The sequence below is a fragment of the Ideonella sp. WA131b genome (assembly GCA_023657425.1).
Taxonomy (GTDB): Bacteria; Pseudomonadota; Gammaproteobacteria; order Burkholderiales; family Burkholderiaceae_C; genus Rubrivivax.
The window spans coordinates 1,473,801-1,699,016 of sequence record JAGTJW010000001.1; the positions used below are offsets into that span (position 1 = coordinate 1,473,801).

At 70.3% G+C, this 225,216-nt stretch carries 200 protein-coding genes, 2 tRNA genes, 3 rRNA genes, 3 pseudogenes and 1 riboswitch (2 of these 209 running past the window's edge); of the genes and pseudogenes, 103 read left to right on the forward strand and 105 right to left on the reverse strand.

The features are described 5' to 3' along the window. A protein-coding gene (locus tag KA711_06745; GenBank protein ID MCM0608685.1) for an alpha-amylase crosses the window boundary here: on the reverse strand, positions 1-727 show its beginning. 1,028 nt of this gene lie to the left of the window's left edge; the window shows 727 of its 1,755 coding nt (coding positions 1-727); it begins with the start codon at positions 725-727; its stop codon lies beyond the left edge, outside the window. Between the two features lie 123 nt (positions 728-850). Between KA711_06745 and pulA the strand changes: the two genes are divergently transcribed. After that, positions 851-3,586, forward strand: coding sequence for a pullulanase-type alpha-1,6-glucosidase (pulA, locus tag KA711_06750; GenBank protein MCM0608686.1), 2,736 nt, complete (start codon positions 851-853; stop codon positions 3,584-3,586). Positions 3,587-3,612: 26 nt separating this feature from the next. Here the strand turns inward: pulA and KA711_06755 are convergent, their stop codons facing one another. The 3 genes from KA711_06755 to KA711_06765 are packed head-to-tail and all read right to left on the reverse strand — an operon-like array spanning position 3,613 to position 5,208. After that, complete coding sequence (locus KA711_06755; GenBank protein MCM0608687.1) at positions 3,613-3,828, reverse strand: zinc-finger domain-containing protein; 216 nt, start codon at positions 3,826-3,828, stop codon at positions 3,613-3,615. A 13-nt stretch (positions 3,829-3,841) separates the two neighbouring features. Next, positions 3,842-4,777 (reverse strand): branched-chain amino acid transaminase, encoded by a 936-nt coding sequence (locus KA711_06760; GenBank protein MCM0608688.1) that lies wholly within the window; start codon positions 4,775-4,777, stop codon positions 3,842-3,844. Positions 4,778-4,812: 35 nt separating this feature from the next. Further along, positions 4,813-5,208: a hypothetical protein gene (locus tag KA711_06765; GenBank protein MCM0608689.1), complete on the reverse strand. Its 396-nt coding sequence runs from the start codon at positions 5,206-5,208 to the stop codon at positions 4,813-4,815. A gap of 28 nt (positions 5,209-5,236) precedes the next feature. Between KA711_06765 and KA711_06770 the strand changes: the two genes are divergently transcribed. Both KA711_06770 and KA711_06775 read left to right on the forward strand, forming a co-directional pair. Beyond that, entirely contained in the window at positions 5,237-6,007 is a 771-nt protein-coding gene (locus KA711_06770; protein ID MCM0608690.1) for a glycosyltransferase family 25 protein, read from the forward strand. A 118-nt stretch (positions 6,008-6,125) separates the two neighbouring features. After that, the gene (locus tag KA711_06775; GenBank protein MCM0608691.1) at positions 6,126-7,268 is read left to right on the forward strand and encodes an IS5 family transposase; all 1,143 of its coding nucleotides are present in this window, start codon (positions 6,126-6,128) and stop codon (positions 7,266-7,268) included. 19 nt (positions 7,269-7,287) lie between these two features. On the opposite strand, the gene KA711_06780 is transcribed toward KA711_06775, so the two are convergent. Genes KA711_06780 through radA form a run of 3 tightly spaced genes read right to left on the reverse strand, consistent with a single transcriptional unit; the run spans position 7,288 to position 9,810 of the window. Continuing rightward, positions 7,288-8,070, reverse strand: coding sequence for a metallophosphoesterase family protein (locus KA711_06780; protein MCM0608692.1), 783 nt, complete (start codon positions 8,068-8,070; stop codon positions 7,288-7,290). Positions 8,071-8,097: 27 nt separating this feature from the next. Continuing rightward, entirely contained in the window at positions 8,098-8,376 is a 279-nt protein-coding gene (locus tag KA711_06785) for a DUF1232 domain-containing protein (protein ID MCM0608693.1), read from the reverse strand. Between the two features lie 60 nt (positions 8,377-8,436). Further along, the gene (gene radA, locus KA711_06790; protein MCM0608694.1) at positions 8,437-9,810 is read right to left on the reverse strand and encodes a DNA repair protein RadA; all 1,374 of its coding nucleotides are present in this window, start codon (positions 9,808-9,810) and stop codon (positions 8,437-8,439) included. A 127-nt stretch (positions 9,811-9,937) separates the two neighbouring features. On the opposite strand from radA, the gene KA711_06795 reads away from it, so the two are divergent. The 5 genes from KA711_06795 (at position 9,938) to KA711_06815 (ending at position 15,032) form a co-directional block, all read left to right on the forward strand. Then, the gene (locus KA711_06795) at positions 9,938-11,245 is read left to right on the forward strand and encodes a DUF3391 domain-containing protein (protein MCM0608695.1); all 1,308 of its coding nucleotides are present in this window, start codon (positions 9,938-9,940) and stop codon (positions 11,243-11,245) included. A 76-nt stretch (positions 11,246-11,321) separates the two neighbouring features. Further along, positions 11,322-13,475 carry an EAL domain-containing protein gene (locus KA711_06800; GenBank protein ID MCM0608696.1) on the forward strand — a complete coding sequence of 718 codons (2,154 nt, stop codon included), beginning with the start codon at positions 11,322-11,324 and terminating at the stop codon, positions 13,473-13,475. 41 nt (positions 13,476-13,516) lie between these two features. Next, the gene (locus KA711_06805; protein MCM0608697.1) at positions 13,517-13,828 is read left to right on the forward strand and encodes a DUF1840 domain-containing protein; all 312 of its coding nucleotides are present in this window, start codon (positions 13,517-13,519) and stop codon (positions 13,826-13,828) included. A gap of 33 nt (positions 13,829-13,861) precedes the next feature. Next, the gene (locus tag KA711_06810; protein ID MCM0608698.1) at positions 13,862-14,515 is read left to right on the forward strand and encodes a YbhB/YbcL family Raf kinase inhibitor-like protein; all 654 of its coding nucleotides are present in this window, start codon (positions 13,862-13,864) and stop codon (positions 14,513-14,515) included. Between the two features lie 19 nt (positions 14,516-14,534). Further along, positions 14,535-15,032, forward strand: a complete 498-nt coding sequence (locus tag KA711_06815) for a histidine phosphatase family protein (GenBank protein ID MCM0608699.1) — start codon at positions 14,535-14,537, stop codon at positions 15,030-15,032. On the opposite strand, the gene ruvB is transcribed toward KA711_06815, so the two are convergent. The 5 genes from ruvB to KA711_06840 all read right to left on the reverse strand — a co-directional run bounded on the left by ruvB (position 14,914) and on the right by KA711_06840 (position 18,866). After that, entirely contained in the window at positions 14,914-15,975 is a 1,062-nt protein-coding gene (gene ruvB, locus KA711_06820) for a Holliday junction branch migration DNA helicase RuvB (protein ID MCM0608700.1), read from the reverse strand. The two genes, KA711_06815 and ruvB, sit on opposite strands and share 119 nt — an antisense overlap. A 37-nt stretch (positions 15,976-16,012) precedes the next feature. Further along, positions 16,013-16,591 (reverse strand): Holliday junction branch migration protein RuvA, encoded by a 579-nt coding sequence (ruvA, locus tag KA711_06825; GenBank protein ID MCM0608701.1) that lies wholly within the window; start codon positions 16,589-16,591, stop codon positions 16,013-16,015. A 10-nt stretch (positions 16,592-16,601) separates the two neighbouring features. Continuing rightward, positions 16,602-17,111 carry a TlpA family protein disulfide reductase gene (locus KA711_06830; GenBank protein MCM0608702.1) on the reverse strand — a complete coding sequence of 170 codons (510 nt, stop codon included), beginning with the start codon at positions 17,109-17,111 and terminating at the stop codon, positions 16,602-16,604. Positions 17,112-17,155: 44 nt separating this feature from the next. Further along, on the reverse strand, positions 17,156-17,368 hold the full coding sequence (locus tag KA711_06835; protein ID MCM0608703.1) for a hypothetical protein: 213 nt from the start codon (positions 17,366-17,368) through the stop codon (positions 17,156-17,158). 223 nt (positions 17,369-17,591) lie between these two features. Beyond that, positions 17,592-18,866 carry a CoA transferase gene (locus KA711_06840; protein ID MCM0608704.1) on the reverse strand — a complete coding sequence of 425 codons (1,275 nt, stop codon included), beginning with the start codon at positions 18,864-18,866 and terminating at the stop codon, positions 17,592-17,594. A gap of 42 nt (positions 18,867-18,908) precedes the next feature. Here KA711_06840 and KA711_06845 point away from each other — a divergent pair, with 42 nt between their 5' ends. The 10 genes from KA711_06845 (at position 18,909) to rrf (ending at position 28,699) form a co-directional block, all read left to right on the forward strand. Continuing rightward, the gene (locus KA711_06845) at positions 18,909-19,466 is read left to right on the forward strand and encodes a hypothetical protein (GenBank protein MCM0608705.1); all 558 of its coding nucleotides are present in this window, start codon (positions 18,909-18,911) and stop codon (positions 19,464-19,466) included. Continuing rightward, positions 19,463-20,701, forward strand: coding sequence for an MFS transporter (locus KA711_06850; GenBank protein MCM0608706.1), 1,239 nt, complete (start codon positions 19,463-19,465; stop codon positions 20,699-20,701). The genes KA711_06845 and KA711_06850 overlap by 4 nt, the downstream gene beginning before the upstream one ends. Before the next feature lie 7 nt (positions 20,702-20,708). Continuing rightward, a complete protein-coding gene (locus tag KA711_06855) occupies positions 20,709-21,164 on the forward strand; it encodes a PTS fructose transporter subunit IIA (GenBank protein ID MCM0608707.1) in 456 nt (151 codons plus the stop codon). Further along, positions 21,133-21,402, forward strand: a complete 270-nt coding sequence (locus tag KA711_06860) for an HPr family phosphocarrier protein (GenBank protein ID MCM0608708.1) — start codon at positions 21,133-21,135, stop codon at positions 21,400-21,402. Before KA711_06855 ends, KA711_06860 begins: the two co-directional genes overlap by 32 nt. Before the next feature lie 45 nt (positions 21,403-21,447). Then, entirely contained in the window at positions 21,448-23,220 is a 1,773-nt protein-coding gene (ptsP, locus tag KA711_06865; protein ID MCM0608709.1) for a phosphoenolpyruvate--protein phosphotransferase, read from the forward strand. Positions 23,221-23,574: 354 nt separating this feature from the next. After that, positions 23,575-25,103, forward strand: a 16S ribosomal RNA gene (locus KA711_06870). Between the two features lie 69 nt (positions 25,104-25,172). Continuing rightward, positions 25,173-25,249, forward strand: a tRNA-Ile gene (locus KA711_06875). Between the two features lie 4 nt (positions 25,250-25,253). Continuing rightward, positions 25,254-25,329, forward strand: a tRNA-Ala gene (locus KA711_06880). Positions 25,330-25,577: 248 nt separating this feature from the next. Further along, positions 25,578-28,454: ribosomal RNA gene (locus KA711_06885) — 23S ribosomal RNA — on the forward strand. 132 nt (positions 28,455-28,586) lie between these two features. Beyond that, positions 28,587-28,699, forward strand: a 5S ribosomal RNA gene (rrf, locus tag KA711_06890). Together the 16S, 23S and 5S rRNA genes with 2 tRNA genes alongside form the textbook arrangement of a ribosomal RNA operon. A 151-nt stretch (positions 28,700-28,850) precedes the next feature. Here rrf and KA711_06895 read toward each other — a convergent pair. The 6 genes and pseudogenes from KA711_06895 to KA711_06920 form a co-directional block, all read right to left on the reverse strand. Then, positions 28,851-31,217: a DUF1631 family protein gene (locus tag KA711_06895; GenBank protein MCM0608710.1), complete on the reverse strand. Its 2,367-nt coding sequence runs from the start codon at positions 31,215-31,217 to the stop codon at positions 28,851-28,853. A gap of 46 nt (positions 31,218-31,263) precedes the next feature. After that, complete coding sequence (secF, locus tag KA711_06900) at positions 31,264-32,298, reverse strand: protein translocase subunit SecF (GenBank protein MCM0608711.1); 1,035 nt, start codon at positions 32,296-32,298, stop codon at positions 31,264-31,266. Between the two features lie 19 nt (positions 32,299-32,317). Next, positions 32,318-34,183, reverse strand: a complete 1,866-nt coding sequence (secD, locus tag KA711_06905; GenBank protein ID MCM0608712.1) for a protein translocase subunit SecD — start codon at positions 34,181-34,183, stop codon at positions 32,318-32,320. Positions 34,184-34,266: 83 nt separating this feature from the next. Then, positions 34,267-34,602, reverse strand: a complete 336-nt coding sequence (gene yajC / locus KA711_06910) for a preprotein translocase subunit YajC (protein ID MCM0608713.1) — start codon at positions 34,600-34,602, stop codon at positions 34,267-34,269. A gap of 432 nt (positions 34,603-35,034) precedes the next feature. Further along, a pseudogene (locus KA711_06915) lies at positions 35,035-35,193 on the reverse strand (pyridoxal-dependent decarboxylase, exosortase A system-associated). Between the two features lie 3 nt (positions 35,194-35,196). Further along, positions 35,197-36,513 (reverse strand): annotated as a pseudogene (locus KA711_06920) (UDP-glucose/GDP-mannose dehydrogenase family protein). A gap of 401 nt (positions 36,514-36,914) precedes the next feature. Here KA711_06920 and KA711_06925 point away from each other — a divergent pair. Next, a pseudogene (locus tag KA711_06925) lies at positions 36,915-37,386 on the forward strand (transposase). Between the two features lie 238 nt (positions 37,387-37,624). Next, on the forward strand, positions 37,625-38,584 hold the full coding sequence (locus tag KA711_06930; protein MCM0608714.1) for an SDR family oxidoreductase: 960 nt from the start codon (positions 37,625-37,627) through the stop codon (positions 38,582-38,584). Between the two features lie 35 nt (positions 38,585-38,619). Here KA711_06930 and KA711_06935 read toward each other — a convergent pair whose 3' ends face one another. The 10 genes from KA711_06935 to KA711_06980 form a co-directional block, all read right to left on the reverse strand. Further along, positions 38,620-39,627, reverse strand: a complete 1,008-nt coding sequence (locus tag KA711_06935) for an NAD-dependent epimerase (protein ID MCM0608715.1) — start codon at positions 39,625-39,627, stop codon at positions 38,620-38,622. Positions 39,628-39,692: 65 nt separating this feature from the next. Next, positions 39,693-39,887: a hypothetical protein gene (locus tag KA711_06940; protein MCM0608716.1), complete on the reverse strand. Its 195-nt coding sequence runs from the start codon at positions 39,885-39,887 to the stop codon at positions 39,693-39,695. 156 nt (positions 39,888-40,043) lie between these two features. Beyond that, positions 40,044-41,156 carry a trypsin-like peptidase domain-containing protein gene (locus KA711_06945; GenBank protein ID MCM0608717.1) on the reverse strand — a complete coding sequence of 371 codons (1,113 nt, stop codon included), beginning with the start codon at positions 41,154-41,156 and terminating at the stop codon, positions 40,044-40,046. A 357-nt stretch (positions 41,157-41,513) separates the two neighbouring features. Continuing rightward, positions 41,514-42,002, reverse strand: coding sequence for a thioesterase family protein (locus KA711_06950; protein MCM0608718.1), 489 nt, complete (start codon positions 42,000-42,002; stop codon positions 41,514-41,516). Then, complete coding sequence (locus KA711_06955; GenBank protein MCM0608719.1) at positions 41,999-42,892, reverse strand: 3-keto-5-aminohexanoate cleavage protein; 894 nt, start codon at positions 42,890-42,892, stop codon at positions 41,999-42,001. Before KA711_06955 ends, KA711_06950 begins: the two co-directional genes overlap by 4 nt. Beyond that, the gene (locus tag KA711_06960) at positions 42,889-44,805 is read right to left on the reverse strand and encodes an ATP-grasp domain-containing protein (protein MCM0608720.1); all 1,917 of its coding nucleotides are present in this window, start codon (positions 44,803-44,805) and stop codon (positions 42,889-42,891) included. Before KA711_06960 ends, KA711_06955 begins: the two co-directional genes overlap by 4 nt. Further along, positions 44,802-45,605, reverse strand: coding sequence for an enoyl-CoA hydratase/isomerase family protein (locus KA711_06965; GenBank protein MCM0608721.1), 804 nt, complete (start codon positions 45,603-45,605; stop codon positions 44,802-44,804). The genes KA711_06960 and KA711_06965 overlap by 4 nt, the downstream gene beginning before the upstream one ends. A 114-nt stretch (positions 45,606-45,719) precedes the next feature. Beyond that, on the reverse strand, positions 45,720-46,865 hold the full coding sequence (locus tag KA711_06970; GenBank protein MCM0608722.1) for an acyl-CoA dehydrogenase family protein: 1,146 nt from the start codon (positions 46,863-46,865) through the stop codon (positions 45,720-45,722). Positions 46,866-47,607: 742 nt separating this feature from the next. Then, positions 47,608-49,218, reverse strand: coding sequence for an acyl-CoA carboxylase subunit beta (locus KA711_06975; protein MCM0608723.1), 1,611 nt, complete (start codon positions 49,216-49,218; stop codon positions 47,608-47,610). Next, positions 49,218-50,090 (reverse strand): SDR family oxidoreductase, encoded by an 873-nt coding sequence (locus KA711_06980; protein ID MCM0608724.1) that lies wholly within the window; start codon positions 50,088-50,090, stop codon positions 49,218-49,220. Before KA711_06980 ends, KA711_06975 begins: the two co-directional genes overlap by 1 nt. 134 nt (positions 50,091-50,224) lie before the next feature. Between KA711_06980 and KA711_06985 the strand changes: the two genes are divergently transcribed. Continuing rightward, positions 50,225-50,521, forward strand: a complete 297-nt coding sequence (locus KA711_06985; protein ID MCM0608725.1) for an SCP2 sterol-binding domain-containing protein — start codon at positions 50,225-50,227, stop codon at positions 50,519-50,521. Then, on the forward strand, positions 50,518-50,994 hold the full coding sequence (locus KA711_06990; protein ID MCM0608726.1) for a MerR family DNA-binding transcriptional regulator: 477 nt from the start codon (positions 50,518-50,520) through the stop codon (positions 50,992-50,994). Before KA711_06985 ends, KA711_06990 begins: the two co-directional genes overlap by 4 nt. Before the next feature lie 19 nt (positions 50,995-51,013). Here the strand turns inward: KA711_06990 and KA711_06995 are convergent, their stop codons facing one another. The 11 genes from KA711_06995 to KA711_07045 form a co-directional block, all read right to left on the reverse strand. After that, the gene (locus KA711_06995; protein ID MCM0608727.1) at positions 51,014-52,156 is read right to left on the reverse strand and encodes an acyl-CoA dehydrogenase family protein; all 1,143 of its coding nucleotides are present in this window, start codon (positions 52,154-52,156) and stop codon (positions 51,014-51,016) included. Positions 52,157-52,163: 7 nt separating this feature from the next. Then, positions 52,164-52,835 (reverse strand): SDR family oxidoreductase, encoded by a 672-nt coding sequence (locus KA711_07000; GenBank protein MCM0608728.1) that lies wholly within the window; start codon positions 52,833-52,835, stop codon positions 52,164-52,166. A gap of 67 nt (positions 52,836-52,902) precedes the next feature. Beyond that, complete coding sequence (locus KA711_07005; GenBank protein ID MCM0608729.1) at positions 52,903-54,099, reverse strand: acetyl-CoA C-acyltransferase; 1,197 nt, start codon at positions 54,097-54,099, stop codon at positions 52,903-52,905. 30 nt (positions 54,100-54,129) lie between these two features. Further along, positions 54,130-55,905 carry a bifunctional isocitrate dehydrogenase kinase/phosphatase gene (aceK, locus tag KA711_07010; protein MCM0608730.1) on the reverse strand — a complete coding sequence of 592 codons (1,776 nt, stop codon included), beginning with the start codon at positions 55,903-55,905 and terminating at the stop codon, positions 54,130-54,132. Positions 55,906-55,933: 28 nt separating this feature from the next. Continuing rightward, positions 55,934-56,695 carry a carbonate dehydratase gene (gene can, locus KA711_07015; GenBank protein MCM0608731.1) on the reverse strand — a complete coding sequence of 254 codons (762 nt, stop codon included), beginning with the start codon at positions 56,693-56,695 and terminating at the stop codon, positions 55,934-55,936. Positions 56,696-56,698: 3 nt separating this feature from the next. Beyond that, the gene (locus KA711_07020) at positions 56,699-57,256 is read right to left on the reverse strand and encodes a GNAT family N-acetyltransferase (protein ID MCM0608732.1); all 558 of its coding nucleotides are present in this window, start codon (positions 57,254-57,256) and stop codon (positions 56,699-56,701) included. Continuing rightward, positions 57,253-58,434 (reverse strand): isovaleryl-CoA dehydrogenase, encoded by a 1,182-nt coding sequence (locus KA711_07025; protein ID MCM0608733.1) that lies wholly within the window; start codon positions 58,432-58,434, stop codon positions 57,253-57,255. Before KA711_07025 ends, KA711_07020 begins: the two co-directional genes overlap by 4 nt. Continuing rightward, the gene (locus KA711_07030) at positions 58,431-58,865 is read right to left on the reverse strand and encodes a MerR family DNA-binding transcriptional regulator (protein ID MCM0608734.1); all 435 of its coding nucleotides are present in this window, start codon (positions 58,863-58,865) and stop codon (positions 58,431-58,433) included. Before KA711_07030 ends, KA711_07025 begins: the two co-directional genes overlap by 4 nt. 46 nt (positions 58,866-58,911) lie before the next feature. Continuing rightward, positions 58,912-59,379 carry a DUF494 domain-containing protein gene (locus KA711_07035; protein ID MCM0608735.1) on the reverse strand — a complete coding sequence of 156 codons (468 nt, stop codon included), beginning with the start codon at positions 59,377-59,379 and terminating at the stop codon, positions 58,912-58,914. Positions 59,380-59,399: 20 nt separating this feature from the next. Next, positions 59,400-60,512: a DNA-processing protein DprA gene (gene dprA, locus KA711_07040; protein ID MCM0608736.1), complete on the reverse strand. Its 1,113-nt coding sequence runs from the start codon at positions 60,510-60,512 to the stop codon at positions 59,400-59,402. A gap of 26 nt (positions 60,513-60,538) precedes the next feature. Beyond that, positions 60,539-61,663 carry a LysM peptidoglycan-binding domain-containing protein gene (locus tag KA711_07045; GenBank protein ID MCM0608737.1) on the reverse strand — a complete coding sequence of 375 codons (1,125 nt, stop codon included), beginning with the start codon at positions 61,661-61,663 and terminating at the stop codon, positions 60,539-60,541. Between the two features lie 335 nt (positions 61,664-61,998). On the opposite strand from KA711_07045, the gene def reads away from it, so the two are divergent. From def to KA711_07080, 7 genes are all read left to right on the forward strand, one after another. Continuing rightward, a complete protein-coding gene (def, locus tag KA711_07050; protein ID MCM0608738.1) occupies positions 61,999-62,517 on the forward strand; it encodes a peptide deformylase in 519 nt (172 codons plus the stop codon). A 13-nt stretch (positions 62,518-62,530) separates the two neighbouring features. Then, on the forward strand, positions 62,531-63,496 hold the full coding sequence (fmt, locus tag KA711_07055; protein ID MCM0608739.1) for a methionyl-tRNA formyltransferase: 966 nt from the start codon (positions 62,531-62,533) through the stop codon (positions 63,494-63,496). Next, complete coding sequence (locus KA711_07060) at positions 63,493-63,867, forward strand: hypothetical protein (GenBank protein MCM0608740.1); 375 nt, start codon at positions 63,493-63,495, stop codon at positions 63,865-63,867. Before fmt ends, KA711_07060 begins: the two co-directional genes overlap by 4 nt. Positions 63,868-63,988: 121 nt before the next feature. Next, the gene (locus KA711_07065; protein MCM0608741.1) at positions 63,989-64,744 is read left to right on the forward strand and encodes a DUF2807 domain-containing protein; all 756 of its coding nucleotides are present in this window, start codon (positions 63,989-63,991) and stop codon (positions 64,742-64,744) included. Between the two features lie 114 nt (positions 64,745-64,858). Next, positions 64,859-65,542 carry an AzlC family ABC transporter permease gene (locus KA711_07070; GenBank protein MCM0608742.1) on the forward strand — a complete coding sequence of 228 codons (684 nt, stop codon included), beginning with the start codon at positions 64,859-64,861 and terminating at the stop codon, positions 65,540-65,542. Continuing rightward, positions 65,539-65,880: an AzlD domain-containing protein gene (locus KA711_07075; protein ID MCM0608743.1), complete on the forward strand. Its 342-nt coding sequence runs from the start codon at positions 65,539-65,541 to the stop codon at positions 65,878-65,880. Before KA711_07070 ends, KA711_07075 begins: the two co-directional genes overlap by 4 nt. Positions 65,881-65,981: 101 nt before the next feature. After that, positions 65,982-67,175: a phosphoglycerate kinase gene (locus tag KA711_07080; protein ID MCM0608744.1), complete on the forward strand. Its 1,194-nt coding sequence runs from the start codon at positions 65,982-65,984 to the stop codon at positions 67,173-67,175. Between the two features lie 7 nt (positions 67,176-67,182). Here the strand turns inward: KA711_07080 and KA711_07085 are convergent, their stop codons facing one another. Next, entirely contained in the window at positions 67,183-68,193 is a 1,011-nt protein-coding gene (locus KA711_07085; GenBank protein ID MCM0608745.1) for a hypothetical protein, read from the reverse strand. Between the two features lie 174 nt (positions 68,194-68,367). Here KA711_07085 and pyk point away from each other — a divergent pair, with 174 nt between their 5' ends. After that, on the forward strand, positions 68,368-69,798 hold the full coding sequence (pyk, locus tag KA711_07090) for a pyruvate kinase (protein MCM0608746.1): 1,431 nt from the start codon (positions 68,368-68,370) through the stop codon (positions 69,796-69,798). A gap of 287 nt (positions 69,799-70,085) precedes the next feature. On the opposite strand, the gene KA711_07095 is transcribed toward pyk, so the two are convergent. Next, positions 70,086-71,111, reverse strand: a complete 1,026-nt coding sequence (locus KA711_07095) for an ATP-binding protein (protein ID MCM0608747.1) — start codon at positions 71,109-71,111, stop codon at positions 70,086-70,088. 194 nt (positions 71,112-71,305) lie between these two features. On the opposite strand from KA711_07095, the gene fba reads away from it, so the two are divergent. Beyond that, positions 71,306-72,370, forward strand: coding sequence for a fructose-bisphosphate aldolase class II (gene fba / locus KA711_07100; GenBank protein ID MCM0608748.1), 1,065 nt, complete (start codon positions 71,306-71,308; stop codon positions 72,368-72,370). Between the two features lie 8 nt (positions 72,371-72,378). After that, complete coding sequence (locus KA711_07105) at positions 72,379-72,657, forward strand: cupin domain-containing protein (GenBank protein MCM0608749.1); 279 nt, start codon at positions 72,379-72,381, stop codon at positions 72,655-72,657. Positions 72,658-72,681: 24 nt separating this feature from the next. Here KA711_07105 and KA711_07110 read toward each other — a convergent pair whose 3' ends face one another. The 12 genes from KA711_07110 to KA711_07165 all read right to left on the reverse strand — a co-directional run bounded on the left by KA711_07110 (position 72,682) and on the right by KA711_07165 (position 83,882). After that, positions 72,682-73,602, reverse strand: a complete 921-nt coding sequence (locus tag KA711_07110; GenBank protein MCM0608750.1) for a carbohydrate kinase family protein — start codon at positions 73,600-73,602, stop codon at positions 72,682-72,684. Positions 73,603-73,654: 52 nt separating this feature from the next. After that, entirely contained in the window at positions 73,655-74,590 is a 936-nt protein-coding gene (locus tag KA711_07115; protein ID MCM0608751.1) for a zinc-ribbon and DUF3426 domain-containing protein, read from the reverse strand. 11 nt (positions 74,591-74,601) lie between these two features. Continuing rightward, complete coding sequence (gene prmA, locus KA711_07120; protein MCM0608752.1) at positions 74,602-75,513, reverse strand: 50S ribosomal protein L11 methyltransferase; 912 nt, start codon at positions 75,511-75,513, stop codon at positions 74,602-74,604. A 121-nt stretch (positions 75,514-75,634) separates the two neighbouring features. Beyond that, on the reverse strand, positions 75,635-76,984 hold the full coding sequence (gene accC, locus KA711_07125) for an acetyl-CoA carboxylase biotin carboxylase subunit (GenBank protein MCM0608753.1): 1,350 nt from the start codon (positions 76,982-76,984) through the stop codon (positions 75,635-75,637). Positions 76,985-77,111: 127 nt separating this feature from the next. After that, positions 77,112-77,567: an acetyl-CoA carboxylase biotin carboxyl carrier protein gene (locus KA711_07130; protein MCM0608754.1), complete on the reverse strand. Its 456-nt coding sequence runs from the start codon at positions 77,565-77,567 to the stop codon at positions 77,112-77,114. A gap of 50 nt (positions 77,568-77,617) precedes the next feature. Then, entirely contained in the window at positions 77,618-78,061 is a 444-nt protein-coding gene (aroQ, locus tag KA711_07135) for a type II 3-dehydroquinate dehydratase (protein MCM0608755.1), read from the reverse strand. Between the two features lie 96 nt (positions 78,062-78,157). Continuing rightward, complete coding sequence (locus KA711_07140; GenBank protein ID MCM0608756.1) at positions 78,158-78,706, reverse strand: TlpA family protein disulfide reductase; 549 nt, start codon at positions 78,704-78,706, stop codon at positions 78,158-78,160. Beyond that, positions 78,703-79,293 carry a hypothetical protein gene (locus KA711_07145; protein ID MCM0608757.1) on the reverse strand — a complete coding sequence of 197 codons (591 nt, stop codon included), beginning with the start codon at positions 79,291-79,293 and terminating at the stop codon, positions 78,703-78,705. The genes KA711_07140 and KA711_07145 overlap by 4 nt, the downstream gene beginning before the upstream one ends. After that, positions 79,290-80,051 carry a monofunctional biosynthetic peptidoglycan transglycosylase gene (gene mtgA, locus KA711_07150; GenBank protein ID MCM0608758.1) on the reverse strand — a complete coding sequence of 254 codons (762 nt, stop codon included), beginning with the start codon at positions 80,049-80,051 and terminating at the stop codon, positions 79,290-79,292. Before mtgA ends, KA711_07145 begins: the two co-directional genes overlap by 4 nt. After that, complete coding sequence (gene aroE / locus KA711_07155; protein ID MCM0608759.1) at positions 80,048-80,923, reverse strand: shikimate dehydrogenase; 876 nt, start codon at positions 80,921-80,923, stop codon at positions 80,048-80,050. The genes mtgA and aroE overlap by 4 nt, the downstream gene beginning before the upstream one ends. Next, the gene (locus tag KA711_07160) at positions 80,920-81,795 is read right to left on the reverse strand and encodes a TonB family protein (GenBank protein MCM0608760.1); all 876 of its coding nucleotides are present in this window, start codon (positions 81,793-81,795) and stop codon (positions 80,920-80,922) included. The genes aroE and KA711_07160 overlap by 4 nt, the downstream gene beginning before the upstream one ends. Positions 81,796-81,824: 29 nt before the next feature. Continuing rightward, positions 81,825-83,882 carry an RNB domain-containing ribonuclease gene (locus KA711_07165; protein MCM0608761.1) on the reverse strand — a complete coding sequence of 686 codons (2,058 nt, stop codon included), beginning with the start codon at positions 83,880-83,882 and terminating at the stop codon, positions 81,825-81,827. Between the two features lie 158 nt (positions 83,883-84,040). Between KA711_07165 and KA711_07170 the strand changes: the two genes are divergently transcribed. Continuing rightward, the gene (locus tag KA711_07170) at positions 84,041-86,947 is read left to right on the forward strand and encodes a zinc-dependent metalloprotease (GenBank protein MCM0608762.1); all 2,907 of its coding nucleotides are present in this window, start codon (positions 84,041-84,043) and stop codon (positions 86,945-86,947) included. Positions 86,948-87,031: 84 nt separating this feature from the next. On the opposite strand, the gene mpl is transcribed toward KA711_07170, so the two are convergent. Further along, positions 87,032-88,402 (reverse strand): UDP-N-acetylmuramate:L-alanyl-gamma-D-glutamyl-meso-diaminopimelate ligase, encoded by a 1,371-nt coding sequence (mpl, locus tag KA711_07175; GenBank protein MCM0608763.1) that lies wholly within the window; start codon positions 88,400-88,402, stop codon positions 87,032-87,034. A 49-nt stretch (positions 88,403-88,451) separates the two neighbouring features. Here mpl and KA711_07180 point away from each other — a divergent pair, with 49 nt between their 5' ends. Both KA711_07180 and KA711_07185 read left to right on the forward strand, forming a co-directional pair. After that, complete coding sequence (locus KA711_07180; GenBank protein MCM0608764.1) at positions 88,452-88,889, forward strand: hypothetical protein; 438 nt, start codon at positions 88,452-88,454, stop codon at positions 88,887-88,889. Positions 88,890-88,900: 11 nt separating this feature from the next. After that, positions 88,901-89,368 (forward strand): hypothetical protein, encoded by a 468-nt coding sequence (locus KA711_07185; protein ID MCM0608765.1) that lies wholly within the window; start codon positions 88,901-88,903, stop codon positions 89,366-89,368. A gap of 15 nt (positions 89,369-89,383) precedes the next feature. Here KA711_07185 and hemL read toward each other — a convergent pair whose 3' ends face one another. Both hemL and KA711_07195 read right to left on the reverse strand, forming a co-directional pair. Further along, positions 89,384-90,688 carry a glutamate-1-semialdehyde 2,1-aminomutase gene (gene hemL / locus KA711_07190; GenBank protein MCM0608766.1) on the reverse strand — a complete coding sequence of 435 codons (1,305 nt, stop codon included), beginning with the start codon at positions 90,686-90,688 and terminating at the stop codon, positions 89,384-89,386. 42 nt (positions 90,689-90,730) lie between these two features. Continuing rightward, complete coding sequence (locus KA711_07195) at positions 90,731-91,696, reverse strand: bifunctional hydroxymethylpyrimidine kinase/phosphomethylpyrimidine kinase (protein MCM0608767.1); 966 nt, start codon at positions 91,694-91,696, stop codon at positions 90,731-90,733. A 213-nt stretch (positions 91,697-91,909) separates the two neighbouring features. On the opposite strand from KA711_07195, the gene KA711_07200 reads away from it, so the two are divergent. From KA711_07200 to KA711_07260, 13 genes are all read left to right on the forward strand, one after another. Continuing rightward, a complete protein-coding gene (locus KA711_07200; protein MCM0608768.1) occupies positions 91,910-92,062 on the forward strand; it encodes a rubredoxin in 153 nt (50 codons plus the stop codon). A gap of 221 nt (positions 92,063-92,283) precedes the next feature. Next, positions 92,284-93,351, forward strand: a complete 1,068-nt coding sequence (locus KA711_07205; protein ID MCM0608769.1) for a GGDEF domain-containing protein — start codon at positions 92,284-92,286, stop codon at positions 93,349-93,351. A gap of 75 nt (positions 93,352-93,426) precedes the next feature. Further along, positions 93,427-94,095 carry a CerR family C-terminal domain-containing protein gene (locus KA711_07210; protein ID MCM0608770.1) on the forward strand — a complete coding sequence of 223 codons (669 nt, stop codon included), beginning with the start codon at positions 93,427-93,429 and terminating at the stop codon, positions 94,093-94,095. 11 nt (positions 94,096-94,106) lie between these two features. Then, positions 94,107-95,525, forward strand: coding sequence for an efflux transporter outer membrane subunit (locus KA711_07215; protein MCM0608771.1), 1,419 nt, complete (start codon positions 94,107-94,109; stop codon positions 95,523-95,525). A gap of 17 nt (positions 95,526-95,542) precedes the next feature. Beyond that, positions 95,543-96,697, forward strand: coding sequence for an efflux RND transporter periplasmic adaptor subunit (locus KA711_07220; GenBank protein MCM0608772.1), 1,155 nt, complete (start codon positions 95,543-95,545; stop codon positions 96,695-96,697). 21 nt (positions 96,698-96,718) lie between these two features. Further along, positions 96,719-99,844, forward strand: coding sequence for an efflux RND transporter permease subunit (locus KA711_07225; GenBank protein ID MCM0608773.1), 3,126 nt, complete (start codon positions 96,719-96,721; stop codon positions 99,842-99,844). Then, entirely contained in the window at positions 99,841-100,794 is a 954-nt protein-coding gene (locus KA711_07230; GenBank protein ID MCM0608774.1) for a hypothetical protein, read from the forward strand. Before KA711_07225 ends, KA711_07230 begins: the two co-directional genes overlap by 4 nt. Before the next feature lie 200 nt (positions 100,795-100,994). After that, on the forward strand, positions 100,995-104,342 hold the full coding sequence (locus KA711_07235; GenBank protein MCM0608775.1) for a site-specific DNA-methyltransferase: 3,348 nt from the start codon (positions 100,995-100,997) through the stop codon (positions 104,340-104,342). 34 nt (positions 104,343-104,376) lie between these two features. Then, positions 104,377-105,578, forward strand: a protein-coding gene (locus KA711_07240) for an IS3 family transposase (GenBank protein ID MCM0608776.1) whose coding sequence is annotated in 2 segments (ribosomal slippage) — positions 104,377-104,638 and positions 104,638-105,578 — 1,203 coding nt in all. Because the reading frame shifts where the segments join, the coding sequence is not laid out codon by codon here. A gap of 102 nt (positions 105,579-105,680) precedes the next feature. Continuing rightward, the gene (locus KA711_07245; protein ID MCM0608777.1) at positions 105,681-106,880 is read left to right on the forward strand and encodes an AAA family ATPase; all 1,200 of its coding nucleotides are present in this window, start codon (positions 105,681-105,683) and stop codon (positions 106,878-106,880) included. Beyond that, positions 106,877-107,431 (forward strand): DUF4276 family protein, encoded by a 555-nt coding sequence (locus tag KA711_07250; protein ID MCM0608778.1) that lies wholly within the window; start codon positions 106,877-106,879, stop codon positions 107,429-107,431. The genes KA711_07245 and KA711_07250 overlap by 4 nt, the downstream gene beginning before the upstream one ends. Continuing rightward, positions 107,428-110,271 carry a DEAD/DEAH box helicase family protein gene (locus KA711_07255; GenBank protein ID MCM0608779.1) on the forward strand — a complete coding sequence of 948 codons (2,844 nt, stop codon included), beginning with the start codon at positions 107,428-107,430 and terminating at the stop codon, positions 110,269-110,271. Before KA711_07250 ends, KA711_07255 begins: the two co-directional genes overlap by 4 nt. Positions 110,272-110,355: 84 nt before the next feature. Further along, entirely contained in the window at positions 110,356-112,395 is a 2,040-nt protein-coding gene (locus tag KA711_07260; GenBank protein MCM0608780.1) for a UvrD-helicase domain-containing protein, read from the forward strand. A 35-nt stretch (positions 112,396-112,430) separates the two neighbouring features. On the opposite strand, the gene KA711_07265 is transcribed toward KA711_07260, so the two are convergent. Both KA711_07265 and KA711_07270 read right to left on the reverse strand, forming a co-directional pair. After that, positions 112,431-112,883 carry a hypothetical protein gene (locus KA711_07265; GenBank protein MCM0608781.1) on the reverse strand — a complete coding sequence of 151 codons (453 nt, stop codon included), beginning with the start codon at positions 112,881-112,883 and terminating at the stop codon, positions 112,431-112,433. Beyond that, positions 112,880-113,998 (reverse strand): alkene reductase, encoded by a 1,119-nt coding sequence (locus KA711_07270; protein MCM0608782.1) that lies wholly within the window; start codon positions 113,996-113,998, stop codon positions 112,880-112,882. The genes KA711_07265 and KA711_07270 overlap by 4 nt, the downstream gene beginning before the upstream one ends. Positions 113,999-114,081: 83 nt before the next feature. On the opposite strand from KA711_07270, the gene KA711_07275 reads away from it, so the two are divergent. Both KA711_07275 and KA711_07280 read left to right on the forward strand, forming a co-directional pair. Further along, a complete protein-coding gene (locus KA711_07275) occupies positions 114,082-114,984 on the forward strand; it encodes a LysR family transcriptional regulator (GenBank protein ID MCM0608783.1) in 903 nt (300 codons plus the stop codon). Positions 114,985-115,099: 115 nt separating this feature from the next. Further along, entirely contained in the window at positions 115,100-115,303 is a 204-nt protein-coding gene (locus KA711_07280) for a hypothetical protein (GenBank protein ID MCM0608784.1), read from the forward strand. 12 nt (positions 115,304-115,315) lie between these two features. Here KA711_07280 and KA711_07285 read toward each other — a convergent pair whose 3' ends face one another. From KA711_07285 to KA711_07310, 6 genes are all read right to left on the reverse strand, one after another. Next, complete coding sequence (locus tag KA711_07285) at positions 115,316-116,149, reverse strand: response regulator transcription factor (protein MCM0608785.1); 834 nt, start codon at positions 116,147-116,149, stop codon at positions 115,316-115,318. A gap of 99 nt (positions 116,150-116,248) precedes the next feature. Next, positions 116,249-117,739 (reverse strand): histidine kinase, encoded by a 1,491-nt coding sequence (locus KA711_07290; protein ID MCM0608786.1) that lies wholly within the window; start codon positions 117,737-117,739, stop codon positions 116,249-116,251. Positions 117,740-117,885: 146 nt separating this feature from the next. Next, positions 117,886-118,518 carry a DUF4136 domain-containing protein gene (locus KA711_07295; GenBank protein ID MCM0608787.1) on the reverse strand — a complete coding sequence of 211 codons (633 nt, stop codon included), beginning with the start codon at positions 118,516-118,518 and terminating at the stop codon, positions 117,886-117,888. Positions 118,519-118,522: 4 nt separating this feature from the next. Further along, on the reverse strand, positions 118,523-119,485 hold the full coding sequence (gene ttcA / locus KA711_07300) for a tRNA 2-thiocytidine(32) synthetase TtcA (GenBank protein MCM0608788.1): 963 nt from the start codon (positions 119,483-119,485) through the stop codon (positions 118,523-118,525). Next, positions 119,482-119,880, reverse strand: a complete 399-nt coding sequence (locus tag KA711_07305; GenBank protein ID MCM0608789.1) for a dihydroneopterin aldolase — start codon at positions 119,878-119,880, stop codon at positions 119,482-119,484. The genes ttcA and KA711_07305 overlap by 4 nt, the downstream gene beginning before the upstream one ends. Next, on the reverse strand, positions 119,880-120,662 hold the full coding sequence (locus tag KA711_07310; GenBank protein ID MCM0608790.1) for an SDR family oxidoreductase: 783 nt from the start codon (positions 120,660-120,662) through the stop codon (positions 119,880-119,882). Before KA711_07310 ends, KA711_07305 begins: the two co-directional genes overlap by 1 nt. On the opposite strand from KA711_07310, the gene KA711_07315 reads away from it, so the two are divergent. Beyond that, positions 120,661-121,815: an SAM-dependent methyltransferase gene (locus KA711_07315; protein ID MCM0608791.1), complete on the forward strand. Its 1,155-nt coding sequence runs from the start codon at positions 120,661-120,663 to the stop codon at positions 121,813-121,815. The genes KA711_07310 and KA711_07315 overlap by 2 nt on opposite strands. Before the next feature lie 8 nt (positions 121,816-121,823). After that, complete coding sequence (locus KA711_07320; protein ID MCM0608792.1) at positions 121,824-122,015, forward strand: DUF2905 domain-containing protein; 192 nt, start codon at positions 121,824-121,826, stop codon at positions 122,013-122,015. 14 nt (positions 122,016-122,029) lie between these two features. Here KA711_07320 and KA711_07325 read toward each other — a convergent pair whose 3' ends face one another. From KA711_07325 to KA711_07345, 5 genes are all read right to left on the reverse strand, one after another. Then, on the reverse strand, positions 122,030-122,410 hold the full coding sequence (locus tag KA711_07325; GenBank protein ID MCM0608793.1) for a hypothetical protein: 381 nt from the start codon (positions 122,408-122,410) through the stop codon (positions 122,030-122,032). A 38-nt stretch (positions 122,411-122,448) separates the two neighbouring features. Continuing rightward, complete coding sequence (locus tag KA711_07330; GenBank protein MCM0608794.1) at positions 122,449-123,579, reverse strand: multifunctional CCA tRNA nucleotidyl transferase/2'3'-cyclic phosphodiesterase/2'nucleotidase/phosphatase; 1,131 nt, start codon at positions 123,577-123,579, stop codon at positions 122,449-122,451. A 13-nt stretch (positions 123,580-123,592) separates the two neighbouring features. Continuing rightward, the gene (locus tag KA711_07335) at positions 123,593-124,270 is read right to left on the reverse strand and encodes a glutathione S-transferase family protein (GenBank protein MCM0608795.1); all 678 of its coding nucleotides are present in this window, start codon (positions 124,268-124,270) and stop codon (positions 123,593-123,595) included. A 95-nt stretch (positions 124,271-124,365) separates the two neighbouring features. Then, the gene (locus KA711_07340; GenBank protein MCM0608796.1) at positions 124,366-125,310 is read right to left on the reverse strand and encodes a complex I NDUFA9 subunit family protein; all 945 of its coding nucleotides are present in this window, start codon (positions 125,308-125,310) and stop codon (positions 124,366-124,368) included. 20 nt (positions 125,311-125,330) lie between these two features. Then, positions 125,331-127,415, reverse strand: a complete 2,085-nt coding sequence (locus KA711_07345) for a transglycosylase SLT domain-containing protein (protein MCM0608797.1) — start codon at positions 127,413-127,415, stop codon at positions 125,331-125,333. A 165-nt stretch (positions 127,416-127,580) separates the two neighbouring features. On the opposite strand from KA711_07345, the gene KA711_07350 reads away from it, so the two are divergent. Continuing rightward, complete coding sequence (locus tag KA711_07350; GenBank protein MCM0608798.1) at positions 127,581-128,177, forward strand: 5-formyltetrahydrofolate cyclo-ligase; 597 nt, start codon at positions 127,581-127,583, stop codon at positions 128,175-128,177. Positions 128,178-128,211: 34 nt separating this feature from the next. Here the strand turns inward: KA711_07350 and metF are convergent, their stop codons facing one another. The 6 genes from metF to KA711_07380 form a co-directional block, all read right to left on the reverse strand. Then, on the reverse strand, positions 128,212-129,048 hold the full coding sequence (gene metF / locus KA711_07355) for a methylenetetrahydrofolate reductase [NAD(P)H] (GenBank protein MCM0608799.1): 837 nt from the start codon (positions 129,046-129,048) through the stop codon (positions 128,212-128,214). Beyond that, a complete protein-coding gene (locus tag KA711_07360) occupies positions 129,045-132,326 on the reverse strand; it encodes a DEAD/DEAH box helicase family protein (protein ID MCM0608800.1) in 3,282 nt (1,093 codons plus the stop codon). Before KA711_07360 ends, metF begins: the two co-directional genes overlap by 4 nt. A gap of 13 nt (positions 132,327-132,339) precedes the next feature. Beyond that, positions 132,340-135,504, reverse strand: a complete 3,165-nt coding sequence (locus KA711_07365) for a site-specific DNA-methyltransferase (GenBank protein MCM0608801.1) — start codon at positions 135,502-135,504, stop codon at positions 132,340-132,342. Positions 135,505-135,573: 69 nt separating this feature from the next. Further along, entirely contained in the window at positions 135,574-136,014 is a 441-nt protein-coding gene (locus KA711_07370; GenBank protein MCM0608802.1) for a PIN domain-containing protein, read from the reverse strand. Positions 136,015-136,031: 17 nt separating this feature from the next. Next, the gene (locus tag KA711_07375; protein ID MCM0608803.1) at positions 136,032-136,445 is read right to left on the reverse strand and encodes an Arc family DNA-binding protein; all 414 of its coding nucleotides are present in this window, start codon (positions 136,443-136,445) and stop codon (positions 136,032-136,034) included. A gap of 88 nt (positions 136,446-136,533) precedes the next feature. Then, complete coding sequence (locus KA711_07380) at positions 136,534-137,967, reverse strand: adenosylhomocysteinase (GenBank protein ID MCM0608804.1); 1,434 nt, start codon at positions 137,965-137,967, stop codon at positions 136,534-136,536. A gap of 91 nt (positions 137,968-138,058) precedes the next feature. Then, positions 138,059-138,134: riboswitch (S-adenosyl-L-homocysteine riboswitch) on the reverse strand. Positions 138,135-138,287: 153 nt separating this feature from the next. Between KA711_07380 and KA711_07385 the strand changes: the two genes are divergently transcribed. From KA711_07385 to KA711_07405, 5 genes are all read left to right on the forward strand, one after another. Continuing rightward, complete coding sequence (locus tag KA711_07385) at positions 138,288-139,178, forward strand: HAD-IIB family hydrolase (GenBank protein MCM0608805.1); 891 nt, start codon at positions 138,288-138,290, stop codon at positions 139,176-139,178. Next, positions 139,175-141,007: a bicyclomycin resistance protein gene (locus tag KA711_07390; GenBank protein ID MCM0608806.1), complete on the forward strand. Its 1,833-nt coding sequence runs from the start codon at positions 139,175-139,177 to the stop codon at positions 141,005-141,007. Before KA711_07385 ends, KA711_07390 begins: the two co-directional genes overlap by 4 nt. Further along, positions 141,004-141,936, forward strand: coding sequence for an LD-carboxypeptidase (locus KA711_07395; protein ID MCM0608807.1), 933 nt, complete (start codon positions 141,004-141,006; stop codon positions 141,934-141,936). Before KA711_07390 ends, KA711_07395 begins: the two co-directional genes overlap by 4 nt. A 112-nt stretch (positions 141,937-142,048) precedes the next feature. After that, positions 142,049-142,561: a PH domain-containing protein gene (locus KA711_07400; GenBank protein MCM0608808.1), complete on the forward strand. Its 513-nt coding sequence runs from the start codon at positions 142,049-142,051 to the stop codon at positions 142,559-142,561. Next, on the forward strand, positions 142,558-144,144 hold the full coding sequence (locus tag KA711_07405) for a PH domain-containing protein (protein MCM0608809.1): 1,587 nt from the start codon (positions 142,558-142,560) through the stop codon (positions 144,142-144,144). Before KA711_07400 ends, KA711_07405 begins: the two co-directional genes overlap by 4 nt. Here the strand turns inward: KA711_07405 and KA711_07410 are convergent. Continuing rightward, positions 144,119-145,240, reverse strand: coding sequence for a YcaQ family DNA glycosylase (locus tag KA711_07410; protein MCM0608810.1), 1,122 nt, complete (start codon positions 145,238-145,240; stop codon positions 144,119-144,121). The two genes, KA711_07405 and KA711_07410, sit on opposite strands and share 26 nt — an antisense overlap. 79 nt (positions 145,241-145,319) lie before the next feature. On the opposite strand from KA711_07410, the gene KA711_07415 reads away from it, so the two are divergent. Both KA711_07415 and KA711_07420 read left to right on the forward strand, forming a co-directional pair. Continuing rightward, positions 145,320-146,462 (forward strand): IS5 family transposase, encoded by a 1,143-nt coding sequence (locus KA711_07415; protein MCM0608811.1) that lies wholly within the window; start codon positions 145,320-145,322, stop codon positions 146,460-146,462. An 88-nt stretch (positions 146,463-146,550) separates the two neighbouring features. Then, on the forward strand, positions 146,551-147,693 hold the full coding sequence (locus KA711_07420; GenBank protein MCM0608812.1) for an IS5 family transposase: 1,143 nt from the start codon (positions 146,551-146,553) through the stop codon (positions 147,691-147,693). A 19-nt stretch (positions 147,694-147,712) separates the two neighbouring features. On the opposite strand, the gene KA711_07425 is transcribed toward KA711_07420, so the two are convergent. After that, complete coding sequence (locus KA711_07425; protein ID MCM0608813.1) at positions 147,713-148,801, reverse strand: LD-carboxypeptidase; 1,089 nt, start codon at positions 148,799-148,801, stop codon at positions 147,713-147,715. A 79-nt stretch (positions 148,802-148,880) separates the two neighbouring features. Between KA711_07425 and KA711_07430 the strand changes: the two genes are divergently transcribed. Beyond that, positions 148,881-149,063: a hypothetical protein gene (locus KA711_07430; GenBank protein MCM0608814.1), complete on the forward strand. Its 183-nt coding sequence runs from the start codon at positions 148,881-148,883 to the stop codon at positions 149,061-149,063. A gap of 26 nt (positions 149,064-149,089) precedes the next feature. Here the strand turns inward: KA711_07430 and KA711_07435 are convergent, their stop codons facing one another. From KA711_07435 to KA711_07450, 4 genes are read right to left on the reverse strand one after another with little or no spacing between them, the layout of a single operon-like run. Continuing rightward, entirely contained in the window at positions 149,090-150,079 is a 990-nt protein-coding gene (locus KA711_07435; GenBank protein MCM0608815.1) for a PD-(D/E)XK motif protein, read from the reverse strand. Between the two features lie 44 nt (positions 150,080-150,123). Next, complete coding sequence (locus KA711_07440) at positions 150,124-152,790, reverse strand: Z1 domain-containing protein (GenBank protein MCM0608816.1); 2,667 nt, start codon at positions 152,788-152,790, stop codon at positions 150,124-150,126. Between the two features lie 18 nt (positions 152,791-152,808). After that, entirely contained in the window at positions 152,809-154,206 is a 1,398-nt protein-coding gene (locus KA711_07445; protein MCM0608817.1) for an ATP-binding protein, read from the reverse strand. A gap of 44 nt (positions 154,207-154,250) precedes the next feature. Then, positions 154,251-155,882, reverse strand: coding sequence for a DNA cytosine methyltransferase (locus KA711_07450; GenBank protein ID MCM0608818.1), 1,632 nt, complete (start codon positions 155,880-155,882; stop codon positions 154,251-154,253). 395 nt (positions 155,883-156,277) lie between these two features. Between KA711_07450 and KA711_07455 the strand changes: the two genes are divergently transcribed. Together KA711_07455 and KA711_07460 are read left to right on the forward strand one after the other, a co-directional pair. Next, positions 156,278-156,637 carry a hypothetical protein gene (locus KA711_07455; protein MCM0608819.1) on the forward strand — a complete coding sequence of 120 codons (360 nt, stop codon included), beginning with the start codon at positions 156,278-156,280 and terminating at the stop codon, positions 156,635-156,637. A 52-nt stretch (positions 156,638-156,689) separates the two neighbouring features. After that, positions 156,690-157,289 (forward strand): Uma2 family endonuclease, encoded by a 600-nt coding sequence (locus KA711_07460; protein MCM0608820.1) that lies wholly within the window; start codon positions 156,690-156,692, stop codon positions 157,287-157,289. 52 nt (positions 157,290-157,341) lie between these two features. On the opposite strand, the gene metK is transcribed toward KA711_07460, so the two are convergent. Then, positions 157,342-158,523, reverse strand: coding sequence for a methionine adenosyltransferase (metK, locus tag KA711_07465; GenBank protein ID MCM0608821.1), 1,182 nt, complete (start codon positions 158,521-158,523; stop codon positions 157,342-157,344). A gap of 199 nt (positions 158,524-158,722) precedes the next feature. On the opposite strand from metK, the gene KA711_07470 reads away from it, so the two are divergent. Genes KA711_07470 through KA711_07490 form a run of 5 tightly spaced genes read left to right on the forward strand, consistent with a single transcriptional unit; the run spans position 158,723 to position 163,104 of the window. Next, entirely contained in the window at positions 158,723-159,631 is a 909-nt protein-coding gene (locus tag KA711_07470) for a lysophospholipid acyltransferase family protein (GenBank protein ID MCM0608822.1), read from the forward strand. Then, positions 159,631-160,515, forward strand: coding sequence for a lipid A biosynthesis acyltransferase (locus KA711_07475; GenBank protein ID MCM0608823.1), 885 nt, complete (start codon positions 159,631-159,633; stop codon positions 160,513-160,515). Before KA711_07470 ends, KA711_07475 begins: the two co-directional genes overlap by 1 nt. Before the next feature lie 59 nt (positions 160,516-160,574). Next, a complete protein-coding gene (gene dapF, locus KA711_07480; GenBank protein MCM0608824.1) occupies positions 160,575-161,447 on the forward strand; it encodes a diaminopimelate epimerase in 873 nt (290 codons plus the stop codon). Further along, positions 161,444-162,148, forward strand: coding sequence for a DUF484 family protein (locus KA711_07485; GenBank protein ID MCM0608825.1), 705 nt, complete (start codon positions 161,444-161,446; stop codon positions 162,146-162,148). The genes dapF and KA711_07485 overlap by 4 nt, the downstream gene beginning before the upstream one ends. Positions 162,149-162,165: 17 nt before the next feature. Beyond that, on the forward strand, positions 162,166-163,104 hold the full coding sequence (locus tag KA711_07490) for a tyrosine recombinase XerC (GenBank protein MCM0608826.1): 939 nt from the start codon (positions 162,166-162,168) through the stop codon (positions 163,102-163,104). Here the strand turns inward: KA711_07490 and KA711_07495 are convergent, their stop codons facing one another. Next, on the reverse strand, positions 163,105-164,010 hold the full coding sequence (locus tag KA711_07495) for a LysR family transcriptional regulator (GenBank protein MCM0608827.1): 906 nt from the start codon (positions 164,008-164,010) through the stop codon (positions 163,105-163,107). 139 nt (positions 164,011-164,149) lie between these two features. Between KA711_07495 and KA711_07500 the strand changes: the two genes are divergently transcribed. The 3 genes from KA711_07500 to KA711_07510 are packed head-to-tail and all read left to right on the forward strand — an operon-like array spanning position 164,150 to position 167,683. After that, the gene (locus tag KA711_07500; GenBank protein ID MCM0608828.1) at positions 164,150-165,136 is read left to right on the forward strand and encodes a tripartite tricarboxylate transporter substrate binding protein; all 987 of its coding nucleotides are present in this window, start codon (positions 164,150-164,152) and stop codon (positions 165,134-165,136) included. Between the two features lie 34 nt (positions 165,137-165,170). Further along, the gene (locus tag KA711_07505; GenBank protein MCM0608829.1) at positions 165,171-166,355 is read left to right on the forward strand and encodes an amidohydrolase; all 1,185 of its coding nucleotides are present in this window, start codon (positions 165,171-165,173) and stop codon (positions 166,353-166,355) included. Beyond that, the gene (locus tag KA711_07510; protein ID MCM0608830.1) at positions 166,352-167,683 is read left to right on the forward strand and encodes a D-amino acid dehydrogenase; all 1,332 of its coding nucleotides are present in this window, start codon (positions 166,352-166,354) and stop codon (positions 167,681-167,683) included. The genes KA711_07505 and KA711_07510 overlap by 4 nt, the downstream gene beginning before the upstream one ends. On the opposite strand, the gene yjjJ is transcribed toward KA711_07510, so the two are convergent. Beyond that, complete coding sequence (gene yjjJ, locus KA711_07515; protein ID MCM0608831.1) at positions 167,659-169,023, reverse strand: type II toxin-antitoxin system HipA family toxin YjjJ; 1,365 nt, start codon at positions 169,021-169,023, stop codon at positions 167,659-167,661. The genes KA711_07510 and yjjJ overlap by 25 nt on opposite strands. Positions 169,024-169,158: 135 nt before the next feature. On the opposite strand from yjjJ, the gene KA711_07520 reads away from it, so the two are divergent. After that, positions 169,159-170,370, forward strand: coding sequence for a class I SAM-dependent methyltransferase (locus tag KA711_07520; GenBank protein MCM0608832.1), 1,212 nt, complete (start codon positions 169,159-169,161; stop codon positions 170,368-170,370). A gap of 147 nt (positions 170,371-170,517) precedes the next feature. Here KA711_07520 and KA711_07525 read toward each other — a convergent pair whose 3' ends face one another. Beyond that, positions 170,518-171,780: a twin-arginine translocation pathway signal protein gene (locus tag KA711_07525; GenBank protein MCM0608833.1), complete on the reverse strand. Its 1,263-nt coding sequence runs from the start codon at positions 171,778-171,780 to the stop codon at positions 170,518-170,520. A gap of 44 nt (positions 171,781-171,824) precedes the next feature. Continuing rightward, on the reverse strand, positions 171,825-172,298 hold the full coding sequence (locus tag KA711_07530) for an Lrp/AsnC family transcriptional regulator (protein MCM0608834.1): 474 nt from the start codon (positions 172,296-172,298) through the stop codon (positions 171,825-171,827). A gap of 151 nt (positions 172,299-172,449) precedes the next feature. Here KA711_07530 and glmS point away from each other — a divergent pair, with 151 nt between their 5' ends. Together glmS and KA711_07540 are read left to right on the forward strand one after the other, a co-directional pair. After that, a complete protein-coding gene (gene glmS, locus KA711_07535; protein ID MCM0608835.1) occupies positions 172,450-174,318 on the forward strand; it encodes a glutamine--fructose-6-phosphate transaminase (isomerizing) in 1,869 nt (622 codons plus the stop codon). Between the two features lie 641 nt (positions 174,319-174,959). After that, complete coding sequence (locus tag KA711_07540; protein ID MCM0608836.1) at positions 174,960-176,453, forward strand: UPF0149 family protein; 1,494 nt, start codon at positions 174,960-174,962, stop codon at positions 176,451-176,453. Between the two features lie 269 nt (positions 176,454-176,722). Here the strand turns inward: KA711_07540 and KA711_07545 are convergent, their stop codons facing one another. The 5 genes from KA711_07545 to KA711_07565 all read right to left on the reverse strand — a co-directional run bounded on the left by KA711_07545 (position 176,723) and on the right by KA711_07565 (position 180,336). Then, on the reverse strand, positions 176,723-177,904 hold the full coding sequence (locus KA711_07545; GenBank protein MCM0608837.1) for an MFS transporter: 1,182 nt from the start codon (positions 177,902-177,904) through the stop codon (positions 176,723-176,725). A 20-nt stretch (positions 177,905-177,924) separates the two neighbouring features. Beyond that, a complete protein-coding gene (locus tag KA711_07550) occupies positions 177,925-178,533 on the reverse strand; it encodes a TetR family transcriptional regulator (protein MCM0608838.1) in 609 nt (202 codons plus the stop codon). Positions 178,534-178,603: 70 nt separating this feature from the next. Further along, entirely contained in the window at positions 178,604-179,473 is an 870-nt protein-coding gene (locus KA711_07555) for a hypothetical protein (GenBank protein ID MCM0608839.1), read from the reverse strand. Beyond that, positions 179,470-179,838, reverse strand: coding sequence for a hypothetical protein (locus KA711_07560; protein MCM0608840.1), 369 nt, complete (start codon positions 179,836-179,838; stop codon positions 179,470-179,472). The genes KA711_07555 and KA711_07560 overlap by 4 nt, the downstream gene beginning before the upstream one ends. 48 nt (positions 179,839-179,886) lie before the next feature. Continuing rightward, positions 179,887-180,336, reverse strand: a complete 450-nt coding sequence (locus KA711_07565) for a hypothetical protein (GenBank protein ID MCM0608841.1) — start codon at positions 180,334-180,336, stop codon at positions 179,887-179,889. A gap of 367 nt (positions 180,337-180,703) precedes the next feature. On the opposite strand from KA711_07565, the gene KA711_07570 reads away from it, so the two are divergent. The 4 genes from KA711_07570 (at position 180,704) to KA711_07585 (ending at position 183,409) form a co-directional block, all read left to right on the forward strand. After that, positions 180,704-181,042 (forward strand): NIPSNAP family protein, encoded by a 339-nt coding sequence (locus KA711_07570; protein ID MCM0608842.1) that lies wholly within the window; start codon positions 180,704-180,706, stop codon positions 181,040-181,042. Continuing rightward, positions 181,039-181,383 carry an antibiotic biosynthesis monooxygenase gene (locus KA711_07575; protein MCM0608843.1) on the forward strand — a complete coding sequence of 115 codons (345 nt, stop codon included), beginning with the start codon at positions 181,039-181,041 and terminating at the stop codon, positions 181,381-181,383. The genes KA711_07570 and KA711_07575 overlap by 4 nt, the downstream gene beginning before the upstream one ends. A 5-nt stretch (positions 181,384-181,388) precedes the next feature. After that, on the forward strand, positions 181,389-182,078 hold the full coding sequence (locus KA711_07580; protein ID MCM0608844.1) for a helix-turn-helix transcriptional regulator: 690 nt from the start codon (positions 181,389-181,391) through the stop codon (positions 182,076-182,078). Between the two features lie 212 nt (positions 182,079-182,290). Continuing rightward, positions 182,291-183,409 (forward strand): IS630 family transposase, encoded by a 1,119-nt coding sequence (locus tag KA711_07585; GenBank protein ID MCM0608845.1) that lies wholly within the window; start codon positions 182,291-182,293, stop codon positions 183,407-183,409. A gap of 67 nt (positions 183,410-183,476) precedes the next feature. On the opposite strand, the gene KA711_07590 is transcribed toward KA711_07585, so the two are convergent. Beyond that, positions 183,477-184,952 (reverse strand): PLP-dependent aminotransferase family protein, encoded by a 1,476-nt coding sequence (locus KA711_07590; protein MCM0608846.1) that lies wholly within the window; start codon positions 184,950-184,952, stop codon positions 183,477-183,479. 152 nt (positions 184,953-185,104) lie between these two features. Between KA711_07590 and KA711_07595 the strand changes: the two genes are divergently transcribed. Then, on the forward strand, positions 185,105-185,422 hold the full coding sequence (locus tag KA711_07595) for a DUF2917 domain-containing protein (GenBank protein MCM0608847.1): 318 nt from the start codon (positions 185,105-185,107) through the stop codon (positions 185,420-185,422). A gap of 185 nt (positions 185,423-185,607) precedes the next feature. Here KA711_07595 and KA711_07600 read toward each other — a convergent pair whose 3' ends face one another. The 4 genes from KA711_07600 to KA711_07615 all read right to left on the reverse strand — a co-directional run bounded on the left by KA711_07600 (position 185,608) and on the right by KA711_07615 (position 189,914). After that, on the reverse strand, positions 185,608-185,805 hold the full coding sequence (locus KA711_07600) for a type II toxin-antitoxin system HicA family toxin (protein MCM0608848.1): 198 nt from the start codon (positions 185,803-185,805) through the stop codon (positions 185,608-185,610). A 5-nt stretch (positions 185,806-185,810) separates the two neighbouring features. After that, on the reverse strand, positions 185,811-186,050 hold the full coding sequence (locus KA711_07605; protein ID MCM0608849.1) for a DUF1902 domain-containing protein: 240 nt from the start codon (positions 186,048-186,050) through the stop codon (positions 185,811-185,813). 529 nt (positions 186,051-186,579) lie between these two features. Further along, positions 186,580-187,356 (reverse strand): CPBP family intramembrane metalloprotease, encoded by a 777-nt coding sequence (locus KA711_07610; GenBank protein ID MCM0608850.1) that lies wholly within the window; start codon positions 187,354-187,356, stop codon positions 186,580-186,582. Next, positions 187,353-189,914: a zinc-dependent metalloprotease gene (locus tag KA711_07615; protein ID MCM0608851.1), complete on the reverse strand. Its 2,562-nt coding sequence runs from the start codon at positions 189,912-189,914 to the stop codon at positions 187,353-187,355. Before KA711_07615 ends, KA711_07610 begins: the two co-directional genes overlap by 4 nt. On the opposite strand from KA711_07615, the gene KA711_07620 reads away from it, so the two are divergent. Further along, positions 189,913-190,725 carry a transposase gene (locus KA711_07620; protein MCM0608852.1) on the forward strand — a complete coding sequence of 271 codons (813 nt, stop codon included), beginning with the start codon at positions 189,913-189,915 and terminating at the stop codon, positions 190,723-190,725. The two genes, KA711_07615 and KA711_07620, sit on opposite strands and share 2 nt — an antisense overlap. A 378-nt stretch (positions 190,726-191,103) precedes the next feature. On the opposite strand, the gene KA711_07625 is transcribed toward KA711_07620, so the two are convergent. Beyond that, positions 191,104-191,889 carry an IclR family transcriptional regulator gene (locus KA711_07625; GenBank protein ID MCM0608853.1) on the reverse strand — a complete coding sequence of 262 codons (786 nt, stop codon included), beginning with the start codon at positions 191,887-191,889 and terminating at the stop codon, positions 191,104-191,106. A 67-nt stretch (positions 191,890-191,956) separates the two neighbouring features. On the opposite strand from KA711_07625, the gene KA711_07630 reads away from it, so the two are divergent. The 5 genes from KA711_07630 to fahA all read left to right on the forward strand — a co-directional run bounded on the left by KA711_07630 (position 191,957) and on the right by fahA (position 198,313). Next, on the forward strand, positions 191,957-192,952 hold the full coding sequence (locus KA711_07630; protein MCM0608854.1) for an MBL fold metallo-hydrolase: 996 nt from the start codon (positions 191,957-191,959) through the stop codon (positions 192,950-192,952). Positions 192,953-193,633: 681 nt separating this feature from the next. Then, on the forward strand, positions 193,634-195,355 hold the full coding sequence (locus KA711_07635; GenBank protein ID MCM0608855.1) for an FAD-dependent oxidoreductase: 1,722 nt from the start codon (positions 193,634-193,636) through the stop codon (positions 195,353-195,355). Positions 195,356-195,367: 12 nt separating this feature from the next. Next, on the forward strand, positions 195,368-195,637 hold the full coding sequence (locus tag KA711_07640; GenBank protein MCM0608856.1) for a DUF2783 domain-containing protein: 270 nt from the start codon (positions 195,368-195,370) through the stop codon (positions 195,635-195,637). Then, entirely contained in the window at positions 195,634-196,959 is a 1,326-nt protein-coding gene (hmgA, locus tag KA711_07645; GenBank protein ID MCM0608857.1) for a homogentisate 1,2-dioxygenase, read from the forward strand. The genes KA711_07640 and hmgA overlap by 4 nt, the downstream gene beginning before the upstream one ends. Before the next feature lies 1 nt (position 196,960). Next, positions 196,961-198,313: a fumarylacetoacetase gene (gene fahA, locus KA711_07650; protein MCM0608858.1), complete on the forward strand. Its 1,353-nt coding sequence runs from the start codon at positions 196,961-196,963 to the stop codon at positions 198,311-198,313. Positions 198,314-198,556: 243 nt separating this feature from the next. On the opposite strand, the gene KA711_07655 is transcribed toward fahA, so the two are convergent. The 3 genes from KA711_07655 to KA711_07665 form a co-directional block, all read right to left on the reverse strand. After that, a complete protein-coding gene (locus tag KA711_07655; protein MCM0608859.1) occupies positions 198,557-198,937 on the reverse strand; it encodes a VOC family protein in 381 nt (126 codons plus the stop codon). A gap of 32 nt (positions 198,938-198,969) precedes the next feature. Then, a complete protein-coding gene (locus tag KA711_07660) occupies positions 198,970-199,755 on the reverse strand; it encodes a helix-turn-helix transcriptional regulator (protein MCM0608860.1) in 786 nt (261 codons plus the stop codon). A 306-nt stretch (positions 199,756-200,061) separates the two neighbouring features. Then, positions 200,062-201,045 carry a DMT family transporter gene (locus tag KA711_07665; protein ID MCM0608861.1) on the reverse strand — a complete coding sequence of 328 codons (984 nt, stop codon included), beginning with the start codon at positions 201,043-201,045 and terminating at the stop codon, positions 200,062-200,064. A gap of 134 nt (positions 201,046-201,179) precedes the next feature. On the opposite strand from KA711_07665, the gene glpK reads away from it, so the two are divergent. Continuing rightward, the gene (gene glpK / locus KA711_07670; protein MCM0608862.1) at positions 201,180-202,664 is read left to right on the forward strand and encodes a glycerol kinase GlpK; all 1,485 of its coding nucleotides are present in this window, start codon (positions 201,180-201,182) and stop codon (positions 202,662-202,664) included. 12 nt (positions 202,665-202,676) lie between these two features. Here the strand turns inward: glpK and KA711_07675 are convergent, their stop codons facing one another. The 5 genes from KA711_07675 to KA711_07695 all read right to left on the reverse strand — a co-directional run bounded on the left by KA711_07675 (position 202,677) and on the right by KA711_07695 (position 208,676). Further along, a complete protein-coding gene (locus KA711_07675) occupies positions 202,677-203,027 on the reverse strand; it encodes an H-NS histone family protein (protein MCM0608863.1) in 351 nt (116 codons plus the stop codon). A gap of 464 nt (positions 203,028-203,491) precedes the next feature. After that, entirely contained in the window at positions 203,492-204,844 is a 1,353-nt protein-coding gene (locus KA711_07680) for a tetratricopeptide repeat protein (protein MCM0608864.1), read from the reverse strand. A 45-nt stretch (positions 204,845-204,889) separates the two neighbouring features. Continuing rightward, the gene (locus KA711_07685; protein ID MCM0608865.1) at positions 204,890-205,597 is read right to left on the reverse strand and encodes a dienelactone hydrolase family protein; all 708 of its coding nucleotides are present in this window, start codon (positions 205,595-205,597) and stop codon (positions 204,890-204,892) included. A gap of 28 nt (positions 205,598-205,625) precedes the next feature. Then, positions 205,626-207,026 carry an amidase gene (locus tag KA711_07690; protein MCM0608866.1) on the reverse strand — a complete coding sequence of 467 codons (1,401 nt, stop codon included), beginning with the start codon at positions 207,024-207,026 and terminating at the stop codon, positions 205,626-205,628. 129 nt (positions 207,027-207,155) lie between these two features. Beyond that, positions 207,156-208,676, reverse strand: a complete 1,521-nt coding sequence (locus tag KA711_07695; protein MCM0608867.1) for an ABC transporter substrate-binding protein — start codon at positions 208,674-208,676, stop codon at positions 207,156-207,158. Positions 208,677-208,778: 102 nt separating this feature from the next. Between KA711_07695 and KA711_07700 the strand changes: the two genes are divergently transcribed. The 17 genes from KA711_07700 to KA711_07780 form a co-directional block, all read left to right on the forward strand. Next, positions 208,779-209,744, forward strand: coding sequence for an alpha/beta hydrolase (locus tag KA711_07700; protein ID MCM0608868.1), 966 nt, complete (start codon positions 208,779-208,781; stop codon positions 209,742-209,744). A 50-nt stretch (positions 209,745-209,794) separates the two neighbouring features. Further along, the gene (locus KA711_07705; GenBank protein MCM0608869.1) at positions 209,795-210,772 is read left to right on the forward strand and encodes a Bug family tripartite tricarboxylate transporter substrate binding protein; all 978 of its coding nucleotides are present in this window, start codon (positions 209,795-209,797) and stop codon (positions 210,770-210,772) included. Positions 210,773-210,815: 43 nt separating this feature from the next. Next, complete coding sequence (gene trkA, locus KA711_07710; GenBank protein MCM0608870.1) at positions 210,816-212,252, forward strand: Trk system potassium transporter TrkA; 1,437 nt, start codon at positions 210,816-210,818, stop codon at positions 212,250-212,252. A 75-nt stretch (positions 212,253-212,327) separates the two neighbouring features. Beyond that, entirely contained in the window at positions 212,328-213,782 is a 1,455-nt protein-coding gene (locus KA711_07715) for a TrkH family potassium uptake protein (protein ID MCM0608871.1), read from the forward strand. Between the two features lie 104 nt (positions 213,783-213,886). Next, complete coding sequence (locus KA711_07720; protein MCM0608872.1) at positions 213,887-214,873, forward strand: tripartite tricarboxylate transporter substrate binding protein; 987 nt, start codon at positions 213,887-213,889, stop codon at positions 214,871-214,873. Positions 214,874-214,878: 5 nt separating this feature from the next. Next, positions 214,879-215,502: a 2-hydroxychromene-2-carboxylate isomerase gene (locus KA711_07725; protein ID MCM0608873.1), complete on the forward strand. Its 624-nt coding sequence runs from the start codon at positions 214,879-214,881 to the stop codon at positions 215,500-215,502. 114 nt (positions 215,503-215,616) lie between these two features. Next, positions 215,617-217,227 (forward strand): methylcrotonoyl-CoA carboxylase, encoded by a 1,611-nt coding sequence (locus tag KA711_07730; GenBank protein MCM0608874.1) that lies wholly within the window; start codon positions 215,617-215,619, stop codon positions 217,225-217,227. Between the two features lie 51 nt (positions 217,228-217,278). Next, the gene (locus tag KA711_07735) at positions 217,279-217,551 is read left to right on the forward strand and encodes a type II toxin-antitoxin system VapB family antitoxin (protein MCM0608875.1); all 273 of its coding nucleotides are present in this window, start codon (positions 217,279-217,281) and stop codon (positions 217,549-217,551) included. Further along, a complete protein-coding gene (locus tag KA711_07740; protein ID MCM0608876.1) occupies positions 217,538-217,939 on the forward strand; it encodes a PIN domain-containing protein in 402 nt (133 codons plus the stop codon). Before KA711_07735 ends, KA711_07740 begins: the two co-directional genes overlap by 14 nt. Positions 217,940-217,942: 3 nt before the next feature. Continuing rightward, positions 217,943-218,725, forward strand: a complete 783-nt coding sequence (locus tag KA711_07745) for an enoyl-CoA hydratase/isomerase family protein (GenBank protein MCM0608877.1) — start codon at positions 217,943-217,945, stop codon at positions 218,723-218,725. Between the two features lie 79 nt (positions 218,726-218,804). Beyond that, positions 218,805-220,817: an ATP-grasp domain-containing protein gene (locus KA711_07750; GenBank protein ID MCM0608878.1), complete on the forward strand. Its 2,013-nt coding sequence runs from the start codon at positions 218,805-218,807 to the stop codon at positions 220,815-220,817. A gap of 77 nt (positions 220,818-220,894) precedes the next feature. After that, positions 220,895-221,854, forward strand: a complete 960-nt coding sequence (locus KA711_07755) for a hydroxymethylglutaryl-CoA lyase (GenBank protein MCM0608879.1) — start codon at positions 220,895-220,897, stop codon at positions 221,852-221,854. After that, positions 221,737-222,051, forward strand: coding sequence for a DUF1289 domain-containing protein (locus KA711_07760; GenBank protein ID MCM0608880.1), 315 nt, complete (start codon positions 221,737-221,739; stop codon positions 222,049-222,051). The genes KA711_07755 and KA711_07760 overlap by 118 nt, the downstream gene beginning before the upstream one ends. Next, entirely contained in the window at positions 222,048-222,683 is a 636-nt protein-coding gene (locus KA711_07765; GenBank protein ID MCM0608881.1) for a DsbA family protein, read from the forward strand. The genes KA711_07760 and KA711_07765 overlap by 4 nt, the downstream gene beginning before the upstream one ends. Before the next feature lie 151 nt (positions 222,684-222,834). Then, positions 222,835-223,173 (forward strand): DUF485 domain-containing protein, encoded by a 339-nt coding sequence (locus KA711_07770; protein ID MCM0608882.1) that lies wholly within the window; start codon positions 222,835-222,837, stop codon positions 223,171-223,173. Beyond that, positions 223,170-224,882: a cation acetate symporter gene (locus KA711_07775; GenBank protein MCM0608883.1), complete on the forward strand. Its 1,713-nt coding sequence runs from the start codon at positions 223,170-223,172 to the stop codon at positions 224,880-224,882. Before KA711_07770 ends, KA711_07775 begins: the two co-directional genes overlap by 4 nt. 181 nt (positions 224,883-225,063) lie before the next feature. Further along, positions 225,064-225,216, forward strand: partial view of a CBS domain-containing protein gene (locus KA711_07780; protein MCM0608884.1) — the start only. 1,278 nt of this gene lie beyond the right edge of the window; 153 of the gene's 1,431 nt are visible here — the first part of the coding sequence; the start codon lies at positions 225,064-225,066; the stop codon falls past the right edge of the window.

The following is a 225,216-nucleotide window of genomic DNA, read 5'->3' on the forward strand; positions in this document are numbered from 1 at the left end:
GCACGGCGGGGTTGCGGAAGTCGAAGTCGGGCATGTGCGGCCCGAAGGTGCCGAAGTAGAAGCCGCGTGCGTCGGCGCCGGCGCGCGGCACGGTCTTGGCGGTGCCGGGCCAGGTCCAGGGCTGCGAGGCGGCGTGGTACCAGGGGTAGGCGCCCCAGATGTCCCAGCCTTCCGCGCCGCCAGCAGGCGCGGTGTCGCTCCAGACAAACCAGCGGTGGAAGGGGTTGTCGGGTCCCTTCAGCGCCTCGGTGAAGAACGGGTGCTGGGCCGAGGCGTGGTTGATCACGTAGTCCATGATCACGCCGATGCCGCGCGCATGGGCCTGGCGCAGCAACTCGTCGAAGTCGGCGAGCGTGCCGTACTCGGGCGCGATGGCGCGGAAGTCGGTGATGGCGTAGCCGTGGTCGCCGTCGGCGTTGCCCGTGACCGGCATCAGCCAGATGCCGCGGATGCCGAGGTCCTGCAGCTCGTCGAGCGTGGCGGTCAGGCCGCGCAGGTCGCCGACACCGTCGCCGTCGCTGTCTTTCCAGGCGCGGACGAAGATCTCGATGAACGCGCCGCGCTCCCAGTGCGGCGGCAGGCCGTTCGAGCGCGGTCGCGCGGGCACGGGCGAGGTGTCCAGGGCCGCCGCCGCGGCAGGGCTTGCAGACGGCGCCGACGTGGCGGGCAGGCCGAGGCCCAGGCACAGGCCCAGGGCCGTGAGGGTGCGGAGCAGTTCGAGGCGCATGGTGCGCCGAATGTAGGGGAACTACAGACTTATGGGCGAGCGTGGAAGCCACTGTCACTCTTGATGCCGCGCGATGAATGTAGTTTTCCTTCGTTAGGATCGCTCGCCGCTTCCGGAGATGTCATGGTCGTCGTCCGCCCTCTTGTCACCCTGTTGCTGTGCAGCGCTGCGCTGGCGGCCACGGCCCGGCCGGCAGCGCCAGCGCCTGCGCTGGCCGCTTGTTCCGCCGGCCACGAGACGGTGCTGCACGCCGCGCCGGCCGACGCCGCGCCGGCCCATGCGCGCGCCGTGTGGCTGGACGGCCGCACGCTGCGCTGGCCCGGCGTGCCCGCCGACGCGCGCCTGCGCCTGTGGCACTCGGCGCGCGGCCAGATCGAGGCGCGGCCCGGCGAGCCGGTGCGCGGCGCCGATGGCGCACTGACTCTGCAGCCCGCGCCCGGGCCCCTGCCGGCCGGCGTGGCCGAGCGCTTCCGCTGGGTGGGCGAGGGCGGCACCTGGCGCCTGGCCCAGCCGCGTGCGCTGGACGCGCTGATGGGCTCGCAGTGGGTGCTGGTGCACGAAGACGCTGCCGGCCACGTGCTGCAGGCCACGCACACGCAGGCCGCGGCCCTGATGGACGATCGCTTCGCCGCCGCTGCCGACCCTGCCGTGGTGCCGGCGCTCGGGGCCCTGCACGGCCCGTCGGCCACGCGCTTCCACGTCTGGGCGCCCACGGCGCAGCGCGTGGCGCTGTGCCTGCACGCGCCGGGTGCCGAGGCCGCGTCGCGCCTGGTGCCGCTGGCGCGTGGCCCGGCCGGCACCTGGCAGGCGCGCGTGCCGGGTGACTGGTTCGGCCACACCTACACCTACCTCGCCGACGTCGCCGTGCGCGGTCGCGGCCTGGTGCGCAACAAGGTCACCGACCCGTACTCGCTGAGCCTGAACGCCGACAGCCGCCGCAGCTGGATCGGCAGCCTCGACGACCCGCGCACCATGCCGCCGGGCTGGGCCACCACGCCGCGCGCCCGTGCGCTGGCCGCGTCCACCGACATGGTGGTGTACGAGCTGCACGTGCGCGACTTCTCCATCGGCGACGCCACCGTGCCCGCCGCGCACCGCGGCACCTACCTCGGCTTCACGCATGCCGGCAGTGACGGCATGGCGCACCTCAAGCGGCTGGCCGACGCCGGTGTGACCGACATCCACCTGCTGCCGGCCTTCGACCTGGCCACCGTGCCCGAGCGCGGCTGCACCTCGCCCGACCGCGCCGCGCTGGCCGCGCTGCCGGCCGACAGTGCCGAGCAGCAGCGCATCGTGATGGCGCAGACCGCCACCGACTGCTTCAACTGGGGCTACGACCCGCTGCACTTCAACGCCCCCGAGGGCAGCTACGCCACCGACGCCGACGACGGCGCGGTGCGGCTGCGCGAGTTCCGCGCCATGGTGCTGGCGCTCAACGCCGCCGGGCTGCGCGTGGGCATGGACAAGGTCTACAACCACACCAGCGCCAGCGGCCAGAACCCGAAGAGCGTGCTCGACCGGCTGGTGCCCGGCTACTACCACCGGCTCGACGCCGAGGGCCGCGTCACCAACAGCACCTGCTGCGACAACACCGCCACCGAGCACCGCATGATGGAGCGGCTGATGATCGACAGCGCCGTGATCTGGGTGCGCGACCACCGCGTCGACAGTTTCCGCTTCGACCTCATGGGCCACCAGCCGCGCGCGGCGATGGAGCGGCTGCAGAAGGCGGTGGACGCCGCCGCGGGGCAGCGCATCGAGTCGATCGGCGAGGGCTGGAACTTTGGCGAGGTGAGCAACGGCGTGCGCTTCGTGCAGGCCAGCCAGCTGAGCTTGAACGGCAGCGGCATCGGCACCTTCAGCGACCGCGGGCGCGATGCCGCGCGCGGCGGCGGCTGCTGCGACGACGCGGCCACCACCGTGGCGCGGCCGGGCTGGCTCAATGCCGCGGGCCGCGTGCCGGATGCGGAACTGCGCCGCCTGGCCGACCTCGTGCGCGTGGGCCTGGCGGGCTCGCTGCGCGGCTACACGATGACCACCGCCGACGGCCGTACCCAGCGGCTGGAACAGATCGACTACGCCGGCCAGCCCGCCGGGTACGTCAGCCAGCCCGGCGAGGTGGTGAACTACGTCGAGAACCACGACAACCAGACGCTCTTCGACATCCAGGTGCTCAAGCTGCCGCGCGACACCACGCCCGAGGACCGCGCCCGCGTGCAGGTGCTGGGCGTGGCGCTCACCGCCTTCAGCCAGGGCGTGGCCTACCTGCACGCCGGCGTGGAGCTGATGCGCAGCAAGAGCGGCGACCGCAACAGTTACGACAGCGGAGACTGGTTCAACCGCATCGACTGGACGCTGCGCGACAACGGCTGGGGCGCCGGCCTGCCGCCCGAGCGCGAGAACGCGGGCTTCTGGCCCCACCTCAAGCCGCTGCTGGCCGATCCGATGATCAAGCCGACGCCCGAGCACATCCGCTTCGTGCGCGACGCCTCGCTGGACCTGCTGCGCATCCGTGCCGGCACCCCGCTGCTGCGGCTGCGCACGGCCGACCAGGTGAACCAGCGCCTGCGCTTCTTCAACACCGGCCCGGCCGCACGCGCCGACGTGATGCTGGCCCACCTCGACGGCCGCGGCCTGCCCGGCGCGGGCCATGCCGATCTCGTCTACGCCATCAACGCCGGCACCACCGCCGCGGTGCTGTCCATGCCCGGACTGGAAGGCCGCACGCTGGAGCTGCACCCGGTGCACACGGCCGCCACCGCCGCCGACCCCCGTCCCGCGCGCCAGGCGCGCTGGGACGCCGCTACGGCAACCATCACCTTGCCGCCGCGCATGGCGCTGGTGTACGTGGGGCGCTGAACGCGCCTCGGGCCGCCGCCGGCTGGTCAGTGCCCGCCGGTTCGCTGTTCGCCGGCCTTCAGGCGGTAGACCGTGCCGCAATACGGGCAGCGGCCCTCGCCGTGCGCGGCGACGTTGATGAACACCTTGGGATGGCTGTTCCACAGCGGCATCTTCGGGTGGGGGCAGTGCGTGACGCCGCTGCCCATCAGCTCGTCGGCGGCCAGCTCCACCACGGCGCGGGGTTCGGGGCTCGTGTTCATCGCTTGGTCTCGATCAGACCCGCGTCAGCCACTCGGCGTACTGGGGGTTGCGGCCGTTGACGATGTCGAAGAAGGCTGCTTGGATCTTCTCGGTGATGGGGCCGCGCCGTCCTGCGAATTCGCCTGCGCCGAGCTCGATGCGGTCGAGCTCGCGGATCGGCGTGACTTCAGCGGCCGTGCCGGTGAAGAAGGCCTCGTCGCAGATGTAGACCTCGTCGCGCGTGATGCGCTTTTCCACGACCTTGAGCCCCAGGTCGGCGCAGATGTGGAAGATGGTGTTGCGTGTGATGCCGTTGAGCGCGCCGGCTGAGAGGTCGGGCGTGTAGACCACGCCGTTCTTGATGACGAAGAGGTTCTCGCCCGCGCCCTCGGAGACGAAGCCGCTGGCATCCAGCAGCAGGGCCTCGTCATAGCCCTCGTCGGTGGCCTCCATGTTGGCCAGGATGCTGTTGGTGTAGTTGCTCACCGCCTTGGCCTGCGTCATCGTGATGTTGACGTGGTGGCGCGTGTAGCTGCTGGTCTTGACGCGGATGCCGCGCTTGAGGCCCTCCTCGCCCAGGTAGGCGCCCCAGGCCCAGGCCGCGACCATCAGGTGGATGGTGTTGCCCTTGGGGCTGACACCGAGCTTCTTGTCGCCGATCCAGGTCAGCGGGCGCAGGTAGCCGCTTTCCAGCTGGTTCTCGCGCACCACGGTGCGCTGGGCCTCCATCACCTGATCGACGGTGAAGGGGATCTTCATGCGCAGGATCTTGGCGCTGTTGAACAGCCGTTCGGTGTGCTCGCGCAGCCGAAAGATCGCTGTACCCGCGTCCGTCTTGTAGGCCCGCACGCCCTCGAAGGCGCCGCAGCCGTAGTGCAGCGTGTGCGACAGCACATGGATCTTGGCGTCGCGCCAGTCGACGAGCGTCCCGTCCATCCAGATCTTGCCGTCGCGGTCGGACATCGACATGGGGGTCTCCAGCTCCAAAAGATGAGTCGTCGATTCTAGGCAGCGGCCCGTTGCAGCTCCCAGCTCACGAGCCGGCCGTGGCGCAGCACGAGCTGCACGCTGTCGCCCCCGGCGTCCGTCCAGGCCCAGGACTCGCTGGCCGCATCGGTGTCTTCGGCGACCTTGCGGCCGAGCGCCCGCGTGAGCACCAGCACCTCGGGCAGCCGCATGCCGGGCTTGAGCTGGGCATGCAGCATCACCGCGTTGGCCACGTGCCCCACCGGGTTGGCGCTGGCGATGCGCAGCACGCGCACCGCGCGGTTGAACTGCAGCAGCAGCCAGAACACGATGACCGTGACCGCCAGCACCAGCCCCTGCCAGCCATAGGACAGCCAGCCCACCACCAGGGCGGCCAGCGCCAGGGCCCAGCCGATCAGCGTGTGCGGCTTCATCGCGACGGCCTCGCGGACAATGCTTCCGATGGATGGTGTGCAGACATGGGTGATCAATCTCGACCGTGCGCCGGAACGCCTGGCGCGCGTGCGGGAGCAGCTGGAGCGGCTGCACCTGTCCTGGCAGCGGCTGCCGGCGGTGGACGCCCGCGCCTTCACGCCGGCACAGCGTGCCTTGCTCGACGAGCCGGCCTTCCACCGCCGCCACGGCATGACGCCGCTGCCGGGCGAGCTGGGATGTTATCTCTCGCACATCGAGGTCATGCGCCGCTTCCTGGCCGGCAGCGCCGAGGCCGCGCTGGTGCTCGAAGACGACGTGCAGCTGCACGAGACCCTGCCCGCCGTGCTGGCGGCGCTGATGGCGCGGCGTGGGCGCTGGGACGTGGTCAAGCTCTCGGCGGTGCATTCGGGCACGCCGGTGGCGGTGGCCGATCTGGGCGCGGGCCAGGCACTCGCCGTGATGCTGTCCAAGTGCACGGGATCCAGCGCCTACCTGATGAACCGCCGCGCCGCTGCGGCCTGGCTGCGCCAGCCCGGCGGCCTGCTGCCCATGCAGCTGCCCTACGACCACGCCTTCGACCGCGCCTGGGCCTTCGGCCTGAAGCAGCGGCTGGTGGTGCCCACGCCCTGCGACCACGACGACCAGGTCGCGTCCACCATCGGAGCCCCGGCGGGCCTGCCCTCGCGCAAGTTCAAGGGTCTGCGACGGTGGCCCACGCACCTTTGGCGGCTGGGCAACGAGCTGCGCCGCCTGGCCTACGGCCTGGGTCAGCTGCTGCGCGAAAGGCTCAGAGCCTGAGAGCTTTTCGGGCGTGATGAGCGGGCATGCGCAAAAGACTCTCAGGCTCTCAGTGGGTGTAAACGAAATAATGACCTCGCGCGTTGTGTCTTGACGAGACAAGCGCGCGAGGCATGGCATGAAGAGCAAGGCTGGAGACATCGACCGCAAGGGCAAGCCCGGACGCAAGCCGTTGCTGGGCGCCGAGCATGGGGAGGTGCTTCGTGCCATCGTCGCGGAGATGCCGCACGCGGCGTTGGCTGAAGTCACGGCGGAGTTGGCCCGGCGCTGCGGTGTGAAGGTCAACCCGGTTACGGTGCGCAAGGCGCTGCGCGAGGCTGGCGTCGTGCGACTGAAGCCGCTGCGGCGCTCCTCGGCCGAGCGGGGTGAGCAAGGACGTGGCGCGGGGCCGCGCACCGGCTACAACGCCATGCACCGGCGCAGCAGCAGCCCCGAGGGCCAGCACACCGATCTGACCGACGCCGAATGGGCGCTGGTGGCCGACCTGTTCGAGCGCGATGGGCAGCCGGGCGTGCCGCCTCGCTATCCGCGCCGCGTTATGGTCAATGCCTGCTGCTACGTGGTGCGCACGGGCTGTCCCTGGCGGCTGGTGCCCAAGACCTATGCGCCTTGGCAGGCGGTGTACATGTCCTTCAAGCGCTGGGCTGCGGCCAATACGTTCGAGGCCATGCACGAGCGGTTGCGCCAGCAGTGGCGCCGGCGCGAGGGCAAGTCCCCCGAACCTACGGCGGCCGTCATCGACTCGCAGAGCACGCGCAGCACGCCCCAGGGCGGCAACACGGGCTTCGACGCGGGCAAGAAGGTCAAGGGCCGCAAGCGCAACCTCGTGGTCGACTCGCTGGGCCTGCTGCTGGCGGTCACTATCACGGCCGCCAGCGTGCAGGACCGCGACACCGCCGCCGACGTGGTGGCCAAGGCCTATGCCAAGGCACCCACGATCAAGAAGCTCTACACCGACGCCGCATACGCCGGGCAGCGCGCAGCAGCCATCGAGAAGGCTCACGGCATCACCGTGGAAGTGGTGCGCCGCCCGGGCAACCGCGCCACCGGCACCTGGCGCGACGCCCAGCAGCCCTTGTGGCCCGAGGAATCCGCCAAACCCTTCGTCGTGCAGCCCATGCGCTGGGTGGTCGAGCGCACCCACGCCTGGCTCGAGCGCGACCGCCGTCTCATCGCCCATCACGATCGCTCCGAATGGGCGCCGCTGGCCTGGGTCTGGCTCGCACAAGCGCGTATGCTCGCAACGAGACTGGCGAACTGAACATTTCGTTCACACCCTCTCAGCGGAAGCCGCCGGGCCGCGTGCGGCCCGTGCCGAGCTCGTAGGCCCAGTCGGCAAAGCCCTGTGCCGCGGCGCGCCGGGCGGCGCCATCCCAGTCGTAAGCCGTCTGATGCAGTTCGGCATGCCAGCCGTCGGCGCGGCGCTCCAGCAGCGCCCAGCGCGCGTGCGGCGTGCCGCACTCGACGATGTGCCGGTGCGGCTGGTCGTGGGCATAGGCCGGGCGACCGACGCTGCCCGGGTTGACGGCGAGGGTGCCGTCCGCCAGCCGCCGCAGGCGCGGCGTGTGCGTGTGGCCGCACACGAGCACGGGGGCGCGCAGCCCGGCCAGGCGGGCGTCGATCTCGTCGTCGGTGGCAGCGCGCACACCCGGATGGATCCTGGCGGCGTAACCCGGGACCACGGTCTCCAGCAGGCCTTGCAGATCGTCGCCCGGGATGCCGTGGAAAGCCTGGATCTCGCCCTCGCAGGCGCGCATCGACGCCGGCAGCGCCGCCAGCCAGGCGCGCTCGGCCGGCCCCAGCTTGGCGGCGGTGTAGGCGTCGTCGCCGTCGCCGGCTTGCAGGCTGGGCGCCGCCGCCAGCGCCTGCCGCTCGTGGTTGCCGGCGATGGTGGGCCAGGCGCGCTCGGCCAGCCAGGCCACCGTCTCGCGCGGCCACAGCGGGCCGCTGGCGATGTCGCCGAGGTTCAGCACGAGCTCGGCGCCGGTGGCCTCGATCATCGCGGCCACGGCCAGCAGGGCCGGCCGGTTGCCGTGGATGTCGGAGACGAGCGCCACCCGCATCACGCACCCGGCACCGCGCGCCGCGGCTCAGGCGTTGACGGTGCGGCCGTCGACGTCGGCCTTCACATGCGGCGGCAGCCGGTTCAGCAGCGCGCGGATCACGAGCGGGATCAGCACGAGGTCGTCCACCAGCCCGAGCAGCGGGATGAAGTCGGGCAGCAGGTCCACCGGCGACACCAGGTACAGCGCCAGGCCGGCCACCGCCCACTTCAGCCAGCCCGGCGATGCCGGGTGGCGCAGCGCCCGCCACAGGCGCTGCGCGTCACCGCGCACCAGGGTCCACAGCAGCAGCAGACGCTTGCCCATTGCCAGATCCTCCGCAGAAAAATCAACCAAGCCCCGTGAGTTGGGGGCGGCTGTCGAAGACTACAACCCGCGCACCGCCTCGATGGCCTGCTCGATGCGATCGACCGCGTGCACGGTGAGGCCTTCGATGGCCTTTTTTGGCGCGTTGGCGCGCGGCACCACGGCGACGCTGAAGCCCAGTTTGGCGGCCTCCTTCAGCCGCTCCTGGCCGCGGGGTGCCGGCCGCACCTCGCCGGCCAGGCCGACCTCACCGAAGGCGACGAAGCCGCGCGGCAGCGCCCGGCCGCGCAGGCTGCCCTGGATGGCCAGCAGCACCGCGAGATCCGCCGCTGGCTCGGCGATGCGCACGCCGCCCACGGCGTTGACGAAGACGTCCTGATCGAGGCAGCTCACGCCGGCATGGCGGTGCAGCACCGCCAGCAGCATGGCCAGGCGGTCGCGGTCCAGGCCCACCGACAGGCGCCGCGGGCTGCCGCCGCCACCGTCCACCAGCGCCTGGATCTCCACCAGCAGCGGCCGCGTGCCCTCCAGCGTGACGAGCACGCAGCTGCCCGGCACCGGCTCGGTGTGGGTGGACAGGAAGATCGCGCTCGGGTTGCTCACGCCCTTCAAGCCGCGGTCCGTCATCGCGAACACGCCGATCTCGTTGACGGCGCCGAAACGGTTCTTGATGGCCCGCACGAGGCGAAAGCTGCTGTGCGTGTCGCCCTCGAAGTAGAGCACCGTGTCGACGATGTGCTCCAGCACCCTCGGACCGGCCAGCGCACCTTCCTTCGTGACATGGCCCACCAGCACGATGGTGCAGCCGCGCGTCTTGGCCACGCGCGTGAGCTGCGCCGCGCACTCGCGCACCTGCGCCACGCTGCCCGGGGCGCTGTTGAGCTGCTCGCTGTAGGTGGTCTGGATCGAGTCCACCACGACGAAGGCCGGGTTCTCGGTCTCGATGGCCTGCACGATGCGCTCGAGCTGGATCTCCGCCAGCACGCGCACCTGCTGCCCCTGCAGCCCCAGCCGCCTGCTCCGCAGCGCAATCTGGGCGCCGCTCTCTTCGCCTGTGACATACAGCACGCGCAGGCGCGTGGACAGCGCGTCGATGGCCTGCAGCAGCAGGGTGCTCTTGCCGATGCCCGGGTCGCCGCCGATCAGCACGACCGCGCCCTCGACGATGCCGCCACCGAGGACGCGGTCGAGCTCCTCCTGGCCGGTGGGCGTGCGCGACACCTCGGCGGCCTCGATTTCCGACAGGGTGGCCACCGCCTGGCGCTGCCCGGCGGCGCCCGCCAGCGCCTGGAAGCGGTTCCTCACTCCGACGGCAGGATCGGCCACGGTTTCGTCGAGCGTGTTCCAGGCCTTGCAGTGCGGGCACTGGCCCAGCCACTTGGAGCTGGTGCCGCCGCACTCCCGGCAGGTGTAGAGGGTCTTGGGCGTGGCCATGGGCCGCATTGTCGATGGCCTCCGGTGCGTGAGCAGCCCTCAAGCCGGCCCCGACTTGCCCGAAAACGCCTTCACTGGGGCAGCTGCCCGGAATCGCCCTTATCAAGTGAGCGCACGCTTCGAAGCCATGTCCGACACCATCGCCGCCACAGACTTGCGTGTAGGCATGTTCGTCATGCTCGACGGCGGCTGGCTGTCGCACCCGTTCCCGCTATCGAACTTCCGCATCGCCACATCCGAGCAACTGCAGACCATCCGCGCCCTGGGCCTGCAGCGCGTGCGCTGGTCGCCAGAGAAGAGCGACCTTGCCGACGCCGCGCGCGACCCCGCGACGGCCGCGGCCGGCGAGTCCCTCGAGGCGCGCGACGAGGCCGAGGCCGAAGCCGTGGCGCGGCAACGCAACGTGGCCGAGGCCCACCGGGAGCGTCGCCAGCGGCTGCAGGAGCAGATGGAGGCTGCACTGCGCTGCGAGCGACAGCATGCCGAGGCCGCCAAGGCCTGGCGCGAGGCGCTGGAGCTTGTCGCGGCGCAGCCGCGCGACTCGGCGGCCCAGTGCGAGCAGCTCACGCGCGCGCTGCTCGACAAGATGCTGGTCGACCAGGACATCGGCATCCGACTGGTGGCGGGCAGCGGTGATCGCGCCGCCTCGCACGCCTTGAACGTGGGCGTGATCTCGCTGCTGATCGGGCGCACTCTCGGCCTGGCCGAGAACGAGTTGATGGAGCTCGGCGTCGGAGCGCTGATGCACGATGTGGGCAAGCTTGACGTTGCCGACCGCTTCCGCCACGCTGAGGACGGATTCAACGGCAACGAGCTGGCGGCCTACCGCGACCACGTTGCCAAGGGCGTTGCCGTGGCTCAGCGCATGGGCATCGCGGCCGGCGCGCTGCGCGTGCTCGCGCAGCACCACGAACACGTCGACGGCAGCGGCTTCCCGCTCAAGCTGGCCGGCGAGCGCATCGCGATGACGGCGCGGATCGTCGCGTTGATCAACCGTTACGACAACCTCTGCAACCCGCAGTCCCGCACGCAGCCACTCACGCCGCACGAGGCCGTCTCGGTGTTGTTCGCCCAGGGCCGCCACAGTTTCGACTCGACGGTGCTGAACACGTTCATCCGCATGATGGGCGTGTACCCGGCCGGCTCGCTGGTCCAGCTCACCGATGACCGCTTTGCACTGGTGGTGGGCGTCAACTCCAGCCGCCCGCTGAAGCCGCGCGTGCTGGTGCACGACCCCAAGGTGCCCCGCCACGAGGCGCTGGTGCTCGACCTGGAGACGCAGCCCAATCTCGGCATCCGGCGCAGCCTGCCCGCGGTCAAGCTGCCAACGGCGTCGATCGATTACCTCGATCCGCGACCCCGCGTCAGCTACTACTTCGAGCCGCTGGCCCGGCCTGCGGCCGAGGAGGGCGTGCCGGTGGAGCTGCCCGCGTGAGCACGCCCGACCGCGCCCAAGCGCTCATCCCGGCTTGCGAAGCGCGGAGGGCGGTTCCATGAGCGAGACCGGTCCGATGCTGCCGTGGCTGCCAGACAGTCCTGGTGGGCTGCTGACCCAGCTGCTGGAGGGCCTTCCGCACGCCGCCTGGCTGGCGCGCCTGGATACGCGCACCGTGGTCGCGGCCAATGCCGAGGCGACGCGTTGGTTCGCCGGCGATGGCGCCGGGCCGCAGGCGCTGGTGGGGCGGGCTGCCGACGCCATGGTCGCGTCACCCGAAGACCTGGCCTGGTGGCTCGGTGCCGAGCTCGGCGATCGCTCCTCGCTCTACAGCGATACTCTGGTGGGCACCGGCGACGGCCGCGCGCGGCCGGTGAGCCGAAGCATCCGCGTCGTCGAGTTGCCGCCCTGCGGCGCGGGGGAGCCCGAGCCGCTGGTGCTGGTGACGGTGCAGGACCGCAGCGCCGAGGTCGAGTTGCAGAGCCAGCGCGAGGGTCTGCTGGCCGAACTCCAGGGCACGCTGGAGGCCACGGCCGACGGCATCGTCGTCACCGACCTCGCCGGCCGGCTGCGCGTCTTCAACCGCCGCTTCGCCGAATTCTTCGAGCTGCCTGCAGCGCTGCTGGCATCGCGCGACGACGCGGCTCTGCGCGACGCGATGGTGGCGCGGCTGGCCGAGCCGACGGCCGATGCCCGGCGGCTTCTGGCGCCGCTGCCCGAGGCCGTCGCCAGCGAGCAATTTGTGCTGCAGAGTGGCCGCGTGCTCGAGCGCGTGACGCGTCCGTTGCCCAGCCTGGGGCGCGGCAGCGGCTGCGTGTGGAGCTTCCGCGACCTGACCGAGCGGCTGGCCAGCGCCCGGCGCATCGAGGCGCTGAGCCACACCGACCCCCTCACCGGCCTGGCCAACCATGGCCGCTTGGCCGATCAGGTTCGCTCGTTGCTCGAGCAGTCGCCCGAGGTGGGGCGCGACGGCGCGGCCGCGGCCTCGCTGTCGCTCCTGGTCATCAACCTCGACCGGTTCGGCCACATCAACGACTCTCTCGGCCATGCCGTCGGCAACGACGTGCTGCTCGACGTGGCGCGCCGCATCCAGAGTTGCCTGCGCAAGGGCGACCTGCTGGCGCGCGTGGGCGGCGACCAGTTCGCCATCGTGGTGAGCCCGGCGGATGCCGCGTTTGCCGAGAAGCTCGCCATGCGCGTGCTCGCGAAGGTGAAGAAGCCCTGCACCGTGGGCGACGCGCAGTTCACGCTCACCTGCAGCATCGGCGTGGCGCTGGCGCCTTCGCACGGGCGCGACGCCGACCAGCTGATGCGCCGGGCCGAGCAGGCCATGCGCGCCGTCAAGAGCGCCGGGCGGGGCAACTGGCGCATGCACCAGGCGCGCACCGAGGTCGACTGGCGCAGCCACATGCGGCTGGACCATGCGATGCGCCAGGCACTCGTGGCCAACCGCTTCCGGCTCAACTACCAGCCACAGGTCAGCGTCGAGAAAGGAACCATCACCGGCGCCGAGGCGCTGCTGCGCTGGCGAGACCCCGAGATGGGCGACGTGCCGCCCGGCCGCTTCATCAAGGTGGCAGAGGACAGCGGCTTCATCGTGCAGCTGGGCGAGTGGGTGCTGCGCACGGCCGTGGGGCAGGCTGCACGCTGGCACGCGCAGGGCCGCCCGTTGCCGGTCGCTGTCAACGTCTCGGCGCTGCAGTTCCAGCAGACAAACTTCGTCGAGCGCGCGGCCGAGGCGCTGGACATGGCCGGCATCCCCCCGCACCTGCTGGAGCTGGAACTCACTGAGTCGATCCTGCTGCACGACGAGGGCGGCGAGATGTTGCAGCGACTCGAGGCGCTGGCGAATCTGGGCGTTCAGATGTCCATCGACGATTTCGGCACCGGCTACTCAAGCCTGGCCTACCTGAAGCGCATCCCGGTGAGCAAGCTCAAGATCGACCGCGCCTTCATCTCGGGCCTGCCGGACGACGAAGGCAACGGCGCCATCGTGCGCGCCATCCTCCAGATGGCCCGGGCGCTGGGCAAGACGGTCATCGCCGAAGGCGTGGAGACCGCAGCGCAGCGCCAGTTTCTCCTGGAGGCGGGCTGCGACGAGTACCAGGGCTTCCTGTTCGCGCCGGCGCTGGACGTGATGAACTTCGAGCAGCGGCTGCCCGCGGCTGCCGCGCCCGAGGCGCCCCCGCCGCGGAGTCGGACGGCACGCATCCGGCTGGTCAGCGGCTGAATGAGGAGGCAGCGTGCGGCGCTTCGCCGCACAATCGCCCGATGCTCTACAAGTTCCGCAGCAAAGCCGGCGGCGACGTGATCATGCTGCCGGCCCATGGTGATGCCCTGTTGCGGCTGCTGGGCCGCGAGCCGGCAGTGCGTGGCATTTTCGAGCCGGCGCGCGTGCCGGTGCTGTTGGCCGCGCTGGAGGCCGCCGTGGCCCAGGCCGAGGCGGGCGAGGCCGATGCGCCCGCCCGCGAACCAGGGGACGACGGGCCGCGGGCGGTGAGCCTGCGCCAGCGCCTGTGGCCGATGATCGAGTTGCTGCGCCGCAGCCACGCCGCCGGGGAGCCGGTGGTCTGGGGCGTCTGAGCGTCCATTCCGAAAGACGAGCCGTTACCCCTGATGAAGCTCTGGAGCAACAGCTGGACCAACGGTGACCGCATCCCCGAGCGCCACGCCGCTGGCCGCCCTGACGGCGCCGCCCGCGCGGTGTTCAGCGACAACATCAGCCCGCACCTGGCTTGGTCGGACCTGCCGGCCGGCACCAAGAGCCTGGTGCTGGTCTGCCATGATTTCGATGCGCCGACACGCGCCGACGACGTCAACCAGCCCGGCCGCGAGGTGCCGGCCGACTTGGTGCGCACGGACTTCTTCCATTGGGTGCTGGTTGACCTGCCGCCCACGCCGGCCGAGATCGCCGAGGGCGCGTTCAGCTGCGGCTTCACGCCCGGGGGCAAGTCCGGGCCCGAGTTGCCGGGTCCGCCCGGCGCCGCGGCGGCGCGGCACGGCCTGAACGATTACACGCGCTGGTTTGCCGGCGACCCCGAGTTGGCCGGCCGCTACTTTGGCTACGACGGCCCGTTCCCGCCCTGGAACGACTCACTGGTGCACCACTACGTCTTCACGTTGTACGCTGTGGCCGAGCCGCGGTTGCCGCTGGTGGGCGTTTTCGACGGCCCTGCCGTGCGTGCGCAACTGGCGGGCCTCGTGCTGGGCGCTGCCACCTTCTCGGGCACCTACACCCTCAATGCACGCTTGCTGGCCGAGGCGTCCTGAGCGTGCAGGCCGGAGCGTCGTGTTCGAAGGCACCCACATCGGCGTGCTGGAGCGCCTGGGTCATGCCGAGATCGAGCAGCGCTTTCCCGACGACGCCCGCCGCGGACGACAGCGCGAGCCGGGCTTCGGCCCGGGCGGCGGCGGGTCGCTCGAGGCCTTCTCGGCCCGCTGCCTGGCCATCTTCAAGCAGCTGGCCCAGACCCACGCCGGTCAGACCATCGCCATCGTGGCCCACGGCGGCGTGCTCGACTGCCCGTACCGCGCGGCCAATGGCATCGGGCTGCAGGCGTCATGCACTTGGCTGCTGGCCAACCCGGCCATCAACCCGCTGCTCTACACGGGGGGACGGCTTCCGCGTCGTCGGCTGGGACGACCGGCGGCACCTCGAGGCCGTGGCCTCAGGCCCCGCCGAAGAGATCACCGCCTGAGCTCGGAGGCGCCAGGCCCAGGTGCTTCCAGGCCGCGGCGGTGGCCACGCGGCCGCGCGGCGTGCGCTGCAGGTAGCCCTGCTGGATGAGGTAGGGCTCGATCACGTCCTCGATGGTGCCGGCTTCCTCGCCGATGGCCGCGGCCACGTTTTCCAGGCCCACCGGGCCGCCGCCGAAGCGGTGCACCACGGCCTCCAGCAGCTTGCGGTCCATGACGTCGAAGCCCAGCGGGTCAACGTCGAGCATGGCCAGTGCGGCGTCGGCCACCGCCTGCGCAATGTGGCCGTCGGCCTTGACCTGCGCGTAGTCGCGCACGCGGCGCAGCAGCCGGTTGGCGATGCGCGGCGTGCCGCGGCTGCGGCGCGCGATCTCGCGCGCACCGGCATCGTCGATGGGCGCGTTGAGCAGCCCGGCCGAGCGCGTGACGATGCGCGTGAGCTCCTCGGCCGTGTAGAACTCCAGGCGCGCCACGATGCCGAAGCGGTCGCGCAGCGGGTTCGTCAGCATGCCGGCGCGCGTGGTGGCACCCACCAGCGTGAAGGGCTGCAGGTCGAGCTTGATCGAGCGCGCGGCCGGGCCCTCGCCAATCATGATGTCGATCTGGTAGTCCTCGAGCGCGGGGTACAGGATCTCCTCGACGACCGGGCTCAGCCGGTGGATCTCGTCGATGAAGAGCACGTCGTTTTTCTCGAGGTTGGTGAGGATGGCCGCCAGGTCCTTGGGCTTTTCGAGCACCGGGCCGGAGGTCTGGCGCAGGTTCACGCCCAGCTCGGCGGCGATGATGTGGCTCAGCGTCGTCTTGCCCAGGCCCGGGGGGCCGAACAGCAGCACGTGGTCGAGCGCCTCGGCGCGCTGGCGCGCGGCGCCGATGAAGATCTGCAGCTGCTCGCGGGCCTTGGCCTGGCCGACATAGTCCGACAGGCCCTTGGGGCGCAGCGCGCGCTCCAGCGCTTCTTCGTTCGGGTTGGCCGGGGCAGCGCTCAGCACCCGGGGCGGCGGCGGCGCTGCGAAGTTGTCGGTCTGGATGCCCATCCAGTCATTATCGCGGCGCGCAGTGCGCTCAGGCACGCTACCGGTTCAGCGCCTTCAGGGCTTGCTTGATGCCGTCGGAAACGCCCACGTCGGCCGGCAGTGCCTTGATCGCGGCCTGCGCCTCGCGCTCGTTGTAGCCCAGCGACTGCAGCGCCTGCGCAATGTCAGCCTGCGCGTCACTGAGGGGCGTGGCGCCGGCCGTCAGGGCGAGTTCGGCGCCCAGCTTGCCCTTGAGCTCCAGCAGCAGCCGCTCGGCCGTCTTCTTGCCGATGCCCGGCACCTTGACGAGGCGGGCGGTGTCCTGGCGGCTCACCGCCAGCGACAGCTCGGTCACGCTCAGGCCCGACAGGATGGCCAGCGCCGTGCGCGGGCCCACGCCGCTGATCTTGACGAGCTCGCGGAAGGTCCCGCGCTCTCCCTCGGTGAGGAAGCCGTAGAGCAGCTGCGCGTCCTCGCGCACCACCAGATGGGTCAGCAGCTGCGCCGGCTCGCCGAGCGCCGGCAGGTTGAAGAAGGTGCTCATGGGCACGTCGAGCTCGTAGCCGACGCCGCCCACGTCGAGCAGCACCTGCGGCGGGGTCTTCGCCGCCAGGCGGCCGGTCAGGCGGCCGATCACGGGCGCCCGATCACGCTTCGGCCAGCAGTTTGTCGACCAGCCCGTCGAGCTCGCCGAAGTCGGGCTCGCCGACGTAGCGCTTGACGATGAGGCCGCGTTTGTCGAGCAGGAAGGTCGTGGGCGTGATCTTCGTGTCGTCGAAAGCGCGCGCGATGGCGCCGGTGTTGTCGATGACGATGCCGAAGGGCAGCCGACGCGTCTCGGCGAAGTTGGCCACGTAGGCCGGCGGGTCGTAGCTCATCGCCACCGCCAGCGTCTCGTAGCCGCGGGCCTTGAAGCGCTCGTGCGCGGCCACCAGAGCCGGCATTTCCTTGACGCAGGTGACACAGCTGGTGGCCCAGAAGTTGACGAGCACCACCTTGCCGCGCAGGCCATCGGTGTGGGCCTTCGTGCCGTCCAGGAGGGTGTAGCCGAAGCGGGGCGCGGGATCGCGGCCGGCGCAGCCGGCCAGGCCGCCGAGCAGCCACGCGGTGACGGCCAGGAGGGCCCGGCGCGGCAGAAGAGGGTGCGACTCGTTCATCGGATCGGCGGTCAAGGTCGGGGACCTCATGCGATGGGGGCAGTTTAAGGCAGGGGTCCTGCCCACGGGATCGTTCCGGCGCCCTGGCGCCCGGCGCACCCGGTGAGGGCCATGGTCCGGCGGCGCACCTCGATGCCGCGCGCATCGATCTCGCGCCCCCACTGCCGCAAAGCCTCGCTGAGCAGACCGGCGAGATCGAGCCGCTCGTTGGAGATCTGCACGCGGCCGCCGGACAGGCGCGGCACCTGCTGGCCCATGATGCCGGCGCGGCGTGCACCTTCGATTTCGTCGCGCAGCCCGCGCAGGCCGGCGCGGTCGATCCTGCCGGTGGTCGCCAGCGTGGTGACGCGCGTCCGGCAGCGGCGTGTGGCTCGGGCGCAGGCGCGTCACCCCGCTGCACCCCCTCGACGGGAATCGTCTGGCGGACATCCACCCCACAAAGCCGCACCAGGCAAGCGACGGAATCGCCGGCACAAGCCGTTACGCCGGGCCGATCACCCCTGCCCGTCGCCAGGCAGCGCGGGTCTCGGTATCGATGCCGAGATCGTCGAGCACCTCGTCGGTGTGTTGGCCCAGAAGGGGCGGTGCGCGGCGCACCTGCGTCGGCGTCGCCGACAGCTTGATCGGGCTGGCCACCAGTTCCAGGTGGCTGTTGCGTGGGTGCGGCACCGTCACGGTCATGTCGCGGGCCCGCACTTGCGGGTCGGCGAAGACCTGGGCGAGATCGTTGATCGGCCCGGCCGGTACCTTGGCCGCTTCCAGGGCCGTCAGCCAGTCGTCGCGCGTGCGCAGCTTCAGCAGCGGCTCCAGCAGCGCCACCAGGACTGCGCGGTGGCGCACGCGCGCGGCGTTGGTGATGAAGCGCTCGTCGCGGGCCAGTGGCGCGCAGCCGGCGACGCGGCAGAAGCGCTCGAACTGGCCGTCGTTGCCCACGGCCAGGATGAGGTGCCCGTCGGCGACCTCGAAGACCTGATAGGGCACGATGTTCTGGTGGGCGTTGCCCGCACGCTGCGGCGGCTTGTGCGTGACGAGGTAGTTGGCGCCCAGGTTGGCCAGCATCGCGACCTGGCTGTCGAGCAGCGCCATGTCGACCACCTGGCCTTGCCCGGTGGCGTCGCGGTGGCGCAGGGCGGCCAGGATGGCCACCGTGGCGTACAGGCCGGTGAAGAGGTCGACCACCGCCACGCCGACCTTCTGCGGCCCGCCGCCGGGGCGGTCGTCGCGCTCGCCGGTCACGCTCATGAGCCCGCCCAGGCCCTGGATTGCATAGTCGTAGCCGGCGCGCTCGCGGTACGGGCCGGTCTGGCCGAAGCCGGTGATCGAGCAGTACACGAGGCGCGGGAACTCGTGCATCAGCGTGCCCGCGTCGAGGCCGTGGCGCGCCATGTCGCCGACCTTGAAGTTCTCCACCAGCACGTCGCAGCGCGCCAGCAGCCGCCGCACCAGGGCCTGCCCCTCGGGCCGCGCGAGGTCGATCGTGATGGAGCGCTTGTTGCGGTTGGCACCCAGAAAGTAGGCCGCGTCATCGGTGTCGTGGCCGGCGTCGTCGGGCAGAAAGGGCGGGCCCCAGCCCCGGGTGTCGTCGCCGCCGCGCTGGCCATCGGCCGGTGGCCGCTCGACCTTGATGACGTCGGCGCCGAGGTCGGCCAGCGTCTGCGTGCACCAGGGACCGGCGAGCACCCGCGACAGGTCGAGCACACGCACGCCGTCGAGCGCGCCAGAGGCGGGCAGTGTCGATGCATCCATGCGGTTCATTGTCGCGCGGAGCCCCGCCGACGCCTTGCCGATAATCTGCCGGTGAGCTTGCAGCGACTGCCCCTTCCGCCAGCCCGATCCGGCCGTACCGGCCGCGCGGCGGGCCTGCTGGCGATGCTGCTGCTGGCCGCGTGTGCGCCGGTGCACGACTGGCGCGAGGTGCGCAGCGCTGACGGTACGGTGCAACTGCTGTTCCCGTGCCGGCCGCAGCTGCACGAGCGGCGGGTGGCGTTGGCGGGCTCCATGGTGAAGTGGTCCTTGTTGGCCTGCGAGCGCGACGGGCAGACCTGGGGGCTGGCGAGCACGGACCTCGGCGACCCCAACCGGCTGGCGCCGGTGCTCGATGAACTCGCTGTCTCCGCGGGCGCCAACCTGGCCGCGGTGTCCCGTGACACGCCCTTGCGCGTGCCCGGCGCCACGCCGCACCCGGGCAGCCGCCGCGTGGCGATCGACGGCCGACGGCCCGACGCCCGGCCGGCGCAGATGCAGCTGGCGCTGTTCACCCACGGCACCAAGGTGTATCAGGCCAGCGTGCTGGGCCTGCGCTTGCCGACGGAGCCTGTCGACACCTTCTTCGGCTCCCTGCGGGTGCTGCCTTGACGGAGTCGCAAGGCCATCCGCGGCCGAAGGCCGTCTGGATCTTCGGGGCCTTCGCGTTCGCCTACTTCCTGTCGGCACTGCTGCGTGCCGTGACGGCGACGCTGGCGCCGGTATTCAGCGCGGAGCTCGGGCTGGGCGCGGCCGATCTGGGCTTGCTCGCTGGCGCGTACTTCCTCGGCTTTGCCAGCCTTCAGCTGCCGCTCGGGCAGGCGCTCGACCGATTCGGCCCACGGCGCACGCTGCTTCTGCTGCTGGCGCTGGCCGTGCTGGGGTGCAGCCTGTTTGCAATGGCCGCTACCCTGGGCGGGCTGATTGCGGCGCGGGCGCTGATCGGGGCGGGTGTGGCCGCCTGCCTGATGGCGCCGCTGACGCTGTTCCGGCGCCTGTTTTCGCCGGCGACCCAGCTGCGTGCGCACTCGTGGCTGCTGATGACGGGATCGCTGGGCATGCTGGCCTCGACGCTGCCGGTGCAGTGGCTGCTGCCGGCATTGGGCTGGCGCGGCTTGTTCTGGGCCGTGGCGGCGTTGCTGGCCTTGGGCATCCTGGCCCTGGCCCTGGCCGTACCGCGCGATTCGCCGCCGGCTGCACCCGCCACCACCGGACCAGGCTACGGGGCCATCGTGCGCCACCCGCTGTTCGTGGCCATGGCGCCGCTGGCGTTCTGGCTCTATGGCGGGATGATCGCCGTGCAGGCCCTGTGGGCGGGCCCCTGGCTCACGCGCGTGGCCGGCTGGTCGGCAGGTCAGGCAGCCGAGGGCTTGTTCCTCATCAACCTGGCGATGTTGTGCACTTTCGCTGCCTGGGGCGCGCTGATGCCGCGTCTGGTGCAGGGCGGCTGGACGGCGCCGCGGATCATGCGCCGGGGCATTCCAGTGGCCCTGGCCCTGCTGCTGCTGAACATCCTGCTCGGCCCGGCGGCCGGCGCGGCGCACTGGTCGGTCTGGTGCATGGCCTGTACGGCCGTGTCGGTGAGTCAGCCCGCCGTCGGGGCGGCCTTTCCGGCCGCCCAGGCAGGGCGTGCGTTGTCGGCCTTCAACCTCGTCATCTTCAGCGGCGTGTTCACGGTGCAATGGGGCGTGGGCCTTGCCGTCGATGCGCTGCAAGCCCGGGGCCTGACCGAGGTGGCGGCCTTCCGCGGCGCGATGGCCGCGCTGCTGGCCTGCTGCATGCTGGCTTACGCGTGGTTCGTGCGAGGCATGCGGCGCATCGACGCGGCTGCGGATAATGACCGTTGATCAAGCCATGGCCAAGATCATCATCGTCGCCCACACGCCCCTGGCCAGTTCGCTGCAGTCGGTGGCCGCGCATGTGTACCCGGAGGCCGGCGGCCGCCTGGTGGCGGTGGACGTGGCCCCGGGCGCCGGCCTGGAGGCCGTGGAAGCCCAGGTGCGGGATGCGCTGGCGCCGGTGCTGGCCGCGGGCGAGGAGGCTCTGGTGCTCGTCGACGTTTTCGGCGCCACGCCCAGCAACGCCGCGCTGGCTGCGGTCGAGGGCGCGCGGGCGCGCGTGGTGGCAGGGGTCAACGTGCCCATGCTGTGGCGCTCGTTGTGTTACGCCAGCCTGCCGCTGGAGGAGCTGGTCGGCCGCGCCGTGGCCGGTGCCACCCAGGGTGTCATGCACGTCGCGGTGTCGCGGCGCCAGAACCAGGGCCCTGCGCCCGCCGCCCATGATCCAGTCCAGCATCACCATCAGCAATAAGCTCGGGCTGCATGCTCGCGCCTCGGCAAAGCTCACCAAGCTGGCCGGCAGCTACCGCAGCGAGATCCACCTTTCCCGCAACGGCCGACGCGTCAACGCCAAAAGCATCATGGGCGTCATGATGCTGGCGGCTGGCCTGGGCGCGAGCATCGAGATCGAGGCTGACGGCCCCGACGAGGCCGAGGCCATGGACGCGCTTCGATTGTTGATCGACAGCCGCTTCGGCGAAGGCGAGTGACGCGATGACCGCGGCGGGCCGTCCACCAACCCGGGGTCGACGCGGATGAGCATCCAGATCTTCGGGATTCCGATTTCGCGCGGAGTGGCCATCGGACGCGCGGTGCTGGTGGCGTCCAGTCGCGTCGACGTCGCGCACTACTTCGTGCCCGCCGGGCGGGTCGAGCACGAAATCGGCCGGCTGCGCGACGCGCGCAACGCCATCGCCCACGAAATCGAGGGGCTGAAAGCCGACCTGCCCGCCGAGGCGCCGGCGGAGCTGGCGGCGCTGCTGGACGTGCACCTGATGCTGCTGCACGACGACACCCTCAGCGAGGCCACCAAGCTTTGGATCGAGCAGCGGCACTACAACGCCGAATGGGCCCTGTCGGCGCAGCTTGAGGTGCTGGCGCGCCAGTTCGACGAGATGGAAGACGAATACCTGCGCGAGCGCAAGGCCGACATCGAGCAGGTGGTGGAGCGGCTCTTGCGCCAGATGGCTGCCGCCGCCCGCGGCAGCGCAGAGCCGGCACCGACCTTGGTGAACCCGCGCGACATCGCGGGCGCGGACCCGCTGGTGCTGGTGGCCGGCGACGTCGCTCCCGCCGACATGCTGCACTTCAAGCGCAGCGTGTTCACCGGATTCGTCACCGATGTCGGCGGACGCACCTCGCACACGGCCATCGTGGCGCGCAGCATGGACATCCCGGCCGTGGTCGGCGCGCGCGAGGCGAGCCGGCTGATCCGCCAGGACGACTGGGTCGTGATCGACGGCGATGCCGGTGTCGTCATCGTGGACCCCTCGCCCATCGTGCTCGAGGAATACCGCTTCCGGCAGCGTCAGAGCGAACTGGAGCGGGCCCGCCTCGACCGCCTCCGCCACACCCCTGCCGTGACCCTGGACGGGCAGGCCGTGGAGCTGCTGGCCAACATCGAGCTGCCGGGCGACGCGGCTGCGGCGCTGGACGCCGGGGCGGGCGGCGTGGGACTGTTCCGAAGCGAGTTCCTGTTCCTCAACCGCGGAGGCGACCTGCCGGGCGAGGATGAGCAGTACGAGGCCTACCGCGACGCGGTGCTGGCGATGCGGGGGCTTCCGGTGACGATCCGCACCGTCGACATCGGTGCCGACAAGCCGCTGGAGCGCATGAGCGCCCAGGAGCTGCGCCACGAGCATGGCCTGAACCCCGCGCTCGGGCTGCGCGCCATCCGTTGGAGCCTGGCCGAGCCAGGCATGTTCCGCCAGCAGCTGCGCGCCATCCTGCGTGCCAGCGCACATGGCAAGGTGCGCATCCTGATCCCGATGGTGGCGCATCTCGACGAAGTCTGGCAGGTGATGGAGTTGATGGCGCGCGTGCGCGCGCAACTTGACGACGCGGGCGAGCCATACAGCCCAGTCGAGCTGGGAGCGATGATCGAGGTGCCGGCAGCCGCATTGCTGATCGACCGCTTCCTGCGTCATTTCGATTTCGTGTCGATCGGCACCAACGACCTCATCCAGTACACCTTGGCGATCGACCGCGCCGACGAGGCGGTGTCGCATCTCTATGACCCCTGGCATCCGGCCGTGCTGGCGCTGCTGGAGCGCACCATTCGCGCTGCCCGGGAGGCGCACAAGCCGGTGTGCGTGTGCGGCGAGATGGCCGGCGATGTCGGCTTCTGCGAACTGCTGCTGGCCATGGGGTTGCGCAGCTTCTCGATGCACCCGGCCCGCATCGCGGCGGTGAAGCAGCGTGTGCTGCGCGCGGACACCCGGGCGCTGTCGGCGCGACTGCGCGACGTGCTCGACAGCGACGCGCCCGCCGCCGTCTGGGGTCAGCTGCACCGCACGGGGAGCGGCTGATCGATTGACGGCCTCGCCAGGCTTCGTGCTACAGTCAAGGGCTGCGCTGATGACGCAGATCGCGCCCTCCCAGGCGCACCCGGCGGGCCAAATCAGGCGATCGGGTCAGGCAAGCGATAACCGAGCGCTTGACAGGGGATTGAAAAACATCAGAGAATCTCGGTCTTCGCTGATAACCATCGGCGTCGCAGCAGGAAATAAAAACCTGCTACGTTCTTTAAAAATCAACAGCCGATAAGCGTGGGCGTTTGAAGGCGCGTGCCAAGAGTCGCAAGGCTCATGGTCGAAAGACCTCAAACGCTCATGGAAAAAGAAGTGAAGTTCACTTCGATTCCTAAGAGCAAATTCAAGATCGAACTGAAGAGTTTGATCCTGGCTCAGATTGAACGCTGGCGGCATGCCTTACACATGCAAGTCGAACGGTAACGCGGGGCAACCTGGCGACGAGTGGCGAACGGGTGAGTAACGCATCGGAACGTGCCCAGTAGTGGGGGATAGCCCGGCGAAAGCCGGATTAATACCGCATACGACCTAAGGGTGAAAGCGGGGGACCGTAAGGCCTCGCGCTATTGGAGCGGCCGATGTCAGATTAGGTAGTTGGTGGGGTAAAGGCCTACCAAGCCGACGATCTGTAGCTGGTCTGAGAGGACGACCAGCCACACTGGGACTGAGACACGGCCCAGACTCCTACGGGAGGCAGCAGTGGGGAATTTTGGACAATGGGCGCAAGCCTGATCCAGCCATGCCGCGTGCGGGATGAAGGCCTTCGGGTTGTAAACCGCTTTTGTCAGGGAAGAAACGCTCCGGGCCAATACCCCGGGGTAATGACGGTACCTGAAGAATAAGCACCGGCTAACTACGTGCCAGCAGCCGCGGTAATACGTAGGGTGCAAGCGTTAATCGGAATTACTGGGCGTAAAGCGTGCGCAGGCGGTTTTGTAAGACAGAGGTGAAATCCCCGGGCTTAACCTGGGAACTGCCTTTGTGACTGCAAAGCTTGAGTGCGGCAGAGGGGGATGGAATTCCGCGTGTAGCAGTGAAATGCGTAGATATGCGGAGGAACACCGATGGCGAAGGCAATCCCCTGGGCCTGCACTGACGCTCATGCACGAAAGCGTGGGGAGCAAACAGGATTAGATACCCTGGTAGTCCACGCCCTAAACGATGTCAACTGGTTGTTGGGAAGGTTCCTTCTCAGTAACGTAGCTAACGCGTGAAGTTGACCGCCTGGGGAGTACGGCCGCAAGGTTGAAACTCAAAGGAATTGACGGGGACCCGCACAAGCGGTGGATGATGTGGTTTAATTCGACGCAACGCGAAAAACCTTACCTACCCTTGACATGCCTGGAATCCTGCAGAGATGTGGGAGTGCTCGAAAGAGAACCAGGACACAGGTGCTGCATGGCCGTCGTCAGCTCGTGTCGTGAGATGTTGGGTTAAGTCCCGCAACGAGCGCAACCCTTGTCATTAGTTGCTACGAAAGGGCACTCTAATGAGACTGCCGGTGACAAACCGGAGGAAGGTGGGGATGACGTCAGGTCATCATGGCCCTTATGGGTAGGGCTACACACGTCATACAATGGCCGGTACAGAGGGCTGCCAACCCGCGAGGGGGAGCCAATCCCAGAAAACCGGTCGTAGTCCGGATCGCAGTCTGCAACTCGACTGCGTGAAGTCGGAATCGCTAGTAATCGCGGATCAGCTTGCCGCGGTGAATACGTTCCCGGGTCTTGTACACACCGCCCGTCACACCATGGGAGCGGGTTCTGCCAGAAGTAGTTAGCCTAACCGCAAGGGGGGCGATTACCACGGCAGGGTTCGTGACTGGGGTGAAGTCGTAACAAGGTAGCCGTATCGGAAGGTGCGGCTGGATCACCTCCTTTCTGGAAAATGCACGCAAGTTCAAGCGCCCACACTTATCGGCTGTTGATGACGACAGTAGCCCGTTTACCGGGTCTGTAGCTCAGTCGGTTAGAGCACCGTCTTGATAAGGCGGGGGTCGTTGGTTCGAATCCAACCAGACCCACCACCCTGGGGGTGTAGCTCAGCTGGGAGAGCACCTGCTTTGCAAGCAGGGGGTCATCGGTTCGATCCCGTTCACCTCCACCATGTCGGGTGGCCAAACCGGACAGCGCATGACGTGCGCTGTCCGGTTCGGTCTTCGGATCGGCTGTCGTTCTTTAACAATTCATAGAGTCGAAAATCAGTGTCGTCGACGGAAAGCACTTCGGTGCGCCGTGCCGTTGGCGACTTTTGATTGCGTCAATACAAACCTTGATTGGTATCAGGGTTCGGCATAACGCGAATACTCAACCAGTCATTGACCGACCCGGTGTCAGCCGGCGTCAAAGTTATAGGGTCAAGTGACTAAGTGCATGTGGTGGATGCCTTGGCGATTACAGGCGATGAAGGACGTGGTAGCCTGCGATAAGCTTCGGGGAGCTGGCAAATAAGCTTTGATCCGGAGATTTCCGAATGGGGAAACCCAACCGTAAGGTTATCGCACACTGAATACATAGGTGTGCGAGGCGAACCGGGTGAACTGAAACATCTCAGTAGCTCGAGGAAAAGACATCAACCGAGATTCCGAGAGTAGTGGCGAGCGAAATCGGAGCAGCCAGTGCGTTTTAGCAGTCGACTTATCGGAACAGCCTGGAAAGGCTGGCCATAGCGGGTGATAGCCCCGTACGGGAAAAGACGATTGTGGAACTGGGCGCACGACAAGTAGGGCGGGACACGTGTAATCCTGTCTGAAGATGGGGGGACCATCCTCCAAGGCTAAATACTCGTAATCGACCGATAGCGAACTAGTACCGTGAGGGAAAGGCGAAAAGAACCCCGGGAGGGGAGTGAAATAGATCCTGAAACCGCATGCATACAAAAAGTCGGAGCCCGCAAGGGTGACGGCGTACCTTTTGTATAATGGGTCAGCGACTTACATTCAGTGGCAAGCTTAACCGAATAGGGGAGGCGTAGGGAAACCGAGTCCGAACAGGGCGTTCCAGTCGCTGGGTGTAGACCCGAAACCAAGTGATCTATCCATGGCCAGGATGAAGGTACCGTAACAGGTGCTGGAGGTCCGAACCGACTAGTGTTGCAAAACTAGCGGATGAGCTGTGGATAGGGGTGAAAGGCTAAACAAACTTGGAGATAGCTGGTTCTCTCCGAAAACTATTTAGGTAGTGCCTCAAGTATTACCATCGGGGGTAGAGCACTGTTATGGCTAGGGGGTCATGGCGACTTACCAAACCATTGCAAACTCCGAATACCGATGAGTACAGCTTGGGAGACAGTGCACCGGGTGCTAACGTCCGGACACAAGAGGGAAACAACCCAGACCGCCAGCTAAGGTCCCCAAAATTGGCTAAGTGGGAAACGAAGTGGGAAGGCTAAAACAGTCAGGATGTTGGCTTAGAAGCAGCCACCATTTAAAGAAAGCGTAATAGCTCACTGATCGAGTCGTCCTGCGCGGAAGATGTAACGGGGCTAAGCCAGTTACCGAAGCTGCGGATTTGCGCGCAAGCGCAAGTGGTAGGAGAGCGTTCTGTAAGCCTGTGAAGGTGGATCGCGAGGTCTGCTGGAGGTATCAGAAGTGCGAATGCTGACATGAGTAGCGTTAAAGGGGGTGAAAAGCCCCCTCGCCGAAAGCGCAAGGTTTCCTACGCAACGTTCATCGGCGTAGGGTGAGTCGGCCCCTAAGGCGAGGCAGAGATGCGTAGCTGATGGGAAACAGGTCAATATTCCTGTACCGACGTGCAGTGCGATGTGGGGACGGAGAAGGTTAACTCGGCCAGGTGTTGGATGTCCTGGTTCAAGCATGTAGTCGTGGCCCTTAGGCAAATCCGGGGGCCTTAGATGAGGTGCGATAACGAGGCGGCTTGCCGCCGAAGCGAGCGATACCCTGCTTCCAGGAAAAGCCACTAAGCTCCAGCTGCACGCGACCGTACCGCAAACCGACACTGGTGCGCGAGATGAGTATTCTAAGGCGCTTGAGAGAACTCTGGAGAAGGAACTCGGCAAATTGACACCGTAACTTCGGAAGAAGGTGTGCCCTAAGTAGGTGAAGCTGTACAAGCGGAGCCCAACGGGGTCGCAGAGAATCGGTGGCTGCGACTGTTTACTAAAAACACAGCACTCTGCAAAGACGAAAGTCGACGTATAGGGTGTGACGCCTGCCCGGTGCTGGAAGATTAAATGATGGGGTGCAAGCTCTTGATTGAAGTCCCAGTAAACGGCGGCCGTAACTATAACGGTCCTAAGGTAGCGAAATTCCTTGTCGGGTAAGTTCCGACCTGCACGAATGGCGTAACGATGGCCACACTGTCTCCTCCAGAGACTCAGCGAAGTTGAAATGTTTGTGATGATGCAATCTCCCCGCGGAAAGACGGAAAGACCCCATGAACCTTTACTGTAGCTTTACATTGGACTTTGAACAGATCTGTGTAGGATAGGTGGGAGGCTTTGAAGCGGTGCCGCTAGGTGTCGTGGAGCCAGCGTTGAAATACCACCCTGGTGTGTTTGAGGTTCTAACCTTGGCCCGTTATCCGGGTTGGGGACAGTGTATGGTGGGCAGTTTGACTGGGGCGGTCTCCTCCCAAAGCGTAACGGAGGAGTTCGAAGGTACGCTAGGCACGGTCGGAAATCGTGCTGATAGTGCATAGGCATAAGCGTGCTTGACTGCGAGACTGACAAGTCGAGCAGGTACGAAAGTAGGACTAAGTGATCCGGTGGTTCTGTATGGAAGGGCCATCGCTCAACGGATAAAAGGTACTCTGGGGATAACAGGCTGATACCGCCCAAGAGTTCATATCGACGGCGGTGTTTGGCACCTCGATGTCGGCTCATCTCATCCTGGGGCTGTAGCCGGTCCCAAGGGTATGGCTGTTCGCCATTTAAAGAGGTACGTGAGCTGGGTTTAAAACGTCGTGAGACAGTTTGGTCCCTATCTTCCGTGGGCGCTGCAAGATTGAGAGAGCCTGCTCCTAGTACGAGAGGACCGGAGTGGACGCACCTCTGGTGCATCGGTTGTCACGCCAGTGGCATAGCCGAGTAGCTAAGTGCGGAAGAGATAACCGCTGAAAGCATCTAAGCGGGAAACTCGTCTCAAGATGAGTCTTGCCGGGGCCTTGAGCCCCCTGAAGAGTCGTTCGAGACCAGGACGTTGATAGGCCGGATGTGGAAGCGGAGCAATCCGTTAAGCTGACCGGTACTAATTGCTCGTGAGGCTTGACCCTATAACTTTGACGAAGCCTGCGGCGCAGGCGGTTTGAAGAAAGTAGTTATGCCGTGATTGCGCAATCAAAGAACTGATTGAGACTCTATGAATTGGCTGCGGCGTCTTTGTGACGACGTGGCGACAAGTCAAGCCTGATGATCATAGCGAGGTGGTCCCACTCCTTCCCATCCCGAACAGGAAAGTGAAACGCCTTTGCGCCGATGATAGTGCGGGTTCCCGTGTGAAAGTAGGACATTGTCAGGCTAATTACAGTGTGGCGGGCCCGATTCAATGAATCGGGCCCGTTTCCATTTCTCCCGCTCACTTCCACACTTGGCGGCTTTGCCTACCGGAAAGGCAGCTGGCAACCGATGTGGTTCAAGACTTTGGGGCTGCTGGCGTTGACATCCTGCCCTTAGGACATCAAACGCGACGCGTCGAAGTCGAGATTGGCAAGAGCACTGCGTGTGGCACGTACCGTGAGTGATTCGTCCTGCGCCGGCACGATGAGTCCGCCCTGCAGGTAGCTTGCGAGCCGGTGCTGCTGGAACAACACGCACCGGCCCTTGGGGGTGACGAACAGGCTGAGTTGCTTCCGAAGGCCATGCCAACTCAGCTGGACAGTTTCTGTATGGCCACCACGGTCGAACAGATACCAGCTGCCCACCTGCAACTCGCGAGCCCAAGCCACCATCGCTGGCGTGGGCGGACTGCCGCCATCAAGCACGACCTCGAGTCCGCTGATCTGATGTCCGGAAAGGTCGAGCACCATGCTCTCGTCGATGTCCACGTGGGTTGCATCTGGAAGCAACTCCTCGAGCGTCTCGAGTTGATCCATCAGGTCCCGGAGGCGGTCGTCAGATATTGCAGCCGCCTTGGCAGTGAAGGCCGCAGCCAGAGAGTTGTTCAGCAGTTGTATCTGCTCGTCCTGTCCGGCCTGATCCAGCCCGGCGGCTGCCATCCCCTCGCGCAGGCTCTTCAGAAGCAAGGGCAAGCGACGGATGACGTCGGCGCGCTCCTCGCGTGTGACCTTGGCACTGGCGCTCCAGATGAGGTCGGCCGCTGCGCGCTTCATGGCTTTCGTCTGCTCGCCCTGCGCGCCATGCCGCATGCCGGAGGTGGCCAGCACGTCGGCCCAGACCTGAAACAGGAACTGGCGCACGCCATCCTGCACCGGTACTTCGTTGAGCATGCGGCGCAGCTCGATGGTGTACTGGATGGCCAACGTCTCGCGCTGCTCGACCTGCTGAGCCAGCGATACGCCGCGTTTCGTCAGCTCGTTTTCGTTCTTGAAGTAGTGTTCAAGAAACTTCTCGAACTCGACCAGCACTGTCTGGAACACCCGGCGCCCCGTGTCTGGGTACGCCTCGACGACTTGCACGATTCGCTTGATCTCGCGCTCCAGCGACTCGTTCACGCCAGCGGCACTGTCGAAGCCCATCACACAAGCGCCCATGCGGTCTATCAGGCGTCGCGCCGGGTGGTCGATGGCGGCGAAGAAGTCAGGTTCGATGACGGCCACTCGGAGCACCGGCATCTGCAGCCGGGCAAACCAGACGCGGATGGCCGGAGGAATGCGGTCCTCGGCGAGGATGCTCTGGAAAAGCAGCGCCACGATCTCGATGGTGGCGCGTTCCTCGGGTGTGTCTGCGGCAATCTTCAGAGCCTGCTTCCGGCGTTGCAGCTCGTCCAGCAGCAACGGCGTTGTGGCCACCGGAACGCCCTGCTGCGTCGCGGGCCAGACGCGCTGGTGGATGCCCCTCTCGGCCGAGTCCATGGCCTGCGCCAAGCCGGGAGACATCGCCGAAGCCGGCCGATCCAGACCGGCGCCGAGCGAGTTAGGGGCGAACTCCGTGACCTGCCGGGAAACCAGGCGGTTCAGTCGGCCGAGCAAGGTCTCGGCGTGTTCCCGGCTGCGTGCCAAAGGCGCGGCGCGCGTCACCATGGCCCCGTCGTCTCCGGCCCGGCCGCCGCCGCTGTCCGCCCAATCGCCTGGAGCGCGTTCCGGTGCAGGGAAGCCAGCTGAACTGGCGTACTCGGCCTGCAACCCCGGGGGCACACTGCCATCGCCGTCGTCGGCGAAGCTGTCGCCCCAGCCGCCGCCCAGCTGGGCGCCCGGGTGGCTGCGCGAACGGCGGATGAAGGGGCGCAGATCCACCTCGGGCAGAACTTTGTGCTCGACCAGCCACCGGTTGGTCTCGTGGTAAGCCTCCTCCACCAGCGCGGCGACTTCGTCGTGCAGCGTGCCCTGCAACTCGCGCCAGCCCTCCAGATCGAGGCCGGCGCCACGCCAAGCGTCGAAGACGATGCGCGCCAGCATATGCGCGCGCAGCATGTCGTGCGGTTCCAGCTCGGTGCGGCCTTCCAGATGGGCCATCCGGGAGCGCAGATCTGCAAACTCCCAGCTTGCGCGGTCCATCACCGCCAGCGCCAACCGCGAGGTGACGATCTCGAGCTCGATGGTGTCGTCGGGCACCAACGTCAGTGCCAGACGGCTGCCAGGGGGCGGCAGGTCGTTGGAGCGTGTGGCAATGGAGCCTTGCGTGAGCACGCGCCGAAGCCCCGCGACCATGCAGTGGTGCCAGCCCTGCGCGCCCTTGTTGAGCGCTTGCAGCAGCTCACGCCGCCGCATCATCGTGACATGCTCTGTCGGCTTGTCCAGCAGCCCGCGCGCCTGGTCGAGCGTGGACTTCACCACCTGCGTCAGACCCTTGACCAACTTTTCGGTATAGATCCGCCGCGCCTGGCCGGCCAGCGAGTCGGGCGAGGCGGCTACTGCCATGGTTGGGTAAGGGCTTGCACGCTAACGGAGCGAGACGCGAAACACTCTACACCACGGCCCCGGCGTTGGGATCATTCGGATCACTCTCCGCAGGCCCCAACTTGATGAGGTCCTCGCGCTTGGCACCCAGCCACAGCACGATGCCGGCGGCAACGAAGATCGACGAATAGATGCCGAACAGGATGCCGATGGTCAGTGCCACCGAGAAATGGTGCAAGGTGGGCCCACCAAACAGCAGCATCGACACCACCATGATTTGAGTACTTCCGTGCGTGATGACGGTGCGGCTGATGGTGCTGGTGATGGCGCGGTCGATGGTCTCGCGGGTGTCGAGCTTGCGGTACTTGCGGAAGCTTTCGCGAACGCGGTCGAAGATCACCACGCTCTCGTTGACCGAATAGCCCAGCACCGCCAGGATGGCCGCCAGCACCGCCAGCGAAAACTCCCACTGGAAGAACGCAAAGAAGCCCAGGATGATGACCACGTCGTGCAGATTGGCCACGATGCCCGCCACCGCGAACTTCCACTCGAAGCGGATGGCCAGGTAGGCCATGATCCCCAGCATGGTGACGCCCAGCGCCAATGCCCCGTTGGTGTAAAGCTCCTCGCCGACGCTGGGGCCCACGAACTCGGTCCGTGTCAGCTTCAGCGGCTCTGTACCCTCGGCCTTGATGCAGGCCGGCCGGCTGACCTGCTCGCCCTGCGGCGTCGTGTACTGCTTGGTGGCGACGCTGCCTTGCTCGGCCTTGCACAGCGTGTCGAACACCAGGGTCGACACCGCGTCCTGCTTCATGTCGCCGCGCACCGGGAGGCGGATCAGCACATCGCGACTGGTGCCGAACTTCTGCACCTGCACCTCGCCGAAGCCGAGTTGCTCGACCAGACCGCGCGTGCGGTTGATGTCAGCGGTGCTGGCGTACTCCACTTCCACCAAGGTGCCGCCGGTGAATTCGATCGACGGATTCAATCCCTTGGTGGCGATGAAGAACACCGCTGCCAAGAAGGTGATGAACGACACGGCGTTGAGCACCAGTACATGGCGCATGAACGGGATGTCGCTCTTGATGCGGAAGAATTCCATTTTTCGTGTCTCCCGCGGCTCAGAGCTTGTTCTCGTCAAGCTGGGGGCGCGCCTCGCCGCCCTTCCAGACCTGGCCTATCGACACCGACTTCAGCCGCTTCTGGCGGCCGTACCAGAGGTTGACCAGCCCGCGTGAGAACATCACCGACGAGAACATGCTCGTCAGGATGCCCAGGCAGTGCACGACGGCGAAGCCGCGGACCGGGCCGGAACCGAAGGCCAGCAGAGCCACACCGGCGATCAGCGTGGTGATGTTGCTGTCGAGGATGGTGCCCCAGGCCGCCTCGTAGCCCTTGTGGATCGCCTGCTGTGGCGACAGGCCCGCGCGCAGTTCCTCGCGCACGCGCTCGTTGATCAGCACGTTGGCGTCGATGGCCATGCCCAAGGTGAGCGCGATGGCCGCGATGCCCGGCAGCGTCAGCGTGGCCTGCAACAGGCTCAGCAGCGCGATCAGGCACAGCAGGTTGAAGGCCAGCGCGATGCTGCTGAACACGCCGAACAGCATGTAGTAGCCGCACATGAACACCGCGATCGCGATGAAGCCCCACAGCACGCTGTTGAAGCCCTTGCCGATGTTCTCGGCGCCCAGGCTCGGGCCGATGGTGCGCTCCTCAATGATCTCCATCGGCGCGGCCAGCGCACCGGCGCGCGTGAGCAGCGCCATGTCGGCGGTTTCCTGGGGCGTGAAGTTGCCGGTGATCTGGAAGTCGTTGCCGAACTCGCCCTGGATGGTGGCCACCGAGATGGCCTCGCCCTTGCCCTTCTCGTACAGCACGATGGCCATGGGCTTGCCGAGGTTCTCGCGCGTGACCTGCCGCATCGCGCGGCCGGCAACGTCATTCAGGCGCACGCTCACGGCCGGGCGCTGGTCGCGGTCGATGGTGGCGCTGGCCTGCACCAGCTGCTCGCCGGTGGCGATGACGTCGCGCCTGAGGCCCACCATGCGCGGCATGGTTTCGCCGGGGCCCATGCGCTCGGGCACGGTTTCGGCGGCGGCCGAGAGGTCGGTCTCCACAAGGCGGATCTGCAGCGTGGCGGTGCGGCCGATGATGGTCTTGGCGCGCGCCGTGTCCTGCACGCCGGGCAGCTGCACCACCACGCGGTTGAGACCCTGCTGCTGGATCACCGGCTCGGCCACGCCGAGCTCGTTGACGCGTTTGTGCAACGTCTCGATGTTCTGGCTGAGCGCTTGCTTCTGCACCTCGGCCACGGCCTGCGGCTGCAGCCGACCCACCAGGCGCGTGCCCTCGGGCGTGGCCTGCACCGCCCACTGAATTGCCGGCATGCGCTCGGCCAGAAGGTCGCGCGCGGTGTCGGCCGTGGCGGGCTCGGGCAGCCCGACGGTCAGGCCCTCGGCCTCGCGCGTGATGCCCGAGAAGCGGATGCGCTTCTCGCGCAGCGCGTTGCGCGCATCGCTGGCGTAGCCGTCGATCTGCTGGCGGAGCGCCGCGCGCATGTCGACTTCCATCAGGAAATGCACGCCGCCGCGCAGGTCCAGGCCCAGGTACATGGGGAGCGCGCGCAGCCTGGCCATCCATTGCGGCGTGCGCGACACCAGGTTGAGCGCCACGATGAAGCGCTCGTCGGCCGGGTCGGGGTTCAGCGCGCGGGCGATGGCGTCCTTGGCCTTGATCTGGGTGTCGGTGTCGCCGAAGCGGGCGCGCACCGAGCTGCCCTCGATGGCCAGCAGCTCAACGGGAATGCTGGCGCCGGCCAGCGTGCTGCGCACGCGCTCCAGGGTGGTCTCGTCGACCTTGACCGTGCTCTTGCCCGCCGAGACCTGCACCGCCGGCGCCTCGCCGAAGAAGTTGGGCGCGGTGTACAGGGCACCGAGGAGCAGCGCGACCAGAAGGATCGCGTACTTCCACCAGGGATAGCGGTTCATGGACGGTTCCTTGGCCGAGGCCTGTCAGCACCGCCGGGTGCCGGCCCGACGAGCGTGCCCGCCAGCCGGACACCGGGCTGAATTCACCTGGCGGTGGAGAAAGTGCCCTTGGGCAGCACCTGGATGACGGCACCGCGCTGCACTTGCAGCTCCACGCCGTTGGCGACCTCGACGTGAAGGTAGCTGTCACCCAACTTGGCGATCTTGCCCATCAGGCCGCCCGCGATGACGACCTCGTCGCCCTTGGCCAGCGCCTCGATCATGGCCTTGTGCTCCTTCTGCTTCTTCATCTGCGGCCGGATCATGATGAAGTACAGCACCACGAACATCAGCACCAGCGGCAGCAGGCTGAAGAGGGTGTCGGTGCCGCTCGAGGCGGCGGCGGGGGCGGCTTGGGCGTAGGCGTTGGTGATGAACACGGCGGGTGATCCTCGGGCCGGAGTCGGCCCCTGCGGCGCGGCGGCCACGGGCAGGGGCACAGGGAAGGCGAAAAGCCGATGATTCTAGCCAGCGGGTGGGCGCATGCCGGGGCGCTGTCCGCAGACCCGTGCCGACAAGGCCGATGCGGGCGCGAGCAGGGTGAGGGCCACCACCGGCAGCCACAGGCCCAGCCAGGCGACCCTCGGCATGTCGAACAGGCTGTCGACGAGACCCAAGCCCAGCAGGCCCAGCAGGGCCTCGGTGAGCGCCGGCGCCAGCGGGTCGCAGCGGCGGGGCTCCCCGCCAGTGAGTTCGAACTCGGCCCGTTGCCAGCGTCCGTCGCCCCCACGTCGCCCGGGGCCAGCGGGCGCTGCGCGGCCTGTGCGCGCCAGCGCAGCCGCAACGGCACCGGCCCCGCCGCCGAACACGCCCACCAAGCCGGCCATGAACACCACCACGGCCGGCATCGGATTGGCCTTCATCGCGTAGTGCAGTTTCACCGAGCGCGGCATCGCGGCGCGCAGTTCGGCCACGCGCTGGCGGAGCAGCGCGCGGCTTCGGGCCTACAACGGGGTACTGCCCACGCGGGCCCCTCGGCCGACCGCCACGTAGTCGATGCCCATCGCCGCCATCAGCGCCGGTTCATACAGGTTCCGGCCGTCCAGCACCAAGGGCTGCCGGAGCGCGGCCTTCAGCGCATCGAAGTCGGGGGTGCGGAACTCCCGCCATTCGGTGGCGATGAGCAGCGCATCGGCTCCCTGCACCGCGGCCATGGCGGAGTTCACCAGCGTCAGCCCCGGGGTGACGCCGAAGATGCGCGCCGCCTCAGCAAGGGCCACGGGGTCGTAGGCGCGGATCGAGGCGCCGCGCGCGAGCAGCTCGCCGATGACGACGCGGCTGGGCGCCTCGCGCATGTCGTCGGTGTTGGGCTTGAAAGCCAGGCCCCACAGCGCGAACGTGCGGCCGGCGAGGTCGTCGCCGTAGCGCTGCACCACACGCTCCACCAGGATCATCTTCTGCGCCTCGTTGGCGTCTTCCACGGCCTGCAGCACGCGCAGCGGCACGCCGTGGTCGCGTGCCGTGCGGATGAGCGCCTTCACGTCCTTGGGGAAGCAGCTGCCGCCGTAGCCGGTGCCGGGGTAGAGGAAGTGCGTGCCGATGCGGGGATCGCTGCCGATGCCCTTGCGCACCCACTCGATGTCTGCGCCGACGCGGTCGGCCAGCCGCGCCAGCTCGTTCATGAAGCTGATGCGCGTGGCCAGCATGGCATTGGCGGCGTACTTGGTGAACTCGGCGCTCTTCACGTCCATCACCACCAGGCGCTCGTGGTTGCGCATGAAGGGTGCGTACAGTGCGCGCATCAGCAGCGTGGCGCGCGCGTCGTCGCTGCCCACCACGATGCGGTCGGGCTTCATGAAGTCGTCGATGGCCGCGCCTTCCTTCAGGAATTCGGGGTTGCTGACCACGGCGTATTCCAGGGGCACGCCCCGCGCGGCGAGCTCTTCGGCGATGGCCGAGCGCACCTTGTCGGCCGTGCCCACGGGCACCGTGCTCTTGTCGATCACCACCTTGTAGTCGGTCATCAGGCGGCCGATGCTGCGCGCCACGGCCAGCACGTACTGCAGGTCGGCCGATCCGTCTTCGTCGGGCGGCGTGCCCACACCGATGATCTGCAGCGTGCCGTGTGCCACCGCGGCCGCGGTGTCCTGCGTGAACTGCAGCCGGCCGGCGGCGGCGTTGCGCTGCACCAGCGCGTCGAGCCCCGGCTCGTGGATGGGAATCTCGCCGCGTTGGAGCCGCTCGATCTTGCGCGCATCGACGTCAACGCAGACGACATGATTGCCCATCTCGGACAGGCAGGCACCGGTGACGAGACCGACATAGCCGGCGCCAAAGATCGTGACCTTCATGTGGGGAGCTTTCTGGAGGGAGTCGGTGGGTGCAGCGCCCGAACGCGGCGCTCGTCGGAGGTGCCGCGCCTGCCAACCGGTGGACAGCGTCTTGCGGTCGATCTTGCCGTTGGGGCTGCGCGGCAGCGGACCGGCCATGGCCTCGATGCCGTGTGGAACCATGCAGCCGGACATGTGATTCTTGCACCGGGCCAGCAGCGCGGTTGGGTCGAGTGCGGCGCTGCCGTCTGGCCGCGTGGTTGGTGCTGCGTAGGGCCTCCGTTGTTGACGAAGCAGCGCAGGGGCCCGCCGATGGCGGTCGGCCCCTCGAGCGCCGAAACCTGGATGGACAGCGGCAGCACGGCCGTCAGACCGGTGACCTTCTCGCGCTCCAGGGACTTTTCCAGACAACTTTCATCTGGCACGCCAACGCGGCGGTGGACAAGATGCGGCGCATCGAGCAACGCAGCGACAAGTCCCTCAAGGGCATGCGCTGGTCGCTGCTGAAGGATCGCGCCAGCCTCAGGCCCGAGGACGCCGCCGATCTGGACGCCCTGATCGCCAGGATGACCACCGTGCGTACCGCGCGGGCGTGGGTCTACAAGGAGCAGTTGCGCGAGATCCTCGAGCGCAAGCGGATCCACGTGGTGCGCGACATGCTCAAGCACTGGTGCACCTGCGTCTTGCGCTCCAGGGTCGAGCCCATGAAGGAGGTCGCAGCCATGGTACGCCGCCACCTCGAAGGCGTCGTCGCCTGGGCGCAGACCCGCCAGACCAACGGCTTCCTCGAAGCGCCGCGCTCGCGGCTTCACCAGCTTCGACACCATCAGAACCGTCATCTTCCTGATCGCCGGCAAGCTCGACTTCGCCTCGGTCAACCCCCATGCCCGGTAACCCACCTGAAAGCCAAGAGAGCCTCTCAGCAAGGACCGCGGCCTCAAGCTGCTGCACGGCGATGACGGCTGGGGCCACTACGGCTTGCCCTTGCCCTGAGGGCAGCACCCCGACATCGACGGCACGCAGGAGGCCCACGCGCCGGGTCCGCGCAGTCCGCCAAAGAACGCGCAGAGCCGGGGGCAGGCCTCACCGCTACCATGGCAGATTGACGGCAGGGGCCGCCGACGAGGCTGCGATGAGAATCTACGGCACCAGAAGGCGCGTGATGGTCACCGGGGGGGCCGGCTTCCTCGGCTCGCACCTCTGCGAGCGCCTCATCGAGGCCGGCGACGATGTGCTGTGTGTCGACAACTTCTACACCGGCACCAAGGACAACGTGGCACACCTGCTGGGGCATCCCCGCTTCGAGCTGATGCGGCACGACGTCACCTTCCCGTTGTACGTGGAGGTGGACGAGATCTACAACCTGGCTTGCCCGGCCAGTCCCGTGCACTACCAGCACGACCCTGTTCAGACCACCAAGACCAGCGTGCTCGGCGCCATCAACATGCTGGGTCTGGCCAAGCGGCTGAAGGCGAAGATCCTTCAGGCGAGCACGTCCGAGGTCTACGGTGACCCGCAGGTGCACCCGCAGCCCGAAGACTACTGGGGCCACGTCAACCCCATCGGCATCCGCAGCTGCTACGACGAGGGCAAGCGTTGTGCCGAGACGCTGTTTTTCGACTACCACCGCCAGCACAGGCTGCGCATCAAGGTGGCACGCATCTTCAACACCTACGGCCCGCGCATGCACCCGAACGACGGGCGCGTGGTGAGCAACTTCATCGTCCAGGCCCTGAAGGGCGAGCCCATCACCGTCTACGGTGAAGGGGCGCAGACCCGCAGCTTCTGCTACGTGGACGACCTGGTGGCCGGCCTCCTGAAGCTGATGGCCACACCGGACGAGTTCACGGGCCCGGTGAACATCGGCAACCCGGGCGAATTCACCATCCTGCAACTTGCCGAGAAGGTGATCGCGCTCAGCGGCAGCCGCAGCAGCATCGTGAAGAGGCCCCTGCCCAGCGACGACCCGATGCAGCGCAAACCCGATCTCGCGCTGGCGCGCCAGCACCTGCAGTGGGAGCCCACCACTGCGCTGGAGCCCGGCCTGCGCCGCACCATCGACTGCTTCGCGGCGCAGCTCGCGCGCGCCTGAGGCGCTTCGGCCACCGGCCGCGAGTCACGGGCCTGTCACACCCGGTAGTACGCGCGGTACCACTCGACGAAGCGCCCGATGCCGTTGCGGATGTCCGTGGCCGGCGCGAAGCCGGCCCATCCGGCGAGGGCGTCGACGTCGGCGTAGGTGGCGGGCACGTCGCCGTCCTGCAGCGGCAGCAGGTTCTTCGTGGCCTTGCGGCCGAGCGCGTCCTCGATGGCGGCAATGAAGTCCAGCAGCGGCACGGGCTGGTGGTTGCCGATGTTGAACACGCGGTAGGGTGCATGGCTGCTGCCGGGGTCGGGGCTGTCGGACCGGTACGCCGGGTGGGGCGTGGCCACACGGTCGGTGACGCGGATCACGCCCTCGACGATGTCGTCCACGTAGGTGAAATCCCGGCGCATGTGGCCGTGGTTGAACACGTCGATCGGCCGGCCCTCGAGGATGGCCTTGGTGAACAGGAACAACGCCATGTCCGGCCGTCCCCAGGGCCCGTACACGGTGAAGAAGCGCAGGCCCGTGGTCGGCAGGCCGAACAGGTGGCTGTAGGTGTGCGCCATCAGCTCGTTGGCCTTCTTGGTGGCGGCATACATGCTCACCGGATGGTCGACGCTGTCGTGCTCGGAGAACGGCATGCGCGTGTTGCCGCCGTAGACGCTGGAGCTGCTGGCGTAGACGAGGTGCTGCACCTCCGCGTGGCGGCAGCCCTCCAGGATGTTCATGAAGCCGACGATGTTGCTGTCGACGTAGGCGTGCGGGTTGACGAGCGAGTAGCGCACGCCGGCCTGCGCGGCGAGGTGGATGACGCGGTCGAAGCCGCCTTCGGCGAAAAGCTTCTCGACGCCCGGGCGGTCGGCCACGTCCATGTGCACGAAGCTGAAGTGCGGGTGCGGCGTCAGCCGCGCCAGGCGGTCGCGCTTGAGCTGCACGCTGTAGTAGTCGTTGAGGTTGTCCAGCCCCAGGACGGAGTCGCCACGTGCGAGCAGCTTCAGCGCCGTCGTCATGCCGATGAATCCGGCCGCGCCGGTGAGCAGGATCTTCATGGGGCGGGGTGGACCTCGGTGCGCACGCCGAATTGTCCCACCCGCGGCTGCCGCGGCGGCTTCGTTCACAGCGTCTCAGGCATCGCTGCTGTCGGCCTCGGCGCCAGGCCGGCGTCCATCACGGATTCGGCCAGCCGCCCCGGCAGCCGCAGCCGGCGCGTCACGCGCACGCGCTGGTCCCACTCGGGCGGCGTCCAAGACAGAGCCAGCGGGGGCTGCTGCAGCGCCGCGAGCCAGGCGAGATCGGGCCAAGGGCTCATGCCGTGCCGCCGGTCTGGGCATGCAGGCCGTTCGGGCAGTCGATCGCCTCGGGCAGCCGGCTGCAGGTGAGCTGCGAGTCCGGCACCTGGCGCGACATCTTCGCCAAGGCCTGGAAGTCGGCCCAACGCGGGGCTGGATTTCTGCCGCCCACGCGCCTAGTCGCTGGAAGCCAGGCGTGTTTCCACGCTGCGCGTGCGCCCCTCGCGCCACACCCGCAGCGTCACCGCGTCACCCGGCTGACGCCGTTCGAGGGCCGCCAGCATGTCGTCCAGGCTCTCCACCGGCTCATCGTTGATGGCGGTGATGACATCCCCCATGACGATCTCGCCGCGGTTGCCGCGGCTGAAAGGCAGCAGCCCGGCGCGCGCAGCCGGCGAGCTGCGGCCCACCTGCACCACCGCCACACCCTTGGGAAGGTTGAGCGCGCGGTGCAGCTGCAGCGAGCCGGCCGTCACGCCCAGGGCGGGGCGCACGAAGCGGCCGTCGCGGATGAGCCGCGGCACGATGCGGTTGACCTCGTCCACCGGTATGGCGAAGCCGATGCCCGCGCTGGCGCCGCTGGGACTGGCGATCTGCGTGTTCACGCCGATCAGACGGCCGGCGGAGTCGAGCAGCGGCCCGCCCGAGTTGCCGGGGTTGATGGCCGCATCCGTCTGCACCACGCCGCGGATGGTGCGGTTGTTGAAGCTCTCGATCTCGCGGTTGAGCGCGCTGACGATGCCGATGGTCAGCGTCTGGTCCAGCCCGAAGGGGTTGCCGATGGCATAGACGCGCTGGCCCACCTGCAGGTCGCGGCTGGCGCCCAGGGCCAGCGGTGGCAGCTTGTCGCGCGGCGCGTCGATCTTGAGCACCGCCAGGTCGCGGTCGGGGAACGCGCCCACCAGGGTGGCCTCGTAGCTGCTCTGGTCGGCCAGCGTGACCTTGGCGCCGTTGGCGTTCTGGATGACGTGGAAGTTGGTGACGATGTGGCCCGCTGCGTCCCAGACGAAGCCGGTGCCGGTGCCGCGCGGCACCTGCTGCACGTTCATGCTGAACAGGTCCCGCTGCACGCCCAGGCTGGTGATGTGCACCACCGAGGGGCTGGCCTTCTTGAACAGCTCGATGTTTGCCATCTCATCGGCTGCCAGCGGCCCGCGTGGCGCGACGGCGCGCGGCTGCGCCTCGATGCGGCCTTGCCCCAGCGCGGGCAGCGCGACGAAGGCCACGGCGGCCGCCAGGCCCACCAGGGCCGTGGCAGTGAACAGCAGGCGTGAGAAGGCGCGGGACATGGACACTCTCGAGGTCTGGGTCTGTCGTTGAGCCCGTGAGATGGGGCCGGGTTCCCGGCCCTCAAGTCCCTGGCTGCCCGTGGCGACCGGCGCGGGCGCGGCTCATGTCTTCGCAGTCGCTCAGCGCGCCGGCATCTCGAACACCAGGCAGGTGGTCGTGGCTTGGGCTGGGAGCGTGGGCGGCAGAAATCCAGCCCCGGCCCTTCGGGCTGGGCCGATTTCGGGGCCCTTGCGGCCTTGCCACGCTGGCCCGGGCGTACAGCCCGGGCTGCGCGCGGCGCCTGGCCTGGCCCCGAAGTCGGCCCAACGCGGGGCTGGACTTCTGCCGCCCACGCTCCAAGTCGCCGAGCCGCCCGTTCAGGCCACCACGTAGGCCGCCGCGCCCGTGGCCAGCAGCGTGCCCTCGTCGTTGACCAGGCGCATCTGCGTGCTGCCGATGCGACCGCCCAGCCGCGTGACCTCGGCCGTGGCGATGAAGTGCGGGCCCAGCCCCGGGCGGAGGTAGTCGATGCGCAGGTCGATGGTGCCCATCTTGGCGAAGCGGTGCATCACCTGCATCGCGTTGTCGTGCGGGTGGCGCTCGGCGAAGCCAGCCATCAGCGCCAGTCCGCCCATCGCATCGAGGGTGGCCGAGATGACGCCGCCGTGCAGCCGGCCATAGGCGTAGTGGCCCACGAGCTCGGGCCGCATGGCGATGCGCGCACGCACGTCGCCGGGCTTCACGCTCAGCACCTTCAGGCCCAGGGTCTGATTGAAGGTGATGCGCTGCTCGAACAGCTCCACCAGCGCGGCGTCGAGCCGGGCCTGTTCCTCGGCGCTGCGAGGCATCAGCGGTGCCGTGCTCATGCCTCGGCGGCCTCGCGCAGCCCCAGCAGCGCCCGCGCCTCGGCCGGTGTGGCGATGTCGCGGCCTGCGCGCCGCGCGCAGGAGGCCAGATCCTCGATCAGCATGCCGTTGCCGCGGGCGCGCGAGCCGTCGGGCCGGTAGAAGGTGTCCTCCAGCCCCGTGCGCAGGTGGCCTCCGAGATCGGCCGTCTTCTGGTGCACGGGCCACACCTCGGCGCGGCCGATCAAGGTGCTTTGCCACACCACGCCTTCGGGCATCCAGCGCGGCAGCAGCGCCAGCAGCTCGGCATCGCAGGGCATGCCGCTGGCCACGCCCATCACCAGGTTGACCTCGGGCACGCCCTGCACCATGCCGGCACCCACGTACATGCCCACGCTGCGCAGGATGCCGGTGTCGAAGCATTCGAACTCCGGGTGGGTGCCGGTCTCGGCCATCACGTCGAGGAACTGCTGCACCTTGGCCACCGGGTTGTCGAAGACCATCGGCGGCCAGGCCCACGTGCCGTCGGCCTTGAGCTTGAGGTAGTTCAGTGTGCCGGCGTTGCAGGCCGCGATCTCGGGCTTCACGCGCTTCAGGCAGGCCGCGGGGCCCGAGATGTCCTTGCCCAGGATGCCCGTGGTGAGGTTGATGATGACGCCCGGGCAGGCGGCGCGGATGGCGTCGCAGACCGCGGCGGCCACCTCCGGGTCCCAGCTCGGCATGTGGCCGAAGCCGGGCTCCTGGCTGCGCAGGTGCACGTGCATGATGCTGGCGCCGGCATTGAAGGCGTCGCGAGCTTCCGAAGCCATCTGCGCAGGCGTCACGGGCACCGGGTGCTGTGTCGGATCGGTGAGCACGCCAGTGAGGGCGCAGGTGAGGATGGCCATGTCGGCATCGGGTCGGGCGCTCATGCGTCGATCTCCAGGGTGACCAGCCGCGCACCGGCGGCCACGATGTCGCGCAGCGCCACGTGCACCTCGGCCACGGTGCCGGCGGCAGCGGCGGACTGCCACATCTCCATCTTCATCGCTTCCACGCACACCAGCGACTGGCCGGCGACGACGCGGTCGCCGGGCTGCACGGCCACCCGGGCCACGACGCCGGCCACGGGGGCCCGCAGCTCTCGCGGGTCGGCGGCCGCGGTGGGGTCGGGCCAGGGCGAGGGCTCGTCGAAAGCGAAGACCGCGGCGTCCCAGGCGAGAAGCAGCTTGGCACTGTCCGCCAGCGCGATGACGTGGCGCTCCACCCCATCGATGGCGACGACGGCGTCCAGGCCGTCCCACGACGACACCGCCACACCCGCCACGGGCGTGCGAAGCACGCGCCGCTCGCCCTGGCACTGCAGCGCCAGGTCGAAGCCGCGCACGCTGGCCGGGCGATGACCGGCTCCACCGGCGGCATCGTGTGCGCGCAGCGCGGCGGCCACGCGCCAGGCGGCCTCGGGTGGCGCGGCGCGCGCCACGGGCGGGGTGCCAGCGGCGGCCCATTCGTCGAGGCGCGCCGTGGTCATCGTGGCGGCGGTGAAGTCGGGGTGCAGCAGCAGTTCGCGCAGGAAGCGGCCGTTGTTGGCCGGCGCCAGAAGCGGGGCCTGGTCGAGGGCGCGCACCAGCTGCCGCACGGCATCAAGCCGCGTGCGACCGTGGGCGATGAACTTGGCCACCATGGCGTCGTAGTGCGGGCCGATGACCTGGCCGTCACTGATGCCGTGGTCCACGCGCACGCCGAGGGCCCGTGCCCGCTCGGGCCGCCAGCCGCGCACGGTGCCGGTCTGCGGCACCCAGCCGCCGGCGGGGTCTTCGGCGTAGAGGCGCAGCTCGATGGCGTGGCCGTCGATGCGGATGTCGTCCTGCGCCAGCGGCAGCGGCTCGCCTGCGGCCACGCGCAGCTGCCACTCCACGAGGTCCAGGCCGGTGACGCATTCGGTGACCGGGTGCTCGACCTGCAGCCGGGTGTTCATCTCGAGGAAGTAGTGGTTCATCGCTGTGTCGATGATGAACTCCACCGTGCCCGCGCCCACATAGCCTACGGCGCGGGCGGCGGCCACGGCATCTCGGCCCATGGCCTCGCGCAGCGCGGCGCTGACCGCAGGCGACGGCGCCTCCTCGATCACCTTCTGGCGGCGGCGCTGCGCGGTGCAGTCGCGCTCGCCCAGGTGGACGACGTGGCCGTGGGCATCGGCGAACACCTGCACCTCGATGTGGCGGCCGTGCTCGATGAGCCGCTCCAGCATCAGCGCGCCGTCGCCGAAGGCGCTGGTGGCCTCGCGGCGGGCGCCGGCCAAGGCCTCCTGCCACTCGGCCCATGTGCGCACGAGCCGCATGCCGCGGCCGCCACCGCCGGCCACGGCCTTGACGAGCAGCGGCAGCCCCAGGCGCTCGGCCCCGGCGCGCAGCGTGGCGTCGTCCTGCGCCTCGCCCAGGAAGCCCGGCGCGCAGGGCACGCCGGCGGCAAGCATCAGCCGCTTGGCCTCGGCCTTGCCGCCCATCGCACGCATGGCCGTCGCTGGCGGGCCGATGAACACCAGCCCGGCGTCGACGCAGGCCTCGGCGAAGTCGGCGCGCTCGGAGAGGAAGCCGTAGCCCGGGTGCACCGCGTCGGCGCCGCTGGTGCGCGCGGCGGCGATCAGCGCCTCGATCGACAGGTAGGACTCGCCCGCAGGGGCCGGCCCGATGCGCACCGCCGCATCGGCCTGCCGCACGTGCGGCGCGCCGGCATCGGCATCGCTGTACACCGCCACCGTGCGGTAGCCCATGCGGTGCGCTGTGCGGATCACACGGCAGGCGATTTCCCCGCGGTTCGCCATCAGGATGGTGCGGAAGCTCATGACTCGGCCGCCCACGACGGTTTGCGTTTGCCCAGGAAGGCCATGGTGCCCTCCTGCCCCTCGGGGCCGAGTGCAGCGCGCGAGAACATTGCCGCGGCCTCGGCCACCAGCGAGGCCGGGCTGTGCAGCCGCGCCTTGGCCAACAGTGCCTTGGTGGCAGCGATGGCGCCGGGTGCGCAGGCCATGATGTCGCTCAAGGTGGCCGCCAGCAGCGCGTCGACCTCGCCGACACCGTGCACCAGCCGCAGCGCCTGCGCAGCCGCCGAGTCCAGCGTGGCGCCGGTGACGGCCAGCCGCCGCGCCTCGGCCACGCCCAGCCGCTCGACGAGGAAGGGCGCGATCTGTGCCGGCACCAGCCCCAGCCGCGTCTCGGGCAGCTTGAACAGCGCGCTGCGCGCGGCCAGCGTCACGTCAGCCACGCAGGCCAGGCCGAAGCCGCCGCCCATGCAGGCGCCCTCCACCACCGCCACGGTGGCGAGGCCGGTCGCGGCGTAGGCGCCGCACAGCTCACCGAAGGCGGCATTGGTGTCCTCGATGGCGCGCGGATCGTCGGCCAGGCGGGCGCGGGCCGCGGCGAGATCCGCCACGTCCGCCCCGGCGCAGAAGTGCCCGCCCGCGCCGCGCAGCACGATCACGCGCACTTCGCCTTGCCTCTCGGCCCGCGCCAGCACGGCGCGCAGCTCGCGCACCATGGCCAGGCTCATGGCGTTGCGCTGCGCGGGGCGGTTGAGCGTCACGTGCAGCACGCCACCCGCGCGCCGCAGCGCGAGCGTCGCGAAGTCGACAAACTCAACAGACATCGGGCCCCCCCTGTGGTTTCGGATCGGGCCGGGCCACCGCCGCGGATCCAGCCCTGCCGGTCCGTCGGCGGGCATCCCCCTCGGGGGCAGCGAGCGAGAGCGAGCTTGGGGGCCTCATTTCGGCAGCGTGCCCTCGAGCTTGCAGATGATGCCCAGCATGATCTCGTCGGCACCGCCGCCGATGCTGATGAGGCGGCTGTCGCGGTAGGCCTGGCTGATGGGGTTGTCGGCCGTGAAGCCCATGCCGCCCCAGTACTGCAGGCAGCTGTCCGTCACCTCACGGCTGAGCCGGCCGCACTTGAGCTTGGCCATGCTGGCGAGCCGGGTGACGTCCTTGCCGCCGATGTAGGCCTCCACCGCGCGGTAGGTCAGCGCGCGCAGCGCCTCGACCTCGGTGCGCAGCTCCGCCAGCCGGAAGTGCACCACCTGGTTGTCAAGCACGGGCTTGCCAAAGGTGCGGCGCTCGCGCGTGTAGGCGATGGTCTGGTCGATCAGACGGTCCAGGCTGCGCAGGCTGCCGGCGGCGCCCCACAGGCGCTCCTCCTGGAACTGCAGCATCTGGAAGGTGAAGCCCAGCCCCTCCTGCCCGATGAGGTAACGGCGCGGCACGCGCACGTTGTCGAAGAACAGCTGCGCGGTGTCGGAGCTGTGCATGCCGATCTTGTGGATCTTCTGGCGCGTGATGCCGGGGGCGTCCATGGGCACGACGATGAGGCTCTTGTTCTTGTGCGCCGGGCCGTCGGAGGTGTTGGCGAGCAGGCAGCACCAGTCGGCCTGCATGCCGCTGGTGATCCACATCTTGGTGCCGTTGATGACGTAGTCGTCGCCCTCGCGCTGCGCCATGGTCTTGATCGCGGCCACGTCGCTGCCGCCACCGGGCTCGCTCACGCCGAGACACGCCACCACCTCGCCCGCGATCGTGGGCACCAGCCACTCCTTGCGCAGATCGTCACTGCCGAAGCGCGCCAGGGCCGGCGTGGCCATGTCGGTGTGCACGCCGATGGCCATGGGCACGCCGCCGCAGTTGCACTGGCCCAGGGCCTCGGCCATGACCATGCTGTAGCTGAAGTCCAGGCCGGCGCCGCCGTATTCCTCGGGGTACTTCAGGCCCAGCAGGCCCAGCTTGCCGAGCTTCTTGAACACCTCGTGCGCGGGGAACTGGCCCTTCGCCTCCCACTCGGCCACAAACGGGTTGAGTTCCTTGTCGCAGAACTTGACGACGGTGTCCTCGAGCGCACGGTGTTCGGGGGTGAACTTCATGTCATGTCTCCTGGTCGAGGCGTCCGTTGTCCCTGAGGCTGTTGACGAGATCGCTGGTGCGCGGACAGGGCTTCGACAGGCTCAGCCCGAACGGAAACCCTCCGTTCGCCCTGAGCCTGTCGGGGGGCCTGGCGAGGCGCACGCAAGGCTTCGACAAGCTCCGCCCGAACGGCAACCCTCCGTTCGCCCTGAGCCTGTCGAAGGGCCTGGCGAGGCGCACGCAAGGCTTCGACAGGCTCCGCCCGAACGGCAACCCTCCGTTCGCCCTGAGCCTGTCGAAGGGCCCGGCGAGGCACACGCAGGGCTTCGACAGGCTCAGCCCGAACGGAAACCCTCCGTTCGCCCTGAGCCTGTCGGAGGGTCCGGCGAGGCGCACGCAGGGCTTCGACAAGCTCCGCCCGAACGGCAACCCTCCGTTCGCCCTGAGCCTGTCGGGGGGCCTGGCGAGGCACACGCAGGGCTTCGACAGGCTCAGCCCGAACGGCAACCCTCCGTTCGCCCTGAGCCTGTCGAAGGGCCCGGTGAGGCACACGCAGGGCTTCGACAGGCTCAGCCCGAACGGAAACCCTCCGTTCGCCCTGAGCCTGTCGGAGGGTCCGGCGAGGCGCACGCAGGGCTTCGACAAGCTCCGCCCGAACGGAAACCCTCCGTTCGCCCTGAGCCTGTCGAAGGGCCGGGTGAGGCGCCTGCGATGCTTCGATAAGCTCAGCCCGAACGGTGTGCGTACCGCAGTAGATGCGCATCAGAGCCGCGCCACGCCAAAGGTGTTGGGCCGCAGCACGCGCGCCGCGGCCTCGGCGGCGAGGTCCAGGCACAGGGCCAGCACGCGGCGGGTGTCGCGCGGGTCGATGATTCCGTCGTCCCACAGACGCGCGGTGCCGAAGAGCACGTGGCTCTCGGCATCGAGCCGCCGGCGCAGGCCGTCGCTCATGGCCGCCAGGGCTTCGTCGTTGGCCGGCAGGCCCATCTTCTGCACCTTGGCGCGGTTGACCATGTCCATCACCATCGCCGCCTGCGCGCCGCCCATCACCGCGGTGCGCGCGGTGGGCCAGGCGAAGATGAAGCGCGGGTCGAAGCCGCGGCCGCACATGCCGTAGTTGCCGGCGCCAAAGCTGCCGCCGAGCAGAACAGTGAACTTGGGCACACGGGCGTTGGCCACCGCCTGGATCATCTTGCTGCCGTGCTTGATGGCGCCGGCCTGCTCGGCCGCCGTGCCCACCATGTAGCCGGTGGTGTTCTGCAAGAAGACGAGCGGCGCGCCGGCCTGGTCGCAGAGCTGGATGAACTGCGCGGCCTTGGTGCTGCCCTGCGGCTGGATGGGGCCGTTGTTGCCGATCATGCCCACGGCATGGCCCTCAATGCGCGCGTGGCCGCAGACCGTGTCGGCCGCGTACGCCGCCTTGAACTCCAGGAAGGCCGAGCCGTCCACCACGCGGGCGATCACCTCGCGCACGTCGTAGGGCTCGCGCTCGTCGGCGGGCACCACGCCCATCAGTTCGTCGCCGCTGTAGTGCGGCGGCGGCGCGGGCGAGCGCTCGGCCACCGTGTCCCAAGGCAGCGTCGCCAGCAGCTCGCGCACCGTGGCGATGGCGTGGGCGTCGTCCTCGGCCAGGTACTCGCCCAGGCCGGTGACGCTGGCGTGCATCTCGGCGCCGCCGAGTGCTTCGTCGTCGGCGTCTTCGCCGATCGCCGCCTTCACCAGCGGCGGGCCGGCCAGGTAGATGCTGCTGCGGCCGCGCACCAGCACCACGTAGTCGCTCAAGCCCGGCAGGTAGGCGCCGCCCGCGGTGGACGAGCCATGCACCACCGCGATCTGCGGGATGCCGGCGGCCGACAGCCGCGCCTGGTTGGCGAAGGTGCGGCCACCGTCGACGAAAATCTCGGCCTGGTACATCAGGTTGGCGCCGCCGCTTTCCACCAGGGCCACCAGCGGCAGCTTGTTCTCGCACGCCAGCTCCTGGGCGCGCAGCGCCTTCTTCAGGCCCATGGGCGCGATGGTGCCGCCCTTGACGGCGCTGTCGCTGGCGCTGACCAGCACGCGCTTGCCCGCGACCACGCCTATGCCGACGATGCTGCCACCGCCCTGCACGCTCTTCTTGCCGTCGTCGTCGTGCATGCCCAGGCCGGCCAGCGGGCTGAGCTCCAGGAAGGCGCTGCCGCGGTCGAGCAGCCGCGCCACGCGCTCGCGCGGCAGCAGCTGGCCGCGGGCCTCGAACTTGGCGCGCTTGCTCTCGCTTTCGCTCACCACCCGGGCCTGCAGCGCCTGCACCTCGGCCAGGCGCTCGGCCATGCGGGCGGTGTTGGCCTTGAACGCAGCGCTGCTCGCGTCGAGCTTCGACGTCAGCGGCGGCATCACTTCAGCGCCTCGGGCGTGCTGGCGCGGTGGAAGCCGTCGAAGGGCTTCGATGTGCTCGTGCCGCCCAGCGGGAAGATCTCGCTGCCCAGCGATGCCGCACCGTCGATCTGCAGCGTGACACCTGTGATGAAGGCCGCCGCCGGCGAGAGCAGGAAGACGATGGCTGCCGAGACCTCGGCCTCCACGCCCATGCGGCGGAGCGGCACGTGCTGCTTCAGCTTGGGAAGGATGGCCTTCATGGCGCCGCCGTAGGTGTCCATCCCCGAACTGGCGATCCAGCCCGGCGCCACGGCGTTCACGCGCACGCCGGCATGCGCCCACTCGAAGGCCGCCGTCATGGTGAGGTTGCTCATGCCGGCGCGCGCCGCGCCGCTGTGGCCCATGCCGGGCATGCCGTTGCGGAAGTCGGCCGTCATGTTGACGATCGCGCCGCCGTGGGCCTGCATGCACTGGTTGAACAGCTCCCGCATCATGAGGAAGCCGCCGGTCAGGTTGTTGGCCACGACCGCGTCGAAGCCCTTCTTGCTGATGGCCAGCAGCGGCGCCGGGAACTGCCCGCCCGCGTTGTTGACGAGGCCGCTCACGGGGCCGTGCTTCGCAATCACCGCCGCCACGTTCGCCTTCACCGCGTCTTCGTCGCGGATGTCGAAGGCCACGGTGTTGCAGCGGCCGCCGTCGGCCGTGATCTCGGCCGCCACGGCATCGAGCTTGGCCTGCGTGCGCCCGCTGATCACCACCAAGGCACCCAGCGCAGCCAGCTCGTGCGCCACGCAGCGCCCGATGCCGCTGCCGCCGCCGGTGACCCAGGCCAGCCGGCCGTCGAAAAGCCCCGGGCGGAAGACGCTGGCGTACGGCGATGTGCGGGTCATGGTCCGCATTGGGCACCAGGGGTGACGTTAAGGTCAACCAGTTGACATCTAAGTAAATACGCGCATCCCTGCGGCATGCAGTGTGGCTAGCATCCTGCGACATCGCCAGCCACCGCTCCACGAGGACGAGACCCATGGACCTGCAAGCCTGCACCCAAGCACTGCGCGCCAAGGTGGGCGACTCCAGCGGCCTGAACGCCGTGCTCAAGTTCGACTGCGGCGCCGATGGCGTGGCGGTGATCGACGGCCGCGCCGTGCCCAACACCGTGGACAACACCGACCGCGAGGCCGACTGCACCGTGGCCATCACGCTGGAGAACCTGGCGGCGCTGCTGTCGGGCGAGCTCGAGCCCGCCACCGGCTTCATGATGGGCCGGTTCAAGGTCAGTGGCGACATGAGCGTCGCACTCAAGCTGCAACGCGTGGTATGACCGTGCCCGACGGCCGCCGAGGCAGCGCCGGCACCGCGTCGGCCGCTACCCAGGAGGCGGTCGACGCCCACCGCGACGACGGCAGCGCCGAGCTGTTCGGCATCACCGAGCTGTGCCAGCAGTTCGGCATCACGCCGCGCACCATCCGCTTCTACGAGGACAAGGGCCTGCTGGCTCCGCGTCGCGTGAACGGCACGCGCGTGTACACGCGGCGCGACCACGCCCGCCTGGCGCTCATCCTGCGCAGCAAGGCCATCGGCGCCAGCCTGGAAGAGATCAAGCACTTCCTCGACCTCTACGGTGCCCACGGCGAAGGCCGCGTGCAGCAGATGCGCTACGTGGTGCAGCGCACCGACGAGGCCATTCGCCAGCTCGAGACCAAGCAGGCCCACATCGAGGCTTCGCTGTCGGAGCTGCGCCTCATCAACCAGCGGGTGCGCGGGGCCCTCGCCGCACAGGGTCCACGCTCCTAGGAGCGTGGGCCGAAATCGCTCAGGCCAGCGCGCGCCCGATGAGGATCTTCTGCACCTCGCTCGTGCCCTCGTAGATCTGGCACACGCGCACGTCGCGGTAGATGCGCTCGACGGGGAAGTCGCTCACGTAGCCGTAGCCGCCGTGCACCTGGATGGCATCGGAGCACACGCGCTCGGCCATCTCGCTGGCGAAGAGCTTGGCCATGGCGGCCTCCTTCAGGCAGGGGCGGCCGGCGTCCTTGAGCGCCGCGGCGTGGTGGATCATCTGACGCGCACACTCGATCTGCGTGGCCATCTCGGCCAGCTTGAACTGCACCGCCTGGTGCTGGAAGATGGGCTGACCGAAGCTCACGCGGTCCTTGGCGTAGGCCAGCGCCGCCTCGAAGGCCGCGCGCGCCATGCCCACGGCCTGGCTGGCGATGCCGATGCGGCCGCCCTCCAGCCCGCTGAGCGCGATCTTCAGGCCCTGGCCTTCCTCGCCCAGCCGGTTGGCCGCCGGGATGCGGCAGTTCTCGAAGCGGATCTGCGCCGTGTCGCTGGCGTGCTGGCCCAGCTTGTCCTCGAGCCGCGCCACGACGTAGCCCGGCGTCGAGGTCGGCACCAGGAAAGCGCTGATGCCCTTCTTGCCGGCGGCCTTGTCGGTGACGGCCATGACGATGGCGACGTCGCCGTGCCGGCCACTGGTGATGAACTGCTTGACGCCGTCGAGCACGTACTCGTCGCCCGCGTCACCGCGGACACGGCGGGCGGTGGTGCGCAGGCCACCGGCCTCGGAGCCCACGTGCGGCTCGGTCAGGCAGAAGGCGCCGAGCATCTCGCCGCGGGCCAACGGCACCAGGAAGCGCTGCTGCTGCTCGGCGTTGCCGAAGGCCAGCAGGATGGAACACACGGGGCAGTTGTTGACGCTGACGATGGTGCTGGTGGCGCCGTCGCCGGCAGCGATCTCCTCCAGGATGATCGCCAGCGCCAGGTAGTCCAGGCCTGCGCCGCCGAGCTCGGCCGGCACGGCAACGCCGTAGCAGCCGAGCTGCGCCAGACCGCGCAGAGCCTCCTTCGGAAAAGTGTGGCCGCGGTCCCAGGCCGCGGCGTGCGGCGCGACCTCAGCCCGCACGAAGGCGCGCACGGCGTCCTGCACGGCGAGGTGGTCTTCGGAGAGCAGCATGTCGGTGTCACCAGGCCAGGGGCTGGCCGTCGTGGTTGAAGAAGCCCCCGTTGTCGGCGGGGGTCAGGGCGGCGAGCGTGCGGCGCATCGTTGCCACGCTCTCGGCCACGTCAAGGTCGGCCTCGGCGCCGCCCATGTCGGTGCGCACCCAGCCCGGGTGCAGGGCCACGCACAGCGCGCGGCCGTCCAGGGCCAGCGAGGCGTCCTTGAGCACCGAGTTGAGCGCCGCCTTGCTGGCGCGGTACAGCCAGCCCGACGGGTTGGCGCGCAGGCCCATCGAGCCCATGCGCGAGGAGATGACCGCCAGCCGCGCCCCTGGCGCCAGTGCTTCGGCCAACAGCGGCAGCACGCGCATGGCGCCCAGCACGTTGGTGTGCATGACGGCGTCGAACTCGGCCTGGCTCGGGGTCTGCAGGCCGCTGCTGCGCGGGCCGAAGACCCCGGCGTTGAGGATGGCGGTGTCGAAGGCCTCGCCGTCGAGCGGCCAGGCCAGCGCGCTGGTGCCGGCCACGCTGGCCACGTCCACACGCAGGGCCCGGGCGCCCAAGGCCCGGATGTGCGCCAGGCCCTCGTCGCTGCGCGCGGTGGCCGTCACACGCGCACCGGCCTCGCGGTACTGGCGCACGAACTCCAGACCGATGCCGCGCGAGGCCCCCACGATCAACACTTCTTGCGTCATGCCTGCACCGGACCTTCCTTCTGCACGTCGCCAGGGGCTCCGCGGGTGCGCCTGGCCAGCCCCGCCATCAAAGCATCTCCACGGCCATCGCCGTGGCCTCGCCGCCGCCGATGCACAGCGCCGCGACGCCGCGCTTCAAGCCGCGCTTCCTGAGCGCGCCCATCAGCGTGACGACGATGCGCGCGCCGCTGGCGCCGATGGGGTGACCCAGGGCGCAGGCGCCGCCGTGCACGTTGACGATCTCGTGCGGCAGCTTGAACTCCGCCATCGCCGCCATCGTGACGGCGGCGAAGGCCTCGTTCACCTCCCAGAGGTTGACGCTCTTGGCGTCCCAGCCGGCTTTCTTGAGCGCCTTCTCGATGGCACCGGCCGGCGCGGTGGAAAACCACTCCGGCGCCTGCGCATGCACGGCGTGGCTGACGATGCGCGCCAGCGGCTGCAGGCCCAGCTGCCGCGCCGTGCTCTCGCGCACCATCACCAGGGCGGCAGCACCGTCGCTGATGCTGCTGGCGTTGGCGGCCGTGATCGTGCCGTCTTTCTTGAACGCGGGCTTGAGCGTGGGGATCTTGTCGAGCTTGGCCTTGAAGGGCTGCTCGTCGTGCTTCACCAGGGTCTCGCCGCCCTTGCCCGGCAGCGCAACGGGGGCGATCTCCCAGTCGAAGCTGCCGTCCTCGTTGGCGGCCCGGGCCCGCGTGGTGCTGGCGATGGCGTAGGCGTCCTGCGCCTCGCGCGTGAAGCCGTACTTCGCGGCGCAGCTCTCGGCGAACACGCCCATGGCCTTGCCGCCCCCATCAGCCAAACGTTCATAGGCGTCTTCGAGGCCGTCCCGCGCCATGTGGTCGAACAGCTGCGCAGCACCGTACTTCACGCCCTTGCGCGCGAACATCAGGTGCGGCGCGTTGGTCATGCTCTCCATGCCGCCGGCCACCACCACCTGCGCACTGCCGGCGGCCAGCATGTCGTGGGCGAACATCATCGCGCGCATGCCGCTGCCGCACATCTTGCTGAGCGTGACAGCGCCGGCGCTCTGCGGCAGCCCGGCCTTCAAGGCCGCCTGGCGTGCCGGCGCCTGGCCCTGGCCGGCCATCAGGCAGTTGCCCAGCAGCACCTCGTCCACCGCGTCGCCGGGCACACCGGCCCGCTCGACCGCGGCCTTCACGGCGACGGCGCCCAGCTCCCAGGCCGCGAGGCCGGCGAAGTCTCCCAGCAGGCCGCCGATGGGCGTGCGGGCGGCGGCGACGATGACGATGGGGTCGGTGGGCATGGTGGACTCCTCGGAGAAGGTGGAACGGGGTCAGGCGGTGGCGCGGCTGGAGAAGCGCTTACCGGGGTCATAAGGAAACACGTCGTGCACGTGCCCGGCCAGGATGCGCTCCTTGCAGCCCTGCCAGAACGCGGCGTCGAGCAGATCGGCGTGGTGGGCCATGAAGATGTCGCGCACCTGCGGATTGCCCAGCAGGAAGGGGCCGAAGGTCTCGGGGAAGACGTCCCCCTTGTTGACGGCGTACCAGACTTCGCCGGAGAGCTCGTCCTCCTCGTGGCGCGCCGCCGGCACGCGGCGGAAGTTGCAGTCGGTGAGGTACTCGATCTCGTCGTAGTCGTAGAACACCACCTTGCCGTGGCGCGTGACGCCGAAGTTCTTCCAGAGCATGTCGCCGGGGAAGATGTTCGCGGCCACCAGGTCCTTGATCGCGTTGCCGTACTCCACCACCGCGTGCGCCAGCTGCTCGGGGCCGGCCTCCTGCAGATAGATGTTCAGCGGGATCATGCGGCGTTCGATGTACACGTGCTTGAGGATCAGCTCGGTCTGGCCGTCGCCGTCGCGGTCGGAGATCTCCAGCACGCTGGGGCAGAACTTCTTCAGCTCCTCCACCAGCTCGTCCTCGAAGCGCGCCCGCGGAAAGGCGACGTTGCTGAACTCCAGCGTGTCGGCCATGCGGCCGACCCGGTCGTGCTGCTTCACGAGCAGATACTTGCTCTGGATGAGCTCGCGCGTGGTGTCCTTCTGCGGCGGGTAGTAATCCTTGATGACCTTGAAGACGTAGGGAAACGAAGGCAGGTCGAACACCAGCATCACCATGCCCTTGATGCCCGGCGCGATGCGGAACCTGTCGGAGCTGTGGCGCTGGTGCGCCATGAAATCGCGGTAGAAGAGGTTCTTGCCGTGCTTCTGCAGGCCCAGCGCGTTGTACAGCTCGTGGCGGGGCTTGCGCGGCATCAGCGAGCGCAGGAACTGCACCGTGGCGCTGGGCACCTCCATGTCGACCATGAAGTACGCGCGCGCGTAGCTGAAGATCATCAGCAGGTCGTCTTCGCCAAAGAGGGCCGCGTCGATGACGAGGCGACTGTCGCTGCCGCGCAGGATGGGCAGCGCCAACGGCGTCTCGTGGAAGCCGTTGATGATCTTGCCCACCAGGTAGGCGCCCTTGTTCCGGTAGAACAGGCTGGCCAGCACCTGGATCTGGAAGTTGGCGCGCGGCCGGAATCCGCCGAGCTCGCCGAGCATGGCCTGCACGACATGGTCGACGTCGCGGTCCAGGTCCTGAAATCCGCCCTCAAGCTGCAGGTTGGTGATGATGCGGCGCCAGGTGTCGTGCAGCGTCTCGCGCGTGGGGTAGTAGGCGCGGTAGGTGGGCAGCGAGCCTGGCGCGTCGTCCTCGATGTACTCGGTGCTGACGGCCGGGCGCACGAAGATGAAGTCGTTGTGGAAATAGCTGCGGTGCAGCAGCTTGGCCGTGACGGAGTTGAAGAAGGTCTCGGCCAGCTCGGGCTGGTGATGATCGACCAGCAGGCCGATGTAGTGCAGCTTGGCCTGCTGCCAGGTGTCCATGCCGACCTCCTCGACCGCGAGCTCGCCGCGCAGCCGCTGCACCGCCTCGTCGACGCGCTGGTCGTAGAACGCGATGCGCTCGGCCTGCGCACGCTGCTGGCTGTGCCAGTCGGCCTTTTCGAAGCGGCCCTTGGCGGCGGCGCTGGTGGCCCGGAACAGGCGGTAGTGGCGGTCGAAGCCGTCGACCAGGGCCTGGGCGATGTCGAAGGCGTGGCGGTCGGTCAGCTGGTGGGGGAACATCGTGCGGGCATCCTGATGGCAGCGGCTTTCACAGGGCCGCCGGGGGTACCCGGAGCGGCGCGGCCAGGTCGAGTGCCGTCTCGGCCACTGGCGGCAGCGGCGGCACCGGCAGGGTTCCGGCGGACGCGGCGGCAATGTGGCGCGTGCGCAGCGCCGCCAGCGCCGCGGCATAGACCAGCTCGGCCTCCGCGGCGCTGCGCACCGTCATCGCCAGGTCCTGCAGCAGGCCGTCGTGCAGGCCGTACACCCAGCCATGCACCACGACACGCTGCCCGCGCGCCCAGGCGTCCTGAACCACGGTGGTCTCGCAGACGTTGAGCGCCTGCTCCAGCACGTTCAGCTCGCAGAGCGCCCGCAGCCGCGACTCGTCGCCGGGCAGCGCAGCGAGCAGATCGCGGTGCTTGCCGCGCACGTCGGCCACGTGGCGCAGCCAGTTGTCCACCAGACCGGCGCGGCGACCGTGCAGCACCGCGGCCACACCGCCGCAGCCGTAGTGGCCCACCACCATGACGTGCTGCACGTGCAACTGGTCCACCGCGTACTGCATCACCGACAGCGCGTTCAGGTCGCTGTGCACCACCACGTTGGCGACGTTGCGGTGCACGAACACGTCACCGGGCAGCAGGCCGAGGATTTCGTTCGCCGGCACGCGGCTGTCGGCACAGCCGATCCACAGGTACTGCGGCTCCTGCTGCGCCAGCAGGCTGGTGAAGAAGCCCGGCCGCTCTCGCTCCACGCCCTCGGCCCAGCGACGGTTCTTCTCCAGCAGGTCGCGCAGGCGGTAGGGCATCGCTCAGGATTCGCGGTAGCAGGCCCACAGGTAGCGGTCGATCAACCGACCCTGCTTGTAGGCGCTGCGAGGCTGCACCGACTCCAGGCGCATGCCGGCTTTCTCGGCCACGCGCATCGAGCGCAGATTGCCAGCGTGGATGGGCGCAAAGATGCGGTGCACGGACGGCAGCTGCCAGCAGCGGCCGATCAGCCAGCACGCGGCCGCCGCGGCCACGCCCTGCCCCCACTGCGCAGGCGCCAGCCACCAACCCACCTCGACATTGCAGCGCTGGAAGCCGGTCTGCGGGTGCAGCCCGGCGCCGCCCCAGGGCTCGTCGTCCAGGCAGATGGCCAGGGCCTGCGCGCCGCGATCCCGGCCGACGTGCTGGCCCTCGTTCACCCACCACCGCGCGTCGGCCTCGGTGTAGGGCATGGGCCAGGTGTCGCTCATCCACGACGCGATCGCCGGGTCGTCGGCCAGGGCCGCCAGGCGCGGGACGTCGGCCTCGCGCCAAGCGCGAATCGTCCATCCGGGCGGCCCCGGCAAGGGTTGCGCAGCCAGCGGCGCGACGGTGCTCACGCCGTTTCCGCGAACAGTTCGCGCCCGATCAGCATGCGGCGGATCTCGCTGGTGCCGGCGCCGATCTCGTAGAGCTTGGCGTCTCGCCACAGGCGGCCCAGCGGATAGTCGTTGATGTAGCCGTTGCCGCCGAAGATCTGGATGCCCTCGCCGGCCATCCAGGTGGCCTTCTCGGCGCACCACAGGATGACGCTGGCGCAGTCCTTGCGCACCTGGCGCACATGCTCGGCGCCGAGGCTGTCGAGGTTCTTGCCCACCGTGTAGCAGAAGGCGCGCGCGGCCTGCAGCACGGTGTACATGTCGGCCACCTTGCCCTGGATGAGCTGGAACTCGCCGATGCTCTGGCCGAACTGCTTGCGGTCGTGGATGTAGGGCACCACGTTGTCCATCACGGCCTGCATGATGCCGATGGGCCCGGCGGCGAGCACCGCACGCTCGTAGTCCAGGCCACTCATCAGCACGCGGGCGCCGCCGCCCAGCTGGCCGAGGATGTTCTCCGCCGGCACCTCGACGTCGGCGAACACCATCTCGCCGGTGTGCGAGCCGCGCATCCCGAGCTTGTCGAGCTTCTGCGCCGTCGAAAAGCCCTTCATGCCCTTCTCGACGATGAAGGCCGTAACGCCCCGCGCGCCGAGTTCGGGCTCGGTCTTCGTGTAGACCACCATCACATCGGCATCGGGGCCGTTGGTGATCCACATCTTGGTGCCGTTGAGCACGTACACGCCGCCGCGTTCCACCGCGCGCAGCTTCATGCTGATGACGTCGGAGCCGGCGCCGGGCTCGCTCATCGCCAGCGCGCCCACGTGTTCGCCGCTGATGAGCCGGGGCAGGTAGCGGCGCTTCTGGGCCTCGGTGCCGTTGCGCTTGATCTGGTTGACGCACAGGTTGCTGTGTGCGCCATAGCTCAGGCCCACGCTGGCGCTGGCCCGGCTGATCTCCTCCATCGCCACCATGTGCGCGAGGTAGCCCATGTCGGCGCCGCCGTAGGCCTCGGGCACGGTGATGCCGAGCACGCCGAGCTCGCCCATCTTGCGCCACAGGTCCATGGGGAAACGGTCGCTGGCGTCGATCTCGGCCGCGCGCGGCGCGATTTCGGCCTCGGCGAAGGCGCGCACGGCATCGCGCAGCGCGTCGATGTCGTCGCCGAGCATGAAGTTCAGGCCGGGTAGCGTGTTCATGAGGGTCTCCGGGAGGCGTTGCTGTCACCGGCGGCGGCGCGCCTGGGGCCGGCGGCCAGCAGCGTGCGGCAGCGCTGCTCGTGCTGATCGATCTCGGCCAGCGTGACCTCGATGTCCACGCGCTGGCGCTCCAGCAGCCGCCGGTGTTCGGCCAGCACGGCGATGAAGGCCTCGAGTTGCTGGTGGCTGCCGCTGTCGGCATCGTAGAGCTCGACGAGCTGCTTGATCTCCTGCAGGCTGAGCCCCAGCCGCTTGCCGCGCAGCGTGAGCTTCAACCGGGTGCGGTCGCCGGCGCTGTAGACACGCTGGCGGCCGGCCCGCTGCGGCCTCAGCAGGCCCCAGTCCTCGTAGAAGCGGATGGCACGCGCTGTCACGTCGAACTCGGCAGCCAGCTCGGCGATGGTGTAGGTGCGGGCACCGGGGGCGGACATCTCGGAGGATCGACGCAGAGTCGATGTCAGCGCCGTCCGCCGCCGCTCAGTGGATGACGCGGTCTTCGGAATCGACGAACAGTTCGTCGAGCACCAGCGCATCGGGCTCCTCACCCAGGCTCCAGAACACCATGAGCACGATGATCTTCAGGTCGTCGAGCTCGATGCGGCCGCTGCCCACGGCCAGCGCGCGGTCGATCACCATCTCGCGCATCGCCGGGGCCATGACGCCGGCGCTCTCGAGGAAGCTGATGAAGCCGATCGACTCCTCGCCCAGCACCTCGTGCTCGTGCGCGGTGTAGACGCGCAGGCTGCCGGCCCGGGGCTGCAGGCGCGCAGGACCTGCGGTGCCGCCCTCGGCCGTGTGGGCCAGGCCATCGAGCCACTTGAGCGCGTCGTTGATCTCTTCAGCCTCGAAACCGACGGCGCTCAGCTTGCGGGACAGCTGCCGAGGTTCCGGGCAGGCGTCGGGGCGCCAGTAGTTCTCGTAGAGGTAGACCAGCACGTCGAACATGCGAACCACTATAGCGCGGTTCAGCCGCTGTCCAGGCGTTGGTAAAGGCCTCCGGGCAGCCGCGCGACGCGGCCTTCGAGTTCCAGCTCCAGCAGCCGGGCTGACAGCAGCGCGGCGCTGTCGCCGGTGCGCGCCAGCAGGGCGTCGAGCGTCACCGGGTCGTGCCCCAGCGCAGCCAGCAGCGGGTCGGCGTTGTCGCCGGCCGGCGGCTCGTCGTCGGCCTTGGCCCCGCCCAGTGGCAGCGCGCGCTGGCCGCGCAACTCCTCGACGATGTCCTCGGCCGTCTCCACCAGCTTGGCGCCCTGGCGGATGAGCGCGTGGCAACCGCGGGCCTGCGGCGAGTGGATCGAGCCGGGGATGGCGAACACCTCACGCCCGGCCTCGCTGGCCAGGCGCGCCGTGATCAGCGAGCCCGAGGCCAGCGCGGCCTCCACCACCAGCGTGCCCTGCGCCAGGCCGGCGATGATGCGGTTGCGTTCCGGGAAGTGCTCGCGCAGCGGCAGCTCGCCGGGCGCGTACTCGCTCACCAGGGCGCCTGCCGCGGCGATGCGGTGGGCCAGTGCGCGGTGGCGCGCCGGGAACACGCGGTCCAGGCCCGTGCCCACCACGGCGACCGTGCCGCCCCCGCCGGGCGCCGCGAGAGCGCCCTCGTGGGCCGCCGCGTCGATGCCCAGTGCCAAGCCCGAGACGATGCACCAGCCTTGTCCGGCCAGGGCGCCAGCGAAGGCGCGCGCGTTCGCCAGGCCCTGCGGCGTGGCGCCGCGGCTGCCCACCATGGCCAGCGCCGGTCGCCGCAGCACGGCGGGATCGCCCTGCACATACAGCAGCAGCGGTGGGTCGGCGGTCTGCAGCAGCGGTGGCGGGAAGCGAGGGTCGCCGAGGGTGAGCACGTGCCGATCGGCGCCGCCCGCCAGCCACGCGCGGGTGAGCGCCAGGCGTGCCTCGGTCTGGTCTGAAGGACTGCGCAGGGCCTGTGCCACGGCCTCGCCGGCGAGTTGCCGCAGCGTGGCCAGCGGCGTGGCCAGCACGGCCTCGGGGCTGCCGCAGGCGGCGATCAGCCGGCGCGCCGTCCGGCGGCCGACACCGGGCGCGGCCAGCAACCGGAACCAGGCATCGAACTCGTTCGCATCCATGCCGGCGCGCTGCGTGGCAGTGGGTGTCAGGGCTGGGTGAACCGGTCCCCGGTGCGTACGGGTTCCTGCACGTTCAGCACCAGTGCGTACGAGACGCGGTCGAACACGCGGAACACGAACATCAGGCCGTGGCGCTCATCGGGCAGCCGCAGCGGCGCCTGGTCGGCCGAGGTGCGGTCGACCAGGCTGCGGCCGGTTCTCAAGACGGCCAGGACATGGCCGCGCTCGATGCCGTCGCGCTGGCCGCGGTTGATGGTGACGGTGTGGTTCTGGCCGGCACGCACGCCGTCACCGTAGAGCGAGACGATGCGGCCGTCCACCGGCTGGGCTGGCGGGCGCGGCACGTAGGCCACCGGTTCCTGTTGCGGCACCGGGCTGAGCCGGTCGCCGACCCCGGCCTCGATGCGCGTGCTGGTGATGCGGAACGTGGCCGGCACCAGCGCCGCCTGGCCGTCGACCACGGTGTTTCCACCGGAGCGAGCCAGCTCGGCGGTGCCGACGTAGCGGCCCTCGAAGCCCAGCACCTCGCGCGTGCCGGGGTCGAGCAGCGGCCGCAGCTCGCGGAACAGGCGGAAATCGCGCGCGCCCTGCAGTTCGCCGCGCACGTAGGCGGTCTCGCCGCGCGAGACCATCACGCGACCCTCCTGCGCCGCGACCACCCGCGGTGCGCTGTCGAGCTCGTTGCGGTCGAACACCATCGCCTCGTTCAGGAAGGGCGCAATCAGGTTCAACGGGATTGCCGCGATGGCGCCGTTGGCGAGCCCTTCGGAGCGCACCCGAGGCGACAGCCGAACGGTGCGCAGGGGCTCGCTGGCGCCGCCGCCGCCGGCCAGTCGCAGCCGCGCCATCCCATCGATCACTTCAAGCACCAGCACCTGGCCGGGATAGATGAGGTGCGGGTTGCGGATCTGCTCAAGGTTCATGCCCCACAGCTCGGGCCAGCGCCAGGGCGAGCTCAGGAACAGGGCCGAGAGGCCCCAGAGCGTGTCGCCCGGGCGCACAGTGTGCGCGTCCGGGGCATTGGGCGCCAGCGCCGACAGCGGCACGCCGGCCGAGGCCACACGCTGGGCCGTGTCTCGCCATCCGGGCAGCACCGCCAGGCGGCTTGGCTCGGCCCTGGCAGCGCCGGCGGCCGTCGCCAAGCCTGCCATGCGGGCGGCCTGCAGCAGGATTCGGCGGCGGGGCACGGAGGTGGGTTCGGTCACGCTGCAGATCTCCGGACGGCGTTCGGGGCGGTGCCAGAATGGGGTCCCTCGCAGCGGGCCGGCCCAGGTCGGGACGCTCGTGGCGAAAGAGCGGCGACAATCTTCGCCCGGTCCAGAAGATTCTGCCCCTGAACCCTTGACGCCGCAAACGAAGTGGGCGTCGACTCTGGCGCAGAACGACGGTTTTCGAACGCTTGGCGTAGCCTTCTTTCGACAGCTTTTGCGACCCGTTTCGTCGCCCCCATCTGACTCCCGCCAAAGCTTGCGACGCCCGCCCTGCCATGGCCCGACTCCCGATCCTGCGCTATCCCGATCCCCGCTTGCATACCGTGGCCCGCCCTGTGGCCGCGGTGGACGACCGCATCCGCGCCCTGGTCGCCGACATGTTGGAGACCATGTACGCCGAAAGCGGCGTCGGCCTGGCGGCCACCCAGGTGGACGTGCACGAGCGCGTGATCGTGATGGACACCTCCGACTCGCGCGACCGGCCGATGGTGTTGATCAATCCCGAGATCGTCTGGGTCAGCGACGAGCGGGCGCTCGCCGAGGAGGGCTGCCTGTCGGTGCCCCAGGTCTACGACAAGATCGAGCGCCACGCCCGTGTGAAGGTGCAGGCGCTGGACCGCGAGGGCCAGCCCTTCGAGATGGACGCCGAGGGTCTGAGCGCGGTGTGCGTGCAGCACGAGCTGGATCACCTGCGCGGCAAGGTGTTCGTGGAGTACTTGAGCCTGCTCAAGCGCGACCGCATCCGCACCCGGCTGCTCAAGCGCAGCCGTGACGAGCAGCGCGCTCGCAACTGAGCGCGACCCCGCCATGCGCATCGCCTTTGCCGGCACGCCCGAGTTCGCCCGCGTGGCGATGGAGGCTCTTCACGCGGCGGGGCACGAGATGGTGCGCGTGCTCACCCAGCCCGACCGCCCGGCAGGCCGCGGCATGAAGCTGCAGCCCTCGCCGGTGAAGCAGTTCGCCCTCGCCCACGGCCTGCCGCTGGCGCAGCCGCGCAGCCTGCGCCTGGATGGCCGGTTTCCCGACGAAGCCGAGGCCGCCCGCGCGATGCTGGTGGCCGACGCGCCCGAGTTGTTGGTGGTTGCGGCCTACGGCCTGATCCTGCCGAGCTGGGTGCTGGCGCTGCCGCCCCGAGGCTGCCTCAACATCCACGGCTCGCTGCTGCCGCGCTGGCGCGGCGCCGCGCCGATCCAGCGCGCCATCGAAGCCGGCGACGACGAGACCGGCATCACGCTGATGCAGATGGACGAAGGCCTGGACACCGGCGCGATGCGGCTGCACGAAGTCACGCCGATCACAGCTGCTGACACTGCGGCGACGCTGCACGACCGCTTGGCCGCGATCGGCGCACGCCTGGTGGTGATGGCACTGGAGCGACTCCAGGCCGGCACGCTGCCGTCGATTCCTCAGCCGGCCGAGGGCGCCACCTATGCGCACAAGGTCGACAAGGCCGAGGCTGCGCTCGACTGGGCGCAGCCGGCGGCCGCGCTGGAGCGGCGCATCCGCGCCTTCGACCCGGCGCCCGGCTGCAGGGCGGCGGTGGCCGGCGTGCCGCTGAAGCTGTGGCGCGCCAGGGTATGCCCCGGCCCGGCCGGGGCGCCGCCGGGGCAGCGCCTGGATGCGGGCCGCGGCCGGCTCGTCGTGGCCTGCGGCGAGGGCGCGCTCGAGCTGCTCGAGGTCCAGGCAGCCGGCAGCCGCCGCGTGTCCGCCGCCGGCTGGCTGCGCGGCGTTGACTCAAGCCCGGCCGCTGCGGCGCCGATAACCGAGCCATGAAACGCGTCGCCGGACCTGCCCTGGCTCGCCTGCTGCTGGCCGCGCCGCTGCTGCTGGTCGGCTGCGACTGGCTGGGCATCGAGTCGCCCGATCAGATCGCCGCCAAGCGCGAGGCCGACGGCCGTGCCATCGGTGCCGGCTGCCGGCACGCCGCGCGTTCGGTGGAAACCTGCTACGAACTGAACAAGCGCGCCGACCGGGCGGCCATCTTCGCCGGCTGGAAGGAGATGCACGAGTACATGGCCGAGAACAAGATCGAGGCCGCGCCGCCGCCGGCCGCCGACGACGAGGCCGACGGCGAGCCGGTCCGCAAATCGGCCGGCCAGCCGGCGGGCGACGGCGAGAAAGTCGCCGCCAAGCCCGGCTCCTGAGAGCCTGGCTTCGCCGCAACCGCATCCGGTCGCGCCGGCCGGCATTTCGTCGCAGCGGCGCTGTGCCGCCGTGCCCCGTCAGGGCAAGATGGGCCTCCATCGACATCCCGGAGGCCCCGACATGACCACTGCCATCCCCCGCCGTCGCCTGCTCCGCGCCGGCCTGCCCCTGCTGCTGGGCGTCGCAGCGTTTCTGCCGCTGGCCGCACAAGCGCAGCGGCTGGAGGGCAGCGGCCGCATCGGCACCGAGACGCGGCCGCTGCCGGCCTTCCAGGGCGTGGCGCTGGCCGGCGCCATCGACCTCGTGGTGCGCCAGGGGACCCCCCAGGTGGTGGAGGTCCAGGCCGACGACAACCTGCTGCCCTACCTGGAGACCGAGGTCACCGGCAGCGGCGCTGACGCCCGGCTGCAGGTGCGCTGGAAACGCGGCACATCGATCTACAACAGCCGCACGGTGCGCGTCAGCGTCACGGTGCCGCTGCTCACTTCGCTGGCCGCCTCGGGCTCCGGCGACATGCTGGTGGAAGCCTTCGAGACCCCGTCGCTGGCGATCCGCATCTCGGGCTCCAGCGACACGCGCTTGCGCCAGCTCACGACCGGCGAGCTGCAGGTGTCGATTGCGGGCAGCGGCGACGTCGTCGGCGCCGGCAGGGCCACGAAGCTGAAGATCGGCGTCTCCGGCAGCGGCGACGTGCAGTTGCGCGAGCTGAAGGCCGAGGAGGTGTCGATCAACATCGCCGGCAGCGGCGACGCCGCCGTGCACGCCGACAAATCGCTGGAGGTGCGCATCGCCGGCAGCGGCGACGTCGTCTACACGGGCAACCCGGCCACCGTGAGCACCAAGGTCGCCGGCAGCGGCAGCGTCAACAAGCGCTGACCCGGTGCGGGGCGCCGCTGAGGGGACAATCGGCGGGTGTCCGAGACCCCTCCCACCCTGCGCGGCCCCGCCCCCCTGTGGCGCCACCCCGAGTTCGCGCACGGCGCGCGCGACATGCTGAGCACCGCCATGGGCATCGCCGCCTGGGGTCTGATCACGGGCGTGGCCATGGGCAACAGCGGGCTGCCCATGCCCTTGATGCTGATGATGTCGCTGCTGGTGTTCGCCGGCAGCGCACAGCTGGCGACGCTGCCGCTGCTGATGAGCGGCGCGCCGGTGCTGGTGGTGTGGGCCACGGCGCTGTGTGTCAACCTGCGTTTCGTGATCTTCTCGGCGCAGTGGCGGCCTTACCTCGTGGTCCTCGGGCGCAAGAAGCGGCTGGCGCTGTCCTACCTGATGGCCGACCTCAACTACGTGTTGTTCATGCGCCGCTTCCCCGAGCCCAAGCCGGCGCCGGAGCAGCTGCCTTATCTGCTGGGTGGCGCCACCATCAACTGGCTGAGCTGGCAGGTGCCGTCGATCATCGGACTGGTCTTTGCCGACAGCGTGCCGGCACACTGGGGCATCGGCTTCGCCGGCACGCTGGCGCTGCTGGGGGTGGGGCTGTCGCTGGTGTCCGACCGCTACACGGCAGTGGCCGGGCTGGTCGCCGGCTGCGCCGCGGTGGCGGCCTACGCGCTGCCGCTGAAGCTCAACATCCTCGTGGCCATTGCCGCTGCCGTGGCCATGGGCGTGCTGATGGACCACGCCGCGCCGCGCAAGGCCGCGCTGGCCACACCCGCGGAGCCGCGCCGGTGAACGCTGCGGACGCGTGGCTCACGGGCTTGGCCATCGCGGGCCTGGCGGCCATCACCTTCCTCACGCGCGGCTTCTTCCTCATCCCCGATCGCGAGTGGCCGCTGCCGGCGTGGCTGCGCGAGGGCCTGCGCTACGCGCCGCTGGCGGCGCTGGCCGCCGTGGTGGTGCCCGAGATCGTCAGCACGCAGGGTCGTTTCGTCGACACCTGGGCCGACGCGCGGCTGTGGGGCGCGGCGGCCGGCGCGGCCTGGTACTTCTGGCGTCGCGACATCCTGGGCACCATCGTCTGCGGCATGGCCGTTTATCTGCCGCTGCGGCTCGGGCTGGGCTGGGCGTGATCGGGCCACGCTCTCACCCGACAGCCTCCTAGAATCCGTGGCCGACATCGGCGTCGGCTCGCGGCCCCTCGGCTCGGCGGCGTCCGCCGGAGACCTGATCCATGAACGTGCTTCGACTCGCCGACCTGGTGGCCGCCGGCCGGGTCCGGGGCCAGCGGGTGTTCATCCGCGCCGACCTCAACGTGCCGCAGGACGACGCCGGCCACATCACCGAGGACACCCGCATCCGCGCCAGCGTGCCCGCCATCCGCATGGCGCTGGACGCCGGGGCCGCGGTGATGGTCACCAGCCATCTCGGCCGGCCCACCGAGGGCGAATTCAGGCCCGAGGACAGCCTGGCGCCGGTGGCCGAGCGGCTGTCGGCCTTGCTGGCCCGCCCGGTGCCGCTGGTGTCGAACTGGGTCGATGGCGTGGCCGTGCAGCCGGGGCAGGTGGTGCTGCTCGAGAACTGCCGCCTCAACAAGGGCGAGAAGAAGAACGACGAAGCCCTGGCGCGGAAGATGGCCGCGCTGTGCGACATCTTCGTGCACGATGCCTTCGGCACCGCGCACCGCGCCGAGGCCAGCACCTACGGCATCGCGGAGTTCGCCAAGGTCGCCTGCGCCGGCCCGCTGCTGGCGGCCGAGATCGACGCCGTCACGCGCGCGCTGGCCGCGCCCAAGCGGCCGCTGCTGGCCATCGTGGCCGGCAGCAAGGTGAGCACCAAGCTCACGATCCTGAAGAGCCTGGCCGAGAAGGTCGACGGCCTCATCGTCGGCGGTGGCATCGCCAACACCTTCATGCTGGCGGCGGGCCTGCCCATCGGCAAGAGCCTGGCCGAGCCTGACCTGGTGGACGAGGCCCGCGCCGTGATCGCCGCGATGAAGGCGCGCGGCGCTGCGGTGCCCATCCCGACCGACGTGGTGGTGGCGCGCGAGTTCAAGGCCGACGCCCAGGCCACCGTGAAGAAGGCCTCTGAAGTGGCGCCCGAGGACATGATCCTCGACATCGGCCCCGAGACCGCGGCCGTGCTGTCGGCGCAGATCGCCGGTGCCGGCACCGTGGTGTGGAACGGCCCGGTGGGCGTGTTCGAGTTCGAGGCCTTCAGCCATGGCACCGAGGCCATCGCGCGCGCCGTCGCGGCCAGCGGCGCCTTCAGCATCGCCGGCGGCGGCGACACACTGGCCGCGATCGCAAAGTACGGCATCGAGCGCCAGGTGAGCTACATCAGCACCGGCGGCGGCGCCTTCCTTGAGGTGCTGGAGGGCAAAACGCTGCCGGCGTTCGAGATCCTGGCGCGGCGCGCCGCGGGCTGAGCCCGGCTCAGCGCACCGCCGCGTCCAGGAAGCCGGCGATGCGCCCGAGCGCCCCGCCTTGCCAGGCCAGCCGGTCGAAGCCTGCTGGGTCGTAGGCCGGGTCGATGCCGTTGGCCGGCAGCGGCCCGGTGCCGGCCTGGAACGATGCGAAGTGGCCGGCTCCCTTGTCGACGTGGCACTGCACCCGCGGCAGCCCGCACAGCGTGAGCGCGTGGTGGCGCGCGGCCAGCACCTCGTCGCGGCCCGCGGCCTCCACCCACACCGGCGCGCGCAGCGCCTGCAGCGAGGCCGGCTGCAGCGGCACCACCAGCGGCGTGGCCACCACGGCGGCGGCGATGCGGCGGTCCGTCACCTCCGCCGGCACGGCCTGCTGCATCGTGGCCGCCGCGTCGGCGCTGCGCCGGCCGCCCAGGCCGCACATCACGGCGTCGTCGACGAGCCCCGTGCCGCCCGGTGAGCACCAGGCCACCGCGCGCGCCGGATCGGACCGCGCCCCCACCAGCGCCAGCACCGAGTGGCCGCCGGCCGAGTGGCCGAAGGCGGCGATGCGCGTGGGGTCGATGCGTTCGCGCCAGCGCGGATCGGCCAGCAGCTGATCGAGCACACGGCTGAGCTGCCGGGCGCGCTTCTCGAAGAAGTCGGGGCGGGTGATGCCGGAGCGGTCCTGGAAGTGGTCGGCCGTCTGCCGCAGCGTGAGCACGAGCCAGCCTCGCTCGGCCATGCCCTGCGCCAGCCAGGCATGGCCCAGCTCGTGGCCACCGGTGCCGTGCGACACCAGCAGCAGCGGGCGTCGGCCCTCGCTCGGTGGCGCATCCACGGCAACCTGCAGCGCGAACGGGCCCATGCGCTGCGGCTGCGAGGGCGTGGCCGTGGGGTACCAGACCAGCGCCAGCACGGCCGCGGCCGGGTCGACGCCGTCGAGGCGTTGCACGCCCACCTGGGCATGGGCGAAGAAGGGCAGGAGCGCGGCGGTCAAAAGGGCGGCGGCGCGACGAAGGGCGATCAAGGGGTGTGTCATGGACCGCAGCGTGCGCCGCCGACACCGGCCGCGCCACGCTGGCGTGACGGCCGGATGCCCGGCGTCGCGAAGCCGCGGCCCGGCAGCGCGAAACCGCGCTGAAACTTCGCGTGCGCGGCCGACACCCATAATCGGCGCGCCCTGCCGCAAGGCCGCCTTCCGAAGAGCCGACCCATGACCCGCGCCACCAAGATCGTCGCCACCCTCGGCCCGGCCTCCAGCGACCCCGCCGTGCTCGAGAAGCTGCTGATCGCCGGGGTCGACGTGGTGCGGCTGAACTTCAGCCACGGTAAGGCCCAGGACCACATCGACCGCGCCAACCTCGTGCGCGCGGTGGCCGACAAGGTGGGCAAGACGGTGGCGCTGATGGCCGACCTGCAGGGCCCGAAGATCCGCGTCGGCAAGTTCGCCGACGGCAAGGTGATGCTGGAGCCGGGCGCAGCCTTCGTGCTGGACGCGCAGCGCACCGAGCCCGGCGACCTCACCGCCGTCGGCCTGGACTACAAGGAGCTGCCGCGCGACGTGCGGCCCGGCGACACGCTGCTGCTCAACGACGGCCTCATCAAGCTGCAGGTCGAGGCCGTGCGCGGCGAGCAGGTGCACACGCGCGTGGTGCTGGGCGGCGAACTCAGCAACAACAAGGGCATCAACAAGGCCGGCGGCGGCCTGACGGCGCCTGCGCTCACGGCCAAGGACATGGAGGACATCAAGACCGCGATGGCCTTCCAGTGCGAGTACCTGGCGGTGAGCTTCCCGAAAAACGCCACCGACATGGAGATGGCGCGCCAGCTGGCCTACGTGGCTGGCGAGGCGACGCGGCACAAGCCGGCGATGATCGCCAAGATCGAGCGCAGCGAGGCGATTCCGCAGCTCGAGGCCATCCTGCGTGCCAGCGACGGCATCATGGTGGCGCGCGGCGACCTCGCCGTGGAGGTGGGCAACGCGGCCGTGCCGGCCTTGCAAAAGCGCATGATCCGCATGGCCCGCGAGATGGACAAGGTGGCCATCACCGCCACACAGATGATGGAGAGCATGATCCTCGCGCCGGTGCCCACGCGCGCCGAGGTGAGCGACGTGGCCAATGCGGTGCTCGACGGCACGGACGCGGTGATGCTCAGCGCCGAGACGGCGGCCGGCAAGTTCCCGGTCGAGACGGTGGAGCAGATGCACCAGATTGCGCTCGAGGCCGAGCGCGCGGAAGACATCTCCATCGAGACCGACTTCACCAACAAGAAGTTCGGCCGCATCGACCAGAGCATCGCGATGGGGGCGCTCTTCACCGCCCACCACCTGGGCTGCAAGGCCATCATCGCGCTCACCGAAAGCGGCAGCACGGCGCTGTGGATGAGCCGGCACAACATCAAGGTGCCCATCTTCGGCCTGACCTCACAACCCGCGAGCCAGCGCCGCATGGCGCTGTACCGCAACGTGCGGCCGATGCTGATGCCCAAGATGAGCGACCGCGACGCGGCGCTGGCGCAGGCCGAGCGGCTGCTGGTGGAGCGCGGCGTGCTCAAGCCGGGGGATACCTATGCCATCACCTGCGGCGAGCCGATGGGCTACCCCGGTGGTACCAACATGCTGAAGGTGTGCCAGGTGGGCTGAAGGCCCACCCGCCGCGGCAGCGGCGCGCGGCGCCCGCCGCGGGGCGCAGCTCGGCGCAGCCAAGGTGTGCCAGGTGGGCTGAAGGCCCACCCGCCGCGGCAGCGGCGCGCGGCGCCCGCCGCGGGGCGCAGCTCGGCGCAGCCAAGGTGTGCCAGGTGGGCTGAAGGCCTGGCTGGGGTTGAACACTCCGTTCGGGCTGAGCTTGTCGAAGCCCTGGGCGGAGCGAAGGCGCTTCGACAGGCTCAGCGCGAACGGGTTGTTCCCGGGCAAGCAGGTCCGCCGCGCCCTCACGCCGCGGGCCGCACCGCCTCGATCATTGCCGCCACCGGCGCAGCGGCACCCACGGGTTGCAGCCGCAGCGCCGGATGCCGGCGCCCGATCACACGGAACAGCTCGTCTGCGAAGCCGTGACCGATGTGCTCGAAGCCCGTGAAGTCCAGCTCGGCCGTGGCAAAGCGATCCAGCCGCTCGGCCACCCGGCGGGCCTCGGCGCGCGAGCTGAGTTGCCGGGCGCCGGGCGCGGCCAGCAGCGCCAGCGGCACCCGCGTGCGCTCGAAGCCCAGGCCCTGGCCGCTGGCGCTGTGTGCCAACAGCACCTGATCCAGCGTGCGCGGGGTGTCCAGCGCGATGGCGAGGTAGATGCTGGTGCCGGCCTTGGTGGCCGGCCGCTGGGCGTGCCAGTGGCCGCCGTCCCAGCCCCGGCGCTGGAACGCGGCCGCGTTGGCGTGCAGGTCGAACACATCGGCCAGCTGCGGGGTGAAGAACAGGCCGTGGCCGCAGTGGCGATCGGGGTCGCTGGTGAGCTTGCCCTTGGCGAGTTCCAGCATGGCCACCGCCGGTTCGTCGAGCGCGAAGTGCTCGGCCAGGCGGCGGAACAGGCCCACGCCGTCGTCCGACACCAGCAGCTGCAGCTGCAGCGGCGTCTGGCGCATCGACACCGTGACGTGGGTGCCGCCGCTGTGGTCGACGGCGTTGTTCAGCAGCTCGGTGAAGGCGTGCTGCGCCATCGCCTGCACCGCCGCCGGAAGCGCAAAGCAGGGCGCGAAGTCGCGCCGCCAGGGGACGTCTTCCTGCAGCCCGGCCAGCGCGTAGCGGCTGACCACCTGGCGCAGCGCGCCGGGCGCGTAGCGGGGGGCTCTCGGCGTGCCGCTGGCCACCAGCCACTGCAGCGCCTGAAGCCGCTTGAGCAGCGCGCCGGCCCGGCGGCGGCTGATCTGCAGGCGCTGCATCAGGTGCGCCGGCAGCCCGTCGCCGTGCTGCACGGCCGCGGCGGTGATCCAGCGGGTGATGGAGGCGGTGTCGATGCGGGCCATGGTGTGCGGGCGCTTGCAGCGGTGAGGTGGGGCGGCCAGTGTCGGCGCAGCGGGGCCATGGCCTGAGCGCGAACAGCGGCACGGAAGCCCGCCATTTCCCGTTTGGGGGCGGCACCTAGAATTCCCGCCGTTACCGCGTGGTGACGGCCGGGCCGGCTGCGCGCCGCATTCGCAAACCCACTCGGAGTTCCGCCATGCCCCTCGTTTCCATGCGCCAGCTGCTCGACCATGCCGCCGAGCACGGCTACGGCATCCCGGCCTACAACGTGAACAACCTCGAGCAGGTGCAGGCGGTGATGCAGGCGGCGCACGAGGTGGGCGCGCCGGTCATCCTGCAGGCCAGCGCCGGGGCCCGCAAGTACGCCGGGGAGCCCTTCATCAAGCACCTGATCCAGGCTGCCACCGAGGCCTGGCCGCACATTCCGCTGGTGATGCACCAGGACCACGGCACCAGCCCCAAGGTCTGCCAGGGCGCCATCGACCTGGGCTTCGGTTCGGTGATGATGGATGGCTCGCTGATGGAAGACGGCAAGACGCCGGCCAGCTTCGACTACAACGTGCAGGTCACGCGCAAGGTGGTCGACCTGGCGCACGCCGTGGGCGTGACGGTGGAGGGCGAGCTCGGCTGCCTGGGCAACCTGGAAACCGGCGACGCGGGCGAGGAAGACGGCATCGGTGCCGAGGGCAAGCTCGACCACAGCCAGATGCTGACCGACCCCGAGGAGGCCGCCGTGTTCGTGAAGGCCACGCAACTCGATGCGCTGGCCATTGCCATCGGCACCAGCCACGGTGCCTACAAGTTCAGCCGCAAACCCACGGGCGACATCCTCGCCATCGGCCGCGTGAAGGAGATCCACCGGCGCATCCCGAACACCCATCTGGTGATGCACGGCAGCTCCAGCGTGCCGCCGGAGCTGCTGGCCGTCATCAACCAGCACGGCGGCAAGATGAAGGAGACCTTCGGCGTGCCGATCGAGGAGATCCAGGAAGCCATCAAGCACGGCGTGCGCAAGATCAACATCGACACCGACATCCGCCTGGCGATGACCGGCGCGGTGCGCAAGTTCATGGCCGAGAACCCCGACAAGTTCGACGCCCGCGAGTGGCTCAAGCCCGCGCGCGAGGCCGCCTACCGGGTGTGCCGCGACCGCTACGTGCAGTTCGGCTGCGAGGGGCAGGCCGCGAAGATCCAGCCGCGCACGCTGGTGCAGGTGGCGGCCGACTACGCCAGCGGCCGGCTGGCGCAGGTGGTGCAGTGAGCGCGCCGCTGCCCTCGTTCGAGGCTTTCCGGGCCGAGTGGCTGGCGCAGGGCTACAGCGAGGTGCTGGCGCGTGAGTGGGCACCCGGCCAGGTGGTGCCGGAGCACCGCCACCCCTTCGACGTGCAGGCGCTGGTGGTGCGGGGCGGCCTGGTGCTGGATTGCACCGGCGAGCAGCGCACGCTGCAGGCCGGCGACCGCTTCGGGCTCGCGGCCGACGTGCCGCACACCGAGACGTACGGCCCCGAAGGTGCCACCTTCTGGGTGGCGCGCCGCACCCCGCGCTGAGCCCGCACCGAGCCCGCATTGGGCTCAGACCTCGCCGACGATGGCGGGGTCGATGGCGTGGTTCTGCGGGCCGCGCTCGGCGATCTTCAGCGCGCCCAGGCGGTTGCCCAGGGCGGCACAGCGCTCCAGCCGCCAACCCCGCTCCAGGCCGTAGAGCAGACCGGCCCGGAAGGCGTCGCCACAGCCGGTGGGGTCGAGTGCGCGCGCGGCCTTCACGCCCGGCACGGCGATGCGCTCGCCCCGGACCCACAGCTCGCAGCCGTGCTCGGCCAGCGTCACGATCACGCCCTCGATGTGGGGCAGGCGCGAGATGGTCTCGGGCGTCCAGCCGGTGCGCTCCTGCAGCATCCGCCCTTCGTAGTCGTTCACCGCCACCCAGCGCGCCAGCCCGATGATCTCGCGGTGCTCGTCGCCGTTGAACTGCGGCAGCTGCTGGCCAGGGTCGAAGACAAACGGGATGCCGGCCTCCGCCATCTGGTGCGCGTGCTCCCACATCGCGTCGCGACCGTCGGGAGCGATGATGCCGATGGCGATGTCGCCGCGCTCGTGGCGGCCGGGCACCCGCATCTGATGGGCGTGGCTCATCGCGCCCGGGTGGAAGGCGGTGATCTGGTTGTTGTCGCGGTCGGTCGTGATGTGGCACTGCGCCGTGTGCAGCACGGTGTCGCGGTGGATCAGGCGGGTGTCGGCACCCCAGCCGGCCACGCGCGCCAGGTACTCGCCGCCGTCCACGCCCACCGCGGCCAGGATGAGCGGCTGGCCGCCGATGGCCTGCAGGTTGTAGGCGATGTTGCCGGCGCAGCCGCCCCACTCGCGCCGCAGCGTGGGCACCAGGAAGCTCACATTCAGGATGTGCACCTGCTCCGGCAGGATCTGCTCGGCGAAGCGCCCCGGGAAGGTGGTAATCGTGTCGAAGGCGAGGGAACCGCAGATGAGCGCGGGCATGGACAGGCTCCGGGGTGGGGTGGCGCAGGCCGCTGGGCCGCGCCAAGGGGCTTCAGGGGTAGAACATCTCGACGGTGTAGCCGGTGATGACGCGGCTCGGGCCGATGACCGTGGCGCCGGACTGCAGCGTCGCCTGCAGCACGAGATCCCGACCGGGCGCGATTGTCGCCGCGCTCGCGCCCAGATCGGCCGGCTGCAGCACGCGGCGGGCGATCAGGTCGCCGCTGGCGTCGGTCAGCGACAGGTCCAGCGCCGGCAGGGCCACCGGGTGGCGGGCGCCGTTGCGCAGCGACACCTGCAGCGTGTAGACGTTGCTGCTCTCCACCCGAACGAGGCCGGAACTCTCGACTGTCAGCGCGTCGAGCCAGCGTGCCGGGGCGACCTCGCAGCCCAGCCAGGCGCAACCCTGCACCAGCAGCGGAGCGAGTGCCGGCACTCGGGCGGCCAGGCGGTCGCGCCAGGTGTGAGCCACCTGGGCCGCCAGCAAGGCGGCCGCGAGCAGCGCCGTCCCGGCCAGTGCCGCGCGCACCCAGGGCCGCCGCCAGCGCGCGGCGCGCTCGGCCCGCCGCAAGAACGAGGGCGCCACGATGGGCAGGGCAGCGCGGTGGCTGTCGGGTCCTTCGTCGGCGAAGGGCTTGAAGGGCGGCCCTGACAGCCGCTCGGCACCCCGTGCAGGCCGGGTGTCGAGGGCCGAGGAGGCGGCGGACCCGCGGTCTGGCTGCGGGGCGGCCGGCGCGGACGGGGACGAGGACAGGGGCCGTGGCAGCCCCGGCGGTGCACCTGGGCGTGCGGCCGGCAGCGCCGGGTCAAGCGGCGATGTGCCGCCGCGCCAGGGCAAGCCGGTCTCCAGGTCGACCAGGCTCTCCATCGCATGGAACACCTGCGAGCAGCGGCCGCAGCGCACCCAGCCCTCGGACACGCCCAGTTGGTCGGGCACGACCCGGAACACGGTGCCGCACGCGCTGCAGCGGGTGGCCAGGCGGCTCATGGCGGCGGCGCTCAGGCGTGGCGGCCGGTCATCAGGATCCAGCCGTCCTCGTGGTCGGCCACGGACAGTGTCAGCGCCGGCGTGCAGGCGGCGTACACCGCGGCGATCTCGTCGGCCTGGCGCTCGAGCAGCCCGGCCAGCACCAGCCAGCCGCCGGCCGACACATGGGCCGTGAGCAGCGGCGCCAGCAGCTTCAGCGGCGAGGCCAGGATGTTGGCCAGCACCAGGCCGTACTCGCCGGCCACCAGCTCGGGCGGGCCCGCGTTGAGCATCACGCCGTTGGCGCTGGCGTTGTCGCGCGTGCTCCGCACGGCGGCGGGGTCGATGTCGACGGCGTCGATGAGCTGCGCGCCCATCAGCGCCGCGCCGATGGCGAGGATGCCGGAGCCGCAGCCGTAGTCGAGCACGCGGCCCAAGTCGGCCGGCTGCGCGTGGGTGTGCTGCGTGGCCAACCAGCGCAGGCACATGCGCGTGGTGGGGTGGGTGCCGGTGCCGAAGGCCAGGCCGGGATCGAGGCGGATCACCTGGCGCGCGGCGGCGGGCACTTCGTGCCAGGTGGGCACGATCCAGAACGTGGGCGTGATGGGCACGGGCTCGAACTGGCTTTGCGTCAGGCGCACCCAGTCGGCTTCAGGCGCTGCCTGCAGCGACTGCAGCAAGAGCCCTGCGGTCCAGTCCTGCGCCAGCAGCAGCGTGGCCGCGGCCTCGGCCTGCGACCCGTGCTCGAACAGCACCTTCAGCGTGCTGCGTTCCCAGCCCGCGGCCGTCGCGGGCATGCCGGGCTCGCCGAACAGGGCCTGCTCGGCGTCGGTGTCCGCGTCGGCGTCCTCGACGCTGACGGACAGCGCATCGAGCTCGTCCATCAGCGCGTCCGACACCGGCTCCACCAGGGCCGCCGGGGCGCGCAGGATCAGCTCGACCATTCGGGCACGCCCCCCACCGTTCGCCCTGAGCAGCGGACCGAGCTTGCCGAGGGCCGCGTGTCGAAGGGCTTGCTCCGGAGCGAGGGCTTCGACAGGCTCAGCCCGAACGGTGATTTGACCTTCACCGCTTGTGTTGACTCATCCACTGCTCGAGGTAGTGGATGGTGGTGCCGCCGGCCATGAACTTGCTGTCGACCATCAGCTCCCGGTGCAGCGGGATGTTGGTCTGGATGCCCTCGACCACGGTTTCCATCAGCGCGATGCGCATGCGCGCCATGGCCTGCTCGCGCGTGTCGCCGTGGCAGATGATCTTGCCGATCATCGAGTCGTAATTGGGCGGCACGAAGTAGTTGGTGTAGACGTGCGAATCCACCCGCACGCCCGGGCCACCCGGCGCGTGCCACAGCGTGATGCGGCCGGGGCTGGGCACGAACTTCACCGGGTCCTCGGCGTTGATGCGGCACTCGATGGCGTGGCCGCGCAGCGCGATCTGGCGCTGCGTGAACGGCAGCTTCTCGCCCGCGGCGATCTTGATCTGCTGCTGCACGATGTCGATGCCGGTGACGAGCTCGGTCACCGGGTGCTCGACCTGCACGCGCGTGTTCATCTCGATGAAATAGAACTCGCCGTTTTCGTACAGGAACTCGAAAGTGCCGGCGCCGCGGTATCCGATCTTCTTGCACGCGGCGGCGCAGCGCTCGCCGATGCGTTCGATCAGGCGGCGCGGGATGCCCGGGGCCGGCGCCTCCTCGATGATCTTCTGGTGGCGGCGCTGCATGCTGCAGTCGCGCTCGCCCAGCCACACCGCGTTGCGGAAGGTGTCGGCCAGGATCTGGATCTCGATGTGCCGCGGGTGCTCGAGGAACTTCTCCATGTAGACCTGCGGGTTGCCGAAGGCCGCCCCGGCCTCGGCGCGTGTCGTCTGCACGGCGTGGATCAGCGCCGCCTCGGTGTGCACGACGCGCATGCCGCGCCCGCCGCCACCGCCGGCGGCCTTGATGATGACCGGGTAGCCCACCGTGCGCGCGATGCGGATGATCTCCTTCGGGTCGTCGGGCAGCGCGCCCTCCGAGCCCGGCACGCAGGGCACGCCGCTCTTGATCATGGCCTGCTTGGCGCTGACCTTGTCGCCCATGATGCGGATGCTCTCGGGCGTGGGCCCGATGAACACGAAGCCGCTGCGCTCCACGCGCTCGGCGAAGTCGGCGTTTTCGCTCAGGAAGCCGTAGCCGGGGTGGATGGCCTCGGCGTCCGTCACCTCCGCGGTGGAGATGATGGCCGGCATGTTGAGGTAGCTCTGCGCGCTGGGCGCCGGGCCGATGCACACGGCCTCGTCGGCGAGCTTGACGTATTTGGCCTCGCGGTCGGCCTCGGAGTAGACGACGACCGACTTGATGCCCAGCTCGCGGCAGGCGCGCTGGATGCGCAGGGCGATTTCGCCGCGATTGGCGATGAGGATCTTCTTGAACATGGCTACGCGGCGAAACCGCCCTCGCGTGCTGCGCACGCGGCGCGATGTGCCGTGCCTGCGGCACGTCCGCGCTGCGCGCGAACGCCCCGGTTCGCGATGAGGATCTTCTTGAACACGAAGACCCGCCTTACTCGAGCACGAAGAGCGGTTGGCCGAACTCGACCGCCTGCCCGTTCTCGCACAGCATCTTGACGACGCGGCCTTCGAGGTCGGACTCGATCTCGTTCATGATCTTCATGGCCTCGATGATGCAGACGGCCTGGCCGGGCTTGACGGCGTCACCCACGTCCACGAAGGGCTTCGCGCCCGGGCTGGCGGCGCGGTAGAAGGTGCCGACCATGGGCGACTTGATCACCTTGCCCGCCGGTGGCGCGACCGGTGCCTCGGCCGGGGCTGGATGCGCGGCCGGCGCCGGGGCGACCGGCGCTGCCACCGGCGCGGCGGCCACGGCCGGCATCACGGCGACGGCGGCAGGGCCGCCCTTGACGATCCGCACCTTGCCCTCGGCCTCGGTGATCTCCAGTTCGGAGATGTTCGACTCGGAGACGAGGTCGATCAGGGTCTTCAGCTTTCTCAGGTCCATGGGGTCCTCGCAAGGCGGCCGCGGGTCGCGGCGGGTGCCCGGGTGTGACTTCAGGCCGGTCGCGCTCGGCGGCCCAGCGCGTGGTGCACGGCCAGCCGGTAGCCGTCGGCGCCCAGACCGACGATCACGCCGGTGGCGATGTCGCTCAGGTGGCTGTGGTGGCGGAACGGCTCGCGCCGGTGCACATTGCTCAGGTGCACCTCGATGAAGGGCAGGGCCACACCGGCCAGCGCGTCGCGCAGCGCCACGCTGGTGTGGGTCAGGCCGCCCGGATTGATGACGATGAAGTGCGTGCCGTCGCTCCGCGCGGCGTGGATGCGGTCGATCAGCACGCCTTCGTGGTTGCTCTGAAGGCTGCTCAGCTTCGCGCCGGCTTCTGCTGCGATCTGTGCAAGATCGGCGTCGATCTGTGCCAGCGTCGTCGAGCCATAGACCTCGGGCTCGCGGGTGCCGAGCAGGTTGAGGTTGGGGCCGTGGAGGACGAGCAGGTTCATGGGCAGGGGCGGCTCAGGGCCGCCGAAGGGCGCGACTGTACGCCGTTTTGCCGAAATTGCGAGCAGTTCGAAACATACCGGCCCCTGGCGGCCCGGTCAGGCCATGTCGCGCGCCCAGCTGGCCAGTTCGGCGGCGTTGGTCTCGCCGGCCTGGGTGCGGGCGATGCGGCCGCGGCGGTCGAAGGCCACGGTGTAGGGCAGGCCGGACTGCGCGTTGCCCAGCCTGCGGGACAGTTCCGAGCCCTCGAAGCCGGCCATCGCGATCGGGTAGCTCACGGGGGTGTGGCGGAGGAAACTGCGCACTGCGCGGGCGTTGTCCACGGCCAGGCCCAGCACGCGCCAACCCTGGGCCGCGTGCTCCCGTGCGAAGCGGTCGAGTTCGGGCATCTCCTTCACGCAAGGCGGACACCAGGTGCCCCAGAAATTGACGAGCAGCGGCTGCCCGCGGAACGAGGCCGTGGCCACTGTCCGCGGCTCGGGCTCGTCGGGGGTGGGGAAGCTCAGCGTCCAGAAGCCGGCGGTGTCGCGGTCGACGGCGGCGCGTTCCTCGTCGCGCAGCCGGGTGGCCCGGTGCTGCCAGGCGATGCCGCCGGCGGCGGCGCCGCCGCCGACGAGGGCGATGATGACTGCGGAGCGGCGGTTCATGCCGTGGACTCGGCCATGCGGGCGCGCAGCGCGGCGGCGTCGCCGCGCCAGGTCTGGCCGCCGCTGTCGGGCTTGAGCGCGCCGCGCAGGTCGTCGCGGTCGTGCACGATCAGATGCACGGCGACCAGCTCCCCCAGGGCGTGGCTGCGACTGGCGACCGTCAGCACCGGCAGCGGCTCGCGCCGGTGCCCGGCTGCCGGCAAGCTGTCGACGTCGTAGCTGACCCCGGCGTTGATCAGCGCGATCTCCGGCGCCTTGCCATCGTCGGCGTAAAGCTCGAGGCGCAGCGCGCTCAGGCGTGTGGCCGTGCCGCGCCAGGCGGCGCCGGCCAGATGCGGGTGGAACTCCGACAGCCGCTCCATCCACTGCAGCGCCACCTCGCGCAGGGCGCGCAGTTCAGCCGGCTGGGTGTCGGCGCAGAAAATGGCGATGTGCTCGCGCACGGCGGCCTCCACCGTGGCGTTGTCGGGCAGCTCGGCGCGCGCTCCGGCGTCGCGCGCGGCACGCCGCTTGGCCTGGTCGAACTCCATGCCCTCGTCGACGATGAGCCGCGCCGCGGCGGCGGCGATTTCCAGGGTCTGCGTCACTTCGGTATTTCCACGTCGTTCATGCGCGCCACGATGGTGGCCGTGCGCGACAGCAGGTAAGGGCTGGCCGGCCGCTTCTCGAAGCGTTTGGGCGCCGGCAGCATCACCGCCAGGCGCGCGGCCTGCTGCGGCCCCAGCTGCGCGGCATCGACGCGGAAGTAGTGCCGCGCCGCCGCCTGGGCGCCGAACACCCCTTCGCCCCACTCCACGCTGTTCAGGTAGATCTCCAGGATGCGCTCCTTGCCGAGCAGGCCTTCGAGCAGCAGCGCGATCACCAGCTCCTGGCCCTTGCGCAGCACGGTGCGCTCGCCCGAGAGGAACAGGTTCTTGGCCAGCTGCTGCGTGATGGTCGAGCCGCCCACGACTTTGGGCACCACGGGACGGCCCTGGCGTGCCTGGGCCCGCTTCGACGCAGCCTCGGCCCGGGCTTCGGCGCGCTCGTTGCGCTCCCAGGCCTTCTCGATGGCCTCCCAGTCGACGCCCGCGTGGTCAAGGAAGCTGCCGTCCTCGCTGGCGATGACGGCGCGCTTGAGGTGGGGCGAGATGCGCCCGCCTTCTGTCCACTGCTGGCTCCACAGGATGCGCCGCTGCTCCACGAGCAAGCGCCAGGCTTCGCTGCGCTGGAAGCTGGTGCTTTGTGGGTCGATCACCGTCATCAGGGCGATGCGGGCGGCGAACACGAGCTGCAGCGCCACGGCGCTGAGCATCACCAGCCCCCCGAGGCGCAGCCCCTGCCTGAGCCAGGCCGGGCGCTTCATGCGGCATCCCCCCCCGCACCGAGCGCCTGGCGCAAGGCGGTCAGGACCGGCGCGGTGTCGGGCATCACCCCGCGCCACAGGAAGAAGGCCTCGGCCGCCTGCTCCACCAGCATGCCCAGCCCGTCACGCGGGACGGCGCCGTGCGCGCGTGCCCAGTCCAGAAAGGGCGCCGCGGCCGGGCCGTACATCAGGTCCACGGCCAGCGTGCCGGGGCGCAGCACGGCGGCCGGCACCGGCGGCTTGGCACCGGCCAGGCTGCTGCTGCTGGCGTTGAGCACCACGTCGAAGGCCTCGCCCGGCGCCCGCAGCGGCGCAGCGGCCAGCGCGGCGCCGTGGGCGCGGGCCAGGCCCGCGTGCGAGTGCACCAGCGCCTCGGCCCTGGCGACCGTCCGGTTGGCCAGCACCACGCCGGCCACGCCGGCCTCGATCAAGGGCCCCAGCACACCGGCCGCCGCACCCCCGGCACCCACCAGCAGCACGCGCGCACCGGCCAGCGCCACCCCGGCGTGCTGCCGGATGTCGCGCACCAGGCCGATGCCGTCGGAGTTGTCGGCCCACCACTTGGCCGGATCCGGGCTGTCGAAGCCCAGCACGTTGGCCGCGCCGGCCAGGCGCGCTCGTTCGCTGGCGCGCCCAGCCAGGCCCAGTGCCTCGAACTTGAACGGCACCGTGACGTTGCAGCCGCTTGCGCCGCTGGCGGCGAAGGCGCGCACGCCGGGGCCGAACCCGTCGACCGGGCACTCGATGCGGCCGTAGTCCACAGCCTGCCCGGTCTGCGCGGCAAACCCGGCGTGGATCGCCGGGCTGCGGCTGTGGGCCACGGGATGGCCGAGCACGGCGTAGCGGTCGGCAGGCTTGTCGGGCGCCATCATCGGCTGATCTGTATGGTCTCAAGCGCCTCGTCGCGCGTGAAGCGGAAGCGCGAGGTGACGACGATCTGGTCGGCCCGCGCGCGCATTGCGGGCGTGAAGGGCCCGAAGGGCTGGGAGGCCGCCACGATGGCCAGCGCCTGCTGGTCGAGCCGGCGGTCATTGCTGCTGCGCACGATGTCGGCCTCGACGACGCGGCCGGCGGCGTCGATGGTGACGTTCATCGTCAGCTCGCCAAAGAGCTTGCGGCCCTGGTGCTCGGGGAAGCTGCGCGTCCCCCGGTCCTCGATGCGGCGGCGCAGGTTGTCGTAGTAGAGGGCGTAGATTTCCTCGCGCGTGGCCGGGCTGACGTAGCGCTTCTTGGGGCGCGCGTTCTCCTCGTTCACCCGCTTCTCGATCTCGGACAGCATGCGCAGCAGCTGCTTGCGGCGCTCTTCCTGCTCGCGCTGCTCGGGGCTGCCGTTGTCGCGGCTGGGGTCGGGCGACAGCAGCGCGGCGATCTCGCGCCGCGCCTGGGCCAGCAGCAGCTGTTGCTGACGCTGCAGCTGCTGCTGCTGGCGCCGCAGCTGCGCGATGCGCTGGCGGGCTTCGTCGGGCGACTCGCCCAGCTGCACCGTGGCGGCCAGCGGCAGTGGGCTGGTGGCGCGGCCCTGGGCAGCCTCACCGCCGCCGGCCAGGTTGGCCTGCGCCAGGGCCTGGGCCTCGGCCGGCGGATCCTCGCCACGGGCGTTGACGAGGATCACCTCCAGCGGCGTATCGCGGAAGGCCCGCTCGATGGCCTCGGGATCGACGAAGCGCACCGACAGCAGCACGCCGTGCGCGCCCAGGGAGAGCGCCAGCGCCCACTGCAGTGTCGTCAGTTCCGGCCAGCGCATCGCTCGGGCGGTCGGGCCTGGTGCCGCCGTCAGGCCGCGGGCTCGGCCGCGGGGTCCACTGCCGGCGCGGCGTCGGCCTCTGCCACGTCGATGGCCAGCTGCAGGCTGCCGGTGGGCTCGGCCTCGTCGTCCTCGGCCGACTCTTCCGGTGGTGCCGGTTCGGCGTCGAGCCGCGCCAGCAGCGTGGCGTGCAGCTCGAGCGTCAGCAGATCGATGCCGGCCACGCGCGCGCGCAGGCGCGCGCCGCGCGGCAGGCCCTCGGTACCGGGCAGCCGGAACACCAGCGGCAAGGTCTCGGCGCGCACCAGTCCGTCCTTCATGACCGTGGCCTCCAGCTCGGCGATGCCAGCCTGCTGCAGGTGACGCAGCGTCCAGTAGCGTTCAATCTGCTGCTGGAAGCCGTTGTAGGCCGAGTACGCGGAGTCGAACGCGCCAATGATGCTGAACAGGGCTGCGTCCTTGGGGCGAAAGGGCGCCACCAGCGGCGCCGCGTGGCCGTGGCGCGCCACGGCCACGATTTGCCACTGGTTGACGAGATCGGTGTAGCGCCGCAGCGGGCTCGTGCTCCAGGCGTACTGCGGCACACCCATGCCGGCGTGCGGCGCGGGCTTGGTGCCCATCTTCACCTTGATGCCCGGAGCCAGGCTGGCCTGGCTGCGGTAGATGGCCGGCACCCCGTGCTGCGCCAGCCAGCCGCCCCAGGTGCTGTTGGCCAGGATCATGGCCTCGGCGACGATCAGGTCCAGCGGCGCGCCGCGGCGGCGGTTGCCGATGAGCACGGTCTCGTCGCCGGTAGGCTCGGTGCCGGCGTTGCTGCGGTCGAGCTTGAAGCTGTAATCGGGCCGGTTGAAGGTCTCGGGCTTGCCGCGCACCACTTCGCGCGCGGTCTTGAGATGCCGGGCGAGGCGGAAGGCGAAAGCCAGCTCGGGCGCGAAGTCGTAGGCCGCGGGCTCGGTGCCGCTCGCTTCGGACGTCAGCGAGGCCTCGGTGACGACGGCGTCCAGCACATCGTGGCGCAGGTTGGCGGCGATGCGCACGCGCTCGATCTTCGTCTCGTGGCCCTGCAGCTCGAGCGAGGCCTCGTCGAAGGTGGCGTACAGGCTCAGTGCAGGGCAGTCGCGCCCGGCCATCAGCGTGTAGGCCTGCACCACCTCGTCGGGCAGCATGGTGATCTTCCAGCCCGGCATGTAGACGGTGGACAGGCGCTCGCGAGCCACCTTGTCGAGCGGCGAGTCGGGCGCGATGGCCAGCCCCGGCGCCGCGATGTGGATGCCGAAGACCACCGTGCCCGTGCCCAGCCCGCGCACCGACAGCGCGTCGTCGATCTCGGTGGTGGCCGAGTCGTCGATGGAGAACGCCGCCACGCCCTCGGCCAGGGGCAGCTCGCCCTCCACGGGCGGCGCGGCCAGCGCCGGGAAGCTGGTGCCCTTGACGAAGAACTCGAACAGGAAGCGCCTCCAGTGGAACTGGTAAGGGCTCGTGATGGCGCCGGCGGCGGCCAACAGGTCCAGTGGCGCGCGCTGCGCGCGGCGGCTGGCCTCGACCACGGCCTTGTACTCGGGGCCGTTCTTGTCGGGCCTGAAGAGGATGCGGTAGAGCTGCTCGCGCACGGGCTCGGGGCAATTGCCGGCAGCCAGCTCGCCGGCCCAGGCCTCGATCTGCGCGGCGATCTGCTTCTTGCGCTCGATGCCCAGGAGCGCGGCCTTGACGGTGTCTTCCGGCGCCTTCTTGAACTGCCCCCGGCCCAACCGGCGGAAGTAGTGCGGCGCCTCGAACAGCCGCAGCAGCGCCGCGGCCTGGTGTTCGGGGCCGGCCATGGCGTCGAAGTAGTCGCGGGCCAGATCCGCGAAGCCGAACTCGGCCTCCGGCGCGAACGCCCAGGCCAGGTCGAGGTCGATGTCATCGGCCAGCACGCGGGCGCGCGCCAGCAGCTCGGCCGGCGCCGGCTGGTCGAAGCGCAGCATCAGGTTCGCGGCCTTGACCTTGACGCGCTTGCCGGAGTCCAGTTCCACCTGCAGCGAGCTCTCGGCCTCGGACATCACGCGCCCGGCGTGGAACCTGCCGGCGTCGTCGAAGAGGGCGTACATGCGGGCATTGTCGCTGCGGCTTGAACCACCCGTTCGGCTGCTCGTGTCCTTCGTGCCCTCGGCACCGACCCGCCCGCCCGGGATGGCCCTTGCAGCAGAATGGGCGTTGACGTCGCCGCTGCAAGCGGTGGCCTTCCCGTCGACCAACCCCATCCGCCATGACCGACGCACCCACCAAGCACACGACCGAACCGTCCCGTTCCAGCACGACGCCAGCGCATCGCCAGACCGCCTTGCCGCCGCTGACGGCCGTGACGGCGGCCCTGCTGTTGCTGAGCGGCTGCGCGACCCCCACGCCGCCCGACCAGGCGCCGGGTGCCGCTGCGCCGCCCCAGGCTGCGGCGCCCGCACCGGCGCCAGCTGCGCCAGCTGCGCCACCGGCGCCCGCGCCGGCCAGCGGGGGCGCAGCGCCCGCGCCCGCTGCACAGCCCACTGCCGGCGCCTCGGCCCCGCCGCCGGCGGCGGCCCGCCCGCCGGGCACGCCGCCGCCCTTCGCCGAGGTCATCAAGGACGCCAAGCGCGAGGACGGCTACATCCCGATCTGGCGCAAGGACGAGAAAGTCTGGCTGGAACTCACGCCCGAGCGCCTGGGCCAGCTCTTCCTGCTGTCGGTGAACGTCAAGAACGCGGTCGGCGAGCGCGGCCTGTATGCCGGCGATATGGGGCCGGCGTGGCTGGCGCAGTTCCGCAGCGTCGGCAACCAGATCCAGCTCGTTGCCATCAACACCGACTTCCGCGCCGACGGCGACCCCGGCAACCGCATCGCGGTGCGCGAGAGCTTCTCGGACAGCCTGGTGGGCTCGTCGGCGGTCGCCAGTGCCCGGCACCCCGAGAGCAAGAGCGTGCTCGTGGACGCCGGCTTCCTGCTGGGCGACATGGCCGGCTACAGCACCTATCTGGAGCTGGCCTACCGCATGCCCTTCGCGCCCGACCGCGCCAACAGCTTCTTCGACGCCGCCCGAGCCCAGCCGGGCCTGACCACGCTCGGCGGCCAGGTCCACTACAGCGTGCCGCGCATCGCCGCGCCGCCGCTGCTGCCGCCGGGCGCACCACGGCCGATGACGCCGCCGCCGCCGCAGACCACGCCGGACCCGCGCAGCCTGTTCGTTGGTTTCGTCTACAACTTCCGCGAGCTGCCGGCCGAACCGATGAAGCCGCGCCTGGCCGACCCGCGCGTGGGCTACTTCGTCGACAGCTACACCGAGCTGTCCGACGATCTCAAGCCCACGACGCGCGTGCACCACATCAACCGCTGGCGGCTCGAGAAGAAGGACCCGGCCGCGGCCATGAGCGAGCCGGTGCGCCCGATCACGTTCTGGATCGACCGCAACACGCCGCTGCGTTACCGCAAGGCCGTTGAGGAGGGCATCCTCGAGTTCAACAAGGCCTTCGAGCGCATCGGCTTCAAGAATGCCATCGTGGCCCGGCAGCAGCCCGACGACGCCAACTTCTCGTTGATGGAGTCCGGGCATGCCTCGGTGCGCTGGTTCAGCGGCGCCGACGTCGGCTTCGCGCAGGGCCCGAGCCACTCCGACCCGCGCACCGGCGAGATCCTCGACGCCGACATCCGCATGGCCGATGTCTTCGGCCGCGGTGCGCGGCGGCTGATCCGCGAGGACATGCAGCCGCTGCAGGCCTTTGCCGCGCCCCCTGCCGCCGGTGCGCCGGGCTGGCGCGGCGCGCTGTCTGCCCTTTGGCAGCAGGGTCTGACGGGCCAAGGCGGTGCACCGCAGGCCTGCGGCTACGCGATGCAGGCGGTCAACGAGCTGCACTTCGCGATGGACCTGCTCGAGGCGCGCGGCGACCTCGACCCCGAGAGCCCCGAGGCCGAGGCCTTTGTGCAGGCCTACGTCAAGGACGTGATCGTGCACGAGGTGGGCCACACCCTGGGCCTGCGCCACAACTTCATCAGCTCCACCACGGTCACGCGGCAGCAGCTCAAGGACAAGGCCTTCGGCGAGAAGAACGGCATCTCCAACTCGGTGATGGACTACAACGCCTTCAACCTGCCGCTGCAGGGCGAGCCCAAGGGCGAGTTCAACATGAAGGGCCTGGGCGCCTACGACTACTTTGCCATCGAGTACGGCTACAAGCCGCTCGACCCCAAGCTCGATGCCAAGGCCGAGGCGGCGGAGCTGGACAAGATCGCGAGCCGCCAGCGCACCGACCCGCTGATCGCGTTTGCCGACGACGCCGACGCCGGCTGGGGCGACACCGGTGGCTACGACCCGCGCGTGAACCTGTTCGATCTCGGCGACGACCCGCTGGCCTACTACCAGCGCCGCCTGAAGCTCACGCGCGAGCTCTGGGACCGTGTGCAAACTCGCGGCCCACGCGACGGCGACGATGCCAACCGCCTGCGCCGCAGCCTGCTGTCGGGCTTCCGGCTGCTGCGCAGCGCGCCTGCGGATGCGGCCAAGTACGTGGGCGGCCTGTACGCCGAGCGCGACCCGCAAGGCCGGCCCGGCTCGCGCCCGGCCTTCCGACCGGTGGAGCCAGCGCGCCAGCGCGAGGCGCTGCAGTTCGTGGCTGACTCGCTGTTCACGGTGGACAGCTTCCGCTTCAAGCCCGAGTTCCTGAGCAGCCTGCAGCCCGACTTCATCGAGTGGAACCGCGCCGGCCCGGCCGACATCCCCGGCACCGTGCTGGCGTTGCAGACGCAGGCGCTGGACCGGCTGCTGTCGCCCGGCGTGGCACGGCGGCTGCTCGACCTGCCCAACCTGGTGCCCCCGGCCCAGCGCAAGGACCTGATCTCGCTGGGCGAGCTTTACGGCACGCTGCAGTCGGCGGTGTGGAGCGAGCTCAAGAGCGGCCAGGAGATCGAGCCGATGAGGCGCAGCCTGCAGCGGGCCCACATCGCGCGGCTGCAGGGTCTGCTCACGCGCCCGGGCGGCGCGCTGCCGGCCGATGCCTACGCGCTGGTGCGCTTCCAGGCCGTGCGGCTGCAGGCCGAGCTGCGCGCGGCCAGCACCCGGCGCGGGCAGAGCCTGGAGAGCAAAGCCCATCTCGAGGAGGCGCTGGCGACGCTGACCGAAGCGCTGCGCGCGACTCTCTCGCGCGGCTGAGCGCGCGGCAGGGCTTCGACAGGCTCAGCCCGAACGGCACCCGCTCGCCCTGAGCCTGTCGAAGGGCCGTGCCCGGCTTGCGGCTCAGCGGCGGCCCAGCGCCGCCAGCAGCTTGCCGTGCACGCCGCCAAAGCCGCCGTTGCTCATGCACAGCACGTGGTCATCGGCGCGCGCGTGCCGTGCGATCAGCGCCACCAGCGTGTCGACGTCGTCCGCCACCAGGGCACGGTCGCCGAGCGTCTGCAGCGCCTCGCGGACACTCCAGCCGTAGTCGCCCTGCAGGCAGAACGACAGGTCGGCCTCCTCCAGCGACCACGGCAGCTGGGCCTTCATCGTGCCGAGCTTCATGGTGTTGCTGCGCGGCTCGAACACCGCGAGGATGCGCGCACCCAGGCCCACCTTGCGGCGCAGCCCTTCGATGGTGGTGCGCATCGCCGTGGGGTGGTGCGCGAAGTCGTCGTAGACCTTCACGCCGCTCACCTCGCCGCGCAGCTCCAGCCGCCTGCGCACGTTGAGAAATCCCGCCAGCGCGCGGCAGGCCTCGGCCGGCGCCACGCCCACGTGCTCGGCGCTTCCGATGGCGGCCAGCGCGTTCATCTGGTTGTGCTCGCCGAGCAGATCCCAGGCCACGTGGCCGAGCTTGAGGCTGCCGCGCAGCACGTCGAAGCTGCCGGGCTCGCCGCGCGCGCACAGGCCACCGGGCTCCTCGCGCCGCGTGCCGAAGCGCTGCACCTCGCTCCAGCAGCCGCGCGCCAGCACGCGGGCCAGGGCCTCGTCGCGTGCGTTGACGACGACCCGGCCGCGCGAGGGCATCGTGCGCACGAGGTGGTGGAACTGCGTCTCGATGGCGGCGAGGTCCGGGAAGATGTCGGCGTGGTCGTGCTCGAGGTTGTTCAGCACCGCGGTTCGCGGCCGGTAGTGCACGAACTTGCTGCGCTTGTCGAAGAGGGCCGTGTCGTACTCGTCGGCCTCGATCACGAAGGGCGCATCGGCATCGCCCAGCCGCGCGCTGACCCCAAAGTTCAGCGGCACGCCGCCCACCAGGAAGCCGGGCTTGCGGCCCGCGGGAAGCGCCTGTTCGAGGATCCACGACAGCATCGCCGTGGTCGTGGTCTTGCCGTGCGTGCCGGCCACGGCCAGCACATGGCGGCCATGCAGCACGTGTTCGGCCAGCCACTGCGGGCCGCTGGTCATGCGCGCACCGTCGTCGAGCAGGGCCTCCAGCAGCGGCATGCCACGCTTGACGACGTTGCCCACCACGAAGACATCGGGCGTGAGCGCCCGCTGCTCGGCGCCGTAGCCTTCGATGAGATCGATGCCGAGGGCGCGCAGCTGCTCGCTCATCGGCGGGTACACGGCGGCGTCGCAGCCCGTCACGCGGTGGCCGGCCTCGCGCGCCAGCGCCGCCAGGCCGCCCATGAAGGTGCCGCAGATGCCCAGTACGTGGATGTGCATGTGAGGCATTCTAGAAGTCGGGTGCGGCGCCTTTTGTTAGCGTCCGCGCATGTTCGAAGGACTCGTGGGCCTGCCCTGGATCGCCGAGCACCCCATCGCCTACCCGGCGCTGCAGGTCGTGCACATCGCCGGCATTGCGCTGCTGCTGGGCAACCTGGTGCTGCTGGAGCTGCGGGTGTGGGGCCTGGGGCGCGAGCTGCCGCTGGCGCCACTGGCGCGCCTGGCGCTGTCGCTCAGCGTGGCCGGCTTCGGCGCGGTGGCAGCCAGCGGGCTGCTGATGTTCGCGGCCCACCCCGCCGAGATGCTGGCCAACCGCGCCTTTGTCATCAAGCTCATCCTGCTGGCGCTGGCCGGCAGCAACGCCGCGAGTTTCCATGCGCGCGGCGGCTTGCGACGCAGCGATGCCGTGGCGCGCGCGCAGACCGTGCTGTCGCTGGGTCTTTGGCTCGCCGCCATCATCGCCGGCCGTTGGATCGCCTACGTCTGAAGGAGCCTGCCATGCACCGCCGAACCCTGCTGGTCGCCGCGCCCGCGCTGCTGGCGTTGCCTGCCTGGGCCCACCACGGCTGGAGCAGCTTCGACCAGGCGCGGCCGGTCTACCTGGAGGGCACTGCGCGCGACGTGCGCTGGCGCAACCCGCATGCCGAGCTCACGCTGAAGCTGCCGGCTGACCTGAAGCTGCCCGCCGACCTGGCCACACGCTCCTTGCCGCCGCAAAGTGCGCCGGTGGACGGGCCCGCGCTGCTGAGGGCGGCGCAATTGCCCACGCGCAAGGACCGTGTCTGGGACGTCGAACTCGCGCCGCTGTCCCGCATGGGCGCCTGGCAGGTGCCCGAGATCAAGGCCGGCGACCGCCTGGCGGTGCTGGGCTTCACCTTCGCTGGCGAGAAGGGCGACGCGATCCTGCGCGCCGAGTACGTGTTCCTCAGCGGCCGGGCCTACGGCTTGCGCTCGTCGCCGGGCTGAGCGCCCAGCCAGGCGTCACAGCGTCGCGAAGGCCTCGCGCGCCGCCGCCACCGTGGCCTCGATCTCGGCCGGCGTGTGCGCCGCGCTCACGAAGCCGGCCTCGTACAGCGCCGGGGCCAGGTACACGCCGCGGTCGAGCATGGCGTGGAAGAAGCGGTTGAAGCGTTCCTTGTCGGTGGCCATCACGGTGCCGTAGTGCTGCGGAAGGGTGTCGGCAAAGAAGAACCCGAACATGCCGCCCTCGCTGTCCACCACGAAGGGCACGCCCGCGGTGTCGGCCGCGCCCTTCAGGCCGTGCACCAGCGCGCGCGTGCTCGCGCCCAGCGCCTCGAAGAAGCCGGGGCGGCCGATTTCGCGCAGCGTCGCCAGCCCGCAGGCCGTGGCCACCGGGTTGCCGCTGAGCGTTCCGGCCTGGTAGACCGGCCCCAGCGGCGCCAGCTGGCTCATCACGGCCCGACTGCCGCCGAAGGCCGCCAGCGGCATGCCACCGCCGATGACCTTGCCGAACACGAACAGGTCGGGCCGGAACCCCGGCATGAGCTGCGCGTACACGCCCCAGGCGCCCCGCGCGCCGACGCGGAAGCCGGTCATGACCTCGTCAAAAACCAACATCGCGCCGTGTTTCGTGCACAACTCGCGCAGCCGGGTCATGAACGGCACACTGGCGCGCACGAAGTTCATGTTGCCGGCGATGGCCTCGAGCATGACGCAGGCGATGTCGTCTCCCTGCCTCGCAAACGCCGCCTCGAGCTGCTCGAGGTGGTTGTACTCGAGCACCAGCGTGTGCTTGACCACATCTTCGGGCACGCCCGCGCTGGTGGGGAAGCCGAAGGTCGCCAGGCCCGAGCCGGCCTTGACGAGCAGCGCGTCGGCGTGGCCGTGGTAGCAGCCCTCGAACTTGACGATGAGGCTGCGGCCGGTGGCGCCGCGCGCCAGCCGCAGCGCGCTCATGCCGGCCTCGGTGCCGCTGGAGACCAGGCGCACCTGCTCGACGCCGCTGGCCGGGCCGAGGTGCCCGACGATGGCCTCGGCCAGCTCGATCTCGCGCTCGGTGGGGGCGCCGAAGCTGAAGCCGTCGGCCGCGGCCTTCTGCACCGCGTCGAGCACCGCCGGGTGGCCGTGGCCGAGGATCATCGGGCCCCAGGAGCCGATGTAGTCGATGTAGCGCCGGCCCTCGGCATCGTGGATGAAGGGCCCGTGGGCGCGTGTGATGAAGCGCGGCGTGCCACCCACGGCCCGGAAGGCGCGCACCGGCGAGTTCACGCCGCCGGGGATGACGCGCTGCGCGCGCTCGAACAGGGCCTGGTTGGTCTGGGGCATGGGGTACTGCGGCCGGCAAGGGGGCGGATGGGGGAGGGGGGTTCAGTGCACGCGGCGCGGTGTGGCCTTCGGTGGCGGCGCTTCGGGCTCGGGTTCAGGCCCGTCGGCGTCGGGGCTGGCGTCGCCCTCCTCGGGCGGCGGCAGCGCCCAGAAGAAGCGGTCCGGCACCACGTGGCCCATGCCGGGCCGGAAGCCGGCGTCGAGCGCCTGGTCGAGGAAGTTCAGCGCCTCCGACACGGCCGGCTGCAGCTCCGCCCCGGTGGCCAGCAGCGCCGCCAGCGCAGCGCTGAGCGTGTCACCGGCACCGACGAAGCTGGTCTCGAAGCGCTCGAACTTCTCGCCGGCCAGGGCACCTTGCGGCGAGGCCAGCACGTTGTCGACGTACTGCTCGGGGCCCTTGGCGGCCAGCGCCACGCCGGTGACGAGCACATAGCGCGTGCCGTGCTCGGCCGCAGCAACCGCAAGCTCCCGCGCCGACGGCGGCCGCTCGCTGTCCCAATCGGGCAGCAGGAAGTCCTGCAGTGTCTTGTGGTTGCCCACCAGCACCTCGGTGGCCGGCAGGATGAGTTCGCGGAAGGCGTCGAGGTAGGGCTGCAGCCGGTCTTCGTCCATCCAGCCCAGGTTGGGCAGGTGCGTGACGAGCGGGATGTCGGTGTAGTCGGACAAGACCTCGGCCACGGCGCTGACGTTGTCGGCGCTGCCCAGGAAGCCCACCTTCCACGCGGCGATCGTGATGTCTTCCAGGATCGTGCGCGCCTGCTCGACCACGACGTCGGCGTCGATGTCGTGCTGATCGAAGATGTCGGCGGTGTCGCGCATCACGATGCTGGTCACGATGGGCAGCGCGTGAGCGCCCATGGCGGCGGCGGTGGCCACGTCGCCCGCCACGCCGCCGGCGCCACTGGGCTCGCTGGCGTTGAAGCACATCACCGCAGGCGGCGCCGGGGGCTCGAGGCCGACAGCTTCGCGGTCATCGACGGCCGCGGCCGAGTGAGAGTCGGGATTCATGGGCTGGGCTTGGAGGGCGTGGGGTGTCGCTGCCTTGGCCGGTGGGCGCGGCGGCGCGGAGCTCGGAACGGGGCCGGACCAAACCTCCAGCGGTTTCTGAGGAACGTCGTGCAGGCCCTCACAAATCAACGCTTTTCGTCGGATCCGCGTGGCTACAATGACCATCTATTGTAGTGAGATGACCGAGCCATCGTGAGCGAACCGCGTACCTGGATGTGCCTGATTTGCGGCTGGATCTACAGCGAGGCCGATGGCGATCCGGAACACGGCATCCCGCCCGGCACCGCGTGGGCCGACGTGTCCATGAACTGGACCTGCCCCGAGTGTGGTGCCCGCAAGGAAGACTTCGAGCTGGTGCAGATCTGATCCGTCGTGCGCGCGTCCGGACGGCGCGCAAGGTCTCGACGAGGAGTACGGCGCTTGGGCATGCAAGGGCCCGAAGCGGGGCCCTAGGAGCGTGGGCGGCAGAAATCGGCGCGGGGCTGGATTTCTGCCGCCCACGCTCCTAGGCCGAGGACGAGCTGCTGGGCCTGATCGCCAGCCATGTGGCGTGTGCCGCAGCCCAGCCTGCCTGACAATCCGCGGCCATGAGCAATGTTGTCGACCACCTTGCCGAGCTCACGGGCCTGCGCGACCGCGACGTTCTGGACGTGACACTCGTGAGTGCGCTGCGCGATCTGCTGTGCCCGCGCCTGGCGGCCATCTATCGCGTTGTCGGCGAGGCCCCTGGGCAGCGCTGGATGACGCGCGCGCGCCTGGCCGAAGGCGATGTCTCGGCGCAGACCGACTCGCTGTGGGCCGATCTGTCGGAGCTGCCGGCGCTGGACGAGCACGCCGACCGTGCGGCCTGCCTGCGCCGGCAGGAGGCCTACACCCTGGCTGCCGGTCCGGGCGGAGCGGCCGCGCGGGCCTACTTTCCGCTGGCCAACGAGTTCGAGGCCGTCGGCGTGCTGGAGCTGCACACCGACGCGCAACTCCGGCCCGAAGAGGTGCGGCTGGTGGGCAGCATCCTGCGCATCTACCGCAATTTCCAGGGCCTGCTCGACTACAGCGAGCGCGACACGCTGACCGGCCTGCTCAACCGCAAGACCTTCGACGAGAGCTTCCTTCGCATGCTGGCCGGTACCGCCGCGTCCAGCACGCAGACGGCCTCGCCCGGCAGCGGCGACGCGAGGCGGCTGGCCGTGCAGGGCAGCGGGCGCGGGACGGCTTGGCTGGGCGTGATCGACATCGATCACTTCAAGCGCGTCAACGACGGCCACGGCCACCTGATCGGCGACGAGGTGCTGCTGCTGCTGTCGCGCCTGATGCGGGCCTCCTTCCGCTTCCACGACCACCTCTTCCGCTTCGGCGGCGAGGAGTTCGTGGTGCTCATGCGCTGCGGCACCGATGCCGACGCCAGCGGGGCGTTCGAGCGGCTGCGAGCCAACGTCGAGCGCTTCGCGTTCCCGCAGGTCGGGCGCATCACGGTCAGCGTGGGCTTTTCTGCGCTGCGCCCCGACGACACCCCGTCGGCGGCTTTCGAGCGGGCCGACAAGGCGGTCTACTGGGCCAAGCAGAACGGCCGCAACCAGGTGGCCTTCCACGCCGACCTGGTGGACCGCGGGCTGCTTGCCGAGGCTTCGCTGGACAACCGGGACGCCGAGCTTTTCTGAACGGCCACCGGGAAAACACCCACATCAAGCGAATGTTTAAAACAAACGTTTGATTTATCGGCTAGAGTCGCTGTCGTGAAGCCCGATGCCGACACCGCCGATGCCCGTGCCCGCTTGTTGCACGTGGCCATCCGGTTGTTTGCCCTGCAGGGTTTTGCCAAGACCTCGACGCGAGAGCTCGCCGAGGCGGCCCAGGTCAACGTGGCCGCCATCAGCTACTACTTCGGCGACAAGGCCGGGCTCTACCGCGCGGCCTTCCTGGAGCCTATGGATCCCACCGAGGACCTCGCGCGCTTCACCGACCCCGCGCTGCCAATGGCCGACGCGCTCGCCGGCTTCTACGCCGGCTTCCTGGAGCCGCTGCGCCTCGGCGACGAGGCCCGCCTGTGCACCAAGCTGCACCTGCGCGAGATGCTGGAGAGCACGGGCCTGATCGACAACGGGCTGGCGCGCACCATCCAGCCGCTGCACGACGCGCTGGTGGCGCTGCTGGTGCGCCACCTGGGCCTGCCTGGCGCGGACGACGAGCTGCTGCGCCTGGCCATCTGCATCGAGGGCCTGGGGGTGCAGCTGCACGTGGGCCTGGACATCAACGAGGCCATCGCCCCCGGGGTGAACACCGCGCCCGGTGCCATCGACCGCTGGCACGGCACCTTGGTGCGTGCGGCGCTGGCCATGGTCGAGGCCGAGGCCGAGCGCCGCGGCCGCAACTTCAGCGAAACCCCCGCACGGAGCTCCCCTTGAACCGCCTGTTCATGCCGACACTGCTGGCCGCTGCCGCCCTGGCGGGCTGCGCCAGCAACGCCGGGCCGCCCGTCGGCCCTGTGGCCTTGGCCGCCGACACCCTGGCCTGGCAGGCTCCCCTGCCGCACGGCGGGCGCAGCGCCGAAGTGGCGGCCTGGTGGCGCGCCTTCGACGACCCGCTGCTGCCCGGGCTGATCGACGCCGCCCAGGCGGCCAGCCCGTCGCTGGCCTCGGCGCGGGCGCGCATCGAAAGGGCCCGCGCGGCCCTGGCCGCCAGCGACGCGCAGGCCCTGCCGCGGCTCGATGCGGTGGCCAGCGGGCAGCGGTCGCGGACCGTGCCCGACGCGCCTGCGACCACCAGCGCCGCGGCCGGCGTGCAGGCGGCCTGGGAGCTGGACCTCTTCGGCGGCGTGGCCGCCGGCCAGCGCGCCAGCGCCCAGCGCCTGCGTGGTGCCGAGGCCGGCTGGCACGACGCCCGCGTCTCGCTGGCCGCCGACGTGGCCACGGCCTACGTCAACCTGCGGGGTTGCGAGGCGCAGCTGCAGCAGGCGCAGGCCGACGCCGTCTCGCGCGAGGCCACGGCGCGGCTGACCGACCAATCCGCCGCCGCCGGTTTCACGGCCCCGGCCGACGCCGCGCTGGCGCGCGCCGGTGCCGCGCAGGCGCGCAGCCAGGCGCGAGCCCAGCAGGCCCAGTGCGACGTGCTGATCAAGGGCCTGGTGGAGCTGACCGACCGCCCCGAGCCGGCACTGCGCCGGCAGCTGGCCGCCGCCACCGCGCGGCTGCCGCAGGCCGCGGGCCTGGCCACGGTGGTGCTGCCGGCGCAGTTGCTGCAGCAGCGCCCCGATCTCGCCGAGGCCAGCGCCGCCGTGATGGCCGCCGCGGCCGATGTGGCGGCCGCCCGTGCCGACGAGTTGCCGCGTGTCAGCTTTGCCGGCTCGCTGCAGCTGGCCACCTTGCGCAGCGCCAGCGTCAGCAGCAACGGCAGCGTGTGGAGCTTCGGGCCGCTGCAGCTGAGCCTGCCGCTGTTCGACCGCGGCAGCCGCCGCGCGGCCACCGCCGCGCAGCAGGCCGGCTACGACGAAGCGGTGGCCCAGTTGCAGGGCAGCGTGCGCCGCGCGCTGCGCGAGGTGGAGTCTGCCCTCGTCAGCCTGGACGCCACGGCCGCGCGCGAGCGCGACGTGAGGGCCGCCGCCGTCGACTTCGAGGCCTCGCTCACGGCCACCGAGGCGCGCCAGCGCGGCGGCCTGGCCAGCCTGCTGGATCTGGAGGCCGCCCGCCGCAACGCCGTGCAGGCGCGCGGAACCCTGATCGAGCTGCAGCGCGAGCGCGCCGCGGCCTGGATCGCCCTGTACCGCAGCCTGGGCGGCGGCTGGACGCCGGCCGACACCGTGCCCACCGTCCGCGCGCCGCTGACCCCCAACACCTGATTTCCTCGCACACCACCATGAACACCCCGAGCTTCCTCAGGAAACCCCTCGCGCTGGCCGTGGCCACGCTGCTGCTGGCCGCTGGCGGCGCCACTACCTTGTTGGTGCACGCCCAGGACGGCAAGGCCCCGGCTGCCGCCGCGCCGCGCCCCGCGCTCACCGTCACGGTGACGACGCCGCAGCGCGCGACGGTGGCCACCTCGGTGGCCGCCAACGGCAACATCGCCGCCTGGCAGGAGGCCATCGTGGGCGCCGAGTCCAACGGCATGCGTCTGGCGGAGGTGCTGGTCAACGTCGGCGACGCCGTGCGCAAGGGCCAGGTGCTGGCGCGTTTCGACACCGCGATGGCCAACGCCGACCTCGCGCAGAGCCGCGCTGCCGTGGCCGAGGCCGAGGCCAACCTGGCCGAGGCCGCCGCCAATGCCCAGCGCGCCCGTGACCTGCAACCCAGCGGTGCGCTCAGCGCGCAGCAGGTGGCGCAACTGCTCACCGCCGAGCGCACCGCGCAGGCGCGGCTGGAGGCCGTGAAGGCTGCGCAACAGGTGCAGCAGCTGCGCCTGGAACAGGCCCAGGTGCTGGCGCCCGACAGCGGCGTCATCAGTGCGCGCAGCGCCACCGTGGGCGCTGTCGTGCCGGCCGGCAGCGAGCTGTTTCGCCTCATCCGCCAGGGCCGGCTCGAATGGCGCGGCGAAGTCGCCGCGACCGAGCTGGCGCAGATCCGGCGCGGCCAGACCGTCAGCCTCGGCGCCAGCGGCGCCGGCGTGCCCGTCACCGGCACCGTGCGCCAGGTCGCGCCCACGGTGGACGCGGCGACGCGCAATGCGCTGGTCTATGTCGACCTGCCCGACACCGGCGGGCGACTGAAGGCCGGCATGTTCGCGCGCGGCGAGTTCGCCACCGGCAGCAGCACCGCGCTGACGCTGCCGCAGGCCGCCGTGCTGCTGCGCGACGGCTTCAGCTATGTGTTTGCGGTGAGCGCCGACAACCGCGTGGCGCAGATCAAGGTGAGCACCGGACGCCGCAGCGGGGACCGCATCGAGATCCTGCAGGGCCTGGACGACAAGGCCCGCGTCGTGGCCAGCGGCGGCGGCTTCCTGGCCGACGGCGACACCGTGCGCGTGGTGGCCACGGCGCCCGCGGCGCCCGCCGGCAAGACCACCGCGTCGAAGTAAACCCCTGCACGAGGCCCCGCCATGAACGTTTCCGCCTGGTGCATCAAGAACCCGATCCCGTCGGTGCTGCTGTTCGTGATGCTCACGCTGGCCGGTCTGCTGGGCTTCCAGCAGATGAAGATCCAGCAGTTCCCCGACATCGACCTGCCCACCATCAACGTCACGGCCAGCCTGCCCGGCACCGCACCGGCGCAGATGGAGACCGAGGTCGCACGCAAGATCGAGAACGCCGTGGCCTCGCTCACCGGCGTGAAGAACATCTACACCAAGGTCCAGGACGGCACGGCCATCGTCACCGTGGAGTTCCGCCTGGAGAAGAACACGCAGGAGGCCCTGGACGACGTGCGCAGCGCGGTCAGCCGCGTGCGCGCCGACCTGCCGGCCGAGCTGCGCGACCCCGTCATCACCAAGCTCGATCTCGCGGGTGCGCCCATCCTCACCTACACGGTGGCCTCCAGCCGCATGGACGACGAGGCGCTGTCCTGGTTCGTCGACAACGAGGTCACCAAGGCCATGCTGGCGGTGCGCGGCGTGGGTGCCGTCAATCGTGTGGGCGGTGTGGCGCGCGAAGTGCGTGTGGAGCTCGATCCGGCCAAGCTGCTGGCTTTGGGCATCAGCGCCGCCGATGTGAGCCGCCAGCTGCGCGCCGTGCAGACCGATGCGCCCGGCGGCCGCGCCGACGTGGGCGGCATCGAGCAGAGCGTGCGCACCATCGCCACCGTGCAGAGCGCCGAGGAGCTGTCGCAGTTGCAGCTGGCCATGCCCGACGGCCGCAGCGTGCGCCTGGCGCAGGTGGCCAGCGTCAGCGACACCGTGGCCGAGCTGCGCAGCGGGGCGCTCATCAACGGCCAGCCGGCGGTGGCTTTCGAGATCCTGCGCAGCCGCGGTGCCGGCGAGACCGAGGTCGCCGATGGTGTGCGCGCGTCGCTGGTGACGCTGCGCGCCGAGCATCCCGACATCGTCATCACCGAGGCCTTCAACTTCGTCGAGCCCACGGTCGAGAACTTCCACGGCAGCATGGTCCTGCTGCTGGAGGGCGCCATCCTGGCGGTGGTGGTGGTGTGGCTTTTCCTGCGCGACTGGCGCGCCACGCTGGTGGCGGCCACGGCCCTGCCGCTGTCCATCATTCCGGCCTTCGCGGTGATGCACTACGTGTTCGGCTTCAGCCTGAACGTCGTCACCCTGCTCAGCATGAGCCTGGTGGTGGGCATCCTGGTCGACGACGCCATCGTCGAGATCGAGAACATCATGCGCCACCTGCGCATGGGCAAGACCCCCTACCAGGCGGCGATGGAAGCGGCCGACGAGATCGGCCTGGCCGTGATTGCCACCACCTTCACGCTGATCGCGGTGTTCCTGCCCACGGCCTTCATGGCTGGCGTGCCGGGCAAGTTCTTCGTGCAGTTCGGCTGGACGGCGGCGATCGCGGTGTTCTTCAGCCTCGTGGTGGCGCGCATGCTCACGCCGATGATGGCGGCCTATATCCTGAAGCCGCCGAAGACGGAGCACACCGACCCGGCCTGGATGACACGCTACATGGGCTGGGCGGCCTGGTGCCTGAAGCACCGCATCACCACCTCGCTGGCGGCGCTGGCCTTCTTCGTCGGCAGCTTCGGCCTGGTGCCGCTGCTGCCCACGGGCTTCATCCCGCCCGACGACATCAACCAGACCCAGGTCACCGTCACGCTGCCGCCCGGCAGCACCTATGCCCAGACCTTCGCGGCGGCCGAGCAGGCGCGCGCGCTGGTGCAGAAGAGCCCTCATGTGAAGCTGGTGTACACGGCCGTCGGTGGTGGCAGCACCGGCGCCGACACCTTCACGCCCGGCGCCGGCCTGCCCGAGGTCACGCGCGCCACGCTGACGCTGAACCTCACGCACCGCAGCGAGCGCACCAGCCTGTTCGGCACCAGCACCAGCAAGCAGGACATCGAGGCCGAGCTGCGCACCTTGCTGGCCGAGCTGCCCGGCGCCCGCGTGAAGGTGGGCTTCGGCGCCAGCGCCGAGAAGTACGTGCTGGTGCTGGCCGGGGCGGACGGCGCCGTGCTGCAGCAACACGCTGCGGTGGTGGAGAAGGAGCTGCGCACCATCCCCGGCATCGGCGCCGTGACGAGCTCGTCCAGCCTCGTGCGGCCCGAGCTCATCGTGCGGCCCGACAGCGCCAAGGCCGCCGACCTGGGCGTCACGAGCCAGGCCATCGCCGAGACCCTGCGCATCGCCACGGCCGGCGACTACGACCAGAGCCTGCCCAAGCTCAACCTGAGCCAGCGCCAGGTGCCCATCGTCGTGCGCCTGCCGGCGAGCGCGCGCACCGACCTCGCACTGCTCGAGCGCCTGCCCGTGCCCGGCACGCACGGCCCGGTGATGCTGGGCAACGTGGCCACGCTGGAGCTGGGCAGCGGCCCGGCCACCATCGACCGCTACAACCGCCAGCGCAACATCAACTTCGAGATCGAGCTCAACCAGCAGCCGCTGGGCGCCGTCAAGGCCGCGGCGCTGGCCCTGCCCAGCCTGCAGAGTCTGCCCGCGGGCGTGACGCAGACCGAGATCGGCGACGCCGAGGCCATGGGCGAACTGTTCGCCAGCTTCGGCCTGGCCATGCTCACCGGCGTGCTCTGCATCTACGTGGTGCTGGTGCTGTTGTTCAAGGACTTCGTGCAGCCGGCCACCATCCTGGGCGCGCTGGTGATGTCGATTCCCGGCGCCTTCCTGGCCCTGTTCATCACGCACACGGCGATCTCGATGCCCAGCATGATCGGCCTGATCATGCTGATGGGCATCGCCACCAAGAACTCGATCCTGCTGATCGACTACGTGATCCTCGCGCGGCGCGACCACGGCCTGGCTCGCTTCGAGGCCGTGCTCGACGCCTGCCACAAGCGGGCGCGCCCCATCGTGATGACCACCATCGCCATGGCCGCGGGCATGCTGCCCATCGCCATCGGCCTGGGCACCGACCCGAGCTTCCGCAGCCCCATGGCCATCGTCGTGATCGGCGGCCTCATCACCAGCACCTTCCTGAGCCTGCTCGTGATCCCGGTGATGTTCACGTATGTGGACGACGCCATCCTGAAGCTGCAGCGCCTGTGGCGGCGCGGGCGGCCGGCGCCGGCTGCGGCTTCGGCCGCCGGCCCGGAGGGCCGGTCGTGAAGCGGCGGCAATGGCTGCAGGGCGCGGCTGCTCTGGCGCTGGCCGCGCCGCTGGGCCTGCGCGCCCAAGGCACCGAAGCCGGTGCCTACGACACGCTGGACCTGGACTGGGCCGACACGGCGCGCCAGCGCCCGGTGCCCGTGCGCCTGTACCGACCGCGCGCCATGGCGGCCGGCGCGCGGGTGCCGCTGATCGTGTTCTCGCACGGCATCGGCGGCTCGCGGCGCGGCTACACCTGGCTGGGGCGCTTCGTGGCGGCGCACGGCATCGCCAGCCTGCACCTGCAGCATGTGGGCAGCGACCGCACGCTGTGGAGCGGCGGGCTGTTCTCGCTGGTGGGCCGGCTGCAGGACGCTGCCCAGGCCGACGAGGCACTGGCGCGCGTGCGCGACTTCCGCTTTGCGCTCGACACGCTGCTGGCCGGCGAGTGGGGCTCGGCCATCGACCCGGCGCGCATCGTCGCCGCCGGGCACAGCTACGGTGCCAACACCAGCCTGCTGGTGGCCGGCGCCCAGGTGCCGCAGGCCGGCGAAGCGCTGGCCGACCCGCGCGTGCGCGCGGCCATCGTCATGAGCGCGCCGCCCTTCTACGGCGAGCCCGAGCCCCGCCGCATCCTGCAGGGCGTGACCGTGCCCACCTTGCACGTGACCTGCACCGACGACGTCATCCGCATCCCCGGCTACTGGAGCGGCTTCGAAGACCGGTTGCAGGTGTTCGAGGCCACCGGCAGCCCCCGCAAGTGGCTTGCGGTGTTCGAAGGCGGCTCGCACAGCATCTTCACCGACCGTGCCGGCACGGGCGGCGCGCTGCTCAACCCGCAGGTCAAGCAGGCCACGCGCGAGCTGGCGCTGGCCTTCGTGCGGGGCGTGTTCGACGACGACTCGGGTGCGCTGACCCAGTGGCCGCGGCGCCACGCGGGCATCCTGGCGCGTTTCGAGGCGGCCGGCTGAGCGAGGGCAGGCTTCCCCGACCGCTCCTGGGCTCTCTGGTTCTCGAAGCAGGCGATGGGCTTGGGCGATTCGGCGCCTGGAGCCGGGCTGCCAAGCAAACGCCGCAACAGGGCGCGGCAGCTGCGGGCCGCCGGGCGCCGATTCGCGAGAATCGGGCGTGCGAGCGCGTCGCCAGCGGTCGCCGTGAACCGGGGAGAAGAATGACCCAGACCGACCGACAACAGCGGCTCGAAGCCACCCTGCTGGCGCTGCTGCCCGCCAGCGGCAGCCTGGTGGGCAACGGCAGCCTGCTCGCGCAGTGGACCCAGGCCGCGAGGGCAGCGGGCCTCGTCGTCACCGCCGAAGACTTCTCCGCCCTGCGTGAAGACCTGGTGGCCCGCGGGCTGGTGGTCAAGGGCAAGGGCCGCGGCGGCTCCACGGGCCGCGCCGCCGCCGCGGCAGCGGGCAGCGACACCTTCGCCCTGCAAGCCGAAGCGCCCGTGCCAGTGGATGGGGCCCATGCCGCCCCGAGCGGCCCCGCTGCCCAACCCCAGGCCCAGGCGGCTACGGCGCCCAAGGCCCAGAAGCTGCGCGCCGCCGATGCCGGCGAACCGGCCCAGGTGCTGAGCTACCGCCACGCCGACCGGCGCAAGAACAACCCCGAGGTGGGCCTGGTCAGCGAAGCCAGCGACCCGCAGCAACCGAAGCAGACCTGGGCATACAACCCGCACCTGGATCCGGTGCTGAACTTCGACAGCGCGCGGGCCGAGTTGGAGACGCTGATCGACGATGCGCTGGCCAGCGGCGATGCCGCCGCCGCACGGGCCGCGCTGGAAGAGATCAAGCGCCGCGGCGCGCCCTACCTGCAGTGGGCCGGCAAGGCCGAGCGCACCAGCTTCGAAGTGGACACGGTCAGCCTGCACGTGCACGAGCGCATCGACCCGATGAGCATCCTTTCGGCCGTGCGCAAGCGGCTGGAAGAAGCGAACGACACCCAGGGCAAGGCGACGGCCAAGGTGAAGGCCGAAGAACCCTCACCCCTGGCCCGCCAGGCCAGCCTGTTCGAAGCGCCGTTCGAGAACCTGCCGCTGCGCAGCGCGGTGGACTTCTACCGCCACGACAAGGGCTGGGCCAACCGGCTGATCGCTGGCGACAGCCTGCTGGTGATGAACAGCCTGCTGGTCAAGGAGGGCCTGGCCGGGCAGGTGCAGATGATCTACATCGACCCGCCCTATGGCATCAGGTTTGGCTCGAACTTTCAGCCGTTTGTGGGCAAACGAGACGTCAAGGACCGCAGCGACGTAGACCTCACTCAAGAACCTGAGATGGTGAAAGCGTTTCGCGACACCTGGGAGCTCGGGATCCACTCCTATCTGACCTATCTTCGCGACCGACTCCTGCTCGGCAAATCACTTCTCAATGACAGCGGAGTTGTATGCGTCCAGATCGGCGACGAGAACGTTCACCTGGTGCGCGCAGTACTAGACGAGGTGTTTGGTGCGCGAGCCTTCTACAGCCAAATCAGCGTCAAGAAGACCTCTGCGCAGACATCGGAAGGATTGCCTGGAAGCCTGGACTATGTCGTTGTCTATGCGCAGGACCGCAGCAAGGTCAAGTTCCGGCAACTCTATCGGGAGAAGGAAGCTGGCGGCTTCGGCGCGGACAAGTATCAATACACGATTGATCAGCTAGGGAGAACCAGGCGTGCTACGGAGGGTGCCCCACTACCCATAGACACCCGTCTCTTCTCCATCGACACGCTGGTGTCCCAAAGGCCTCCGGGTGACTTCCCGGTCTCGTTCAATGGCCTGCTTCTTCGGCCCAAGACTGGCTACTGGAAGACTGGGGAGTTGGGCTTTCCCCGCCTCATCAAGAGCAATCGCGTGCTGATGGGCGGTTCTGTCTTGATGTACCGCCGCCTCTTCGAAGATTTTCCAGCTGTGGCCTATTCCAACTACTGGGAAGACACAAGTAGTGGTGCTAGCAAGGCCGACCCCAAGGTATATGTCGTGCAGACAGCGACTAAGGTGGTCGAGCGGTGTCTACTCATGTTTACGGACCCTGGTGATCTGGTTCTGGATCCGACGTGCGGATCAGGTACCACAGCTTTTGCCGCCGAACGCTGGGGCCGCCGCTGGATCACCTGCGACACCTCGCGCGTGGCCGTCACGCTGGCCAAGCAGCGCCTGATGACGGCCAGCTACGACTACTACGAGCTGGCCTACCCGCACGAGGGCCTGAAGGGCGGCTTCATCTACAAGACGGTGCCGCACGTCACGCTGAAGTCCATCGCCAACAACGCGGACATCGACGCCATCCACGACCGGCTGCACCCGGCCATCGAGGCCGCGCTCGCCGCGCTGAACGCCGCGCTGGCGCAGCACCCACCGGCCGAGCCCTTGGCCGTGAGCGAGGGCGTGCGCAAGGGCCAGAAGCTGGCGCTGGGCAAGCAGGGTGTTGCGCTTCATGAGTGGGAAGTGCCGTTCCCCACGGACGACGGCTCACTGCCCACCGGCTGGCCCGACGCGCTGCGTGAGCCCTTTGGCGCCTTCCACGCCGCCCGCCAACGCATGCAGGCCGAGATGGACCGCTCCATCGCCGCCAACGCCGACAGCGAGACGCTGGTCGACAAGCCCGAGCCCAGCAAGACCAAGCTGCGCATCACCGGCCCGTTCACGGTGGAAGCGGTGCCCTTCCCCACCGTGCTGAGCCTGGAGGCGGCAGAAGGCGGCGCTGCCGCCACGCCGTCGGAAGACCAGTCGTACCAGACCAGCATCGCACGCAGCGGCGAAACCAGCCGCCAGCAGCAGTGGCGCGACGAGCTGCTGAAGACCGGCATCCGAGGCAAGGGTGGGCAGATGCTGAAGTTCGCCGAGCTGGAGGTGATGGCCGGCACCACCTGCCTGCACGCCACGGGCACCTTGGCGGAAAGCGGCGAACGCGCGGTGGTGAGCTTCGGCCCCGAGCACGGCGCGCTGGAACAGCGGCAGGTGGAGCACGCCATCGGCGAAGCGGGCGAGCTGTTCCCGCGGCCGAAGATGATCGTGTTCTGCGCCTTCACCTTCGACCCCGAGGCCGCGAAGGACATCGACGCCTTCAAGGGCATCACCGCGCTGAAGGCGCAGATGAACACCGACCTGCTGACCGAAGACCTGAAGAAGGCCCGCTCGAGCAACCAGAGCTTCTGGTTGATGGGCCAGCCCGAGGTGCAGGCCACAAGGCGGCCCGACGGCCGCTGGCAGGTGGAGGTGATGGGCTTCGACTACTTCGACACCGTGAAGGGCGAGCTCATCTCCGGCGGCAAGTCCAAGATCGCCATGTGGAGCCTGGACACCGACTACGACGGCCGCAGCCTCTTCCCGCACCAGGTGTTCTTTCCCATGGCGGGCAGAGACGAAGGCTGGCGCAAGCTGAAGAAGAGCATCCGCGCCGAACTGGATGAAGCCCTGCTGGAGCAGTTCCACGGCACGGTTTCGCTGCCCTTCGAGGCGGGCAAGAACGGCAAGGCGGCGGTGAAGATCGTCGACGATCGGGGCATTGGCCTTGCCCCTGAAAAACGTAGTCCATAGCTGATGATGAAATCACAGAGATGGAGCACGAGAGATGAGCAAGCAAGAAGGCAAGCGCCGCAGGGCGAGGTACACGTTGGAGTTCAAGCTGGAGGCGGTCAGGCTGGTCAAGGGCGGGCAGGACGCGGCCGTGACGGCACGGGTTCTGGACATCCCGAAGGCCACGCTGGGCAACTGGATCAGGGCGGCCGAGAAGGGTGAACTGCAAGGCGCTGGGGACAGGCCGGTCAGTGCCGAGCAGATGGAGTTGGCGCGGCTGCGGGCGGAGCTGGCGCGGGTCAAGATGGAGCGCGACATCTTAAAAAAAGCGACGGCGTACTTCGCGAAGGAGTCACTGTGAAGTACGCCTGGATCGACAAGCTCAAGACGGTGTGGCCCGTCACGCTGATGTGCCAGGTGCTGGGGGTGAGCGTCAGCGGTTTCTTCGAGCACCGCCAGCGCAGCAGCAAGGCAGCACCGCCGGAGCCCGGCCCCAGGCGTGTAAGCAACGAGGCCCTGGTAGCGCACATCCGCGCGATCCACGCCGAATTCAAGGGCGAGTACGGCTGGCCCCGGGTGTGGAAGGAACTCCTGGCCAGGGGCGTGCGGGTAGGCAAAGACCGGGTGCAGCGGCTGATGAAGATGCACAACATCCGGGCGCGCGGCAAGAGGAAGTTCGTCGTCACCACAGACAGCAAGCACAGCCTGCCGGTGGCCGAGAACCTGCTGGCCAGGGACTTCACGCCCGAAGCACCAGACCGCGTCTGGAGCAGCGACATCACCTACATCGCCACCGATGAGGGCTGGCTGTACCTGGCGGCGGTGATCGACCTGTTCAGCCGCCAGGTGGTGGGCTGGAGCATGCAGCCGCACATGCAGACCAGCCTGGTGACGGATGCGCTGCGCATGGCGTGGTTCAGGCGACACCCAGAACCCGGACTGATCTTCCACAGCGACCGTGGCAGCCAGTACTGCAGCCATGACTTCCAGGCCGCTCTGAAGGGCTATGGGATGCGAAGCTCAATGAGCCGCAAGGGCAACTGCTGGGACAATGCGCCCACGGAAAGCCTGTGGGGCAGCCTGAAGGTCGGGCGGCTGTACGGTAAGCGGTTTGCCACCCACCGCGAGGCGATGGACGAGGTGATCGACTGGTTGACGTTCTACAACCACCGGCGGCTGCACTCCACACTGGGCTACATCAGCCCCATGAAGTTCGAAGCCAACTGGCGCGCGGGCCAGGTCAAGAAAGCCGCGTAACCGAGTGGCTATGGACTACGTCGGACAGGGGCAAGGCCACATCGAGTCGCTGAAGATCCTGCCGCTGCTGCCCGCCAACGGCGGCTGAACAAGAGATCCACCATGCAGATCGAATCCATCCGCCTGAAGAACTTCCGCGCCTTCCGCGACGTGACGCTGAAGGACGTGCCGCGCTTTTGCGTGCTGGTGGGCGCCAACGGCTCGGGCAAGAGCACGCTGTTCTCGGTGTTTGCCTTCCTGCGCGATGCGATGCAGGGCAACGTGACTTCGGCTTTGGCCAAGCTGGGCGGCAGCCGCGGGCTGCAGGAAGTGCGCAGTCGCGGTGCCGAGGGCCCCATCGAGATCGAACTGAAGATTCGGACCGACATCGACACCCACCGCACCAGCAAGCTCATCACCTACGAACTGCACATTGACGAAGAGGGGGGCCGCGCGGTGGTGGTGCGAGAGGTGCTGCGATACCGGCGGGGCAGCAGCGGAAAGCCCTGGCGGTTCCTGGATTTCTCGCGCGGTGCCGGCGAAGCCGTGACCAACGAGCTCGATTCTGTGGCAGACGAAAGCAAGCTCACGCGAGAGTCACAGACGCTGAAGAGCCCAGACATCCTGGCCATCAAGGGGCTGGCCCAATTCGAGCGGTTTCCCGCCGTCGTGGCGCTGGGCAACCTGATCGAGAACTGGCACCTGTCGGACTTCCACATCAGCCGCGCCCGGCCCGAGGTCGAGGCCGGCTACGCAGACCACTTGAGCCGCGAAGGCGAAAACCTGTCGCTCGTCGTGGAGTACCTGCATCGCCAGCACCCGATGCTCTTTGCGCAGATCCTGGATCGACTCCAGCATCGGGTGCCCGGCATCACCAGCGTGCAGGCCAAGACCACCGAGGAAGGGCGAGTGCTGCTGAAGTTCTCGGACGGTGCGTTCGAGGATCCGTTTCTGGCCCGCTTCGTGTCCGACGGCACGATCAAGATGCTGGCCTACCTGGTGCTGCTGTATGACCCCGCACCCCACCCGCTGCTGTGCGTGGAGGAGCCTGAGAACCAGCTCTACCCTTCGCTGTTGTGGGACCTGGCCGAGGAGTTCCGCGGCTACGCGGTGCGCGGCGGACAGGTGTTCGTTTCGACCCATTCGCCGGACTTCCTGAATGCGGTGAAGCTCGACGAGGTGTTCTGGCTGGCCAAGGAAGGCGGCTACACCCGCATCCATCGAGCGGCAGACGACGAGCAGCTGGCGGCGTACATGGCCGCTGGTGACCGCATGGGTTACTTGTGGAAGGAAGGACTGCTGACCGGGGCCGACCCACGATGAGGCACCTTGTTTTCCTGTTGGAAGGGCCGTCCGAGAAGGAGGCCTTGCAGGCGTGGCTGCCCAGCTTGCTTCCCGCCGACGTAAAGCCGCACTTCATCATCTTCGAGGGCAAGCAGGACATGGAGCGGCGCATGGTCCTGAAGCTGCGGCATTGGATGCAGCCGCAATCTCGGTTTCTCGTCCTGCGAGACCAGGACAGCGGCGATTGCCTGGATGTGAAAGAGGCACTCCGAAAACGCTGCGTGGAGGCCGGGCGCAGCGATGCGGTCGTGCGGGTGGCTTGTCACGAGCTTGAGAACTTCTTTCTCGGCGACTGGGCCGCCGTGGCAAGGGCGTTTGGTCGCCCCAGCCTGGCCGACCTGGACCGTAGGGCGATTTTTCGGGATCCGGACCGCATCGCGGCGCCGGAGGCCGAGTTGAGGCGCCACCTTCCGAGCTACCAGAAGCGTGAAGGAGCGCGGCGCATTGCGCCGCACATGGACCTGCGCCGCAACCGCTCGCGCAGTTTCGGCCATCTGCGCGACGCCATCATCCGCATGGTGCAGCCGTGAAGCGCCCCGGCAACGTCATCATCAACTCGCCCTTCGAGGCACCGCGCCGGCATTGGCAGCCGCAGCGCGACGGCACCTTGACGCTGGTGGATGATCGCCGCCCGGCCAGCTATGAGATCTACGACGTCCGCAACAACACGCGGCGCGTGGAGACGCTGGACCAGGTGAACGAGATTCGCCAGCGCGTGGACCGCTGGCGTGCGGACGACTACCCGGGCGTCACGGCCATCACCCGGCAGCTGCTGACCCATTGGCATGACCAGGGCGCGCGGCAGTACCCGTTCTACTTCTGCCAGCTGGAAGCCATCGAGACGCTGATCTGGTGGGTGGAGGCAACTGACGCCTACCGTCAAGGCGTGTTCCTGCAAGGCGACGGCGGGCTCTGGGAACGCGTGTGCAGCAAGATGGCCACCGGCTCGGGCAAGACCACGGTGATGGCGATGCTCATCACCTGGCAAGTGCTGAACGCCGTGACGTACCCGAAGCGGCCACGCGACTTCTCGCCCGCCATCTTCATCGTGGCGCCGGGCCTGACCGTGAAGGAACGCCTGCAGGTGCTGCTGCCCGGCAACCCAGCCAACGCCTATGACGAGTTCTCGACCTGCCCGTCGGAGTCGCTGCGGCAGAAGCTCAACCAGGCCGAGGTGCTGGTGGAGAACTGGCACACGCTGATGCCGGCGAAGGAGCCGGACCGCTCGGTGGTCAAGAAGGGGCGCGAGACCGACGAGGTCTACACGCGGCGCGTGCTGGGCCAGCTGGCACAGCACCGCGACATCGTGGTGATCAACGACGAGGCGCACCACGCCTACCGCAAGCCGGCCGATGTGAAGATCAGCAAGGCGGATGCGGAACGACTGGGCCTGGACCTGGACGAGGCCACGCGCTGGATCGAAGGCCTGGACCGTATCCACCACACGCGGCGCATCGGCCGCTGCTTCGACTTGTCGGCGACGCCGTTTGCGCCCACCGGCAAGACCAACAGCGAGGAAGGCCTCTTCAGCTGGATCGTCAGCGACTTTGGCCTGACCGACGCCATCGAGGCGGGTCTGGTGAAGACCCCGCGCGTGGTGATCCGGGATGATGCGCTGCCGGATGCCAAGAGCTATCGCTCCAAGCTCTACCACCTGTACCGCGACCCCGATGTGCAGGAAGACCTGAACCGGCGGGGCGCCGAGCCCCATGAGGCGCTGCCCAAGCTGGTTCAGGATGCCTACACGCTGCTGGGCGCCGACTGGCGCGTGGCCCTGCACGACTGGCAAATGGCAGGGCACCACTCGCCACCCGTGATGCTGACCGTGTGCAACCGCGTGGAGACCGCGGCACGCGTCGAGCACTACCTCAACCATGGCGACGCGCACTGGCCGGAGCTGAAGTCGCCGGAGCAGACCCTGCGCGTGGACTCCAAGGTGCTGGAGAAGGCCGAGATGGGCGAGAAGGCCTCATCGGTCGCGCCCGAGTACGTGAGCCGCCTGCGGGAGATCGTGCGAGCAGCCCGGTTGCCGGCCGACCGCGAGGCGCGGCTGCTGGCCCTGGACAAGGAAGACCTGCTGCGCGCCATCGTGGACAACGTGGGCAAGCATGGGCAGGCGGGTCAGCGCCTGCAGAGCGTGATCTCGGTGGCGATGTTGTCCGAGGGCTGGGACGCGAAGAACGTCACCCACATCATGGGCCTGCGTGCCTTCACGAGCCAGTTGCTTTGCGAGCAGGTGATCGGCCGCGGCCTGCGCCGCGTGGGTTACGACAAGGACGAGAACGGCCTCTTCGTGCCTGAATACGTGAACGTGTTTGGCGTTCCTTTGTCGGTGTTCGTTGACGCAGGCGACGGCGGCGAGACGCCACCGCCGCCGAAGCCGAGCACCCAGATCGAGTCGCTGCCCTGGCGCAACGAGTTCGAGGTGCGGTGGCCCAATCTGCTGCGGGTGGACACGGTGGTCAAGCCGGCGCTGTCGGTGCAGTGGTCGAAGGTCGGCGATCTGCATCTGGATCCGGCGCAGACCGTGATCACGGCCGAACTCGCGCCGGCGGTGGGTGGTGCCACCGACCTGAGCAAGACGACCCACATCGACCTCAGCAAGCTGCCCGAGGAGTTTCGGGAGCAACGCATTGTGTTTCAGGCAGCACGCAAGGCGTTCGATCAGATCGCCGGCAAGTTCACCGGGAACCGGGAGTACCTGGTGTTCCAGCTCATCCGGCTGGTGGAGCAGTTGCTGGCTTCGACGAAGCTGGTGATTCCGAGCCTGTTCCATGCCGGAAGCGTTAGGCGCCGTATCCTGGTGGCGCTGAACATGGACCTCATCGTGCAACACGTGGTGAAGCACCTGGCGCAGCAGAACGTCGCGAGCATCGAGCCGGTGTTCGACCCGGAGCAGCCCATTGGCAGCACCCGGGCGATGCGCACCTGGTTCACCACCAAAGGCAACCAGCAGACGCGGAAGTCCCAGATCAGCCACGTGGTCGGCGACAGTTCCTGGGAGATCTATGCCGCCACCTTGTTCGATGCCAGCGACAAGGTGCAGGCCTACGCCAAAAACGACCATCTCGGGTTCCAGGTCTACTACCTCTGGGGAGGCTCGCGCAAACGATTCATCCCCGATTTCATCGTGCGTCTGGCCAATGGACACAACCTTGTGCTGGAGATCAAGGGAGAAGACTCGCCCATGAACAGCGCCAAGCGCGACGCGCTGGCGCTTTGGGTGAAGGCCGTGAACGCCAAGGGCGGGTTCGGCCGCTGGTGCAGCGACGTGGCGTTCAAGCCGGCGGAGCTTCAAGACATCCTGAGCCGGCACGCGCATGGCAACCAACCCGACGACGTTGCGGCGAAAGTGCCGTTCACCCCATGACAGGCACCTGCCGATGATCCCCCGCCTCGCTCAGCTGCTTTCGTCTTGAACGCCCCCGTCCCCATGTCGCTCAACGACGCGCAGATGCGCGCCGTGCACCACCTGGGCGGACCCTGCCTGGTGCTGGCCGGCGCCGGCTCGGGCAAGACACGCGTCATCGTGCACAAGATCGCGCGGCTGCTGCAGGCGGGCCTGGCGCCGAAGAACATCGCCGCCATCACCTTCACCAACAAGGCCGCGGCCGAGATGCGCGAGCGCGCCAAGGCGCTGGTGGGCCCGCGCGCGGCGCGCGACCTCGCCATCAGCACCTTCCACTCGCTCGGGGTGCGCATGCTGCGCGAGAGCGGCCAGAAGGTCGGCCTGAAGCAGAACTTCAGCATCCTCGACAGCGACGACGTGCTCGGCGTGCTGCGCGACGCCGGGGGCACCACCGACGCCGCGCTGGCGCGCCGCTGGCAGTGGGCCATCAGCCTGTGGAAGAACCAGGGGCTCGATGCCGACGGCGCGGAAGGCCAGGCACAGAACGACGACGAGCGCGTGGCCGCGCGCGTGATGCGCCGCTACCAGGAGCGGCTCTCGGCCTACCAGGCGGTGGACTTCGACGACCTGATCGGCCTGCCCCGGGCGCTGCTGCAGCGCGACGCCGAGGAACGCGAACGCTGGCAGGCGCAGTTCGGCCACGTGCTGGTGGACGAGTACCAGGACACCAACGCCGTGCAGTACGAGCTGATGAAGGCGCTGGTGGGCGAGCAGGCGCTGTTCACCGCGGTGGGCGACGACGACCAGAGCATCTACGGCTGGCGCGGCGCCACCATCGACAACCTGAAGCGCTTGCCGCAGGAGTTTCCTCGGCTCACGGTCATCCCGCTGGAGCAGAACTACCGCAGCACCGGGCACATCCTGCGCGCCGCCAACGCGGTGATCGCGGCCAACCCCAAGATCTTCGAGAAGAAGCTCTGGAGCGAGCTCGGCGACGGCGAGCCCGTGCGCGTGGTGCAGTGCGACAACGAGGAACACGAGGCCGAGCGCGCGGTGGCGCGCATCCAGAGCCTGAGGGCCGGGGCCGTGGGGCAGGGCGGGGCGGTGAAGCTCTCGGACTTCGCCATCCTCTACCGCGCCAACCACCAGGCGCGCGTGTTCGAGCAGAAACTGCGCGCCGCGCAGCTGCCGTACAAGGTGAGTGGCGGGCAGAGCTTCTTCGACCGCGCCGAGATCAAGGACCTTTGCGCCTGGCTGCGGCTGCTGGTGAACCCCGACGACGACCCCGCCTTCCTGCGTGCCGTGACCACGCCCAAGCGCGGCATCGGCCACACCACGCTGGGCAGCCTGGGCGAGTTCGCGGCGAAGTGGAAGGTGAGCCTGTTCGAGGCCTTGTTCAGCCCCACGCTGCCGGCCGTTCTCAAGGGCAAGGCGGTCGAGCTGCTGCACGACTTCGGGCGCGAGGTGAACGAACTGCAGCACCGCGCCGGGCACACCCGCGGCGCCGAAGATGCCAAGGCGCTGCTGCTGGGCTGGCTCAAGGACATCGGCTACGAGCAGCACCTCTACGACGGCGAAGACAGCGAGAAGCTCGCCGCCTCGCGCTGGACCAACGTGCTCGACTTCGTCGACTGGATCGCGCGGCGCTGCGGCGGCGAAATCCGCAACGACGGCGGCCTGACGGAAGAGACCGAGCGCCAGACCGTGCTGCAGGTGGCGCAGACCATCAGCATCATCATCAGCCTGGCCGAGCGCGACACCGAGCAGGACGTGATCACGCTGTCCACGCTGCACGCCGCCAAGGGCCTGGAGTGGCCGCACGTGGTGCTGGCGGGCGTCAACGAGGGGCTGCTGCCGTTCAGGAGCGGCGATGACGACATGACGCCCGAGCGGCTGGAGGAAGAGCGCCGCCTGATGTACGTGGGCATCACGCGCGCGCGCCTCACGCTCACCGTGAGCACGCTGATGCGGCGCACGAAGGGCCGCGACACGGTGGCCGGCGTTCCGAGTCGCTTCATCGCCGAGATGAAGCTCGAGGAGGCCGGCGCCCGCGAAGACCCGCGCGAGCGGCTCAAGCGGCTTCGCGCCGAGCTCGTCGCCAAGGTCGCCGCCTCGGCCGAGGCGCTGAAGTCGGCAGCCTCCTGAATGCCCCGGCGCCCACGTCCGCGGGCCCGGTTCGTTCAACGCCTGGGCGCCAACTCCAGGGTCTTGCGCGAGAGCACGACGGTGCCCAGCTCGCGCAGCCCTTTGCCGTCGATGGGCACCGGGGTGTGCGCGCGCCGGATGCGCGCGAACGCTTCGGCGATGCCCTCGTAGCCGCGATCGTCGTGGTAGCTGTCCATCACCAAGAGGTGCCAGTCGGCGTCGTCGGTGGCGCTGTCCAGGAGCCGGTAGTCGTCCATCAGGCCCTGGAGCTTGGCGACGCGGTCCATCTCGAACCAGTTCGCGACGATGTACCGGCGCAGGCGTTCGCGTTCACCCGGCAAGGCCTTGAGGAAGGTGAGTTCGACCGCCCTGTGGGCCTGGCCCGGCGCAGACGGCAAGGCGGCCGGCCGCTCGGCCAGCGCGGGCAGGCTCGTGCAACTGCCGAGCGCGGTCGTGAGCAGCAACTGGCGGCGGGAAGCGGTGGTCACGAGGTCTCCTGGGCGCCGTGGGCGGATGCTCGGGTGCGGTCGGCATCGACGGTCGACACGCCATAGTCGGTGTAGCCGCGGTGGTCGCCGCCATAAACGGTGTCGGTGTCTACGGCTTGCAAGGGCCGCCGCATGCGCAGCCGCGCCGGCAGGTCGGGGTTGGCAATGAAGGCCCGGCCAAACATCACCGCATCGGCGCCGTGTCTGGCTAGCAGGGACTGCGGCAATGCAACCGCGCTGCCGCCGCCCACCGTGTAGGGCCCCGGGACGCAGGCGCGCAGCGCCTCGTGGACGGCCGCGTCGGCGTCAGACGTGCCGGTGTCGGGCGCACACTCGACGAAGGCCAGCGGCAGTGGCCGCAGCGCCGTCAGCAGGGCATGGCAGGTGTGCGGCCACTCGTCGTCGTCGATGTCGTTGAAGCGCTTGCCCGGCGTGAGCTTCAGGCTGGTGCGGCGTGCGCCCACGGTCGCCGCCAGGGCCTCGACGAGCTCGATCACGAAGCGCGCACGGTTGCGGGGGCTGCCGCCGTAGGCGTCGCTGCGGCGGTTGCTGTTGGCGGCCAGGAACTGCATGCACAGGTAACCCGATCCGGCGTGGAGCTGCACCCCCGCGAAGCCGGCAGCCATCGCGCGGCGGGCGGCCTGCACGTGCTCGTCGATGACGGTGGCGATGTCGCTTCGCGAGAGAGCCCGCGGCACCGTGAGGGGCTGCTCGCCGTCGGCCGTCCAGACGCTGCCGGCGGCCGCGACGGCCGATGGCGCGCAGGGCTGCACGCCAGGGGGCAGGACGCTGGGGTGGGCGATGCGGCCTGCATGCATGAGCTGCGCAAAGAACGGCGTGCCGTGTTCGCGCAGGCGGCGGGTCGCCGGCTCCCAGGCCGCTGCCTGGGCCGCGTTCGCCAGGCCCGGTGTGAGCGCGTAGCCGCGGCCCGCCTCGCAGGGAAACAGTCCCTCGCTGACCACCAGGCCCGCAGTGGCGCGCTGCGCGTAGTATTGGGCTGCCAGGTCGCCGATGCAGCCGTCCGCACTTGCGCGTGCGCGGGTCATCGCCGCCATCCAGATTCGGTTGCGCACCTGGTGGCCGGGAAGCCGGATAGGATCTTCGAGCGTGGTCATCGCTGCGCATCGTGCGGCCGGCGGCGCGCCGAAGAAAGCGGAAAGAACCGAACGACTCTTTCGACGACTCAGCACGACAAGCCATGTCCCGCATCTCGCTCGAGGCCCTGGCCGCGCTGGACTGCATCGATCGGCGCGGCAGTTTCGCTGCCGCCGCGGCCGAGCTGCACCGGGCCACCTCCAGCGTTTCGCACACGGTGCAGAAGCTCGAGGCACGACTCGGCGTGCCCCTGTTCGACCGCGGCGGGCACCGCGCCGTGCTCACCCCGGCAGGGCGTGCGCTCCTGGAGGAAGGCCGCGGGCTGCTGGCGGCGGCCCGGGCCCTCGAGCGGCGGCTGCAAGGGCTCGGGCAGGGCTGGGAGCGCGAGCTCGTGATCGCGGTCGACGACATCGTGCCGCTGGATCGCGTGCTGCCCTTGGTGGGCGAGTTCCTGGCGCTCGGCGCGCCCACGCAGGTGCAACTGCAGCAGCAGGTGCTCGGCGGTGTCTGGGAAGCCCTGGTGGCGCGGCGGGCCGACCTCGCCCTCGTGGATGTGCCGGCGGTCGCGCCGTCCGACATCGAGCATCGGCCCGTTGTGGATGTCCCGTTCGTCTTTGCCGTCGCACCTGGGCATCCGATGTTGCGGGAGAAGCAGCCGCTGTCGGCGGCGGCCTTGCGTGCGCACAGGGTCATCGTGGTGGCCGACAGCGCGCGCGGCACGCCCTTGCACCCGGGCGCCGTCAGCGGCCTGGGCACACCGCACGAGGTGCTGGGCGTCAGCTCTGTGCAGGCCAAGCTGGCCGCACAGAGGGCTGGGCTCGGCGTCGGCTTCCTTTCCCTGCCCTGGGCGGCACCTGCCCTGGCCGATGGCAGCCTGGTCGCCATGGCCGTGCGGTCGCCCAAGCCACCGGCGCGGCTCAGCGTGGCCTGGCGAAGCCCGCACGCGGGCGAAGCGCTGCGCTGGTTCGCGCAGCGGCTGCAGCAGCCCGGTGCCCTGCAGCCCTGAGCCCAAGGCAACCCCACCGCTGCGCCGCCTCGGCCGAAGCGCTCGTCCTCGTGATCCCACGGGCCCCTGCCCCTACGCGCCGGGCCTGTGCTGACGGGTACCCCAGGAGTACCGCGTGACCCCGCTGCGGTCCGACTTCTCCCGCCTGCCGCGCCGCGCGGCCCTGTTCGTGCAGATGAATGACCTGGTCTGCCGCGACGGCCATCTCGTGCCGCTGCTGTTCCGCCGCTACGTCAGTGCGGTGGCCAACAACCTGGTGGTGCCGCCCACCGGCTGGGACCTCGACATGAGCACGCTGGCGCAGTGGTGGCAGCGCTGAGCCGCCCGGGCGCTACATGCCCTTGAACAGCCCGGTGTAGCTGCGGCTGACCTCCAGCCGGTCGCTTCGGCCCTTGACGCTGACGATCTGGCGGCCGCGGAAGTCGCGCGTGACGCCCGCGATGGCCTTCACCGCCACCAGTGTGCTGCGGTGGATCTGCCAGAAGGCACGTGGGTCCAGCTCGTCGACCAGCTCCTTGATGGGCTTGCGGATCAGGGCCTCGACCTGTGCCGTCTGCACGCGCGTGTACTTCTCGTCGGAGATGAAGAACAGCACCTCGTCGACCGGAACCATCTGGATGTTCGGCCCCACGGTGGCCTGGATCCACTCCAGATACTGCGGCGGCTGGCCTGGGTTCAGCCGCGCCGACAGCTGGTGCAGCAGGGCCTGCAGATGCGGCCCCGGAGGTGCCTCGACACTGGCGTCGCGGCGTGCCGCCAGGCGCTGGCGGATGCGCTGCACGGTGAGCGCCAGGCGCTCAAGCTCGGCGGGCTTGAGCACGTAGTCGGCCGCGCCCTGCTCAAAGGCCTCCACCGCATACTGGTCGTAGGCGGTGATGAACACGATCTCGGGCAGCAGCACCTCGTCGTCGGCCCCGCCGCCCTCGGGTGGGGCCAGCTGCGCGATCTGACGCGCCGCCTCGACGCCGGTGGCACCGGGCATGCGGATGTCCAGGAAGACCACGTCGGGCCGGTGCTCGCGCACCAGCTCCACCGCCTCCAGGCCGTTCTTGGCCTCGGCCACCACCTGCAGCTCGGGCCAGGCCGATGCCAGCCGCGCGCGCAACTGCTCGCGCATGAGGCGCTCGTCGTCGGCGATCACGGCGCGGGGAGCGGGGGTGTTCATCGCATGCTCGGGTCAGGAAAGGCCGTGCATGCTAGGAGCGTCGGCGGCAGAAATCCAGCCCCGGCCCGGCGCGGGGCTGGATTGCTGCCGCCCACGCTCCTAGCCCGGATGTCGCGGCACCTCCGCCGTGGCGTCGTCGACCGTCTTGTAGGGCACGGTGATGCGGACGACCGTACCGCCGCCCGGGTTCTCGGCCACGCTCAGGGCGGCGCGGCTGCCGTAGAGGAGCTGCAGCCGTTCGCGGATGTTGGCCAGGCCGACCCCGGTGCCGGCGGTGGCGGCCTTGCCGAAGCCCAGGCCGGTGTCGGCCACCGTCATCTGCAGCTTGCCGTGCACGATCTCGGCGGCCACGCGCAGCCGGCCGCCCTCGGCCTTGGGCTCCAGGCCGTGCTTGATGGCGTTTTCCACCAGCGTCTGCAGCATCATGGGCGGAAACTCCGCCGACAGCAGACCCTCGGGCACGGCGATCTCGGTGGCCAGCCGCTCCTCCATCCGAACCTTGAGGATCTCAAGATAGGGCCGGATGACGGCGATCTCGCGGCCCAGCTCGCGCACGCCGCTGCCCGATCCGCTGCCGGGCCCGCCCGCGGCCTCGCGCATCGTCGGCATGCTGGCGCGCAGCAGCGCGATCAGGTTCTTCTGCATCTGGCTGGCGCGGGCCGGGTCGGTCTCGATGAGGTGGTCGATCGAGGCCAGCGTGTTGAACAGGAAGTGCGGTTCCACCTGGGCCTGCATCGCGGCCATGCGGGCCTCCACCACTTGGCGCCGCAGGCTCTCGGCCTCGGCCGTCTCTGTGGCGCGCGCGGCCTGCTTCTGGGCCTGCTGCGTGCCCTTGTAGGTGAACTTGAGGATCGCCGAGGCCGCGATCCACAGCAGCGTGAACTGCATCATCGCGTCGCCGATGCCGTAGCGCACGGTGCGGGTGCGCGGCTCGCTGCCGAGATGCTCGGCCAGGGCCTGGGCCTCGCGGCGCGCGGCCTCGGCCTCGCGCATCGCGGCCTCGGCCTCGCGCGTGGCCTCTTCGGCCTCGCGGCGGGCCTCCTGTGTGGCCTGCTCGATCTCGCGGCGGGCTTCCTCGAGCGCCTCGCGCACGACCTCGGCGGTGCCGGGCGGCAGCGTGATGCGCAGGTCACGGCTGGCCGATGCGGCCGACTCGGCGGCGCGGCGGGCGTGCTCGGCCGATTGCTCGGCCGCGCTCGCCGCCTGCTCGGCGCCCTGCACCCGCGGGCCGATGCGCACGCCGTCGCGGCCGATGCTGATCTCGACGCTCTCGCCGGGCTTGGGCGGCGTGATCTCGACGCGCGGGTCGGCAGGGCGCGGCGCGGCGGGCGGCCGGGGCGCCTCGGGCACCCGGATCACCACCGCGCGGGTGTCGGCCACCTGCTGCGTCACCGTCCAGGTGAAGGGCGGCATGTCGTGGACGATGGCGACCACGATCAGCAGCAGCAGCGACAGCACGATGAAGCGCCGCCAGCTGATCGCCACCAGCCAGCGCGCATAGGCGTGGAAGCCGCGCACGCTGCCTTCGCGCAGCCGCTGCCAGCGGTCGCGCCAGGGGGGGGCGGGGGGCGGGGTGGCAGAGGCGTTCATGGGGGGGCGGCTCGAGTACGGTGCACTGTACGCAGCCGCGGGCGGCCCGCGAGCGCCGGGCGATGCACCGGGGCCACCCCGCGACAGGCTGCAGCCGGCCCGGATGGGCGGCACGGCCGCCGGGGGCCCTGTGCCCCGCCGGGGCGTCAGCGCGCCGGTTCGGCCGCCAGCGTCGCGGTGACGCGGCGCGGGTTCAGCCCGAGCTTGGGGAAGTCGGCCATCGCGGCGGAGAACATGGCCGCCAGTGTGGCGTCGCTGGCCGAGGTGGACACGCTCTCGTGGCTGGCGCGCGCCTCGAAGAGCGGCTTCCCGCTGGCGCGGTCGCGGATGAGCAGCGCCACCTCGCGCTCGTAGCGGGCGCTCAGGTCGAACTGGGCGCTCAGGCCCCAGCGCGGGCCAGCCCAGGGGTTGGGGCGCCAGGCGCCGAACCCGCCGCGCCACCAGAACGGGTCGGCCCAGGGGGCGTCGGCACGGCCGACGCGCGAGCCGACCTGCACCAGCACGTCGGGAGCGGCGCCGTCGGCCGCCGGTCTGAAACCGGCCTGCGCAAGGGCGCCGCGGGCGCCGGCTTCGAGCGCCTCGGCCTCGGCGGCGCGCGCCTGCTGCGAGGGCAGCCGCTCGAAGGCGTAGGTCCCGGCCTTGCGGTCGGCCGGCCACTCGCCAAAGCTCGAGACCTCGGCGGTGAGCGTGTTCAGGCCGGCGCAGCCGCTGAGCAGCAGCGAGGCCGCCAGCGCGGCGCCCAGCCAGGCGCGTCGGGGCAGGGTGTGCGGGGTGTGCATGGTGTCAGTCCTCCGTGGCGCCCGAAGCGGCCCGCCTCCGTTGCAGCGTCACGGTGGCCGTGGCCGATGCGCAGGGCTCCTCGTCGAACGCGATGTCGCCGCCGGCCAGCGGCCGGCCCTCAGCTCGGATCGTCGTGAAGGGAAACAAGTTCCGGTCCATCAGGTGGCTGGGCACCACGTGGCCCATGGCCGTGAGCATGTTGTCGATGCGGCCGGGGTAACGGCGCTCCCACTCGCGGATCATGGCCTTCACCTGCACGCGTTGCAGGTTGTCCTGGCTGCCGCACAGCGTGCACGGGATGATCGGGAACTGCCGGTGCACGGCCCACTGCTCGAGGTCGGTCTCGGCCACGTAGGCCAGCGGGCGGATGACGACGTTCCGGCCGTCGTCGCTGACCAGCTTGGGCGGCATGCCCTTCATGCGGCTGCCGAAGAACATGTTCATGAGCAGCGTCACCACCATGTCGTCGCGGTGGTGGCCCAGGGCGATCTTGGTGGCGCCGAGCTCGCCGGCCACGCGGTACAGGATGCCGCGGCGCAGCCGCGAGCACAGGCTGCACATCGTCTGGCCCTCGGGGATGAGCTTCTTCACCACCGAGTAGGTGTCCTGGTTCTCGATGTGGAAGGGCACGCCGAGCTTCGTGAGGTACTCCGGCAGCACGTGCTCGGGGAAGCCGGGCTGCTTCTGGTCGAGGTTGACGGCCACGATCTCGAAGGGCACCGGCGCGCGCTGGCGCAGCGACAGCAGGACGTCGAGCAGCGCGTAGCTGTCCTTGCCGCCCGACAGGCACACCATCACCTTGTCGCCAGCCTCGATCATGTTGAAGTCGGCGATGGCCTGGCCGACCTGGCGGTGCAGCCTCTTGCTGAGCTTGTTGGCCTCGAAGCGGGCCTTGCGCTCGTCGTGCACCGGGGCTGCGTTGGGTGCGGCGGCCGCCAGCACGGCGGCCTCGATGCGGTCGTTCATGACGGGGCCTTGATCTTGAAGACTTCGCAGCCCACGGCGTCGCAGTCGGGGTAGACGTCGGGTTTCTCGGTGGCCACGCGGGCCGCGCGCACCTTGGGGTGGGCCAGCATGCGCGCGAGCACGTCGTCGGCCAACGTCTCCTGCAGATGGATATGGCCCTGGGCCACGCGCGCCATGATCTCGCGGCGGATGAAGTCGTAGTCCAGTACCTCGGCCAGCTCGTCGTGTTGCGGCGTGCTCTCGGCCAGCGGGACGTACAGGTCGACGTTGATCTTCACGCGCTGCTCGCCCTTCTTCTCGAAGTCGTGCACGCCGATGTTGATCCACACCTCGTAGTCGCGGAGGAACAGGCGCCGGCAGTCGGCGAGTTGTGGGTTGGTGAGCAGGGTCTGCATCAGGGGGCTTTCGGTACGCCCTCGCGCACGAGGAACATCACGTCACGGGTCTGGGGTGCGAGGTGCTGGCCGCCGTCCACCAGCAGTGTGGTGCCGGTGATGGCCGGGCTCTCGAGCAGGAAGCGCACGGCGCGCGCCACGTCGTCTGGTGTGGAACTGCGGCCGAGCGGCGTCATGCGGTGAGAGGCCTCGAACTCGGCGTCGCTCATGCTGCCCGAATGCAGCGTGACACCCGGCGCCACCCCGCACACGCGCAGGCGCGGCGCCAGCGCCTGCGCGAGCAGGGTGGTGGCGGCCTCCAGCGCCGCCTTGCTGAGCGTGTAGCTGAAGTAGTCGGGGTTGGGGTTCCAGAGCTTCTGGTCGAGCAGGTTGACGACGGCACCCTGCGCGCCCTCGGGCAGCGCGCGGTGCAGCGCGCGCGCCAGCACGATGGCCGGCGCGGTGTTGGCGCGCCACATGCGCTCCATCACCGCAGTGGAGAAGCTCGCCACGTCGTCGAGCTCGAAGGCCGAGGCGTTGTTCACCACCGCGTCGATGCGGCCGAAGGCCCGCTGCACGGCCGGCACCAGGGCCTCGCAGGCGGCCTCGTCGGCGAGGTCGGCGGCGAAGGCCTCGGCCCGCGCACCGGCCGCGCGCAGGTCGGCCACGGTCTGAGCAGCGGCGGCGGCGGAGTGGCGAAAGTGCACGGCGATGTCAAAGCCGTGCGCGGCGAGATCCTGCGCGATGGCCCGGCCGATGCGCTGCGCACTGCCGGTGACGAGGACAACGGGGCGTTGAGACATGCTTCCTACAATGCCGCCGATGGCTGCACACAGCGGGGCAGAGAGTGTATCGGCGCCCCCTCTCCCCGAAGGCCCGACGCCCCTGAAGGCCCGCATTGCCCAGGCCGTGATGGCCGGCGGCGGCTGGCTGCCCTTCGACCGCTGCATGGCGATGGCCCTGTACGAGCCGGGCCTGGGCTACTACGCGCGCGGCACGCCGGTGTTCGGCACCATGCCGCAGTCGGGGAGCGATTTCGTCACCGCGCCCGAGCTCTCGCCGCTGTTCGGTGCCGCCCTGGCGCACCCGGTGAAAGAGGCGCTCGACGCGGCCGGCGCCGACACCGTGATCGAGTTCGGCGCCGGCAGCGGCGCGCTGGCCGAGCAGTTGCTGGGCGCTCTGGGCGGGTGCGTGCGCCGCTACCGCATCGTCGAGTTGTCGGCCGCGCTGCGCCAGCGCCAGCAGCAGCGCCTGGCGCCGCACGGCGACCGCGTCGAGTGGCTCGAGGCCTGGCCCGAGGCGATGCACGCCGTGATCCTGGGCAACGAGGTGCTCGATGCCATGCCCGTGACGCTGCTGCACTTCGACGGCACACAGTGGTTCGAGCGCGGCGTGGCGCTGCAGGGCGCGGGCTTGGTGTGGGCTGACCGCCCGACGGCGCTGCGGCCGCCGCACGCCGGGCCCTTCGTGCCCGGCACCACCACCGAGATCCACCCCCAGGCCGAGGCCTTCGTGCGCGGCCTGGCCGAGCGGCTGGCCTGTGGCGCGGCCTTCCTCATCGACTACGGCTTTCCCGAGCACGAGTACTACCACCCGCAGCGCGTCGGCGGCACGCTGATGTGCCACCGCGCGCACCAGGCCGACTCCGACCCCCTGGCCGACGTGGGCACAAAGGACATCACCGCCCACGTCAACTTCAGCGCGGTGGCGCTGGCGGCCCAGGACGCCGGCCTCGACGTGCTGGGCTACACCAGCCAGGCGCGCTTTCTCTACAACGCCGGCATCGCCGGTCTGCTGCACGGGGCCGACCTGCCCGCGCGCACCATGGCCGCACGGCTGGTGAACGAGCACGAGATGGGCGAGCTGTTCAAGGTGCTGATGCTGGGTCGCGGCCTGGCCTTCGGCGCCGCCGGACCGCTGGGCTTCGTGGCGGGCGACCGCTCGCACACCCTGTAGGCCGCGGCATGCGCTGGGTGCTCGTGTTCCTGCTGGCCACGCTGGTGTTCAACGCGCTGCACGGCTGGATGACGAAGATCGGCCTCGGCCGCCTGCCCGGCGACTTCAGCTTCAAGGCGCGCGGCCGCACCTGGCACGTGCCGCTGGCGAGCTCGATCGTGTTGTCGGTGCTGATGGCGATGATCGGGCTGCTGATTTAGGAGCGTGGGCGGCGTCAGGGCTCGATGCGCCAGCCGTGACCGCACTTGCGGCAGCGCACCTCGACCTCGTCGCCCGCCGCATCGCCGCGCAGCAGCTCAAGCCGGCCGTAGGTGCGGCAGTGCGGGCATTCGGCCTGGTTGGCGGCCGACTCGGCGCGCGCCATCAGGCCCAGGTAGCGGCGCAAGGCCCACACGCCGGTGCCCGTGCAGACGAGGATGGCGGCGACGTCGGTGAGGCGGTCCTCCAGCCCCGTGAAGTGGCCGGCGGCCTCGAAGGCGGCGAACACGCCGATCAGGCACAGAAAGCACAGCACCAGGTGGGCGTGGCTGGCCAGCAGCGTGCGCTCGTACCACTTGCGAAAGCCGATGCGGCGGATGCCATCCGACAGCAGCATGGGGCGCCCTCCCCGTTCGTGATCGGGCAGCCATGGTGTCACGGATCGGCCGCGCCCGCGCAGGCCAATCTCGTGGCCAGGTGTTGCAGCCGCGCCGCGCGGACCGCGTCACCGACGGCCACGCCGCGGGCACCGGCGGCCTGTGCCGCCTGGGCCGCCGCCGCGGTGGGCCAGGCGACGAGCGCGTCCAGCAGGGCTTGCAGCGCCGTGGCGTGGCCGGCCCGCTGGGCCAGCAGGTCGCTCGCCTGCAGCAGCTGCGAGAAGCGCGCCGGGCGGCGCAGCGCATCATGGTGTTCGAAGGCCGCCAGCAAGGCCTGGGCTGTCGGCGCGGCGGCCAGGGCTTGCAGCGCCGCGTGGGCCCCGGGCAGGCGGGTGGCCAGCCAGGCGCTGTCGGCGTCGGTGCGCAGCGCGGCGGCGCGGCGCGCGGCGGCTTCGGCGCCCGGCGGCTGCAGCAGCAGTGCCGCGCGCGCCGGCAGCGCCACGCCTGCGGCCGCGGCGCGGTCGAGCACCGGGCCCAGCGCCGCCACGGCGCCGGACAGCGCCACCAGCTCGGGCAGCAGCCGCGCCAGCGCGCCGCAGCCGTCCAGCACCTGCAGCATCCGGCTGGGCTGCTGGGCCAGCAGCCCGCGCGAGAGCTCCTGCCACACGCGCTCGGGCACCAGCGCGTCGACCTCGCCGCTGCGCACCAGCTCGGCCAGCAGCGCCGCGGTCCCGGGCGCCACCGTGAAGTGCGGGAAGCGTGCCGCCAAGCGCGCCAGCCGCAGCAGGCGCACCGGGTCTTCGGCGAAGGCCGGTGAGACGTGGCGCAGCACGCCCGCGGCCAGGTCGGCACGGCCGCCGAAGGGGTCGACCAGCGTGCCGTCCTCGGCCTCGGCCATGGCGTTGATCGTCAGGTCGCGCCGGGCCAGGTCTTCCTCCAGCGTCACCCCGGGCGCGGCGTGGAAGGTGAAGCCGTGGTAGCCGCGGCCGACCTTGCGCTCGGTGCGCGCCAGCGCCACCTCTTCGTGCGTGACGGGGTGCAGGAAAACCGGAAAGTCCTGCCCCACCGGCCGGTAGCCGGCGGCCACCAGCTGCTCGGGCGTGGCGCCCACGGCCACCCAGTCGCGGTCGGCGGCCGGCAGGCCGAGCAGCCGGTCTCGCACGGCCCCGCCGACGACGTAGAGCTTCACGCTGCGGGCGTGTTCAGCGCTGCGTGCGGTAGGGCTCCTCGAAGTCGAGGAAGTCCTGCTCGGCCAGTGCGTCGGTGATCCAGGCCTTCACGCCCGGCGCCAGCGCGACGCGGCCGACGTAGTCCCAGGCATGCGGCGTCATGGGCAGCTGGTAGGTGCGCAGCCGCAGGCACACCGGTGCATACATCGCGTCGGCGGCGCTGAAGGCGCCGAAGAGGAAGGGCCCGCCGCTGGCGTTGAGCGCGTCCAGCCAGGCGGTCTCGATGCGCATGACGTCGTCGCGCACGGCGGCTTGCTCGGCCCAGACCCGGGCGCCCACGTCGGGCAGCGCGGCCTCGATGTTCATCGGGCAGTGGTGGCGCAGCGCCGCAAAGCCGGAGTGCATCTCGGCGCACAGGCTGCGCGCGCGGCCGCGCTGGCGCATGTCTTGCGGCCAGACGCCGCGGCCCGGGAACTTGTCGTGCAGGTACTCGACGATGGCCAGGGTGTCCCAGACCGAGAAGTCGTCATCCAGCAGCACCGGCACCTTGCCGGCGGGCGAGAAGCGCGCCACCTCCTTGCGGAAGGCCGAATGCGGTGTGAAGTCGAAGCGCAGCTTGATCTCTTCGAAGGGGATGCCCAGCTGCCGCATCAGCACCCAGGGGCGCATCGACCAGGACGAGTAATTCTTGTTGCCGATCAGCAATTGCATGGCGCAGGCTCCGCGGTGGGGTCGGGCGCCCATGCTACGGCGGCTGCGGCCGGCCGTTCATGGCTTGTCGGCGCCGCACCGATGCGCGGCCCTGATCAGCGACGGCGCGCGCGGAAGCGGTCCTGCAGCATGGGCCCGACGTGTTCGGCCAGGTAGCCGGGTGCCACGGCCTCCAGCGGCGCCGGCTCGATGCCCAGCTCGGCCAGGCCGGGCAGCGTGCCGCCGGCCACGTTGGGCACCGACATCGAGGCCACGTTGTCGCGCGACATCAGCGGCTCCCCCGGCAGCAGCTCCATCAGCAGCGCCTGCAGCGAGCCGGCCCAGCCCGGCAGCGGAAGCTGCGGCCGCTCGACGCCGGCCCAGCGCCCGGCCAGGCGCACCAGCTCCGACAACGTGGCCTCGCGCGGGCCGGCGCACTCGAACACCTGGCCGGCGGTGTCGGGGCGGTCCAGCGCGGCGGCGATGGCCCCGGCCACGTCGCCCACCCACACCGGCTGGAAGCGCGCGGCGCCAAAGGCCAGCGGCATGAAGGGCGCCAGCCGTTGCAGCTGCGCGAACACATTGAGGAAGCGGTCGTGCACGCCGAAGATCACCGACGGCCGCAGCACCGTGACCGCCAGGCCCGAGCCGGTGAACACCGCCTCGCCCGCAGCCTTGCTGCGCAGATAGCGCGACGGCGCGTCGGCCGCCACGCCCAGGGCGCTGACGTGCACCAGCCGCTGCACCCCCGCGGCGCGGCAGGCCGCCACGATGTGCCGCGGCAGCGCCACGTGCACGTGCTCGAACGCGGCCTGGCTGCCGTGCAGGATGGCGATGAGGTTGACCACCGCGTCGCCGCCCGCCACCAGGCCGGTGAGCGCGGCCTCGTCGTGCACGTCGGCGGTCACCAGATCGACATTGGGCAGCGGGCGCACGGCCTGCCCGTGCGCGTTGCGGCGCGTCGGCACCAGCAGGCGCAGGCCGGGGTGGCTTTCCGCCAGGCGCTCGCACAGCGCGCGGCCGACGAAGCCGCTGCCGCCCAGCACCAGCACGCGGTGCATGGAGGAAAGAAGCTGCATGGTCAGGGAAGCTCGCGGTTGGGTGCCGGCTCGCCGGGCGCACGCGGCGCGATGGGCGGCCCGAGCCGGGCCTTGATCGACGGCACCGGCTGGCCCAGCGCGGCGGCGTAGTAGACGCTGTTGGACAGCACCTTCTTGACGTAGTCGCGCGTTTCGTTGAACGGGATGCCCTCGGCCCAGGCCGCGGCTTCGACCTTCGCGCCCTCGCGCCAGCGGCGCGGCCGGCCGGGGCCGGCGTTGTAGGCTGCGGCGGCCATGGCCAGCGAGCCGCCGAAGTCGTCGAGCACACGCTTGAGGTAGGTGTTGCCCAGCAGCAGGTTCAGGTCGCGGTCGTTGATGAGCGCCGGGCTCCAGGCCAGCCCCAGCTGCTGGGCCGTCCAGCGCGCGGTGGCCGGCATCAGCTGCATCAGGCCCGAGGCGCCGACGTGGGAGCGCGCGTCCATGATGAAGCGGCTCTCCTGGCGGATGAGGCCGAAGACGACCGCCGGGTCCAGCCCGGTCTGGCGCGCCTTGGCCACCACCTGCTCGCGGAACGGGGTGGGGAAGCGCTGGCGCAGGTCGATCTCGGTGCGCGTGCGGTCGGAGGTGTTGATGCAGCGGTCCCAGACCTCGCGCGAGCAGGCCAGGTCGGCGGCGGCCAGCAGCTCGCGGTCGGTCAGGCCGCGCAGCGTGAAGTTCCACTCGCGGTTGCCGTCGCTGCGCAGACCCAACGCGATGAGCTGCAGCGCGCGCTCCAGGCCCGGGCGCTGCCGCGCGGCGGCGCGCTCGGCGTCGGTCAGCGGCGCCGGGGCGGCCGGGAGTGCGACGCGCAGACCCAGCTCCTCGGTGGCCAGCTTGCCGTAGAAGCTCAGCCGCGTCGACAGCGCCTGCAGCGTGTCGCGCCCCTGCTGGCGGGCGGCCTCGCCGGCCGGGCCGGCGCCGGCCTGCGCCAGCGCGGCGCGGGCTCGCCAATAGGTCCAGGCCTCGTCGGCGCGGTCGGCCGGGGCCATGGCGTCGATGGCCACCTGCACCAGCGGCCAGCGCCGCGCATCGGACTCCGGCGCCCGCAGCGCGGCCCGCACCTGCCAGGCCAGGGCCTCGCCGCTGAACGGCACCTCGCCGCCCGGGCGCGCGGCGGCGTCCCAGGCCTTCCAGGCGCGCAGCGCCTGGTCCAGCGCCTGCGTCTGCAACCTCAGCGCCGACTGCCGCGCCACCTGCGACCAGGCCAGCGCCTGGTGCAGCAGCGGCAGCCGGGCGCGGCCGGCGTCATCGGCCGGTGCCAGCGCCTCCAGCTGCGCGGCGGCGGCCTCGGGGTCGGCGGCGGCCAGCCGCATGAGCGCCAGCAGCTCGAGCTCGAACGACACCGCCGCCCGCGGCCTTGCCGGGCGCTGCAGCCAGCGCTGGGGGTCTTTCCACAGCGCATCGGCCACGTCCTCGAGCCCGGGGTCGATCAGCGCCACGGCGGCGCGCAGCGCGCGCGGCCGGTTGGCCTCGGTGGCGCTGCGGGCCTTGGCCCAGATGTCGGCGTCGCTCAGGCGACCGGCCTCGCGCAGCGTGCGGGCCAGCAGCTGGCAGCCGTCGTCGGCTTCGCGCTGCGCCAGCCAGGCGGCGCGGGCGGCGGCGCGCACGTCCACGCCGTCCTCGTGCTGCGTGATGAGGGCGTAGCAGGTGACCTCGCGGTCGTCGTTCATGCGAAAGCGCGGGAACTCGGCGCGGATGCCGGCCCAGTCACGCCGGGCGCCCAGTTCCAGCAGCCAGTCGTTGCGCAGCCGGTCTTCGACATAGGTGCCGGGCCAGCGGGCGTAGAAGGCGTCCAGATCGGCCTGGCGCGCCTCGACGAGGCGGTTGGTGAGTGCCCAGTAGTCGGCCCACTGCACCAGCGGGTGGCGAGCCCGCTGCAGGCTGGTGGCCGCCGCGTTCAGCGCCGCCTGGTCCTTGCGGCGCAGCGCCTCCCGGGCTTGCAGCAGCGTCTCGTCGGTGCCGGCGGCCAGCACGGTGGCGGCCGTGCCGCGGGGCGTCTGGGCCTGCGCGCCTACCGCGCCCAGCGCCAGGAGCGCAGCGCCGGTGCTCAGCAGGATTCTCCCCAAGGGCGGGATAGGGCGGTTCATGCGGCCGAATCTAGCGCATCGCCCGTTGGCGGGCGTCGGTCGTCTTGTGCAGTCTTTCCTGCGCCAGGAGGGCCGGCGCGCGACGGAGACGGACGCCGCCTGGCCATGGGCGGACAATACGTCGACGAGTCATCGCGCGTTGCCGATGCCGCACGCCGCACCGCCATGTCGCTGAACTTGCCTTCGTTCGAACCCTCGCGCAACAAGAGGTCGCTGCGCCGCCAGTTGCAGGCCGAGCGCCAGACCCTGATCGACCGCCACCAGCGCGCCATGCACCTGCAGGAAGTGCTGCGCGTGTACCTGCTGGAGCGCCGGGAGCTGGCCGTGGGCGCCTACTGGCCGATCAAGGGCGAGTTCGACGCGCTGCCGGCGCTCTACCGCTGGGCCGAGGCCGACGGCAAGCGCGTCATCGGCCTGCCGGTGATCGACAAGCAGACCAGGCAGCTGCGCTTCCAGATGTGGTTTCCGGGCTGCGAGATGGAAGAAGACGCCTACGGCATCCCCAAGCCCAAGGACACCCCGGTGTTCCACCCCACGCTGCTGCTCGTGCCCTGCGTGGGCTACGGTCCGGGCGGTGTGCGCCTGGGCTATGGCGGCGGCTTCTACGACCGCACCCTGGCCACCATCGAGCCGCGGCCGGTGACGGTGGGCCTGGTCTACGCGCACGGCTTCGTGCCCTGGCTCCAAGCCGAGCCGCACGACGTGCCGCTGGACGCCGTGCTCAGCGACGAAGGTCTGGCCTGGCGCGGGCCCCGGGGCTGACCCGCTGCGCCGCTGCGCCGCCCGCGCCAGGCGCTCACAACCAGCCCAGACGGCGGCAGATGTCCAGGCTGAGCGTGCTCTGGTTGAGCGTGTAGAAGTGGATGGCCGGCGCGCCGCCGGCCACCAGCCGCTCGCACAGCCGGGCCACGACCTCGATGCCGAAGGCGCGCACGCTGGCGGCGTCGTCCAGGTAGCCCTCCATCTTGAGAGCAACCCAGCGCGGGATCTCGATGCCGTCGCGCGCCGCGAACTGTGCGATCTTGGCGTAGTTGTGTATCGGCATGAGGCCCGGCACGATGGGCGCATCGACCCCCAGCGTGCGCGCCTCATCGACGAAGTGGAAGTAGGCATCGGGGTTGAAGAAGAACTGCGTGATCGCGCTGTCGGCGCCGGCACCCATCTTGGCCGCGAAGTGCTCGAGGTCCTTGCGCGCGTAACGCTGCTGCGGGTGGTATTCGGGGTAGGCGGCGGCCTCGATGTGCCAGTCGGCGCCCTGCGTCTGGCGCACGTAGGCGATCAGGTCGGCGGCGTAGCGGAACTCGCCGGCCACGGCGGTGCCGCTGGGCAGGTCGCCGCGCAGCGCCACCAGCCGGCGGATGCCCTGCGCGCGGTAGGTGTCGAGGATCTCCGCGAGCCCCAAGCGCGTGCTGCCGACGCAGCTCAGGTGCGGCGCGGCCTCATGGCCCATCGCCGCGATGTCTTTCACCGTGGCCAGCGTCTTCTCGCGCGTGGCGCCACCGGCGCCGTAGGTGACGCTGAAGAACTCCGGCCGCATGGCGGCCAGCTCCGACACCACCGTCTTCAGCTTCTCGCTGCCGACGGGGGTGTTGGGGGGGAAGAACTCGAAGGAGAGGGGAATGGGGGATGTCATTGCGTCGGGGCCTCGTTCAAGGCAGCCATCAGGTGGTTCATGAGACGGTCAAGGTGCGACGGGTCGTGCTGCAGCAGCACGCGCTGCGGCCACAGCGCGTCGGGGGTGGCGTCTTGCCCCGGCGGAAAGGCCGCAGCGTCCGGTGCCGACACCGACAGCAACGCGCCGCGCACCGGGATCGAAAGCGGGCGCGCTTCCAGCTCCTGGATCAGTTCGATCTTGTCTTGCGGCCACTGCCGCGCGAAGCCCTTGGGGTCGACCAGGCCCAGCACCTGCTGCGGCCCGCGCTGCAGCCACAGCATGAAGTCGGGCGCAAAGCCGCTGTCGCGCCACAGCCGCAGGCCGCCAGCGGCCGGGTTGCGCAGCAGGTACAGGCTGATGTCCTGCCAGGGCGCTTGGCCGTGGCGCTGCTGCCACCAGGCGCGCAGGTTCCACACGAACGTGGTTTCACCCGGGTTCAGGGCGGGAGGGCGAATCTGCACGGCGGCGTTGGCCGTCCAGCTGCCGGCATCGAACAGGCCGAGTTGCTCGCCGGCATGCCCAGGGTGCGCGGCGCCCGCTGGCAGCGCCTGCTCGGCCAGCAGCGGCGTGAACAGGTGCGGCAATCCGTGCAGCCGCGGCAAGGGCAGGGCCAACGCGTCGCGGTGCAGCTCGGCGTGGTTCTCGATGAGGGCTTGCACGCGCGGCACCAGATCCAGAAGGTGCGCGCCGTGGCGGGCCAGCACCGCCTGCACGTCGGCGATCAGCGCCTCGGGCGCCAAGCCCTGCTGCACCACACTTTGCACGGCACCCAGGATGGTGCTCTGCACGCCGCGCGCCACGTCCACTTCCAGCCGCCAAGCCAGGCGCGGCTGGCCTGCCACCAGTTGGCGCGGCAGGCCCGCGTTGTGCTCGTCCAGCGCGGCTACGTTCAGCTGCCCCATGCGCCAGCGTCGCTCGGTCTGCCGCCAGGCCCGCACAAGGCCGGTTTCCAGCGCCTGCAATGCGGTGGCTGCGCGCCGCGCTGCGCCGTGTGCGGGCACCTCGAACCAGCCCTGCGGCGCCCGCACCGTGCACCGCCCCAGCCAGCGCTGCAATTCCGCCGCCGAGAACACCAGCCCCGCCAGCGTCTGCCGCTGCTTCACCTGTAGCGCGTGCTGGTAGGCCACTTCGGTGTCCACGAAGCCCGCCAGAGAGGGCGTGAGCACCGCCGCCGGCCCCAGCACCTGCGCGCCGGCCAGGCCCACGGTGGCGCGCAGCTGCGGGTCGATGCAGGGGTGTTCGGGCGCCACGTCGTCGGCCTTGAAGACCACGCAGCCGGCAAAGCGATCGTCGCCCGTGAGCAAGGTCTTCAGCCCCAGCCCGGCCAGTGGCTCGTGGGGCAGCGTCACGGGCACGTGCAGCACCTGGGACTTCACGCCCTCCAGCGCCAGGGTGGCCAGGAACTGCTCCAGGTAGTCGGCCTTCACGCCAAACACCTGCAGGCTCTGCAGCACCTGCACCGGCAAGGGGGCGTCGTCGTCGCGCTGCAGGCTGAAACCCCGGCCGCGCAGCCGCACGCCGCGGCCGAACAGTTGCACGATCTCGGCCCCGGGGCTGCGCCCCACGTTCATCAAGCCCAAGGCGCTGACGCGCCAGCTCGACCAGCCTTCGATGAACATCTTGGCGCCCACCAGCACCGTGAGCCGTTCGTCGGCATCCAGCCGGGCGAAGAGGCTGCCGGCCATGCGGTCGGGCTCGCCGGCTGCGGCAATGTCGGCGGCCACCAGGGTGTCGGCCAGCTTCTTGGCCTCGCCCACGCGCACCACGCCAAAGTAGGCGTCGTCGGCCGCGCCCAGGCATTTCAGGCCCAGCTCCTGCGGGTTGAGCAGGTGCACGCTCAGCCGGCCGGGGCCGCCAAACACGCGCTGCGCCACGTCGGCGGCCAGCTCGGCAGCACCCCAGCCCCGGTCGGCCAGCCGCTGGCGCAGCCAGCGCAGGTCCAGCGGCGGCAGGCCGATCTCGGCCTGCGCCGGCTCGGCACCGGCCAGCACCTGCGCCATCTGCCCCGCCAGCCACGCGGTGTCGGCACTGGCGCGGCCCAGAAAGCGCAGCAACTCGGCCACGTCCGAGGCGGCGCCCCCGGCCGTCACGTCCTTGCCCACGCACGCCATCAGCGGTGCGGCGGCTAGCACGTCGCGGGCCAGATCGCCGTGCTCGGCCCAGGCCAGCCGCTGCTGGTAGAAGGCCAGCAGCCCGGCCGTGAGCGCGAAGTCGGCGCCCGCCGCCTGGCCGGCGTTGATCTGCCGCGGCTGCTTGCCGTAGCCCTCGCGCCAGAACCGGGCGTAGCCGAAGTCCACCGCCACGCAGCGGGCGTATTCGTCGTACAGCGCCTCGTCCTTGTCGGCAATCTGCGCGAAGGTGGCCGAGTACTCGAATGTGAAGCCGGCCTGCGCCTCGGTGCTGCCTGCGGCCAGGGCCTCGCGGATGGCCTTCCAGTCTTTCTCGCCGCCGCTGTTGCCGCCCTTGTGGCCTTCGTCCACCAGCAGCAGGTTGGGGCCCTCGAAACGCGAAGTGGGTTCGCTCACGCCCTTCTTGGGCCGCCGGGCGCCGGGGCCATCGACGTAGAACTTGGTGATCTCGGTGATGCGCACGCCCAGGGCGCCCAGGCCGGAGGCCTGCAGCTCGTCGGCATGCTGGCGCGAGAGGCCTTCGCCCGGGGTGATCAGCAGCAGCTGTTGCGGCTCGAACAGGTCGTGCGCCAGGAACTGCCGCAGGTTCATGTGCAGCACCAGCGTCTTGCCCGCGCCCGTGGCCATGAAGCAGGCCAGCTTGCGCGCATCGGCCGCGGTGTAGGGCGGCAGGTGCGGCAGCTCGCGCTCGCGCAGGGCCTCGATGGCGGCTACGTGGGCCGCGGTGTCGCGCACCAGGGCCTCCAGGTGCCACTCCACCACCGCACAGGCCAGCCACTGGAAGTGCGTCAAGCGCAAGGGCATCACCGGTGTGCCGGCGGCCAGCGCATGGGCGGCGCGGGCGCTGCCGATGGCGGCCTCGTGCTGGCCGATGGCGATGTCCCAGCGGCGCAACGCATCGGCCAGGCGGGCGGCGCCCGGCACCGCGCCGAGTGCGCGCGCGCAGCCGCTGCTCCCGGCGGCGTCGCGCCCCGGGTCGGCGCCGCGCAGCAGCGGCTGCAGCTCGGCCTCGCGCAGGCCGAAGGCGGCGGCAAATGCGCGGGGCAGCAGCAGGCTGGCGGTGAACGGCGGCCGCCTGTTCAGGGCCGGGCGCGAGGGCGCGCGCGCAGGGGCTGTGCGGCTGGGCATGGGCCGTTCCGGTTCAGTCCGCCGCGGCCGCATCGGCCATCGCCGGCACCCCGGCCTGTGCAGGGCTGGCGGGGCTGAACGCCGGATCGCGTTGCCACATGGCAGCGGCCAGCGCGGCGTCGATGGACTCGCCGCGCTCGCCAGCCCCCGGCAGCAGCAGGTCGCGGTTGTGGTGCACGCGGGCGTAGCTGGCCAGGCTGCGGCCGAAAGCCTGCTGCACGGCCCGGGCCAGCCAGTCGTACTCGGCCTGGGCGCGCGGACCCTGGGCCTCGGGCGGCAGGTCTTCCAGGTCGTGTTCGCGCAGCAGCAGCAGTTCCAGCGGCACGGTGCTGGCGGGCTGGCCGGGGCGGTGCGGGCGCACCTCGGCCAGCAGTGCGGTGCCGCCACCGGCGGCGGCGGGGCGCACCAACTGGCGCAGGCGCACCGGGTGCAGGCCCAGCAGCAGCAGGGATGTGTGCAGCAGGTCCACCGGGCGTTCCACGGCCTGGCCTTCCCAGACGGTGGGCAGGCGGTAGTCCAGCGGGCGCCTGAGCGCAGCGGTGGACAGGCGCACCGGGTTGGCGGGCGCCTGCGCCTGGGCCACCGTGCCCAGCACGTAGCGCAGCAGCGCGTCGAAGCCGGCCAGCTCGGCCTGGCCGGCCGCGGCCGTGGCGCCGGGCAGGGCCAGGGCGTCCAGGCTGTCTTCGTAACGTTCAATGCGCAGCACCTGCACGATGGGCAGTGTGCGGGCGGCCCAGTGCTCGTCGGCTTCTTCGCCCGCGGCGGGCTGGTGCAGCACGCCTTCTTTGGGCCGGCCGTCTTTCCATTCGGGGCAGGCCATCACCTTGGCCACCCGCGGCAGCGTGACGGTGTCGAAATACTCGCCTTGCTCCACCAGGATGAAGCGCCGCGCGCCGCCGTCGTCGCGGTTCAGGTTGATGACGGCGTGGGCGGTGGTGCCGGAGCCGGCGAAGAAATCGAGAGTGACGGCGTTCGGGTTGGAGGCACCAGCGACATAGATCGAATCCAAGACTGCAAATAGAGACTTTGGGTACTTGAATGGCGACTTTCGAAACAACTTCTTCAAGAGGGCTGTCCCATGCTCGGTTGCGCTATACCGCGCACCAAACCATGCCGTTACCGCAACCACGCCTTCTTCGTTTGGCCGTCGCTTGCAATACGGGTACAGCTTGCCCGAACGGTCTTCGCGAACCGCAACTTCATTCGGACTGTTTGCCACTTTCTCGTGACCCCAGCGCCAAGTCTTTTCATTGCCCTTGTCATCGAGAGGCAGCACGATCTGTTCTCCGCGCTGCGGCTTCTCTTGCAGTTCCCACTCCTCGGTGTCCTCGTCCCAGGTCATTCGGGGAACCCTAAGCCCGGCGTTGGAAACAAAAATCGGGTAGTGCAAGGCGCGCCTAGCTTCCCTGTCCGAATTCGAGCCTTCGCGCCTCAGATTTCTCCACTCAAACGGGCCTTGTTCGTCGGCTTCGTTGAATCGCGCAGCCTGTTCATCGGTTGGATTCATACGGCCAATAGTCGAAAGCTCAGAGCGGCCCACGAAATGCATGTACTCATGGGCAACTGAAAATCCGCGCTTCGTCGGCCTTCCTGACGGGTTCGACCTAACGGGCACTGTGCCAAGCAGGTTGTCCTTAAACAACGAATTCAGAAGGAGACGAAGTTCTGATTCCTCTGCATCGTCGATGGCTGCAACAAGAACTCCGTCTGACGGAAGCAGTGATTTGGCGCACTCAACGCGCTCGGTCATCAAGGAAATCCAGCTGGATTCGCGAAACCCGTTCTTGTAGTCAATGGGAGAGGCATCCGTGTTGTACGGCGGATCGATGTAAATGCACTTCACCGCCTCCCGCCACTGCGCCTGCAGCGTGCGCAGCGCCGCGTAGTTGTCGCCGTGCACCAGCACGCCGCCCAGGGCGGCCTGCAGGTCGGGCACCGCGGCCAGCACTGCCCACTGGAAGGCCTCGTCGAACAAGGCCGTGTCCAGCGGGAGGTGCGGGCAGCGCGCCAGCACCTCGGCGCCCGTGACGGTGCTGCCCTCGGGCTCGCCCAGCCACTGCCGCCAGCGCGCCACCTGTGGCGCATGCAGGCAGGCCTGCTGCACCAGCGCCGCGCCATCAGCACCCTGCCGCGCCAGCCACGAACACTGCACCAGGTAGTGCGCCTGCATCACGAACTTGCGCTTCTCGAACAGGGCGGCCTGCAGGTCTTCGAGTGCCGCGAGCACGGTGATGAGGGCGCGGCCGATGTCGCGCGCCACGGCCAGCTTGCCGCGTTCGCGCGCCAGCGCGGCGTCGGGCAGGTCCCACAGGTGCACGAACTCCGTCTGCAGGTAGTGGTCGAGCTCGTCGCGCAGGAAGGGGCCCAGCTGCGGGTGGACGAAGAAATCGGTGCTCTGGCCCTTGGCGTAGCGCAGGGCGTGGCGTTGCAGCAGCGCGGCGTCGATGCGGGCCGGCACGCTGGCGGACGCGGTGGCTTTGGCGAACCAGGCGTTGACGATGCGTTCCTGCACGCTGGCGCCTTCGGTGGCGGTGGCCTCGTCGGCATCGGGCGCTTCGTCGGTGGCCGCGGAGCCGCCGCGGGGCTTGCGCAGCGCGCCCGCGGCCTTGGCCTCGTCGTCGGCCAGCGGGCGGTGCTCGAAGGCCAGGCGCCACTCATCGGGGTGGTCGCCCCCCGGCGCGTGCAGGGCCACGGGCAGGTAGTGGCGCTGCGCGCCCTTGGCGTTGTCGCGCTCCACGTTGGCGGCCTGCACCACCAGCCGCACGCGGGTGCCGTCGGCCTGGCGGTAGGCATAGGCGGCAAAGCGCTCGCCGCTCTTCACGTAGTGGCTGCCCTTGGTGGCCCAGTGGAAATGGGTGTCGCTGCCGTCGTACGGCACGCTGTAGCGCCCGGTCTTGCCGCGGCGCTGGCGGGGCAGGAAGTCGCCGCTGTCGTAGTAGCGGTTGAAGAAGGTGAACAGAGCGTTGTAGACGCGGGCCTCTTCGTCTTCGGTGGCCAGGCCGGGCAGGCGGGCCAGCGCGGCCGTGATGCGCGCGGGCAGTTCGGTGGCCAGAAAGGCCTCCAGCTCGGCGCGGCGGTGGTTCAGCACGCGGTAGATGCCGAAGTCCAACTCGGCGGCGTCGAGCTCGAGGATGTCGCGCCGAAGAAGCTCAAGGAAGCGCTGGCGTGCGGTGCTCATGGGATGCTCGGTGTCGAAGGTGGGGTGTCCATGCGGGGCTCAAGGCGCAGGCCATGGGTGAGGCCCATCTCAGGCCTGCGTGGGGGCCGGCAGCGCACCCTGGAAGGGGTTGAGCACGCGCACGCCGCCGTAGTCCTGCCCGGGCACCATGTCTTCGCTGACGACGGTGTGGGCGCCCAGGCGTCGGGCGGCGCACAGGATGGCGGCGTCCCAGTGCGAGAGGTAGTGGCGGTGCCGCAAGGCCAGCGCTTCCAGCACGATGGCGCTGTCAACGGGCACCACCGGCCGGCGCGCGGCGATGCGCTCCACCAGGGCCTGCGCCGCGGTGGGCAGCAGCCCGTGGCGCGGCTGGCGCGCCTGGGCGTACAGCTCCATCAGCACCTGGGTGGAGACGCCCCAGTCGGTGCGTGCCATCCAGGCGCGTGCGGCCTCGCGCCTGGGCGCGTGGCTCTCGGCCAGCGAGGTGGCGTACACGAGGATGTTGGTGTCCAGGAAGTAGGGCGTGGCCATGCCGTCGAACCGCATCGTCAGCGTGCGCGGGCCTGCTTCAGCTCGGCTTCGCGGCAGTCGAAGTCGAGTTCGCGGGCGAGGGCTCGGTCGTGCAACGGGTCGCGGCCCAGCACCGGCGCATCGCCCCAGCGGCTGCCTTCGACGATGCGGTCCAGCTCGGCCAGGAGCCCGTCGGATCCCGCATCGGGGGGTGGCAGCGCCGATCCGAGGGCCGGCCCCGACGGCGCCTGCGCGTAGGCGGCCGGAGGCTCCCCGAAGCGCAAGGCCGTAGCGGGGCCTGCCGCGCTTGCGGGTTGCGCGGGCTCGGCCACGGCCTCCTCCACCAGCGCCATCAGCTCCCTTTGCAGGGAGCGGTGGTTGCGCTGGGCGCGTTGCCGCAACCGGGCCGCGATGGCCTCGGGGACGTCCTTGATCGACAGGCTGACACCCATGACTGCCTCCACAATGGAACCATGGCGCCATTTTGGCGCCATGCCGCGGGTGAATCAAGGCGCCCGGCGGGCGCCTTGGCGCCACGCCTCAGTACCGGTAGGTCTCGGCCTTGAACGGCCCCTGCTTGGGCACGCCGATGTAGGCGGCCTGCTCGTCCGTCAGCTCGGTGAGCATGGCACCCACCTTCTTGAGGTGCAGGCGCGCCACCTTCTCGTCCAGGTGCTTGGGCAGCACGTAGACCTTGCCGATGTCGTAGCTGTCGGGGTGGCTGAAGAGCTCGATCTGCGCGATCGTCTGGTTGGCGAAGCTCGCGCTCATCACGAAGCTCGGGTGGCCCGTGCCGCAGCCCAGGTTCACCAGGCGGCCCTTGGCCAGCATGATGATCTTCTTGCCGTCGGGGAAGACGACGTGGTCGACCTGCGGCTTGATCTCGTCCCAGGTGCAGTCGGCCAGCGCGGCCACGTCGATCTCGTTGTCGAAGTGGCCGATGTTGCAGACGATGGCCTCGTCCTTCATGGCCTCCATGTGCTGGCGCGTGATGACGCTCTTGTTGCCGGTGGCGCTGACGAAGATGTCGGCCTTGTCGGCGGCGTACTCCATGGTGACGATCTTGTAGCCCTCCATCGCGGCCTGCAGGGCGTTGATGGGGTCGATCTCGGTCACCCACACCTGGGCGGAAAGGGCGCGCAGCGCCTGGGCCGAGCCCTTGCCCACGTCGCCGTAGCCGGCCACCACGGCCACCTTGCCGGCGATCATCACGTCGGTCGCGCGCTTGATGGCGTCGACCAGGCTCTCGCGGCAGCCGTAGAGGTTGTCGAACTTGCTCTTGGTGACGCTGTCGTTCACGTTGATGGCGCGGAACATCAGCGTGCCGCGGGCGCTCATCTCCTTGAGGCGGTGCACGCCGGTGGTCGTCTCTTCCGTCACGCCGATGATCTCGGCGCCCTTGCGGCTGTACCAGGTGGCGTCAATCTTGAGCTTGGCCTTGATGGCGGCGAACAGGATCTCCTCTTCCTCGCTGCCCGGGTTGGCCAGCACCGACAGATCTTTCTCGGCCTTCTTGCCCAGGTGCATCAGCAGCGTGGCGTCGCCGCCGTCGTCGAGGATCATGTTCGGGCCTTCGCCCTGGCTGCCCGGGGCGCCGAATTCGAAGATGCGGTGCGTGTAGTCCCAGTAGTCGACCAGCGTCTCGCCCTTGTAGGCGAACACCGGCGTGCCCTTGACCACCAGCGCCGAGGCGGCGTGGTCCTGCGTGCTGAAGATGTTGCAGCTGGCCCAGCGCACGTCGGCGCCGAGCGCCTGCAGCGTCTCGATCAGCACGGCGGTCTGGATCGTCATGTGCAGGCTGCCGGTGATGCGCGCGCCCTTCAGCGGTTGCCGGGCGGCGTATTCCTCGCGGATGGCCATGAGACCGGGCATCTCGGTCTCGGCGATCTTGATTTCCTTGCGGCCCCAGTCGGCGAGGCTGAGGTCGGCGACGGCGTATGCGTCGGTGTGCAGGGGCTTGAGAACGGCGTTCATGGAAGCAGGCTCCAACGGAGGGTCGTTGACGGGCCTGCACGCGGCAGCGGGGGAGGGGGAATTCACGTCCACTCACCCACGAGTAACCTCGTGCAGGTGAGCGCGGTTGCAAGGAAGGGCTCCGAGCCTGGCCTTCGGGATGAAGGTTGCAACGCTCCTCGGCAGCGGCCAGCAGTGTAGCGAATCCCCGCAAACGCGGGGGCGTGTGGATTTCACGGCCGGGGTGGATCGTCAGGTCCGCGTTTGCCAGCGGCCCAGGCGCGCGCCGGACGCGGGCGGTCCCGTGGCGGGGCGGGGCGCTTGCCGCAGAATGCCCGGCCATGGATCGGTCCCCCAGGCTGCTTGAGGCGACGCGTTCGCGCACGGCCGCGGTGCATCGGGGCGCTTCGATCAAGACCGCGGCGCCCGCGCCGCTGCGCACGCTGCCTGCCGGCGCCTGGCGCGGCATCGTCGGCCTGCTCACCGACATCGACGACACGCTCACCCGCGATGGCCACATCGAGCCGGCGGCCCTGCAGGCGCTGCAGGCGCTGCACGAGGCCGGCGTGCCGGTGCTGGCCGTCACGGGCCGGCCGGTGGGCTGGTGCCGCGAGCACACCGGCGCCTGGCCGCTGACGGCGGTGGTGGCCGAAAACGGCGCCGTGGCGCTGTGGCGGCAGGCCGCGGGCGGCCCGCTCCGCACCGAGTACCTGCAGGACACGGCCACGCGCGGGCGCAACGCCCGCCGCCTGGCGGCGGTGGCGGCGCGCATCGTTGCCGAGGTGCCCGGGGCGAGCCTGGCGCGCGACAGCGCCGGTCGCGAGACCGACATCGCCATCGACCACGCCGAGTTCGCGCGGCTCGACGCGCCCGGCATCGCCCAGGTCGTGGCGCTGATGCGCGCCGAAGGCCTGCAGGTCAGTGTCAGCTCCATCCACGTCAACGGCTGGATCGGCACGCACGACAAGGCCCGCGGCGCCGACTGGATGCTGGGCCGCCTGTTCGGCCAGAGCCTGGCGCAGGACGCCGCGCGCTGGGTGTTCGTGGGCGACTCGCCCAACGACGAGGCCCTGTTCGCGCGCGTGCCGCACTCGGTGGGCGTGGCCAACCTGATGCCCGGCCTGGCAACACTGCGCCACGTGCCGGCCTGGCACACCGAGGGCGAGCGCGGCGCCGGCTTTGCCGAGGTGGCCACCCTGCTGCGGGCCCACCGCGCCGGAGCGGGGCCGTGAGCGCCGCCGCGCACGACCCCCGCCGCCGCGGCCTGCTGCAGGCCGCCGCCGCGCTGGCGCTGCCCGCCGCCGTGGGGGCGCAGCCCGCGGCCCCGGCGCCCAAGGTGCTGCGCCTGGCCAGCGAGAGCGAAACCGGCTTCGACCCCGCCCGCGTGGGCGATGCGCGCTCGCTGCGCATCACCAGCCACATCTTCGAGACGCTGGTGGAGTTCGACCCGCTGGCCCGCCCCGTGAAGCTGCGCCCGCGCACCGCGCTGGCCCTGCCCGAGCCCAGCGCCGACTTCCGCAGCTGGACGGTGCGCCTCAAGCCCGGCATCCACTTCACGCCCGACCCGGCCTTTGCCGCCACCACGGGCGGCGCCCCGCGCGAGCTGGTGGCCGCCGATGTGGCCTACAGCCTCAGGCGTCTGGCCGACCCGGCCACGCGCAGCCCCGGCTGGAGCGCGGCCGAGCAGGTGGGCATCGCCGGCCTGGCCGCGCTGCGCCGCGAGGCCATCGAGCGCAAGCAGCCTTTCGATTACGACCGCCCGATCCCGGGCCTGCAGGTGCTGGACCGCCACACGCTGCGCCTTGAGCTCGACGCCGGCCGGCCGCGGATTGCCCAGTGGCTGGCCAGCGCCGCCACGGCCACCGTGGCGCGCGAGGTCATCGAGGCCCATGGCGAGCTCAGCATGCAGCACCCGGTGGGCACGGGCCCGTTCCGGCTGGCCGAGTGGCGGCGCGCCTCGCGCATCGTGCTCGAGCGCAACCCGCAGTACCGCCGGGTGCTGTACGACGCCGAGCCGGCGGCCGACGATCTCGAAGGCCAGGCCATCCTGGCGCGCCTGAAGGGCCGCCGCGTGCCCATGGTGGACCGCGTCGAGATCGACGTCATCGACGAGAAGCAGCCGATGTGGCTGGCCTTCCTGAACGGCGACCACGACTGGGTCGAACTGCCCGACGGCTTCCTGCCGGTGGCCCTGCCCGGCGGCCGGCTGGCGCCCAACCTGCGCCGCCGCGGCATCCGCGCCGAATCCGCCGTGCTGCCCAGCACCTACTACACGATGTTCAACATGGCGCATCCGCTGGTGGGCGGCTACACGCCCGAGCGCGTGGCGCTGCGCCGCGCCATCGCGCTGGCCATCGACGTGCCGCGCGAGGTGGAGCTGCTGCGCCACGGCTCGGCCGTGGTGGCGCAGTCGCCGGTGGCGGTGCACCTGAGCGGCTACCACCCCGGCTGGAAGAGCGAGATGAGCGACTACAGCCCGGCCCGGGCGCGCGCGCTGCTCGAGGTCTACGGCTGGCGCGACCGCGACGGCGACGGCTGGCGCGAGACCCCCGAAGGCCAGCGCTTCGTGCTGGAGATGGCCACCCAGCCGGCGCAGGAAATGCGCCGCTACGACGAGCTGATGAAGCGCGACATGACGGCCATCGGCCTGCGCATCCGCTTCCAGACGGCGCAGTGGCCCGAGCAGTACAAGGCCGCCCGCGCCGGCAAGCTGATGCTGTGGAGCGTGAGCGGCCGGGCCGCCGCGCCCGACGGCATCGAGGGCCTGCTGCGCTACGAAGGCAAGGCCGCGGGCGGCATCAACCTGGCGCGTTTCGACCTGCCCGAGATGAACGCCACGCTGGCACGGCTGCAGGCCCTGCCCGACGGCCCCGAGCGCGAGGCCCTGTTCGACCACGCCAAGCGGCTGAGCGTGGCCTGGATGCCCTACAAGCTGCGCACCCACCTGGCGGCCACGGCGCTGCTGCAGCCCTGGCTGGTGGGCTACCGCCGGCCGCTGTTCTGGAACAACTGGTTCGAGTCGGTCGACATCGAGCCGCACCGCAGGCCCGAGCCCTCATGACACGACCCCTGCTGCGCCCGCCGCGCCTGCGCGACGGCGACACCCTCGGCTTCGTCAACCCCAGCGGTGCGCTGCACGAGGACGAGGCCTATGAGCGCGCCCACGCGTCGCTGCGCGCCCTGGGCCTGAACACGCGCGAGGCGCCCAACCTGCGGGCGCGCTGCGGCCACATGGCCGGCACGCCGCAGCAGCGCGCCGACGACCTGCACGCGATGTTCTCAGCGCCCGACATCGCCGGCATCCTGGCCGTCACCGGCGGCAGCGGCGCCAACCGCGTGCTGCCGCTGCTGGACATGGGCCTCATCGCGCGCCACCCCAAGCTGCTCGGCGGCTACTCCGACATCACGGCGCTGATCACGGCCGTGCACCGGGCCACGGGGCTCGTCGCCTTGCATTCGCCGCTGGCCCGCTCGGACTGGTCCGCCTTCTCGGTGCAGCACTTCCGCGCCGTGGCCATGGCCGCCGAGGCGCCGCTGCTGCGCAACCCGCCTGAGCGCCCGCCGCGCCCGCTGCGCGGCGGCGTGGCGCGCGGGCCGCTGCAGGGCGGCAACCTGGCGGTGCTCACCTCGCTGGCCGGCACGCCGCACTTCCCCGACCTCACCGGCGCGATCCTGTTCCTGGAAGACGTGAACGAGTACCTCTACCGCGTCGACCGCATGTTCACCACCCTGGCGCTCGGCGGCCACCTGGCGCGTGTGGCCGGTGTCGTGCTGGGGGGGTTCACGAACTGCAAGCCCAGTGAGGGCAGCTACGGCACGCTGACGCTCGACGAGATCCTGGCCGACCACCTCGGGGCCTTGGGCGTGCCGGTGCTGCGCAACGCCGCCTTCGGCCACATCGGCACCCAGTGGACATTGCCGCTGGGCGTGCCGGCGGAGCTGGATGCCGACGCCGGCACGCTGCGGCTGCTGGCGCCCGCGGTGGCCTGACACCCTGCGCAAAGGAGCCCCCGATGCCAGACCTTGCGGCCGTGTACATCACCCGGGCCGGTGATGCCCCCTGCATGGCGCAGGGCTGGGCCTTGGCCTGATGCTTCGCCCGATGCAAGACATCAACCTGGCCGAAGGCCGGCCGCACCCGAAGCTGGCCCGGCTGTGGCAGCTGCAGGCGCTGCTGTCGGGCCTGGCCGCGGGCGCGATGGCGGCCCTGCTGATCGCGGTGTTCATCGGCGCGCGGGCGGGCTGGGGTGGGCCGGTCCTCGCGGGCCTGGCCGTCGCCGTTGCCGTGTCGCTGCCGCTGCTGTGGCGCGCCCGGGTGGCGGCGCAGGTCTACCGCTGGCAGCGCCAGCCCGGCGAGGGCGTGGTGGTCTGCAAAGGCGCCTGGTGGCAGAGCGAGGTCTGGATTCCCCTGACGCGGCTGCAGCACCTGGACATCCAGCGCAACCCGCTGGAGCGCTGGCTGGGGCTGGCCACGCTGGAGCTCTACACCGCCGGCTCCCGCGCCTACGAGACGCGGCTGCCCGGGCTGGAGCCGCCGCAGGCGCAGGCGCTGCGCGACGCGCTGCTGGCCGAACTGCAGGCCCGGACCACGCCCGCCGAGGACCGCGCGGCGTGAGCAGCGTGTTGCCGGCGCAGCGGCTGCACGGCTGGTCGTGGTTGTTTCACGCCGCCAGGGTGCTCAAGGAAGTCGCTCTGCCCTTGCTGATCCTCGTGCTGCTCAAGCGCGAGGACGCCCTGCTGTCCCTGGGCCTGGCCGGCACGGCCGCGGCGCTGGCCTGTGCCTACGGCTGGCTGCGCGCGCGCAGCGTGCGCTACGAGCTGCTGGCCGAGGAGATCGTCATCCGCGAGGGCCTCTTCGCGCAGGAGCTGCGCCACGTGCCCTTTGGCCGCATCCAGTCGGTGAGCGAGCGCCGCGGGCTGCTGCACCGCGCGCTCGGTGTCACCGAGCTCGTGCTGGAGTCCGGCTCGGGCGGTCGCCCCGAGGCGGTGATGCGGGTGCTCGACTCGCGAAGCGCTGCGCAGCTGGCCGAGGCCTTGCGGCTGCACCGTGCCGGCCGCGCCGAGCCGGCCCCCGCCGTCGCGGCGGGCCCGGTGGCCGCGGCCGGCGGGCCGGGTGCAGGCGCCGCGGCTGCCGCCGGGTCGGCGCCCACCGTGCTGCTGGCCGTGCCGACGGTCGAGCTCGTCAAGCTCGGGCTGATCTCCAACCGCGGCTTCCTGGTGGTGGCGGCGGTCGTGGGCGTGCTCTCGCAGAACACCGAGCTCCTGCAACGGGTGCCCGGTGCGGACCGCCTGGCCGAGAGCCTCGAAGCCCGCATCAACCAGGTGGCGGGCATCGGCATGGCCGAGCTGGTGGCCGGGCTGCTGGCGCTGCTGGTGCTGGCTGCCGTCACCGTGCGCGTCCTGTCCATCGGTCACGCCCTCGTCACCCAGCACGGCTACACGCTCACGCGCAGCGGCGACCGGCTGCGCGTGCAGCGCGGTCTGCTGACCCGCACCGACGTGAGCGGGCGCCTCGGCGCCATCCAGCGCCTGGTGCTGGAGCGCACGCTGCTGCACCGGCTCTTCGGCCGCTGCAGCCTGCGCGCCGATCTGCCCGCCAGCCTCGTCGCGTCGGGCGTCGCCCTTCCAAAGCTGGACCACCTGGCGCCCATTGCGTCCGTCGAGCAGGCCGACGCGCTCATCCGGACCTGCCTGCCCGGGGTCGATCTGCAGGCGCTGGCGTGGCGGCCCTTGCACCCCGGCGCCGCCTGGCGGCGCTGGCAGCGCACGCTGCGGTGGCTGCTGCCGCTGCTGGCCGCGGGCACGCTGCTGGCGTGGGGGCTGCCGGGGCTGCCCGCGGATGCCGGGCCGGTGGTGCTCGGCCTGTCGGCCGTGCTGCTGGGCGCCAGCGCCTGGCACGCCCGCCGCTGGGCCGCCGGGGCGGCTTACGCGCAAGGCCCCGGGGTCCTGGTGTGGCGCAGCGGCGTGTTCACCCGCCGCTGGGTGCTGCTGCCCGAGGGCCGCTGCCAGGCCGTGCTGCTGCGGCGCTCGCCGGCCGACCGCCGCGCCGGGACGGCCCGGCTGTGCACCGACGCGCAGTCGGTCGGCCTCGTGCTGGCCCTGGACATCCCCTGGCTGGCCGAGGCGGATGCGGTCGCGCTCCAGGCGCGGCTGTGGCAGGCCAGCCTTGCGCTCAGCCACCCCCGGGCGGCAGCCTGAGAAAGCCCTCCAGCCGCAGCCGCTCGGCGGCCAGCGCCGCCTTGAAGCCGGCCTCGCGCGGCGCCCGGCCGCTCACGTAGCCGGGCTCCACGTGCAGGCGGCCGTCGGCCACGGCCGCGTTGGCCCAGCCGATGACCTGCCCACGCCACAGCAGCGGCAGCGCGTAGTAGCCGCGCTGCCGCCGCGCGGCGGGCGTGTAGGCCTCGAAGCGGTAGGCCCAGCCCCACAACTGCTCGAAGCGCGCGCGGTCCCACACCACGGGGTCAAAGGGTGCCAGCAGGCGCAGCGTGTCGTCGTCATCCACCGCGGCGTGGCGGCGGCTGGCCGGGTTCTCACCCGCGGGCCAATACCAGGTGAGGCCTCCCACCGTGGCGCTGGGCAGCCGGGCCCGGGTGCGCGCCAGCAGCGCGTTCATGCGCGACGTCCACTGCGGCGCGCCGTAGCGGATGCGGCGCAGCAGCATCGACAGCGACGCCGCCGGCAGCGGCGCGTACAGATTCAGCACCACGTCGGCCAGGCGGTCGAGCGCCGCATCGGGGTCGGCCACCGGCTCGGGCGCGGGCCGCGCCGCGTACAGGCGCACGCCGCCTTCGCGGGCCGCGGTGCGCACGAGGCCGCGGTAGTGCATGCCGTCGAGCAGCTGCGTGCTGGCGCGGCTGGCGCCGCCGAACCAGTTTTTCGTCCGGCCGTGGTCGAAGGCGGCGTCCACCTCGCGCGGGTGCACCACGCCGCGCTCGCGCACGAACGCCAGCACCGCCTGCGCCTGCGCCCAGCGTGCTTTGGGCCACACGGTCTGCGGCGTGCGCGGGTGCATCAGTGCCGCCAGCTCGCGCGGCAGGAAGCCGTAGTTGACAAAGAAGTCCTCCTCCAGCGGCAGCGATGCGTAGCGCGCCTCCAGATCACCGGCGCGGTAGCCGCTGACGCGGTGGCGCAGCGTCAGGTCTTGTGCCCGCGCGGGCGCGCGGATGGGGTCGGCCTGCACGAAGCCGCTGCGCGCCAGCGCCTGCGCCAGCGAGCGCGCCGGCCGCAGGCTGCGCGCCACCGCATGGCGGCGCAGGTCGTCCAGCGTGATTGGCACGCCGCGGGCGCGGCTCATGTCTGCACTCTCAGTGGGTGTAAACGAAATAATGACCTCGCGCGTTGTGTCTTGACGAGACAAGCGCGCGAGGCATGGCATGAAGAGCAAGGCTGGAGACATCGACCGCAAGGGCAAGCCCGGACGCAAGCCGTTGCTGGGCGCCGAGCATGGGGAGGTGCTTCGTGCCATCGTCGCGGAGATGCCGCACGCGGCGTTGGCTGAAGTCACGGCGGAGTTGGCCCGGCGCTGCGGTGTGAAGGTCAACCCGGTTACGGTGCGCAAGGCGCTGCGCGAGGCTGGCGTCGTGCGACTGAAGCCGCTGCGGCGCTCCTCGGCCGAGCGGGGTGAGCAAGGACGTGGCGCGGGGCCGCGCACCGGCTACAACGCCATGCACCGGCGCAGCAGCAGCCCCGAGGGCCAGCACACCGATCTGACCGACGCCGAATGGGCGCTGGTGGCCGACCTGTTCGAGCGCGATGGGCAGCCGGGCGTGCCGCCTCGCTATCCGCGCCGCGTTATGGTCAATGCCTGCTGCTACGTGGTGCGCACGGGCTGTCCCTGGCGGCTGGTGCCCAAGACCTATGCGCCTTGGCAGGCGGTGTACATGTCCTTCAAGCGCTGGGCTGCGGCCAATACGTTCGAGGCCATGCACGAGCGGCTGCGCCAGCAGTGGCGCCGGCGCGAGGGCAAGTCCCCCGAACCTACGGCGGCCGTCATCGACTCGCAGAGCACGCGCAGCACGCCCCAGGGCGGCAACACGGGCTTCGACGCGGGCAAGAAGGTCAAGGGCCGCAAGCGCAACCTCGTGGTCGACTCGCTGGGCCTGCTGCTGGCGGTCACGATCACGGCCGCCAGCGTGCAGGACCGCGACACCGCCGCCGACGTGGTGGCCAAGGCCTATGCCAAGGCACCCACGATCAAGAAGCTCTACACCGACGCCGCATACGCCGGGCAGCGCGCAGCAGCCATCGAGAAGGCTCACGGCATCACCGTGGAAGTGGTGCGCCGCCCGGGCAACCGCGCCACCGGCACCTGGCGCGACGCCCAGCAGCCCTTGTGGCCCGAGGAATCCGCCAAGCCCTTCGTCGTGCAGCCCATGCGCTGGGTGGTCGAGCGCACCCACGCCTGGCTCGAGCGCGACCGCCGTCTCATCGCCCATCACGATCGCTCCGAATGGGCGCCGCTGGCCTGGGTCTGGCTCGCACAAGCGCGTATGCTCGCAACGAGACTGGCGAACTGAACATTTCGTTCACACCCTCTCAGTGGGTGTAAACGAAATAATGACCTCGCGCGTTGTGTCTTGACGAGACAAGCGCGCGAGGCATGGCATGAAGAGCAAGGCTGGAGACATCGACCGCAAGGGCAAGCCCGGACGCAAGCCGTTGCTGGGCGCCGAGCATGGGGAGGTGCTTCGTGCCATCGTCGCGGAGATGCCGCACGCGGCGTTGGCTGAAGTCACGGCGGAGTTGGCCCGGCGCTGCGGTGTGAAGGTCAACCCGGTTACGGTGCGCAAGGCGCTGCGCGAGGCTGGCGTCGTGCGACTGAAGCCGCTGCGGCGCTCCTCGGCCGAGCGGGGTGAGCAAGGACGTGGCGCGGGGCCGCGCACCGGCTACAACGCCATGCACCGGCGCAGCAGCAGCCCCGAGGGCCAGCACACCGATCTGACCGACGCCGAATGGGCGCTGGTGGCCGACCTGTTCGAGCGCGATGGGCAGCCGGGCGTGCCGCCTCGCTATCCGCGCCGCGTTATGGTCAATGCCTGCTGCTACGTGGTGCGCACGGGCTGTCCCTGGCGGCTGGTGCCCAAGACCTATGCGCCTTGGCAGGCGGTGTACATGTCCTTCAAGCGCTGGGCTGCGGCCAATACGTTCGAGGCCATGCACGAGCGGCTGCGCCAGCAGTGGCGCCGGCGCGAGGGCAAGTCCCCCGAACCTACGGCGGCCGTCATCGACTCGCAGAGCACGCGCAGCACGCCCCAGGGCGGCAACACGGGCTTCGACGCGGGCAAGAAGGTCAAGGGCCGCAAGCGCAACCTCGTGGTCGACTCGCTGGGCCTGCTGCTGGCGGTCACGATCACGGCCGCCAGCGTGCAGGACCGCGACACCGCCGCCGACGTGGTGGCCAAGGCCTATGCCAAGGCACCCACGATCAAGAAGCTCTACACCGACGCCGCATACGCCGGGCAGCGCGCAGCAGCCATCGAGAAGGCTCACGGCATCACCGTGGAAGTGGTGCGCCGCCCGGGCAACCGCGCCACCGGCACCTGGCGCGACGCCCAGCAGCCCTTGTGGCCCGAGGAATCCGCCAAGCCCTTCGTCGTGCAGCCCATGCGCTGGGTGGTCGAGCGCACCCACGCCTGGCTCGAGCGCGACCGCCGTCTCATCGCCCATCACGATCGCTCCGAATGGGCGCCGCTGGCCTGGGTCTGGCTCGCACAAGCGCGTATGCTCGCAACGAGACTGGCGAACTGAACATTTCGTTCACACCCTCTCAGTCGTAGCGCTGCGTGACGACGCCCCCGCCCCAGGGCGTGCCGGCGACGTCGACCACCTCGGCGCTCCAGCGCACCTGTGCATGCGCGCCGTTGACCAGCACCATCTGCGGCTGCACGTGGCCGATGTCGACATCGGCCAGCACCGGGCAGGGCAGGGTGCCGAAGGTCTGGCGCAGCGCGTCGTCGTGGCGCAGCCCGTGCGGGCCACCGGGCTCGGGCGCGGCGCTGCGGCCGAGCAGCACGCCGGCCAGGCCGTCCAGCCAGCCGGCCCAGCGCAGGCGGTGGAAGGCCCGCACCACGTCGCCCGGCGTTCCCTCGGCGTTCTCCAGGTACAGGATCGCGCCCTCCAGGCGGTGGCGCTGGATGAAGCCGGCGCCGTCGGCGTGCACCGTGCCGGCCACGTGCACCAGGGTGTCCAGGCAGCCGCCGAACAGCCGGCCGTCGAAGGCCTCGCGCGCGCGGCCGTGCAGCGAGCGCCAGCGGGTCGGCTCGGTCAGCGCGTAAGTGCCGGCGGGCTGGCTCGCGAAGTCGCTCCAGGCCTTTTGCCAGGCCGGGCTCTGGCGCTGCCGCAGCGCCTGGCCCGGCGGCAGCTGCAGCGCCTGCAAGGCCTGCCGCGTGAGCGGGTCGTCCTGGTCCGGCACCAGGTCCATCAGGCAAGGGCCGTGCGCGGTGGCCCACTGCAGCCGCAGCGTCAGGGCCAGCATCCAGGTGCTGGTGTCGCTGTAGCCCAGCACCCACTTCGGGCGCGTGCGCGCCAGCGCCCCCCAGTCGAGCCGGTCGAGCAGTTCCACCGCGCGCTCGCCGCCCCAGGGCGGGATGACGGCGTCGACATCGTCGCGCATGAGCGCGCGTTCCAGCTCGGCGGCGCGCTCGTCGGCCGGGGCGCTGGCGCCCTGGCGCTCGTCGCGCAGGCAGCGGCCTTCTTCGACCTCGAAGCCGCGCGAGCGCAGCCCGGCCAGGCAGAGATCGAGCCGCGCATGCAGCGCCGGCTGCACGCCCGAGCTCGGCGCGGTCACCAGCACCCGGCTGCCGGGGGCCAGCGGGCGCGGATAGCGGATCGGTCCGGGGTACTGCGTGACGGACATGGGCCGCGATGATGCCCCTTTGTGGGGCGCTGGCGATGCGGGGCAGCCCTGATGGGCCGCCCATGTTGAAATGACTTTCATGACGCCCCAGGAGTTCGTGGCCAAGTGGAAACCCGGCACGCCGTCGCACGGCCTGAGCGAGCGGGCCGGCGCGCAGCCGCACTTCATCGACCTGTGCCGCGCGCTCGGTGTGCCCGAGCCGGGCGAGCCCGAGCGCTACTCAGTCAGGAGAGTCATGCCCACCCGCTTGGCCACTCCGTAATCCAAGACGAGCTTGATGGCCCTCAGTCACCCCGTTCCGGCGAAATCCCGCAAGAGCTTAGCGGCAGCGCTGGCCGTGCTGGAAACCATCCAAGTCGCCGCGGCATCCAGCCTGAGTTCATAGCTGACCATGCCGATACCCGGTGGCATGCCGCCCACGATGGACGCAGGCACGAGTCGGGGGAAATCGTCAGCGACGCGATACAGCCCCTCGGTGCGCACCCGAAACAGTAGCTTGGCGTACTCAGCCTCCAGCCGGTCGTCGTAGCCGGCTGCAAAGAGCACCGCATCAAAGGCATTCAGCGCGTCGTGATCACCTCTCAGACGACCTCGAATTTCGCTGACGAGTCTTGGAAGGCTCTCAGTGGCGCTGGCCTCATCACGCACGCTCAACCCGAATAGCAGCAAAGCGCCGCCAGCCGGCTCGAGGAGCTGGTCGATGCCGTGGATGATGTGAACTGAGTCGACTCGTTTGGTGGTCTTGATCTCGACGCCAAGTCCGGGCAATTCAAAGTCGTTACGAGCCCCAGCTGGACCTCGCCACGTGCTAACCGCCCTGGTCGGACCGAGTGCCTCGCACAACCAGCGACTCAGGAAGTAGAGTTCCCCGAATAGCCCGACCTGCTGCTCGATGCTAAGTGCGCCGCTTGGAACCCCTGACCAGAAGCGCCGCCACTTCGACAGCACGCCTTGCACAAGTCTCACACGGGTGAGGCCGCTTGCATGCACAAGCGCATCGACCAGCTCGCCGATGACCAAGTCAAGTGCCCGGTGGCCCTGCGAGTCAAGGCAGGCGATCTCGACGAATGACTCCTCAAGACCCGTGTCCTGAGGCACCATCTTCACAGTCTGCACTCCAATGCCGCGACTGACCCGCTCCGTCAGAGCGTCTTCCTCGCCTGGCGGAATGCGAACGAGCACGTAGCGCCGCAACGCAGCATCGACGCCGATGAGAACGTCGTCATGCCGGCCACTGAGCGCAACCCGAACCGATAGGCGTTCCTTCGTAGGAGGCACAGCCTCCAGAAGGTCCCAGCGCGGGACCGCTGCCTCGGCTGAACCTAGATCACCGGCCGCCACCTAGCCGTTCCCTCAAGGTAGGCCTCGGCGGGCCGTTCACGGTTGACCCTCGGCAGCGAGACTGCCAGACCAATCAAGTCCTTTGCCATAACGCTCTGCGGATCCTGGTAGAGCGGCTGACGTGACTTGCCGAGCTTGGAGCCGTCGTGGCCTGAGAACCTGCTGATGGGGTAGAAGATGAGCAGACCCCGGGTCGAGGAGCGCGACAGGCGCGCAGCGCGGTTCTCATCAGTCTGCTCGCCCGACTGCAGCTTGCGCTGCATCTCCACGCGCTCCTCGGGCGTCAAGCCAAACGCCTCGTCGCCGGGCGTCGTGATGACGCCCAGTGAGTTGGACGATCCGATACGACTACGGGCGATGCTCCAAACCGCTCCAACTCCAGCGGGCAGCCAAGTGGGCGCGCCCAGTGCCGGGCTCCCAGTCTCGCGCCCGCGAACGAGCACGCTCCAGTTCGTGACGTCACCATCAATGTTCTGCTGCTCAATCCAAGCAGCGATGAGCTCGGGTGAAAGGCCGGCGGCTTCTGGCACCACGTCGAAGGCGCGCAGGAGCTGAACGACGTACAGAGCCTGGACCTCCTCCCAGAGGGGTCCGAACTGTGTCTGCGCCGCTGGCACCCCGATCTGGGTCAGGAACTCATGAACAGTCGCTCGGTTACGCTCACACAGCAGCGCAAGACGTTCTTCGTCGTTCAGCGGAAAGCGGAAGGTCTGCTCAAGCTCTCCGGAGTAAGACTGGCTGACCTGCGTTGCAACGGCATGGCGACGCTTGAGCGCGCTGGTCACCTGCATGCTTGGGTGACGCAGGATGCGCACTCCCACGTCCCGAGGCGAGAGCCCGGGCATCATCTCGTACATGCGGATGTCTTGGCGCAGACGATGCTCGACCAGAGCAAGGTCTGCGAACCATCCCTGCAGGGTTCCCGTCGTGTAGATGCGCGTGAGATCCTCGTAGCCGCCTCGGTAGCCATACCAACGCGCCATCTGCAGCAGCGTGTCGTACTGAGGGGACTGCCTGGCGAAGTAGCTCACCAGCAGCCCTTCCAAGGTCAGCCCTCGAGCGAGCTTGTTGCCGCCAATGGCGATGGCCTTGAGCGTGGGCTCTAGGTCAAAGTCGAGCACATCACCGCGGTCACTGTTGATTTCACGGACCTGCACGGCCTTGGCGAACGCAGCGATGTGTCCCTCGATGTCCTCGAACTCGACAACCCTCGCTCCATCGACTCCAGCGGTGGTGGGCTTGAAATCTTCGTCCCACAGCTTCTTTAAGCGATCACGCAGCCCATGGTGCTTGTCGTAGCGCCATTCGTCCCGGAGTTCCTCAAAGCGCCGCTGGATGAGATCTCGTGTAGGCGACTGGTCTGCGATGCGCTGAGTGGTGTGAACCAGCATCGTGCAGGGAGCGTCCGGCTTGCCGCGCTGTGCTCTGGCGGCACCCGCGAGCATGAACGCGAGCAGCGCCTCTTCGAGTGTGGGAGGAAAGTCGCTGTTGCCCAGCAGCTGCGAGACCTCGGCGTCCGGCACGTCGCGCAAGACGTCTAGGCCCGCAACACTCTCTCCGCTTGCAGGGTCGAATCGCCCGAAAAACTCTTCGGTCCCGAAGTAGCCGCGCGGCTTGGGCAGGTCGATGAGGAAGTCGCGCGGATAGAGGTCGTCGCCTGCGTTCCCGCCGTAGTTGTCGTGCGGGATGAGGACGTTGGCGAACGGGGTCGCCGTGTAGGCGATATAGGCCCGCCTCGGGAACAAGTTGAGCAGGGCACGAATGAGGCGGTTGATGACCGCGGGCTCTTCGAAGCTGGGGTCGTTGGGGTCGAATCCGTCCTCTTGCTGGTAGCTGCCGCGTGTGTCAACGCTGGCTTGGTCAGCCTCGTCGTCGATGAAGAGTGCTGGCAGTCCGCGGCGCATCTCCTCCGACGCCTCCTCAAACCAAGCTTGGAGCCGGCGCAACACCGTGCCGTTCTTTTTGACTACCAGCAGCACCGGTTGCGAGCCTTGCAGGGCGGCGGTGTTTGCGCGGCCACGGTTGAAATCACCATCAAGCGTGTCCGTGGTGAACTGGTGCCACTGCTTGCCCACAGGCGGCTGCTCTACCGCATGTGGCGGGTTGCCCCGGTATCCCGTGAGCTCTCGGTTCAGCCGCAACTGCGTCTGACGACGCAGCCCGTTGTCGATCCCGGAGAACACCACGACCAGCTTGTAGCCGGCGTCCGCAGCCTTGGCGATGACGGCTGTGAAGTTAGCTGTCTTGCCGCTTTGCACGTAGCCGAGCACCAGGCCGCGGATGTCGAACTCGTCCGTGGACGGAGGTGCGAGCTTGGCAAGAATGCGGTCGGAGGCGTCGTCCAGCGAGCTGATGGTGTCGCGCGGCCACTTCTTCTTTACGAGAAGAAAGCGCCGCAGCGTGGGCCAGTAGCGCCAATTGCTGCGGTCCAGCGCCGCAACCCAGTCGTTTTCGCTCTCGGCAGCCGAGATGACCCTCACACGCTCGAACGTGCGGTTCGCTTCTTCAGTGAGCTTGCCGCGAACCCACTCTCGCAGATGGGCAGGGATGAGCTCATTGGCGTAGACGGTCTCGGGCGCGTGCCCGAGGTCCAGCAAGACCCGCGCTGTGCTCAGCGCCCTCTCGTGTTCAGCTTCAAGGTCTGCCATGACTGGGCTGTGCTTGAGTTACTCGTCGAGCGTGGACTGCGCCCGCGCCACGGTTGACTCGATGACGGGGATCTCGTCAGGTTTGGCCACACGCCTGAGCAGCTTGCCCACGCGGGCGAGCTCGTCGACCGTGACGCTGGCACTTCGAGGTGCGGGCGCTGAGTTGCTGGCGGTCGACGTTGAAGCCGCTGCGGCGGCCGAGGTAGCCGAAGCTGGAATGCCTGAGCTGGAACTGCTCGATACACCGGCTGACGGCTTACCGGCCGTGCTTACGAGTGACGCCGGCGCTGGTGGGAGTGCTCCGCCGCCCGATCCCTTGTTCGCCTTGCGGTAGGTTTCGTCCGCAACCTTCGTCCAAATCTTGACGGCCTTTTCCACCTCGGCGCGAATCTCTGCGGGGAACGCCACCTTCATCTTCGGCACGTTGATCTTGAACTCCTCGTCGAGCTTGGGCGAGAAGTAGACCGCGATGCGAGCGAGCTTCAAGTGCTCATCGAGCGTGCGGATGCTGCTCCACCCGCCGCTCTGGATGAGGCGATCAGCGCGGTAGATGTAGAAGCCCTGCTGACGGTTCCACTGATTGGGTCCGGAGGCACGCTTGTGTGCCTCGGGGGTGGAGAACATCGACAGCGCAGGCAGCACATAGGGCTCGAAGACCACGTCGCTGCGCCCGCCGTGCCCGTCGACACGGAGACTGATGGAGTCGAGGGCTTTGCGCTTGGGTTCGTTGGCAACGAACGGATCCCAATAGGTCACCTTGTTGTCGTTGATGTAGATGGCAAGCCGCTTGCCACGCACCCTGTTCTCAAGGAAGCGATGGAAGACCATCGCGACATGCTCCTCCAGCTTGCCGCACATTTCGATGAGCTTCTTGCGTGCCGGCTCGCCGCTCGGGTTGTTGTAGCCAAGGATGCGGTCAAGCTGTTGCCAGACAACGACTGTTCCAGTGGTTTCCTTGAGGTGCAACCGCACCAGCTCTGGCAGGTCCGCCGTGCGAACCGGCAGGATCTCCCATCGGTTGGTAGCCTCAATGTGTGGGAGGTCCCAGCAGTAGGCGTTGATATCAGCTCGGGACTCGTTCTGCCTAGATGCGACGATTAGTCGCTGGCATTGGCTTAGCGACGCTGTCTTGAGGCCTAGGCCGAACTTGCCGAGATCGTCGTCTTCATAGTCGCGATCGGAGCCAAAGCGCAGGGCTTCGCGCAACTCCTGCGCCGACATCCCCACGCCGTTGTCCGCGATGCTCACAGACGTGTCGGCGCCCGCCCAGTGCGAGTTGATGCGCACCGTGTTGGCTCTCGCGGCTATCGAGTTGTCGACGAGGTCAGCCACGGCTGACTCGAAGTCGTACCCCATGTCTCGAAGCGACTTGATCAGGCGCCTTGCGCCCGGAATGCTCTCAACACCAATCGACATCAACTCTCCCCGCGAGTGGTTTCGCTATTCGTGTCGTCAACCTGCTATCGAACCTTGTCCTTTGCAGCCGCCCCGGCGATGACTGCCGCAGAGCAGTAGTACTCATCCTCGGCCAGTGCTTTGGCCACAAAGCGGCGCCTTGCCTCCAGGGCAAGGGGTATGAGCTCCACTGGCCAGCCGCTTCGCACGTAGTAAGGCTCAAGCACGAAGCTCACGCCTCGCCTGGGTCCGGGGCTGAGCTCCTTGCCGTTGTCGAGAGCCGCATCCGGATGCAGATTCGGGTGGAGATATCCAACCGCCCACCATGCCTTCAGAAACTCTGTTCTTGAGAGCTGCTTGAGGTCCTTTGTGAGCATCACCTCGATGAAGCCCTCAAGCTCAGTGATGGCAAGCTCGTGGCTCAGTGGCAGGTTGGCATTCAGACTCTGCGTCACCGCGTCAGCCATGTCTGGCTGTGACAGGTAGTCCGCAACAGCCAGCCCCACAGCTTTGCCCACAAGAGGCGGAACGGCGTTGCCGATCTCTGAGTAGGCGCGGGTTCGCTCCTGCGGAAACTCAAACGTGTCTGGGAAGCTCTGAATGCGGGCAGCCTCCCTTGGCGTGAGCGAGCGAGCCTGGGTCGGGTGAATGAACATCAGCCCGTCCTTCTTCAGATGCGCCACGATGGTCGAGCACAGCTGGTCTCGGTGCTGTCGCGTGTAGCGGTCCTTGAAGTGCTCTCGGTCGTAGGGGAACTCCATCTCCACGCCGCGGGCCAGCGCTGCCCGGCTGGTCTCGCCCTCCCTGAGGCGCCTGAAGTCACGCAAATCCCGGTCGCTGTGCGGGCGCGAGGTGTGGCCGAGCAGCTTCTTGGCTCTGTGGGCCTTGAGTACATCGTAGAGATACCGCCTGCCGTATCGCTTGACGTGTTCCTCTCGGGCGGCGACGTCATAGGTGCGGATGAACCGCTCGTCGCCGGACGTGATCTCCGGTAGGTCGCCTATAGCTTCACCCAACGTCACGGCTGACTGCTTGCCCCTGGACACAGGGTCGCCGGGGTCGACGTGCGTCTCGCGGATGTAGCGGTCGGGGATAAACAGTGGCAGTTCTCGGCGGGTTCCGATGATGAGCTGGCGGATGCGCTTCTGCGGCACGCCGAATCGCCACGCCTGAACCTCATAGGGGATGACGCGGTAGCCAAGCTCGCGGCTATCGACTTGGACAGCCGTGAAGAAGGCTCCGCCTGCGGCCGAGCGCATACCCGGCACGTTCTCCATCACAAAAACCTTGGGCTGGTAATAGGCGACGTACTTCAAGAACTCGCGATAGAGCTCCCGGCGGGGGTCGTAGACAAGCCGCTCGCCGTGGTTGGAGCCGCCGACTTGGCGAGCCCTAGAGAAACCTTGGCAGGGCGGCCCACCGACAATGACGTCGACTCGCGCGGAGCCTAGCGCTGCGTCCAGCTCCTTGGGTGCAAACTTGGTCAGGTCCTTGATCAGCGCGACGGGGACGTTTAGGTGATTTCGCCGAAACGTCTCGATGGCTGAATCGTTGTAGTCGATGGCCGCCAAGCAGCGCAAACCGGCCCATTCCAGCCCGAGCGAAAAGCCTCCGCAGCCTGCGAATAGGTCGACGAATGTCAGCGGCCGGTTGTGCACCTCATGGCTCCCGGATGGGTCATCCTCACGGCGTGTCATTGTTGTCCCTGTCAGACGTCCAGGAATTCTGACAGCACACTGAAGTACACCGCTAGCCCGATGACGGGGGACAGCCAGGGGTAGGCTCTGGCCCCGTGCTTTCGTCGCCTTGTTGCGCATAGCGAACATCACTTCTGTGCGTAGCTGTCTCGATCAGTCCTTGATGATGATCGCCCGCGCCGACGACACCACCTTAGGCATCCTCCACAGCCGCCTGCACGAACTCTGGTCGCTGCGCCTGGGCACCTCGCTGGAAGACCGGCCCCGCTACACCCCCACCACCTGCTTCGAGACCTTCCCCTTCCCCGCCAGCCTCACCCCCGCACACACCGCCCACCAGCGCACCGAGCCGCTGCCCGGCGGCGCCTGCATCCCCGCCGACCTGCCGCCCGTCGGTGCGGGCCCTCGCCGAGCCCATCGCCCAGGCCGCGCACCGCCTGGTGGCCCTGCGCGACGCCTGGCTCAACCCGCCCGAGTGGACCGAGCGCGTGCCCGAGGTCGTGCCGCTGGGCCTGAGCACGAGCCCCTACCCCGACCGCATCGTCGCCCGCCCGGGCTTCGAGGCCGAGCTCGCCCGGCGCACGCTCACCAACCTGTACAACCAGCGCCCCACCTGGCTGGCCCAGGCCCAGGAGGCGCTCGACGCCGCGGTCGCCGCCGCCTACGGCTGGGCCGACTGGACCGCCGCGATGCCCGACGACGAGATCCTGCGCCGGCTGCTGGCGCTCAACCGCGAGCGGGCCGCGGCGCCCTGAGACCCGGGCGCGCGGCCTACACTGGCGGGCCTTCGCCCGACCGGAGCCCGCCATGGGACAAGCCGCCCTGAACCTGCCGCTCTCCGCCGCCGACTTCCTGGCCTGGGACGCCACCCAGACCACGCGCCACGAGTTCGTGCGTGGCGAGGTGTTTGCGATGGCGGGGGCCGGCGAGCGGCACGTCACGGTCGCCGGCAACGTGTACCTGGCCCTGCGTCAGCACCTGGCCGGCACGCCCTGCCGCACCTTCATCACCGACATGAAGCTGCGCGTGGAAGCCGCCGACGCCTTCTTCTGCCCCGACGTGATGGTGACCTGCAGCCCACGCGACGCCGAGCAGTCGCACGTGAAGAGCGAGCCCGTGCTGCTGGTGGAGGTGCTGTCGCCGGCCACCGCGGCCTTCGACCGGGGCGACAAGTTCGCGGCCTACCGCAGCCTGGCTTCGCTGCGCGAGGTGCTGCTCGTGGACCCCGACCTGCGCCGCTGCGACCTGTTCCGCCGGCAGGTGGTGGACGGCGGCGAGGCCTGGGTGCTGCACCCCGGCGAGGCCGGGGCGGGGGTGGAGTTGGTGTCGGTGGGGTTGGCGCTGTCGGCTGCGGCGCTGTGGGCGGAAGTGCCGGTGTTGGCTGCGCCGCGGGCGTCCGGCGCCTGAAGACAACGACGGGCGACTCCCGTCGCCCGTCAGACCCATCGCTGGCGGCCCTTTACAGGCCCGCCGCCGCGCGCAGCGCCGCAGCTTTGTCGGTACGTTCCCACGTGAACTCGGGCTCCTCACGCCCGAAGTGCCCGTAGGCCGCGGTCTTTTCGTAGATGGGGCGCAGCAGGTCCAGCATCTGGATGATGCCCTTGGGCCGCAGGTCGAAGTGCTGCTGCACCAGCGCGGCGATCTGGTCGTCGGCGATCTTGCCGGTGCCCTCGGTGTAGACGGTCACGTTCATGGGCTTGGCCACGCCGATGGCATAAGCCACCTGCACCTGGCACTGCTTGGCCAGGCCGGCGGCCACCACGTTCTTGGCCACGTAACGCGCGGCGTAGGCGGCCGAGCGGTCGACCTTGGACGGGTCCTTGCCGCTGAAGGCGCCACCGCCGTGCGGGCAGGCGCCGCCGTAGGTGTCGACGATGATCTTGCGGCCGGTGAGGCCGCAGTCGCCCTGGGGGCCGCCGATGACGAAGCGGCCCGTGGGGTTGACGAGGTAGCGCGTGTCCTGCAGCCACTCCTGGGGCAGCACGGGCTTGATGATCTCCTCGATCACGGCCTCGTAGAAGCTGGCCTTCAGCCGCGTGGCCGTCTCGCTCTGGTCGGGGGCGTGCTGGGTGGAGAGCACCACGGTGTCGATGCTGTGCGGCTTGCCGTCCACGTAGCGCATCGTCACCTGGCTCTTGGCGTCGGGGCGCAGGAAGGGCAGCTTGCCGCTCTTGCGCAGCTCGGCCTGGCGCTCCACCAGGCGGTGCGCGTAGTAGATGGGCGCCGGCATCAGCTCGGGCGTCTCGTCGCAGGCGTAGCCGAACATCAGGCCCTGGTCGCCGGCACCGGTGTTGAGGTGGTCGTCGCTGGCATGGTCCACGCCCTGGGCGATGTCGTTGCTCTGCTTGTCGTAGCAGACCATCACCGCGCAGCCCTTGTAGTCGATGCCGTACTCGGTGTTGTCGTAGCCGATGCGCTTGATGGTGTCGCGCGCGACCTGGATGTAGTCGACGTGCGCGTTGGTGGTGATCTCGCCGGCCAGCACCACGAGGCCGGTGTTGGTGAGCGTCTCGGCGGCCACGCGGCTGCGCGGGTCCTGCTTGAAGATGGCGTCGAGGATGGCGTCCGAGATCTGGTCGGCCACCTTGTCGGGGTGGCCCTCGGAGACGCTTTCAGACGTGAAGAGGAAGTCGTTCGCCACGCTGGGGCTCCTGTGGATGCAAAGGTTGCTGAAACTGCGTCGTCGCTGTTCAGAGACCTTTCGGAACCCGCGGCGAACGCTTTAGCGGATTTGGTTGGCAACCCCGGCATCGTGGCCTTCGGCTGCCCTGCGGGGGCCTCGGTATCCTTCGGCCCCGCTGATCGCCCCGCAAGTTGTCCTTTAACTCGGCGATCGGCCGATGATACCGAACGCACCCGTGCCGTCCTTCCTCCTCGCCTGGCTGGCCCGCCGCCGCCTGCGGCATCTGCACGCCGCCGGTGCCGTGCTGGGCTGGCTGGCTTACCTGGCCTCGGGCGTTTACCGGCGGCGGCTGCGCGCCAACGCCGCGCGGGCCGGCCTGGCGGCGGCCGACCGCCGCCGTGCGGTGGCCGAGGCCGGCAAGATGGTGATGGAGCTGCCGCGGCTTTGGCTGCGCCCGCACGCGCAGCCGCTGGCCGACCCCGTGACCTGGCACGGCGCCGGGCATGTGGACGCCGCGCTGGCCCGGGGCCGCGGCCTGATGCTGCTGACCGCGCACCTGGGCAGCTTCGAGGTGGCGGCCCAGGCCTATGCCGAGCGCTGGGGCGCGCAGCAGCCCATGACGGCGCTGTACCGCCCGGCGCGCCAGGCCTGGCTGCGCCAGGTGATGGAGCGATCGCGCCACCGCCCGGGCCTGCGGACGGCGCCAGCCAGCCTGGCCGGCGTGCGCCAGTTGATGCGCGCGCTCAAGGCCGGGCAGACGCTGGGCCTGCTGCCCGACCAGGTGCCGCCCGAGGGCCTGGGCGTGTGGGCGCCGTTCTACGGCGAGCCGGCCTACACCATGACCCTGGCCGCCCGCCTGGCGGCGCAGACCGGCTGCGCGCTGCTGCTGATCACGGTGCAGCGGCGGGCGCAGGGCGGCGGCTACGACATCCACGTCGCACCGCTGCCCGAGCCGCTGCCGGCACCCGAGCGCTGTGCCGGCCCCGAGGCCGAGGCCGCCTGGACACGGGCCGCCGCCACGGTGCTGAACCGTGCCCTGCAGTGGCAGATCGGCCGGCTGCCGAGCCAATACCTGTGGGGCTACCACCGCTACAAGCAGCCCCGCCAGCCCGAGGCCGGGACGTGATCGAGAACCTCGCCGCCCGGGCCGTGCTGCTGCTGGTGTGGCTGCTGAGCGCGCTGCCGCTGGCGCTGCAGGCGGCCATCGGCCGCGGCGTGGGCGGCCTCATGCATGAGCTGGCCCGCGAGCGCCGCCGCGTGGCGCAGGCCAACGTGGCGCTGTGCCTGCCTGGGCTCGACGCGGCCGCTCGGGATGCGCTGGTGCGCGAGCATTTCGCGCTCGTCGGCCGCAGCCTGCTCGAACGCGGGCTGCTGTGGCACGCCTCGCGGGCCCGGCTGAAGCGGCTGATCCGCGTCGAAGGTGACGTGGGCTTTGCCGAGCGCCACCAGGGGCCGGTGATGTGGCTGGTGCCGCACTTCCTGGCACTCGAGGTGGCCGGCGCCGCGACGCAGCTGTTTCAGCGCCGCCTGGCCTTTGACGTGTACACGCCGCAGAGCGTGGCGGTGTTCGACGCCGCGCTCCTGAGGGGCCGCGGCCGTTTCGGGCGTGCCGAATTCCTGCGGCGCGAGGACGGCGCCCGCGCCATCGTGCGCGCCATCCGCAGCGGGCGGGCGTTCTTCAACGCGCCCGACATGGACTTCGGCCTGCGCGATGCCGCCTTCGTGCCCTTCTTCGGCCAGCCGGCGGCCACGCTGCTGGCGCCCAGCCGGCTGGCGCGCAGCCTGGGGCTGGCGGTGCAGCCCATCGTGGCCGAGATCCTGCCGGGCGGGCAGGGCTACCGCGTCGTCTTCGGCGAGCCCTGGACCGACTGGCCCACCGCGGACCCCGAGGCCGACGCGGCGCGCATGAACGCCTTCATCGAGGCGCAGATCCTGCAGCGCCCGGCACAGTACCTGTGGCTGCACAAGCGCTTCAAGGTGCGGCCGCCAGGGGTGCCGCCGGTGTACTGACGGGCCGCGCACGCATCCCGCAGCCCGGCCGCAAGCCGCGCCGGATAATCCCGCTCACCATGGCGACGCAGCGGCTGTCCTTCACCAAGATGCACGGCGCGGGCAACGACTTCGTCGTGCTCGACGCCACGCGCCAGCCGCTGGCGCTGGGGCGCGAGCAGCTCCGCCGCCTGGGTGACCGCCGCTTCGGCGTCGGGGCCGACCAGATCCTCGCCGTCGAGGCCGTCGACGCGGCCACCCCGGCGGGCGTCGACTTCCGCTACCGCATCTTCAATGGCGCCACGGGCGACGAGGTCGAGCACTGCGGCAACGGCGCGCGCTGCTTCCTGCGCTTCGTGCACGCACGCGGGCTCACCCGGGCGCGCCGCGTGCGCGTGGCCACCGTCAACCGCGTGCTCGAACTGGTGCTCGAGGACGACGGCCGCGTCACGGTGGACATGGGCCGGCCCGTGTTTGCGCACGACGCGCTGCCCTTCGACGCGCGTGCCCTGGTGGCGCAGCCCGAGGGCGGCGGCGAGCGCTGGCCGCTCGAAGGCGTGGAGCCCTGGCGCTGGGCCGTGGTGTCGATGGGCAACCCGCACGCCGTGACGCGCGTGGACGATGTGGCCACGGCGCCCGTGGCCGCACTGGGCCCGCGGGTCGAGACGCACCGGCGCTTCCCGCAGGGCGTGAACGTCGGCTTCCTGCAGGTGCTGTCGCGCACCGAAGTCCGGCTGCGCGTGCACGAACGCCAGGCCGGCGAGACGCTGTCCTGCGGCACCGGCGCTTGCGCCGCCGTGGTGGCCGGCGTGCGCCTGGGCTGGCTCGAGGGCGACGTCGAGGTGCACACGCGCGGTGGCGATCTGCGCATCCGCTGGGCCGGTGGCCTGGACGCCCCTGTGTTCATGACCGGCCCTGCCGAGACCGTCTACCAAGGAGAAATTGAACTGTGAGCTCCACTCCCGCCCCGCTTGGCGGCATCACCGAAGCCGACATCGCCCACTACCTGTCCAACAACCCGGCGTTCTTCGAGCGCCACGCCGAGCTGATGGCCAGCATCACGCTGACCAGCCCGCACGGCCAGCGCGCGGTGTCGCTCCAGGAGCGGCAGATGGAGATGCTGCGCGAGCGGATCAAGGGTCTGGAGATGCGCATGGTGGAGATGATCCGCCACGGGCAGGAGAACCTGGCCATTGCCGATCGCATCCACCGCACCACGCGCCGGCTGCTGCTGACCACCGACGCCGCGCTGCTGCCGGTGCGGCTGGTGCAGTCGCTCCAGCACGAGTTCATGATCCCGCAGGCCGCCCTCCGCCTGTGGGACGTGGCGCCCGAGCACGCCGCCCAGCCCTGGGCCCAGGCCACGGGCGACGACGCCCGCGCCTTCGCGGCCAGCCTGTCACAGCCCTACTGCGGCGCCAACAGCGGCCTGGAGCCGGCGGCCTGGCTGGACGACGGCAGCCCGGTGGCGTCGCTGGCGATGCTGCCGCTGCGCCAGGGCCACGGCGAGCGGCAAAACTGCTTCGGCCTGCTGGTGCTGGGCTCGCCCGACCCCGCGCGCTACACCGCCGACATGGGCACCGACTTCCTGGCGCGCATCGGCGAGGTGGCCAGCGCGGCGCTGTCGCGGCTGAGCGCGCCGGTGGTGGCCTGACGGGGCGCGCCTTGGCCATGCCGGCATCGCCCGCGCTGCAGGCCTTTCTGCAGCACCTGGCGGTGGAGCGCCGTCTGGCCGGCCGCACGCGGGCCATGTACGCCGAGGCGCTGGCGAGGCTGGAGCGTTTTGCAGACGATGCCGGTGTGGCGCTGGAGCGCGCCGCGCCGCACCACCTGCGCGGTTTCATGGTGCAGCTGCGCGGCCTGGGCCTGGCGCCGCGCAGCATCGCCATCGCGCTGGCGGCCTGGCGCGGCCTGTACCGCTGGTGGGGCCGGCAGGGCGTGGTGGTGGCCAACCCGGTGGACGGCCTGCGCCCGCCCAAGGGCCCGAAGCCGCTGCCCAAGGCCCTGAGCGTGCAGCAGGCGGTGGCGCTGGCCGCCCACCCGGGCATGGCCGGCGACGGACCGCTGGCCGCTGCGCTGGCCGCGCGCGACCACGCCATCGGCGAGCTGCTCTACGGCGCCGGCCTGCGCATCGGCGAGCTGCTCGGGCTGGACGTGCAGGGCGGTGCCGTGGCCGCCGGCTGGGTGGACCTGGCCGATGCCACGGCCCACGTGCTGGGCAAGGGCGCCCGGCGCCGCAGCGTGCCGGTGGGCAGCGCGGCACTGGTGGCGCTGCGCGCCTGGCTCGGGCAGCGCCCGGCCCTGGCCGCGGCGGGCGAGCCGGCGCTGTTCGTGAGCCAGCGCGGCACGCGGCTGAGCCCCAACCAGCTGCGCCTGCGCCTGGCGCGCCAGGCCCAGGCCGCGGGCGTGCCGACGAAGGTGCACCCGCACATGCTGCGCCACAGCTACGCCAGCCACCTGCTGCAGAGCAGTGGCGACCTGCGCGCCGTGCAGGAGCTGCTGGGCCACGCCAGCATCAGCACGACGCAGGTCTACACCAAGCTCGACTTCCAGCACCTGGCGCAGGTGTACGACGCGGCGCACCCGCGGGCGAAGGCGAAGAAGGGCTGATCAGGCCGCGTCGCGCAGCCGCTCGCGCATCAGCGCCTGCAGCGTCTGCAGCCCCGGCGGCTCGGTGCGGCGGCGCAGGGTGACGAGACCGAAGCGCGCCGTGGCCTGCAGCGCAGGCGCCAGGCGCAGCTCCGTCAGGTCGGGCGCGGCGGCGCGGATGGCCAGCAACACGGCGTCGCTGCGGCGGGCCACCTCCACCAGGCTGGGCAGTTCGTCGCAACGCAGCGTGACGAGCACGTCGGGGTGGGCCTGCGGGCCGTAGCGCTCCACCAGCACGCGCGCCACCTCGTCCGACAGCGGCGTGCTGGCCACCGGGTACTGGCGGAGCAGGGCCAGGTCGGCCGGGGCGCGGCGGCGCGCCAGCGGGTGGCCGCGCCGCACCAGGAAGGCGCCGCGCATCTCGTGCAGTTCGCGCGTGTCCAGGTCGGGCGCGGGACGCAGCGAGCGCGCGTCCACCACCAGCGCGTCGAGCGTGCGCTCGCGCAGCGCCTGCACCAGCTGCTCGGTGGCGGCGCGCGCCACCTGCAGTTGCAGGCGCGGGTGCTGCAGCGCGCACTGCAGCAGCAGCGGCGTCATCAGCATCGAGCCCGGGCCGGAGCCCAGGCCCACACGCAGCGTGCCCTCGTCGCCGCTGCCGCCGACGGCCGGGGCCAGGCGACGCGCGCGTTCGCGCAGGTCGTCGGCGGCCAGCACCAGCTCGCCGGCACGCTCGGCCATCTCGCGGCCGAAGGGCGTGAGTTCGCTGCGGCGGCCGATGCGGTCGAACAGGCGCTGCCCCAGCTCGGACTCGAGCGCACCGATGCTGCGGCTGAGCGCCGGCTGCGTGATGAACAGCGCCGCCGCCGAACGGCTGAACGAACCCGTGCGGGCCAGCGAGAGCAGGTGGCGCAGTTGCACCAGCGTCATCGGGTGTGCTCCTCAGCGATGAATCGAATGCATCGTAAGTCAAAGAACAATGCATTGGACGCACAGTCCGCCGCGGCCGACAGTTCGCCCCGAGGTCCCCATCCGCCGCCTCGGCGCCAACGACACCGGAGTGCCCGCCATGAAGCTGCCCCGTTCCCTTCGCCGTCTGTTCGTGCTGACCGGCCTGCTGGCCGCCAGCGCCGCCGCCCTTGCCCAGGGTGTCTCCGCCAAGCCCGTGAACCTGATGGTTCCGTACCCGGCGGGCGGGCCCTCGGACGCCATCGCGCGCATCCTCAACACGCCGCTGGGCCGTGAACTCGGCCAGCAGGTGCTGGTCGAGAACCTCGGCGGCGTGGCGGGTGCGCTCGGGGCGCAGAAGGTGCTGGCGGCGCCGGCCGACGGTCAGTACCTGTTCCAGGGTTCACCCAACGAGGTGATCCTCTCGCCGCTGGCCAACGCCGCGGTGCGTCTGAAGGCCGAGGACTTCCGCCTGGTGCACCCGGTGGCCGACGCCGTGATGGTGTTCGTCACGCGCAAGGACCTGGGCGTGAACAGCGTCGACGAGCTGATCGCGCTGGCGCGCCGTTCGGCCGACCGGCCACTGAGCTACGGCAGCGTCGGCATCGGCTCGCTCTACCACCTGATCCTCGAGCAGGCGCAGGCGCAGACCGGCATCAAGCTGGCGCACGTGCCCTACAAGGGCAACGCGCCGCTGCTGCAGGACATCGCCGGTGGCCAGGTGGACTTCGCCGTGCTGGTGTACAGCGCCGGCATGGGCGCTCTGGCCGAGCAGGGCCGGCTCAAGGTGATCGGCCAGCTCGGCGCGCAGCGCTCGGAGCTGCTGAAGAACGTGGCCACGGCCGGCGAGGGCCGCGAGCTGAAGAACTTCGCGTTCAAGATCTGGACCGGCTTCATGGTGCCGCGCAACACGCCCGAGCCCGTGGTGCAACGCCTGCACGCGGCCATCGGCAAGACGCTGCAGGACCCGGCGGTGCGCGCGCAACTGGCGGCGCAGACGCAGCTGGCCTCGGCGCCCATGAGCCTGGCCGAGTCGGCCGCGTTCTTCGAGGCCGAGACGGCGCGTTACCGCGCCATCGCGCGGCAGATCAATCTGCAGCCGCAGTGAACGCCCGCGCACCACGCCGCCTTAGGGCCCCGCCATGACCTACCTGCTGGACGCGCTGCACGCCCGCGTGGGCGAGTTCGTGGCGCTGCGCCGCGACATCCACCGCCACCCCGAACTGGCTTTCGAGGAGCACCGCACCGCGGCGCTGGTGGCCGACAAGCTTGAGGGCTGGGGCTACGCCGTCACGCGTGGCGTGGGCGGCACGGGCGTGGTGGGCACGCTCGTGCGGGGCAGCGGCCGCAGACGGCTGGGCCTGCGCGCCGACATGGACGCGCTGCCCATCCAGGAGGCCACCGGCAAGCCCTGGGCCAGCGCGCACGCCGGCCTCATGCACGCCTGCGGCCACGACGGCCACACCGCCATGCTGCTGGCCGCCGCGCGCCGCCTGGCCGAGGACGGCGGTTTCGACGGCACGCTGCACCTCGTCTTCCAGCCGGCCGAGGAAGGCGGCGGCGGCGCGCTGCGCATGATGGCCGACGGCCTGTTCGAGCGCTGGCCCTGCGACGCCGTGTTCGCCATGCACAACATGCCCGGCGTGCCGCAGGGCCACCTGGTGCTGCGCGAGGGCGCGGCGATGGCCTCGTCGGACTACGCCACCATCACGCTGAGCGGCACCGGCGGCCACGGCGCCATGCCGCAGCACGCGGCCGATCCCATCGTGGCCGCGGCCAGCCTGGTGATGGCGCTGCAGACCGTGGTGTCGCGCAACGTCGACCCGCTGCAGGCCGCGGTGGTGACCGTGGGCGCGCTGCACGCGGGGCAGGCCAACAACGTGATCCCGGCCACGGCCACGCTGGAGCTGAGCGTGCGCGCGCTCGACCGCGACGTGCGCGCGCTGCTGGAGCAACGCATCCGCGCGCTGGCTGATGCGCAGGCCGCGAGCTTCGGCGTGCGCGCCGAGGTGGCCTGGCGGCCGGGCTACGCCGTGCTCGTGAACAGCGCCGCCGAGACGGCCTTCGCGCGCGGGGTGGCGCTGGAGCTGCTGGGTGCTGAGCGCGTGACGCCGCAGGGCCCGCCGCTGACCGGCAGCGAGGACTTCGCCTTCATGCTGGAGCGTGTGCCCGGCAGCTACCTGCTCATCGGCAACGGCGACGGCCCGGGCTCGTGCATGGTGCACAACCCCGGCTTCGACTTCAACGACGACAACATCGCCGTCGGCAGCGCCTTCTGGGTGCGGCTGGCCCAGCGCTTCCTCACCGCATCGGAACCCACGCCATGAACGTGATCGTGCTCGGCGCCGGCCTGCTCGGCGTCACCTCCGCCTACTACCTGCGCCAGCTCGGCCACGACGTGACCGTGGTCGACCGCCAGGCCACGCCCGCGGCCGAGACCAGCTTCGCCAACGGCGGCCAGATCTCGGTGAGCCATGCCGAGCCCTGGGCCAACCCGGGCGCGCCGCTGAAACTGCTGAAGTGGCTGGGGCGCGAGGACGCGCCGCTGCTGTTCCGCCTGCGCGCCGACGCGCGCCAGTGGCTGTGGGGCCTGCAGTTCCTGCGCGAGTGCACGCCGGGCCGCACGCGCCACAACATCGAGCAGATCGTGCGCCTGGGCACCTACAGCCGCGCCGCGCTGCAGGCGCTGCGCGCCGAGCGCGGCCTGCAGTACGACCAGCGCACGCAAGGCATCCTGCACTTCTACACGAGCCAGAAGGAGTTCGACGCCGCCGAGGCGCCTGCGGCGCAGCTGCGCGCACTCGGCTGCGAGCGCCGCGTGATCAGCGCCGACGAGGCCGTGGCGCTGGAGCCCGCGCTGCGCCACATCCGCCCGCAGCTGGCCGGCGCCACCTACACGGCCGAAGACGAGAGCGGCGACGCCAACCGCTTTGCGCGCGAGCTGGTGCAGCGCTGCGTGGACGACGGCGTGCAGTTCCGCATGAGCCACACGGTGACGGCGCTGCGCACGGCCGGCGGCGCCATCGACCATGTGGAGGCCACCGACAACGAAGGCCGCTTCCAGCGCCTGCGCGCCGACGCCTACGTGCTGGCCATGGGCAGCCTGAGCCCCCTGCTGGCGGCGCCGCTGGGCATCCGGCTGCCGATCTACCCGGCCAAGGGCTACTCGGTCACGATGCCGGTGAAGGACGCCGCCATGGCGCACCAGGTGTCGCTCACCGACGACGAGTACAAGCTCGTGTTCTCGAGGCTCACGACGCCGGCCACGGCGTCATCGCCCGCGGGCGACCGCCTGCGCATCGCCGGCACGGCCGAGCTCAACGGCTACGACCGCGACTTGAACCGCGTGCGCTGCGAGGCCATCGTCCGGCGCGTGGAGCAGCTGTTCCCGGGCGCGGGCGATGCCGAGCAGGCGCAGTTCTGGACCGGCCTGCGCCCGGCCACGCCGAGCAACCTGCCCATCATCGGTTGCTCGAAGCTGCCCAACCTCTTCCTCAACACCGGCCACGGCACCCTGGGCTGGACGCACGCCTGCGGCTCGGGCAAGAGCATCGCGCGCATCGTCAGCGGGCTCGTGCCCGAGGTGGACTTCGCGTTCACGGGCGAACGCCCGCCGCGGCGGCCGATGGTTCAGGGCGCGATGCGGCCGACCTGAGCCTCGGCCTCGGCCAGGCGCCCGGCCAGCGCCGCCAGGGCCGGGGCAAAGGCCGCCGACAGCGAGCCGGCACGCGCCGCGGCGTGCAGCCGTGCGAGCCACTCCTGCGCCAGCGCCAGCGCCGGGTGCCAGGTGGCCAGCGGCACGCTGGCGGGCAGCTGCAGCGGCGGCAGCGTGTCGCGCAGCGCGCCCGCGGCCGTGGGGGCCAGGGCCATCGGCAGCATGTCGTAGGCCGGCGCCAGGGTGCAGGGCTGGCCCGCTGTGCTGAAGAAGCTCAGGTTGCCCATGTGCATGTCGGTGTTGGCGATGAGCACGCCGAAGGCGTACAGGCGCTCCACGGCCGGCAGCGCTTCGGGCGTCGCCAGGCGCTGCCGCACGAGCGCCTGCACGGCCACGGGCCAGGGGGCGCTGCGGTCGCCGACGAACTCGTCGTCGAGGCTGCCCAGCGAGTGCAGCGCGCGGCGGCCCAGGGCGCCGACGCGGTCGAAGCGATCGAGCTGCAGGAAGCGCTGGCCGGCGTGATCCAGCAGCTCGGAGCGGGCCGCGGCCAGGCCACCTTCGTGCAGCACCTGCAGCGTCAGGTGCTCGGCCAGCAGCAGGTCGCGCCAGCGCGTGGTGAGCGCGTTGGCTTCGGGCAGGCTGAACTTCACGAGCACGTGCGCCGGGCCGTGGGCCGTCTCGACGAAGGCGGTGAACTTGGGCTGCTCGCCGCCGGCCGATGAGCCCGGCACGTCGCCCGCCAGCGCCTGCGCCGCGCGCTGCGCGAACACGGCGCCGCGCTGCCGGCTGGGCACGGCCTGCGGCGGCGGCAGCGCCAGGAACTGCTCGCGCGCCGCGTCGCCCACCAGCAGGTTGCCCACCGCGTCGTGCCCCTGCGTGGCCAGCGCGCGCAGCACCTGGCGGTCGGACCAGGCGGCCACGTCGGCCGGCAGCCCCAAGGCCGCGGCATGCCGCTGCGCGAAGGCGCGGCCCAGGAAGCCCTGCGGCCGCAGGTCGGCCAGCCACCAGGGCAGGCCGTCGCTCGGGCGCACCGAGCCGTCGGCAGCTGCCACCGCGAAGCCGGCCGGGCGCAGCGGCAACAGCTCGCCCAGCGCATGCAGGCGGCCGGCTTCGCAGACGCGGCGCAGGGGCAGCCTCGGCAGCTCAGGCCATGAATCGCGCAGTGAATAGAAAGAAGAGCGCCCGCTGCCCAGCCGCAGCAGCTCGTTGCCCAGCGCTGCCAGCGCCCGCGAGACGGTGGGCTGGCTCAGCCCCAGCTGCTGCTGCAGCGCACGGCTGCTCTGCGGGCCGCGGCCCAGCAGCTGGCGGATGGCGGCTTCGTGGGCAGACGCTGACAGCATTCATGAATTAAAGCATGAATAGATAATCGGGATCTGCCCCGTCCGTTGCCCGGCCCTGGAAGGGGTCGGTGCCGCAGCGCCCGATCAGCCCGCCCGGCTGCCCGCGCGACGGCCGCCCCGCCGACAATGCCGCCCATGAAAGCCATCCGCCTGCACGAGGGCCGCGAGCGCAGCCTGCTCAAACGCCACCCCTGGGTGTTCGACGGCGCCGTGGCGCGCGGCCGTGCCGACCCCGGCGAGACGGTGCGCGTGGAAGCCGCCGACGGCCGCTTCCTGGCCTGGGGCGCGTACAGCCCCGCCAGCCGCATCCGTGTGCGCTGCTGGAGCTTCGACGAGGCCGAGCGCGTCGATGCCAGCCTGTTCGCCCGCCGCATCCAGCGTGCCGTGGCGCTGCGCCAGCGCCTGGCCGTGCCGAGCACCGGTGTGCGCCTGGTGCACGGCGAGGCCGACGGCCTGCCGGGCCTGGTGGTGGACCGCTACGGTGACGACCTGCTCGTGGCCCAGTTCGGCTGCGCGGGCGTGGAGCGCTGGAAGGCCGCCATCGCCGACGCGCTGCTGCAGGCCACCGGCTGCACGCGCCTCTACGAGCGCAGCGACGCCAGCGTGCGCGAGCTCGAAGGCCTGCCGCCGCTGACCGGCTGGCTGCGGGGCGGCGACATCCGGGGCGGCGACACCACCACCACCATCACCGAGCACGCCTGGCGCCTGACGCTGGACGTGGCCGAGGGCCACAAGACCGGCTTCTACCTCGACCAGCGCGACAACCGCGGCCTGCTCGCGCGCTGGGTGCGCCACTTTGGCCTGGGCCGCGTGCTCAACACCTACTGCTACACCGGCGGCTTCAGCGTGGCGGCGCTGGCCGGCGGCGCGCGCGAGGTGGTGAGCGTGGACAGCTCGGGCCCGGCGCTGGCGCGCGTGCAGCAGCACGTGGCGATGAATGCCCAAGGCGGCGATGGCGACGCGGCCGCCAGCCGCGTGGTGGAGGCCGATGTGCCGGCCTTCCTGAAGCAGGCCCTGCGCGAGGGCGAGCGCTACGACGCCATCGTGCTGGACCCACCCAAGTTTGCGCCCACCGCCGCGCACGCCGAGCGCGCGGCGCGGGCCTACAAGCACATCAACCTGCTGGCCTTGCAGCTGCTGGCGCCCGGCGGCCTCTTGCTCACCTTCAGCTGCAGCGGCGGCGTGAGCGCCGATCTGTTCCACAAGATCGTGGCCGGCGCGGCGCTCGATGCGGGTGTGGACGGCGCCATCCTGCAGCGCCTGGAAGGCGCGCCCGACCACCCGACGACGATGACCTTCCCCGAGGGCGAGTACCTCAAGGGCCTGGCGGTGCTGAAGCAGGCGTGATCGCCGACGGCGCATCGGCCCCGAGCCGCGCACGCAATCTACGACTCGTGCGCGTACAGGCCCAGCTCGGTGCGGCCCACGCAGAGGGCGATCACGTCGTCCTGCTCGGGGCGGAAGAAGCGCACCGCGATGTCGGCGTCGCGGCGCTCAGGCGCGCAGCAAGGTGGCCAGCTCGCGGCGTGGCGTGGGGCCGGCGGGCGTGGTGGCGTAGCCCACGCGGGCCAGCATCTGCACGGCGCCCTGGGCCGGGTCCACGCCCAGCGCGCGGTGCACGGCGGCGTAAGGGCCGCGCATGGCCTCGAACTCCTGCAGCGCCTGCGACACCGGGTGCAGGTCCACCCCCGCGGCGGTGGCCTGCAGGTGCTGGCGCACGTAGGCGCGGCCGGCCTCCACCTGCTGCGCACGCGTGTGCCCGGGGCTGGCCAGCCACAGGAAGCCGCTGCCGGTTTCGAAGGGCTGCCAGCGGTCCATCACGCGCTCCAGACTCTTCTGGCCGCGCTGCGGCACCTCCATCGGGTCGAACAGGCCGGTGGCGTGCAGCACGCGGATCATGGGGCTGACCAGGCTGATGCCGTCGCGGTGGGTGGCGATGGCGTCGGGGCCGATGCGCATGAGCCGTGCCGACTCCAGCCAGGTGGCCGGCGTCGTGCACTCGATCTCGTAGGCCTCCCGCGTGAGGCGGCGCAGTCCCGCCACGGCGTCTGCTGCCGTCACCGTGCCGGCCTGCAGGCCGTGACGGCGGGCGGTCTCGATCCAGGCGGCCACCAGCGCATCGGGCAGGGGGCGGCCATCGGCGTAGGCCGTCTTGGCCGTGTGGCGGCGGGTGATGGTGGCGAACAGCGGGTCGCGCGCGGCCGAGCTGGCATCGCCCACCGTGAGCGTGGCCACCACGGTGCCCGCGGGCAGGGTGCGCGGCGCCGGGGCGCCCTGCGGGAACAGCGCCACGCTCACCGCATGGCCGCGCTCGGCCGCGGCGATGACGGCCAGCTCGATGAAGGCGCCGCAGCCGATGAGGATCTGGCGGCCGTGGGGGTCGGTCTCGGGCAGCAGCCGCTCGCCGTCGCACAGCAGGTGGATGCGGCCGGGCTCGCGCAGGTCGGCCACCCAGGGCTGGCGGTTGTGCGGGTTGGGCGCCAGCAGCGCGTGCGCCAGCATGTGGCGGCGCAGCTCGGTTTCGGTGTTGGCCGTGCGCCAGGGCTGCAGCGCGGCATCGGGCAGGCCGCCGGCACAGCCGGCGGTGCCCAGGCCGGTGGCGAACACGGCGCCGCCGCCGAGCAGACGGATGAAGTTGCGGCGGGTGGGGGCGGGGGTGGTGGTGTTCATGGCGGTGCGGCCGAAGCGGAGGGTGCCGCCATGCTCGGGCGTTCGGCGCGCGGCCACCAGACGCGCGCGGGCATGCCAGCTATGCACGTTTGCATGGCGCTGCAGCGCGGGCCCGGCGGCCCCGCGAAACTTCAGCGCCCGGGCGCCGGGAGCTTGAGCCGCGGCTCGAACTTGGCCCGCTTCACAGCGAAGTAGGCCCTCACGTTGCGCACGTTGGCGTCCTGCGTGAACAGGCGCTGCGCCAGTGCCTGGTAGCCCGGCATGTCGGCGCAGTGCACCACGAGCACGAAGTCGGGGCCGGGCGAGACGCGCCAGAGCTGCTGCACCTCGTCATCCGCCGCGATGCGCAGCTCGAAGGCATCCAGGTGCTCGGCGCCCTGGCGGTCGAGCGTGATCTCCACCAGCGCCGTCAGGGCGTGGCCCAGGCGATCGGGGTTGAGCAGCGCCACGCGGCGCTCGATGAGCCCGGCCTCGACCAGCCGCCGCACCCGGCGCAGCGCCGTGGCGGGGCTGGTGTGGGCGGCGGCGGCCAGATCCTGGTTGGACAGCGAGGCGTCGGTCTGCAGCAGATCGAGCAGGCGGCGGTCGGTGGGGTCGAGATCCATGCGACAAGAATTCCACAGAGTGACCATCAATGCAACAAAACGTCATCACACCCAGGAGGTGGAATCAGAAGCCGAAAAAGTTAGAAAAACGCAAACCAATTGCAGGCCCCTGTCCCTAGCATCGCCGCTTTACGAAACGGAGAGGTGCTCCATGTGCGGCATCGTCGGCGCGGTCAGCACGCGCAACATCGTCCCCATCCTGATCGAGGGCCTGAAGCGGCTGGAGTACCGCGGCTACGACAGCTGCGGCGTGGCCGTGCACCAGGGCGGCGAACTGCGACGCGCCCGCAGCACGCAGCGCGTGGCCGAGCTCCAGGCCGGCGTGGCAGCCGACGGCATCAGCGCCGGCACCGGCATCGCCCACACGCGCTGGGCCACGCACGGCGCACCCGCGGTGCACAACGCGCACCCCCACTTCAGCCCCGGCCCGCACGCCCAGGTGGGCGCCAGCGGCAAGGTGGCGCTGGTGCACAACGGCATCATCGAGAACCACGAGGAACTGCGCCGCGAGCTGCAGGCGCGCGGCTACCACTTCACGAGCCAGACCGACACCGAGGTCATCGCGCACCTGGTGCACAGCCTGTACGACGGGGACCTGCTCGACGCCGTGCAGCGCGCGCTGCCGCGGCTGAAGGGCGCCTACGCCATCGCCGTGTTCTGCCGCGACGAGCCCCACCGCGTGGTGGGCGCGCGCCAGGGCAGTCCGCTGGTGGTGGGCATCGGCCAGGCGCAGCAGGGCGAGAACTTTCTCGCCAGCGACGCCATGGCGCTGGCCGGCGTCACGAACCAGATCGTCTACCTGGAAGAAGGCGACGTCGTCGACCTGCAGATGGGCAAGGTCTGGATCAGCCGTCTGGATGCGGCCAGCCAGCGCCACGTGGCCGTTGACCGTCCCGTGCGCACCGTGTACGCCCACAGCGGCGCAGCCGAACTGGGCCCTTACCGGCACTACATGCAGAAGGAGATCTTCGAGCAGCCCAAGGCCATTGCCGACACGCTGGATGGCGTGGGCGGCCTGGCCCCCAGCCTGTTCGGCGATGAGGCCGCGGCGGTGTTCGACGGTGTGGAGCGCGTGCTCATCCTGGCCTGCGGCACCAGCTACTACGCGGGCAGCACGGCGCGCGACTGGCTGGAGGCCATCGCCGGCCTGCCCACCACGGTGGAGATCGCCAGCGAGTACCGCTACCGCGAGAGCGTGCCCGACCCCGCCACGCTGGTGGTGGCCATCAGCCAGAGCGGCGAGACGGCCGACTCGCTGGCCGCGCTGAAGCACGCGCGCGGCCTGGGCATGGCGCGCACGCTGACCATCTGCAACGTGGCCACCAGCGCCCTGGTGCGCGAATGCCGGCTGGCCTTCATCACGCGCGCGGGGGTCGAGATCGGCGTGGCGAGCACCAAGGCCTTCACGACGCAGCTGGTGGCGCTGTACCTGCTGGCGCTGGTGCTGGCCAAGCAGCGCGGCCGTCTGCCGGCCGACGCCGAGGCGGCGGCCATGGCCAACCTGCGCCATCTGCCGGCCGCGCTGGCCAAGGTGCTGGCGCTGGAGCCGCAGGTGATGGCCTGGGCCGAGGCCTTTATGCCCAAGCACCACGCGCTGTTCCTGGGGCGCGGGCAGCACTACCCGATTGCGCTGGAGGGCGCGCTCAAGCTCAAGGAGATCAGCTACATCCACGCCGAGGCCTACCCGGCCGGCGAGCTCAAGCACGGCCCGCTGGCCCTGGTGGACGCCGAGATGCCCGTGGTGACCGTGGCGCCGGCCGACGACCTGCTGGAAAAGCTCAAGAGCAACATGCAGGAAGTGCGCGCGCGCGGCGGCCAGCTCTACGTGTGCGCCGACGCAGACACCCACATCGAGGCCGAGCCCGGCGTGCACGTCATCCGCCTGCCCGAGCACTACGGCGCCCTCAGCCCCATCCTGCACGTGGTGCCGCTGCAGCTGCTGGCCTACCACACCGCCTGCGCGCGCGGCACGGATGTCGACAAGCCGCGGAATCTGGCGAAGAGTGTGACGGTGGAGTAGGGGGCGCTCCGAGATTCAAGTTGTTGTTCCGATCAAAAACTGGCCGTAAATCGAACATTAAAGCCGTAAACACAACAATGGAGTCGAAAACCGCGTAGGGGCCTGAACTGCTGTCTGTGGCAACGACGGCGCTACGGGCGTCCGTTCAAGACTGTCTGCTGCCGTTCGGGTTTGGCAGGTGAATGTCTGCAACCACCCTATCCGGCCATTCGATCTCCGGCTAGGAGCGTGGGCGGCAGAAAACCAGCCCCGCGCCGGGGCGGCCAAAGCCACTGGCGTAGGCGCGTCGCGCAGCGCGGGCTTGACGCCCGCGCCAGCGGCGCAACACCCGCCAGCGGCTTTGGCCGCCCCGGCCCCTCGGGTTGGGCCGATTTCGGGGCCCATGCGGCGTTGCCACGCTGGCCCGGGCGCACAGCCCGGGCTGCGCGCGGCGCCTGGCCTGGGCCCCGAAGTCGGCCCAACGCGGGGCTGGATTTCTGCCGCCCACGCTCCTAGACGGATGACCGCAGTTCCCAAGAACCCGCCGGACGCCGCAGCGAAGGATGGGGTACCGAAGGAAGCAGATCCGAAGGCATGCGCGCTGAGCTACGGAGGGGCAGCTCTGTCGACGCCGCGGGCAGACAGGTTGCCACAATGCACTGATGACGAGAAGACAAACCTTCGATATGGGCGCATGGTCGACGCCGCCGCGAGCGGGGCTCAACGAACGCGAGCGCGATGCGCTCTCGTCGCTCCTTCAGTCGCCCGCAATGGGTGGACGGGCCATGGACGTGCACATGATCCAGGGACTGGCCGCCGGCCTGGTCCTGGGGCCGCGGCTGATCTCGCCGGCCCTCTGGCTTCCGTGGGTCTGGGACCGCGAACACGGCGTGCAAGCGCCTGCCTTCAGCGACATCGACCAGTTCAACACCGTTGCCGGCTGGGTGATGGTGCTCTACAACGAGGCGGCCGAGCAACTGGGGCCCTCGGCAAGCGATGACGGATCGGCCTACACCCCGCTCTTTGCCGGTTTGCCCGGATCCGTGCAGCCCGCCGCGGCGAGCTTCTGCGCAGGGCTTCGTCGCGCGGTCACGCTGGCGGGCGAGCACGACTGGTCGCCGTTGTGGGCCGAATGGCCGCAGTGGCGCGACTTGATCGACTCGCCCGAGCCGGACGCGGATGCGCTGCTGGCCCTGCTGGTTCCGATGCGACGCTACTGGCGGGGGCGCAGCGATCAACTCGAACCTCTGCGCTCCAGCGACCTTATCGGTCGGCTGCGCGAGGCCTTCGAGTTCTTCCGCCGCCCGTTTCCGGGCCAGGCGGTGGCGCTGGCGCAGCGACACCGCGAGGTGGTGGCGCCGTGGCTGGTGCAGGTGCTCGAAGACGTGGCACGCGATCCGAGCGTGGCCTTGCAGGACGACTACGTGCTGCACGACTTCGCGATGGTGCTGCTGGGGCACTGGCGCGATACCCGTGCCTACCGACCGCTGCTGGCGCTGGCACGGCTGCCCTACGAGACCGTCGACCAGCTCCTTGGCGATGTGCTGTTCGAGACTTACGACCGAGCCCTGGCGAGCGTGTGCGACGGTGACCTCGCGCCGCTGATCACGATGGTCGAGGACGACACGACCAACGTCTGGGTGCGCATGACGCTGCTCGAGGCCTGGGTGCTGCGCGTGATCGAAGGCGACGCGCCGGCGGCTCCCCTTGAGGAGTGCCTGCTGGCCATGGGCGAACGCGACGCAGCGCGGCTGCGCGGATCGGCCGCGAGGGACGACGATCCGCCGATCATCGAGGCGGTGGTGCATGCCGCCTGCGACATCGGCTCCGAGCGGCTACGTGCGCCGGTGCTCGGCTGGTTCGACGAGAAGCTGATCGACCCACGGAACATCAGCCGTGCGGATTTCGAAACCGAGATGGAGATGCCGATCGCGCAACGGCGGGACATCCTACGGGCACGCGGTCGAAGCTACCTGCGAGACCCTGAAACCGAGATCGGCTGGTGGGCCGGCTATCGCGACGAACCCGCGCCGCCGCCGCGCCTCGACGCATCGGCTGAGCGCACCATCGTGCGCGATACACCCAAGGTTGGGCGCAACGATCCTTGTCCTTGCGGCAGTGGACGCAAGTACAAGAAATGCCATGGCGCGACGTGAAGCGGCCGGTGCTGCCGGATGCGCGGGGAAGCGAAGATGAGGTGGCCACGAGCGGCCGCTGGAGGGGGCTCCTCCGCTGCGTGCCGAAGCGCAGTTCATGCGTCGGGCCGCGGCCGATGGCTCAATGGCCCAAGTCGCTGTAGCGCGGGGCCGTCAAGAATCGGCGTCGCTGAGCACCTCATCGCCGGCCGCGGCTCGGGGGTCTGCGACCGCCAGGCCAATGCCACGGCTGGCACCGGCAACCATCACGCGCCTGACTTGCTGTTGTCTCATTGCTTGGCCTCATCAGGATACGGTTGGTGCGTGGGTTCGGGCATTGGCCGCAGCGCGCGCCAAGTCAAGGCAAAGCCCACGCTGCTCAAGCCCAGCAGCAACAGCGAAAGGCTCGTGAGCCCGCCGGCGTCGAAGGTCGCGCCGCCTACGGTGGGCCCGACTGCCGTGCCCATTGCGTAAGCAGTGACCAAAGCGGCCACGGCCCTGACGAGGTGCGAGCCGCTCAGGCGGTGGCCCAGCTCCACGATCATCAGCGTATAGACCGCACCCCCCATGCCGCCCAGCGCGAAGCCGACCGCCCACAGCACGCTCTGCGGGTCGTCTGCGAATGCGAGCAGCACCGCATTCGCGACGAGCACGCAAACCCAGGCCAGCAGCGTGGTGCGGGCCACACCCCACCGGTCGGCAAGATGCCCGGCCGGCGGTTGCAGCAGCGCGCTGCCGGCACCGATGACCGTGCCCAGCCAGGCGGCGGCCTCGAAGCTGAAGCCGATTCGCATCGATATCGAGGGCAACAACGCTGACGCGCCGCTCTCCATCAAGCCACTGATGGCCGCCACGGCGATCAGGGGCATCGCTACCGCGCGCCACGGGGCTGCGCCGGTATTGCTTGCACCAGAGGGGCCTTCATGCGCTTGTTCGCCAGGCACAGCCACGCGCAACAGCAAGGCGCTGATAACAAGCGCCACCAGCATGCCGATGGTGCTCAGCCAGAGTGCGGGCCAGTCGAGTGCCCGGGCCAGCGGTACCAGGGCCGGCCCAGCCATGAGCCCGAGGCCGACCGCCGTCTCGAACAGGCCGACGTACAGCCCACGCCGCGCCGGCGGCGCGGCCTCTGCGAGCCAGGACTCGCCGGCCACCCACACGAAGCCGCCGCCGAACCCAAGCACAAAGCAGGCGGCAAGCCAGCTGGCAAACAGGTCGTGCCACGGTAATGTGGCAATGGCCACGGTAGACAACAGCGTCGCGCCGACGAAGACCGCTCCGTAGCCCCAGCGGGCCACAGCGACGTGCGAGCGGGCGCTGGCCAGAAGAATGCCGGCCCACAGCGAAGTTGCGATCAGCCCGACCGACATAGCCGATCGCCCGTTGGCAGTGGACTTCAAAGCCAGGTACGTCAGCGCAGCGAACTCCGATGCGACGAACACGAAGTACACCGCGGGAATGATCCAGAGCACCGCGCTGCCTGTGGCCGGTCTCATGGCCTGACCTTTGGATTTCTGTCTGCTGCAGCTGGCTTGCGTCGGCGTGTGGTCTCGGCGGTCGTTTCTGTGGTCGCAGCCAAGGCAAGCATGCGCTGCACGACCGCGCGCCGCTCTGCGGTGCTGAGCGGTGACAGACCGAGCGTTTCCTGCCAAAACAGGCCCTCGGCAGCGAGAGAAAGCAGGGTCGCCAAAACCGGGTCCCTGCTCTTTCGGTTGACGCCGATGTGGTGCTCTGCGAAGTAGCGGCGCCAGGGTTCGTTCAGCGCCTTGGAACTGGACGCCGCACTCAGCAAGCCCGCACAGAGGCGGGAACTCTCCTCATCCGGCTCCGTGCTGGAATCGATGTAGGCCGCGAGGTCTGCTGCAGGCCCCACAGCGCTCGAACGTTTGTCGGCCACGCACTTGCGCCACTGCTCAAGGTCATGTTCGACAAGCGCCTCGAGCAAGGCGTCCTTGCTGCGGAAGTGGTAGACGATGCCGCCGCGCGTGATGCCGCTGCGGCGCACCAGTTCGTCGAAGGTCAGGTTGGCGGCGCCGATGTCCTTGACGATGGCCTCGGCTGCAGCCAACACGGCCTCGCGGGCATGGGGTGGTCGGCTCATATCTGTACAGAACAGTTTGTACAGAAACTGTAGCCAAGGACGGATGACCGCGACTCCGCCTGGGTTGCTCTCATCTCCGACCGCGCACCTTGTCCGTCGCATGGATCAAGTTGCACTCCTTCGCGCGAATCGCGGATGTCGGCTTCTGATGAACCCGATGATTCGGGAAGGATCGCCTGTTCAGGGGCACGAAGCTGCCGTCGGCCGCCCGGCGTGCGGGTCGGCGCGCTTCGCAGTACAGCATCAGCGCCAGCAGACCCCGCGGCTCGGGCTCGTCGGGTAGCAGCGCAACGAGCAAGCGGCCCAGGAACAGCGCCTCTTCGATCAGGTCGTGCTGCCCGGTGTCGGCGCCGGGCACCGCGTCCCAGCTTGCGCCGTAGGCGGCATAGACGGCAGCGAGCACGTCCTCGAGGCGTGCGGGCATGTCCTCGGCAGAGGGCAGTTCAAAGCGCAGCCCGGCATCCCGGACCTTCGCCTTGGCCCGCACCAGCCGCTGGCCCATCGTGGCAGGCGCAACGAGGAATGCTGCACCGATCTGTGCCGCATCCAGGCCGAGCACGGTCTGCAGCATCAGCGGTGTGCGTACGGCGGCATCGATGGCCGGGTGGGCGCACACGAACAGCAGCTTGAGTCGGTCGTCCGGGACGGACGGCGCCTCGGGCGCCGTCTCGTCCCGCAGCAGTGCCAAGTCTGCCGCCGACGTGTCGACCACACCTTGGTGGCGTCGCATGTTGTGCAGGTTGTTGCGGGCCGCTGTCAGCAGCCAGGCCTGCGGGTTGCCCGGCACGCCGTCGACTGGCCAGGTGCGCAGCGCAGCGACGAAAGCCTCGGACAGCGCGTCCTCGGAGGCGGCGAGGTCGCGCGACCGGGCCACCAGCATTGCCAGCAGCCGGCCGTAGGCATCGCGCGCCGCCAGTTCGGCGGCGCGGAATGCGCTCACGCGCCTGGAGGGGCCATCGGAGGCAGCACCGGCCGCACCTCGACCGACGCGCAGGCCGCCGAGGGCGCCCGGGCGGCCCACTCCAGCGCCGCGTCGAGATCAGGCACCTCGACAACGAAGTAGCCGCCCAGTTGCTCTTTGGTGTCGGCAAAGGGGCCGTCCTGCACGATGCGCTTGCCGTCGCGGATGCGCACGGTCGTGGCGGTGTGCGGCCCTTGCAAACCGTCGCCCTTGACGATGACGCCGGCCTGCGCCATAGCGCCGATGAAGGCGTTCCAGCCGCCCCAGTAGGCCGCGGCTTGTTGGGGATCGCTGCGTTTGGCAAACTCGCTCTCCGGCTCGTTCAGAAGCAGCATGTATTGCATGGTGGTGGTCCTCGAAATGGGTAAAGAGTAACGGATCGAGTGGGATCGTCAGCGCAACAGCGCGCGGTAGCGGGCTGCCCAGGCGGTCGCGAGCAGGGCCATGGCCACAACCACGACGAACGCGAGGATCGCCAGTTGGCTCGGCATGGCATCAAGGATGCCGAAGTACACGTCCCCGGCAAACAGACCGATGTAGCCGACGAGCGATACCGCGAAGACCGGCAAGGCGGCAGCTCGCCGTGTGGCCAGAGCCAGGGAGCCGAGAAGTCCGCCGAAGACGCCGATGGCGAACACAGCCGTCATCCAGGCTGGCAGCGAGAAGTAGATCTGTGCCTGCGCCGCCGTCATGCCGGCCGCCATCGCTGAGCGCCCCGCCGGCGTGAGGGTGCCGAAGAACTGGTAGATGCCGTAGAGGTTCCACAGCACCCCGAAGCCCGCCATTGCCCAAAACCAGGCGGGAGCGCGGTCGCCACGCGCGTTGAGTGTCAAGGCTGTCATGTCATGCTCCTTTGATGAGGCAGCGAAGGGACGCCGGGATGGTTCCTCTGCTCGCTGCTCATGGGGATGACACGGTAGGAGCGCCGATTTCGACAACGGGCAAAACTTTTTTCGTCCGCCTGTTTCGGCGCAGACTCTGTGACCGGGGGCCGAAGTGAATCTATCGCACCCGATGACCCCGCGGCGTGAATCCGTCGGATCTCTGCGCCAGGGCGGATCCTTGAACGATCAGCCAAAGTCCAGACCCCGCCCAACGACCGCCCGCCTTGGCGCCCGGGGCTCAGCACACTTCGGCTTGGACCGAAGCATCCCACGCGTCATCCGCTGCACAGTTGCACTCCATTCCAACCGACCATGAGCGCACACGATGACCATCACCTGCTTCATCCGCTACCAGATCGACCCCTTCCAGCGCGACGCCTTCAAGGGCTACGCCGAAGCCTGGGGCCGCATCATTCCGCGCTGCGGCGGCGAACTCATCGGCTACTTCCTGCCGCACGAGGGCAGCAACGATGTGGCCTGGGGTCTGATCGGTTTCGACGACATGGCGGCTTACGAGCGCTACCGTGCAACGCTCAAGAGCGACGCCGAAGGGCGTGCCAACTTTGAGCGCGCACAGTCCGAGCGCTTCATTCTTCGCGAGGAGCGTACTTGGCTCGAGGATGTGAGTACGACACGCAACGTCGCGCGGCAGGTGACGCCGTGATTGCGGTCCTCTTCGAGTTAGATCCACGCCCCGGTGCAGCGTCGCGCTACTTCGAACTCGCGGCTGCGCTGAAAGCCGATCTGGAGTCCATTGACGGCTTCATCTCGGTAGAGCGGTTCGAGAGCCTTGCACGACCGGGACGATATCTGTCTCTGAGCTTCTGGCGCGATGAAGCTGCAGTGCGCAGCTGGCGCTGCCACGGAAGGCATCGCCAGGCTCAGCAGGAAGGCCGCAGCGATGTGCTCGCGGGCTACCGACTGCGGGTCGCCACGGTAATGCGCGACTACGGGATGATTGCGCGTGACCAGGCACCCGCGGACTCACGAAGCGCGCTAATCTGACATCCATGAGTACGCCCCACGAACCTCGCCTGGCCCGAGTGGCTGCCATCGTGGCCGACCCGGCGCGCTCTCGCATGCTGGCCTACCTGCTGTCCGGCGAGTACGCCAGCGCGAGCGAACTGGCAAAGACCGCATCGGTGACTTCGGCCACCGCAAGTGGCCACCTGGGCAAGTTGCTGGATGCTCGATTCGTTGTGTGCGAGCCCAGGGGTCGTCACCGGTACTACCGGCTGGCTGATGCCGAGGTGGCGCATGCCCTGGAGGCCCTGGCACTGATTGCGGAGCGCGATGGACACGACCGTGCGTGGGCCCATCCCGAACGAAAACGCCTGCGCTTTGCGCGATGCTGCTACGGGCACTTGGCGGGGCAACTGGCGGTTACGGTGTTCGATGCACTTCAGCGCGAGGAACGCCTGACAGCGGCGACCGACGGCCATGAACTGACCGAAGCTGGAATACAGTGGCTCCAGGGGCTCGGGATGAATCCGGGTTCGCCGAGTGGACGGCGCCGATTTGCGTACCGCTGCCTGGATTGGTCTGAACGCCGCGATCACCTCGCGGGCCAATTGGCAGACGAGATCTACCAGCACTTCACCAAGGCGGGATGGCTGCGCCGCGCTGCCGGTCGCGCCGTGGAAGTCACCGTCAAGGGCGAGCAGGAACTGCTGCCACGTTTGCGCGCTGACGCCAACTGATGCGGTGGTGATCGCCATGAGGATTCGGAGATGCAGGAAATCGCCGTTACCCACCGATGACTCTCGCACTCGGCGGTCCGCTTCGTGGCGTTGCATCGAACGTCGCTGATTGGCCGAACTGAGCCAATCCGGGCCTGCACCCCAAAGCGGCCTCTGGCACGCTAGTGTAGTGTTCGACTCTTGAAGGAACTTAATTGAGTTTTCCACCTCCAATGCTCTACTTCGGTTTGCAATGGAGCGAAAAATTGCGAGTTGCCCCAGGGATAGAGTTGACGGATGAGCAAGAGGTCGAACTGACGAGGCTTGCGCGCTCCAAGCGCACCAGCGTCAGGCTGGCCCAGCGTGCACAGATCGTCCTGCTGGCCGCACAGGGCCTTCAGAACAAGGACATCGCCGAGCAACTGGGCGTAGGGCGCGTGCAGGTTGCTCGCTGGCGCGAGCGCTATCTGCAGTCCGGCCTTCCGGGGATTGAACAGGACCTGCCGCGCGGCGCCCCGCCCGTGAAGATGGACGTTGCCAAGTTGGTGGAGCTGACCACGCAGAGCACGCCCGTGGCTGCCACGCACTGGAGCACTCGCAAGATGGCTGCAGTGCTGAAGGTCAGCCCGAGCACGGTGATGCGCCACTGGCAGGCCAACGGCCTGAAGCCGCACTTGGTGCGCGGCTTCAAGGTGTCCCGCGACCCGAAGTTCGTCGAGAAGCTCGAAGACATCGTGGGCCTGTACATGTCCCCGCCCGAGCACGCGTTGGTGCTTTGCTGCGACGAGAAGAGCCAAGTACAGGCGCTGGACCGCACGCAGCCGGGCCTGCCGATGAAGAAGGGGCGCGCGCAGACGATGACGCACGACTACAAGCGCAATGGCACAACCACGTTGTTCGCGGCGCTCAACGTGCTGGACGGCACCGTCATTGGCCAATGCCAGCAGCGTCACACGCACGCAGAGTGGCTGAAGTTCCTGCGCAAGATCGATCGTGAAACGCCCAAGGACAAAACGCTGCACTTGATCGCCGACAACTACGCCACGCACAAGCACCCTGCGGTGCAGGAATGGCTGGCCAAGCGCCCACGCTTCAACATGCATTTCACGCCGACCTCAGCGTCGTGGCTGAACATGGTGGAGCGATTCTTCCGGGACATCACAGTCAATCGGCTGCGCCGTGGCGTGTTCACGAGCGTGCCCGAGTTGATCACTGCCATTAAAAAGCACGTCGCCCAGCACAACACCAAACCAAAGCCGTTCATCTGGACCAAGAGCGCCGCCGACATCCTGCAGAAGGTAATTCGGGCCAATGCGCGCTTAAGTTCCAAACAGAACGCAACACTACACTAGCGCCTCGGGCCCTGCGACCGCTTAGTGGCCGAATCGCGACTGGCTCAGACCGGCCAGAAGCCGTCCTTCAGCGTCGGCTCTGGCAAGCCAGCTCGCCCACGCGGCGCAGCGCCTGTGGGTTGCGCGGGCCCCAATCGGCGCCGACGCCGATACGCAGGCAGGCTTTGTAGCGCACATGGACGCTGAACAGCGAGCCAGGCGCCACCAGGATTTGCTCGGCCTGTGCTGCCTGCTGCAGGGCCTGCGCATCGATGCCGTGCGGCAGCTCCACCCACAGCAGGAAACCGCCAGGCGGGTCGCTGACCCGGGTACCGGGCGGGAAATGCTCGGCAATCAGGCCACGCGCCTCGTCCAGCCGGGCCCCGGCGGCGTTGCGCAGCTGGCGCATGGCCGCCTGGTGGCCGGCCTGTGACAGCAGATCGGCCACGGCCAACTCAAGCACCGAGGTCTGCGCGCCCTGTACGTTCTTCAGCCGACGCAGACCCTCGGTCCAGCGCCCGGCCTCGACCCAGCCCAGGCGCAAGCCCGGCGCTACCGTCTTGGTGAAAGAGTCGCAGAGCATCACGTGGCCGCTACTGTCAAAGCTTTTCACCGTGCGTCGCAGCTCGTCGTGGAAGACCAGCTCGTTGTAGACCGCATCCTCGATCACCGCGATGTCATGCTGGCGCGCCATCTGCGCCAGCCGGCGGCGCTCGGCCAGCGGCATGCAGCTGCCCAGCGGGTTGCTGAGAGTAGGCACCACCAGCACGGCCTTGACCGGCTGGGTGTCCAGCGCAAGCTGCAGCGCGTCCAGCGAGAGCCCGTGGCGCGGATGGGTGGGGATCTCTAGCGCGCGCAGGTGCAGGCTCTGCAGCAGCTCCAGGAATGAGTAGTGGGTCGGCGACTCGATGGCCACCACGTCGCCCGGCTGGGTCGCCGCCCGCAGGCAAAGGCTGATCGCTTCCATGCAGCCGGCTGTGATGGTGATGCGCTCCGGGTCGAGGCTGCAGCCCAGGTGCAGCGCATAGCGAGCCAGCGCGCGGCGGGCGTCGATATGGCCGTATGGACCGGGGTAATGGCACAGCAGGCCGCGGTGCTGTTGCACCGCGCGGATCACGGAGCGACGCACTCGCTCGGCATCGAGCAAGGATTCGTCGGGAGTGCCGCTGCTGAAGCTCACCACATCGCCCGCCTGGTTCGGTCCCAGCAGGCGTTGGCCCAGCACATCGACACAGACCGGGTGGGCGCGGCGCAATTGCTTGGCCACGGTCGGCTCGGGCAACTGCGGAGCGGCCCGCACGGCGACGAAGAAGCCGGAGCGGGGCCGGGCCACGATCAGGCGCGCATCCTCCAGCCAGTGGTAGGCCTGCACCACCGTGCTGATGGCCACGCCGTTCTGGCGTGCGGTCTTTCGCACCGAGGGCAGGCGCTGGCCCCGCATCAGGCCGCCGCGCCGTATCGCCTCGGCGATGCCATGGGCGATGCGCAGGTAAAGCGCACCAGTTTCAAGCTCGGTAGGCGCTGACGGACTTGGTGGTTGGAGGGAGGAAGACAGGCGGTCCATCGTCTCATTCTGTACTGATCCGCATTCGCCAACACAGTACAGATGGCGCCGGATTTGACCCACACAGATGGCCCGAGGGCGCGCCTGTCGCCTGCGGCGTGGGGGCTGGCTGTGTCTTACGTGGTGGGGCCTCTGCGCTGACAGTGAGTGACATGAAAAGCAGCTTCCTCCCCTACTTGATCACCCGCCCCGTCTTCGCGCCGTCCAGCCCACGGCCGGCCCGGGCCGAGACCCCTCAAAGCGTGTTGCGGCTACCGCCCGCACCGGTCCACCTGTTTGAATGCCCGGCCGGGGGCCAGACCGAGCTCACAGTCCGGCAGGGCTTCATCTGGCTGACCTGCGAGGGCCGACCCGAGGATGTGTTCCTAGCCGCAGGGGAAGTCTGGTCGGTCAATGGCGCCGCTCGCCTGCACCTCAATGCCGAGAACGGGCAGGAGGCGCTGCTGGAGATCCGCGTGCGCGGCGGATGAGGGAGTCGGGCGGTGCAAAGACGATGATCGCCGACTGGCTCCAGTGAACAACTCCCCAGTCTACCCACCGCCGGAAAGCTGACCCCAAGCTGAGTGACCGCAGAGCCGACGTCCGCGGTCGGCAGCCATCGACCCGTTGCTGCCACCCGCCACGCTCCTCCGAAGCCGTCGGCCAGGGGCCGACGCTAGAACTGCTTCGGCAATCCTGCTTGCTTCAGCACGCCGTTGGCGGTGTGCCGGGACAAGATCTTGTGGTCAACCGGGAAGCTCCTTCCGCTCCGCGGGGAGTGCCAAATGTCGTGATCGCCCTTGCCGTGGCGGAAGAACATGCATCCAGCCTCCTTCAGCAGCCGGATCAATTCCGGCGTGAAGCTCTGGCCCACCAGGATCAGGCTGCTGCAGGAAGGGCGACGCTGAACCGGCGGGCCAACAACTCGACAGTCACCTGGCCGTCGGCCGGCATGCAGCCGTTGGCCTCCAACAACGCCGGCACCATGCTCTTGAGCTTGGCATCCAGGGCTTCGATGGTTTCTGCCTCCGTGATCAGACCCGGCACATCGTCAGAGGTGGCCACCCAGACCGCGGCCTCGGCATCCCATTCGGCACGCACAAAGTACGGCTTGTTCATCGCGCCATGATACGCGGCACGCCAGCGACGAGGTGGGTGGCAGGGATGGCCAGGCGGTCTGGGAACGAACGACCGCACCCGCTGCACAGAGGTCGATCGGGGCCGGTAGGTGGGTCGCGCCCTCGGGAACTTGCTCGGGGCGGCTGTTCTGTGACTTCGACGGACTTTGTTTGTTGCGCGTCTTCCAAGGCAGGTGAACTCAGGACCTCCGACGGACTGCGCACGCGGATGGGGCCAGCGAATCGGGTGGGCACATTGCGCGCGTGGTGGTCAACGGTCCCAACAGCAACGAGCCGGCAGCGCGATGGGGCCCGCCCGGGGCAGCAGGCTGAGCCCGCCCGGTGGCCAAGCCCCGGTTGCAGTCCAGGCGCACGGCGACTCGCCCATCGACTGGATGGCGACGAGTTGCCAGCGTGTCCCGGCCAAGGGCGCTGGTGGGTGATCAATCGCAGCGCAGCCGACCAGGCAGGCAGCGATCAAGGCGATCGACTTCGAACCGGTGGGCACCATCGCTGTTCGTGAGGAACCGTCAGACCTTTCCAACCAGGCCCGCGAGCAGCAGGCCGCCGCCGAACAACAGCCAGTCATTGATGATGTGCGCCCCGGTGGACACCCAGATGTTCTTCGTCAGGAGCCAGGCCAGGGTCAGCACCATGCGCGCTGTGCCAATGACGACGATGCACTGGATCAGGTTCCAGTCATAGGTCGGCAGATGGATGAGGCCGAAGAGCAGGGACGACACCAGCCAGGCGCCGACGATCGCGCCCTTGCGTCCGACACCGAAACGGCTCGACAGCAAGGTCATCACGGCAAGGAAGGGCAGCAGGGTGACCACTTCTTCGCCGAACAACTGCGGAATCGTCTTGGCGAAAAAGGCGATGCGCCCTGCCGTGTCCATGCCACTCAACTGCGCGTTGGCCGCGTTGGACGTGGTGCCGGCCAGGGCATAGACGATGGCACCGACACCCATCGTGACAACGATGTTCATCAGCGCGAAGCCGAGCATCAACCTCAGTTCGCGCCCGCCCACCTTGCCGAAGATGGTTTTCCAATGACCCGGCGCAACCTGCGCCAGCGCCAGCATCGGAATCAACGGGAACAGAACGGCCGGGATCATGGCCCCCAGCGGGCCCGCAGGCCAGGGAATGGGCGCCACCAGCACGGCAAAGCCGACGACCACCGCCGTCAGGACGAAAACCCACTGCCACGCTGACAGGCCCACCGGCGCGCCTTTGTAGAAGGGAAAGTCGCGGCCCGGGTCTTCCAGCCGTCCCAGCCGCTGCCCGGGCGCGAGGGCAGTGGTCATGGCGCAGCGAGCTTGGCCACACGGCTCACCTGCGCCGCCATGTCGCCGAAGTGCAGGCGGTCGGACTCGTCGGCCGCGCGGCGCGATGCCTCGTGCAGGCGTGATCGCAGCCCCGGCAGGGCCGCGCGCAGCCAGCCGATGAAGACCGTGTCGTCGCCGCTTTCGGCCAGCGCACGCGCCGCCGCGGGGGCCAGGCGCTCGGTGCCTGCCTGCAGTTGCCGGGACGCGGCCTCCTCGCCGGCGCCGCCCCTGGACCAGGCCTCCACCAGCGCCCCGGCCGCCTTCACGTACCCACGCTGCAACGCCCGCTGGGTGGGCGTGCTGCGGCCCAGGTCGCCCCAGACCGCCGCCGTGACATCGCGGCCGAAGTCCGCCGGGGCGTAGGCGGCGGGGTCGCGGCGGCGCTGGCTCTCGAGTTGCGCCACGTTGGCGCCGCTGAGCAGTTCGATGACGATGGCCGACTGCATGGCCTCGATCGCGCGCTCGCCGCCGAAGCCGACGACGCGGTCGACGATGGCCGGCGCCGCAAAGGGCTCGAGCGAGGCCGCGCCTTCGCCAAGCAGGTAGCGGACCCCCTCGCGCTGCTCGGCCGCGGGTACCAGGCGCCCCGTCCACTTCGGGGGCGCATCCAGGGCCGGCATCACGCCGCCGACCAGCCGCTGGACCGAACGCAGCATGCCCACCTGGCGGCTCAGCAGCAGGTCGTAGGTGGCCGCGAACTCGCGCGGATCGCCGGCGGTGGCGGCCTCCAGGCGGGCCAGCGAGCGCTGCAGGTTGGCCACGCCCAGCCGCGTGGCCTCGACGCGCTCGGCGCCGGTGTTCTCCATCAGCACGCGCGGGTCGCGCCCGTGGCGGGCCTGCCAGTCGCCGCGTTCCTCGGTGGCCCAGAACAGGCGCCGATCGCGCGAGAAGCTGTCGGCGAAGGCGGCGAGCTCGCGGCGCTCGCTCTCGACGTCGGTGCCGAAGACACCGTAGCCGTATCGGATGGCGGCGACGTCGTAGGGGCCGATCACGCCCCACAGCTGCGTCACGCCATCGCCCGGCTGGGCGGCCTGGTTGAAGCGGCCATAGGCCATGATGGAGCTGTTGGGGCCCCAGCGGTTGGCAAAGTCGGGTTGACGCATCTGCGCCACCGGGTAGGCGGTGGAGGCGATGTGGTTGTGCATCAGCCCCAGCGTGTGGCCAACCTCGTGGGCGACGATGTAGCTGAGGATGGCGCCCGACTTCTGCGTGGACAGCGGCAGCCGGTCGGCCTGTGGATCGACGCCGCCGCCGAACATCGCAAAGTAGTAGCGGCTGAAGCCGTCGATGACCTCGGGCCAGATTTGGATGTGGGCAGACAGCGTCTCGCCCGAGCGCGGGTCGCTGACGTGCGGGCCCATCGCGTTGAGGCGCTCCTGCGGCAACCAGCGGATGACGCTGATCGAGACATCCTCCTCCGACCAGTCCGGGTCTTCCTGCGGTGTCGGCGCATCGAGCACGCGGATGGCGTTGGAGAAGCCCGCAGCCTGGAAGGCCGGCAGCCACTGCAGCACGCCGGCGCGGATGTACGGCCGCCAGCGCTCGGGCACGCCGCGCCCCAGGTAGAAGGTGATGGGCTGCACAGGATCGCTGACCGCCGACCCCGGGTTCTTCTTCTCGAGCCGGAAACGCGGGACCAGGATGACGTTGTCCTGCGCCAGCCCGCTGTCGGCCTCGAACTGCGTGAACTCGAGCGGGAAGAAGCCGACGCGCGGGTCGCCGCGGCGCATGGCCATCGGTTTCTCGGGCAGGAAGACGATCGAATGGCCGAGCACCACCGACACGGGCTGCGGTCCGACCACCGGCAGTGCCGGAATCTGGCCCAGGAACGTCAGGTGCGTGCGCACCGCCAGCACGTCGCCGCGCACGCGCACGCGCTCGATGTACGACCTGGCGGGGTCGGCCGCCAGAGGCACCAGGCCCGCGCCGGCCGCGAACAGGCGGCCGGTGGCGGCCGGGATGTCGCTGGAGAACGTTGGCCCGATGTCGATGGCCAGGCTGCCGTCGGCGTCCTCGGCCAGGACGGGAAAGCTGGCGATCAGCGCCCCCACCTGCGTGCGCGAGACCGCCACTTCGATCGGCCGCCGCTTGGGGTCGCCCGGCGCAGCGCCGGGCAAGGCCTCGGGAGTGCGCTCGCCAGGCGGCAGGCCGGCGCGGCGCCGCTGCACCGTGCTCAGGTCGCGCACGTGGACGACGTTGCCGACCCGCTCGAACCGGGCCATCGCATGGACCACCTCCATGCCGTTGCTGGCCACGCTGCCAGGCGGCAGCGCCACGGCCTCGGTGTACCAGAGCAAGGGCTTGCCGACCGCGCCCGGCGGCAGCACCACGATCGTGGCCGAGCCCTTGCGCCAGGCGGCCACGCGGCCCTGGCCGATGGGTTCGGCACCTTGCAGCAGCGCAGCCATGGCGCTGGGCGCGGCCGGCTGCACCGCTGCCGTCTGGGCGGTCGACACGGCGGGCGACAGCGCCAACCCCACCGGGATCCATGCGGCCAGCGCGGCGAAACGAACGAGAAAACGTGAGGGGTAGACCATGACTCTCCTTCAGGCGGGGGCGATGCCGCCGTGCTCGACTGGCACGGCACCGGCAGTATTGTTCGTGTCAGCCCACGCTCCTAACCCGGAAATTTCATCATCATCAGGTCGGCAGCCTCGTGCCGTGGCGCGTTGTCATAGGTACCTGAGCCCCTATGCCAACCGAGGACGGCCGATGCCAAAGTGTACGGATGCCAGGATCGATTTCGGGCGCTTCGGTCGCCGCGTCATTGAGGCCGATTTCAGCGGCGGGGATCTCAGCAGCGACGGCGGGATGCTGTTGTTGCGCCAGGTCGACGAGCACCTGGGCTTGAGCCGCGCGGCGGCTGCAGCGATTCCCGATCCGCGCGACCCGGAGCGCATCACGCACCCGTTGCGTGATCTGCTGGCGCAGCGCTTGTACGGCTTGTGCTGCGGCTACGAGGACTTGAACGACCCCAAGGCGCTGCGGGGCGACGTGCGGATGCAGACGGCGGTCGGGCGCGATGAGGCGCTGGGCTCGGCGCCGACCTTCAGCCGATTGGAGAACCGGGCCACGCGTGCGCAGGCCTGGGCGCTGCACGAGGTGCAGGCCGCGCAGTTCATTGCCAGCCACGACAAACCTCCTGCGGAGCTGGTGCTGGACATCGACGCCTCGGACGTGCCGCTGCACGGGCGCAGGAACTGGGCGCCTTCCACGCCTACTACGACCACCACTGCTACCTGCCGCTGTACGTGTTCTGCGGCCAGGGCCATGCCGGCTGCGGGTCCCGCCCGTCAGCCTCTGCATGCTTTCTGTGGGTGCGGTGCCAGCCTCATCCGGGCTCAGTGAGCCCAGGCCGGGCCTACCTCGCGCCCTCGACCCTCGGGCGGCGGCTGCGGATCGAGTCCGAGATAGCCAAGTGTTTTCTCGGTCACAAGGTCGGGTGACGGCATCTGGTGCTGCTGCAACGCCAGTTCACCATCGCCGGCTGCGAGCCACCGTGCGTCAACAGCCGCATCGGCTGACCCTTCTGAACCTGCATACGATTGATCGGCATGGCGCTTTCCCTGGTTGGCTGATCACGCTGGCGGCATGCGTCGACACGCTCCGCGACGATTCCGCGGCGTTGTCGGCCACGCCGGACGCTCGTGACGACCAAGGCAGACCACATCTTGACGTGGCCGCACGGATGGCGGAAGGGGTCCCCCGAAAGTCACCCCATCAAGCTCATGCGTCCTTGACGGGTGTTTGGTTGGCGACGCGCCCCAGGTCTGACCCCAACTGCGCCGACAGCGCCTGCGCGCAGCGCCGCAGCGCGCGCGCCGCCACCCCCAGGGGCCGTACGTCGAAGCCCGCCGTCGCGCCGATGGCGGTGAGTGCCAGCACCATCTGCCCGCTGCCGTCGAACACCGGGGCGGCCAGGCCGCTCACGCCCACCACGGCCTTGTCGACGACGTGGCTCACGCCGCTGGCGCGGATGGCCGCGAGATCGGCCACAAAGGCGGCGTCGAAGCCGGCGCGGCCGGTCTCGGCGCGCCACGCGACACGCACCACGGCCCGCGGCAAATGGGCCGCGAAAAGCCGGCCGCTGGCGGTGCCGCGCAGGCTCATCACCGCGCCGTGGCGCATGGTCACGTGCACGGGGCTGGGCGCCTCCTCGGTGCGCACCACGGTGGCGCCGCGCTCTCCCCACACAGTGATGCCCACCGTCTGGCCCAGGGCCTGGGCGAGTGCCGGCAGCTGCTCGGTGGCCAGTCGCAGCGGGTCCACCTGCTGCAGGCTGATGAGGCCGATCTGCAGCGCCAGTGGGCCCAGGCCGTAACGTGCGCTGGCTGCGTCCTGCGCGATCAGGCCCAGCTTGCCGAAGCTCACCAGGTACGGGTGGGCCTTGGCCGGGGCCATGCCGGCGGCCGCGGCGATGTCCTTCAGCGCCATCGGCCGGCCCACACGGGCCAGCGCCTGCAGCAGCCGGCCGCCGACCTCGATGCTCTGGATGCCCCGTTGCGCCGTCATGCCCTGGTGTTTACACTAAACCAAACGCATTCGACAATATCAAACGAGCCGTACGGAGACAAGCCGCATGAACACCGCCCAGACCGCGCCCCACAGCGCCCCCCAGAAAGCCTTCGCCTCGCAGGCCGACCTCGAGGAGAAGAAGGTTAGCTTCACCAGGCTGTCCGACAACGCCTACGCCTACACCGCTGAGGGCGACCCCAACACCGGCGTCATCGTCGGCGACAACGCGGTGATGGTGCTCGACACGCAGGCCACGCCCGTGATGGCGCAGGACGTCATCCGCCGCATCCGCGAGGTCACCGACAAGCCCATCAAGTACGTGCTGCTCACGCACTACCACGCGGTGCGCGTGCTCGGTGCCAGCGCGTACCAGGCCGCAGGGGCCGAGCACGTGATCGCCAGCGAAGACACGCGCGACCTCATCATCGAGCGCGGTGAGCAGGACAAGGCCAGCGAGATCGGTCGCTTCCCGCGCCTGTTCCGCAACGTCGAGAGCGTGCCGCCGGGGCTCACGTGGCCCACCATCACCTTCCGCGGCCGGATGACGCTGTGGCTGGGCAGCCTCGAGGTGCAGCTGCTGCAGCTGGGCCGTGGCCACACCAAGGGCGACACGGTGGCCTGGCTGCCGCGGCAGAAGATCCTCTTCAGCGGCGATCTGGTGGAGTTCGACGCCACGCCCTACGCGGGTGACGCCTACTTCACCGACTGGCCGGCCACGCTGGACGCCGTGGCCGCGCTGCAGCCGCAGCAGCTCGTGCCCGGCCGCGGCGCGGCGCTGACCTCGCCCGAGCAGGTGCAGGCCGGGCTGCAGGGCACGCGCGACTTCATCGCCGACGTGCGCGCCAGCGTCGAGGCCGGCGTGCAGGCGGGGCTCGACCTGAACGCCGTGTACAAGCAGACGATGGCGAAGCTGGCGCCGAAGTATGGCCACTGGGTCATCTTCCAGCACTGCATGCCCTTCGACGTGACGCGCTGCTTCGACGAGATGAGCGGCCACACCCACCCGCGCATCTGGACGGCCGAGCGCGACATCGAGATGTGGAAGACGCTCGAAGGCTGAGGGGCGGGCGGTGGTTCCCACGCACTTCGACAGGCTCAGTGCGAACGGTGGTGGTCCTCCGTTCGGGCTGAGCCTGTCGAAGCCCCACGTTGCGGCCGAAGCCCTCGCTCAAGCTGACGGTGGTGGTCCTCCGTTCGGGCTGAGCCTGTCGAAGCCCCACGTTGCGGCCGAAGCCCTCGCTCAAGTTGATGGTGGTGGTCCTCCGTTCGGGCTGAGCCTGTCGAAGCCCCACGTTGCGGCCGAAGCCCTCGCTCAAGCTGACGGTGGTGGTCCTCCGTTCGGGCTGAGCCTGTCGAAGCCCCACGTTGCGGCCGAAGCCCTCGCTCAAGTTGATGGTGGTGGTCCTCCGTTCGGGCTGAGCCTGTCGAAGCCCCACGTTGCGGCCGAAGCCCTCGCTCAAGTTGATGGTGGTGGTCCTCCGTTCGGGCTGAGCCTGTCGAAGCCCCACGTTGCGGCCGAAGCCCTCGCTCAAGTTGATGGTGGTGGTCCTCCGTTCGGGCTGAGCCTGTCGAAGCCCCACGTTGCGGCCGAAGCCCTCGCTCAAGTTGATGGTGGTGGTCCTCCGTTCGGGCTGAGCCTGTCGAAGCCCCACGTTGCGGCCGAAGCCCTCGCTCAAGTTGATGGTGGTGGTCCTCCGTTCGGGCTGAGCCTGTCGAAGCCCCGTGCCCGGAGCGCTGGCCCATGCTGAGCTCCTACACCTATCCCCGCTACGCGGCGCCGCGCGCGCCCGAGCTGGACGCACCGCACGCGCAGCACCACGCCCGCGTGGTGGTGGTGGGCGCCGGCCCGGTGGGCCTGTGCGCCGCCATCGATCTGGCGCTGCAGGGCGTGGCCGTGACGCTGCTGGACGAAGACGACACCGTCAGCGTCGGCTCGCGCGGCCTGTGTTACGCCAAGCGTACGCTCGAAGTGCTCGACAGGCTGGGCGTCGGCGATGCCGTGGTGGCCAAGGGCGTGACGTGGAACGTGGGCCGCACCTTCCACCGCGACACCGAGGTCTTCCGCTTCAACCTGCTGCCCGAGCCCGACCATCAACGCCCGGGCATGGTGAACCTGCAGCAGTACTGGCTGGAGCAGTACCTGGTGGAACGTGCGCTGCAGTTGCCGAACCTGCGGCTGCGCTTCCGGCACCAGGTGACGCAGGTGGAGCCGCACGCCAGCGGCGCGTTGCTGCAGGTGGGCACGCCCGAGGGCACTTTTGCGCTGCAGGCCGATTGGCTCGTCGTCGCCGACGGCGCGAAGAGCCCCATCCGCCGCATGATGGGCCTGGACCTCGAAGGCCAGGTCTTCCGCGACCGCTTCCTCATCGCCGACGTGGTGATGAAGACCGACCTGTTCCCGCCCGGGCAGGCCGAGCGCTGGTTCTGGTTCGACCCGCCCTTCCACCCCGGCCAGAGCGTGCTGCTGCACAAGGAGGCCGACGACGTCTGGCGCATCGACTTCCAGCTCGGCTGGGACGCCGACCCCGAGGCCGAAAAACAGCCCGAGCGCGTGCTGCCGCGCGTGCGCGCGATGCTCGAGCAGGGCCTGGGCCTGACCGGGCAACGGCGGGCGCCCGAGTTCGAACTGGAGTGGGCCAGCGTCTACACCTTCCAGTGCCGCCGCATGGCGCAGTTCCGCCACGGCCGCGTGCTCTTCGTGGGCGACGCGGCGCACCAGCTCAGCCCCTTTGGCGCGCGCGGCGCCAACAGCGGCATCCAGGACGCCGACAACCTGGTGTGGAAGCTCAAGGCCGTGCTCGACGGCCATGCGCCTGAGGCCCTGCTCGACAGCTACAGCACCGAGCGCGTGGCCGCGGCCGACGAGAACATTCTCAACAGCACGCGCGCCACCGACTTCATCACGCCCAAGAGCCGCGCCAGCCGCGAGCTGCGCGATGCCGTGCTGACGCTGGCGCGCGAGCATGCGTTTGCGCGCACGCTCGTCAACAGCGGGCGGCTGTCGGTGCCCACGCACCTGGTGGACTCGCCGCTGAACACGCCCGACACCGAGGCCTGGGACTGCGCCGCCGGCCCCGGCTCGCCGCTGCCCGATGCGCCGGTGCAGCACAGTGGCCAAGTCGGCTGGCTGTTGCGCCACACGGGCGGCGGCTTCATGCTGCTGATGTTCGAGACATCGCCGGCCAGCCTGGGCGCGGCGCAACGCACGCTGATCGCCGCGCTGGCCGCTCGGGAGCCGCCGGTGCGTGCCGTGCTGGTGTGCGAACACGACGGCCCGACCGCGGCCCTGCCCGCCGGCACCCTGCTGCTGGTGGACCACCGCCGCCGAGCCGCGCAGCGGCTCGACGCCAGCCCCGGCAGCGCCGTGCTGCTGCGGCCCGACCAACACCTGGCCGCCCGCTGGCGCGTGCCGACGCCGGGCGCCGTGCAGGCCGCCCTCCAGCGCGCCTGCGGTCAGGCCTGAACGGAGGCCCGGATGAGCACGCCCCACCTGATCACCACGCCCCACTTCGCCAGTGTCGGCGGCGCGCCGCAGCACGCCTACACGCCGGGTGACGACTTCCTCGAGCGCCTGATCACCGCCCACCGTGGCCTGAGCGACGACGCGAGCCGCCTGCTCAACGCGCGGCTGGTGCTGCTGCTGGCCAACCACATCGGCCACCCCGGCGTGCTCGGCGAGGCCCTGGCGGCCGCACGGGCGGGCCTGGATGCCGCCGAGCCCGACACCGCCAAGGAGACGCGATGAACCACGACCTGCCGTCCCTGCCGCCCGCCCCGCCGCTCAGCGGCTTCGGCAACCACTTCGCCAGCGAGGCCGTGCCCGGCGCACTGCCGCAGGGCCGCAACAGCCCGCAACGCGTGGCGCACGGGCTGTATGCCGAGCTGCTGTCGGGCACCGCCTTCACCGCCCCGCGTGCCGACAACCGCCGCACCTGGCTGTACCGCCGCCAGCCCGGCGTGGTGACGGGCGCGCACCAGGCCTACGGGCAGCCGCTGTGGCAGTCGGGCCCCGTTGGCGACGAGGCCCCGGTGCCGCCCGACCCGCTGCGCTGGCACCCGTACTCGCTGCCGGCGGGCGATGCGCCGCTGGACTTCGTCGATGGCCTCGTCACCGTCTGCCGCAACGGCGACCCCGACGCGCAGACCGGCATCGCCATCCACATGGTGCTGGCCAACCGCAGCATGGCGCGGCGTGCGCTCGTCAACGCCGACGGTGAGATGCTCATCGTGCCGCAGCAGGGCCGGCTCATCGTCACCACCGAACTCGGTGTGCTCAGCGCCGCTCCGGGGCAGATCGTGCTCGTGCCGCGCGGCATGGCCTTCAAGGTGGCGCTGCCCGATGGTGCGGTGCGGGCCTACGTGTGCGAGAACCACGGCGCCCCCTTCCGCCTGCCCGAGCTGGGCCCCATCGGCAGCAACGGCCTGGCCAACCCGCGCGACTTCATCGCGCCCGCGGCGGCCTACGAAGCCGAGCCCGGCCCCTATGAGATCGTCCGCCGCTTCGGCGGCCGCAGCTGGCGCAGCCAGCAGCCGGGCACGCCCTTCAACGTGGTGGCCTGGCACGGCAACCTGGTGCCGGTGCTGTACGACACGGCGCACTTCAACACCATCGGCTCGATCAGCTTCGACCACCCCGACCCCAGCATCTTCACGGTGCTCACGAGCCCGTCCGACACGCCCGGCGTGGCCAACTGCGACTTCGTCATCTTCCCGCCGCGCTGGCTGGTGGCCGAAGACACCTTCCGCCCGCCCTGGTACCACCGCAACGTGATGAGCGAGTTCATGGGTCTGGTGCACGGCCAGTACGACGCCAAGCCCGAGGGCTTCAAGCCCGGGGGCGCCAGCCTGCACAACGCGATGGTGCCGCACGGGCCCGATGCCGAGGCCTTCGAGCGCGCCAGCGCCGCGGCGTTGCAGCCGCACAAGCTGGCCGACACGCTCGCCTTCATGCTCGAAAGCCGCTACCGTCTGCGGCCCACGGCCTGGGCGATGGCGCCCGGGCGGCTTGACACGGCCTATGCCGACTGCTGGGCCATCTTGCCCGACCGCTTCGACACGTCTGCCTGAGATGAGCCCTGCACCCGCCTTCGTCCACACCACCGACGCCACGCACGACCCGGACCGAGTCAGCTGGGTGGCCACGGCCAACGATCCCGACACCGACTTCCCGATCCAGAACCTGCCCTTTGCACGCCTGCGCCGCAAGGCACTCAAGGGCATCCAGCCCGAGCCCTGGCGCGTGGGCGTGGCCATCGGCGACCAGGTGCTCGATCTGCGCATCGCGCTCGAGATCTGCCCCTGGGAGCCCGAGGTGGCGGTGCACCTCGACGCGCTGGCAAAAGGCGACCTCGCCACCTTCATGGCCGCCGGCCGGCCGGCATGGCGCTCGGTGCGCGCGGCGCTCAGCGAGTCGCTCACCGAGGGCAGCCCGCGCGGCCCCTTTCTGGAGCGCGCGCTGGTGCCGATGGACGAGCTGGAGTACGCCCTGCCTTGCACGATCGGCGACTACACCGACTTCTACGCCAGCATCCACCACGCCACGGCGGTGGGCCGCTTGTTCCGCCCCGACAACCCGCTGCTGCCCAACTACCAGTGGGTGCCCATCGGCTACCACGGCCGCAGCAGCAGCATCGTCGTCAGCGGGCAGGGCCTGCGGCGGCCGCTGGGGCAGATCAAGCCGCCGGATGCGGCACCGCCGGTGCTCCAGGCCAGCCGCCGCGTCGATTTCGAGCTCGAGCTTGGCGCGCTCATCGGTCCGGGCAACACACTGGGCGAGCGCATCGGCATCGACGATGCCGAGGCGCACCTCTTCGGCCTCGTGCTCTTCAACGACTGGAGCGCACGTGACATCCAGCCCTGGGAGTACCAGCCGCTGGGGCCTTTCCTCAGCAAGAACTGGGGCAGCACCGTCAGCCCCTGGGTGGTGACGATGGAGGCGCTGGCGCCTTTCCGCTGGCCCTTCTCACGCCCGGCCGATCACCCGCAGCCGCTGTCCTACCTCGACAGCCCCGCGCACCGCGCCAGTGGGGCGCTGAGCATCCGGCTCGAGACCTGGCTGCAGACTTCGCGCATGCGCCAGCAAGGTTCTGCCGGCGAGCGGCTGATGGGCAGCGACACCGCCGAGGCGGCGTACTGGACGTTGTCGCAACTGATCGCGCACCACACGGTGAACGGCTGCAACCTGCGCACGGGCGACCTGCTGGGCACCGGCACGCTCAGCGGCCCGGGGCCGGAGCAGGGCGGCTCGATGCTGGAGCTGAGCCAGGGCGGCAAGGTCCCGCTGACCTTGGCCAATGGCGAGAGGCGCAGCTTCCTGGAGGATGGCGACACCGTCATCCTGCGGGGTCGATGCGTGGCCGAAGGCCGGCGTGCCATCGGCTTCGGCGAGTGCCGAGGCACGGTGATGCCGGCGGATCACTGACCGCCTGCGGCGCGGCGCGAGACAGCCGCTGGGTGTCGACCGATCGATCGTGTCTTGCAAGCGCCGGGTGCCGGTCCTGAGCTCGACGAAGGGCTCAGCCCGAACGCCCAGGGCCGGATCCGGTATCTGACCATCAGCACCGGCCACTGACAACCAGGGATCGGGCCACTGGAGCGAACGACCGGTCTCAGGCACGTGCGCGACAGGCCGTCCGCGGCGATCGACCACTCCGCTGCGACGCCTTCAGCGCATCGAACTCAGCCCGAAGTGGTTGCCCTCTGTATCGGCACACAGTGCGACCCAACCGAACTCGCCGATGGAGAACTTCGGTCGCAGCAAACGTCCGCCAGCCGCCTCCACGCGGCCCGACTCGACGGCGCAGTCGTCCACACTGAAGTAGACCAGGGTGCCGCCTGGACCCGGGCGGCCGTGCGGCGAGCGCACCAGCGCGCCGCCTGCACCGTACGCGCCCATGTCGGCGGGAAAGCTGTGCATCACCGTCTCCCCGGTCGGGTCCCCGATGGGCGCGAGCCGGCGCTGAAAGACGGCCTCGTAGAAGGTGGTGGCGCGTTTCAAGTCGTCGACATAGAGGTCGAACCAGCCGACGGCATTGGGCTTTTGCATCGCATGCTCCTGAGTGAAGAGGAGCCGCGAGGCTAGTCATCAGCCTCCGCACCGTCTTGTGGAAATCGGACACCAAAGGTCTTGCGGTAATGGCCGGGCGTGTAGCCGACGGCGCGTCGGAACGCAGTCGTGAAGTGAGACTGGTCCGCGTACAGGTCGAGGTAATGGCGGCGGAAGGACTGCTGCAACCGCAGCACCTTGAGAAGATCGTGGGGCGAGAACCCGGTGATCTGCCGCAGCGTACGCTGCAATTGACGCGTTGACAGGCCCGCCAGCGCCGCCATGTCGGCCACCGTGCGAATGGCGTCAAGCCGCGACAAGATGGCGGCCGTCAGTGGGTGGCCCCGCACCTGCCCGTGCTTCATGCACCACCGCACCAGGTCAGCCAGCACCTGAGCCACCGCGTCGAACGCCTGCCCAGCCAGTTGCCGGTTGGTGTGCACCAGGGGCAACGCGCCCTGGTAGGCAGCGCCAACATAGTGGTCCTGGATCTCGTTGCGGTCGCCCTGCCACACGCCCGGGAAGAACTGCACCCCCACGTAGTGGAAGACGGTTCCGAGGTTGAGCGTGGTGGCCTCGGTGTGCAAGGCCGTGACCCCGGCGACCTCGAGATCGATCTGGTTGAACAGCAGGTTCACGCAAGCGTCCGGAACCGCGTGGTACATGAAGTCGGCAGGCAAGGGCGCCAGCGTGCGCAACTCCCAGAACACATGCACCACATCCGCCAGATCCTGCGGCGGCGGCTGCTCGACATAGCGCACCTCGGCAACGCGCTGGGAGAAGCCGTCAGCGACCGGGGCGTACAGGCTGGACTTCATGGGCTCCCTGCCAGGTGATGAACAGGTGGGATCGGAACGATCACGAATCCTAGGAGCGTGGGCGGCACCCTGCCCGCTGAGTTGCAGGAGCCGAGTTTCCCTTTGTGGCCGACTGCGGCCCTTGTCGAAAGGCGACCGGCGGCAGTCCTCCCTGGCAGGCTGCGCGTCGCTGTTGCAACAACCATGGCGGGTCGCTACCAGGGTCCTGGCGCACGAGGCTGACCACGGCAACCGGCTCTGGCGCGGTCCTGGCAGCGTGCTTGTCTGTCGGGTTCCACGCAAGCCAGCAACCCGGCAAGCTGCGGCTCAAGCCGCCTGCGGCTTCACGCGCAGCGCCCACAGCACGCCGGCCACCAGCAGCGCCACGCCCACCAGCACGCCCGGCGCAGGCGCCTGGCCGCGCAGCATCAGCGCGTAAGCCAGCGCGGCCAGCGTCTCGAAGACGATGAGCTGCCCGGCCAGCGCCGGCGGCAGCCGCTGGCTGGCCTCGTTCCAGCACAGCGTGCCCAGCCAGCTGGCGAACAGGCCAATGGCCAGCATCAGCCCGATGAACTCCCACACCCGCGGGCCGAAGGGCATCTGCAGCCCGCCGCCCCCGAAGGCGGCGTCGAAGGCCCACAGCAGCGCATAGCCCACCGCCGCCAGCGGCAGCGTCGCCAGGCCCTGCGCCGTGGCCCAGGCGCTGGGCGAGCGGTCGGCGTGGGTGCGCAGCCAGTCGGCGTTGCGGATGGGGTACCAGGTCCAGCAGGCGACGGCACCCACCGCCAGCAAGGCGCCCAGGCCGTAGCGCACCAGGTCGACATCGCCCAGGGCCTGCAGCCGCGCCAGCTCGGCCTGGTTGACGAAGCCGATGCCGCCCGCGATGAGCGCCAGCGACGGCGCCAGCCGCGCCCAGGGCAGCCGGCCGTCGCGCGCGCGCACGGCCGCGCCGCTGCGCAGGTTGGAGACGATGGCGATGATCACCGGCAGCGTGCCGATGAGCATGATCGGCAGCGGGCCGCCGGCCATCTGGATGGCCGCCGCGAGGCACAGGTAGTACAGCAGGTTGCCGACGGCGGAGAGCTTGAGCGCCTCCAGCCAGTCCGCGCGCGACAGCTGGCGCAGCGCGACGCGCGCCAGCCAGGCCAGCGGCAGCGCGATGAGCCCGAAGGCCAGATAGCGGCCCACCACCAGCAGTGCCGGCGGGTACTCGGCCAGCAGCGTGGGCGCGATGAACACCAGGCCCCACATCAGGCCGGCGGCGAGGGCGAACAGCGTGCCCGGGATGAGGGAGTGGTGGGAGGCTTGCATGCAGGGCGCTGGTCCTGCGACACGAGGCGGTCGACACCGGGCCAGTGCGGGCTGGCGCCATTCTCACACCGGCCCACAATGCACGGCAGCAACCCGCGCGCCGTGGCCTGACCGCGCCGGACAGGAGTTTACCGATGCCGTACGTCCTTGCACTCGACCAGGGCACCAGCAGTGCGCGCAGCATCGTGTTCGACGCGCACGGCCTGCCGGTGGCGGTGGCACAGCGCGAGTTCGCGCAGCACTATCCGCTGCCCGGCTGGGTGGAGCACGACGCCGAGGAAATCTGGCACACGCAGCTCGCCACGGCGCAGGAGGCGCTGGCGCGGGCCGGCCTGCACGCGCGCGACGTGGCCGCCATCGGCATCACCAACCAGCGCGAGACCACTGTGCTGTGGGACCGCGCCACCGGCAGGCCGCTGCACCGCGCCATCGTCTGGCAGTGCCGGCGCAGCGAGCCGCTGTGCGCGCGGCTGCGCGAGGCCGGGTATGCCGGGCGCATCCGCGATCTCACGGGCCTGGTGGTCGACGCCTACTTCTCGGCCACCAAGCTGGCCTGGCTGCTCGAGCACGTGCCCGGCGCCCGTGCAAGGGCCGAGGCCGGCGAACTGGCCTTCGGCACCATCGACAGCTGGCTGCTGTGGCAGCTCACGGGCGGGCGCGTGCACGCCACAGACACCAGCAACGCCTCGCGCACGATGCTGTTCGACATCCACCGCGGCGCGTGGAGCGACGAGCTGCTGGCGCTGCTGGGCATTCCGCGTGCCGTGCTGCCCGAGGTGCGGCCGAGCAGCCACCTCTACGGCGAAGCCGACGCGGCGCTGCTGGGCGCGGCGGTGCCGATCGCCGGCATCGCGGGCGACCAGCAGGCGGCGCTGTTCGGCCAGGGCTGCTTCGAGGCGGGCCTGGCCAAGAACACCTACGGCACCGGCTGCTTCATGCTCATGCACACCGGCGCGCAGGCGCGGGCCTCCACGCACGGGCTCGTCACCACGGCCGCGGCGCAGCCCACGGCGGCGGGCGCTTACGCGCTGGAAGGCAGCGTGTTCATCGGCGGCGCGGTGGTGCAGTGGCTGCGCGATGGACTGCAGGCCATCGACAGCAGTTCGCAGGTGGAGGCGCTGGCCGCCAGCGTGCCCGACAGCGGCGGCGTGGTGTTCGTGCCGGCCTTCACCGGGCTGGGCGCGCCGTACTGGAACGCGCAGGCCCGCGGCACGATCACGGGTCTCACGCGCGGCAGCACCGTGGCACACATCGCGCGCGCGGCGGTGGAGAGCATCGCCTTCCAAAGCGCGGCGCTGCTGCAGGCCATGCAGGCCGACGGCGGGGTCGATCTGCCCGTGCGCGAGTTGCGCGTGGACGGTGGCGCCTGCGTGAACGATGCGCTGATGCAGTTCCAGGCCGACCTGCTGGGTTTGCCGGTGCTGCGCCCACGGGTCACGGAGACCACGGCGCTGGGCGCCGCCTTTCTGGCGGGCCTGGCCACGGGCGTGTGGAGCGGCACGGCGGAACTGGCGGCGCTGTGGCGGGCCGAGCGCCGCTTTGAGCCGCAGCGGCCGGCCGCCTGGGCGACCGAGCGCATGCAGGCCTGGGCTCACGCCGTGGTGCAGGCCACGGCGTGAGCGCGGGCGTGCTTACTTGACGGCGAAATCCGACAGCTGCTTGCCCGCGGCCAGCGCGTCGCGCAGCCATTGCGGACGCTTGCCACGGCCCACCCAGCTGTTGCCCTGGCCGTCGGTGAACTTGGCGGCGGCCTGTGTCTTGGGCGCGGCGGCCTTGCGCCTCTTGCGCTTGAACGGGGCGGCCTTGGCGCCTTCGGGCTTGGCCTTGCCCGTGAGACCCAGGTCGGCGGCGCTCAGGTTGTAGAACTGGACCGCCTCGCGGATGCGCGTGATGACACCGTCGATTTCGGTGCGGCGCGCCTTTTCGGCTTCGGCTTCCAGGGCCTTGATCTGCTTGACGATCTGGGCGTAACTTTTTGTCATGGGTTGCTCTTGGTTGAAACTCCCTGGACTGCCGGCGAATGCGAACTCGCCGGCAGCGGCCATTTCTGCATGGTTACGAAACACCTGGCCGAACACCGGATATCCCGACACCGCCTCTGCGGGCGGCGCGAACCATAACACAGCCCGTCAATGGCGACGCATTACGCAGGCGTAATGCGACCGAAATGGCACATTCGAAAAACAGCTTGTCCTGAGCTTGCCGAAAGGCTCTCTGCCCGATCGGCTTCTTCACAGACGCCAGGCGCGATCCTTATCCTCACAGGCTCTCACGCGCCGCCGCTGTGGCGCAGCGCGTCGAACTCGCCCATCAGCTCCACTTCGGCCGGCACGACGCCGGCATCCTTGAAGATCGCCATGCCCAGGCCAACTCGGCCGGCGTTTCGTCGTGGCATTCGCCCAGGTCGAGCGGCAGCCCCAGCTTCGGGCGAAGTCTCTACAGACTCTCAGGCCCGGACCTCGCGAGGCAGCGCCAGCCGCGCCGTCCAGTGGCGCGACAGGGGCGATGCCGGCTTGGCCATCGTGCGCTCGTTCAGCAGCGCGCGGCCCAGGCTGCGCCGCCCGCCCTCGGCAGCGGCGGCCAGCAGCGTCAGGTCGATCAGGTCGCGCTGCGCATGGCTGCCGCCCAAGCGTGCCGCCTGCCCGCGCACCGGGGTGATGAGGTCGACCGCACCGTTGGCGTCTCCGTGGGCCAGGGCCAGCAGGCCGCGCATCAGCGGCAGGCCCACCTCGCGCGCCATGGCATGGTTGTCGCGCCCGGCATCCACGGCCTGCAGGGCCCGCTCGGCGCAGCGCGCCAGCCAGGCCTCGGCACGCGGCACCTCGCCGGCCAGCAGCAGCGCCAGCACGCGGTGCACGTCGTTGAAGGCGTAGTGCCCGGCCTCGTCGTCAGCCTGCGTCCAGCCGTCGGCCAGAGAACGGCCGTGGGCACTCACGTCCTCGCCCAGCAGGTGCAGACGCCACAGCAGCGAGGCGGCGTCGATGCGGTTGAGCGTGATCTGCAGCGCCTCGCCGCTGAGGTGCTTGTCTACCACCCGCAGGGCACCGGCGAGGTCCATCGCCTCCAGACGGAACAGCGCCTTGTGCCACCACAGGTGGCCGGCCAGTCCGTTGCCCTCGGCCCAGTGCGGCTGCTGCTGGCGCAGCCAGGCGGCGCCATCCTCGAAGCGGCCCTGCATCTCCATCACGTGCGTCACCGCGTGCACGGCCCAGGGCACACCGGGGTCGATCGCCAGCGCGCGGCGGCCGGCCTCCTCGGCCTGCGGGTACAGGTTGCTCTCCTCCAGCCCGAAGGCCCACAGCGCCAGCACCGCCGGGAACAGTGGGTCGGCCTCGTCCCACTCGGGCAGTGCGCGCGCCGGGCGCTGGCGCAGCGACTGCGCGTCGCCGCGGTAGAAGTCCCACAGCTGCGCCCACTGCAGCGCCAGCGCATCGCGCGGGTGCTCCACGAGCACGGCGTCCCACAGGCGCAGGGCGTCGCGCCAGCGGCCCTCGAGCACGCGCTGCACGGCCTCGAGGTGGCTGCGCTCGCGCGGCGTGGCGTCGCGGGTCAGCGCACGGGCGAGCGACAGATGCGCGTCGGCCTGGGCCCGCAGCGCCGGCTCGGTCAGGCTGAGCAGGAAGCCGGCCTTCATCAGGTGTGGCAAGGTCCAGCCGGGGTCGGCGGCCATCGCGGCGTCGAGCTCGGCCAGCGGCGGCGCGTCGAACACCATCATCAGCCGCAGTGCACGCTCGGCCGCATCGCGAGCGGCGGCGCTGGCGCTGCTGCAAGGGTTGCCACGGACGTCCGGATGGGCCATCACCCTTGAATGTAGCGTGACGCTGAGACGCGGCCGACTCGACTCTCAGCGCAGGTGCCGCGCCAGGAAGGCCTCGGTGCGCTGCCAGGCCAGGGCGGCCGCCGCGGCGTCGTAGCCCAGCGCCGGCAGCGTCTCGTGGCCCGGGGTCTGCGTCTCGTTGGCGAAGGCGTGCTTGCAGTCGTAGCGGTGGAACTCGAGCGTGCAGCCGGCCGCACGGAGCTTCGCTTCCAGCGCGTCGACGTCGGCGATCTTGAAGAATGCGTCGTGCACCGCCCAGTGGCCGAGCATCGGCGCGGTGATCGCCGCGGCGTCCACGAACGCCAGCGGCGGCAGCCCGTACCAGGGCACCGCGGCGTCGAGCTCGCGCACGTGCACGGCGGCCAGGATGGTGAGCGCGCCACCCATGCAGAAGCCGGTGACGCCGACCTTGGCCGAGCCGCCGGCCTTGAGGAACTGCACCGCACCGCGCACGTCCTGCCCGGCGGCATCGCCGAAGTCCAGGGCGCTCATCAGGTGGTGCGCCTCCTCGGCCGCGACCGTGCTCTTGCCGCGGTACAGGTCGGGCACCAGCGCGCGGTAGCCGGCGGCGGCCAGGCGGTCGGCAACGCCGCGGATCTGGTCGTTCAGGCCCCACCACTCCTGGATCACGACGAGGCCCGGCGCCCGGGCCGCCACCGCCGCATCGGCCGGATCGGCCAGATAGCCCTGCAGCGCCTGGCCGTCGGGGCGCTTGAAGCTGACGGTGTGTCCCATGCTCGTCTCCGGTGGTTGATGAAGGCGTTCAGGCGGGCGGCTGCGGCCACGGCGGCAGCGGCCCCCGCAGCTGCTCGAAGGCGCGCGCCAGCCGCAGCACGCCCGTGTCGTTGTGGCGCGCCCCCGCGAACTGCACGCCGCAGGGCACGCCGCCGGCCAGCAGCCCGGTGGGCACGGCCACGGCCGGCTGCTCGCTGGCGTTGTACGGCAAGGTGAAGCCGATGTGGGCCATGGCGCGCGCCGGGTCGTTGCTGGGCATCGGCCACTCGGCCGGGAAGCCGCCGTTCGGCGCCACCGGCGACAGCACGTAGTCGAAGCGGGCGCAGGCCGCCACCGCGGCATCGCGCAGGCGACCGAACTGGCTGTAGCCGTGGAACGCCGTGGCAGCGTCGAAGCCGTCGGCCGGCGCCACCCAGGCCCGGATGAACGGCAGCACGCGCTCGCGCCGGCCCGGGGGCAGTGCCGCCAGGTCGAGCGCCGAGCGCAGCTGCCAGAAGCGCTCGATGCCTTCGGCCATCTCGGCGCTGGTGAAGGGCGGCAAGGGTTCGACCACGGCGCCGGCCTCACGCAGCCGCGCCACGGCGTCGTCGAGCGCCGCGGCCACGGCGGCGTCGACCGCCAGGCCCCAACCGGCATCGCGCAGCAGGCCGATGCGCAGTCCGCGAACGAAGCCGGCGCTGGTGCCGGCCACCTCGAGCCACGGCATCTCGGCGTAGGGCAGGCGCGTCGCATCGCGGTCGTCGGGTCGCGCGAGCACGGCCATGGCCGCGGCCACGTCGGCCACGTTGCGCGCCAGCGGGCCGGCCACGCGGCCCAGGTAGGGCGGGTGGATGGGCACGCGGCCATTGCTGGGCTTGAAGCCCACCACGCCACACCACGCGGCAGGCAGGCGGATGGAGCCACCGATGTCGGTGCCGATGTGCAGCGGCCCGTAACCCGCGGCGGCGGCGGCGCCGGCACCAGCGCTGCTGCCGCCCGGGTTGAGGCCGCGGTTCCAGGGATTGCGCGTGAGCGCGTGGAAGCTCGACAGCCCGGAGCTGAGCATGCCGAAGTCGGGCATCGTGGTCTTGCCCAACAGCACGGCGCCGGCCTCGCGCAGGCGCGCTGCGGGGGGTGCGTCAGCCGGCGCAGGCTGCAGCTCGCTGGCCGCGGTGCCCAGCGGCACCGGCGTGCCGGCGGTGGCGATGTTCTCCTTGATCGTCACCGGCACGCCGTCCAGCGGCGACAGCGGCTGGCCGCGGCGCCAGCGGGCCTCGGAGGCCTGCGCCTGGGCCAGCGCCTCGTCGGCATTCACCGCCCACAGCGCGGCGATGTGCGGCTCCCAGCGCGCCACCTGCGCCTGCACGTGGCGCAGCTGCTCCACCGGCGAACGCTCGCCGCGGGCGTAGGCCCGCGCCAGCGTGGCGGTGTCGTCGGCGGGCCCGGCCATCGGCGGCCTCGGGGCTCAGTGGGGCCGCGCCACGGCGGCGTCACCCTGCCGCCGCGCACCGGGCGGCGAGCCGGCCCCTGCGCTGCGGCGGATCGTGGCCCTGCTCATGCGTCCGCCTGGTTGTTCGGTTCAGGCGCGGGTCGGGGGCGGGGCCCAGTTCAGCGCCGCCAGGTCATTGGCGAAGACCGGGCTCGAGGTCCACAGCCCGCGCAGCCCGCGCCGGCCCACCGACACCTGGGCCGGGTTCCAGATGAAGGCGTTGACGGCGTCTTCGGCCAGCTGGCGCTGGATGTCGCGCCACAGGCGGCCCTTCTCGCGCAGGTTCCTCGTCGCTGCCAGCGTGGCCACCAGGCCGCGGAAACGCGGGCTGTCGTAGCCGAAGTAGTAGTTCGGGTCGGCGTAGGCCGTGGCGTAGTCCAGCGGCTCGACGTGGTTGATGATGGTCAGGTCGAAGTTGCCCTTGAACGGGCCCGACAGCCACTGCGCCCACTCGACGTTCTCGATCTTGGCGTTGATGCCCACCTTGGCCAGCTGCGCCGCGATGATCTCGCCACCCTTGCGTGCGTAGCTCGGGGGCGGCAGCGTCAGCGTCAGGTTCAGCGGCGTCGTGACGCCGGCTTCGCGCAGCAGCGCGCGGGCGCGTTCGGGGTTGTGCGGGTACAGGCCGGTGAGGTCGACGTAGCCCAGGTCGGTGGGCGCGAAGTGGCTGCCGATCGGCGAGCCCAGGCCCTCTTGCGCACCGTCGATGAAGGCCTTGCGGTCGATGGCGTGCGTGATGGCGCGGCGCACGCGCACGTCCGACAGCGGCGCCTTGCGGTTGTTGATGGCCAGGATGCCCTTGCCCGCGGTGCTGCCGATCACGACCTCGAAGCGCCGGTCGGCCTGGAACTGCTTGAGCGCCGACAGCGCCGCGAAGCGCGGGATGGCGTCGACGTCGCCGGCCAGCAGCGCCGCCACCTGGGCCGCCGGGTCGCTGATGAAGCGGAAGGTGGCGCGCTTCATGCGCACCCGGGCGGCGTCGCGGTACCCGGGCCAGGCCGAGAGCACGATGCTGTTGCCCCGGTTCCAGCTGTCCAGCACATAGGGGCCGGTGCCGATGGGCCGCGTGGCGGCCTGTGCGGCGCTGTCCGGGTGCAGGATGACGGCGGTGTTCTCGCCGAGCCGGAATGGCAGCATGGCCTCGGGCTGGTTGAGCACCAGGATCACCGTGTGCGCGTCCTGCACGACGACGCTGGAGATGTTGTCGAACACCGCCTTCTTGGCCCTGTTCGTGCTGGTGGGCGCGCGGGCGCGGTCGAAGCTGAACTTGACAGCGCTGGCGTCGAAGGGCTTGCCGTCGGAGAAGCTCACGCCCTTGCGCAGGATGAAGGTGTAGGCCTTGCCGTCGACGCCCTGGATCCAGCTCTCGGCCAGGAGCGGCAAGACGGCACCGTCTGGCGCGATCTTCGTCAGGCCCTCGAGGACGTTCAGGTGCACGACCTCGCCGATGGCCGCGGCCGGGGCGGTGGTGGGGTCCAGGCCGGGGCTGGGCTCCAGCGTCATGCCAAGCACGATGCGGTCGCGTGCCCCCTGGGCGGCGGCCTCGGGCAGGGCGGCGGCCAGCGGCGTGCCGGCGAGTAGGGTGTTGAAGGTGCGGCGGTCCAGGCTCATGGCGCGGGCTCTCCTGACGAAGGCGGCTGTGGCGGAAACGCCGCGATTGTGGCGCCAAGCCCGCTGCGCCGGCAGCCCATAGACCGTTCCTAGAATGCTGTGATGACGTGGCTGCTGCGCCTCCTGGGCGTGCTGATCCTGCTGACGGTGCTGGCGCTGTCGTGGCTGCGCATGCCCGACCGCCCGGTCGAGACGCTGGTGGCGCGCTGGGCCCCGGCGCCTTCGGACTTCGTCGAGCTTGGCGGCCAGCTTGTGCACGTGCGCGACGAGGGCCCCCGCGACGATCCTTTGCCCATCGTGCTGGTGCACGGCACCGGCGCCAGCCTGCACACCTGGGAGGGTTGGGCGAAGGTGCTCGTGCGCCAGGGGCGCCGCGTCATCAGTTTCGACCTGCCGGCCTTCGGGCTGACCGGGCCGTTCACCGGCCGCTGGGCCGGCCAGCCCTACCACGGCGACGTCTATGCCCGCTTCACGCTGGCGCTGCTCGACGCACTCAAGGTGCCGCGTTTCGTGATCGGCGGCAACTCGCTGGGCGGCGAGGTCGCCTGGCGCACCGCGCACGCCGCGCCCGAGCGCGTGGCCGCGCTGGTGCTGGTGGATGCCGCAGGCCCGGCCTTCGTGCCGGAGTCGGTGCCGCTGGGTTTCCGCGTCGCCCGCACGCCGGTGCTGCGCACGCTGACGGAGTGGACGCTGCCGCGCGAGCTGGTGGCCGAGAGCGTGCGCAACGTCTACGGCGACCCAGAGCGCGTGACGCTTGCGCTGGTGGACCGTTATTTCGAGCTGACGCTGCGCGAAGGCAACCGCGCCGCGCTGGTGCAGCGCCTGGCGCTGATGACCAGCGGCGAGCACGCCGAACGCATCGCCGCGCTGCGCCAGCCCACGCTCATCCTCTGGGGCGGGCGCGACCGGCTGATCCCTCCCAGCGTGGGCCGCGAGTTCCAGCGCCTCATTTCCGGCAGCCGGCTCGTCGAGTTCCCCGAGCTTGGCCACGTGCCGCAAGAGGAAGATCCGGCCTGCAGCGTGGCGCCTGTGCTGGCCTTCCTGAGCTCGCTGGGGCCGCCCCGTTAACCGGCCTTCCCGAGCGCTGCCGTTCCTTCACCAGCCACCTGGAGTCCGCCATGAACCGACTGTCTCGCCGCCATGTCGTCATCGCCGCTGCCGCGGCCGCCACCCTGGGCATGCCCGCTCGGGCGCGCGCCCAGGGCCGCAGCCTGCGCATCCTGGTCGGTTTTCCGGCGGGAGGCGGCACCGATGCCATTGCCCGGCTGCTGGGTGAGGCGCTGAAGGCCGAGCTGGGCGCCACCGTCGTGGTCGAGAACCGGGCCGGCGCGGGTGGGCAACTGGCGGCGCAGGCGCTGAAGGCCGCCGCGCCCGATGGCAACACGGTCTTCGTCTCGCACGACCACACGATCTCGATCCTGCCGCTGGTGTCGAAGTCGCCCGGTTTCGACCCGGCCCGCGACTTCGTGCCGATGGGGGGCTTCGCGAGCTTCGTCAACGCCTTCGCGGTGTCGCCGGGCACGCCGGCCCGCACGATGGACGAGTACGTGGCCTGGGTGCGCGGTCCGGGTGCCGGCAAGGGCAGCGTGGGCGTACCGGCGCCCGCCTCGACGCCGGAGTTCCTCGTCAAGGTGCTGGGCGAGCGCTACAAGCTCGACCTCGTGCCTGTGCCCTACCGCGGCAGTGCGCCGATGATGGGCGACATGCTAGGCAACCAGATCGCTGCCGGCGTGGGCTCGGTGCCCGACTTCATCGAGAACCACCGCGCCGGCCGGCTGCGCGTGCTGGCGGTGCTGGGCCGCGCGCGCCAGGCCGCCCTGCCCGACGTGCCCTCGTTCGGCGAGATGGGCCTGGCCGGCTTCGACGATCTGCCCTACTACGGATTCTGGGCCCCTGCGGGCACGCCGGCTGCCGCGGTGGACGGCTTCGCCCAGGCGCTGGCGCGCGCCGCCAACCGGCCCGAGGTGCGCGAGCGCCTGGGCCAGCTGGGCCTGACGGTGGACATGATGAGCCCGTCGCAGCTGGCCGTCCGCGAGCAGGCCTACACCCGCAACTGGGCGGAGATCATCCGCCGTTCGGGCTTCCAGCCCCAGTGAGCGTCTCCGGGGTCGGGCGGGGCGCTGACTACACTCGCGCGCCATGAAGATCCTGATCCTGGGTGCCGGCCGCGTGGGTGAAAGCGTGGCCGAGAGCCTGGTGTCCGAGAAGAACGACATCACCATCGTCGACAGCGACCCGGCGCGCCTGCAGGCGCTGCAGGGCCGACTGGATCTTCGCGGCGTGGTCGGCAACGGCATCCAGCCGAGCGTGCTGCAGGAGGCCGGCGCCGAAGACACCGACCTGCTGATCGCCTGCGCCCCGCTGGACGAGACCAACCTCGTGGCCTGCAAAGTGGCCAAGCAGTGCTTCAACGTGCCCACCGCCATCGCGCGCGTGCGCAGTCCCGAGTTCGTGGACGGCGGCGAGCTGATGCAGCGCGACGGCTTTGCGGTCGACCACCTGCTGTGCCCGGAGCAGACCGTCACGGCCTACATCCGCAAGCTCGTCGAGTACCCCGAGGCGCTGCAGGTGCTGGAGTTCGCGCACGGCCTGGTCAGCCTGATCGCGGTGCGCGCGGTGGCCGGCGGGCCGCTGGTGCAGCACAGCCTGGCCGAGATCCCGGCGCTGGTGCCGGACGTGGACATGCGCATCGTCGCCATCTACCGCCAGGACACGGTGCTGCCGGTGCTCGACGGCGCCACGCGCATCGAGCCCGGCGACGAGGTCTTCGTGCTCGCCGCGACCGAACGCATCGGCACCGTGCTGGGCGCGCTGCGACACCGCGCCGAGCCCGTGAAGCGCATGATGATCGCCGGCGGCGGCAAGGTGGGCCTGCGGCTGGCGCGACAGGTTGAGGGCCAGTGCCAGCTCAAGCTGATCGAGCCCAATGCCGGGCGCTGCCAGTACCTGAGCACGCAGCTCGCCGCAGGCACTCTGGTGCTGCACGGCGACGCCACCGACGAAGACCTGCTCGGCGACGAGAACGTGCAGGACATGGACCTCTTCATCGGCCTGACGGGCGACGACGAGGACAACATCATGTCCTGCCTGCTGGCCAAGCGGCTGGGCGCCCGGCGCGTGCTGGCCGTCATCAACCGCCGCGCCTATGCCGACCTCGTGCAGGGCACCACCATCGACATCGCCATCAGCCCCAGCCACACCGTCATCGGCGAGCTGCTGGCCTACGTGCGGCGCGGCGACGTCGAGGCCGTGCACAGCCTGCGCCGGGGTGCGGCCGAGGCCCTGGAGGCCATCGTGCGCGGCGACCGAAAGACCTGCCGCTTCGCCGGCCGCCGCATCGAGGAGGTGCCGCTGCCCAAGGGCGCGCAGGTGGGCGCCATCGTGCGCGGGCTGCACCGGGCCGACGGCTCCCGCATCGAAATGACCGTCGGCGGCGAGGCCAAGCCGCAGGTCATCATCGCCCACCACGACACGGTGGTGATGCCCAACGACCACGTGATCATCTTCGTGCCGCGCAAGCGCATGGTGCGTGAGGTCGAGAAGCTGTTCCAGGTCAGCGCCACCTTCCTGTTCTGATGCCCCCAGGCTCGCTTTCGCTCGCAGCGCCCCGAGGGGGCGCACAGCGGCTTCGGACGGTCGGGCGCCGCTGAGATGGGCATGCTCGCCGTTCTGGCCCTCATCGGCCGCATCGTCGCGCTGTTCGCGCTGATGATGCTGGTGCCGCTCGGCTTTGCCTGGGTTCAGGCCGACGGCATGCTGGGCACCTTCGCCCTGTCGATGGCGATCACCTTCCTGCTCGGCGCGGGCCTGGCGCTGGCCCTGCGGCGCCAGCGCCGCGAACTGCAGCCGCGCGACGGCTTCCTGCTGGTCACGCTCACGTGGCTGCTGATGCCGGCGTTCGGGGCGCTGCCGCTGCTGCTGGGCATTCCGGGGCTGAGCTTCACCGACGCCTACTTCGAGGCCATGAGCGGCCTGACCACCACGGGCGCCACGGTGCTGACGGGGCTGGAGCGGCTGCCGGTGTCGCTGAACGTCTGGCGCTGCTTCATGGTGCTGATCGGCGGCCTGGGCATCATCGTGCTGGTGGTGGCCATCCTGCCGCTGCTGGGCGTGGGCGCGTCGCAGCTGTACCGCAGCGAGGCCGCCGGCCCCATGAAGGATCAGAAGCTCACACCGCGCATGGCCGAGACGGCACGCGGGCTGTGGATCGTCTACTTCGCCATCTCCATCGCCTGCATGCTGGCGTTCCGGGCGGCCGGGATGTCGTGGAGCGACGCCTTCATGCACATGTGCAGCACCATGGGGCTGGGGGGCTTCGCCGCCTACGACACCAGCTTCGCGGCCTTCGAGTCGCCGCTGATCGAGGCCGTGGCGGTGTTCTTCATGTTGGTGGCCGGGGTGAATTTCGCGCTGTACTTCCTGGTCTGGAAGCGGCGCTCACTGGCCGTGCTGGTGTTCGACACCGAGGTGCGGCTCTACGTGGGCCTGATCATCGCTTCGGTGCTCGGCGTGGCGGGATACCTGTGGTTCACGGGCACCTACCCGGGCTTCGGCGCATCGTTGCGGCACGCCGCATTCAACGTCGTGTCCATCGCCTCGACCACGGGGTTCGCGTCGGTCGACTACGCGCAGTGGCCCATCTTCGCGCCGGTGTTCATGCTGTTCCTGTGCAGCTTTGCCACCTGCGCCGGCAGCACCGGCGGCGGCATCAAGCTGGTGCGCGCGATCCTGCTGCTGAAGACGGCGCAGCGCGAGCTCACGCGGATCGTGCACCCGCGGGCCGTGGTGCCGGTGACGCTGGCCGGCGCAGTGGTGCCGCCGGCGGTGATGTACTCGGTGCTGGCCTTCATGTTGATCTATGGCTTCGTGATGATGCTGGTGACCCTGCTGCTGCTGCTTTCGGGCCTGGACCCCGTGACCGCCGCCTCCGCTGCCATCGCCTGCATCAACAACACGGGGCCGGGACTCGGGCAGGTGGGGCCTGCGGGCAACTACCAGGGACTCACCGACTTCCAGACCTGGGTGTGCACCTTCGCGATGCTGCTCGGGCGGCTGGAGCTGCTGAGCGTGCTGGTGCTGTTCACGCCGCAGTTCTGGCGACGGTGAGGGCGCACCGGCCGCAGCTGGTCGAGGGTGGTTTCGATCACCGTGGGCCCGCACGCCGGCTTGCACAATGCGGGGACGATGCCCGTCCATCCCGAGGAGACCGCATGACGCCACGAAACGCCGCCCGCCGACATCTCCTGGCCGCCGTCGCGACCATCGCCTGCACCGGCGGCTGGCTTGCCGGCGCCGCCACCGCACAGCCGGCCTGGCCCAGCCAGCCGGTGAAGATCCTGGTGGGTTTCCCGGGCGGCAGCACGCCGGACATCTCGGCCCGGGCGCTGGCCGACGCACTGGCCAAGGCGTGGGGCCAGCCGGTGGTGGTGGAGAACCGCCCGGGTGCCGGTGGCAACCTGGCTGCCGACGCCGTGGCCAAGGCCACCGACGGGCACACGCTGGGCGTCGTCATCAACGGCAACCTGACGACCGCCAAGCCGCTGAACCCGCGCCTGCCCTTCGACCCGGACAAGGACTTCGCCGTGATCTCGCTGCTGGCGACCGCACCGCTGGTGCTGGTGACCCCGGCCGAGCAACCCCAGGGCACGGCTTGGCTGGCGGCCGCGCGCGCCGCGGGCGACAAGTGGAGCTACGGCTCGGTGGGCATCGGCTCGGTGGGCCACCTGGGCGGCGAGCTCGTCAACGGCGCCATCGGCGGCAGCGCCGTGCACGTGCCTTACAACGGCAACCCGGCGGTGCTCACGGCCCTGCTGGGCGGGCAGATCCAGCTGGCGCTGGTGCCGCCGGGGCTGGCGCTGCCCCAGGTGCGGGCCGGCAAGCTGCACGCCATCGGCGTGACAGGCCCGAAGAGCGAACTCGCGCCGGGCGTGCCGGCCCTGGCCGACCTGGGCGTGCGGATGCCGCCGCTGGAGGTGTGGAACGCGCTCGTCGCGCCAGCCGGGATGCCACGCGCCGCGCTGGAGCGGCTGGCGCGCGACGTACCGGCGGTGATGAAGGAGGCCGAGACGCGCCAGCGCTTCCTGGCCGGCGGCTGGGAGCCCGTGGGCAGCGACGCCGCCGCAGCCGCGGTGCGCGTGCAGGCCGAGGCGCGGCTGCTCGGCGAGATCATCACGCGGCGCGGCATCAGGCTGGAGTGAACGCCATGGCCACGCCCGCCCCCATCGACTTCTGGTTCGACTTCTCGTCGCCCTACTCCTACGTCGCCTCGGAGTGGATCGACGCGCTGGCCGCTCGCCACGGCCGCACCGTGCGCCGCCATGCCATCCTGCTGGGCGCCACCTTCCAGGCCGCGGAGCTGAAGTCGCCGGTGTCCTACCCGCTCAAGCGCGAGTACTCGCTGCACGACTTCGCACGGTCCGCCCGCTTCCACGGCGTGCCCTACATGCCGCCGCCGGTGTTCCCCATTCCCACGCAGAACGCCGCCCGCGTGTTCTGGTGGCTGGCCGCCACGCAGGGCGGCAGCGAGACTGGATCGGCGGCAGCGCGATGGGCGCGCGAGGGCCTGCGCGCTGTGTTCACGCGCGGTGTGGCGCTGCACGAGGCGGCGGCCCTGAAGGCCTACGCCGCCGAACAGGCCCTGGACGCCGATGCCGCCGAAGCCGTCTGGAACGATCCCGCCTGGAAGGCGCGCCTGAAGCAGGCCAATGACGAAGCGGTGGCCAGCGGCATCTTCGGCGCGCCCTTCTTCCGCATCGACGGCGAACCCTTCTGGGGCAACGACCGGCTGCCACAGATGGAGCGCTGGCTCGCCCACGGGCCGTTCTGATCCGACCCGCATGGGGTGCTGTGTACCATGGGTGCGCCCGACGTTGACGCCAGCGTCGACGGACCACGAAAGCCCGCCTGCACAGCCAAGCCGGTGCCGGCCCGAGGAGACACGATGCCGGCGCTGACCAGCCAGATCAACCCCCGCTCCGACAGCTACAAGGCCAGCGCCGAGTGGATGGGCGGCCTCGTCGACGATCTCAACCGCCAGCTCGCACGCACCGCGCTGGGCGGCGGCGAGGCTGCGCGGGCCAAACACCTGGCGCGCGGCAAGCTGCTGCCGCGCGACCGCGTGGAAGGCCTGCTCGACCCCGACACGCCCTTCCTCGAACTCGCGCCGCTGGCGGCCCACGGCCTGTATGACGACGCGGCGCCCGGCGCGGGCGTGATCGCCGGCATCGGCCGCGTCCAGGGCGTGGAGTGCGTGATCGTCTGCAACGACGCCACCGTCAAGGGCGGCACCTACTATCCGATGACGGTGAAGAAGCACCTGCGGGCGCAGGAGGTGGCGCGCGAGAACCGCCTGCCCTGCATCTACCTGGTGGACTCGGGCGGCGCCAACCTGCCCAACCAGGACGAGGTCTTCCCCGACCGCGAGCACTTCGGCCGGATCTTCTACAACCAGGCGCAGATGAGCGCCCAGGGCATCCCGCAGGTGGCGGTGGTCATGGGCTCGTGCACGGCGGGCGGCGCCTACGTGCCGGCCATGAGCGACGAGACCATCATCGTGCGCAACCAGGGCACCATCTTCCTGGGCGGCCCGCCGCTGGTGAAGGCTGCCATCGGCGAGGTGGTGAGCGCCGAAGACCTGGGCGGTGGCGACGTGCACACGCGCCTGTCCGGCGTGGCCGACCACCTCGCCGATAACGACCACCACGCGCTGGCCATCGCGCGCAACGTGGTGGCCAACCTCAACTGGCGCAAGCCCGGGCAGTTGAAGCTGCTGCCGCCACGCCCGCCCAAGGCAGACCCCACCGAGCTGCACGGCGTGATCCCCGTGGACCCGCGCAAGCCCTTCGACGTGCGCGAGATCATCGCCCGCATCGTCGATGGCAGCGAGTTCGACGAGTTCAAGGCGCGCTATGGGCAAACGCTGGTGTGCGGCTACGCGCACATCGAGGGCATGCCGGTGGGCATCGTCGCCAACAACGGCGTGCTGTTCAGTGAGAGCGCCATGAAGGGCGCGCACTTCATCGAGCTCTGCTGCCAGCGCAAGGTGCCGCTGGTGTTCTTGCAGAACATCACCGGCTTCATGGTCGGCCGCAAGCACGAGGCCGAAGGCATCGCCAAGCATGGCGCCAAGATGGTGACGGCGGTGGCCACCGCCACCGTCCCGAAATTCACGGTGATCATCGGCGGCAGCTTCGGCGCCGGCAACTACGGCATGTGCGGCCGCGCCTACTCACCCCGCTTCCTCTGGATGTGGCCCAACGCGCGCATCAGCGTCATGGGCGGCGAGCAGGCGGCCAGCGTGCTGGCCACCGTCAAGCGCGACGGCATCGAGGCCAAGGGAGGCGACTGGAGCGCCGACGACGAGGCCGCGTTCAGGAAGCCCATCCTCGAGCAGTTCGAGCGCCAGGCCCACCCCTACTACGCCAGCGCCCGGCTGTGGGACGACGGTGTCATCGACCCCGTCGACACGCGCCGCGTGCTGGCGCTGGGCCTGAGCGCCAGCCTGAACGCGCCCATCCCCGAGCGGCCGCAGTTCGGTGTGTTTCGCATGTAGTGTATGATGTGTGCACTTCGCATTCATCACACACATCGAGTCTCACGCACCATGCGCACCAACATCGACATCGACGACGAGCTGATGGCCCAGGCCATGGCCGCCGGGCCGTACACGACCAAGAAAGACGCGGTCGAGGCCGGACTGAAGCTGCTGGCGCGCCAGGCGGCCTACCGCGAGATCCTCAAGTGGCGCGGCAAGCTCAAGTGGGAAGGCGACGAGTCCATCGACTGGACGCAGCCGGCCGACGAGCCTGCAGCGGCAACGGCGGTGCAGGAGCCTGCGCCGGCCGACTTCGGAAAGCCCGGCCGTGCTCGTCGTTGATTCCAGCGTCTGGATCGACTTCTTCAACGACGCCGATCACCCGGCGGTCGGGTTGCTGTCGTTGATGCTGGACCGTGGCGAGGTGCGCATCGTCGTGCCTGACCTGGTGCTCTACGAGGTGCTGCGTGGATTCCGGCATGAAGCCGACTACCGGGCCGCCAAGCGGATGATGGAAAGCCTGCACGTCGAGGACACCGCCAGCGCGGCGCTGGCGCTGGCCGCCGCCGGCCACGACCGCAGCCTGCGCGCCCAGGGCATCAGCGTGCGCAGCAGCATCGACGTGCTGGTGGCCGCCTTCTGCATCGAGCACGACTACGCGCTGCTGCACCGCGACCGCGACTATGTGGCCTTCGAGCAGCTGCGCGGCCTGCGGGGCTGGCGCCACTGAACCATGAGCACCCTCGAGATCCTGCGCCCGCGGCCCTGGGTCGCCGAGGTCTGGCTCAACCGGCCCGAGGTGCGCAACGCCTTCAACGACAGCGTCATTGCCGAGCTGACGGCCACGTTCCGCGCACTCGGCGCCGATGCCAGCCTGCGCGCCATCGTGCTGGGCGGCCGCGGCAAGGCCTTCTGCGCCGGGGCCGATCTCTCCTGGATGGCGCGCATGGCCGGCTACAGCTGGGGCGAGAACCGCGCCGACGCCGCCGCGCTGGCCGAGATGCTGCACACGATCTGGGCCTGCCCGCTGCCGGTGCTGGGCCGCGTGCACGGCGACTGTTATGCCGGCGGCGTGGGCCTGGCCGCGGTGTGCGACGTGCTCGTGGCCGCCGACACGGTGAGCTTCTGCCTCAGCGAGGCGCGGCTGGGCCTGCTGCCGGCCACCATCGGCCCCTACGTGGCGCGCGCCTTGGGCGAGCAGGCCTCGCGGCGCTACTTCACCACCGCCGAGCGCTTCGACGCGCAGCGCGCCGCCGCGCTGGGGTTCGTGCACGAGTGCGTGCCGCCAGAGCAGCTGGACGCCACCTGTGCCGGCATCGTCGACGCCTGGGTGGCCAACGGCCCTGCGGCCGTGCAGGCCTGCAAGCGGCTGGTGCAGGACGTGGCGGGCCGGCCGATGGACGCCGAACTGCGCGCCGAGACCGCGCGCCGGATCGCCGACATCCGCGCGAGCGACGAGGGCCGCGAGGGCGTCGCAGCCTTCCTGGCCAAGCGCGATCCGGCCTGGCGGGCGTGAAGCCGGCCTTGACCATGCCGATCGCGCCTGTCCTCTCCGATCCCTGCTTGCGCAGGCGATCTCACCGCGGGAGCCCGAGATGTTCCAGAAGATCCTGATTGCCAACCGTGGTGAGATCGCCTGCCGCGTGGCCGCCACGGCGCGCAGGCTGGGGGTGCGGACGGTGGCCGTGTACGCCGATGCCGACGCCGACGCGGCCCACGTGCGGGCTTGCGACGAGGCCGTGCACGTGGGCGGCAGCGCGCCGCGCGAGAGCTACCTCGTCATCGAGCGCATCCTGGCCGCGGCCCGGGCCACGGGCGCGCAGGCCATCCACCCCGGCTATGGCTTCCTGAGCGAGAACGAAGCCTTCGCCCAGGCCTGTTCCGAGGCCGGCATCGCCTTCATCGGCCCGCCGGCCAGCGCCATCGCGGCCATGGGCAGCAAGAGCGCGGCCAAGGCCTTGATGGAACAGGCCGGCGTGCCCCTGGTGCCCGGCTACCACGGTGCCGACAACGACCCGGCGCTGCTCGCGCGAGAGGCCGGGCGCATCGGCTATCCGGTGCTCATCAAGGCCAGCGCGGGCGGCGGCGGCAAGGGCATGCGCCGCGTCGACCGGCCAGAGGACTTCGCGGCCGCCCTGGCCAGCTGCCAGCGCGAGGCGGCGGCCAGCTTCGGCAGCGACCACGTGCTGGTGGAGCGTTACGTCACGCGCCCTCGGCACATCGAGATCCAGGTCTTTGCCGACGCACACGGCCACACCGTGCACCTGAACGAGCGCGACTGTTCGGTGCAGCGCCGCCACCAGAAGGTGCTGGAGGAGTCGCCCGCGCCGGGGCTGAGCGCCGATCGCCGTGCCGAGATGGGCGCCGCCGCCGTGGCGGCGGCCCGGGCCGTGGGCTACGTGGGCGCGGGCACGGTGGAGTTCATCGCGGAGCCGGAGGGCGACGGCGACATCCGCTTCTACTTCATGGAGATGAACACGCGGCTGCAGGTCGAGCACCCGGTCACCGAGGCCGTCACGGGCCTCGATCTCGTGGAGTGGCAGCTGCGTGTGGCCAGCGGCGAGCCGTTGCCGCTGCGCCAGGAGCAGATCGCCCTGCGCGGCCACGCCATCGAGGCCCGCATCTGCGCCGAGAACCCCGACGCCGGCTTCCTGCCCGCCACCGGCACGCTGCACGTGGCGCGCTGGCCGGCGCACGTGAGCTTCGAGCGATCAGGCGCGCTGCCGCGCGTGGACAGCGGCGTGCGCGAGGGCGATGCCATCAGCCCGCACTACGACTCGATGATCGCCAAGCTCATCGTGTGGGGGGAAGACCGCCACCAGGCGCTGGCCCGCCTGGCCGACGCGCTGGCGCAGACGCACATCGTGGGTCTGGCCACCAACGTGGCCTTCCTGCAGCGCGTGGTGGCCAGCCGCGCCTTCGCCACGGCCGACCTCGACACCGCCCTCATCGAGCGCGAGCGGCCGGCGCTGTTCGAGGGGGCGGTGCTCGACGCCGCCTGGGCCGCTGCTGGCGTGGCCGCGTGGCAGCTGGCTGCCGAAGCCGCACTCGAAGACGAAGACCCCTGGAGCCGCCGCGACGGCTGGCGGCTGGCCGGCGGCGCGCGCCGACGCATCGTGCTGCTGCGCGGCGAGCAGCCGCTCGACGCGGTGCTTGAGCGGCGCCACGACGGCCGCGCCGTGCTGGAGCTGGGCGCCGAGCGCCATGCCTTCACGAGCCGCGCGCTGGGGGACGGCCGCTTCGACGTCACGCTCGCCGGCACCCGCGCGACGCTGGCCGTCTACCGCGTGGGCGAGCGCTACGCCGTCTACGCCCCCACGCGGCCCGGCGGCAGCGCGCTGCTGCTGGCCCACGACCCGCTGCGGCACGCCGCCGACGGCGCCCGCGAGGGCGGCCGACTGGCCGCGCCGATGCCGGGCAAGGTGATCGCCTTGCTGGTGAAGGCCGGCGATCCCGTCGCCCAGGGCCAGGCGGTGGCGGTGATGGAGGCGATGAAGATGGAGCACACGCTCGCCGCCCCGCACGACGGCCGCGTGGCCGAGCTGCTGTACGCCGTGGGCGATCAGGTGGCCGAGGGTGCCGAACTGCTGCGGCTGGATCCGGGCTGAACCCCGCCACCCGGAGCGTTAGCCCCGTTACAGTTGCAACCCGTTCGCAAGCCAGCCCCGAATCCGGAGCCATCCCCATGCTGCCCACCCGCGTGACCCTGTGCGACGTCGGCCCGCGCGACGGCCTGCAGAACGAGGCCCGCCCCGTGGCTGCCGCGGCCAAGATCGGCCTGGTGCAGCGCTTGCAGGCCGCCGGCCTGCGCGAGATCGAGGTCACCAGCTTCGTGAGCCCGAAGTGGGTGCCGCAGATGGCCGACAACACCGAGGTGCTGATGGGCCTGTCCCGGCCCGCGGGCGTGCGCTACGCCGTGCTGACCCCCAACCTGAAGGGCCTGGAAGGCGCGCTGGCACTGCCGGCCGCCTACCGGCCGGACGAGGTGGTGGTGTTCGGCGCCGCCAGCGAGGCCTTCAGCCAGCGCAACATCAACTGCAGCATCGACGAAAGCCTGGCGCGCTTCGCCCCCGTGGTGGCCGCCGCACATGACGCGGGCCTGAAGGTGCGGGCCGCGCTGTCCTGCGCGCTGGGCTGCCCCTACCAGGGCGCGGTGAGCGCCGATGAGGTCGAGCGCGTGGTCGTCGGCTTCAAGGCCATCGGCGCGGACCACATCGGCATCGCCGACACCATCGGCGTGGGCACGCCGCGCGCCGTGCAGGCCGCCATGGAACGGGCGCTGAAGCACTACCCGCTGGCAGAGGTGAGCGGGCACTTCCACGACACCTACGGCCAGGCGCTGGCCAATGTCCTGGCCTGCCTGCAGATGGGCGTGCACACCTTCGACGCCAGCGTGGCCGGCCTGGGCGGCTGCCCGTATGCCAAGGGCGCCACCGGCAACGTGGCGACGGAAGACCTGCTGTTCATGCTCGACGGCATGGGCATCGAGACCGGCGTGGACCTCAACGCACTGGTGGATGCGGGCGCGTGGATCAGCGGCGTGCTCGGCCGGCCCCCGGCCTCGCGCGTGGCGCGGGCGCTGCTGGCCAAGCGCGGCGTGGCTGCGGCGCCGGGAGCCCACGTGCTGCAGGATCCCGCGCCGTGATCAGCGCCCCGGTGCCCAGCCCCTGTGTCAACGTGTGCCGCATGAACGAGGCCACCGGCCTGTGCGAGGGCTGCCAGCGCACGATCGACGAGATCGCCTGCTGGACCCTGTTCGACGACACCGAGAAGCGCGAGATCTGGCGGCTGCTCCCCAAGCGCCGCGCCGCCCAGGGTGGTGAACCGCCGGCCGCGGCATGAAGCGCATCGTCTTCCATATCGACCCCGTCTCGCCCTTCGTGCACCTGGCGTTCATGCGCCTGCCCGAGGCTCTGGCCGGCTGCAGCGTCGAAGTCGAGATCCGGCCGGTGCTCTTTGCGGGCCTGCTCAAGGCGCTGGGCAACAAGGGGCCGGCCGAGATCGAGCCCAAACGGCAGTGGACCTTCCGTCACGTGGCCTGGCTGGCGCAGCAGCACGGCATCCGGCTCGACGTACCGGCGCAGCACCCCTTCAACCCGCTGCCGCTGCTGCGCTTGCTGCTGGCCGCCGGAGCCAACCGCCACCACACCGGGCTCGTGCTGCGCCACGTCTGGGAAGGCGGGCACGACGCCACCGACCCGGCCCGCCTGGCCGTGCTGCGCGAGGCCCTGGCCCCGCAAGGCCTGCCGCGCGATCCCGACGGCGAGGCCGTGAAGGCCGAACTGCGCGCGAACACCGACGCCGCGCTGGCCGCGGGCGTCTTCGGCGTGCCCAGCTTCGAGCTCGACGGCCGCGTCTTCTGGGGCCTGGACGCTCTGCCCATGCTGCGCGAGGCCGTCCTGGATGGTGCGTGGTTCGACGGCCCGGCCTGGGCTGCGGCCGGCACGCCGCGCCTCGGCGTCCAGCGCGGCTGACGCGCTGCCTGTCAGCGCCGCTTGTAAGCCTGGCATCAGCGCTGCGTCAGCGGGCGTTGGTTCCACGTCAGAGCCGGGTCAGAGCCCATGCGCAAAGTGGGGCCACTCGCCGCCGGTCGGTGGCGATGCCCTTCACCCAGGAGACAACACCATGGAGACGACCCTCGCGCAGCGCATCGCCGCGCACCCGTCGTACCGCGAACTGAAGGCCCGTCGCAGCAGCTTCGGCTGGTGGCTGACGGGCGCGATGATGGTCGTGTACTACGGCTTCATCCTGCTCGTGGCCTTCGACAAGCCCTTGCTGGCCAGCCGGCTCGGCGAGGGGGTGATGACGCTGGGCATGCCCATCGGGCTGGGCGTCATCGTCTTCACGGTTCTCATTACCGCGCTGTACGTGCGCCGCGCCAACAGCGAGTTCGACCGCCTGTCCGACGAGGTCCAGCAGGCGATGAGCACGCCCGCGCAAGGCCCGAAGGGCGGTGCCCGATGAGCCCCAGGAAACTCCTCATCGGCCTGACGCTGGCCGCCGCAGCGGGCATCGTGCTCGCCGCCGGGGCCGATCTCGGCCAGGCCCAGAAACAGGCCACCAACTGGACGGCCATCGGCATGTTCGGTGTCTTCGTGGCCTTCACGCTGTGGATCACCAAGTGGGCCGCCGCCAAGACCAAGAGCGCCGCCGACTTCTACACCGCAGGCGGCGGCATCACCGGCTTCCAGAACGGCCTGGCGATTGCCGGCGACTACATGAGCGCGGCGTCCTTCCTGGGCATCAGCGCGGCGGTGATGGCCAGCGGCTTCGACGGGCTGATCTTCTCGATCGGCTTCCTGGTGGGCTGGCCGGTGGTCACCTTCTTGCTGGCCGAGCGGCTGCGCAACCTGGGCAAGTTCACCTTTGCCGACGTGGCGGCCTTCCGCTTCCAGCAGACGCCGGTGCGCATGTTCGCGGCCAGCGGCACGCTGGTGGTGGTGGCCTTCTACCTGATCGCGCAGATGGTGGGCGCGGGCCAGCTGATCAAGCTGCTGTTCGGGCTGGAGTACTGGGTGGCGGTGGTCATCGTCGGCGGCCTGATGATGGTGTACGTGCTCTTCGGCGGCATGACGGCCACCACCTGGGTGCAGATCATCAAGGCCATCATGCTGCTGGGTGGCGCCACCTTCATGGCGGTGATGGTGATGGCGCAGTTTGGCTTCAGCCCCGAGGCCCTGTTCGCCAAGGCGGTGGAGATCAAGACCGGCATCGCCGCCAGCGCCGGCAAGAGCCCCGAGGAGGCCGCCAAGGCCGGCTTCAGCATCATGGGGCCGGGCGGCTTCGTGAAGGATCCGATCAGTGCCATCAGCTTCGGCATGGCGCTGATGTTCGGCACCGCCGGCCTGCCGCACATCCTGATGCGCTTCTTCACCGTGCCCAACGCCAAGGAAGCGCGCAAGTCGGTGCTGTGGGCCACCACGTGGATCGGTTACTTCTACATCCTCACCTTCATCATCGGCTTCGGCGCCATCACCTTCGTGCTCACGAACCCCTCGTTCCTCGATGCCAAGGGTGCGCTGCTCGGCGGCAACAACATGGCCGCCATCCACCTGGCCAACGCGGTGGGCGGCAACGTGTTCCTGGGCTTCATCAGCGCGGTGGCCTTTGCCACCATCCTCGCGGTGGTGGCCGGCCTTACGCTCAGCGGCGCCTCGGCGGTGAGCCACGACCTCTACGCCACCGTCATCAAGAACGGCAAGGCCGACCCGAAGGCCGAGCTGCGCGTCTCGAAGATCACGACCATCTGCCTGGGGCTGATCGCCGTGCTGCTGGGCATCGCCTTCGAGAAGCAGAACATCGCCTTCATGGTGAGCCTGGCCTTCGCGATCGCGGCCTCGGCCAACTTCCCGGTGCTCCTGATGAGCGTGCTGTGGAAGGGCTGCACCACCAAGGGCGCGGTGATCGGCGGCTTCCTGGGCCTCGTCAGTTCGGTGGCGCTGACCATCGTCTCGCCCGCGGTCTGGGAAGCCACGCTCGGCAACCCCAAGGGCAGCGCCTGGTTCCCGTACGCCAGCCCGGCCCTGTTCAGCATGACCATCGGCTTTGTCGGCATCTGGCTGTTCAGCGTGCTCGATGGCAGCAAGCGCGCGCAGGAAGACAAGGCCGGCTTCCTGGCGCAGCAGGTGCGTTCGGAGACGGGCATCGGCGCCTCGGGAGCCTCGGGTCACTGAGGCGGGACGTGAGGGTCCGGAAGGGCCCGAACGCCAGCCGAAGGACCGCCGTCGACTTCACGGCGGCGGGCATGAGCGCGATCTGACACCGGGCTGATCCCGGTCAGCCTTTCCCGCGGGGCCGCAAGCGACAGTTTGCGGCCCTTTGCCTTGTGCCCTTCATTCTTCGACGACGAGCCCCATGCACACCGCCGACCCGCAGCGGGAACTGCTGACCCTGGCCACGGCGCGTGTGCGCGACGCCTTTCTGCGCAAGCCACACTACGTGGATGGCGCGTCCGACCTCGTGAGCGTGTGCCGCGATCTCTCGCAACGCGGCCTGACGCAGGCGCTG

Excerpts from the sequence above, each read along its gene's own strand:
- pulA (MCM0608686.1), top strand. The coding sequence starts at position 851 with ATGGTCGTCGTCCGCCCTCTTGTCACCCTGTTGCTGTGCAGCGCTGCG.
- KA711_06755 (MCM0608687.1), bottom strand. The coding sequence starts at position 3,828 with ATGAACACGAGCCCCGAACCCCGCGCCGTGGTGGAGCTGGCCGCCGAC.
- KA711_06760 (MCM0608688.1), bottom strand. The coding sequence starts at position 4,777 with ATGTCGATGTCCGACCGCGACGGCAAGATCTGGATGGACGGGACGCTC.
- KA711_06765 (MCM0608689.1), bottom strand. The coding sequence starts at position 5,208 with ATGAAGCCGCACACGCTGATCGGCTGGGCCCTGGCGCTGGCCGCCCTG.
- KA711_06770 (MCM0608690.1), top strand. The coding sequence starts at position 5,237 with ATGGATGGTGTGCAGACATGGGTGATCAATCTCGACCGTGCGCCGGAA.
- KA711_06775 (MCM0608691.1), top strand. The coding sequence starts at position 6,126 with ATGAAGAGCAAGGCTGGAGACATCGACCGCAAGGGCAAGCCCGGACGC.
- KA711_06780 (MCM0608692.1), bottom strand. The coding sequence starts at position 8,070 with ATGCGGGTGGCGCTCGTCTCCGACATCCACGGCAACCGGCCGGCCCTG.
- KA711_06785 (MCM0608693.1), bottom strand. The coding sequence starts at position 8,376 with ATGGGCAAGCGTCTGCTGCTGCTGTGGACCCTGGTGCGCGGTGACGCG.
- radA (MCM0608694.1), bottom strand. The coding sequence starts at position 9,810 with ATGGCCACGCCCAAGACCCTCTACACCTGCCGGGAGTGCGGCGGCACC.
- KA711_06795 (MCM0608695.1), top strand. The coding sequence starts at position 9,938 with ATGTCCGACACCATCGCCGCCACAGACTTGCGTGTAGGCATGTTCGTC.
- KA711_06800 (MCM0608696.1), top strand. The coding sequence starts at position 11,322 with ATGCTGCCGTGGCTGCCAGACAGTCCTGGTGGGCTGCTGACCCAGCTG.
- KA711_06805 (MCM0608697.1), top strand. The coding sequence starts at position 13,517 with ATGCTCTACAAGTTCCGCAGCAAAGCCGGCGGCGACGTGATCATGCTG.
- KA711_06810 (MCM0608698.1), top strand. The coding sequence starts at position 13,862 with ATGAAGCTCTGGAGCAACAGCTGGACCAACGGTGACCGCATCCCCGAG.
- ruvB (MCM0608700.1), bottom strand. The coding sequence starts at position 15,975 with ATGGGCATCCAGACCGACAACTTCGCAGCGCCGCCGCCGCCCCGGGTG.
- KA711_06830 (MCM0608702.1), bottom strand. The coding sequence starts at position 17,111 with ATGAACGAGTCGCACCCTCTTCTGCCGCGCCGGGCCCTCCTGGCCGTC.
- KA711_06835 (MCM0608703.1), bottom strand. The coding sequence starts at position 17,368 with ATGGGCCAGCAGGTGCCGCGCCTGTCCGGCGGCCGCGTGCAGATCTCC.
- KA711_06840 (MCM0608704.1), bottom strand. The coding sequence starts at position 18,866 with ATGAACCGCATGGATGCATCGACACTGCCCGCCTCTGGCGCGCTCGAC.
- KA711_06855 (MCM0608707.1), top strand. The coding sequence starts at position 20,709 with ATGGCCAAGATCATCATCGTCGCCCACACGCCCCTGGCCAGTTCGCTG.
- KA711_06860 (MCM0608708.1), top strand. The coding sequence starts at position 21,133 with ATGATCCAGTCCAGCATCACCATCAGCAATAAGCTCGGGCTGCATGCT.
- ptsP (MCM0608709.1), top strand. The coding sequence starts at position 21,448 with ATGAGCATCCAGATCTTCGGGATTCCGATTTCGCGCGGAGTGGCCATC.
- KA711_06895 (MCM0608710.1), bottom strand. The coding sequence starts at position 31,217 with ATGGCAGTAGCCGCCTCGCCCGACTCGCTGGCCGGCCAGGCGCGGCGG.
- secF (MCM0608711.1), bottom strand. The coding sequence starts at position 32,298 with ATGGAATTCTTCCGCATCAAGAGCGACATCCCGTTCATGCGCCATGTA.
- secD (MCM0608712.1), bottom strand. The coding sequence starts at position 34,183 with ATGAACCGCTATCCCTGGTGGAAGTACGCGATCCTTCTGGTCGCGCTG.
- KA711_06930 (MCM0608714.1), top strand. The coding sequence starts at position 37,625 with ATGAGAATCTACGGCACCAGAAGGCGCGTGATGGTCACCGGGGGGGCC.
- KA711_06935 (MCM0608715.1), bottom strand. The coding sequence starts at position 39,627 with ATGAAGATCCTGCTCACCGGCGCGGCCGGATTCATCGGCATGACGACG.
- KA711_06940 (MCM0608716.1), bottom strand. The coding sequence starts at position 39,887 with ATGAGCCCTTGGCCCGATCTCGCCTGGCTCGCGGCGCTGCAGCAGCCC.
- KA711_06945 (MCM0608717.1), bottom strand. The coding sequence starts at position 41,156 with ATGTCCCGCGCCTTCTCACGCCTGCTGTTCACTGCCACGGCCCTGGTG.
- KA711_06950 (MCM0608718.1), bottom strand. The coding sequence starts at position 42,002 with ATGAGCACGGCACCGCTGATGCCTCGCAGCGCCGAGGAACAGGCCCGG.
- KA711_06955 (MCM0608719.1), bottom strand. The coding sequence starts at position 42,892 with ATGAGCGCCCGACCCGATGCCGACATGGCCATCCTCACCTGCGCCCTC.
- KA711_06960 (MCM0608720.1), bottom strand. The coding sequence starts at position 44,805 with ATGAGCTTCCGCACCATCCTGATGGCGAACCGCGGGGAAATCGCCTGC.
- KA711_06965 (MCM0608721.1), bottom strand. The coding sequence starts at position 45,605 with ATGTCTGTTGAGTTTGTCGACTTCGCGACGCTCGCGCTGCGGCGCGCG.
- KA711_06970 (MCM0608722.1), bottom strand. The coding sequence starts at position 46,865 with ATGAAGTTCACCCCCGAACACCGTGCGCTCGAGGACACCGTCGTCAAG.
- KA711_06975 (MCM0608723.1), bottom strand. The coding sequence starts at position 49,218 with ATGCCGCCGCTGACGTCGAAGCTCGACGCGAGCAGCGCTGCGTTCAAG.
- KA711_06980 (MCM0608724.1), bottom strand. The coding sequence starts at position 50,090 with ATGACCCGCACATCGCCGTACGCCAGCGTCTTCCGCCCGGGGCTTTTC.
- KA711_06985 (MCM0608725.1), top strand. The coding sequence starts at position 50,225 with ATGGACCTGCAAGCCTGCACCCAAGCACTGCGCGCCAAGGTGGGCGAC.
- KA711_06990 (MCM0608726.1), top strand. The coding sequence starts at position 50,518 with ATGACCGTGCCCGACGGCCGCCGAGGCAGCGCCGGCACCGCGTCGGCC.
- KA711_06995 (MCM0608727.1), bottom strand. The coding sequence starts at position 52,156 with ATGCTGCTCTCCGAAGACCACCTCGCCGTGCAGGACGCCGTGCGCGCC.
- KA711_07000 (MCM0608728.1), bottom strand. The coding sequence starts at position 52,835 with ATGACGCAAGAAGTGTTGATCGTGGGGGCCTCGCGCGGCATCGGTCTG.
- KA711_07005 (MCM0608729.1), bottom strand. The coding sequence starts at position 54,099 with ATGCCCACCGACCCCATCGTCATCGTCGCCGCCGCCCGCACGCCCATC.
- aceK (MCM0608730.1), bottom strand. The coding sequence starts at position 55,905 with ATGTTCCCCCACCAGCTGACCGACCGCCACGCCTTCGACATCGCCCAG.
- can (MCM0608731.1), bottom strand. The coding sequence starts at position 56,695 with ATGCCCTACCGCCTGCGCGACCTGCTGGAGAAGAACCGTCGCTGGGCC.
- KA711_07025 (MCM0608733.1), bottom strand. The coding sequence starts at position 58,434 with ATGAACACGCTACCCGGCCTGAACTTCATGCTCGGCGACGACATCGAC.
- KA711_07030 (MCM0608734.1), bottom strand. The coding sequence starts at position 58,865 with ATGTCCGCCCCCGGTGCCCGCACCTACACCATCGCCGAGCTGGCTGCC.
- KA711_07035 (MCM0608735.1), bottom strand. The coding sequence starts at position 59,379 with ATGTTCGACGTGCTGGTCTACCTCTACGAGAACTACTGGCGCCCCGAC.
- dprA (MCM0608736.1), bottom strand. The coding sequence starts at position 60,512 with ATGGATGCGAACGAGTTCGATGCCTGGTTCCGGTTGCTGGCCGCGCCC.
- KA711_07045 (MCM0608737.1), bottom strand. The coding sequence starts at position 61,663 with ATGGCAGGCTTGGCGACGGCCGCCGGCGCTGCCAGGGCCGAGCCAAGC.
- def (MCM0608738.1), top strand. The coding sequence starts at position 61,999 with ATGGCCCGACTCCCGATCCTGCGCTATCCCGATCCCCGCTTGCATACC.
- fmt (MCM0608739.1), top strand. The coding sequence starts at position 62,531 with ATGCGCATCGCCTTTGCCGGCACGCCCGAGTTCGCCCGCGTGGCGATG.
- KA711_07060 (MCM0608740.1), top strand. The coding sequence starts at position 63,493 with ATGAAACGCGTCGCCGGACCTGCCCTGGCTCGCCTGCTGCTGGCCGCG.
- KA711_07065 (MCM0608741.1), top strand. The coding sequence starts at position 63,989 with ATGACCACTGCCATCCCCCGCCGTCGCCTGCTCCGCGCCGGCCTGCCC.
- KA711_07070 (MCM0608742.1), top strand. The coding sequence starts at position 64,859 with ATGCTGAGCACCGCCATGGGCATCGCCGCCTGGGGTCTGATCACGGGC.
- KA711_07080 (MCM0608744.1), top strand. The coding sequence starts at position 65,982 with ATGAACGTGCTTCGACTCGCCGACCTGGTGGCCGCCGGCCGGGTCCGG.
- KA711_07085 (MCM0608745.1), bottom strand. The coding sequence starts at position 68,193 with ATGACACACCCCTTGATCGCCCTTCGTCGCGCCGCCGCCCTTTTGACC.
- pyk (MCM0608746.1), top strand. The coding sequence starts at position 68,368 with ATGACCCGCGCCACCAAGATCGTCGCCACCCTCGGCCCGGCCTCCAGC.
- KA711_07095 (MCM0608747.1), bottom strand. The coding sequence starts at position 71,111 with ATGGCCCGCATCGACACCGCCTCCATCACCCGCTGGATCACCGCCGCG.
- fba (MCM0608748.1), top strand. The coding sequence starts at position 71,306 with ATGCCCCTCGTTTCCATGCGCCAGCTGCTCGACCATGCCGCCGAGCAC.
- KA711_07110 (MCM0608750.1), bottom strand. The coding sequence starts at position 73,602 with ATGCCCGCGCTCATCTGCGGTTCCCTCGCCTTCGACACGATTACCACC.
- KA711_07115 (MCM0608751.1), bottom strand. The coding sequence starts at position 74,590 with ATGAGCCGCCTGGCCACCCGCTGCAGCGCGTGCGGCACCGTGTTCCGG.
- prmA (MCM0608752.1), bottom strand. The coding sequence starts at position 75,513 with ATGGTCGAGCTGATCCTGCGCGCCCCGGCGGCCCTGGTGGAGCCGGTG.
- accC (MCM0608753.1), bottom strand. The coding sequence starts at position 76,984 with ATGTTCAAGAAGATCCTCATCGCCAATCGCGGCGAAATCGCCCTGCGC.
- KA711_07130 (MCM0608754.1), bottom strand. The coding sequence starts at position 77,567 with ATGGACCTGAGAAAGCTGAAGACCCTGATCGACCTCGTCTCCGAGTCG.
- aroQ (MCM0608755.1), bottom strand. The coding sequence starts at position 78,061 with ATGAACCTGCTCGTCCTCCACGGCCCCAACCTCAACCTGCTCGGCACC.
- KA711_07140 (MCM0608756.1), bottom strand. The coding sequence starts at position 78,706 with ATGAACCGCCGCTCCGCAGTCATCATCGCCCTCGTCGGCGGCGGCGCC.
- mtgA (MCM0608758.1), bottom strand. The coding sequence starts at position 80,051 with ATGAAGCGCCCGGCCTGGCTCAGGCAGGGGCTGCGCCTCGGGGGGCTG.
- aroE (MCM0608759.1), bottom strand. The coding sequence starts at position 80,923 with ATGATGGCGCCCGACAAGCCTGCCGACCGCTACGCCGTGCTCGGCCAT.
- KA711_07160 (MCM0608760.1), bottom strand. The coding sequence starts at position 81,795 with ATGCGCTGGCCGGAACTGACGACACTGCAGTGGGCGCTGGCGCTCTCC.
- KA711_07165 (MCM0608761.1), bottom strand. The coding sequence starts at position 83,882 with ATGTACGCCCTCTTCGACGACGCCGGCAGGTTCCACGCCGGGCGCGTG.
- KA711_07170 (MCM0608762.1), top strand. The coding sequence starts at position 84,041 with ATGACCGACGCACCCACCAAGCACACGACCGAACCGTCCCGTTCCAGC.
- mpl (MCM0608763.1), bottom strand. The coding sequence starts at position 88,402 with ATGCACATCCACGTACTGGGCATCTGCGGCACCTTCATGGGCGGCCTG.
- KA711_07180 (MCM0608764.1), top strand. The coding sequence starts at position 88,452 with ATGTTCGAAGGACTCGTGGGCCTGCCCTGGATCGCCGAGCACCCCATC.
- KA711_07185 (MCM0608765.1), top strand. The coding sequence starts at position 88,901 with ATGCACCGCCGAACCCTGCTGGTCGCCGCGCCCGCGCTGCTGGCGTTG.
- hemL (MCM0608766.1), bottom strand. The coding sequence starts at position 90,688 with ATGCCCCAGACCAACCAGGCCCTGTTCGAGCGCGCGCAGCGCGTCATC.
- KA711_07195 (MCM0608767.1), bottom strand. The coding sequence starts at position 91,696 with ATGAATCCCGACTCTCACTCGGCCGCGGCCGTCGATGACCGCGAAGCT.
- KA711_07200 (MCM0608768.1), top strand. The coding sequence starts at position 91,910 with ATGTGCCTGATTTGCGGCTGGATCTACAGCGAGGCCGATGGCGATCCG.
- KA711_07205 (MCM0608769.1), top strand. The coding sequence starts at position 92,284 with ATGAGCAATGTTGTCGACCACCTTGCCGAGCTCACGGGCCTGCGCGAC.
- KA711_07215 (MCM0608771.1), top strand. The coding sequence starts at position 94,107 with ATGCCGACACTGCTGGCCGCTGCCGCCCTGGCGGGCTGCGCCAGCAAC.
- KA711_07220 (MCM0608772.1), top strand. The coding sequence starts at position 95,543 with ATGAACACCCCGAGCTTCCTCAGGAAACCCCTCGCGCTGGCCGTGGCC.
- KA711_07225 (MCM0608773.1), top strand. The coding sequence starts at position 96,719 with ATGAACGTTTCCGCCTGGTGCATCAAGAACCCGATCCCGTCGGTGCTG.
- KA711_07235 (MCM0608775.1), top strand. The coding sequence starts at position 100,995 with ATGACCCAGACCGACCGACAACAGCGGCTCGAAGCCACCCTGCTGGCG.
- KA711_07245 (MCM0608777.1), top strand. The coding sequence starts at position 105,681 with ATGCAGATCGAATCCATCCGCCTGAAGAACTTCCGCGCCTTCCGCGAC.
- KA711_07250 (MCM0608778.1), top strand. The coding sequence starts at position 106,877 with ATGAGGCACCTTGTTTTCCTGTTGGAAGGGCCGTCCGAGAAGGAGGCC.
- KA711_07260 (MCM0608780.1), top strand. The coding sequence starts at position 110,356 with ATGCGCGCCGTGCACCACCTGGGCGGACCCTGCCTGGTGCTGGCCGGC.
- KA711_07270 (MCM0608782.1), bottom strand. The coding sequence starts at position 113,998 with ATGACCACGCTCGAAGATCCTATCCGGCTTCCCGGCCACCAGGTGCGC.
- KA711_07275 (MCM0608783.1), top strand. The coding sequence starts at position 114,082 with ATGTCCCGCATCTCGCTCGAGGCCCTGGCCGCGCTGGACTGCATCGAT.
- KA711_07285 (MCM0608785.1), bottom strand. The coding sequence starts at position 116,149 with ATGAACACCCCCGCTCCCCGCGCCGTGATCGCCGACGACGAGCGCCTC.
- KA711_07290 (MCM0608786.1), bottom strand. The coding sequence starts at position 117,739 with ATGAACGCCTCTGCCACCCCGCCCCCCGCCCCCCCCTGGCGCGACCGC.
- KA711_07295 (MCM0608787.1), bottom strand. The coding sequence starts at position 118,518 with ATGCACACCCCGCACACCCTGCCCCGACGCGCCTGGCTGGGCGCCGCG.
- ttcA (MCM0608788.1), bottom strand. The coding sequence starts at position 119,485 with ATGAACGACCGCATCGAGGCCGCCGTGCTGGCGGCCGCCGCACCCAAC.
- KA711_07305 (MCM0608789.1), bottom strand. The coding sequence starts at position 119,880 with ATGCAGACCCTGCTCACCAACCCACAACTCGCCGACTGCCGGCGCCTG.
- KA711_07315 (MCM0608791.1), top strand. The coding sequence starts at position 120,661 with ATGCTTCCTACAATGCCGCCGATGGCTGCACACAGCGGGGCAGAGAGT.
- KA711_07310 (MCM0608790.1), bottom strand. The coding sequence starts at position 120,662 with ATGTCTCAACGCCCCGTTGTCCTCGTCACCGGCAGTGCGCAGCGCATC.
- KA711_07320 (MCM0608792.1), top strand. The coding sequence starts at position 121,824 with ATGCGCTGGGTGCTCGTGTTCCTGCTGGCCACGCTGGTGTTCAACGCG.
- KA711_07325 (MCM0608793.1), bottom strand. The coding sequence starts at position 122,410 with ATGCTGCTGTCGGATGGCATCCGCCGCATCGGCTTTCGCAAGTGGTAC.
- KA711_07335 (MCM0608795.1), bottom strand. The coding sequence starts at position 124,270 with ATGCAATTGCTGATCGGCAACAAGAATTACTCGTCCTGGTCGATGCGC.
- KA711_07340 (MCM0608796.1), bottom strand. The coding sequence starts at position 125,310 with ATGCACCGCGTGCTGGTGCTGGGCGGCAGCGGCTTCGTCGGCCGCGCG.
- KA711_07345 (MCM0608797.1), bottom strand. The coding sequence starts at position 127,415 with ATGAACCGCCCTATCCCGCCCTTGGGGAGAATCCTGCTGAGCACCGGC.
- KA711_07350 (MCM0608798.1), top strand. The coding sequence starts at position 127,581 with ATGTCGCTGAACTTGCCTTCGTTCGAACCCTCGCGCAACAAGAGGTCG.
- metF (MCM0608799.1), bottom strand. The coding sequence starts at position 129,048 with ATGACATCCCCCATTCCCCTCTCCTTCGAGTTCTTCCCCCCCAACACC.
- KA711_07360 (MCM0608800.1), bottom strand. The coding sequence starts at position 132,326 with ATGCCCAGCCGCACAGCCCCTGCGCGCGCGCCCTCGCGCCCGGCCCTG.
- KA711_07365 (MCM0608801.1), bottom strand. The coding sequence starts at position 135,504 with ATGAGCACCGCACGCCAGCGCTTCCTTGAGCTTCTTCGGCGCGACATC.
- KA711_07370 (MCM0608802.1), bottom strand. The coding sequence starts at position 136,014 with ATGGCCACGCCCTACTTCCTGGACACCAACATCCTCGTGTACGCCACC.
- KA711_07375 (MCM0608803.1), bottom strand. The coding sequence starts at position 136,445 with ATGGGTGTCAGCCTGTCGATCAAGGACGTCCCCGAGGCCATCGCGGCC.
- KA711_07380 (MCM0608804.1), bottom strand. The coding sequence starts at position 137,967 with ATGAACGCCGTTCTCAAGCCCCTGCACACCGACGCATACGCCGTCGCC.
- KA711_07385 (MCM0608805.1), top strand. The coding sequence starts at position 138,288 with ATGGATCGGTCCCCCAGGCTGCTTGAGGCGACGCGTTCGCGCACGGCC.
- KA711_07395 (MCM0608807.1), top strand. The coding sequence starts at position 141,004 with ATGACACGACCCCTGCTGCGCCCGCCGCGCCTGCGCGACGGCGACACC.
- KA711_07400 (MCM0608808.1), top strand. The coding sequence starts at position 142,049 with ATGCAAGACATCAACCTGGCCGAAGGCCGGCCGCACCCGAAGCTGGCC.
- KA711_07410 (MCM0608810.1), bottom strand. The coding sequence starts at position 145,240 with ATGAGCCGCGCCCGCGGCGTGCCAATCACGCTGGACGACCTGCGCCGC.
- KA711_07415 (MCM0608811.1), top strand. The coding sequence starts at position 145,320 with ATGAAGAGCAAGGCTGGAGACATCGACCGCAAGGGCAAGCCCGGACGC.
- KA711_07420 (MCM0608812.1), top strand. The coding sequence starts at position 146,551 with ATGAAGAGCAAGGCTGGAGACATCGACCGCAAGGGCAAGCCCGGACGC.
- KA711_07425 (MCM0608813.1), bottom strand. The coding sequence starts at position 148,801 with ATGTCCGTCACGCAGTACCCCGGACCGATCCGCTATCCGCGCCCGCTG.
- KA711_07430 (MCM0608814.1), top strand. The coding sequence starts at position 148,881 with ATGACGCCCCAGGAGTTCGTGGCCAAGTGGAAACCCGGCACGCCGTCG.
- KA711_07440 (MCM0608816.1), bottom strand. The coding sequence starts at position 152,790 with ATGGCAGACCTTGAAGCTGAACACGAGAGGGCGCTGAGCACAGCGCGG.
- KA711_07445 (MCM0608817.1), bottom strand. The coding sequence starts at position 154,206 with ATGTCGATTGGTGTTGAGAGCATTCCGGGCGCAAGGCGCCTGATCAAG.
- KA711_07450 (MCM0608818.1), bottom strand. The coding sequence starts at position 155,882 with ATGACACGCCGTGAGGATGACCCATCCGGGAGCCATGAGGTGCACAAC.
- KA711_07460 (MCM0608820.1), top strand. The coding sequence starts at position 156,690 with ATGGGACAAGCCGCCCTGAACCTGCCGCTCTCCGCCGCCGACTTCCTG.
- KA711_07470 (MCM0608822.1), top strand. The coding sequence starts at position 158,723 with ATGATACCGAACGCACCCGTGCCGTCCTTCCTCCTCGCCTGGCTGGCC.
- dapF (MCM0608824.1), top strand. The coding sequence starts at position 160,575 with ATGGCGACGCAGCGGCTGTCCTTCACCAAGATGCACGGCGCGGGCAAC.
- KA711_07490 (MCM0608826.1), top strand. The coding sequence starts at position 162,166 with ATGCCGGCATCGCCCGCGCTGCAGGCCTTTCTGCAGCACCTGGCGGTG.
- KA711_07495 (MCM0608827.1), bottom strand. The coding sequence starts at position 164,010 with ATGACGCTGGTGCAACTGCGCCACCTGCTCTCGCTGGCCCGCACGGGT.
- KA711_07500 (MCM0608828.1), top strand. The coding sequence starts at position 164,150 with ATGAAGCTGCCCCGTTCCCTTCGCCGTCTGTTCGTGCTGACCGGCCTG.
- KA711_07505 (MCM0608829.1), top strand. The coding sequence starts at position 165,171 with ATGACCTACCTGCTGGACGCGCTGCACGCCCGCGTGGGCGAGTTCGTG.
- KA711_07510 (MCM0608830.1), top strand. The coding sequence starts at position 166,352 with ATGAACGTGATCGTGCTCGGCGCCGGCCTGCTCGGCGTCACCTCCGCC.
- yjjJ (MCM0608831.1), bottom strand. The coding sequence starts at position 169,023 with ATGCTGTCAGCGTCTGCCCACGAAGCCGCCATCCGCCAGCTGCTGGGC.
- KA711_07520 (MCM0608832.1), top strand. The coding sequence starts at position 169,159 with ATGAAAGCCATCCGCCTGCACGAGGGCCGCGAGCGCAGCCTGCTCAAA.
- KA711_07530 (MCM0608834.1), bottom strand. The coding sequence starts at position 172,298 with ATGGATCTCGACCCCACCGACCGCCGCCTGCTCGATCTGCTGCAGACC.
- glmS (MCM0608835.1), top strand. The coding sequence starts at position 172,450 with ATGTGCGGCATCGTCGGCGCGGTCAGCACGCGCAACATCGTCCCCATC.
- KA711_07540 (MCM0608836.1), top strand. The coding sequence starts at position 174,960 with ATGACGAGAAGACAAACCTTCGATATGGGCGCATGGTCGACGCCGCCG.
- KA711_07550 (MCM0608838.1), bottom strand. The coding sequence starts at position 178,533 with ATGAGCCGACCACCCCATGCCCGCGAGGCCGTGTTGGCTGCAGCCGAG.
- KA711_07560 (MCM0608840.1), bottom strand. The coding sequence starts at position 179,838 with ATGCAATACATGCTGCTTCTGAACGAGCCGGAGAGCGAGTTTGCCAAA.
- KA711_07565 (MCM0608841.1), bottom strand. The coding sequence starts at position 180,336 with ATGACAGCCTTGACACTCAACGCGCGTGGCGACCGCGCTCCCGCCTGG.
- KA711_07570 (MCM0608842.1), top strand. The coding sequence starts at position 180,704 with ATGACCATCACCTGCTTCATCCGCTACCAGATCGACCCCTTCCAGCGC.
- KA711_07580 (MCM0608844.1), top strand. The coding sequence starts at position 181,389 with ATGAGTACGCCCCACGAACCTCGCCTGGCCCGAGTGGCTGCCATCGTG.
- KA711_07585 (MCM0608845.1), top strand. The coding sequence starts at position 182,291 with ATGCTCTACTTCGGTTTGCAATGGAGCGAAAAATTGCGAGTTGCCCCA.
- KA711_07590 (MCM0608846.1), bottom strand. The coding sequence starts at position 184,952 with ATGGACCGCCTGTCTTCCTCCCTCCAACCACCAAGTCCGTCAGCGCCT.
- KA711_07595 (MCM0608847.1), top strand. The coding sequence starts at position 185,105 with ATGAAAAGCAGCTTCCTCCCCTACTTGATCACCCGCCCCGTCTTCGCG.
- KA711_07605 (MCM0608849.1), bottom strand. The coding sequence starts at position 186,050 with ATGAACAAGCCGTACTTTGTGCGTGCCGAATGGGATGCCGAGGCCGCG.
- KA711_07610 (MCM0608850.1), bottom strand. The coding sequence starts at position 187,356 with ATGACCACTGCCCTCGCGCCCGGGCAGCGGCTGGGACGGCTGGAAGAC.
- KA711_07620 (MCM0608852.1), top strand. The coding sequence starts at position 189,913 with ATGACTCTCCTTCAGGCGGGGGCGATGCCGCCGTGCTCGACTGGCACG.
- KA711_07615 (MCM0608851.1), bottom strand. The coding sequence starts at position 189,914 with ATGGTCTACCCCTCACGTTTTCTCGTTCGTTTCGCCGCGCTGGCCGCA.
- KA711_07625 (MCM0608853.1), bottom strand. The coding sequence starts at position 191,889 with ATGACGGCGCAACGGGGCATCCAGAGCATCGAGGTCGGCGGCCGGCTG.
- KA711_07630 (MCM0608854.1), top strand. The coding sequence starts at position 191,957 with ATGAACACCGCCCAGACCGCGCCCCACAGCGCCCCCCAGAAAGCCTTC.
- KA711_07635 (MCM0608855.1), top strand. The coding sequence starts at position 193,634 with ATGCTGAGCTCCTACACCTATCCCCGCTACGCGGCGCCGCGCGCGCCC.
- KA711_07640 (MCM0608856.1), top strand. The coding sequence starts at position 195,368 with ATGAGCACGCCCCACCTGATCACCACGCCCCACTTCGCCAGTGTCGGC.
- hmgA (MCM0608857.1), top strand. The coding sequence starts at position 195,634 with ATGAACCACGACCTGCCGTCCCTGCCGCCCGCCCCGCCGCTCAGCGGC.
- fahA (MCM0608858.1), top strand. The coding sequence starts at position 196,961 with ATGAGCCCTGCACCCGCCTTCGTCCACACCACCGACGCCACGCACGAC.
- KA711_07655 (MCM0608859.1), bottom strand. The coding sequence starts at position 198,937 with ATGCAAAAGCCCAATGCCGTCGGCTGGTTCGACCTCTATGTCGACGAC.
- KA711_07660 (MCM0608860.1), bottom strand. The coding sequence starts at position 199,755 with ATGAAGTCCAGCCTGTACGCCCCGGTCGCTGACGGCTTCTCCCAGCGC.
- KA711_07665 (MCM0608861.1), bottom strand. The coding sequence starts at position 201,045 with ATGCAAGCCTCCCACCACTCCCTCATCCCGGGCACGCTGTTCGCCCTC.
- glpK (MCM0608862.1), top strand. The coding sequence starts at position 201,180 with ATGCCGTACGTCCTTGCACTCGACCAGGGCACCAGCAGTGCGCGCAGC.
- KA711_07675 (MCM0608863.1), bottom strand. The coding sequence starts at position 203,027 with ATGACAAAAAGTTACGCCCAGATCGTCAAGCAGATCAAGGCCCTGGAA.
- KA711_07680 (MCM0608864.1), bottom strand. The coding sequence starts at position 204,844 with ATGGCCCATCCGGACGTCCGTGGCAACCCTTGCAGCAGCGCCAGCGCC.
- KA711_07685 (MCM0608865.1), bottom strand. The coding sequence starts at position 205,597 with ATGGGACACACCGTCAGCTTCAAGCGCCCCGACGGCCAGGCGCTGCAG.
- KA711_07690 (MCM0608866.1), bottom strand. The coding sequence starts at position 207,026 with ATGGCCGGGCCCGCCGACGACACCGCCACGCTGGCGCGGGCCTACGCC.
- KA711_07695 (MCM0608867.1), bottom strand. The coding sequence starts at position 208,676 with ATGAGCCTGGACCGCCGCACCTTCAACACCCTACTCGCCGGCACGCCG.
- KA711_07700 (MCM0608868.1), top strand. The coding sequence starts at position 208,779 with ATGACGTGGCTGCTGCGCCTCCTGGGCGTGCTGATCCTGCTGACGGTG.
- KA711_07705 (MCM0608869.1), top strand. The coding sequence starts at position 209,795 with ATGAACCGACTGTCTCGCCGCCATGTCGTCATCGCCGCTGCCGCGGCC.
- trkA (MCM0608870.1), top strand. The coding sequence starts at position 210,816 with ATGAAGATCCTGATCCTGGGTGCCGGCCGCGTGGGTGAAAGCGTGGCC.
- KA711_07715 (MCM0608871.1), top strand. The coding sequence starts at position 212,328 with ATGGGCATGCTCGCCGTTCTGGCCCTCATCGGCCGCATCGTCGCGCTG.
- KA711_07720 (MCM0608872.1), top strand. The coding sequence starts at position 213,887 with ATGACGCCACGAAACGCCGCCCGCCGACATCTCCTGGCCGCCGTCGCG.
- KA711_07725 (MCM0608873.1), top strand. The coding sequence starts at position 214,879 with ATGGCCACGCCCGCCCCCATCGACTTCTGGTTCGACTTCTCGTCGCCC.
- KA711_07730 (MCM0608874.1), top strand. The coding sequence starts at position 215,617 with ATGCCGGCGCTGACCAGCCAGATCAACCCCCGCTCCGACAGCTACAAG.
- KA711_07735 (MCM0608875.1), top strand. The coding sequence starts at position 217,279 with ATGCGCACCAACATCGACATCGACGACGAGCTGATGGCCCAGGCCATG.
- KA711_07745 (MCM0608877.1), top strand. The coding sequence starts at position 217,943 with ATGAGCACCCTCGAGATCCTGCGCCCGCGGCCCTGGGTCGCCGAGGTC.
- KA711_07750 (MCM0608878.1), top strand. The coding sequence starts at position 218,805 with ATGTTCCAGAAGATCCTGATTGCCAACCGTGGTGAGATCGCCTGCCGC.
- KA711_07755 (MCM0608879.1), top strand. The coding sequence starts at position 220,895 with ATGCTGCCCACCCGCGTGACCCTGTGCGACGTCGGCCCGCGCGACGGC.
- KA711_07765 (MCM0608881.1), top strand. The coding sequence starts at position 222,048 with ATGAAGCGCATCGTCTTCCATATCGACCCCGTCTCGCCCTTCGTGCAC.
- KA711_07770 (MCM0608882.1), top strand. The coding sequence starts at position 222,835 with ATGGAGACGACCCTCGCGCAGCGCATCGCCGCGCACCCGTCGTACCGC.
- KA711_07775 (MCM0608883.1), top strand. The coding sequence starts at position 223,170 with ATGAGCCCCAGGAAACTCCTCATCGGCCTGACGCTGGCCGCCGCAGCG.